Raw genomic sequence first — 222,756 nt, forward strand, 5'->3', positions numbered from 1 at the left:
CGCGGGCGACGGCTCGCAGGGCGAGGCGTTCCGCGCGATCGCGGACAAGCTCTCACACTGGCTCGACGGCGCGGACGCCTGAGGATGCGGATCAGCCGCCGCGGGATCCTGATCGGTGCCGCGGTGGGCGGGGGGCTGCTCGTTGCCTGGACGTTGCGCCCGCGAAACTTCCCCGACCCGCTGGTGCCCGGGCGTGGTGAATACGGCTTCGGCGCCTGGCTCAAGATCGCGCAGGACGGCGTCGTCACCGTGGCCGTGCCCCAGCTCGAAATGGGGCAAGGCGTGACGACGATCCTGCCGCAGATCGTCGCGGTCGAGCTCGGTGCGGACTGGCGGCAGATCGCTGTCGAATCCGCACCCGTGAGCGGGGCCTACGCCAATGTTCCGCTGGCCGCCCAATGGGCGCCGCTATGGATGCCTTTCGCGCCCGGTCTCGCAGACGAACCCGGCGATCTCCTGGCAAAGCGCTATGCGCAGGAAACGCGCTTCGTCGCGACGGCCGAGGGCACCACGCTCGCCGCGCACGAGCGTCCCTGCCGCCTCGCTGCGGCCTCGGCCCGTGCGGTCCTGTGCATGGCTGCGGCCGAGCGGTGGGGCGTCGCGTGGGAGGAATGCGACGCAGCCGCCGGGTTCGTCCGCCACGGCGAGCGCCGGCTGCGCTTTGCCGAACTCGCGGCGGAGGCGGCGCAGCTCGAGCCGCCCGATCCGCCGCCGCTGCGGCCGCATCCCGCTTCCGAACGCCCGATTGCGGGCGCGGCCGATGCGGCGACGTCGTACCCCCGGCTCGACCTGCCTGCGAAAGTCGACGGAAGCTTCCTGTTCGCGGGCGACGTGCGGCTGCCGGGTATGGTCTATGCGGCGATCAAGCATGGGCCGGCGGCTCAGGCGGAGCTGTCGCACTTCGAACCGCGCCGGGCGGCGCGCATTCGCGAACTGGTGCAGGTTGTGGAGGGTAAGCGGTGGCTCGCCGCGGTCGCGAGCAACTGGTGGGCCGCCGATCGTGCGCTCCAGGCCATGCGTCCGCGTTTCCGTGTCGCCGGACCGCTCGATTCCGGCGAGATCGAGGCGAAGCTCGACGAAGCGATCCGGCGCGGCTCGGGAGAGGCGGTCGCGGTGCAAGGCGAAGGGGCCGAGTGGACCGAGGCACCCGATCTCGCTTTGCGCTACGACGTCGCGCCGGGGGCGCACGCGACGCTCGAAACCGCCAGCGCGACAGCACGCTTCGCCGCCGGGCGGCTCGAGCTGTGGATCGCAAGCCAGGCGCCGGAGCGGGCCCGCCGGGCCGCGGCCGAGGCGACCGGTCTCTCGCTCTCGGACGTGATCCTCTATCCGATGGCCGCAGGCGGCAGCTTCGACCGGCGGCTCGAGCATGGCCACGCGATCGAGGTGGCGCTGATCGCGCGCGAGGTGGGGGAGAAACACGGCCGGCCGGTTCAACTCGTCTGGTCGCGGTGGGAGGAACAGCTTGCCGGGCGCCCGCGGGCCCCGGTGTCGGCCATCGTCTCGGCCAATGTCCGCCCCAACGCCGACGGCGAGATAGCGGCGCTCAAGGTCAGGATCGCGACGCAGCCGGCGGCCCGCGAGTTCGGCCGCCGGCTGTTCGACAACGAGACGAGCCGCGCCGCGCTGGAAAACACCGCCGGCGAAACGGATCCGATGGTGACCGAAGGCGCGCTGCCGCCCTACGCGATCCCCAACGTCACGGTCGAACACCTCCCGGTTGCGACCGGGATGCCCAGCGGCCGGATGCGCGCCAATGCGCATGGCTACACCGCGTTCTTCATCGAATGCTTTATCGACGAACTGGCGACGCGGCATGGGCGCGAACCGCTGTCGTACCGGATCGGGATGCTGGGGGAGGATGCGCGGCTGGCCGAATGTCTCCAGCGCGCCGCGCGCCTTGCGGAATGGGACGGGGGCCTTGATCAGAGCGGCAAGGGGCTCGCCTGTCACCGGATGGGCAGCGCGGCAGGCGGTGGACGGATAGCCTGCATCGCCACGGCGCGGCAGGACGAGGGCGGCGTGCGTGTGACCCGGCTGACGGCGGCGGTCGACATCGGACGGATCGTCAATATCGACATTGCGCGGCAGCAAATAGAAGGCGGGCTGGTCTTCGGCATGGCGCAGGCGCTCGGCGCCGCGATCGAATACCGGCAAGGGCTGCCGGTCCAGGGCCGGCTCGCCGACCTGAACCTGCCGCTGCTGGCCGGCGTGCCGGAAATCGAGGTCGATTTCGTTGCGAGCGAGGCGGAGCCGTTCGACCCGGGTGAACTCGGCGTGGCGGTGGCGGCACCGGCGATCGCCAATGCGCTCCGTTCGGCAACGGGGCTTCGCCTGCGCCGCCTGCCGCTGCTATCGGGCGGCCTATGACCTGGCAGGAACAGAATTTGCCGCGCGATCACGCGCCGGTGAGGAGCGGGCGTATCGGCGTCCTGCTCGTCAATCTCGGCACGCCCGATGGGCCGGATGCGGTGTCCGTGAAGCGTTATCTCGCCGAGTTCCTTTCCGATCCGCGCGTGGTCGAGATCCCGCGGCTGGCGTGGCAGCCGATCCTGCGCGGGCTCGTGCTCACCACGCGGCCGAAGAAGAGCGCACACGCCTATCGCCAGGTCTGGACCGACGCCGGTTCGCCGCTGGCGGCGATCACGGCCGAGCAGGCGGCGAAGTTGCAGGCGCGGCTGGGCGAGGGGGTGCGGGTCCGCTGGGCCATGCGCTACGGCCAACCGGCGATCGGCGGCGAGCTTCAGGCGCTGATGGAGGAAGGCTGCGAGCGTATTCTGCTCGCGCCGCTCTATCCCCAGTACTGCGCCGCGACGACGGCGACGGTTGTGGACAAGGCTGCGGACAAGCTGCGGGAAATGCGTTGGCAACCGGCATTGCGGACGCTGCCGCCGTACCATGATGACCCGCTCTACATTGACGCGCTCGCCCGCGACATTGGCGCGCAGCTCGATGCGCTCGACTTCGCGCCGGAGGTTCTGCTGCTGAGTTTCCACGGCATGCCCGAGCGGACGCTCCACCTGGGCGATCCCTACCATTGCCACTGCCGCAAGACCGCGCGGCTTCTGGAAGAAGCGCTGGGGCGACCGAACTTACGGATAGATACCACCTTCCAGAGCCGTTTTGGCCGGGCGAAATGGCTCGAACCGGCGACCGACAGGACGCTGGTCACAGAGGCACACAAGGGCACCAAGCGGCTCGTAGTGGCCGCACCAGGCTTCTCCGCGGACTGTCTCGAAACGCTGGAGGAACTGGCGATCCGGGGCCGCGATCAGTTCCTCGGCGCGGGCGGCGAGCGGTTCGCGGCGCTGGCCTGCCTCAACGCGCGCGAGCCGGGAATGGACATGCTGGAGGCGCTGGTACGTCGCGAACTTGCGGGCTGGATTTAACCGCGCGGATTACTTACACTGCGGTAAGTAAGGAGGTCCGTTGCCATGGCCACGCTTGCCGAACCCGCGCTTTCCGCCCACGCTCCGGCCGAACCCGCGCCGCGCCACTGGCGCGAGAACGTGCTGACCGACGCCGACATCGCGCACATTCCCGGCGAAGGCGGATTGCCGGTGGTTGGCAACACTTTCCGGATGCTGGCCGATCCGCATGCCTTTACCCGGCGCATGGTCGAGACTTATGGGCGGGTCTACAAGAGCAGGGCGTTCGGCGGCTGGAACATCGCCATGGTCGGGGCCGACGCCAACGAGCTCGTGCTGTTCGACCGCGAGAAGCTGTTCTCTTCCGAACAGGGCTGGGGTCCGATCCTCGACCGGCTGTTCCCGCGCGGGCTGATGCTGATGGACTTCGACCATCACCGCACCGATCGCCGCGCGCTCTCGATCGCGTTCAAGCCGGGGCCGATGCGGCACTATGCCGGCAGCCTCAATCGCGGGATCGCACAGGCGGTGAAGGGCTGGGGCGGCGCGCCGATGCAGTTCTACCCGGCGATCAAGCAGCTCACGCTCGACCTCGCGGCGGACAGCTTCATCGGCCTTCCCTGGGGGCCGGAGGCGGACCGGATCAACGAGGCTTTCGTTTACATGGTCCAGGCCTCGGTCGCGCCGATCCGCACGCCGCTGCCCTTCACGCTGATGCGCAAGGGCGTGAAGGGGCGCGAGTTCCTGGTCGACTATTTCACGAAGGAAACCCATCGGCGCCGCGCCGAAGGCGGCGGGCAGGACATGTTCAGCCAGTTCGCCACCGCGACGCGGGAGGACGGCTCGATGCTGCCGGTCGACGAAGTCGTCGACCACATGAACTTCCTGATGATGGCGGCGCACGACACGATCACCTCCTCGGCGACGACGCTCGTCTGGCTGCTGGCGAAGCATCCCGAGTGGCAGGAACGGCTGCGGGCCGAGATCACCGCCATCACCGGCGGCAGCGGCGATATCGGCTACGACGATCTCGGCAGGCTGGAGCTGACCGAAATGGCGTTCAAGGAAGCGCTGCGGATGATCCCGCCGGTGCCCTCGACGCCGCGCCGCGCGCTGCGCGAGTTCGAGTTCGGCGGCTATCGCATCCCCGCCGGCGCGCCGGTCGGCATCAATGCGCAGTTCGTCCACCGCATGGAAGAATACTGGCCCGATCCCGCCCGCTTCGATCCGATGCGTTTCACGCCCGAGGCGGTGAAGGAACGGCACAAGTACGCCTGGATCCCGTTTGGCGGCGGAGCGCACATGTGCCTCGGGCTCCACTTCGCCTACATGCAGGTGAAAGTGCTGATGGCGCAGCTCCTCACCCGCTACGAGATCGCGATCGAGGACGGCTACGAGCCGCAGTGGCAGCCTTGGCCGATCCCCCGGCCCAAGGACGGGCTGAAGGTGACGTTCAAGCCGCTGTGAGCCTGTGTCCCCGCGAAGGCGGGGACCTCATGCCACTGGCGCTGCGTATGCAGGGCGGTGCTCGGTCGAATGCTCGGGCGTTAAAGTCGTCCCAGGCGGCCTGAGGCCCCCGCCTTCGCGGGGACTCGCTAGAAATCGATGGCGATGCCGTTCTTCACCCAGTCGCCGTAGCGGGTCGGGCTGAGCTCCTCGTCCTGCTTGCCCGCCTCGGGCTTGGGCGGCGGCGCATCGCTCCAGTGAGCGGGCTTCTCGAACGTCTCGGGCCGCTTGGTTGCGCGTTTAGGCATCACTGCAAGATGCGCGCACTGGCGGGCCGGCGCAAGGGCGTCTAGGGCACAGCGATGGCTGAAATCCCCGGACTGCCCGCGCGCCGCGCCGCGCTGCATATGATCGACGCGGTTCTGCGTCGGGGCGAGACGCTCGAGCAGGCGGAAGGCGCCGCCCTGCGCGGGGTGCGCGCCGCGCCCGATCGCGCGCTCGCGGTCGCCATCGCAAGCGAGGCGCTGCGCTGGCTGGTCGATTTCGACGCGCTGATCGACGGTGCGACCCAGAGGCGCCTGCCGGACGACGCCAAGCCGCGCGCCGTGCTGCGGCTGATGCTGGCGCAGTGGCTCCGCCTCGGCACGCCGCCGCACGCGGTGATCGCGACTGCTCTGCCGCTTCTCGGCGGTGGCCCGCGGCGACTGGCGCACGGCGTGTTCTCCACGCTGGCCAAGCAGAACGCGGCCCTGCCGGAGGTGCCGACGCTGCCCGAAGCCGCTCGCATGCGGTGGGGAGAGGCAGCGGCGCGGATCGCCGCAGGCCTCGCCGATCCGCCGCCGCTCGATCTCGCGCTGCACGATCCGGGTGAAGCGACCAATCTCGCCGTCCAGCTCGGCGGCGAGTCGCTCGCGCCCGGCCACGTCCGGCTGCCGCGCGGCACACCCGTCGAACAACTGCCCGGCTTCGCGGGCGGCGGCTGGTGGGTGCAGGACCTCGCGGCCTCGCTGCCGGCGCGCCTGCTGGGCGAGGGGGAGGGGCGGCACGTGCTCGACCTCTGCGCCGCGCCGGGCGGCAAGACGCTGCAACTCGCCGCCGCAGGGTGGCAGGTAACCGCGCTCGACGTGTCGAAGCGGCGGCTCGATCTGCTGAAGGACAACCTGAAGCGCACCGGGCTGAAGGCAGGTGTCGTCCGCGCCGATGCTCTGACTTGGGAACCGAAGCACCGTTTCGATGCGATCCTGCTCGACGCGCCCTGTACCGCCACCGGCACCGCGCGGCGCCACCCCGACGTGCTCCACCGCATCGGCCCGCGCCAGATAGCCGAAATGGCGGAACTCCAGACCGCGCTGCTTGCCCGGGCCGCAGAATGGCTCAAGCCCGGCGGTGTGCTGGTCTACGCCACCTGTTCGCTCGAACGCGAGGAGGGTGAGGAGCAGCTCGGCAAAGTGGGTCTCGAGCCGCTGCCCATCCGGGCCGAGGAGCTGCCTGCCGACATCTCGCCGGCGCCGGAGGGCTGGGTCCGTACCGACCCCGGCATGCTGGCCGAAGCGGGCGGCCTCGACGGATTCTTCATCGCACGTTTCCGCGCCTGATCCGAAGCTGAAGCCGCCCGCCCCGTTCGATCACCCGCCCCGGGTCTCGTTCCAATAGCGGTAGAGCCCCTCGACATCGCCGCTGGTGAGCAGCGGCATGGCGCCGTGCAGCCGGTCCTCCGGCCAATCCCACCACTGCATCTCGAGCAGCATCGCGATCTGCCTCTCCTCGAACCGCTTGCGGATGGGTCTGGCGGGATTGCCGCCGACGATCGTGTAGGGCTCGACATCGCGGGCGACGAGCGCGCGCGTGCCGATGACGGCGCCATGGCCGATCGTCACGCCCGGCATGACGATCGCTTCGGAGCCGATCCAGACGTCGTCGCCGATCACGGTATCGCCGGCGGGCAGAAAGCCGTTCTGCGCGCCTTCGAACGCCGGCACTTCGGGCATCCAGAAGAACGGGAAGGTGCTGATCCAGTCGTTCCGGTGGCCCTGGTTGCCCGCCATGATGAAGGCGGCGCCCGTGCCGATCGAGCAGAAGCTGCCGACGATCAGCTTGTCCGCATCGTCATCGGGCAGGATGAAGCGCGCGCAATCGTCGAAGCTGTGGCCGTGGTAATAGCCGGAATAGTAGCTGTACCGCCCGACGCGGATGTTCGGCTGCGTCACCTGCTTGTCGAGCGTGATGCCCCGGAAGGGGCTTTCGAAGAAATTGGTCATGAAAGTACCTGCTGCATCGCCGGCGCGAACGCCGGACTTCTCGAGATAATACGAGGGTGTGCCGGGAGCCGCAGGGCTCCCCGCTGTCGTTCCTGGCGTCAGCGACGCGGGAACGCGATGCAGATAGTACAGTCTGCCGCCTTCATGCCGGGCGCTATGCCGCGCCGCGGCGCGGCGGGCAAGTCCGGCGGTTCAGGGTCAGGGCATTAGGCTTTCACCTTGTCCTGAAAGCTCTTCCGCAGCTTCATCAGCTTGGGCGGGATGGTCGCGAGGCAGTAGGGGTTCCGCTGACCTTCGCCTTCCCAGTACTCCTGGTGGTAGTCCTCGGCCGGATACCATTCGGAAGGGTCCTCGATCGTCGTGACCGCTTCGCCGTCGTGCTCCGCGTTCCAGCGTGCGATCGCGGCCTCCGCCTCTTCGCGTTGGGCATCGTCGAGCGGGAAGATCGCGCTGCGGTACTGGGTGCCGACGTCGTTGCCCTGGCGGTTCAATTGCGTCGGATCGTGCGTGCCGAGGAACACGTCGTAGATTTCGGGCAGGGTGATGACGTCCGGGTCGTAAGTCACCCGGATTGCTTCGGCGTGACCGGTGTCGCCGCTGCAGACCTGCTTGTAGGTGGGGTTCGCTACCGTGCCGCCGATATAGCCGCTCTCGACCTCGCTGACGCCGATCACGTCGCGGAACACCGCCTCGGTGCACCAGAAGCACCCGCCGGCAACGATCGCCTGCTCGCTGTTCGCCATTGACCTTCTCCTTCGCGGGTGGAGATAGGCAGCGCATGCGCACTTGTCATCGCTCCGTCCGGACCTAAGACTGCGCCCCGTCCATTCGGGGAGAGAATCCGATGCGTTTCCTGCTTGCCGCTGCCGCGCCGATTGCGGCATTTGCCATGTCCGCACCCGCGTTCGCGCAGGATGCCGCCGAGAATGCCGCCGGGGAGCCCGCGCTCGCGGCCGCCATCGCCAATCCGAATCGCGACGCGGACCGCGCGCGCGACGAGTTCCGCCATCCGGCCGAGACGATCGCCTTCTTCCGCATCGCACCCGACATGAAGGTCGGCGAATATGCGCCCGGCGGCGGGTGGTACTCGCGTGTGCTCGGCAACTATCTGGGGGACGAAGGCAAGCTCGTCGGGCTCTACTTCACGCCCGACTCGGGTCCGTTCGACGAGCAGAGGCAGGCCGGCATTCGCGAGGGCGCTGCGGCATTTTCCGGTAAGGCTGCGGAGTGGACCGGCAAGCCCGCCGCGAACTTCGCGGGGCTCACGCTCGAGGACGTGACCGATGCGCAGAAGGGCACGTTCGACCGGGTGCTCGTGATCCGCATGCTGCACAACATGATGCGCTGGGGCATCGCGGACAGCGAACTGACCGTCATGCGCGATCTGCTCAAGCCGGGCGGCATGCTGGGCATCGTCCAGCACCGCGCCAAAGCCGATGCGCCGGACGACTATGCCGACGGCAGCAAGGGCTATCTGCGGCAGGAGGACGTGGTCCGCTTCGTCGAGGCGCTCGGTTTCGAGCTGGTCGCCGCGAGCGAGATCAACGCCAATCCGAACGACACCGCCGATCACCCAGAAGGCGTGTGGGAAATGCCGCCCACGCTCGCCACCAAGCGGGAGGACCTCAAGGCTCTGGGCGAAAGCGACCGGATGACGCTGCTCTTCCGCAAGCGCTGATTCGGCGCAGCCTGAATGGACTCTGCGGGCCCGCGCCGGTAATCGCGCGGGCATGAGCGAAATCACCGTTGCCGCCCTGCAGCTCGATCTCTCGTCGAACGACGAGCAGGAGAACATTGCCGCCGTGTCTGCGCTGGTCGAGGACGCCGCGCGGCAGGGCGCCCAGATCGTGCTGCCGCCCGAGCTCTTCTCCGGCCCCTACTTCTGCAAGGTCGAGGACGAGGGCCTGTTCGCCCTCGCGCGGCCGGTCGCCGAGCATCCCTCCGTCGCCGCGATGCAGGCGCTGGCGAAGAAGCTCGGCGTTGCGATCCCGACCAGCTTCTTCGAGCGCGACGGGCACCACTACTACAACACGCTCGCGATGATCGGCGCCGATGGCGAGATCATGGGCACCTACCGCAAGAGCCACATCCCCGACGGGCCGGGTTACGAGGAGAAGTACTACTTCCGCCCCGGGAACGACGGCTTCAAGGTGTGGGACCTCTTCGGCACGCGTATCGGCGTCGGCATCTGCTGGGACCAGTGGTATCCCGAAAGCGCGCGCGTCATGGCGCTGATGGGGGCCGAACTGCTGTTCTATCCCACCGCGATCGGGTCCGAGCCCTACGACGCCGATCTCGACACGAGCCGCATGTGGCGCCGCGCGATGCTCGGCCATGCAGTGTCGAACTGCATGCCCGTGATCGCCGCCAACCGCATCGGCACCGAAGACGGGCAGCGGTTCTACGGCAACAGCTTCGTGACCGACGAATGGGGCGACTTCCTCTGCGAGTATGGCGCCGAGCAGACCGGGGCTCTGGTGGCGAGGATCGATCTCGCGCGCGCCGCGAAGCACCGCGCGGGCATGGGCTTCTTCCGCGACCGCCGCCCGCATCTCTACCGCCGCATCTGTGAGGACATCTGACCGCGCATCGCTATCTGGTGGCGCTCGGCTCGAACGTCCGCCATCCGCGATACGGGCCGCCGCGCCGGGTGATCGCCGCTGCGCTCGCCGAGCTGGAAGCGGCAGGCGCCGGGATCGTCGAGCGCTCCGCCATTTTCGACACGGCGCCGCTCGGCCCCTCGAACCGGCGCTACGCCAATGCCGCGGCGGTGATCGAGACCGCGCTGCCGCCCGAGGAGATGCTCTTGGCCCTCCAGCGCATCGAGCATGGCTTCGGCCGCCGCCGCCGCGGCCGGCGCTGGCGCGCGCGGGTGCTCGACCTCGACCTGGTGCTGTGGAGCGGGGGCGCGCACCGGAGTGCGCGGCTGACGATCCCCCACCCTGAATTCCGCGGCCGTACTTTCGTCCTCACGCCGGCGGCAGCCATCGCGCCGCGCTGGCGCGATCCCGCGACGGGGCTGACGCCGCGCCATCTCCATGCCCGCTTGACCCGCCCGCGCCCCCTCCCTAGGTGAACCCCCCTCGGCGCCGAAGCGCACGTGGGCCCTTAGCTCAGTCGGTAGAGCAACTGACTTTTAATCAGTAGGTCGCTGGTTCGAACCCAGCAGGGCTCACCATTCCCGGCCCCGCGGTTGGCGGTCAGCCGTGCAGGTTCATCAGCGAGTCCATCAGGCCTTCGTCCGCGCTCGAGCAGACGCCGAGGACGAGCGCTTCCTCGCAGCCTTTCGCCACGACGTAGGCGTGGCCCATCGACGAATCGAGATAGATGCTTTCCCCGGTCTTGAGCAAGACGGGGTCGTAGAACTCCGAGTGCACCTCGATCTGGCCTTCGAGGACGTAGATGAATTCCTCGCCCTGGTGGCGGACGAGGTCGCCGAACTCGCTGGCGCTGTGCGCGCGGATGCGGGTGAGGATCGGGATCATGCGCTTCTGGCGCAGATCGGTGCAGAGGTAGTGATAGTCGTAGTTGTCGGTGGTGACGCGCACCGCCTGGTCCAGTGTGCCGATGCTGCGGCGGCCGGTCACGCGCGGCGCGCTCTCCTCCGCGCCTTCCGCGAACAAGTCGGACATGCGGATGTTGAGCCGCTGGCTGAGCTGCTGGAGCTTGTCGTAGCTCAGCGTCAGGCGGTCATGCTCGACTTTCGAGAGCGTCGACACCGGGATGCCGGACCGGGCGCTCATCTCCTTGAGCGTCCAGCCGTTTCGCGAGCGGATGCCGCGCAACACCGTTCCCAGCGTCGGCGGATTGGCAATGTCTGCCATCAAATCTTCCAACTCGGGTTTGACAATTTTCCAATCAGGATCATTATGTCCCCATCGGGCCAACGACTGTTGTTCCTTGGTAAGGGCTCGCCGAAGATGCTGCAAGGTGTCACGAACGGAGTTGTAGGGGAGGGGAAAGAGCGATGCGTTTTGTTCGCAAGCTGATGATCGGTCTGGCGGCGCTGCTGGCGCTGCCGCTGGTGGCGCAGGGGCCTGTGCCGCAGCAGCCAGCGGAGCAGCCGGAGAGTTCCGCGCCGCCGGCGTCCGCCGCGCAGGCAGAGCGGGCCGAGCTCGATGCGGCCGACGTCGAGGCCTGGCTCGACGGTTTCATGCCGTTCGCGCTCGATCGCGGGCAGATTGCCGGAGCAGTGGTCGTGGTCGTGCGCGGCGACGGTCCGGTGCTGCAGAAGGGCTACGGCTTCGCCGACGTCGCGACGCGCAAGCCGGTCGATCCCGAGACCACGCTTTTCCGGCCCGGTTCGGTGTCGAAGCTGTTCACCTGGACGGCGGTGATGCAGCAGGTCGAGGCAGGCAAGCTCGATCTCGACGAGGACGTGAACGCCTACCTCGATTTCGAGATTCCGGATTACGAAGGTGAGCCGATCACGCTGCGGCACATTCTGACGCACACGGCCGGTTTCGAGGAATCGATCCGCCATCTGATCAGCAGCGATCCGGACGCGGTCATGCCGCTCCAGGCCTATGCACGCGAGGCGCTGCCCGAGCGGGTCTTCGCGCCCGGCACCACGCCTGCCTATTCCAATTACGCAACCGCGCTCGCCGGATATATCGTCGAGCGGGTGAGCGGAGAGCCGTTCGACGACTACGTGGAGCGGCACATCTTCGCGCCGCTGGAAATGCGTTACGCGTCCTTCCGCCAGCCGCTTCCGGAAGCGCTGCAGCCGTTCATGTCGAGCGGCTATCCGACCGTGGCCCAGGAGGCGAAGCCGTTCGAGATCGTCATTCCCGCGCCGGCTGGGAGCCTTTCCGCGTCGGGGGCGGCGATGGGCAAGTTCATGATGGCGCACCTCAACGAAGGAGGGGCCTTGCTGCAGCCCGAGACAGCCCGGACGATGCACGACTATCGTGCGCCGGGCGTGGGGCCGCTCAACACGATGGCGCTCGGCTTCTACGAGCAGTGGGTCAACGGCCGCCGGGCGATCGGCCATGGCGGCGACACGGAGTGGTTCCATTCGTACCTGTGGCTGTTCCCCGAGGCCGACATCGGGCTCTTCGTCTCGGTCAACAGCGCGGGCAAGGACGGTGCGGCCCAGGCGCTGCGCAGCGCACTGTTTCACGAATTCGCCGACCGCTACCTGCCCGGCCCCGACCCGGCGGCACGGGTCGACCCGGAGACGGCGCGCGAGCATGCCGCAATGCTGGCGGGCTACTACGTGTCGAGCCGCGGTTCGTTCACCAACTTCATGGGGCTGCTCGGCCTGCTCAGCCAGATGCAGATCGTTGTGGGCGAGGATGGCAAGATCGCCATGCCGGCGCTCGATGGCCTCAGCGCAGCCGCGCGCGATTGGGTGGAGGTCGAGCCGTTCGTCTGGGTCGATACCGCCACCGGTGAGCGGCTGGCGGCCGAGGTAAAGGACGGCCGCGTCGTCCGCGTGAGCACGGATGCGGTCTCGCCCTTCATGGTTCTCGAGCCGGCGTCCGCGGGCACGAACGGCGCGTGGCTGGTGCCCGCACTGCTTCTGGCACTGGCGCTGGTGCTTCTCGCCGCGCTCGCCTGGCCGGTGCGCGCGCTCGTCCGCCGGCATTTTCAGGCGGCGTTCGTACTGGAGAATGATTCCCGCAAGGCCTGGCGCCTGTCGCGCATCTTCGCCTGGCTGGTGCTGCTCGCGGTCTTCGGCTGGGTCATGCTGGTGGTGACCTTCATGGGCGACATCGGCAGCCTCGGCGGCCCCCTCGACTGGCTCATCGTCCTGCTGCGCGTGCTGACGCCTGTGGCGACGATCGGCCTGCTTGCGGCGTCGGCCTGGCACCTGTGGCTCTGCTTCCGCGACAGGCGCCGGTGGACGATGAAGGTCGGCGGCGCCCTGCTGGTGCTGGCGGCGCTGGTGCTGGTCTGGGTGACCTTCGCCTTCAACCTCTACGGCTTCTCGATGGTCTATTGATGGCCACGCGAGACAGGCGGAAACTGGCGCTCGACCTTCGGGTCGAGCGCTTTCCCTATCACCAGCCGTTCCGCATCTCCGGTCACGTGTTCAGCGAGACCGCGCTGCTCGTTGCCGAAATCGCGGACGGGGAGCATCGCGGGCGGGGCGAGGGGGCGGGCGTCTATTACCTCGGCGACGACGCGGACCACATGCTCGCCGAGGCGGAACGGGTGCGGAGCGCGATCGAGGCGGGGGCGACGCGCGAGGACCTGCAAGAGCTGCTGCCGCCGGGCGGCGCGCGCAACGCGCTCGACTGCGCGTACTGGGAGTTGGAGGCGAAGCGTACCGGCAGGCCCGTTTGGGAACTGGCAGACCTCTCGGAGCCGCGCCCGTTGCGCTCGACGTTGACGCTCGGTGCCGACACGCCCGAGGCGATGGCGGCGGCGTCGCTCGCGATCGACCCGCACGCGCCGGTCAAGGTCAAGCTGACCGGCGACCTCGAGGACGACGCCGCCCGTGTCGCAGCGATCCGTGCCGCGCGCCCGCAGGCATGGATCGGCGTCGACGCCAACCAGGGCTATCGGCGGGAGACGCTTCCGCCTCTGCTCGAGGTGCTCGTCCAGCATCGGGTGACGATCCTCGAACAGCCCCTGCCGCGCGGACAGGAGGGGGATCTGGACGGACTGAAGCGTCCGCTGCCCTTCGCCGCCGACGAGAGTGCGCTGTCGCTCGCCGATACGCCGTCGTTGATCGGGCGCTTCGATATCGTGAACATCAAGCTCGACAAGTGCGGCGGGCTGACCGAGGGGCTCGCGATCGCACGCCAGGCGCGGCAGCTCGGGCTCGAGGTCATGGTCGGCAACATGATGGGCACGAGCCTGTCGATGGCGCCCTCCTACCTCGTGGGCCAGCTCTGCGACATCGTCGACCTCGATGGCCCGACTTTCCTCGCCCGCGATCGCACGCCGGGCGTGCGCTACCGTGACGGCATGATCCACTGCCCGCCGGACGTCTGGGGATATTAGTTAGGCAACGTGTCCTGGATGGGTTGACAATTTTCCGATCAGGACAAATACTCGACAAAATAGATAATCTTGAGGGAGGAAGGAATGGCGCGTTCATTCCCCGCGACGCGGCGCGCGGTCATGGCGGGCGCAGTCGGCGCAGCCGTGGCGGCGCCGATGATCGCCACAGGGGCGTTCGCCTTCTCCGGTGCGCCGGAGCGTACCTACTCGCGCCGAGCGGTCGATCTCGTTGCCGAAACGCTCGTCATCGACATGCTTGCGCCGCTCAAGATTACGATGAACCCCGCCTATGTCGCTCACCGGCTGACCGATGCCGAAGCGGCGGAATTCCGTGCCAGCGGCATCACCGGGTTTCATGCCGCCTACGGTATCGGCGGGCCCGATGCACAGGCGCAAGCGCTCGAATATCTTGCCGGGTGGCAGGGTTTTGTGGGCCGCAACAGCCACGTCTTCACCCTCGCCGGCCGGGTCGAGGATCTCGACCGCGCCAAGGTCGAGGGCAAGTGTGCGGTCATCATGGGTATCCAGAATGCCGAACAGTTCGAGACGGTGGAGGACGTCGCGCGATTCCGCAGCCTCGGCCTTCGGTGTGCGCAGCTCACCTACAACAGCCAGAACCTGATCGGCTCGGGCAGCACCGAGCGGGTCGACGGCGGCGTCAGCGATTTCGGGGCGGCGATCATCGCTGCCATGGAAGAGGCGAACATGCTGGTCGACGTGTCGCACTGCGGCGACCGGACCACGCTCGACGCGATCGCCATCGCCAAGGGGCCGATTGCGATCACGCACAGCAACGCGCGCGCGCTGGTCGACCACCCGCGGGTCAAGACCGACGAGGCGATCAGGGCGCTCGCGGCCAAGGGCGGGGCGATAGGTATTACCGGCGTGCGAATGTTCATTCGCGCGACCGACCCGACGAGCGTGAGCCACATGGTCGATCACATCGATCACGTCGCGAACCTGGTCGGTATCGAGCATGTGGGCATCGGCTCCGACGCCGACCTCCACGGCTACGACGACATGGTGCCGGAAGAGTACGCGGCGCTGAAGGCGAGCTACAAGGGAAGCTACGGCTTCCGCGACAAGATCGACATCGACGGCTTCGATCACCCTCGCAAGATCTTCGATCTGACCGAGGAACTGATCCGCCGCGGGTATTCCAACGACAACATCCGGGCAGTGCTCGGCGGCAATTTCCGCCGGCTGCTCGCGCAAGTGTGGGGGTGAGACGATGAAGCAAAATCTCTGGATCGCAGGAAGTGTGCTGGCCGTCGCGGCGGCGATGCCGGCGCAGGCGCAGGAGGATACGGCGACAACCGTGACGGACGGCGAAATCGTCGTCACCGCGCAGAAGCGGACCCAGAACATCCAGGACGTCCCGATCTCGATCAGCGTCGTGGGTGGGGAGCAGATGCAGGAGAGCGGCGGTTCGCAGCTCGCGGATTACGCGGCCTATGTGCCGGGTCTGCAGGTCGACAATGCCGGATCGCCCGGGCGGTCGACCCTGTCGCTGCGCGGCGTGGCTCCGATGGGCCCGAGTGCGACTGTCGGGATCTATCTCGACGATGCGCCGATCGGATCCAGCGGCATCTACAACCGGGGCCAGACTTTCACGCTCGATCTGCTGCCGTACGACATAGAACGGCTGGAGGTGCTCCGGGGACCGCAGGGCACCCTTTACGGGGCCAGCTCGATCGGCGGGCTGTTCAAATATGTGACCGTCCAGCCGGATCTCGCCGAGCTGACGGCACGCGCCGGAGGAGAGGTCTTCTCGATCGCGCATGGAGACGGGACCGGCTGGGCGGCCAGCGCCATGCTGAACGTCCCCCTCGTGCGCGACGAACTCGCAATCAGCGGCAGCTATTCGCGGCGGGAAACGCCCGGGTTCATCGACAACATCCTCACCGGTGAGAAAGATGTGAACGATGCGGTGCAGGAGGGCGGCCGCGCGGCCTTGCTGTGGCAGCCGGATTCGGCGCTGACCGTTCGACTGAGCGGTCTCTGGCAGTCCGTCGAGTCGGACAACGTGGGCGTTCTTTACGAAGGCATGGGCAACGTTCCGTTGGCTCCCGGTGCGTCGTTCCTCAGCACCAATGCGCAGCTGCCCGAGCCGTTCACCAGTGATTTCCAGTTCTATTCGGGCACGATCGCGTACGACCTCGGCTTCGCGGAGCTGAGTTCGACCACCTCCTACAGCGAGCTCGAGATACTCGAGACCAGCGACGCGTCGCGCATCTACGGGGTGATCTGGGGCGGCCTGGCCAACTATCCGGCGACGCTGCATCAGAAGAAGTGGACCGAGGAAATCCGCCTCACTTCGGCGCCCAGCGATCGGTTCGAATGGATGCTCGGCTTCTTCTACACTGACGAAGACAACAGCCACGATCAGATCGTCCGCGCGCTGGATACCGACGGGGAGCTGGTCCCCGCGTTCGATCCCTTTGCCGTGGTGGCGCTGCCCAACACCTATCAGGAGTACGCGGTTTTCGGCAACGTGACCTGGAAGCTCAGCGATCTGTTCCATGTCACCGGCGGTCTGCGCTGGGCCCGGAACGAGCAGACATTCTCCCAGGTGACCCGCATTCCGTTGCTCGGCCTCGATGCGAGCGGCACCGGCACCTCGGAAGAGGACAACGTAACTTACAGCATCAGTCCCCAGATCAATCTCGGTCCTGACACGATGATCTATGCACGCGTCGCGAGCGGCTACCGCCCCGGGGGGCCAAACGTCGCCCTCCCGGGCTTCCCGGCGACGGTCGATTCCGAAACCGTGACGAGCTACGAGGCGGGCATAAAGGCACAGTTCCTCGATCGCGCGGTTTCGCTCGATGCGGCGGCCTTCCTGCTCGACTGGAACGACCTGCAGATCTCCGCCGCTTTTGCGGAGGGCATCAACGGCCTGGTCAATGCCGGTACGGCGCGCAGCAAGGGCGTCGAAGCGGCGTTGCTGATTCATCCGACGGCAGGGCTGAACGTGGGCGCCAACTTCGCCTACACCGATGCGACCTGCACCGAGACGACCACCAACTGCGTGGATGGCGATCAGTTGCCCAACGTGCCGAAAATCTCAGCCGCGATGACGGCCGATTACAGCTTCCCGCTGGGCAGCTCGGCCGAAGCCCGGTTCGGCGGCGCCATCCGCATGGTCGGCGACCGTGTCTCGGCCGTCGAAAGCTCGCCGCTTTCGGTACCGGTGGAGGGCTATGCCACGCTCGACCTCAATGGATCGGTCACTTTCAACGACCGGTGGACGCTGCGGGTCTACGCGCGCAACCTGACGGATGCGGAGGGCCGGATCACGAGCAACGTCGCGACCACCAATCCGGGGTTCCTGTCCACGATTCCACTGCAACCCCGCACGATCGGCCTCGCGGTCGACATGGCCTTTTGAGCGGGGAGGGGTGGACGAGATGAACGCTCCAATCGGCAGGCCGGCCGACGCCATGGTGCTGCCGCAGCCCTATCTGCTGTTCCTTGGCGATACGACCGAGCCGAGCTTTGCCAAGACGGCGTTCGGGCTGGCCGACTGGGCGGCCGACCGCTGCGTCGGCGAGTTCGGGGTGGACGGCTGCGCAGTCTCGACGGGGCTGCCGCGCATGACGCCGGATGAGGCGCGCGGGGCCGGTGCACGCTCGCTGGTGATCGGCGTCGCCAACCAGGGCGGCGTGATCAGCGGACGGTGGGTCGCGGCGCTGGTGGAGGCGATGGAGGCCGGGCTCGATATCGTCAGCGGCCTCCACGTCCGGCTCGACAGCATTCCCGCACTGGCCGACGCGGCGCGGCGCACGGGTAGGCGGCTGATCGACGTGCGCAGTCCGCCGCCGGGTATTCCGGTCGGCAACGGGCGCAACCGCAGCGGCAAGCGGCTGCTGACCGTGGGCACCGACTGTGCGCTGGGCAAGAAGTACACCGCGCTCGCGCTCCATCGCGCCTTCGTGGAGCGCGGCATCGACGCGGATTTCCGCGCCACTGGCCAGACGGGCATCATGATCGCGGGCGGCGGCATTCCGATGGATGCCGTCGTGTCCGATTTCGAGGCCGGCGCGGCCGAGATCCTGAGCCCGGACGCGCCCGCCGATCACTGGGATGTGATCGAAGGGCAGGGCTCGATCTTCAATCCGGCCTACGCCGCGGTGTCGCTGGGCCTGCTGCACGGCAGCCAGCCCGACGTCTTCGTCGTCTGCCACGATCCCGCGCGCAAGGTGATCCTGGGGCTCGAAGACTTCGCTCTGCCCTCTGTCGAGGAGGTGGTCGACCTCACGATCCGCCTCGGCAGCCGCACCAATCCGGCGATCCGCTGCGGCGGCATCAGCCTCAATACCTCGAGCCTCGGCGCGCAGGAGGCGGAGGCGCTGATGGCGGCGGAGCGCGAGCGGCTCAACATCCCGGTCGCCGACCCGATTCGCGGAGGTAACGCCTTCGCCGAACTCGTCGACAGCTGCCTCGCATGAGCGCGGGCGAAGCGGCCGGCGGGGGGAACTGGTTCCAGCGCTTCCTGCTGCCCGGCTTCGCGCTCAAGGCGGTGATCATCGGCGGAGGCTACGCCACGGGGCGCGAGCTGGCCGAGTATTTCGTGCCGGCCGGGCCATGGGGCGGGCTGGCGGGAATGTTGCTGGCGACGCTGATCTGGAGCGTCGTCGCCGCCCTGACCTTCGCCTTCGCGCGGTCGATGAACGCCTACGATTATCGCAGCTTCTTCAAGGAACTGCTCGGTCCGGCCTGGGTGCTGTTCGAGATCGCCTATCTGATCTTCGTCGTCCTGATCCTGGCCGTGTTCGGCGCTGCGGCGGGGGCGATCGGCGCGGCGACCTTCGGCTGGCCCGAACTGGCCGGATCGATCCTGCTCGCCGCGGCGATCCTGATGACGACGGCCTTCGGCACGGCCGCGGTCGAGCGCTTGTTCAAATACGCCTCGATGCTGATCTACGCCGTCTATGCGCTGTTCATCGTCTTCGCGCTGACCAGCTTCGGCGACCTGATCGAGCGCAGCTTCGCCGCCGCGCCGGCTCCGTCGGGCGGCTGGATGGCGGGCGGCGTGACGTATGCGAGCTACAACATCGTCGGCGCGGTGGTGATCCTGCCGGTGCTGCGACACCTGACGAGCCGGCGCGATGCGCTGATCGCCGGCGCCGTGGCCGGGCCGCTGACGATGCTGCCGGCAATACTCTTCTTCGTCGCGATGATGGCGTTCTATCCCGCAATCGGCGACGAGACGCTGCCGTCGGACTTCCTCCTCAGGCAAATGGACGTCCCGGGTTTCCAGGTCCTGTTCCAGGTGATGATCTTCACCGCCTTGCTCGAAAGCGGAGTGGGCGCGCTTCATGCGGTCAACGAGCGCATTGCGGGCGCGTTCGAAGCACGCGGCCACCTTGCGCCCGGCCCGGCCGCGCGCGCGCTGATCGGCGCGGCAATTCTCGGCGGGTGCATGTTCGTCGCCGCCCGCATCGGGCTCATCGACCTGATCGCGAGCGGTTACCGCTTCCTCGCCTGGCTGTTCCTCGCCGTCTTCATCGCGCCGCTTCTCGGCATCGGCACCTATCGTCTCCTGCGCGGAGACCGCGAACCCCGACCGGAGGTATCGTCATGAACTTTGTACGCCTGCTGGCCGTTTCGTTTCTGCTCGCCGTTTCCGCGCCGGCATCGGCCGAGCCGCCGGCCGACATCGGCGAAAGCGTGGAGGCGCTGCGGCAGGAGATCGGCGCGGTCGGCGTGGCGATCGCGATCGTCGAGGACGGGGAGACGACGCTCGCGCGCGGTTGGGGCGTGCGCAAGCTGGACGAGCCGGCGCCGATCGATGCGGAAACGCTGTTCCAGACCGGCTCGACCGGCAAGGCGATGACCTCCGCCGCGCTCGCGATCCTCGTCGACGAGGGCAAGATCGAATGGGACGACCCGGTGATCGAGCATATGCCCTGGTTTCGCATGTACGATCCCTGGGTCACGCGCGAGATCACGATCCGCGACCTGCTCGTCCATCGCAGCGGTCTCGGCCTGGGGCAGGGCGACCTGCTGTTCGTACCCCGCAGCAGCCTCACTCGCCGCGAGACGGTCGAGCGGGTCGCTTTCCTCGAGCCCAAGACGAGCTTCCGCTCGGCCTACGCCTACGACAATATCCTCTACGCGGTCGCCGGGCAGTTGATCGAGGAGGTGACGGGCAAGACGTGGGAAGTGTTCATGCGCGACCGCGTGCTGCGCGCGGGCGGGATGGAGAACGCGACCAGCGACAGCGCCGAGCGTTTCCGCACGCCCAACCGCTCGTGGCCGCACGCGCGCCTCTCAGGCGCCTTGCGCGGTCTCGGGCCGCAGCAGGTGCTCGACGAGCGGGACGAACTCGGCCGCAGCGCCGCGCCCGCCGGTGGGCTTGCGCTGAGCGCGGAGGACATGGCGGCCTGGCTCAAGATCCAGCTCGCGCACGGTGCGCTGCCCGGCGGCGGGCGGCTGTTCAGCGCGGAGCAGGCGAAGGAGATGTGGGCGCCGGTGACGCCGATGCCGATCACCGAGCTGCCCGACAACCTCAAGCCCGCACAGCCTACGCAGCAGGCCTATGCGCTCGGCTGGCAGGTGCAGGACTATCGCGGCCACCGCATCATCCAGCACGGCGGCGGCGTATTCGGTTCGATCACCCGCGTGGTGATGATCCCCGACCGCAACGTCGGCTTTGCGATCATGATGAACGGCGAAGACAGCGGCATGATCCTCGGCCTGACCTACGATCTGCTCGACCACTACCTCGACCAGCCGGACTTTGACTGGACGACCAAGTGGCAGGACTGGTTCGAGGCGCGGCTACAGGGCGGCAAGGAATATCTCGAGCAGGCGAAAGCCTCGCCGGTCGACGTCGGCCCATCGCTTGATCTCCCACGTTATGCCGGGCGGTATCGCGACGCCTGGTACGGGGACGTGGTGATCGGTACGGCGTCCGAGGGGCTGACGATCGACTTCACCACTACGCCCAACATGGCCGGGCGCCTGAAGCATTGGCAATACGACAGCTTCGTCACCGAATTCGACGATCCGGCGATCGAGCCGGCCTACGTTACGTTCGCGCTCGATGCGGACGGCAAGGTGACCGGCGTGACCATGAAGCCGGTGAGCGTTATCGCCGACTTCAGTTGGGACTACCAGGATCTCGATCTGAAGCCCGTGGAGGAAGAAAAATGAAGAAGCCCGCCCTGCTGCTCGCCGCCACGGCGCTCGCGTCCTGCTCGGCCGCAGGCGAAGAGAAGACCGCGTTGCCTGCACCGGTGCACGCGGACATGCTGGTGCTCGACACCCACCTCGACACGCCGCTCCATTTCGAGCGCGAAGGGTGGAGCTTCGCAGACCGGCACGCGCTGGCGAGCGACCTCGTGCAGCTCGACATTCCGCGGATGAAGGACGGTGCGCTCGATGGCGGGTTCTTCGTCATCTATACCGAGCAGGGTCCGCTGACGCCCGAAGGCTATGCCGACGCGCTGGCCTTTGCGCGCGAGCGGTCGGACCTGATCGACGGCATTATCGCGAAGCACGGCGATGCTATCGCCCCCGCGCTCACGGCCGGGGACGCGCGGCGGCTGAATGCCGAGGGTAAGCTGATCGCGTTCAAGGCAATCGAGAACAGCTATCCGCTGGGCGAGGATCTCTCGCTGCTGCAGGAATTCTACGACGAGGGCGTCCGCATGGCCGGCCCGGTGCATTCGGCGACCAACCAGTTCGCCGATTCCGCAACCGGCGAAGCGCGCTGGAACGGCCTGAGTCCCCTCGGCAGGAAATGGGTGGCGGAGATGAACCGGCTCGGCATCGTCATCGACGCCAGCCACTCCTCGGACGCCGCGTTCGACCAGCTTCTCGAGCTGTCGAAGTACCCGATCATCCTTTCGCATTCGAGCCTGCGCTCGGCCTACGATCACCCGCGCAATCTCGACGAGGAGCGTCTGCGCAAGCTCGCGGCGAAAGGCGGCGCGATGTGCATCTCGACCATCTTCATGTCGGAGATGAACATGACGCCCGCGCGCGCCGAGCTGTTCGGGCAGTACGAGCAGATCGGGGGGATGACGCCGGACGAGCAGGCCGAACTCACCCGCAAGTGGCGCGAACTCGACAAGACCGAGCCCATGTGGGCCGCCGATTTCGAAGACTACATGGCGATGGTCCTGCGCGCGATCGAAGTCGGCGGGGTGGATCATATCTGCTTCGGCGCCGACTGGGACGGCGGCGGCGGCCTTGCGGGGATCGAGGATATTTCGGCGCTTCCCAAGGTGACCGAGCGGCTCGAGGCCGCGGGCTACTCCGACGCCGATATCGAGAAGATGTGGAGCGGCAACGTGCTGCGCATCCTTGCCGCGCAGGGCGAGGAACCTCGGCCCTAGGCGAAGACTTCCTCCACCGCCTGGAGCCTCACCGCGATAGCCACCACGGTTGCGCCCAGCTTCGCCGCGACGACCGCCGCCTGCCGGGGATCCAGCCCCGAAACCGTCACTTCGATCCGCACGGTATCGCCGTCGAAGCGCGCCGAGACGGTGTCGGGAATGATCCCGCGCTGCGCGAATGCGTCGGCCACGCGCGGCAGCGACTGCGGGTCGGCAATCGCGTCGATACGGAACTGGTGCATTGCAAAATGCGCCTCAGGCTGCCGCTCGCTGCGCCCGGGCGATGACTTCTTCCGCCATCTCGTCGGCAACAGCAGCGGACGAGCGGCCTTCGCGTGCGGCGCGATCGAGGATCTCGGCAACGCGCGGGGCAATGGCAGCGACACGCTGCGCCACATCGGCTTCGGTCTCGCCAAGGTACTCGGCAGACACGCTGATGATCCCGCCTGCGTTTGCGACGTAGTCCGGGACGTAGGCGATTCCCCGGTCGAGCAGCATGGCGCCGACCTCGGGGCTGGCGAGCTGGTTGTTCGCGGCGCCGCAGACCAACCGCGCCCTCAGCGTGCTGACGCTCTCGCGGGTCAGCACGCCCCCGAGCGCACACGGCGCGAATACGTCCGCCTCGACTTCGGCGATCTCGTCCACTCCGACGACCTTTGCGCCGAGCGTGGCGCGCAGCTCCTCGCGCTGCGCGGGGTTCGGATCCGCAATGACCAGGCGCGCACCGGCCTCGGCCAGATGGCGGCAGAGGTCCGCGCCGACATTGCCCGTTCCCTGCACGGCCACGGTCTGGCCTGCCAGACCGCTGCCGAGCGCAAAGGCGGCCGCGGCCTGCATCGATTCGAACACGCCGTGCGCCGTCCAGGGCGAGGGATCGCCGCCCGCGCGCCCTTCGGCAGGCGGCAAGCCCGCGACGTGGCGCGTGGCCCTTGCGACTTCCTGCATGTCGGCGACCGAAGTGCCGACATCCTCGGCCGTGACGTAACGCCCGCCGAGTTCCTCGACCGCACGGCCGAAGGCGCGGAACAGGCGCGCGCGGTCGAATTCTCCCTCCGGCCTGCGCAGGACCGCCTTGGCGCCGCCGAGCGGCAGGCCGGCGAGCGCGTTCTTGTAACTCATCCCTTCGGCCAGCCGCATCGCATCGGCCCGTGCGCGGTCCATGTCGGGGTAGCTCCAGAAGCGGCATCCGCCGGCGCCTGGTCCCAGCGCGGTCGAGTGGATGACGATCACGCCTTCGAGATCGCTCTCGGGGTCGCGCAGCGGCACACACTGCAGCGGCGGGGTCAGGCGGGCGGGGCGGGCAACCATGCAAGTCTCTCCTTCACGAGCTTGCGACGATCATCGCACCGGTCCGCCGGAGAAACTTTGTCGTTTTGGCAGCAGCGCAGTTTGTTTGAGGGATAGTTATACCCACGATAAGGCATTATACGAAACAAATGGCCGAGCTTGATCGATACGAGAAAAAGATTCTCCGCGAATTGCAGCGCGATGCGAATCAGACGACGGCGCAGATCGCCGAACGGGTGGGCCTCTCCGCCTCCCCCTGCTGGCGCCGCATCGATCGGCTCGAGCGCGAGGGCTACATCCGCAAGCGCGTAGCGATCGTCGACCGGCGCAAGGTCGGCCTCAATGCCCACGTCTTCGCCCAGGTGAAGCTCAACGCCCACGGCCGCGCCAATCTCGACGAGTTCAGCGAAACGATCCGCGGCTTTCCCGAAGTGCTCGACGCCTATGTCCTGATGGGGACGATGGATTTCATGCTGCGGGTCGTGGCGAAGGACATCGACGCCTACGAACGCTTCTTCTTCGATCAGCTCAGCAAGTTGCCCGGCGTTCAGGAGATCAATTCCACCGTCGCCCTGTCCGAGATCAAGGCCACGACCGAGCTGCCGCTGGATTGAGGTGCCGGCGGTGCATGGCCGCTGGCCGCGATCTGCGCTAGACATCCCCGATGGACCTCGACGACCTTCTCCGCCGCTATTTTGCTACCGACGACATCGATTCCGTGCCCGCGTCCGCGCTAGCTGCGGGAGTCGAGCGATGTCAGGTGGATCTCGGGCTCGAGACCGATTCCGGCAAGCGCTTTGCGCTGTGGAGCCTGCTCTACATGCTTGGCGCCGCGCCCGATCTGGACGAGGTCTTCGGAAGCCACGAAGAGCGCGAAGCGGCCCGCAACTTCATGGACCTGCTCGACGCCGCCGGAAAACCTTAGACTCGATCGAGCCGCCGCGCGATCTTCACCGCGATCGCGATCAGGAAGGGCACGAGGACAAGCGACAGCACGATCTTCGCCAATGCCTGGCCCGCGATAAGCGATCCGATCTCGCGCTCCCCGCCGAAAGCGAGAGTGATGAAGATGACCGAATCGATCGCCTGGCTGAGCGCCGAAGCGACCGCGCCGCGCACCATCAGGCCGGCGCTGCCGTTCGTATCGCCCTCTCCGCGCAGCCTGGAGAAGATCCACACGTTGAGCAGCAGCGAAACGAGATAGGCGACCGGGCCGGCCGCCATGATCCGCGGCGTCGTCGCATGGATGAGCTGGAACGCCTCCAGTCCTTCGGGCCACATGGCCGGATCGGCCGGCAGGCGCAGGACCACCAGGATCAGCACGATCGACATGGCGAGCGGCAGGAAGCCCCAGACCACCAGCCGGTTGGCTGCCGGCGCTCCGTGAACCTGCGCGGTCGCGCTCGACAGTACGACCAGGATCAGAAAGGCGAAGATGCCCGATTCCACCCCCAGCGAGGTCGGCCACAGCATGACCTGCTTGACCGCGAGGAACCCCGCCAGAACCGTCATCCCGCCATAGACCAGCGCGAAGACGAACAGCGAGCGGGGGATGGAGTTGGCAGCGGGCGCGTCGTTCATGGAAGGTCGCCTATTGTCTCGCCGGCAAAAAGGGAAGCGTGGCTAAGCGGCGCTGCCGGTTTGACTGTGGATGCCGGGCAGGCAAGAGAGCGGCTTAGGTATCTCGCCGAACAGGGCTATCCATGCATCCAATCGTCACCAGCCTGCTCGGGATCGTTGCTATCCTGGCGCTCGCCTTTCTGCTGTCGACGGGCAAGCGCCGCATCCGCCTGCGGGTGGTAGCCGCGGCCTTTGCCCTGCAGGCCCTGCTTGCATTCCTGGTTCTGCGCACGCCGTGGGGGCGGGCGGCGATCAAGGGTATGAGCGACGGGGTCGCGGCGCTCCTGTCCTACGCCGATGCGGGCACGGCGTTCCTCTTCGGGGCGGACAACCCCCTGGAGAATACCTTCGCGCTCGGCGCCCTGCCGGTGATCGTGTTCTTCGCCTCGATCGTCTCGATCCTCTACTACCTCGGCGTGATGCAGCGCGTGGTGCGCTGGGTTGGCGGTGCGATCGGCTGGGTCACCGGCATCAGCCGCGTGGAATCGCTCGGTGCCGCGGCGAATATTTTCGTTGGCCAGTCGGAAAGCCCGCTGGTGGTCCGCCCTTACCTCGCCGCCCTCTCCCCCAGCCGGCTGTTCACGCTGATGAGCGTCGGCATGGCCGGTGTCGCGGGGACGATCCTCGCGGCCTACGCCGGATTGCTCGGCAACGAATACCTGCCGTTCCTGCTTGCCGCGGCCTTCATGTCGGCGCCCGGCGGCATCCTGATGGCCAAGATCATCATGCCCGACGACGACGAACCCTCGCCCGAGGCGGAAGGCGAGATCGTGCTGCCCCGGGGGCGGATCAGCGCCGAGGGTCCCGCCGCGATCACCGAAGGCGACAAGGCCCACGAAGTCGAGGTCGCGGAGACGTTCGAGGAAGGGCACAGGCCCGCCAATATCATCGAGGCGGCCGCACAAGGCGCTCAGACGGGCGTCAAGCTGGCCGTGGCGGTCGGTGCCATGGTGCTGGCCTTCGTCGCGCTGGTGGCCCTTGCCAACGGCATCCTGGGAGCGGCCGGCGGGCTGTTCGGGCAACCGGAGCTGTCGTTCCAGATGGTGCTCGGCTGGCTGTTCGCGCCGGTCATGTTCCTGATCGGGGTACCTTGGGAAGAGGCGGGCGTCGCGGGCGGCCTGTTCGGCACCAAGATCGTGCTCAACGAATTCGTGGCCTTCATCGAGCTCGGCCAGCTCGAGGCGCTGACCGACCGTAGCCGCGCGATCATCACCTTCGCCCTCTGCGGCTTCGCCAATTTTTCCTCGATTGCGATCCAGATGGCGGTTACGGGCGGACTCGCGCCGAATCAACGCCCGGTCATCGCGAAGCTGGGCCTGCGCGCGCTGGCCGCGGGCAGTCTCGCCAACCTGATGAGCGCTGCGCTGGCGGGCCTGTTCCTACCTTATTGAGTCGCAGCCATGTCCGAGATCGCTTCCGTTTCCATCGCCCGCCCGCTGTCCGAAGTTTCGGAGGAGATCGGCCGCAGCTTCGAGGAATACGGCTTCGCGGTGATCCGCGATCACGGCATCCCGGCCGACCTGATCGCGAAGGCGGAAGACCTCTCCAGGGCGTTCTTCGCCCTGCCGGACGAGGTCAAGCGCGCCTACCACATCCCCGGCGGCGGCGGCGCGCGCGGATACACTCCGTTCGGCACCGAGAAGGCCAAGGATGCTTCGGTCCACGATCTCAAGGAATTCTGGCACGTCGGCCGCTCGCTGCCGGAAGATCATCCGCTCGCCGAATACATGGCGCCGAACGTCTGGCCGACCGAGATCGCCGACTTCCGGGAGGCCTTCGAAGCGCTCTACGCCGCATTCGAAAAGGCCGGCGCGCGCGTGCTGGAGGCGATCGCGCTCCACCTGGATCTGCCGCAGGACTGGTTTGCGAAGACGGTGGAAGATGGCAACTCGGTCATGCGCCTCCTGCACTATCCGCCGCTGACCGGTTCGGATGCCGAGGGCGCGATCCGCGCCGCCGCGCACGGCGACATCAACACGATCACCCTGCTGCTCGGCGCCGAGGAGGCCGGGCTCGAGCTGTTGACCGCGAGCGGCGAATGGAAGGCGATCGAGGTTCCGGAAGGCGCGCTGGTGGTGAATATCGGCGACATGCTCGACCGGCTGACCAACGGCAGGCTCCGCTCGACCACGCACCGTGTGGTCAATCCGCGCGGCGAGGCGGCTTATCGGTCGCGCTACTCGATGCCGTTCTTCCTCCACTTCCGACCTGATTTTACGATCGAGACGCTGGAAAGCTGCATCGACCCCGAGTCGAGGGAGGCGCCCCCTGCCCCTATATCGAGCCACGATTTCCTGATGCAGCGGCTGCGCGAGATCAATCTCGTCTGAGATCGACGCCGGTTTTCCACCGGATTGCAAGAATCTCCCGTGATGTTGCATTGCAGCAACAGCGCGAAACCCCAGCGAATCCGCGCTTTCTAGCGAATTGCCGAGGGGTTGGAGGCGTGAGGCGCGGGACTGTCACTATTTGGTAACAAAAGCGACTTCCTAGCGTCGCGGTTCGTGCCTATCGGCCCGGCATCCGTTTCCACCCCCGTAACCGAGCCTCACCGAAGGGATCGTTTTCATGAAGCTCAAGTACCTCCTGGCTGCCAGCGTCGTCAGCCTTTCCGCCGCGGCCGTGATGCCTTCCACGGCACATGCCCAGTCCACCGGCTCCGTCGACTTCGAGAACGACGAGGTCATCATCGTGACCGGCACGCGCGACTCCGACGTCGGCGGTGTCGATGTGCCCGACACTCCGAAGGCGAAGCAGGTGCTGACCGAGGAAGTGATCCGGCGTCAGCGTCCCGGCCAGACCGTGAACGACATCATCAACCTCGTTCCCGGCGTCAGCTTCCAGAACAACGACCCCTGGGGTTCGGGCGGCGGTGGCTTCACCATCCGCGGCTTCGGCGCCGATCGCGTGTCGCAGACGCTCGACGGTCTGCCGCTCAATGACTCGGGCAACTACGCGCTCTACACCAACCAGCAGATCGACCCCGAGATCCTCGAGCAGGTCAACGTCAACCTCGGCGTGACCGACGTCGACAGCCCCACGGCCTCGGCGACTGGCGGCACGGTGAACCTGCGCACGCGGGTTCCTGACGAAACGTTCGGTGTCGTTGCGACGGCAAGCTACGGCAACATTTTCGCCGAGGGCGCCGGCGACCGCCCCTACGTTCGCGCGTTCGGCATGGTCGATACCGGCGACATCACCGGCTTCGGCACGCGGGCGTTCGTGTCGGCTTCGTGGACCCGCTACGATAATCCGTTCAACAACTACGGCGAAGTCCGCAAGCAGCAGTACAACGGCCGTCTCTATCAGGAGATCGGGTCGAACGGCGACTTCATCTCCGTGGCCGGTCACTACAACGAAAACCGCAACAACTTCTTCGGCTCGTTCAACGTGCTCGATCTCAAGGAGATGGTGCAGAATGGCGAAGGCCGTGAGCGGTTCTACGACATCAATTATCCCTGCACGATTCCCGCGAGCCAGCTTGGCGGCGGCTTCGGGCAGGGAACGCCGGGCGTTGCGGACACCTGGTCCGACGGCGCGACCAGCGGTAACTGCGGCGTCGAATTCGACCGTCGCTACAACCCGTCGAACACCGGCAATATCCGCGGTTCGTCGCGCTTCACTCTGTCCGACGGCCTGACCCTGACCGTCGATCCGAGCTTCCAGTACGTCAAGGCGAATGGCGGCGGCGTGGAAGATCTTCGCGAAGGTTTCCAGACGATCGGCGGCGTACAGTACACCGGCTTCATCGGCGGCGGTTACTACTACGGCATGGACCTCAACGGTGACGGCGATCTGCTCGATCGTGTGGCCGGTATCGACCCCAGCCAGACGCGGACCGACCGTTATGGCGTCATCGCGAACCTGATCTACGACATCAACGACGATCACCGCGTCCGCCTGGCCTATACGCTCGACCATGCGCGTCACCGGCAGACAGGTCAGACGGGCTTCCTGCGGGCGAATGGTGAGCCGTTCGACGTCTTCCCGATGAACGATCCGGTTCTCACCTCGGACGGATACGCCCTGAACAAGCGTGATCGTCTGTCCTACGCCATCCTCAACCAGGTGTCGGGCGAATATAGCGGCACGTTCGGTCCGCTCGGCGTTGTAGCCGGGCTGCGGCTTCCGTTCTTCAAGCGCGAGCTGAATCAGAACTGCTTCACGACCTCGGCATCGGGCTTCGTCGACTGTCTCGGCAATCAGGACACGGCCGCTTACGAAGCGGCTAATCCGGAAAACGCCCCGCCGCAGACGCGCACCTACAAGTACGACAAGCTGCTCCCGAACATCGGCCTGACCTATGACTTCGGCAACGTCTCCTTGTTCGCCAACTATGCCAAGGGGCTGTCGGTGCCGGGCACCGATCCGCTCTACGACTCGCTCTACTTGGCAGACGTTCGCCAATCGCAGCCGGTTCCGGAAACGACCGACAGCTTCGACGTCGGTCTGCGCTACGGTCTGGGCAGCAACCTGACGGCGCAGATCGCTGGCTGGTACACGCGCTACAACAACCGGCTTGCGTCGGCCTACGATCCGGTCCTGGACGAGACACTTTACCGGAACCTCGGCCGGGTGGACAAATACGGCATCGACGGCTCGGTGGCCTGGAGCCCGACTCCGAACACGCTGCTCTATGTGTTCGGCTCGTTCAACAACTCCGAGATCAAGGACGACGTTCTGGGCGGCCAGTGTGGTCTCGATGACGATGGCCTGCCCGATCCGGCGCAGTTCGGTTGCACCGTCGCCACGGTCGGTCAAGACTACTACCTTCCCACCGCGGGGAGCCGCGAGAGCGGCTCGCCCAAGTACACCGTCGGTGCGCGTGGTCAGATCAACTTCGGTCCCGTCGAATTCGGTGCACAGGTCAAGTACACCGGCAAGCGCTTCGTCAACGACCTGAACGAGACCACGGTGCCGTCCTACACGCTGGTCGATCTCGACGTGCGCTACAATCTCGGCGAGTTCGCGCCGGGCAAGGAAGCGGCGCTCCAGCTCAACGTCACCAACCTGTTCGACGAGCTCTACGTCGGTTACTACGGCGGCTCGCTCGACAGCGTGCCCTTCGCCCAGATCGGCGCGCCGCGCGCGGCGAGCATCTCGCTCGTCGTCGGCTACTGACGAACCGATCCAGCACTATTGAAAAGGCGGCGGCGTTCCGAGAGGAGCGCCGCCGCTTTTTATGCCCGGGAGCGGCGCATAGTCGGGTATGCTTTCGCCAGGGGAACGCAGTGCGAGAGGGAGGTGTTCTATCCGCGGGATGATCGGGACCGGCTCCTTCACTTCGCGTCGCAAGCCCCGCCTCGGCACGCTGGCGCTGATCGCGCTGCTGCACGTCCTGGCGATCTACGGGCTCGCCAAGGCGTTTGCGCCGGACTTTACCGGCGCGGTCGAGCGGCAGGTGGTCGAGGCGGTCACGGTTACGATCACGGCGCCGCCCGAGGACCTGCCCGAACCCCCAGCCGAGCCTGACGCCGGCGCTTCGGGCGAGGAGGGGCGCGAGGCGGTGCCCCGCGAGCTTGCCGTGCCCGACCCGCCGATCCCCGTACCCCGCCCGGTGCCAGCCCCGCGAGCCTCGTCCACCGGCAGCGCTGATACCTCGGGCGCCAGCGAGAGCGGGGCTGGGACCGGTGCGGGCGGCGAGGGCGCTGGGACCGGAAGCGGCCAGGGGGGCAGTGGTCAGGGCGGCGGCGCGGTGACCAAGCCCGAGCATATCGCGGGCTCGATCGACGACGCGAGCGACTACCCGGTGCCCGAGGGCGGGCGTGCGGCGCGTCGCGGAACCGAAGTGATCGTGCGCGTGACCGTCGGCACCGACGGGCGGGCGTCGAACTGCACGGTCTATCGTCCGAGTACCGACCCTGAAGCGGACCGGATCACCTGCCGCCTGGTGGTCGAGCGGCTGCGTTTCCGCCCGGCGACAGATGCGCAAGGCAGCCCCGTCCCGGCGCCGTTCTACTGGCGACAACGGTGGTTCTGATCGGGACACAAGGGCACCGAGAGGGTGCTGAGCCTTGCCCTGCCGCGCCAGCTGGTGAATGACGCACAGGCATGACCGACGGCATCCATCCGGTGATCTTGTGCGGCGGGAGCGGAACGCGGCTCTGGCCGCGAAGCCGCGCCGATCGCCCCAAGCCCTTCCTGCGCCTGCTGGGCGAGCAATCGCTGTTCGAGGCAACTCTGGCCCGGTGCCACGACAGGGCGCGGTTTGCGCCGCCAATGGTGGTGACCGGGGCGCGGCATCTCGAACTTGTCGAGGCGCAGGGGCAGCCCGGCATGCGGATCGTGGTGGAGCCGGAGGGGCGCAACACCGCGCCTGCCATCGCGCTCGCGGCGGCGCTGCTGCCGGAAGAGGCGATCATGCTGGTCTGTCCGAGCGACCACTACATCGCCGATACCGGCGCCTTCCTGGCGGCGGTGGACGGCGCCGTGGCGCTCGCCGGGCGCGGCCGTCTCGTCGCCTTCGGCATCGCGCCGGATCGGCCCGAGACCGGTTACGGCTATATCCAGCGCGGCGCCCCGATCGATGGCGGGTACGACGTGGCGCGCTTCGTCGAGAAGCCGAACGAGGCGCTGGCGCGCGATTTCCTCGCCTCGGGCGAGTTCAGCTGGAACGGCGGGATCTTCGCGTTTCGGGCGGGCACCTTTCTCGAGGAGCTGGCGCAATACCGCCCTGCGATGGCGCAGGCCGCGCGCGAAGCGGTGGCGCGCGGATCGGACAGCGGGGCGCGGTTCCATCCCTCGGCCTCGGTCTTTGCCGGGATCGAGGGCGAATCGATCGATTACGCGGTGATGGAAAACACCGGCCGCGCCGCGCTCGTGCCGGTCGACATGGGCTGGTCGGACATCGGCAACTGGGTCGCGCTGCGCGAGGCACGGGAGGCCGGCGAGGGCGGCAATGTCGTGCGCGGCGAGGCCGAGCTGGTCGAATGCCGCAACGTCATGATCGACAGCGACGGACCGCGTGTCTCGTGCATCGGGCTCGATGACGTGATCGTGGTGGTCGACGGCGACGAGGTGCTGGTAATGAGCGCCCAGGGTGCACAGAAGGTCGGCAAGCTCGGCGGCGCGAGCGGCTAGTCCTTCGTCAGCAGCTTGTGCCCCTGCTGGCGCACGGCATTGGCGATCATCGGCTCGACGAAACCGAGCGCAGGCGGCAGGTCGATCTCGAACACGAGCTGGCCCTCTTCGATATCGACGCGGCCGTCGAGGTTCTGTCCCAGGGCGCTGACGCGCATGGTCATGCTGTCCTCGCTCGGCCAGGCGGTGGTCACTTCGGCCATGCCGCCTGGAATGTGGTCCGCCATCTCATGGCTGCGGCTACGCAGCCGCTCGCGCACCGTCTCGCGCGGAAGATCGTGCGGGATGGCGACGCGCATCAGCCTTCGTCCTTGGTGGCGCCTTCGCCGTAGCGATAGTCGAGGTAGCGGTGGCGCACGGCGAGATCGTCGAGCGCGCCGTCGGCGAGCTGGCGGGTGACGCTGTCGATTTCGCGGCTGATGCGGCCGAGCCCTTCTGTGAGCTGCTCGTCCGGCGTCGCGCCCGCGCGCTTCTCGCCGCGCAGGTGCGCCGGCACCTTGCGGTAGGAATCGATCATTTCCGGCAGATGCTCGCCGACGAGCTGGCGCACGTCACGCACCGCGGGGTGCGACTGGTCGACGGTCTCCAGCTGGAGGCCCAGAGCGTCGAGCTGCACGCCGAGGTCGTCGACGATCTTCGCCGCCGGCGGGGGCAGGGCGGGGCGCTGATGCTCGAGCCACAGCTCGGTGCGACCCACCATCTCGCGCGTGTCACCCTTGTTGAGCTCGGCGCGCCTGGGTACTTTCATCTTCGGGAAAGCCGAGAACACGAAGACCGCCGCGACGATCGCCAGCAGCGTCACCATGATACCGGCAAAGCCGATCCCGTCGATCACCAGGCCCGCGACCATCGCCGCGACGACGATCCCGCCCACGGCGATCAACATGCGCTTGACCTTGCCGATCAGGTGCCGCGTCTTGAGATCGGCCGACCCGCGCCCGATCGAGGCGCTTCGGTGATATCCGCCCGCGCGGTTCTCGGCGAGCGAGCGCCGCGCGCCGGCGAGGATCACGTCGCTGTCGTGCGTGCTGTCGGGCATCAGCTATCGAGCGTCAGCAACGACGGTTCGCTGGAGCCGATCTTGGACTGCGCCTGCGCCTGTCCTTCGGCGCGGGCGATATAGCCCTTCGACCTCTCGACCTCCTTGCTGAGCGTCGTGACCGTCTGCTTCATGGAATCGAGCGCGCGCAGCTTGAACGTGTCGACCTCGTCCATCGTGTCGTAGATGTTCTGGAACGCGCGCTGGAGCGTCTCCAGCGGGATTGTGCTCGATGCGGCCTGCTCGTGGATCTTGCCGGTCTGCTCGCGCAGCATGGTGCTGGTGGAATCGATGATCCCGGCGGTCGTGTCGTTGAGCGCGGTGATCTGCTGCAGCACGAGCCGCTGGTTGGTCATCGCCTCGCTGACCGTCACCGCCGTGCGCAGGGCGCTGACGGTGGTGGTGCTGGCGCGGTCGACACCCTTGACCAGCTCGACGTTGTTCTTCTTGACCAGATCGAGCGCGAGGTAACCCTGAACGCTGACCGCCATCTGCGTCAGCAGGTCCTGCGTGCGCTGGCGGACGTAGAACAGCGCGGTTTCGCGGATCGCCTTGGCCTTGGCCCGGTCGGTCGCATCGAGCTCGGCAGCTTTCTCCTCCAGCCGCTCGTCGAGCGCCTGGGAGATATGGATCATCTGCTCCAGATTGCCCATCGCCTCCCACAGCTTGGACCGTTCGACGTCGATCGCCGCGTTGTCCATCAGCAGCTCGTCCTTGCCGTTGGCGAGCTTGGAGAGGATTTCCTGAATGTGCGTCTGCGCGCTCTGGTAGCTGCGGAAGTAATCGTTCAGCTTGTTGCCGAAGGGGATGATGCCGAGCAGCTTCTTCGGGCCGGTCAGCTTGCCGCGGCGCGAGGGATCGAGCTCTTCCACCGTGCGGCGCAGCTCGGCCAGATTGGCGCCGACGCCTTCGTCCTTGTCCATCGCGCGGACCGGGCGGTCGAGGAAACGGTTCGAATGCTGCGAGGCCGCCATGATCTCCTTGCGGCCCATATTGGTGATCTGGTCGACTTTCTGGCCGAACTCGGGCGAGTTCGCGTCCTCCGCCACCAGATCGGCGATGAACGCCTCGACCTTCTGGTCCAGCTTCGACTTCTTTTCCTCGCTCACGGGCACGAGCCCCGCGGCTTTCTCCGCTGTGACCTGCGGTACCGGATCGGGCGGGGTCAGCTCCAGATCCAGATCGGTTTCGGTCGCCGTGGCGGTTTGATTGGTGGCCATACCTGCTTCTTCGCTCCTCACCGGGCGCGGCCCGGCTCCTGCATACTGTGTTAAGCGCATAACACACAAAATTCAACGGGGGCGCTCACCGTCCTCGACGGAATGTCGGCTTTTTTCGGCGCAAGGCAAGCGCTAAAGCCCGGCGATGGACAGTGGTTCGATGAGTGGGAAAGCCGTCGCAAACGGCGATACGAGCGCCGCGGGACGGCCTCAGTGGTCGTTCCTGCGCGTGGTGGTGAGCTTCCGCCGATGGTGGCGCGAGGCGGTGGTCGACACCGTCGAGCAGGGAGAGGTGATCGCCAAGCGGCGGGAGGAGTGCGCGCTTTCCTCGCGCTATCTGTTCATGACGGCAATGTCGGCCGGCATCGCGGTTCTCGGCTTGCTTCTCTCCTCCCCTGCAGTGGTGATAGGCGCGATGCTGCTGTCGCCGCTGATGGATCCGATCATGGGACTCGGGTTTGCCCTGGCGATCGGCGATTACCGCTGGATGCGTCAGTCGGCGAATTCGCTCGCCTGGGGCACGTTGATGGCGATCGGGCTCTGCGCCTTCATCGTATTCCTTTCGCCGTTGCAGGACATCACGAGCGAGATCGCCTCGCGCACTCGGCCCAATCTGTTCGATCTTCTGGTGGCCTTGTTCTCCGCCATGGCGGGCGCCTACGCCATGATCCGCGGCCGTGAGGGGACGATCGTCGGCGTGGCGATCGCCACCGCCCTCATGCCGCCGCTGGCCGTAATCGGGTTCGGACTCGCGACGTTGAACTGGACGGTCTTTACCGGTGCCCTGCTGCTTTACGTGACCAACTTCGTCATGATCGCGCTCACGGTCTGGGCAATGGCGCGTCTCTACGGGTTCAGCACGACCTTATCGGAGAGGCAGACCCGCTGGCAGAATTTCGTGCTCGCCGCGGTGTTCATTGCCCTTGCGGTGCCGCTCGGCTTCTCCCTGCGCCAGATCGCCTGGGAAGCGAGCGCTGCCCGGCAGGTACGAAGCGAGCTTGCGGCGAACTTCGGCACTTCCTCGCGCCTCTCGCAGCCGGAGATCGAGTTCGACGGCGAACCGGTGGGGGTGTCCGCCTTCGTGTGGACAACGCGACTGGAACCCGATGCGGAAGTCCGCTCGGAGGAAAATCTCGCGCGTCTTCTCGGCACGAGGGTCGACGTGCAACTCAAGCAGTTCCTCGTTCGCGATGAAGAAAGCGCGGAGGAGGCCCAGCTTGCCTCTGCCAAGCTGGCCGAGGAGGAAGCGGCCCGCAACCGGCTCGAGGAACTTACGGCGCGGCTGGCGCTGGCGGCAGGAGTCGAGGAGAACGACATTCTCGTCGATCGCCAGCGTCGCCGGGCGCTGGTGCGCGCGGAGGTCCTGCCCGGCGCCACACTCGAAACCTATGCCGCGCTCGAGCGCCGGATCACCGCGACCGAGCCCGAATGGCGGGTCGAGCTGATTCCGCCCGTTGCAACGCTCCCGTCGGTGGCGTTCGACGGTGAGGCCCCCGACGACGCGGCGCGCGAAGCGATCGTACTCGCCGCCTGGGCGGCACAGCGGCTGGGCCGGAGCCTGACGGTCTCCGGGCCCGAGGTACAGGCCGAAACCGTTCGCTCGCTCCTGGTCGGAAACGGCGCGCAGGCCATCCTGAGCGACGTCCGCACCGGAGAGGTGCGGGTCGCGTGGGCTCAGGACGAGGGCGGCTAGGCTTGTCGGGGAAGCGGGGTCAGGCGGCTTCCATCAGGGGCAGCGGCTGGATCTCGCCGGCGAGGTAGAGCCGCTTGGCCTTGGCGCGGCTGAGCTTGCCCGAACTGGTGCGGGGCAGGGTGCGCGGGGGGACCAGCTCGACGACGCAGTTCATGCCGGTGATCGAACGGACCTTGTCGCGGATCTGCTCGTGCAGGCGCACGCGCTCCTCAGGGTCGGACACGCGGCAATGGACCAGCACTGCCGGCGCTTCCTCGCCGTTCTCGGTCTCGACCGAGAACGCGGCGATATCGCCGTGGTTGAAGCCCGGCAACTGCTCCACCGCCCACTCGATGTCCTGTGGCCAGTGGTTCTTGCCGTTGATGATGATCATGTCCTTCGCGCGGCCGACGATGAACAGGTAGCCGCCCGCCATGTAGCCCATGTCGCCCGTATCGAGCCAGACGTCCCCGTTTTCTTTGGCGACGAGGCAGTCGTTGGTCGCCTCCTCGTTGCGGAAGTAGGAATGCATGACGCTCTTGCCGCGGCACCAGACTTTGCCGATCTTGTGATCGCCCTTGGCCTCGCCGTTCTCCCCACGGATCTCGACCTCCATGCCCGGGAGCGGCTTGCCGCAGTTCACGATGGCGCGGTAGCGGGCAGGGCGGGAGAAATCGGCCCGCGTGCCCGACAGGCGCTCCTCCTCCACCAGTTCGACGCGGATGCCTTCGCCCGGCGGCATGACGGTGACCGCGAGCGTCGCTTCGGCAAGGCCGTAGCTTGGGGTGAAGGCGCTGGCGCGGAAGCCCGCGTCGGCGAAGGCGTTGACGAAGCTCTGCATCACGTCGGGCCGGATCATGTCCGCTCCGTTGCCCGCGGTGCGCCAGCGCGAGAGGTCGAAGCGCTCGGACACGCTGCTCTGGCTCGAGATGCGCCGGGCGCAGATGTCGTAGCCGAAGGTCGGCGAGTAGGAGAGCGTGTTGCCCTTGTTGCGGCTGATCAGGTCGAGCCAGGCGAGCGGGCGGCGCGCGAAATGCTCGGTCTTGAGGTAATCGACCGAGGCCTGGTTCGCGATCGGCGAGAGGAAGCAGCCGACCAGCCCCATGTCGTGATACCACGGCAGCCAGCTCACCACGCGGTCGTTCTCGCCCAGATCGACCATCGTGGCATGGCCGTAGAGGTTGTGCAGCAGCGCCTCGTGCGTGACCGCCACGCCGGTCGGGAAACGGGTCGAGCCGGAGGAGTACTGCAGATAGCAGATGTCGTCCGGCTGCGCTTCGGGCAGTTCGCATTCGGGCGCCTCACGCTCCGCGAAGCTTGCCCAATCGGTCCCTTCGCAGCCCTGCCGGTCGGCGGCGGCCTGCGCCATTTCGGCGATTTCGGGCGGATAGATGAGGATCTTCGGGTCAGAGCTTTCGAGCTGCACTGCGAGCTGCTCGATATAGCTCTCCTTGCCGCCGAAGCTGGTCGGCAGGGGCAGGGGCACCGGCCATGCGCCGGCATAGACGCAGGCGCAGAACAGGGCGGCGAAGTCCGGCCCGGTCTCGGCGACGAGGGCCACGCGGTCTTCCTTGCCGATCCCGGCCGCGACCAGCCGCCGCGCCATCGCCAGCGCGTCTTCGCGCATTTCGCCGTAGGAATAGGCACGCTCCAGCGTGCCGCGCATATCGTGGAAATTGAGGCCCTTCTCGCTACGGGCGGCGTAGTCGACCGCCTCGTTGAAGGTGGCGAAATCCGACCTGCGACGCGGTAAGGCGCAGTCGTTCGGGGTCGGAATCAGGTTGAAATCGGTCATGTCTGGAGGCGGTACCCGTCATTAGCGCGCAATATAGCGCTTTCATTGTCCCCTACCGGCGCCCTTATCCCTTCCTCGCCGTCGTTTCAAACTTTCCCATTTCCCAACGAGTGTGGCACGAATAAGGCCGCATGGTTCGTGAAGGAACGCAGGAGAGGCGCAGGAAGCGCCCGCCGAAGCCGCTCGATGCCGCGCGGCTGGAGGAACTCGCGCTCGCCTATGTCGCGCGTTTCGCCACCACGGCGGCGAAGTTGGAGGGCTATCTGGTGCGCAAGCTGCGCGAGCGCGGGTGGGATGGCGAGCGCCCTGCCGATCCCGCTGCGATCGCCGCGCGATTCGTCGAACTGGGCTACATTGACGATGAAGCCTACGCCCGGGCGCGGGCCGGGGGGCTGCTGCGCAGCGGATATGGCGCGCGCCGGATCGACCAGGCATTGCGCGGGGCCGGAATAGACGAGGAGCTGCGCGTCGGTGCCCGGCCGGGCGAGCGGGCGCGGCGCGAAGCCGCTCTGACGCTCGCGCGCAGGCGGCGCTTCGGACCGTTCGCGGGGGAGGTGCCCGAGCGCGACCGACGCGAGAAGCAGATCGCCGCAATGATCCGCGCCGGGCATGGATTTGACGACGCCCGCGCGGTAGTGGACGCGAAGGACGTCGAGGACGCCGAGCAATGGGTGGCGGAGGCTGCTGCCGAAGAAGAGGATCGATAGATGCGCCGACTGCTTTCCCTTCTCGCTGCCGCATTCGCGGTGGCCTGCTCGCCCCAGGCCGGCGCGGGGGCTGCCGCCCCTGCCGAGACCACCGCGAGCCGCCATCCGGTCTCGGGGCTCGAAACGATCCCGCTCACGGTGGTCAGCGACGGCAAGCGCCACGCCTTCACGGTCGAAGTCGCGCGCACCGCGCAGGAGCAGGCACGCGGGCTCATGTTCCGGACTGAGCTCGGGCCGAACGAGGGCATGCTCTTCCCGCGCAATCCGCCGGACGTGGCGAGCTTCTGGATGAAGAACACCCCGCTGCCGCTCGACATCATCTTCGTGGGCGAGGACGGGCGGATCCTGAACATCGCCGCCGAGACCGTTCCCTATTCGCTCGATTCGGTTTCCGCCGTCGGGCTGACGGGCGCGGTGCTCGAAATCCCCGGGGGCCGTGCGGCCGAGCTCGGGATCGAGCCGGGCGACACGGTCGAATGGTAATCGCGGCCGTTCTCGATTGCGCGCTTGGCCGCGCGGGGCGAATCGGCTAACCGCCCGCTCCATGAACTTCCTGGCCAAGATCTTCACCTGGTGGAACGGCGCGACGATCGGCACGCTGCTCCATAGCTGGCGCCACGGGGTCGAAGTCGGCACCGATGCGCAGGGAAACCGCTACTTCCGTTCGCGCAAGAAGTCGCCCGACGGGCGGGAGCGCCGCTGGGTGATCTACGACGGCGCGAACGACGCCAGCCGCGTGCCGCCCGAATGGCATGGCTGGCTGCACGGCCAGTTCGACGACGTGCCCGAGAGCCGCTTGCCGCCGGCCCGGATCTGGGAGGCCGACTACACGCCGAACGCGACGGGGACGGAGGCGGCCTACCTGCCGCAGGGGGCGCTGCAGCGCGGCGGGCGCCGCGCGGCGGCAACGGGCGACTACGAAGCGTGGTCGCCGGACAGCTGAGCGTGGGCCGGCTCGCCCTCGCGCTGCCACTGGCGGCGGCGCTCGCCGCCTGCACGCAGGAAGCACCTGCGCCGGAGCCGGTCGAGACCGAGATTCCCGAAAGCATGCGCACCAGCGCGCCGCCCGTGCCCGTCGGCGAGGTCGGCGCGGGGACGCCGATGGAAGACCGGGTCGCCACGCTGGGCCTGCTCAACAAGCGCAACAACCTGTCGCAGGATCTCGAGATGCAACCGGGCGAGTCGCGCCGCGTGGGCGACGTGATCGTCCGCCTCGCCGCCTGCGAGCGTACCCCGCCCTGGGAACTGCCGCACGAGACGGGCGCGTTCGTCCAGGTCTTCGTCCGTCAGGCGGGCGACGAGGGCGTGTGGGACAAGACCTTTTCCGGCTGGCTGTTCAAGAACTCGCCCAGCCTGAACGTGGTCGAGCACCCGATCTACGACGTCTGGGTGAAGGATTGCGCGATGACGTTCCCGGGCGAAGAGGGCGGCTCGGCCTCCGCCAGCAGCGAGTCGTAGGCTTCGGCCAGTGTCATGCGCGGTTCGCCCCGCGCATCTTCCAGCAAGGCGCAGTAGCGCTGCTGTGAGATCTCCACCGCGCCCATCGAAGCGAGGTGGGGCGTCATGAACTGGCAGTCGAGCAGCACGAAGCCGGCGCGCCGCATCAGCGCCACCAGCCACGCGAGCGCCACCTTGGACGCGTTGTCGGCACGGCTGAACATGCTCTCGCCGCAGAACGCGCGGTCGAGCGCGAGGCCGTAGAGCCCACCGACCAGCTCGCCGCCCCGCCAGCATTCGAGCGAATGGGCGTGCCCCTCAAGGTGAAGGGTGCAGAAGCTCTCCTCGATCCGGCGGTTGATCCAGGTCCCCTCGTGGTCCGGCCGCGGCGCCGCGCAGGCGCGCAGGACTTCCTCGAAGGCGCGGTCGCAGGTGACGGTGAGTTCGCCGTGCCGCAGGACCTTGCGCAGCGAGCGCGAGCAATGGAACCGGTCGAGCGGAATGATCGCGCGCTTGCGCGGCTCCACCCAGAACACTTCCGGGTCGTCGCGGCCGTCCGCCATCGGGAAGATCCCGTTGCGATAGGCGAGCAGCAGGAGATCGCCGGGGATCGGGCCTTGCGCGGGCGCGTGCATGACCGCCGCCTCTATCGCGCATGGGGCGAAGTTCCTAGCGCCATGCGCGCGCCGCCTTGCCATCCACCCTGCTTGGCTTTAGAGGGCGCTTCCGCCTGCAGGGGTGTAGCTCAGTTGGTAGAGCATCGGTCTCCAAAACCGAGGGCCACGGGTTCGAATCCTGTCACCCCTGCCAGGCGATATCGGCCGCGATGGCATTCGCGCCACAGCTCCTGAAAAATTTGCCCCACGCGGGAACCCCCTCGCTGAAACGGCTGCGACGCTTCGCCTCACCCCGCGCGGCGACGCCGCTATGTCGACACCGGGAACCGCTGCGCCGAACCGGTCATTGTATGCGTCGGACGGAAGGTACGAGTGTTCATGGAGACAATGCCATGTCTAGTTATTCCTTCCGCAGCAGTCGTCCCGACCGGTGGGTCCAACCCCGCCCGCATCGCGACGCTTCGCTGCGATACCTGATGCACGGACCGATCCGGCCGATGGAAGAACCCGGATTTCTCGCCCGCCTGTTCGGCGCCCGCTAGAATCCGGTCGCCCGGTCGGACGATCAAAAAAAGGGAAGGGGCCGGACACGCAGGTGTCCGGCCCCTTCTTCTTGCCGGTCGGCCGTCAGTATTCCTCGGGCTCTTCCGGCGTTTCGCTGCGGTAGTCGCGCCCGGCCTTTCGCTCGCCGCGCGCCAGCTTGAACACCACACCCGACAGGAGCGCCAGCGCGAGCAGGTTGGGCAGCGCCATCGTCGCATTCGAGATATCGCCCAGCCGCCAGACGAGCTCGGAAGGCTGCATCGCGCCGATGAAGATGGCGATGCACCAGATCACCCGCCAGATCATGTGGAGCACGCGCTCGCCGCCACGGGTGGAGCCGGGCACGCGGTCGTAGATGAACGTGATCGCGCGCTCGCCGTAATAAGACCACGTCAACAGGGTGGTGAAGACGAACAGGATCAGCGCGATGCTGGCGATCAGCGTGCCCAGCGGGATCGATCCGATTTCGAACGGGAAAGCCGCGGCGAACGCGCCTGATGTCGTCACGAAGCCCGACATTGCGGTGGTTCCGAGGTCGGACTGCCACACGTGATCCACCGGCTGTCCGTTGTAGGTGAAGTCGCCCTGCACCGTCAGGATGACGAGCGCGGTCATGGTGCAGATCACGATCGTATCGATGAAGGTGCCGAGCATCGCCATGCGGCCCTGCTGTTCGGGATCGTCGGTCTGCGCCACGGCGTGCGCGATCGGGGTCGAGCCCTGACCCGCCTCGTTCGAGAACAGCCCGCGAGCGACGCCGGCACGGATCGCGAGGATGATCGCCGCACCAGCGAAGCCTCCTGTGGCGCTCTGCACGTTGAACGCTCCATTGAAGATGCGGCCGAAAGTTTCGGGCAGATCGCCGAAATTGAGGATCAACGCGACCACTGCCATCACGATATAGGCGGCGGCCATGAAGGGGACGACCTTTTCCGCCACGCTGCCGATCGACTTGATGCCGCCAATAATCACCACGAATACCGCGATCGCCACGATCAGCCCGCCCAGCCACCGCTCGAATCCGAACAGCTCGTTGAGGCCGCTCGCCACTTCGTTGGCCTGGATCGAGTTGCCGGTGACCAGTGCGGAAAACAGCGTGCCGATACAGAACACGATGGCGAGCCAGGTCCATTTCGGGCCCAGGCCCAGCATGATGTAGGTCATTGGTCCGCCGCGAGCGACGCCGTCGGAAGTGGTCTCACGATAACGGATGGCGAGGCTGCCTTCGGCGAAGGCCAGCGCCATGCCGAACAGCGCAGTGATCCACATCCAGAACACGGCCCCCGGCCCGCCAAGTGCGATCGCCGTGGCGACGCCTGCCAGATTGCCTGTGCCGACTTGCCCGGAGAGCGCAGTGGAGAGCGCGGCGAAGGGGCTGATCTCGCCCCGGCCGGATCCTTTCCGGCCTGCAAAGAGTCCGCGCACCGCAGCGCCGAACTTGACGATCGGATAAAAGCGAAGGCCGATCATGATCCAGAGCCCGACGCCGAGCAGGATCACGGCGAGCGGCGGGATGGGGATCAACTGCTCGCCGTTCCATGTCCCGCCCCAGATGAAATCGGATACGTTGGTGACCGGTGCAATCAATCGTTCGCCCAGCGTCGCTGGTGCTTGGCCTGCTGCCATTCGCTTTATCCCCTCATAAGTCCCTTGGAATGGCGTTCAGGCTAACGGCGCGATGCCATGAGGACCAGCCCCAAGTTTCCACTGCAACCGGTTTGTCCCTCCATGCGGCACCGCCTTGCTTTTGCGCGCCATGCCGCCTAGATGCAGCCCGCCTTCCGACATCGGAGCCTTAAAAGCCCCTCCCGGACTTGAACCGGGGCGGCGATGGTCCCATTCCGGAAGGCACGACAGGAATTTTCAGGCAAGAGCGAGAGAGCACATGGCCAAGACCAGCCCCGGGGAGTTCATCCGCCAGGTCCGTGCCGAAGGCAGCAAGGTGGTATGGCCGTCACGCGAAGAGACGGTCCGTACGTCGATCTTCGTCGGGATCATGATGCTGATTCTCTCGCTGTTCTTTCTCGGCATCGATTCGGCCTTCGGCGCAGTGGTGCGCTGGCTGCTGACGATCGCCTGATCGAAAACACACAAAAGATACGACAGGGATCACAATGGCTCGTTGGTACATCATCCACGCCTATTCGGGTTTCGAGAACAAGGTCCGCGATGCAATCATTTCGGAGGCCGAACGGCTGGGCCTGTCGGAGGCCGTGGAGGAAGTGCAGGTTCCGACCGAGACCGTGACCGAGGTCAAGCGGGGCAAGAAGGTCCAGGTCGAACGCAAGTTCATGCCCGGCTACGTGCTCGCCAAGCTGCGGCTGACCGACGACGTCTACCACCTGGTCAAGAATACGCCCAAGGTCACCGGCTTTCTCGGCTCGGGCAACAAGCCGCAGCCGATCTCCGAGAAGGAGGCCGCGCGCTATTTCGGCGGCGTGGCGGAAGCGAAGTCCGCACCGAAGAAGGACATCAGCGTCGATTACGAGATCGGCGATCAGGTCAAGGTGCTCGACGGCCCGTTCGCGAGCTTCAACGGCGTGGTGGAAGAACTCGATTTCGACAAGGCGAAGGTCAAGGTCAGCGTCTCGATCTTCGGCCGTGCCACGCCGGTTGAGCTCGACTTCGAACAGGTCGAACTGGTCAAGTAACGGCCGAGGCGGCGTTCGCCGTCCGGCCCACACACGTCCACACTCGCACCCACCCACCGTCATCCAGCGAAAGCTGGAATGGCTGGCCGCCGGGCCGTCGTCCTTGCTGCACCCGATCCCAGCTTTCGCCGGGATGGTGGACGGGAACGGGGTCAGGCGGGGCTGCCGGGCGATTTCATGTGATCCTTTCCTACATGCACGATTTCTGTCTATGTTCCTCGTATGTTCTATTCGATGAACGATTCGCGCGTTGGCATGCCGGCAATCTCCTCCTCGTCAGGGGGCGACGGACAAGGTGACACCGATGCGGTCTTCACGATCGGAAAGTCACATCCGGTGCGCGCGGGCGATCTGCAAGTATCTGGCGTGAAAGGGAAAACACACCAAGTTTACACATGCCAAAACCCCGCATGAGTGTCAGGCGCCGGCGTCACCTTGCGCCGCCCCCGCAGGCACTATCGCTTGCATTTTGCCCCGTGCGCGCTATCTGCGCGCCTTCCCACGCGACAGCACCGGGAACCATTGCGGGAGGTCTGCCCCGGTAGACCGCTTGACCGCTTACCATGAGGCTCTGCGTTCGCGCGGGGCCGACAGTGAGAAAGGAGTGGCCTCATGGCCAAGAAGATCACCGGCTATATCAAGCTGCAGGTGCCGGCTGGCGTTGCCAACCCCAGCCCGCCGATCGGCCCCGCGCTGGGCCAGCGCGGCGTCAACATCATGGAATTCTGCAAGGCGTTCAACGCCGCGACGCAGGATCTCGAAAAGTCGATGCCGATCCCGACCATCATCACGGTCTATGCGGATCGCTCGTTCACTTTCGTCACCAAGACTCCGCCCGCGAGCTTCCTGATCAAGCGTGCGGCCAAGCTCAAGTCGGGCTCGAAGGAGCCGGGCAAGGTTTCGGCCGGAACGATCAAGCGCTCGCAGCTTGCCGAGATCGCAGAGACCAAGATGAAGGATCTCAACGCGAACGATATCGAGCAGGCGACCAAGATCATCGAAGGCTCCGCGCGTTCGATGGGCCTCGAAGTGGTGGAGGGCTGATCCGATGGCAAAGCTGACGAAGAAGCAGAAGACGCTCGCCGAGCTCGACGCCGAGAAGCTCTACAACGTCGAAGAGGCGCTGAGCACCCTGCGCCAGTACGCGAGCAAGAAGTTCGACGAGACGGTCGAGGTCGCGATGAACCTCGGCGTCGATCCGCGCCACGCCGACCAGATGGTCCGTGGCATGGTCTCGTTGCCTTCGGGCACGGGCAAGGACGTCAAGGTCGCGGTCTTCGCGCGCGGCGACAACGCCGACAAGGCGCTGGCCGCCGGGGCCGACAAGGTCGGTGCCGAGGACCTGATGGAAGACATGCAGAACGGGAACCTCGACTACGACCGCGTGATCGCGACGCCCGACATGATGGGCGTGGTCGGCCGCCTTGGTAAGATTCTGGGTCCCAAGGGCCTGATGCCGAACCCGAAGCTCGGCACCGTGACGCCGAACGTGGAACAGGCCGTGAAGGACGCCAAGGCGGGCCAGGTCGAATTCCGCGTCGAGAAGCAGGGCATCATCCATTCCGGCATCGGCAAGCTCTCGTTCAAGGACGAGGACCTGCTGAAGAACTTCAAGGCGCTGACCGATGCCGTGGTGAAGGCCAAGCCGAGCGGCGCCAAGGGCAAGTATGTCCGCAAGGTCACGCTGACGAGCTCGATGGGCCCGGGCCTCAAGCTCGACCTCGCCGAGGTCGAAGGCGCCTGATCCATCCTGATTGACGCGATTGAGGACCGGGAGGAGCGATCTTCCCGGCCCTTTCTCTTTGTGCGCCGGAAAGATCGGCCCTGCGGCGCGTTCCCTCGGTAAGCTGATTCAAGGAGCAGACCGATGAGTTCCATCTGGGGCGTCGCCGTCATTCTCGGCCCGATCATTCTCCTCGTCGTGGCGATCTACGTCTGGATGAGGAACAAGCAGGACGGCAACCGCACGGTCGAGCAATCGGAGCGCGGCGCCCGCAAGCTGCGCGAGGACCTCGACGAGCGGCAGGACCGGACGATCGATCTCTAGGCGCTAGCGCTTGAGCAGCCGGCGTGCGCCCGCGAGCACGCCGCTTCGGCCGGCCATGCGCTTCGCTCTGGCCACCGAGCCGTCGAAGGCAGCCAGAGCGCCGAGCAGAAGCCGGTTGGCCCCGCGGCCGCGCAGAAGGAAGAAGCTCGCCGCCTCGGCAGAGGCAGTGCCGAACAGCGCCTTGTGCGCGCCGTTCCCTTCCGTGAAGTCGAAGAACCGGAACCGCCGCTCCGCGAAGAGGCGCTCCAGCGCCGCGAGCTGGAGGACGGTGCCGGGCGAGAGATGGGCGGTGTCCGGATGATAGCCGAGCCAGGCGTAGACGAGCGTATCGCCCTCGACTGGAAGGCAGAGGTAGCTCGCCGGCTCCCCGTTCAGGAACAGGATGAAGGCCCGCAGGCGATCCGCAGCCGCGGCATCGCGCAGCCGGGTCTGCTCCGCAGCCGCCTCGGGGAGCCCGGCATCGAGATATCGGCCCTGATAGGTTGCGCGCGACAGCGGCAGCGCGGCTTCCATGAAAGCGTCGACGCCCGCCGCGCCGCGATACTCGCGCAGATCCAGCGCGCCGCCGTCCGCCTCGGCGAACCGGCGCAGCTTGCGCCGCAGCGTCGAGCGGGTCTTGCCCGAGAAGCCGGCCATGTAACTCTCGAAGCCGCCGTCCATCGCGATGTAGTGCCGGCGGTAGCGCTGGATGCCGCCGGGAATCATGTGGCGATGATGCGCGATCAGCCGCTCGGCCGCTTCGGCGGGGGCCGACAGCACGCGGTAGCCGTCGGCATCGTCCGTCAGGCCGGGAAGCTCGCGGCAGGTTCCGGTGACGAGCTGCTCGAGAGAATGGGCCACCGTGATCAGCCGCCGCGGCACTGCGAGCACCTGCCGCGAACCGACGACGAAGCGGATCGGCGTTTCCGCCCCCATCAGCTCGCGCCGTAGAGGCTGTTCGAGATGAACTGTTCGGCCAGGCGCATGCCGGTGCGCATGCGGCTCGCCGGCAGCACCGGGCGCACGCTCGCGAAGGGCGAGGGGGCCGGCGGATTGTCGGCATACGTCGCGCTGGTCACGCCCGGCATGTCGGCGATGCCCCTGCACAGGATCTCGAACCGGCGGCGCACGATCGCGTTGACCCGCATTCGCGCGCGGCACAGCAGTTCGAAGCTGTGCGAGACGAGCGTGAAGCTCGACAGGTTGTGATCGCGCGCGTGGCGGATCGCCGCCAGCATCTCGCGCGAGGAGATCGCCGTGACCTGCGCGTGGCGCAGGCCGCCGCCGAAGGTGCGGATGCAGCCGGTCGGCACTTCGATCACTCCGCAGTGGCGGATCGGCCGGCGATGCCGGCGGCTGAGCGAGATGCAGCACGCGCCATCGGCGATGCCCGGAGTATGGCTCGTATCGTAAGTGAGCCCGATCTCGGCGAGCGCGCGCAGGGTGTCGTCGTTCGCGCCGTAGTTGCCCGCGCGAAAGGCGACCGGCCGCGGCGCGCCCGCGGCCATCAGCATGTCGCGCGCCCATTCGAGGATTGCGCACTGTTCGTCGAACCGGAAGTCGGCGATGTTTCTGCCCGTTCGCCCGCCGAGGGGATTGGCGCCGCCCGCCAGTTCGAGCCATTCGGTATGACAGTGGAGCTGGACGTCGTGGCCCGCCTCCACGATCGGGCGGACGATATCGACGATCGCCTCGCGCCCCCACAGCAGCGCAGGCATGGGATCGACGAAGAACACGCCCTTGAGGCCGTGCCGCTCCATCAGGCGCATCTTGTAGAACACGCCGGCGGGACCCTCGGGCGTCTCTCCCGCGATCGAGCGCGCGAAGTTCTCCGCCCGGCCGAGGCCTGCGAGGCTCGACGCGTATTCGGTGTCGATCGTGATGTAGACCCCCGTCATAGGCGGAGGCTTAGCGATGCAAGGTTAAAACCGGGTTTTCACCGGCTCGGGCGCTTCAGATACCGCCCGGTGTGAAGTCGAAGCCCAGTTCACCGAGGCCTTCGCATAGCGTGTGGACGCAGCTCTGCAGCGCATCGGGATCGGTCGAGCGGACGACGAAGTTCGCGCCCACCTTGCCTTCGCGGAAGAAGGGATAGCTGCCGATCTGGCAGTTCTCGTGCGCCTGCTCGACCTCGCGCAGCAGCACGGCGACTTCGCTTTCGGGAATGTAGCCGCCCACGGTTTCGCTCAGCAGCGGAGCGCCGCCTTCCAGCGTGCCGGTCAGCGCGTCGAGCATCTGCGCGGCGATGTGCGGCACCCCCGCCATCATGTGGACGTTGCCGATCTTGATCCCCGGCGCGCCCGACATGCGGTTGGGAATCAGCTCGGCACCTTCGGGCACGCGCGCCATGCGCAGGCGCCCTTCGTTGAGCCCGCCCCGGCCGGCATAGTAGCGCTCGAGAACCGCGCGCGCCTCCGGGTGGATCACCACCGGAACGCCGAGTGCGGCCGCCACCGCGTCCACGGTGATGTCGTCGTGCGTCGGGCCGATCCCGCCGGTGGTGAAGAGATAGTCGTTTTCCGCCCGCAGCGCGTTGACCGCGGCCACGATCCGGTCGAGCACGTCCGGCACCACGCGCACTTCGGACAGGCGGATGCCCTGCACCTGCAGCCAGCTCGCCACTTGCGCGATGTTCCGGTCGTGCGTGCGGCCCGAGAGGATCTCGTCGCCGATCACGACGAGGCCGGCGGTGTAGATGCGGTCGCTCATGGAGAACGGTTAGGCGAAGGCAGCTCAAGCCGCTAGCCCTCTCCCCTTCAGGGGAGAGGGTTGGGAGAGGGGGAGGCGCGCAACGCCGCCTTTCACGATCGCCAACCCCCTCTCAACTCCGGCTAGCTCGCTGCGCTCGCAAGCCTGCGTATCTCTCCCCTGAAGGGGAGAGAGTTATTCCGCCGCCTCGAGCTGCTCTTCGGGAACGCTCGCGTTCGCGCCCGCGCGGCGGAAGGCGATAACGCCGTCGTCCACCGGATCTTCCGCCATGCGCTTGCGGTCGAGCACGTATTCCTGGTTCAGCCGCCACGGGAAGTCGACCGCGTTCTTGGGCATGATATGCTTGGACCGCTGGATGTAGCCGGACGAGAAATCGAAGATGTCGTCCTCCTCCAGCGCGGCCTCCTCGGCTTCGCTCAGCACCGGCACGGCAATGTCGGTGCCCTTGGCCTTCATCTCGTTGAGCAGGCGGCAGACGTAATCCGAATTGAGATCGGCGCGCAGCGTCCAGCTGGCGTTGAGATAGCCGAACACCACCGCCAGGTTCGGCAGGTTCGAGAACATGCAGCCCTTGTAATAATAGCGCTGCGCGAAATCGACCGGCGCTCCGTCCTGGCTGACCGCGATCTTGCCCGCGATGGCGAGCTTCAATCCGGTGGCGGTGACGACGACGTCGGCAGGCAGGACCTCGCCGCTATCGAGTTCGATCCCGCCTTTCACGAAGCGTGCGATGCGGCCGGTCTTGATGTCCGCCTTGCCGCGCTTGATCGCTTCGAACAGGTCGTCGTCGGGCACCAGGCAGAGCCGCTGTTCCCACGGATTGTAGGGCGGAGTGAAGGCAGCCACGTCGTAGTCGCGGCCGCCGAAGATCTTGCGGATGCGCTTGTGCAGGAACTCCTTGACCTTCTCGGGCCGTTCGCGGGCGCGCTTGTAGCCGATGTCCTGCAGCTTGATGTTCTTCCAGCGAGTGATCCGGTAGGCGACCTCCTCGGGCAGGATCTTGCGCAGGAAGTTGGCGATCCGGTCCTTCGCCGGGCGGGAGAACATCCAGGTCGGCGTGCGCTGGAGCATGGTAACGTGGCCCGCCTGCCTGGCCATCGCAGGCACGATGGTGACGGCCGTCGCGCCCGATCCGATCACCACGACCTTCTTGCCGGCGTAGTCGAGATCCTCGGGCCAGAACTGCGGATGCACGACCTGCCCTTCGAATTCGCCGAAGTCGAACCCCGGGTCGTAGGGATCGTCGTAGTCGTAGTAGCCCGAGCCGAGGTAGAGGAAGTTGGCGGTGAGGGTGGTCGTGGTCCCGTCCGGCAGCTCGGCCGTGACGTGCCAGCGCGCCTCGCTGCTGCGCCAGTCGGCCGCCAGCACCTTGTGCCCGTAGCGGATATTGCCGCGAATGCCGCGCTCGTCGACGATGCGGTTCAGGTAATCGAGGATGGCAGGCGCGTCGGCGATCGATTTCTCGTGCTTCCACGGCTCGAACACGAAGCCGAGCGTGTGCATGTCGCTGTCCGAACGGATGCCGGGATAGCGGAACAGATCCCAGGTTCCGCCGAGGTTCTCGCGCCGCTCGACGACCGTGTAGCTGCGGCCGGGGCACATCATTTCCAAGTGCGCCGCCATGCCGATGCCGGAAATTCCGGCGCCGACGATCAGCACGTCGAAATCGGATTGTTCTACTGCCATTCGCCTCTCTCCCTCCTTACGCGAACGTAAATCATCGCGTGCGGGTTGGCGAGTCCCCATGGCAAATTGAAACCGATCGGCGCGGTCTTGGCGGGTTTATCGACCCGCTGCGAGCGCGCGCTGCTCTGCCATGCCCATGGAGACGAGCAACGGCTCGCTGTCCTGCCGCGCCTTGAAGTCGGCCTTGCTGCCCATTCCGCGCCAGTCGGCGAGGATCAGCGACTGCGCCACCGCGCCGCCGAGGGTGGTGCCGGGGCCGGTGACGATGAACAGGTCGGGCGCGAACTCGCGCGCGGCGACGGTGATGGCGCGGGTGAAGTCGTAGGTCTCGGTGACCTGCGCGCCGAGCGTGTAGTCGCGCAGCGCGTGCACGTCGGCCGAGCGCGGCCACCAGACCGCACCGTGCCCGTCGATCATCGGCAGCGTCGGCTGGCCGAACAGGTCGAGCGCGAGCGCCCCCTGGCCCCGCCGGGCAACTGGCGCCTGCAGGTGCGTGTGGAACGCGGCGTGGTTGCCGAGGCGCATCGGGAAACGCCCGTCGATCGGCTCGACTGCGCTCTCGAACGCCTTCAGCCCGGCTTCGTCGCCCGCCAGCACGAGCATTCCGCCGAGGTCGATCGACAGCGCCAGCGTGTGATCGGCCCGGGCGTCGATCTCGGCGACCACGGCCAGCAGCGCGGCCTTGCGCGCCGGGTCGGGCCGCCAGTCGTCGCCGAGGAACGGATAGACGAGCTGCCCGCCGATCAGCGCTTCCTGCATCAGCGTGCCCATCGTGTTGGCGACGGTAAACCCGTCCTCCGCCGACACGGCGCCGGCGCAGGCGAGCGCGGAGTACCAGCCCATCGAATTGCCGGTCACGGCGACCACCTCGATCCGCTCCCGGTCGATGGCGAGGAAGTCGCCCAGTGTCGCTGCGTAGATCAGGCCCGAGGCATTGTCGCCGCGGGTGTGCTGCGCGAGGCTGAAGCGCTCGGCGCCGTCGAGCGCGGTAAGCGTGTCCTGCCCCATGGCCACACGCTGCGCATCGAACGCCGCGAGCAGCGCCGCGTCGGGGAAGTGCCGCCCCAGATATCCAAGCTCCGCCTTGTTGTAGGTCCCGCGTCCGGGGCAGACGACCACGGCGGTTTTCCGGTCGCTCATGCTTCGCCTCCTGCGAGCGCGCGCGCAGCCTCTACGATGCCGTCAATGCTCGGGATCGTAGAGGCGTAGGCGGGGCCCGTCGGGATGAAGCTGTCCTCCGCCACATAGCGGGCGTGCGGCTTGCTGGTGCGTTCGGTCAGCAACGTCATCAGCGCTTCCGCGAGCCCCCCGGTGCGGCGCGTTTCGTCGACGATGAGCACGCGCTGCGCGTCGCCGAGCGCCTCCAGCAGCGCCTCCTCCGGCAGGGGGTTCAGCCAGTGAAGGTCGATTACGCGCGCGGCGATCCCCTTCTCGGCGAGCCGCTTCTGCGCCTGAAGCGAAAGGTGCAGGCCGTTCGCGTAGCTGACGATCGCGAGATCGCGTTCGTCGCCGTGCCCAAGGTCATAAGTCGTCACCTCGCCGAAGCCGATCCGCTCGGAAGGCTCAGGGTAGTGCCGCAGCCACAGCCCGTCGCCGGGCTCGTGCAGGTCGCGCATGGGATAGAGCGCGATCGGCTCGAGGAACACGACCAGCCGCTGCTCCTCCCGCGCTAAGCGCACGCATTCGCGCAGTAGCCTGGCTGCGTCTGCGCCGTTCGAGGGGCAGCAGAGGATCAGCCCGGGCACGTCGCGCAGCACGGCGAAGCTGTTGTCGTTGTGGAAGTGTCCGCCGAACCCGCGCTGGTAGCCGAGCCCCGCGATGCGCACGACCATCGGGTTCGTGTACTGCCCGCCCGAGAAGAACGGCAGCGTCGCGCCTTCGCCGCGAAGTTGATCCTCCGCATTGTGGTAGTAGGCGAGGAACTGGATCTCAGGGATCGGCAGAAACCCGTTCTGCGCCATGCCGAGCCCCAGGCCGAGGATCGACTGCTCGTCGAGCAGCGTATCGATCACCCGCGCGCGGCCGAAGCGTGCCCCGAGCTTCTGCGTCACGCCGTAGACGCCGCCCTTGGTGCAGACGTCCTCCCCCATCAGCGCGATCTCGCGGTGCTCGAGCATTAGGTCGGTGAGCGCCCAGTTGATCAGGCGGCTCATGATCTGCGGGCTTTCCACCGCCTTGAGCTCGGCGCCGAACGCGGCCTCGCGCGCTTCGGCGGAAGGGCCGTTGCTCGGGGCGTTCTCGCGTTTCGGCGGGATCAGGCTGGCCATGACCTCGGACGCCGTCTTCAGCCGCGGTCGCGTGACGGCTTCCGCCCGCACGCGTTCGACGCGGGCGAGCGTGTCCTGATAGATCGCCAGCGCCTCCTCGCGCTCGAGCGCACCGGCTTCGCCGAGCAGCCGCACCGAGTGGAGCAGCGGGTCGTTCGCCTCCTCCGCCTCGACCTCGTGCCTGGCCATGTAGGTCGTCGGCATGTCGGCCCCGGCATGGCCGTATAGCCGTACCGTGCGCAGATGGAGGAAGGCGGGCTTGCGCCGCGTGCGGACGAACTCGGCGGCGGCGCGCGCAGTGGCGTAAGTGTCGTAGATGTCGAGCCCGTCGCACGCGAAATAGCCGAGGCCGGGGCGGTGCGCGAAATTGGCCGCGATCCAGCCGCTCGGGGTCTTGGTCGAGATGCCGATCCCGTTGTCCTCGCACACCCACAGCACCGGCATCGGGATGTTCTGGAACGCGGTCCAGCAACTCGTGTTGATCGCCCCCTGCGCGGTCGAGTGGTTGGCGCTGGCGTCGCCGAAGCTGCACATGACGATGGCGTCGTCGGGCAGGGCCTGATGCTCGGGCTTCACGCGCTTCGTCAGGCCGACCGAATAGGCGGCACCGACGGCCTTGGGCAGATGGCTGGCGATGGTCGAGGTCTGCGGCGGGATGTTGAGCGCTTTCGAGCCGAGCACCTTGTGCCGCCCGCCTGAGATCGGGTCCTCGCTCGAACAGGCGAAGCTCAGCAGCATGTCCCACAGGATCGACTGGCCGGGCACCTGGTTCGCGCGCTCGATCTGGAAGGCCGCGTCGCGGTAGTGGAGGAAGGCCATATCGGTCGGCCGCAGCGCCGCGGCGACCGCTGCCATGCCCTCGTGGCCGGACGAGCCGATCGTGTAGAAGCCCTCTCCGGCCGCCTGCATCCGCCGGCTGACGAGATCGAGCGCGCGGGTCAGGCAGCCTGACCTGAAGAGCTGCACCGCCGTCTCCGCCGAGAGCGGCCCGTGCGGCTCCGCACCATGCGGCAGGTCACCTTGCGCCACACGGCGGAGGAAGTTCTCGTGAACGATTGTCGCCCGATCCATTGCGCGGTTGCTAGACTGTCCCGCGCAAAAGGAAAGGGTGCGAAATCAGTCGACGGGCGGCATGGACCTGGCGCGCCGGCTTGCATAGAACGCCTCCTTTCCCAGGGGAGACAGATCACCATGAAAGCCAGCGTCGCATCCGTCATTGCCAGCCTGCTGTTTGCCACTTCGCTCAGCGCGCAGGACCAGGAGCCGCAGCCCTCGCCGAACCCGGTGGAGGAGCAGGAGGTCGACGCATCGCAAGGCGACGAAGGGCCGCTTCCTACCGAAGGCAGCGGCGAGCAGGTGACCTCCAGCCCGGTCGACCCGGCGGAGAGCGAGGCGGACGAGGCCAAGTGGGACGTCACGGCACCGCGCGGGGCGTCGGTCCGGCAGATTCCGATCCGCACCGACGAAGGCACGTGGATGGACGTTGACGTCTCGCCCGACGGCCGCACGGTGGCCTTCGCGCTGCTCGGCGACATCTACACCATGCCGATTTCCGGCGGCACGCCCCGGCGCATCGCCGAAGGGCTGGCCTGGGAAGTGCAGCCGCGCTTCTCGCCCGACGGGAGCCGGATCGCCTTCACCTCCGACCGCGGCGGCGGCGACAACATCTGGCTGATGAACACCGACGGGTCGGACAAGCGGCAGGTCACCAAGGAGAAGTTCCGCCTGCTCAACCAGCCGACCTGGAGCCCCGACGGGCGCTTCATTGCGGCGAGGAAGCATTTCACGACCGGGCGTTCGCTGGGCACCGGCGAGGTCTGGATCTATCATGTCTCCGGCGGCAGCGGGGTGGCGCTGGTCGAGCGCGCCAGTGAGCAGCTTCAGAAGGAACTGGGCGAACCGATCTACGCGCCCGACGGAAGCGCGATCTACTACACCCGCAACGTCACCCCGGGTCCGATCTTCGAATATGCGCAGGATTCGACCCAGAGCATGTTCGAGATCGAACGCTACGACCTCAAGACCGGCAAGGTCACCACGGCGGTCTCCGGCTACGGCGGCTCGGTCCGTCCCAACCCCTCGCCCGACGGCAAGCTGCTTTCCTTCGTGCGGCGCGACAAGGACCAGTCGCAGCTCTGGGTCAAGAACCTGGAGACGGGCGAGGAACGGATGATCTACGGCGATCTCGATCTCGACATGCAGGAGACCTGGGCGGTCTACGGCGTCTATCCCAACATGGACTGGACGCCGGACAGCCGCAGCCTGGTGTTCTGGGCGGGCGGCAAGCTGCGCCGGGTGAACGCCGATGGTGGCGGGCTCAGCGAGATTCCCTTCACGATCGACGACACGCGCGGCGTCGCCGATGCGCCCCATCCGGTGATCCCGGTGGCGCCCGACACCTTCGTCGCGAGAATGCCGAAGTTCGCGGCTATCTCGCCCGATGGCGGGCGGGTCGTCTTCGCCAGCCTCGGCAAGCTCTACGTCAAGGACACCGCCGGGGGCGAACCGCGGCGGCTGACCCAGCAGGAGGAAGCGTTGGAGCTGTGGCCCGCCTGGTCGCGCGACGGGCGCCAGCTTACCTGGGTGCGCTGGACCGACACTGGGCTCGGCGAAATCGTGGTTGCCGACGCCACCGGCCGCAACGTGCGCACGGTGACCAGCCAGCCGGGGCACTATGCGGTGCCGCAGTTCTCGCCCGACGGCCGAACGCTCGTGTTCGAGAAGCGCGCGGGCGGCGACCTGACGGCGCCCGAGTATTCGGAGGACCCGGGCGTCTACCGTGTTCCGGTATCGGGCGGCACGCCGGAGCTGATCGCGCGGGATCTCGGCGATCCGCAATTCGGCGCCGATGGCGAGCGGGTGTTCATGCTCGGCCGCGAGGAAGGCAAGCTGCAGCTCATCTCCGCCGATCTCAGCGGCGAGGCCCGCCGCGTGCACGCGCAGGGCGAACTGGCGAGCGACTTCCGCGTTTCGCCGAACGGCGAGTTCTTCGCCTTCCGTCAGAACTACGAAGTCTTCGCCATGCCGCTGATGCCCGGCGGGCAGGCCGTCGAAGTCGACGAGGAGGCGAAGGTCCTGCCCGTCGTCCGCGCCAGCAAGGGCGGCGCGGAATACATCGGCTGGTCGGGCGGCGGCGATACGCTCTACTGGTCGATGGGACCGACGGTTTACCGCGCTACGGCCGCGGCCATGTTCCCGCGCGCGCCGCAGGCGGAAGACGCGCCCGGCTTCACCCCGCCCGAGAGCGGCATCTCGATCGCGCGCACCCTGCGCGCGGCCAAGCCGAGCGGCACCCTCGCTCTGACCGGCGCGCGCATTCTGACGATGGCCGGCGAGGATGGCGGCGCGATCGACAACGGCACGATCGTGATCGAGGGCGACCGGATCGTTGCGGTTGGACCGGCCGGCAGCGTCAGCATCCCAGGCGGTGCGACGGTGATCGACGCCAGCGGCAAGACGATCATGCCCGGCCTGGTCGATGCCCACGCCCACGGGCCTCAGGGCGCGGGCGACCTCGTGCCGCAGCAGAACTGGGCGCTGGTCCAGGAACTGGCGATGGGCGTGACCACGATTCACGATCCCTCGTCCAGCGCGAGCATGATCTTCGCCGCCTCAGAACGCCAGCGCGCCGGCGAACTGCTCGGCCCGCGCATCTTCTCGACCGGCGAGGTGGTCTACGGGGCCAAGGCCGCGGGCGTCTACGCGCGGATCGACAGTTACGAGGATGCGCTCGCCCACGTTCGCCGGATCAAGGCGCAGGGCGGCATCTCGATCAAGAACTACAACCAGCCGCGGCGCGAGCAGCGCCAGCAGGTCGTCGCCGCCAGCCGGGCGGAGAACATGCTGGTGGTGGCCGAGGGCGGATCGCTGTTCGGCATGGACATGGCCCTGGTCGCCGACGGCAATTCGACGATCGAGCACAACGTGCCGGTCGACGTGATGTACGAGGACGTGCTGCAGTTCTTCGGCCAGAGCCAGAGCAACTACACCCCGACGCTGGTGGTGACGTACGGCGGGCTCGCTGGCGATCCGTACTGGCGCCAGGCGACCGACGTGTTCGAGAACCCGCTGCTTGTCCACACGCCGCCGCGCCAGCTGCTCGCGGCGACCGCGCGCCGGGTGAAGGCGCCCGAGTGGGCCTTCGTCGACGACGACAGCGCGCGCGAGGCGGCCAAGCTCGCCGAGCGCGGGGTGAAAGTCGCGATCGGTGCGCACGGGCAGCAGCCAGGCATTGCTGCGCATTGGGAGCTGTGGAGCTTCGCGCGCGGCGGCATGAGTCCGGTCGAGGCGCTGCGGGCGGGCACGATCGTCGCCGCGCAGTCGCTCGGCATGGATCGCGACATCGGTAGCCTCGAGCCGGGCAAGCTGGCCGATCTCGTGGTCCTCTCGGCCGATCCGTCGCAGGACATCATGGCGAGCGACGACATCGAGCGCGTCATGCTCGGCGGCCGCCTCTACGATGCGCGGACGATGAACGAAGTCGAGACCGGCGACTTCCAGCGCCTGCCCTACTGGTGGGAGGACTGAGGCTCGCTTCGCTGCATCGCCCCTCGCAGCCGGGTCCACAGGTGATCGGCTGCGAGGACGGCGAGCAGCGAGAGGCCGAACAGCGGCAGCAGGATCGCCAGTGCGCCGATCGCGAGCCATAGCCGCGGGCCAAGGGGGCGCTCATCACCTGCGGGCACGCCGAGCTCTCCGCGCGGGCGGCGCTTCCACCACATCGCGGCGCCGATCACGCTCACGGCGATTAGCGCCAGCGCGGTCGCGAGGCCGAGGAGCTGGTTGGCGAGGCCGAAGAGCTGCCCCTCGTGCCAGGCGATACCGTAGTTGACCGTGCGGTCGATCGGGTGCTGGTCGGCGAAGCCCCTGCGGCCGGTCTCGGCGCCGGTCAGAGGATCGTAAGTGACCGAGCGCACGAGCGGGCGGTTCTGCGCCTGCGACTTAGCGGTCCACTTGTTGCCCGTCGGCGGACCGAAGAGCTGCGGCGCGTGCGGCGGCAGAACGAGCGCGGGAAAGGCGAGGTTCTCCCGCTCGGCTCTGGCGACGAAAGCCGAGAGGTGGAGGCCCTGCGAAGACCGCTCGGGCGCGTACGCCACCGCGCCGTGCGCATGGCCCGAGTGCTCGGCGCCGGCGCCGATCTTCCAGTCCTGCGGCCCCTCGATCAGCCCCAGCTCGGTGCGCGCCCACTTGAAGCCGCTGCCCCATACGCCGGCCCACGGAAGACCGCTGGCGAGCATGACCAGCACCAGCCCCGAGATCCAGAAGCCGGTGACCCGGTGAATGTCTCTCAGCAGCGGCCGCCCGCGAAGCGACAGGCGCGGCCAGAACGTGCCGGTCGCCCTGAACGGACGCGGCCACCAGAGATAGAGGCCGCTCAGGATCATCACGATGGTCCAACTCGCCACCAGCTCCACCAGCCGGTCGCCCCAGTCGCCGAGCAGCAGCGTGCCGTGGATCCGGGAAACCGTGGCCGAGATCCGCGCCTCGGGGTCGAGGGCGCCGAGCACTTCGCCCTGCGGCGAGACGTAGACTTCGGCCAGTTCGCCGCCCGGCAAGGCGAGCTGGAGCATAGCCGCGTCGCCGGGCGACTCCGGCAGTCGGTAATGGTTGAACCGGCTGCCCGGATAGGCGTCCAGTGCGGCCTCGAGCTGCGCGTCGGCCGACACGGCGCCCTCCGTCGAGAGTCCGCGGAACGCGCTTTCCTCCCACCGGTCGATCTGCGGCTTGAACAGATAGACCGCGCCGGTGGCGGCGAGGATCAGCACGAAGGGCAGCACGAACAGCCCGGCATAGAAATGCCAGCGCCAGACCCTTCGATAGTGCGCCGTGTCGGCCATGATGCGCGTCCCCCTAGAACCGGGCGCGGGCGCCGCCGAACATGGCGCGCCGTTCCACCGGATAGAAGATCGCCGACGCCGGCGTGGCGCTGATCGCCGCGCTGATGTCGCCGACCGCCTCTTCGCCCAGCAGGTTGCGGGCGTCGAGGAAAAGGTCGATCCCCTCGGCGACCGTCGCCCCCGCGGTCAGGCCGACCAGCGCATAGCCGTCGACTCGCAGCGTGTTCGGGTAATCGGCCCAGGCGCCGCGGGGGACCCATTCGACGTTGGGCGCGACGTGGAGCGCGTCGGTCCCGAGCCGCAGTTCGGCGCGATAGACGTGCTCGGGCACGACCGGCAGGCGGTGGTCGCCGTATTGCGGATCGCCCACGAAGCGGAAGTCGCTATACTGGTAGACCTGCCGAAGCTGGAGCCACTCCGCGAAATCGAGCGTCAGCGCCGCCTCGACGCCCTGGTGCCGCGTCTCGCCCGCGTTGAAGGTCGAAGCGGGGATGTCCGGCCCGACATCGAACTGGAGCAGCTCTCCGCACAGGTCGGCACGATAGGCGGCGACGTCCCATTCGGCGATGCCCCTGCGGCCGCGCGTGCCGACTTCGAAGCTCCAGGCACGCTGCGGATCGAGGTCCACGAAGCGCGCGATCTGCGCCAGCTCGATGAAGCCGGGGAATTCGACCGAGCGGCTGTAGTTGGCGAAGATTTGGACGCCCGGCGCCGGCTCGTAGAGCAGGCCGAACTTGGGCGAGAAGGCATTGAACTCCGCCCGGCCCGTCACGTCCGTAGGGCCGCCCTGAAACTCATCGTAGCTCAGGTGCTGTTCGCGGTAACCGTCGGCGTAAATTCCGCCTGCGACCAGCTGCAGCGAGCCGACCGGACGGAAGCGCACCTCGCCATAGATGTTGGCGGTCTGGGCATCCTGCCGGGCATCGAACGTCCGCTCGCCGCGCCTGCCGTCGAGATTGACGAAGCGCTTGGAGGCGATCTCCCCGAACCGCGCCTCCCCGCCTAGCGTCAGCTCGAACGGGCCGGAGGCGTAGTCGAGCCGGGCATAGACGCTGCGGTCCACCGACTCCTGGTCCACGACCTGAAAGATCGGGTGATAGAGCGACTTCGCGTTGAGGAAGACCCCGGCGTCGACCTGTCCGCCGTCGAAGCCAAGCCGGGTGCGGTTCTGCAGCCGGAGGGAATCGATGTTGCGCGCCTGATCGCCCGCGAAGTTGCCGGTCTCCGGCGCGTCGCGAACCGTTTCGAGGTCGAGCGCGCCGGGCAGTTCCTGATCGATGTCGTTCACGCTGGCGTAGAAGCGCGTCTCCACCGCTTCGGCGATGTCGAGCCCGACGTTGCCGTGGAAGCGGAGTGAGCGCCGCCGGGCGTGGTCGCGGTCGCCGTCCGAACGGTCGAGGCTGAGGGCGGCCCAGGCGTCGCCCGCTCCGATCGCGGTGCCGGCCGAAATGAGCCCGCGCCAGGTACCGAAGCTGCCCGCGTCGCCGCGCAGGTAGAGCCCCGGCGCGGTCTCGCCTGTGGGCGTCACCCCGTTGATCGCGCCGCCCAGCGTGCCCGAGCCGAAGCGCAGCGCATTGGCGCCGCGATAGACTTCGAGATGGTCGAAGAAGATCGGCTCGAGCTCCTGGAAATCGCCGTTGTCGTCGGCGAGGTTGATCGGCACCCCGTCCTGCAGCAGCGTGATGCCGCGCATGTGGTAGCCGCGCGAGAGGCCCGATCCGCGGATCGAGATCCGCACCTCCTGCCCGTAGCGCGGCTGGAGATAGACGCCGGGCGAGAAGGCGAGCGCGTCGCGCAGCGAGACGAGCGACTTGTCGGCATATTCGTCGTGCGTGACGACATCGGTGCCGCCGGGCGTCGCCGCGGCGCGCGCTTCGGCTTCGTCGGCCGCCCGGGTGCCGGTCACGATGATCGTGCGGCCCTCCCCTTCGGCGGCGGTTTCTGCGTGGGCGGGCAGGGCGCAGGCGAACAGCGACGCCGCCAGCGCAAGGCGTGAAATGGTCATGGTGTCCTCCCGTGGACGTTCAGGCGCTTACGAGCCGCTCGAGCTTGGCGAGCGAGGTGCCGGCGCTTTCGTGGTGGTCGATGATCGACTGCAGCTTGCCCTCGCGGTCCATCAGGAACACCGAGGCGATGTGGTCGACGGTGTAGCCGCCGCCTTCCGTCGGCACTTTCTCGTAGAAAGCGTGGTAGGCGCCGACGATGGCGTCAATCTGCTCCTTCGTACCGGTGAGGCCCAGGATCGGGGTGTCGAACAGCGCGACGTAGCGGCCGATGTCCTCCGGCGTGTCGGATTCCGGGTCGACCGAGACGAAGACGATTTCGAACTCGTCGCCGTCGTCGCCCATCCGCTCCCGCAGTTGCGCCAGTCGGGCGAGGGTGGTCGGGCAGACGTCGGGGCAGCGGGTGAAGCCGAAAAAGATGGCGAACGGCTTGCCGGCGAGCGTCCCGTTGGTGACCGTGGAGCCGTCGGGTGCGATGAGGGCGAAAGAGCCGCCCACCGCGTCGGCGTAGGCCGCCGCTTCGGGCGGCTCCTCGTTTCGATTCAGGAGGGCGTAGAGCCCCGCGCCGGCTGCGAGCAGGACGAGGAACCAGAGGATCGTGCGCGCGGCCTTGAGGCGCTTTGCCGGGCCATCGGCGGGTGCGGGGTCAGCCATGGTGTGCCTCCCCTGGTCCGACGGCGCCGATGGGCTGGACTGCGAGCTCCACTTCGATGCGGCCCGCCTTCTCGAACTCGAGCGTCAGCGGCACTGCGTCGCCGCGGGCGAGGGGGCGCTGCAGGTCCATCAGCATGATGTGATAGCCGCCCGGCTCCAGCGTCACGGTTCCGCCTGCGGGAATTTCAAGACCCTCCGCGAGCTGACGCATGCGCATGATGCCGCCCGTCATGTCGATCGTGTGGACCTGTACATCCCCGGCGATGGAGGCCGCGCCGCCGATCAGGCGATCGGGTGCGCCGCCCGGGTTGATGATCGTGAGGAAGGCGCCGCCGGCGTCTTGGCCGGGCGCGGTCTCGCGCGACCACGCGCGCTCCACGGTGATGCGGCTGGCAGTCGCCTCGGCGGGGGCATCCGCGTCGGACGCTGGACCACAGGCAGATAGGGGCAGGGCGAGAGCGAGCGCAGCGGCGAAGGCTTTCACCACGCGGCGAGCCTTCGGCTGCCTCTGAGGACAGCGCTGGATAACAGTCATGTTCGATTACTCCGACAGCCCGGCGCGCGAGCGCGCAGCCGGGAGGTTGGCCAAAGGATCAGGTCAGATCGTCAGGCCGCTGCCGGAGGGCCGCGCAGAGGCGGCAGGAGGTAGCGAAAACGTGCGAGCGGCGCCGCTCGAACGGGCGCGAGGCCGAGCACGAGGATGAACGCGACTGCCGCGGCGAGCAGGATCGCATCGACTCCATCGAGCGCGGCCTTGGAGAGCCCGGTGAAGGCGCATTGATCCGCCTTGGCTGCGTCGCTGGAATGGTCGGCGCCCTTTTCGGCGTTCACCGGCACGGCAAGCTCGATCGTCTCGACCTCGCCCGCGCTCCCGGTGCAGACGGTCACCGTCAGCACCTTGTCGGGCGTGCTGGAGACCATCATGCCGGCGGGGATCGCCGCCTTGATAAAGAACGCCAGCACCAGCAACACGATCGCCAAATGGCGATGCCTGCGAATCGAGGCGCGCAACTGCGTCATCGGGCGCACGCCATAAGCACCGCAGCGGCGCCTGTCACCGGCTCATCGGCTTGCGCCTGCCCACCATTCCAGAATGGCGGCGGTCAGGGGATTGGCGGGGTCGGCGAGCAGCTTTGCCGTCAGTGCGAGGCACATGACGATCAGCAGCGGCCGCACCGCCTTGCCTCCGAAGCGCAAGGCGCTGTGCGCGCCGACGTAACCGCCCGCAATGCTTGCGACCGCCATCGCCAGGCCGGGCACGATCAGAACCTCGCCGGCAGCGAGCAGCACGGTGAGGCTGGCAAGGTTGCTTGCGAAGTTGAGCAGCTTGGTATGGGCGATTGCATTGACGGTGCCGAGGCCGAACACCGCGATCAGCACGGTGGTCAGAAACGAGCCGGTGCCGGGGCCGAAGAAGCCGTCGTAGAACCCGATCACCAGCGCCACCAGGAGCAGCAGGATCGGCCGGGCGCGCACGTGCCGGTCCTCGTCGCTCAGGTTGGGCTTGAGCGAATAGTAGATGACCATGGCGATCAGAAGCACCGGGATCAGTCCGGAGAGGAACTCAGGATCGATTCTGGTGAGCACGAACGCCCCGCCGACCGAACCGAGGAAGGCAGCGATCGCCGGGCCGCCGAACCGCTTCAGGTCGATCCGGCCCTTCCGCGCGAAAGTGATGACGGCGGTGGCCACGCCGAATGTGCTTTGCAGCTTGTTCGTTCCGAGCGCGGCCGCGGGCGATGCTCCGGCTGCGAGAAGCGCGGGAAGCGTCAGCAATCCGCCTCCGCCCGCCATGGCATCCACTGCCCCGGCCAGGAAAGCGACCGCCATCAGGAAGGCGACGAGTTCGAACGTGAGCTCCATCCGCCGGCCCATAGGCCTGCTGCCGGAGAGGGCAATGGCCCGATGTCACCGGCGGCGCATTTCGAATGGGAGCGGCGGTGCGGGCCTCACACCGGCCCGCGGCGGAAAGGTGCTATTCCTCCACGGGCCTCTGCGCGGCGCGGTCGTCCTGTTCGAACCCACCGCCGAGCGCGACGAACAGCGTAGCGCGGTTCTGCAGCCAGGCGCGGCGGGTGGCGAGGAGCTGCTGCTGGGCGCTGAACAGGTTGCGCTCTGCATCGAGCACTTCGAGGTAGTCGGCGACACCTTCCCGATAGCGCAGGCGGGCGATGCGGGCGATCTTCTCCTGCGCCGCGAGCGCGCGTTCGAGGGTCTCGACCTGCTCGGCGAGATAGCGCCGCCCGGCGAGCGTGTCGGCCACTTCGCGGAACGCCGTCTGGACCGCGCGGTCGTAATTGGCGACCTGTTCCACTTCCAGTGCGCGGGCGAGGTCGAGATCGGCTTCCCGCGCGCCCCAATCGAAGATCGGGAGGCTGATGGTCGGGCCGAAGCTCCAGCCCAGGCCGTCCGAATCGAACAGTCCGCCGAGGCTTTCGGAGCTGAAGCCGGCGTTGCCGGTCAGCGAGATCGTCGGGAAGAACGCCGCCCGCGCCGCGCCGATATTGGCGCGCGCCGCACGAAGCTGCTCCTCAGCCGCGATGATGTCGGGGCGGGCGAGCAGGAGATCCGACGGCAATCCAGCGGCGAGCCGCCGTTCGTCGGCCTGTGCGGCAAGGGTCAGGCCCTGAGGCAGGCTTTGGGGCACGGTTCCGCCGACCAGCACTGCAAGCTGGTTGCGAAGCTGCGCGAGCGCGAGCCGCTCGGCCGCGAGCTGCTGCTCGGCCTGGGTGAGCAGCGTCTCCGCCTGCCGGTAGGGCAGGGCCGAAGTCACGCCGGAGTCGAGCCGGAGGCGCGCGATCCGCAGACCTTCGCGGCGGGACTGCGCCGTCGCCTCCGCCAGCGCGACCTGTTCTTCGGTCTCAACAATCTCGAAGTAGGTGTTGGCGGTATCGGCGATCAGCGAGAGATAAAACGCACGCTGGGCGGCGATCGTGGAGAGATACTCGGCACGCGCCGCTTCGCTCAGATTCGCGATACGGCCCCAGAAATCGAGTTCGAAGGCGCTGATGCCGACGCCGACCTGGAAGCGGTTGTAGGTCACCGAACCGGGCGTATCGCCGCCCTCGTCACCGCCACCACCGCCGAGCGCAGGATTGCCGGCGAGCGACTGGCGTGTGCGCACGCCGCTCGCGTCGGCAACCACAGTGGGCAGCCGGCGGCTGTCCTGGATGCGATAGCGGGCGCGGGCCTGCTCGATCCGCGCGGTCGCCGCGACGAGGTCACGGTTGTTCTCCAGCGCGCTTGCGATCAGCCCCTCCAGCCGCGGGTCGAGGAACCAGTCGCGGTAGGAGAGCTGCGAAGCGACGACCGTGCCGTCGGGCCGCAGCTCACCGTCATAGGCGGGGGTGACTGCCAGCTCGGGCCTGGCGTGCTCGGGCGCGAAGTTGGCGCAGCCAGCGAGCGCGGTCGAAAGCGCAGCGAGGGCGATCAGACGTTTCATCGTGCGGGCTCCTCCCCGGAAGGCGGGGCCGGTACTTCCTCGATATGACCCGCGGCCACAGGCTGCTTGCGGCTGATGTTCCGCCTGACGAGCAGGTAGAGCATCGGGATCAGGAAGATGCCGAACACGGTCGCGGCGATCATGCCGCCCATCACGCCCGTGCCGACCGCGATGCGGCTGGCCGCGCCCGCGCCGCTCGCCAGCACTAGCGGCACCATGCCCATGGTGAAGGCGAGCGACGTCATGATGATCGGACGCAGACGCAGGCGCGCCGCGGCCTTCACCGCATCGATCCGCCGCTTGCCGAGTTCTTCCTCCTCGATTGCGAATTCGACGATCAGGATCGCGTTCTTCGCAGCAAGGCCGATGATGGTGATCAGCCCGACGTTAAAATAGACGTCGGCCGAAAGCCCGCGCAGCATCGTGAACAGGACCGCGCCGAGCACGCCGGTCGGCACGATCAGCAGCACCGCCAGCGGCACCGCCCAGCTTTCGTAGAGCGCGGCCAGCACCAGGAAGACGACCACGACCGAGAGACCGAGCAGCAGGCCGATCTGGCCGCCGGCCTGCTTCTCCTCGAACGAGATGCCGGTCCACTCGTAGCCGATGCCCTGCGGAAGCTGGCCGGCGAGCCGCTCCATCTCCTCGAGCGCGGCGCCCGAGGATTCGCCCGGCGCCGCCATGCCCGAGAGGGTCATGGCCGGATAGCCGTTGTAGCGCGAGAGGCTGGCAGGCGCGGCCGACCACTCGACTTCGGCGAAGGCACTGAAGGGTACGAGCTCGCCCTGCTGGTTCGGAATGCGCAGAGACAGCACGTCCTCCGGCTGCATGCGGTAAGGGGCATCGGCCTGCACCAGCACCTGCAGCACGCGCCCGTCGCGGTTGAAGTCGTTTGCGTAAGCCGAGCCGAAGGTGATCGACAGCGCCGCGTTCACGTCCTGCAGCGAGAGGCCCAGCGCGCGGGCCTTCAGCCGGTCGATGTCGACCGTGAGCTGCGGGCTGGGGCCCTGGTCCTCGGGCATCAGGTTGGCGATCAGCGGGCTTTGCGAGGCCATGCCGAGCAGTTGGTCGCGCGCGGCGACCAGAGCTTCTCGGCCGAGGCCGCCGCGATCCTGCAGCTTGAGCGTGAACCCGCTCGCGGTGCCGAGCGACTGAATGGCGGGCGGCTGGATGACGAAGGCGGTGGCCCCGTCGACCTGCATGAACTGTCCCATCGCGCGCTGGAGCACCGAGTCAGCGCTGCTCTCGTCGGCGGTGCGCTCGTCCCAAGGCTTGAACGAGGCGAACATGATCGCATTGTTCTGACCCTGACCGAAGAAGCTGAAGCCGCGGACGACGACGAGGCTCTCGACCTCCTCCTGATCCAGCCAGAACTGGGTGATTGGCTCCAGCGCCTCGTCGGCGCGTTCCTGCGTCGCACCCGGCGGGGCCTGGACGGCGGTGATCAGGAAGCCCTGGTCCTCGGTGGGAAGAAAGGCGGTGGGAAGCCGGAAAAACAGCAGCGCGGTGACTGCGGTCAACGCGAGGAAGACCGCGAAGCCGCGCATCGGCTGCGACAGGATCTTGTCGTTAGTGCGCACGTACTTGCGCGTCATCTCCGCAAACCAGCGGTTGAAGCGGGCGAAGAAACGGGTGAACCAGGCGCGTGCACGCGCGATCCATCCGCGCCAGCCGGGCTGCGCCTGGGCGGCTTTCATCTCAGCCTCGGCCTCTGCGTCGGGTTCCTCGTCGTGGCCACGCATGGGTTTGAGGAACGTGGCGCACAACGCCGGCGTCAGCGACAGTGCGAGGAACGCCGAGAAGAAGATCGAGATGGCCAGCGTGACCGAGAACTGGCGGTAAATGCCGCCGGTCGAGCCGGGGAAGAACGCCATCGGGACGAACACCGCGATCAGCACCAGGGTGATGCCGATGATCGCGCCGGTGATCTGGCCCATTGCCTTCCGAGTTGCCTGCAGCGGCGGCAGGCCTTCCTCACGCATGATACGCTCGACGTTCTCGATGACGACGATTGCGTCGTCGACGAGGATGCCGATGGCCAGCACCATGCCGAACAGCGAGAGCACGTTGATCGAAAAGCCCAGCAGCCAAAGGCCCAGGCACGCGCCGGCCAGGGCGATCGGCACCACCAGTGTCGGGATCAGCGTGGCGCGCCAGTTCTGCAGGAACAGGAACATGACCAGGAAGACGAGGATCATTGCCTCTACCAGGGTCTTGACCACTTCCTCGATCGACGCCTCGACGAAGGGCGTAGTGTCGTACGGAATCGACCAGGTTGTGTCGCCCGGCAACGTGGGTGCGATCTCAGCCAGCCGCTCCTTGACCCCTTCGGCGGCTTCGAGCGCATTGGCGCCGGTGGCGAGCTGGATCGCCATGCCGGTCATCGGCTGGTCGTTGAGCTCGGTCGAGAAGGCATATGTCTGCGCGCCGAGCTCCACCCGCGCGACTTCACCGAGCCGGACCACCGCGGCGCCGGTGTTGGCGCGCAGAATGATGTCCTCGAACTCCTCGACCGTGGTGAAGCGTCCTTCGGTGGAGATGTTGGCGGTGATCTGCTGCCCGTCCACGAGCGGCTGAACGCCGACCGCACCGCCCGCCGTTTGCGCGTTCTGCTCCTGGATCGCGGCAAGAACGGCGCTGGGCGAAAGATTGTACGAAGCGAGCGCGTCGGGATCGAGCCAGATGCGCATCGCATAGGGCGAGCCGAACAGCATGACGTCGCCCACGCCCGGCACGCGGCGCAATTCGTCCACCACTTGGTTGGTGGCAATGTTGCCGAGGTCGGTGCTCGACAGGGTGCCGCTCTCGGAGGTGAGCGCGACGATCATCAGGAAGCCGGCGTTTGCCTGGCGCACCGTGATGCCTTGCCGGCGGACTTCCTCGGGCAGACGCGCCTCGACCGTGCTCAGGCGGTTCTGAACTTCGGTCTGGGCAATGTCGATGTCGGTGCCCGCTTCGAACGTCAGCGTGATGCTCGCCGTGCCGTTCGACTGGCTCGACGAGGACATGTACAGAAAGCCTTCGACGCCGTTGAGCTGCTGCTCGATCACCTGCGTGACGTTGTTCTCCAGCGTCGCAGCGTCGGCGCCGGGATAGGTCACGTTGATGGTCAGCGAGGGCGGCGCGACCTCGGGATACTGCTCGATCGGCAGCGCGCGCAGCGCCATCACCCCGGCGAGCAGGATGCCGAGCGCTACGACCCATGCGAAAATGGGCCTGTTGATGAAGAATTGTGCCATGGTTTAGCGCGCCTCGCCGGCCGTCGCCGCATTGTTGCCGGCGGGGGAGGCCTTGGCGGCGGGCGCCTTGCGGCCAGTCGGCGTCTCGATGCGCGTCACCGGTGCGCCGGGGCTGATCTTCTGCAGGTTGCTGATGATCACCACGTCGCCGGCCTTGAGCCCGCTCTCGATGATCCAGCGCCCATCGAACATCGCGCCGAGCTTCACGGGTCGCAGCCCGGCCTGGCCTTTCTCGTCAATGACGAAGACCGATCCGCCATCCTCGTTCAGCGTCACCGCGCGTTGCGGCACGGCGATCCCCTGGCTGACCTGGCCGGCGAAGATCTGCGCACGGACGAATTCGCCGGGGAGCAGCAGGCCCGACGGGTTCGCAAATTCGGCGCGGAGCTCCACCGTGCCTGTCTGTTCGTCGACCGAGAAGCCGCGGAAATCGATATGGCCGGGGACCGGGTATTCGGTGCCATCGCTGAACGTCAGGCGAACCTCCACGCGATCGTTCTCGTCGAGCTCGATTTCGCCCGCCGCAACCGCACGGCGCAGGGCGAGGACCTCGCTCGCTGACTGGGCGAAGCTGACGTAGACCGGCGAAATCTGCTCGATCCGTGTCATCAGCGTACCTTCGGGCTGACTGACCAGCGCACCTTCGGTCACCTGGGCGCGGCCAGCGCGGCCTGCGATCGGCGCGCGCACGGTGGTGTAACCGAGCTGGAGCGATGCGGCTTCGAGCTGGGCGCGGATTTGGGCGACGTTGGCGGCCGCCTCGCGCGATGCGGCGAGTGCAGCGTCGTATTCCTGACGGCTGATCGCGTCCTCGGCCACCAGCGGGCGGTAGCGTTCGACCACGGCCTTGGCATTGGCGGCAGTGGCGCGTGCCCGCTCCAGGCTTGCCTGCGTCTGCGCATAGGCGGCGCGCAGCTCGCGCGGGTCGATGCGGAAAAGCGGCTGGCCGGCGGAGACGTTGGTGCCTTCTTCGTAAAGCCGCTCCTGCACGATCCCGGTTACACGGGCGCGCACTTCGGCCACGCGCACCGGCTCTACCCGGCCCGGCAATTCGATGACATTGGGGATCGCCTGGTTCGCGACCGTGATGGCCTTCACGGGAACCGCCTGTGGCGCCGGCGGTTGCTCGCTACCGGAACAGGCAGCAAGCAGGAGGCTGGCGAACATACCGGCGAGGATGCGCTTCATCGATGGACTTTCGGGCAGAAATTGTGCAGGTGCGAAGGTGTAATATCCATTACACGATTGTCAGGCAAGCCATTATCGTAGAGCCCCGCATTATGACCGACGAATTCGAATGCGACCGGCTCGATCGCCGCCGGCGTGCGATCACGGACGCAGCGCGCGCCCTGTTCATCGAACAAGGTTTCGAGCGTACGACACTCGGTCAAATTGTCGAGCGAGCGGGCGGTTCCCTCGCCACGATCTACAAGCTGTTCGGCAACAAGGAGGGACTGCTCGATGCCGTTGTGTTCGAGAAAGCGGCCTCGGGCGAGAACCTGATCCGCGAGATCGCGCAATGCGGGGCGAGCCCCGCCGATACGCTGCGCCGGCTGGCAGCGGTGCTTTACGAACGGTTCCTCGACCCTGACGACGTGGCACTCGTCCGCATCGTCATCGCGCGCAGCATCGACGACGCCGATTTCGCGCGCCGTTTCTTCGAAAGCACGGCCATGCACACGCGACGCGCCTTGGAGCGCACGTTTGCGCAGTGGGAGGCGCAGGGGGTGCGGCTGTATGGGGCGCCCGACATGCTGGCGGAAGTGTTCCTTGGCCTGATGGTCAGCGACATGCAGACCGACGCGATCAGCCACGGCGTCGTCGCTCGCCCGTCTGCCGAACGGATCGCCGCCCGCATCGAATTCTTTCTGCGGGGCGCAGGCCTCGCGTGACAGGCGCAGCCGCCGGCGGCACGCCGGGGCTGCGCCGCGTGCGTTACGCCGGACGGCGGGCGAAGATTCCGAAGCCGGCGATAATCGCATAGCAGATGGCGGGCAGGATGAGGGCCGCGGCCAGGCTCGTCGCGTCGGCCAAAGCGCCATAGAGCGCCGGGATCACCGCGCCGCCTGCGATGGCGACGTTGATGATCCCCGAACCGTCCGCCGCGCGCGCACCGAGCTTTTCGCAGGCGAGGGTGAAGATCGTCGGGAACATGATCGAGTTCATCAGTCCGACGGCGAGCAGCGAGTAACCCGAAACGGTGCCGGTCGTGCTCATCGAAATCGCGATCAGCGCGATCGCGCCGCTAGCGAAGGTGGCCAGCAGCAGGCCGGGGTTGATCACGCGCAGCAGCCCTGAGCCGATAAAGCGGCCGATCAGCGCACCTAGCCAGTACACCGAGATCAGCTTGCCCGCTTCCTGCTCGGGCAGAGCGAGCACGTCGGCCTGCATCAGATAGTTGACGATGAAGCTGCCGATCGCGACTTCCGCACCGACGTAGAGGAAGATGCACGCGGCGCCATAGCCGAAGCGCGGGCGTTTGAGCAGTGCGAGGCCTTCGACGAGGCTGGTCTGCTCGTGCCGTTCGCCCTTCAGACGGTTGCGGAACAACCAGACGACGAAGGCGACGACCGCGATCGCGGCCGCAAGGCCGAGGTAGCCATCCACGATGGCCTGCGACTCCGCCTGGCGATACGCGATGAGCTCCGCACCCGAGAGTTCCGCCGCGGTCACGGTCGCGAGGCTGCCGAGGATCAGGATCGATCCGAAGTAGGGAAAGATGGTCGTGCCTACCGAATTGAAGCCCTGTGCGAAAGTCAGGCGACTGTGTGCTGTCTTTGCAGGGCCGAGTAGGCTGATCAGGGGGTTGGCGACGATCTGCACCAGCACGACGCCGGTCGCGAGCACGAAGTAGGCGACGAGGAAGAAGGCGAATACCGCCGACTGGCTCGCGGGAATGAACAGGAGGCACCCCGCGATCATCGCGACAAGTCCAACCACTGCGCCGCGCATATAGCCGATCTTCTTGATCAGCTTGGCGCCGGGGATGCCGACCACGGCATAGGCGATGAAGAACCAGACCTGGACCAGCGACGCTTCGAAGAAGCTGAGGGTGAACAGCTCCTTCAGCTTCGGGATGATCACGTCATTGAGCGAGGTGATGCCGCCGAAGATGAAGAACAGGCCGAACACGAAGTATTGCAGGCCGGGCGCATCGACGTTCTGCCCGTCGCCTTCCACCGGATTCGGATCGGCGCTCGACGAGACTTCCGGTGCGATTGCCATACCTTGCATTCCTCCCAATCGGTCGCCGTGCCCGAACCGCCTACGCGTTCATAATCGGTTGCACGGCCGATTCTCTTCCATCGCAACTCATCCCCGGAAACCGCACCGCGTCAATTTGCATACGTAGGCGCGTGCTGCCGGGGGGCGGTTAGTGGTGATGGAGCCCCGCTGCCGCCTCTGCATCATGCCGGCCCTTGGCGACCGCAGACAGCGGGTCGTCGACCGCGGGACCGTCGGTGTCCTTGTACTGCGCGCGCAAGCCCACCAGCTTGCGCTTGAGACCTGCGATCACTTTCTGCATCGACGGATCCTCGATCCGGTTGTGCATCTCGCCGGGGTCGGTCTCCAGGTCGTAGAACTCCCACGCGTTGATATCGCCGTAGAAGCGCATCAGCTTGTAACGATCGGTGCGCACGCCATAGTGCGCGCGGACCGAGTGGAAGCCCGGATACTCGTAGTAGTGGTAATAGATGTTCTCGCGCCAGTCCGCGGGCGCATTGCCATCGTCCACCACTTCGCGCAGCGATCGGCCCTGGATAGTGTCACGCATCGGCAACCCGGCAAAGTCGAGGAAGGTCGGGGCGTAGTCGACGTTCTGCACCGGCGCTTCCACCCGTGTGCCCGGCGCGATGTGTCCCGGGTACTGCATGACCAGCGGTGTTCGCAGCGACTCCTCGTACATGAAGCGCTTGTCGAACCAGCCGTGCTCGCCGAGGTAGAACCCCTGATCGGACGTGTAGACGACGATCGTGTTCTCATCGAGCCCCGTCTGCTCCAGCCAGTCGAGCACGCGCCCGACGCTTTCGTCCACGGCGCTGACGGTCGCGAGATACTGGTTCATGTAGCGCTGGTACTTCCACAGTGCGAGGTCGCGGCCGTGGAGATTGGCCTCATTCATGGCGTCGTTGTTCGCCTGCAGCCGGACATCCCATGCAGCGCGTTGCTCTTCCGTCATGCGCGCGAAATCGTCGGGCCAGCGGTCGAAGCGCAGCTCGCTCGTGCCGACTTCCTCGGTCATGTGGAGGTCGTGGCCCTCGTACATGTCTTCGTAGATGTTCATTTCCTGCGCCGCGGCGGCGGGGCGGCCGCCGTAATGGTCGAAGTAGTTGGTCGGCACTGGAAATTCGGTACCGAGATACTTCTGCAGGTGCCGGATCGCGGGCATGAAGTTGCGGTGCGGCGCCTTATGGTGGATCAGGATCGCGAACGGCTTGTCGGGATCGCGCGCCTGCTCCAGCCACTCTAGGCTGTAGTCGGTGACGAGGTCCGTCGCATAGCCCTCGACCACGCTGCTCCCTTCGGGCGTGATGATGTCGGGGTTGTAGTACTTGCCCTGGTCGTCGAGTACCTTCCAGGTGTCGAAGCCAGCACCCTCCGGCGAATAGTTGAGGTGCCACTTGCCGAACAGCGCGGTCTGATATCCCTGCTGACCCAGCGCCCGCGGCCAGTTCCACATCGAATTGTCGAACTTCTGCCCGTTCTTGGTGAAGCCGTGCATGTGGCTGAACTGGCCGGTCAGCATGGTCGCGCGGCTCGGGCCGCACAGCGAGTTGGTGACGTAGCTGTTGAGGAAGATCGCTCCGTTCTGCGCAATGCGGTCGATGTTCGGGGTGGGCGCCAGCCGGCCGATCTCGCCGCCATAGGCGGAGACTGCCTGGTAGGCGTGGTCGTCCGACATGATGAACACGATGTTCGGCCGCTGCCGTTCATCCTGCGGCACCGCCGAAGGTGCCGCGGCGTGGCGCGAGGTATCTTCCGGCAGCGTGGCGCAGGCTGGTAGCGCCAGTGTGCAGAGTGCGGCGGCGAGAGCGATCCGGGGCTGGTCCATCGTTCCTACTCCGTGATCGTGAAGGTGACCGGCGTGCTCGCCTTCGCACCGGAGGAGGGGGCGATCCAGAGCTGGAACTCGCCCGGCTCCCACCCGTGGCTCATGTCGGCGCGGGTGAAGGCGAGATCCTCGGGCCGCAGCGTGAAGTTGACCGTGCGCGCCTCGCCCGGCTGGAGCATGATCTTATCGAAGCCCTTGAGCTCTTGAACCGGCCGCGTCACCGAGCCGACGAGATCGCGGACGTAGAGCTGCACGACTTCCTCACCGGCGCGGCCGCCCGTGTTGGTGATCGTCGCGCTTGCGGTGATTGACCCATCCGGCCCCATCGAGGCGGCCGAGAGCGTGACCGGCGAGTAGCCGAACATCGTGTAGCTGAGGCCATAACCGAAGCGATACAGGGGATCGTTCGGCGTGTTGAGATAGCGCGAGACATACTTTGCGCCCGGCGCACCGAGCTCGATCGGACGGCCGGTGTTCTTCATGTCGTAATGGATCGGCGACTGGCCCACCGTACGAGGGAAAGTCACCGGCAACTTGCCCGACGGATTGTAGTCGCCGAACAGCACGTCCGCGACCGCATGGCCGCCCTGCGTGCCCGGGTACCAGGCATGAAGGATCGCGGGGACGTTCTCGTCCGCCCAGGTGATCGTGTTCGGCCGCCCGCTCAGCACGACCAGCACCACCGGCTTGCCGGTCGCGACGAGTTTCTCGAGCAGGGCCCGCTGGTTGCCGGGCAGGTCGAGCGAGGTGCGACTGGCAGCCTCGCCGGTCATGTCCCAACGTTCGCCCATGGCAGCGATCACCACGTCGGACTTTTCGGCCACCGCGATTGCTTCGGCGAAACCGTCAGTCTTGCCCTCGTCCTCGAAGGCGTAGCTCGCGCCCTTGGCATATTCGACGGTAACGCCATCGCCAGCGCGCGCCTGCAGCCCTTCGAGGATGGTGACGGGCCGCGTCTGCCGATCGCCGGCCGCCGACCAACTGCCGATCATGTCGGTCTTGCTGTCGCCGAGCGGCCCGATCAGCGCGATCGACTTCGCCTGCGCGGTGAGGGGCAGGACGCCGCCCTCGTTCTTCAGCAGGACCATGGACTTGCGCGCCACATCGCGCGCGGCCTCCAGGAACTCGGGCTTGTAGAGCGTGGCTTCCTGCCGCGCCTCATCGGAATAGCGGTAGGGATCCTCGAACAGGCCGAGGCGGTACTTCATCTCGAGGATGCTGCGAACGGCCTGGTCGATACGCGCCATGTCGACACGGCCTTCCTCGACCGATTTGGCGAGATTCTCCATGTAGACCGCGCCCTGCATGTCCATGTCGACGCCGGCGTTGATCGCCTGCTCGCCGGCATGGGCGAGGTCCTTGGAGTAGCCGTGCGGGACCATCTCGTTGATCGACGTGTAATCGGTTACGACGAAGCCGTCGAAGCCCCACTTGTGACGCAGGACGTCGGTGAGAAGGTACTTGCTGCCGCTCGCAGGAACGCCATCGTACTCGTTGAACGAGGTCATGAAGGTCGCGACTCCTTCGTCGACCGCGGCCTTGAACGGCGGCAGGTAGACGTCGTGCAAGGTGCGCTCGGAGATATCCACCGTGTGATAGTCGCGGCCCGCCTGCGCCGCGCCGTAAGCTGCGAAGTGCTTGGCGGTGGCCAGCACTGTATCGACCGCGCCGAGATCATCACCCTGATAGCCGCGCACGCGTGCGCGGGCGATTCTGCTGCCAAGGAAGACGTCCTCGCCCGCGCCTTCGGAAATGCGCCCCCAGCGCGCGTCGCGCGCGACATCGACCATCGGCGAGAAGGTCCAGTGGAGGCCCTCGGCCGAGGCTTCCTGCGCAGAGACGCGTGCCGATTTCTCGATCGCCTCGAGGTCCCAACTCGCCGCTTCGCCGAGCGAAATCGGGAAGATCGTGCGGTGGCCGTGGATCACGTCATAGCCGAACAGCAGCGGTATCCCGAGCCGTGTGCCCTCGACCGCCATCTGCTGCAGCTCGCGCGTGTACTTGGCGGTATAGGCGTTGAAGATCGCTCCGACGCGACCGGCAGCGATATCCTGCTTGTAGCCTTCGCGCATGGTGGGGCCGGTCGACTCCCAGTCGCTCGTCAGCAAGGTGAGCTGACCGACTTTCTCCTGCAGCGTCATCTTCGCGATGAGCTCGTCGAGGAACGCATCCATCGTGGGATCGGGGCGCGCCCATTCGGGCTCGGCCTGTGTGATCGGTACGGCGGTTGTGGACGCAGCCGGGGCGGCCGGCTGAGCCTGCGCCGTTGCGCACCCGGCGAGCGCCATCGCAGCGGCGCCGGCGAGCAGGATTCGGGCTGTCTTGATCATCTCTATCTCCCCGCACCCGTCCGCCTTTTTAACCGCGGAAGGGTTCTGAACGAATACCGGAATCGGTGTGTGGGGGAGGCTATACAGGCGTTATGAAACCGGTTACAAGACTCTTGCATATTTTGAGTCGGCAGTGCCCCGCCGAGGGGTGCGGTCGTGTGTAAGAGCCTTTCGGATCGCGCTGAGAATGCGGCCGAACCACGGGGAGAAATTCATGTCGCATACCCAATCCCGCACTGTTCGCACCAACCCCCGCTTCGCCCGCAAGCTGGCCGCCGCGCTGGCGCTCGGCGTCGCCGGCGGTGCGATGTCGCTGGCCATGGTCGCACCTGCGCATGCGCAGGAATCGACCGCCTCGCTCAGCGGTCGGATCACCGGGGCCGAGGGCGTGACCCAAGTCACCGCGATCGAGGTTAACACCGGCATTCGCCGCACCGCGACAGTCGGTGTCGCGGGCAACTACAACTTCGCCTCACTGCGGCCGGGCACCTACCGCCTGGAGATCGCCACCGCAGACGGCGTGCGCAGCACCGACGAGTTTACCCTCGCGGTGGCGCAGAATGCGGCGCTCGATGTCAACCTTGCCGAGACCGCGACCGCACCTGCCGACACTGCCGCCGCGCCTAGAGACGCGACTGGCGGCGAGATCATCGTTGTCGCCGACCGCATCCGCACGATGGAAGGCGGCGAAGTCGGCATCACCATCAGTCAGCGCCTGATCGAGCAACTGCCGCAGAACAACCGCAACTTCCTCGCCTTCGCGGACCTTGCGCCGGGCGTGCAGTTCATTACCAACGGGAGCGGGCAGTCGCGCCTGCAGGGCGGCGCACAGGACAGCCGCACCGTGAACATCTTCATTGATGGCGTGGGGCAGAAGGACTACGTCCTCAAGAACGGCATTACCGGCCAGGATTCGACCCAGGGCAATCCCTTCCCGCAGCTCGCGATCGGCGAGTACCGCGTGATCAGCTCGAACTACAAGGCGGAATTCGACCAGGTCAGTTCGGTCGCGATTACCGCGGTCACCAAGTCGGGCACCAATGAATTCCACGGCGAGGGGTTCATTGACTATACCGACCAGGACTTTCGCGACGCGACACCGAACGAGCGGCGGGACGGCGAGAAGATCCGGACTAAGGATCTGCAGTTCGGCGGCGCGCTCGGCGGCCCCATCATCCCGGACATCATGCACTTTTTCGTGACTTATGAGGGCAAGCGCCGGATCGAACCGCGCGACGTGAGCCCTGGTCTCGATCTTCCGGTGAGCTTCTTCCCGAGCGAATATCAGGACCGCTTCGGCTCGTTCAACGAAGAGTTCAATGAGAACCTCTACTTCGGCAAGATCGACTTCTCTCCGTCGACCAAGGATCTGTTCGAGGTCTCGGTCAAGTATCGCGACGAGTCGGGTGAGTCGTTCAACAGCGGGCTTTCCGCGTTCGAAACGCGCACCCTGGCGAAGGTCGAGGAGTGGCGCGGCCTTGCTCGCTGGGAGCACACCGAGGACACTTGGATCAACGATTTCAAAGTTTCCTACGAAGACGTGACCTGGGGGCCGCGCCCTTTCCTGCTGCAGGACAACTACGTCTTCAGGGCGACTGTCGACAATGGCGACGGGACAACCCGGACCGGCGACATCCTGCGCATCGGTGGTGGCACCAACTTCCAGGACAAGGGGCAGGAAGGCTGGACCGTCCAGGACGACTTCACCTACACGGGCTTCGAAGGGCACACGATCAAGGTCGGCGCCAAGGCGAAATGGGTGACGCTGAACTCTTTCCAGCAGAACCGCGTCAATCCGATCTATACCTTCAACACCAGTTTCAATCCCGGCGGCGGCACGTTCAACGACGACATTCCCTATCGGGTGGAGCTCAGCGCGCCGTCGGGCGTGGGCGATCCCGACATCCGTTCGAAGAATTTCCAGTTCGGCATCTACGCACAGGACGATTGGGACGTCACCGATCGGCTGACGCTCAACATCGGTGTCCGCTGGGATTACGAAGAAACACCTGCATTCCTCGAATACGTGCACGATCCGGCGCAGGTGGCGGCCGTCGGGCCGGACAACTACCCAAATCTGATCAACGCCAACTACGACATCAACGATTTCATCTCGACGGGCAGCGAGCGCGAGGCGTTCATGGGCGCGATTCAGCCGCGGATCGGCTTCAGCTACGAGCTCGATGAGGATCGTCGGTTCGTGGTCTTCGGCGGCTATGGCCGGTCCTACGACCGCAACCAGTTCGACTTCCTCCAGCAGGAGATTGCTCAGGGGCTGGCTTCCAACCGGACATTCAATTTCATCACCGGCGACCCTGCGAACACTTGCACGCCTAGTCCGACGTGCATTCCGTTCGATCCGATCTATCTTACACCCGAGGGACGCCAGCAGCTGATTGACGGCGCCCCAGCGGGCGCAGGGCGTGAGCTCCGCTTCATCGACAACGATTTGAAGGTGCCGTACTCGGACCAGTTCAGCCTCGGCATGCGTGGTCGCTTCAACATGCTCGATGCGGAGGTCGGCTATTCGCATATCGAGAGTAAGGACGGCTTCGCCTATCTGCTCGGCAACCGTCAGCCGGATGGTTCGTTCTTCGTCATCAATCCCGATACCGGCGTGCCGGGCTCGCCGTTCGGCTTTCCGCCTTCACCATTCGGCTCGATCATCATCGGAACGAACGGCCTCGAGACCCGCGCGGATTCGGCCTACCTCAAGCTGAACAAGAACTATTCGCAAACTTCGCCGTGGAGCCTCACTGCCACCTACACCTTCACGCTGGCGGAGGAGAACCGGGCGTTCGGCGAAACCTTCTCGCTCGATTTCCCGAGCGTCGAAGACTATCCGTTCGTTCGTTCGGCCGGCGTGCGCAAGCACCGCTTGGTCATGGCCGGTACGGTCGACATCCCGGGCGGGTTTGTGATGTCGGGCAAGTTCCAGATTGCATCGCCGAGGTATCTGACCCGGCTCGTCTCCAGCGCCGGACCGCCGCCGTCGCGCGACGTTTCGTCCATCGAAACGGAAGGCAACGGCGATCGGTGGGGCTTCCGCCAGATGGATCTTTCGCTGACGAAGTATATTCCGCTCGGGTTCGTCACCGACGACACGCGGGTTTGGGTCCGTGCCGACATCATCAACCTGTTCAACGACCGCAATTACAACTCGTTCAGCTCGCTCACGGGGGAACGCAATTTGGGCAACCTCAATATCGACGGCCCGCCGCGCACGATCAAGCTCTCGACCGGCTTCTCGTTCTGATCCGTTACAACCCCGGGCGCCCGGTCACTTCTTTCCCGTGACCGGGCGCCCATCATTTCTGGGGAGCAAAAATGTCCTTCCGTTTCGGGTCGCTGGCGCTGCCGCTTCTGGCGCTGGCAGCATGCACACCCATAACCGCGCCATCGCTTCCGTCCGTGGCGGAGACTTCCGCCCCCGCCTTGCCCAAACTGACGCAGGCGGAGTTCGCCGAGCAGCTCTCGCGGCGCACGTTCCGCTACTTCTGGGAGACCACGGACACACAGCGCTGCCTCGCGCCCGATCGCTGGCCGAGCAATCCGTTCTCCTCGATTGCGGCGACCGGGTTCGCGTTGACGGCCTACGGCATCGGTGCGGAACGCGGCTACGTCACCCGCGAGGAAGCGGCGCAGCGCACGCGCGACTGTCTCGACTTCTACTGGAACGCGCCGCAGGGGCCGGGAGTCTCGGGCAGTACGGGCTACAAGGGCTTCTTCTACCACTTCCTCACCAACGAGGATGGCACGCGTCGCGGCAAGACCGAGCTGTCGACCGTCGATACCTCGCTGCTGCTCGGCGGCGTGCTGTTCGCGCAGAGCTACTTCGATCGCGACACGGCCGTGGAGGCCCAAATCCGCGACTTGGCCGAGAAGATCTACCGCCGCGTCGACTGGACGTTCGTGCAGCGCGAGAACAGCGACATCCCCTCGGCCAATGGCGGCAGCGGCAAGGCGATCGCGATGGGCTGGTATCCCGAGCGCGGCGAGAACGGCGACTTCGGGACGCACGACTGGGTCGGCTACAACGAAGGCATGCTGGTCTATATCCTCGCCGCCGGATCGCCGACGCATCCGATCGGCAAGGAGGCCTGGGACACCGGCTGGGCAGCCAATCTGGCGAAGGACTGGGGCACCTACTACGGCTACGAGCATCTCCAGTTCGAGCCGATGTTCGGGCACCAGTACAGCCACGTCTGGGTCGATTTCCGCGGCATCCAGGATGAATTCATGCGCGGGAAGGGCATCGACTACTTCGAGAACAGCCGCCGCGCGACGCTGAGCCAGCGGGCCTACGGCGCCGACAACCCGAACAACTGGGTTGGTTACTCAGCCGATATCTGGGGCTGGACGGCATCCGATGGACCAACAAACGCCGGCAACGGCCGCGTGGTCAACGGCAAGCCGCGCGAGTTCATGGGCTATTCGGCGCGCGGCGTGAGCGCGGAGCGTGTGGTCGATGACGGCACGATCGTGCCCACGGCGGCGGGCGGCTCGGTGCCGTTCGCGCCGGAGGTCACGATCGACACGCTGATGAACATGCGCGCGGCTTACGGCGGCCAGCTCTATACTGAGTATGGTTTCAAGGACGCCTTCAACCCGAGCTACACCTTCGTCGATGCGGGCAGCCCCAGCGGCACGGTCGATCCGGAGCTTGGTTGGATCGCACGCGACCATATCGGCATCGACCAGGGGCCGATCCTGGCGATGATGGAGAACCATCGCAGCGGCCTGGTGTGGCGCACGATGCGCAATAACCCGCACATCCGGCGCGGGCTTGAGCGCCTCGGCTTCACCGGCGGCTGGCTGGAAGAGGGCGAGTAAGCCGGACCGGCGCCATAGCAGCCCGCCAGTCCGCTAATTCGTCACCCCAGTTGACGCTGGGGTGACGGACTTCACCGCCGCAGTTGGACATCGGCGACCACCGGATAATGGTCGGACGGCAGGCGGCCCTCCCAGTGCTGCGTCACGACCGCGTAGCGGTTCACTGCGAAGTCGCCCGTCACGAAGATGTGATCGATCGGCCCATCGGCCGCGGCCATGATGTCGAAACCGGTAAAGGTGCCTTCTGGACCATAGGGCGGGGTGGCGCTGATCGTGCGAGCGTCGGAAAGGCCGCTGCTCTGCGCGGTGTTGGCGAGGACCCGGTAGGGCTCGCTGCCCGGCTTGACGTTGAAGTCCCCCATCACGATCGCGGGCGCGCTTCCGGTGGCGGCCCATTCAGCGATCATCCGCGCAGCGTTGGCCCGCGCGGCCGTGCCGACGTGGTCGAAATGGGTATTGAGCACGCGGATCGTCTCGCCGCTGCGCCGGTCGCGCAGAACGGCCCAAGTGGCGATGCGAGGCAGGGCCGCGTCCCACCCCTTGCTGCCGGCGACCTCGGGCGTCGGCGAGAGCCAGAACGTGCCCGAATCCACTACCATGAAGCGGTCGTTGCGCCACCCGAGCGGGGAGAACTCGCCGGCCTCTGCTCCGTCGTCGCGCCCGACGCCCACGAATGTGTAGTCCGTCAGTTCGGCTTCGAGATACTGCTTCTGGTGCAGCAGGACCTCCTGCATGCCAAGCAGGTCCGGAGCCTCATGCTTGATGACCGCTTCGACCATTTCTTTGCGATGCGGCCAGGCGTTCGCGCCGTCGGAGGCGACGTCGAGCCTGATGTTGAAGGTCATCGCCCGGATCGGCGCGCTGCCGGCCGATTCCGCCGGCACATGCGCGCAGGCGGCGAGGAGGAGGGCGGAGAGGAGGGTGAGGAGGTACTTCATGCTGCGCGCTCCAGTTCGGCGCCATTGCTGGCGATGATCTGACGGTAGAGCCGCGCGCTGCGCTTGGGCGTGCGCGCGAGCGTCTCGTAGTCGACGTGGACGATCCCAAAGCGCTTTGCATAGCCGAGCGCCCATTCGAGATTGTCGAACAGCGACCAGACCATATAGCCGCGAATGTCCACCCCCGCCGCGATCGCATCGCGCACTGCCGCGATGTGATCGGCGAGATACTGGCAGCGATCCTCGTCGAGAATGCCGTCCGCCTCGCTAGTCGCGGGGTCGGAGAAGGCCGCGCCGTTCTCCATGATATAGATCGGCAGGTCGCCGTAACGCTCGCGGAACCAGAGCAGCGTGCGGGTCATCGCTTCGGGAAAGACTTCCCAGTCGGTCTCGGTGTGCGGTGCCCCTTCCTGCACGACGTGTTCGCCGAACAGCGGCCAGGCGGTGTCCGATGCGCGCACGACGCTGCGCGTGTAGTAATTGATGCCGACGAAATCGACCGGCTGGCAGCACAGCGCTAGGTCCTCGGCGGACCAGTCCTCCCATGCCTCACCGTAGATCTCGCGCAGTTCCTCGGGGCAGGTGCCGAGCAGCGCGGGGTCGAAGTACTGGCGGTTCATGTAGGCGTCGGCGCGCGCCGTGGCGGCAAGGTCCTCGGGCCTGTCGCTAGCCGGGTATTTGGGTTCGATGTTGATGACCAGGCCGACTTCGTGCGCGCCGCATTCGCGGTAGGTCTGTACCGCACGGCCGTGCGCGCGCATCAGGTTGCGGCTGACGATCGCGCATTCGAAGATGCTGCGGTGCCCGGGCGCGAGCACGCCGTTGAGGTAGCCGCCGTCGGCCACAACCCACGGCTCGTTGAGCGTCGCCCATTTCTTCACTTTGCCGTCGAGAGCGCGGAACATGACGCCGGCGTATTCGGCGAACCATTCCGCGCTCTCACGATTGAGCCAGCCGCCCCGATCGTCGAGCGCGGCGGGTAGATCCCAGTGATAGAGCGTCGGCAGCGGCTCGATCCCGGCTTCGAGCAGGCGGTCGACGAGGCGGCGGTAGAAGTCGAGGCCAGCCTCGTTCACCCGGCCGGTGCCTTCGGGCAGGACGCGGCTCCACGAGACGCTGAAGCGATAGGCTTGCAGTCCTAGGCGCTTCATCAGCTCCACGTCGCTTTCCATGCGGTTGTAGTGATCGCAGGCGATGTCGCCGGTGTCGCCGGTAGCGATCATCAGGCGCGGATCATGGGTGAAGCGGTGCCAGATGCTCGTTCCGGCGCCATCGGCCAGCGGCGAACCCTCCACCTGATAGGCGGCGGTTGCCGCGCCCCACAGGAAGCCGTCGGGAAAGCCGCTCATTGTTCGTGCCCTTCGAGGCGGTGGGAGAGGAGCCAGAGGTAGAGCGCGGGATCGTCGTAGGCCGGGTCCCACGCGTTATGGCCGAGGTCGGGATAGATCGTCAGGCGGCTCTTGCGCCCGCCGCAGGCGCGGATCGCGCGGGCCATGGCGAAGCTGCCCTCCGGCGTCACGACATCGTCGCGGTCGCCGTGGAAGGCCCAGGCGGGCGTGTCCACCAGCGCGCATGCGGTGGTCAGATCGCCCCGACCGGCGACCGGGGCGATGGCGGCGAAGCGGTCGGGCTCGGCCGCTGCCCAGCGCCATGTGGCATGACCGCCGCGGCTGAGGCCGGTGAGATAGACCCGCGCCGGATCGACCGGCAGCGTTTCCATGACGCGATCGACGATAGCGTCGAGCTTGGCGATGTCCCAGTCCGCTTCCGCCGGCAGTAGCGGTGAGATGAGGATGAAAGGGAAGTCCTTCTGCCGGTCGGCGATCTTGGGCGGGCCGTGGACCCTGACTTTGGCGACGTCGCTTCCGCGCTCGCCCGAGCCGTGGAGGAAGATCATCAGCGGCCAGCGCGCGTCCTCGTCGGCCGCCGGAACGCCGGGCGGGAGGTGAAGCTGATAAACGTAACCGCCGTCCTCGACCGCCGGCCGCGGGTGTTGCCCCGCCTCGACCGTAGGCGGCGGGGTCGCCGCCACGGCATGACCGGTGCAGGCTCCCAGCAGGAGGACCAGCGGCAGTAGTCGAAACCAATTCATCCTTTAACGCTCCCGGCAAGCAATCCGCCGATGAACTGGCGCTGGAGCGCCAGGAACAGCAGCAGCACCGGCACGGTGGTCACCACCGAGCCGGCCATCATCAATTCGATATCCTGCGCCCGCTCGCGCCCCAGCGAGGCGAGAGCGACGGGCAGGGTGTAGAGATCCTGATCGGACAGCACGATCAGCGGCCACATGAAGTCGTTCCAGCTCCCGAGAAACACGAACAGTGCCAGCGTTGCAATTGCCGGGCGCAGGATCGGCAGTACGACATGGAGGAAGATGTCCCACTCGCTCGCGCCGTCGATCCGGGCGGCCTCGAGCAATTCGTCGGGGATCGAGAGCGCATATTGCCGGACCAGGAAGACGCCGATGATTCCGGCGAGCCACGGCACGAGCACCCCGGCATAGGAATTGACCAGTCCCAGGGCCTTCAACTCCAGGAACAGCGGCAGCATGCCGATCTGTCCCGGAATCAGCAGCAGCGCGAGCAGCATCCGCACCGTCGCCCCGCGCCCCGGGAAGCGCAGCTTGGCGAAGGCGTAGCCGGCGGGGAGGGTGAACAGCAGTGCGAGTATCGTCGCCAGCGTGGAGACAAGCAGGCTGTTGGCGAGGAACAGGCCCATGCCCTGCGCCGCGAAGAGCTCGCGGTAGTTGGCGAGCGTCGGGTCCACCGGGATCAGCGGCGGCGGGAACTGACCCGCCTCGCCCGGCTGCATCAGGCTGACCGAGACCATCCACAGCAGCGGCGCCAGTGTGATCGCCGCGAACAGCGCCGCCAGAGCGGTTATGGCACGGCTCGCGATCATGCACCGCGCATCCGGAGCAGCCGCATCGCCAGCGCCGGCAGCAGCGCGGCGGCGAGAATGCAGACGAACAGCACGACCGCGATCGCCGCCCCGGTTCCGAGGTTCCACCACTGGAATCCTTCCTCGAACATCAGGTAGAGCACAGTGATCGTCGACTGCGCCGGCCCCCCCTCCGTCATCACGAAAGGCTCGGCGAAGAGTTGGAACATCGCTATCACCGTGAGGATTGCGACCAGCGCCGTCGCGGGCGCGATGGCGGGCAGGGTGACGTGCCGCAGCCGCGACCACCAGCCCGCACCGTCGATCCGCGCCGCCTCGTCCAGTTCGCGCGGGACGGTCTGCAACGCGGCGAGGAAGATCAGCATCGCGTAGCCGAAGCTCTTCCAGGCGACGAACAGCATGATCGCCGGGATCGCCCAGCGCGGATCGCCGAGCCAGTCGACCGGCGGCAGCCCCAGCGTGCCGAGCGCGTAGTTGACGAGGCCGTAGCGCGTGTGGAGCAGGTACTTCCATACCACCGCGGCCGCCACCAGCGTCGCGACATAGGGCGCGAAGAACGCGACCCGCCAAACCGGACGCCAGGCGACCATGCGCTCGTTGACGAGGATCGCCGCGGCGAGCGAGACGATCACCACCAGCGGAACGCCGAGCGCGACGAACCACAGCGTATTGCCAAGAGCGGTCCAGAACAGCGGATCGGCGAGCAGGGCGGCGTAGTTGTCGAGCCCGACGAAGCGCAAGTTGCGGATGTCGGCGAGGGCGTAGATGTCGAAATCGGTCAGACTCAGCGCGAGCGAGGCGATCGTCGGCAGCACGAAGAACAGCGCGATCCCGAGCAGCGCGGGGGCGCTGAACAGCCAGCCGGCGCGCCGCTCCGCCCTGACGCCGGCGCCGCTCATGGCAGGCGCCCCTGCCCCATCATCCAGCGCCGCTTGGAGAGGATCTCGTCGACCCGCCGGTCTATTTCGGCAGCCGCGCTGCGCACCGTGTATTCGCCGCGCACCATCCGGTCCGCGACGACCTGCATCGCGGTGACGACACGCTCCCACTCGGGCACCTTCGGCAGCGGGCGGGCGTGCTCAAGCTGGCGTGCGAAGGGTGCAATCACCCGGTCGCCGGCAAGTTCGACCTCGCGCCAGACCGAGCGCCGCGCGGGCAGGTCGCCCGTCGTCCGGTGCAGCGCAAGCTGCGCTTCTGGATCAAGCAGGCGGCTTACGGCCTTCCATGCCTCGCGCTTGCGTGGCCCTTCGCGGAAAACGACGAGGCTCGACCCTCCCGCTGCGGCCGCGCCCGAACCGCTGGGGCCGGGGTGCGGCGCGGTGCTCCACAGATCCTGCACCGCCACCGGCAGGCGGCTGCGCATCTCCTCGATCATCCACGGGCCGGCCGGGTAGACGGCGAACCACCCCCGCGCGAACTCGGCCCAGCGGTTGGCGATCTGCGCGCCGGTGACGATCGGTGCCAGCCCTTCGTCGAACAGCGACTTGTAGAAGGCGAGCCCCTCGATGAACTCGGGTGCGGAGAAAGCGCTGCGTGTTCCGCTCTCCCGCAGGAACGTTGCACCGGCGGAAAGCGCCAGAGTCTGCAGGTGCTCGAATTCATCGAGCGGCAGGAGGACGCCGTAGGTCTCGCCCGCACTCTGCGCACGGATACGGCGGAGTGCCGCCTTCCACTCGTCCCAGTCCAGCGGCGGCGCGCTATAGCCGGCGCGGGCGAAAAGGTCCGTGCGGTAAAACTGCACGCGCGTATCGACATACCAGGGCACCGCCACCAGCCGGCCGCCGATGCGGTTGCTTTCGAGCACCGCGCCGAACTGGTCATCGGCTAGGTCGAGGTCGGCGGGCACCGGATCGATCGCGTCCAGCGCTGCGAGCTCGGCGAGCCAGCTATTGCCGACTTGCGCCAGATCCGGGAGCGACCGGCCGACGAACCCCGTCAGCAGCTTCTGGTGCGCGCCGGACCATGGGAGCGGCTGGACCTCCACCGTGCCGAGGCCGAGATCGGGAAGAAGGGCGGGAAGGGCGGCCGCCTCGTTGCCGATCGCCCAGAAGGTCAGCCCGCCCTCGCGACGACAGCCGCCCAGCGCAAGCGCGGCCGAGCCTGCGATCCCCGCTGCAAGAACCTCGCGCCGCGAGAGGCTGCCGGCCATCAGGCAGCGTCGGCCGGCGCACCCGCAATGGTCGCACCGCCGCTCGATTCCGCGCGTCCGGTCGATCCGCGTTCGGCCAACTGCGGGGAGAGCACCACGCCGTGCTCCCGGCCAAGCTCCTCGCCGCGCAGCATCCGCAACAGCAGCATCGCGGCGGTCGAGCCGAGCTGCGCCATGTTCGACTGCATGGTGGTCAGCTTCGGGCTGACGTGGCGCGCGAGCGGGATATCGTCGAATCCGGCGACGAGCGTCTCGACGCCCACCGCGACGCCTGCCTCTTCCAGCACCGACATGAGGCCGACCGCCATTACGTCGTTGGACGCGAACACCGCGTCCGCCGGCACTTGCCCGGCGAGCAGCAGCCGCGCGGCTTCCTGGCCAGCGCTCTCGGTGAAATCGCCCGGCAGGATCACGGGGTCCCTCTCGCCCAGACCCTCGCGCATGGCATCTGTGAAGCCGCGCAGCCGCTCGCGTGCGTCGCGGTTGTGCTTGGGGCCGGCGATATGGACGATCCTTTTGCGCCCGCGGGCGATCAGGTGCTCGGTAATCACGCGTGCGCCATGGTAATTGTCGACCGCGACGAAGGGCACGTCGCTGCCGTCCGCCTGCGCGTTGAGCAGGACCGTGGGCATGTTGACGTCGAGGTGGTCGGCCAGCAGCTCGGCGGTGGAATCGGGCGGCATCAGCAGCAGCCCGTCGACCCGTCCGCGCATCGACCGGATCGCATTGGTCGTCTCGTGCGAGCTGCCGTGCATGTTGCCGAGCAGCAGATGCTTGCCTGCCCCGTGCGCGATCTTGTCGATCCCGCGGATGACTTCGGAGAAGAACTCGCCGAACAGGTCGGGCAGGATTACCCCGATGGTATCGGTCTGGCGATTGGTGAGACTGCGCGCGCCGCTATGAGGCACGAAGTTGAGCGCCTTGGCCGCCGCCTCGATCGCCTCTCGGGTCGCCTTGGTGACGTTGCTGTGCCCGTTGAGCGCGCGGGACACCGTGGCGATCGAAACGCCGGCTTCCCGCGCAACATCCCGAATCGTGACCATGCCTTCCCTCTCCCGCGTCAATGTAACCGTTTTCACAAATTCGGCAATGCCGCGTGCGGAACGGCGCGTCCTTCGCTGTCGAACAAATGTACCTTCTCCGGCGCGACGTGCAGCCCGATGCTTTCCCCCGCGGCAATCGGGCGATCACCGGTAGTGCGCCAGACCAGCGCAGTATCGCCGGTGCGGAGCCGTACGTGGCGCTCCCCGCCGAACCATTCGACGAACTCGACCGCACGTGGGGCCAACGCGACCGCGCCGCGATCCGGCCGTGCCGTCAGCGCTTCGGGCCGGATCGCCACCACGACATCGTCTCGTGCAGGGGCGGGGCCGATGAGCGGGCCCAGCAACATCCGCTCGCCGCCGCCGATAGCGATCTCGGTCTGCTGCGCATCGGAGCGGACAATGCGGCCCGCCAGAGGGTTGATCGGCGGCTGGCCGAAGAATTCCGCAGCGAACAGCGTCGCCGGGCGGCAATAAAGGTCCTCTGGCGTGCCCTGCTGCTCAATTCGACCGTCGCGCATGAGCACGATACTGTCGGCCAATGCCATCGCTTCGGCCTGATCGTGCGTGACGTAGATCGTCGTGGCGCGCAGCCGCGCGTGCAGTTCGGCGAACTCGCGTCGCATCTGCGCGCGCAGGTTGGCGTCGAGGTTGGAGAGCGGCTCGTCGAACAGGAACAGGTCGGGCTCGCGCACGATCGCGCGGCCGATGGCGACGCGCTGCCGCTGCCCCCCCGACAGTTCGGCAGGGCGCCGGCCCATCAGGTCGGCAAGGCCCAGAAGCTTGCAGGTCCGCCTGACGCTTTCGTCCAACTCGCGCTTCGGCCGGCCCGCCATGCGCAGCGGAAAGGCAATGTTCTGAGCCACCGTCATTTGCGGATAGAGCGCGTAGGATTGGAAGACCATGGCGACGCCGCGTTCGCCCGGCGGCAAACCGTCGACGCGCCGCTCGCCGATGTGGATCTCACCGCTGTCCGGCCGGTCGAGGCCCGCAATCAGCCGGAGCAGCGTCGACTTGCCACAGCCGGACGGGCCGACCAGCACCACGAACTCGCCGTCGCCGACCGACAGATCGAAGCCGTCGAACAGCGCGACCGCGCCAAAGCTCTTGCCGACCCGGGATAACGTTGCACCCGGCAATTGCGTCTCTCCCTCCGCCGGGACCGTTCCCGTCGCCCGCTGCGGCCATAGCGCCGCGTCGGGCCGCACACCAAGGGTCTTGTGCGCGAGAGCAAGAGCGCGGCGCCCTAGGCGCGCTTCAGGATCACCTGCATGACGCGTGCGACCTCGCTGCGGAGGGTCGACGCCTGTGCCTCCAACTCCGTGGCCGAGTTGAGCACTTGCGAGGCCGCCGCGCCGGTCGAGAGCGCGGTTTCGCGGATCTGGTCGACGCTTGCCTGCACCTCGCTCGCGCCGCGCGCGGCGAGATCGATGTTGCGTGCCAGCTCCTGCCCCGCGACCGACTGCTGATCGACTGCAGAGGCGATCGAGACAGCGGTCGATTCGAGCTGCTGCACCTGATCGGCGACCGTGCGCAACGCGCCGACACTGGCTCCCGTCGACTGCTGGATTGCGCGGATCTGCTGCGCCACCTGCTCGGTCGCGCGGCCGGTCTGGGAGGCGAGCTCCTTCACCTCCGACGCCACCACAGCGAAACCGCGACCGGCTTCCCCGCCGCGCGCCGCCTCGATCGAAGCGTTGAGCGCGAGCAGGTTGGTGCGCTGGGCGATGGTGGAGATCAGCTCGACGATCTGCCCGATCTGCTCCGCCGTGGTGGAAAGCGCGGAGATCGTGTCGTTCGCCTGGCGGGTGGAGCCGGTCGCCCGGCGTGCCAGTTCGGCCGACTGCGCGGCCTGGCGGCTAATTTCGCCGATCGACATGGCGAACTCGTCCGACGCAGCCGCGGCGGCGGTGACCCCGGAGGACGCCTCCATCATGGCTTGCGCGACGCGCTGGGTCTGTGCGGCGCCCTGCTCGGCGGCGGTGGCCATGGAGCTGGCGGTCGCCTTCAGTTGTGCGGAAGCCGCACCAACGCCGGAGACGACCTCGCCCACGCTCGATTCGAACGTGCGCGCGAAAGTGCGGACTTCCTTCTCGCGCCGCTCGCGCTCGGCGCGGCGGTTCGCGAACAGCTCGTCGAGCTTGACGCCGGATTTGACGAAGACTTCGAACGCGCGCGCAATCTCGCCGATTTCGTCGTGTCGATCGAGCCCGCGGATCGTGAAATCGCGATGGCCCGCCACAAGCGAGGTCATGTCGCGCGCGAGGGTCCCGAGCCGCTCCGATACGTCGGTCAGCACGGCCCGGATCGCACCGACGCCGAGCACGAGGGCGAGCGCGGCGACGGAGACGATCGGCCAGCGTAGCGCCGACACGGCTTGCGAGTCCGCCGAGGACAGCCCGATCCAGGCGAGCACGGTCACCAACGCGAGCGCGACGAGGGGAAGTCCGCCGAGCAGCACGGTCTTGCGCGCAAGCGACTGGTCGTTGAACCGGCGCGTCAGTGCGAAAGTAGGGTCGGCCGCGGCAGGGTTCGACTGCCTCAGCTCGACCTGCTCGATCTCGTCGCGCATCTCGTCGGGCACGATGATCGTCATCGGGGCGTTCATGCTACTTTCCTTCCCGGGTCGGCCTTCGCCGTGCTGTCCTTCAGGACCGCTGCGGCAAGGTGCTGTGGGATGTCGTCGGGCGGCATCGGTGCGAAGAAGAGCCAGCCCTGGATGTGGTCGCAGCCGGCGCTGCGCACCATGGCTGCCTGGGCTTCGGTCTCGACGCCCTCGGCGGTAACGCGCATCTTGAGCGCGCGCGCCATCGAGATGCTGGAGAGCATCATCGCCCGCAGGCTTTCGTCGACCGCGGAGTCGACGACCAACGATCGGTCGAGCTTGAGCTTCTCGAACCGGAACTGCCGCAGGAAGCCGATCGAGGCATAGCCGGTCCCGAAATCGTCGAGCACGACATCGACGCCGAGCCCGCGCACCAGATCGAGACTGCGCTCGGCGACCAGCGGATCGAGCACGAGGCAGGTTTCGGTGATCTCCAGCTCGAGCCGCTCGGGCGGAAAGCCGGTCTCCTCCAGAACCTGTCCGAGCTGGAAGGGGAATTCGGGATTGCGGAGCTGCGCGGCGGAGATGTTGACCGAAAGCTGGATGCCCCAAGGCAGGGCATCGGTGCAGGCGCGGCGTAGCACCCACAGGCCGATCGCATTGATCAGCCCCGATTCCTCGGCGACCGGGATGAACACGTTGGGGCCCACGTCACGTCCGTCGGGGCGCTGCCAGCGCAGCAGCGATTCTACCGCCACGACGCCGTGCGTCCGTGCATCCACCAGAGGCTGGTAGTGAACGCGGAATTCCTCGTTGAGCAGCGCCGCGCGCAGTTCGTTGTCGAGGTCTCGCATCGCCTCCAGGCTGCGGTCGAACTCGTCCTTGAACCAAGTGCAGCGCATCTTGCCGTCGCGCTTGGACACGTACATCGCCACGTCGGCCCGGCGCAGCAGCTCGGAGGATTCCAGCGTTCCGCCGGCTGTGCAGCGGGCGAGCCCGACGCTCGCCCCGATCGAGATACGCCGGTCGTCGAGCGCGACCGGCTGGGAGAGAGTTTCGAGTAGACCGCGGCAGATTCCTTCGAGTAGTGTTCCCGCGAGCGGGCCGACCATGCTTACGGCGAACTCGTCCCCGCCCAAGCGGTAGGCGGCGGCGTCGTTGCCGCACAGGCGGCGCAAGGTCAGCGCGACTTCCTTGATCAGGCGATCGCCGACCCCGTGTCCATAAAGGTCGTTGACGGTCTTAAAGCCATCGAGATCGATCAGCGCCACGGCCATTTCGTGGCCGGTGGTTGCGGCGACGGCGATGTGCCGGTGCAGCGCACGGCGATTGGGAAGCTGGCTGAGGCTGTCGGTCATGCCAAGCCGCTCGAGGCGCGCCACATGCGCAAAGCCGAAGCGCAGAAGCAGCAGAACCGCGACCGCGTAGGCCACGATGCCGACGAGAATCAGCGGCGAAGCGTTGGCGAGCGGAAAATCGTCGCTCATCAGCAAGGCAAGGCAGATTGCGGCGAAGATCGCCGTCAGGACGGCTACCGGTGCGACCACCAGCAGTCGCGGCGCCAAACCGTGATTTTCCCCCTCTAGTGTCACCCGCCCGGACCCCAAACCCCTGTTCTTGCTCCGCAAGTTAGCGGCGCTGCACTAAAGAAGCGTTAAACACCGATTTACCTTGCGGCCGCCATCCGGACGCCGGACACCGATGTCCGCGGTTCGACGCACCGGTAGAGCCCCTGGACGTCCGTCGCGGAGGCGAACCGCTCGCCTTTGCCTGCCATGGTCTCGCCCGCGCCGAGCATCAGCCAGCCGTCGCCGCGCAGACTGTCGGCCACGCGGCCGAGCGCCCGCTGCCGGGTCTCCCCGTCGAAATAGAGCAGCACGTTGCGGCATAGCACGAGGTCGAACCGCTCGGGCCGTGTCTGCATGTCGAGCACGTTGCCGACGCGGTAGCAGATCGGCGCCAGCAGCGCCGGGTCCGGCTCCCATCCACGCGGCGTCTCGTTGAAGTGCCGGAGCATCTGCGCAACGCCTAGCCCGCGCTGGATCTCGAATTGACTGTAGCAGGCGCGCCGCGCGGCGGCGATTGCGTGGGTCGAGACGTCGGTGCCAAGGATCTCGACCTTCCATCCGCGCCACATGTGCGGGCGGTCGGCGAACATCATCGACAGCGACAGTGCTTCCTGCCCGGTCGAGCAGCCGGCCGACCAGATCGACAGGCGTCGCGTCGCCGCGCGCTTGTTGGCCAGGTCGGGGAGGACGGTCTCGGACAGCTGCTGAAAGAGCTGGCGATCGCGGAAGAAATAGGTCTCGTTGTTGAGCAGCGCCTCGACGACCTTGCGCGAGATCTCTTCGGAATCGCCGGTGCCCAGCATGCAGACAAGCTGGTCGACGTTGTCGATTCCGTATTCGCGGAACACCCCCGCCAGCGCGCTGCCGATGCGCCACTGGCGGCCTTCGGCGAGCTGCTGGCCAGTCCGCTCCAGAAGCAGGTCGGCAATGATCCGGTGGGATATCTGCGTCACCTCCATGCCGCTTCTCCGGCGTGAAGCGCGATGCGCAAGGCGATCTTCTCCGGCGGCAGAACAGCCGAAGCGAGCCTCGCCTGCACGACTGCGCGCGGCATGCCCCAGACGGAGGAACTGGCCTCATCCTGGGCGATGATATTGCCGCCGGCGTTCACCAGCCGTTCGGCGCCGACGAGCCCGTCTCGGCCCATCCCCGAGAGCACGACACCTAGCGCAGCGCCCCCCGCCACCTCCGCCATGCTCTCGAACATGGTGTCGACGGAAGGCATGCATCCGCTCGGTGCCTTGAAAGCGGCGGTGCCGGCAAGCAGGGCGCCGCCTTCCCGGCGAAGCAGGAGGTGCCCATCACCGGGTGCGATATGGATGCGGCCGCTTTCGATCGGCGTCGCGCGGTCGATCACCACGGCCTCCCGCCCGCTTGCGAGTTCGAGCTGGCCGGCGAAGACCTGCATGAATGTTTCGGGCAGGTGCTGCGTGACCACGATCGGCGCTTCGACGTAGCGCGGCAGGTTGCGTAGCAGCATGCAGAGGGCGTGAATGCCGCCCGTGGAGGCCCCGATGCCAATGACTTCGAGCGGGTCGCCCCGTTTGTTGCGCGCGCGCAGCGGTGGCTCGCCCGGTGACATACCGGCCGCGCCCGTGCGGCTGCGCCGCCCCAATGCGCGGATGCGTTGCAGCAGCGCAGTGCGATAGTGCTGATCGAATTCGCCGCTCCGCGGTTTGAGCATGGTGTCGGCGGCCCCCATCGAAAGGGCGGCCAGCGTATGCTCCGCCCCCGCTTCGGTGAGCGCGGAAACGACGAGCACCTGCGTGCCGGCATGCGTGGCGAGGATTTTGGGCAGCGCGCGAAGGCCGCCCATGCCTGGCATCTCTAGATCGAGCAGCACGACGTCTGCGGGTGCGACCGCGAGGGCGGCGAGGGCGTTCTCTGCGCTGCCGGTCTTGCCCACGATGGTCATGTCGCCTTCGGGTGCAATGATCCTGGAGAGGACGGCGCGAACCGTCAGCGAATCGTCGACAATCATTACGCGGATGGGCGTGCGCTCCGTCGGCGCCTGTCCGGCCTTGCCAGCCGCGATGCTGCTCTCCGCGCCCACGGGCCGGACCTCAGGCCATGCCGACGAGCTGAAGTTTTATCTGCAGGGTTTCGTGATCGAACGGCTTCATCACGTATTCGTCTGCACCCGCCCCGATCGCCTCGCGGATGTGCGCGATATCGTTCTCGGTGGTGCAGAACACGACCTTCGGAACGTCGCCGCCCGGCATGCAGCGCAGGTGGGTGATGAATTCAATGCCGGTCATCACCGGCATGTTCCAGTCGAGCAGCACGAGATCGGGCATGGCCTTCTCGCACTGCGCGATGCCCTTCTCGCCGTTCTCCGCTTCCTCGACCGAGAGGCCAAGCGATTCGAGGATGTGGCGCGAAACCTTTCGGATCACGCGTGAGTCATCGACGATCAGACAGGTCTTCATTTGTGCGATCCTTTTCTGCGCTCCCGGATTATTCGCTCCGGGTATACAATCGTTTAAGCGGTGGCCCGATGCGGCCCGGCGATCAGGGCGGCCACATCGACCAGAACGGCAGGGCCGGCGGCAGTTTCAATCATTCCGCGTGCGACCCGTGCCCAGGCAGGTCCCAACGTGGCAGGCGGCGGCGTAGGCTCCCCAACGGCGGCGACCACATCGTCCACTCGGTCGACGAGCAAAGCATAGGCATGGCTGCCCACCTCGACGACCGGCGCACGCACGTCGGGTGCTTCGGGAGAGCCGGGGAGGGCGAGGGCCTTGCGGCTGTCGATCACCGTCAGCGCGCGGCTGCGCAAGCCGGCGAGACCGGCGACGAAGTTCGGCGCACGCGGAACCGGGGCAATCTCGGTCAACTCGACGATTGAACTGATGTCTTCGGCCCGGAATGCGGCCGGACGTCCGCCGATGCGCGTGAGGAGAAGCAGGCTGCTCATCTTCGTGCTCCCGAACGTGCGCGGGCGAGAGCCGAGAGGAGCCCGTCGCGGTCGTAGCGGTAGATGCTGCTTGGGTCGTGCTCGGTCCCCTCGGGGCGCGAGCGGAGGCGGACGACGGCCGCGACGGCGTTGGGCTCCTCCACGGCGTCTAGCGTTACCGTGATGTCGGCGGCACGCCCATCGCCGTCGCCGAGTACATCGTAGCCGGCCGAGCGGATCAGTGGCTCGAGAAAGCTCGCCACCCATGGGTCGGAGCTGGGCAGGCGGCAGGTCGGGCGCTGCGCGGGCAGCGCGGCGCGGCCATGACGGGCGAACAGTCCATGCGCATCGATCACGCCGACGATGACGCCGTCGATCAACGCCGTGCCTTCCAGCATTTCGTCGCCTTCGAGTGGCACCACGGGGCCGGGCAGCTCGATGGAATCGACGATGCCCGCAACCGCGTAGAGCAGCTCGACCTCGCCATCCCCGAGGCGAAGCGCGGTAATCGTGTCGTTGGCGAGCGTGCGACCCTCGGTCCCGAGCAGCGGCAGGATCGTGCCGTCGACGGTTGCTAGCAAGCCGCCTTCGGTAGGCTCGATCGCAGAGACCGGCAGCGTATGGATGTGCCGGATTGGCGCCATGCGGATGGCGCGCTTGCGTCCGGCGAAGGAGCTGAAGACCACCGCGTGCTCGGCGGGCGCCGCGGGCTGTTCGGCACTGCGTTCCTGTACGGCGGTGCGAATGCGCGTGTGGCTCGCCAGACCATATGCCTCGGCGAGGCCGGGCACGTCGATCTTGAGGATCGGTTTGCCGTCGTCGAGCAGCGCCGTGCCGCCGTAGAGGCCGATCGCTTCCAACGGGGGCGGCAGGGGCTTGAGCACGAAATCCTCGTTATCGAGCACCCGATCGACCGCGAGCGCGAACAGATCGCCGCTGACGAGCCGCAGGAAAACGAATGTGGCGCGCTCCAGGTCAACCTCCTGCTCGAGCCCGAGCACTTCGGCAAGGTCGAGGCAGGGCACGCGTTCGCCGCGGAAGGTGAGGAAGATCCCGTCGCCGATCCGGTCGACCTCGACCGAGCGCGAGACGCTGCGCGCGATCTCGACGATATAGGAACGGGGCAGGCCCAGCGTGTGCGCGCCGACTTTCACTGTCAGCCCTTCTACAATGCTCAGCGTCAGAGGCAGGTGGAGGAACACGATCGTGCCCCGGTTTTCCTTGCTGGAGACTGAGACCGAGCCGCCGAACTTCTCGACGTTGGCGCGCACCACGTCCATCCCGACGCCGCGACCGGAGACTTGGCTGACCGTGTCGGCGGTCGAAAGGCCGGGGGCGAAGATCAGGTCGAGCTTCTCCTCGCCCGTCATCGCTGCGACGTCCGCGGCGCTCGCTACGCCGGCCGCCACCGCCTTGTCGGCGAGCTTGTCGAGCGCGATCCCGCGCCCGTCGTCGCTGACCGCGACGATGATGCGATTACCGGTGCGGCGTGCGGACACGGTGATGATGCCTATCTCGCGCTTGCCTGCCGCGAGGCGCTGAGCAGGCGGTTCAATCCCGTGGTCGACCGCGTTTCGCAGGATATGCGTCAGGGGATCGCGAACGGATTCGATCATCTCGCGGTCGAGTTCGACGTCGCCGCCCTCGAGATCGATCATCACCTGCTTGCCGAGTTCGGCGGAAAGATCACGGACCATGCGCGGCAGGGCACCGAAAAGGTGCTCCAGCCGCTGCATCCGCATCCGGGTCGCCCCTTCGCGGACTTCGTCGAGAATGGTGGAAAGCCGCTCGAACGGACCTTGGAGCGCGGGGTCGGCGCCGTGGTCGCGTAACCGCCGGGCGAGTTCGTTGCGGGCGAGAACCATGTCGGAAACGCCGCTCATCACGCGGTCCAGCAGTTCGACGGGCAGACGGATCGAGCGCGTGTTGCCAGCTCGGGCCGCGCGCGGCCCGGCCTGCTCACCGGCCTGGATGGTCTCGCTGTCAGGCTCGTCGCGGCTCGGTTCGAGCGCAGCGATCAGTATATCGTCCCCGCCCTCGGGCAGGCCCTCGCCCGCATCGATTGCGTCGATCATGTCGGTGATACGGTCGATCACCGCGAGCACCGCGGTAACCAGCGCGCTGCTGGCGCGCCGGCGACCCGCGCGTACTTCGGACAGCGCGCTTTCGGCGGCGTGACTCAGCTTCTCGAGCCGGGGAAAGTCGAAGAAGCCGCAGTTGCCCTTCACGGTGTGGACGAACCGGAAGATCGCGTCGAGCCGCTCGCGGTCTGCGGGATCGGCTTCCCACGCCACGATCTCGCCCTCGATCGCTTGGAGCATCTCGCGGGTTTCGGCCACGAAATCTGCCAGCAGGTCGTCCATCGAAATCCAAGCCCCCCGGATAGTGCGAAGAGCTATGGCCAAGGATGGTTAACAAACGGTCACTGCTGCCCGGGAAAGTGCCGCAGGGCGCGCCAGACGATGAGCACGGCGATCGTGCCGCCGATCACGTTGGCGGCAAGTTCGGCGGCATATATCGCCTCCGCACCCCAATGCGGGCGCAGCAGCCAGCCGATCGGCAGCATGACCAGGAACACCCGCGCGCAGCTTTGCGTCAGTGCCCAGCCGGCCTTATCGACCGCGTTCAATGCGCCATTGGCGACGATCAGGAGCCCGAACCCGGCATAGCCCCAAGCAGCAATCCGCAGGTAGCTGTCGAATTCGGCAATCACTGCCGGATCTTCGGTGAAGAACCGCGCGAGCCATTCGCCCGCCGCGAACAGCACGAAGGCCAGCGCAATGCCGTAGGCGAGGCAGAAAACGCCCGCCTCCAGCATCGCGAGCCGCGCCCGGTCCGGGCGGCCCGCGCCCCAGTTCTGCCCGACGATGGCGCCGATCGAACCCGAAAGGCCGAGCAGCGGTACGACCGCGAAGCTCTGCAGCCGCCCGGCCGCGCCGAAACCCGCCACCGCCGCCTCTCCTTGCGCTGCAAGGAGCGCGGTGAGGATCGACAGGCCGATCGGATTGACCGCGTTCGAGAACGCGGCCGGCCCTGCGACCCGCAGGATTGCGCGCGCCGATTCGCCGAAGCGGGACTGGCGGATCAGGCTCGGCCTTATCGGCAGCTCGGTGCCTGCGATCAGCCACAGGGCGGTGACGATCGCCAGCGCATAGCCTGCGATCGAGGCATAGGCCGCGCCCGCCATGCCGAAGCCGGCGAACCCGAACGCGCCAGAAATCAGCAGCGGATCGAGCACCCAGTTCGCAACGGCGAACGTGAACGCGACGATTGTGGTCTTGCGCGCCTCCCCCTGGCCGCGCAGCACGCCGTTGAGCGCCATCTGCAGCAACAGTATGGGCATACCGAGCGCAAACGGCGCCATGTAGGCGCGGATCAGCGGCAGCAGCGCGTCCGACGCCTGCATGAGGCGGAACAGCGGATCGAGCAGCAGGTAGAGCGCGAGTCCCAGGATCGCGCCGAGCACGACCGCGAACACTGCACCGAAGTTCGCCCGCCGCGCCGCCTGCGCGGTATCGCCCGCGCCCAGCGCCCGGGCGATGACCGAGTTCACCCCGACCATGACGCCGACCCCGAGGCTGGAGAGCGCTATGGTGACCGGAAAGACGAAAGCGACCGCTGCCAATTCTTCGCTGCCGAGCTGGCCGATGAAATAGGCGTCGATGAGCCCGACCGACATGATCGCCGCGACCCCGATGATCATCGGCAGGGTCTGGGTCACCAAATGGCCGCGGATCGATCCGCGCGTCAGCTTGGCGCCCTCGCTCATGCGCTTGCCGATAGCGTCGGGCCGCACGATTGCAAGGCCGCCGGGCAGGCGCTTGTGCGGGGACGTCTCTCCGTGCGATAAGTGGCGCAAAGCAATCGAAGGAGAGAGTGCCCGTGGCGACGCAGCTCAAACCCCGGATGGAATGCAGCGAGGCCGAGTGGCAGGCCCGGCTCGACCTCGCCGCATGTTACCGCATCTTCGATCATTTCGGCTGGTCGGAATCGATCTACAACCACATCTCGGTGAAAGTGCCGGGGGAGGACAACGCCTTCCTGATCAACCCGTTCGGGCTGCTCTATTCGGAAGTGAGCGCGTCCAACCTGGTCAAGATCGATATCGACGGCAACGTGCTCTCGGGCAATTATCCGGTGAACAAGGCGGGCTTTACCCAGCACGCCTATTTCCACCGCCACCTCGATTGGGCGCACGCGATCTGCCACACGCACACGACCGAGGCGATGGCGGTCTCCAGCACCGAAGGGGGCCTGCTGCCGATCAGTTTTTACGCCTGCAACTTTCAGGGCCAGATCGGCTACCACGACTTCGAGGGCGTGACCGTGCGAGAGGAAGAAGGCGAGCGGCTGCTCGCCAACCTGGGCAACAAGCGCATCCTGATGCTGCGTAACCACGGCCCTGTGGTGCTCGGGCGCACTATCCACGAGATGTTCGTCCAGGCCTGGGCGCTCCAGCGCGCCTGTGAGATCCAGGTCGCGACGCTGAGCCAGGGACGGCCCATTCACGTGAGCCAGGACGTCATCAACGTCCACCAGCGCGACATCAGTCAGGCGCAGGCACCCGGTGGGCCGGGCTACGCCGACTTCGAGGCATGGAAGCGCAAGGTCGACCGGATCGACTCGAGCTGGCGCGACTGACGGACTGGACCGCGCCGAACCGGATGCCCGCGCTCATCGTCAACGACCGTCCGGTCCGGTTCGACATGGATCCAGAGACGCCGCTGCTCTGGGCGCTGCGCGACGCGGCCAATCTCACCGGCACCAAGTACGGCTGCGGTGTAGGCGACTGCCATGCCTGCACCGTCATCGTCGACGGCGAGGCGCTGCGCTCGTGCCTGATCACTTTGGCCGAGGCGGAGGGGCGCTACGTCACCACGATCGAGGGGCTCAGCCGCGACCGCTCGCATCCGGTGCAGCAGGCGCTGGTGGCCGAGCAGGCGATCCAGTGCGGCTTCTGCACGCCGGGCATCGCGATGGCGGCGGCCGCGCTGATCCAGGCCAATCCCGATCCCTCGGAAGAGGCCATCAAGCAGGCGATTCCCAATTTGTGCCGCTGCGGCGTCTATCCGCGGCTGGTCCGCGCCATTCAGCGCGCCGGCCGCGTCGCGCGCCGGGTCGAACGCATCAGCGCGGCTCCCGCGCCGGGGATCAGCGCCGAGGACGCAGCGGCGGAAGTGCCGGCGATGGCCGCGCCGGAGAGCGAGGCGCGGGAGTTGCGGGCGGTTCAGGGACTCGCGAAATCGTCGCGCCGGCGCTAACCGCTCCTGCAAAGGAGACCGGCGATGAAAGCAACCATCTGGCACAACCCGAACTGCAGCAAGTCGCGGGCGGCGCTCGAGACGCTGCGCGCGCGTGACGACATCGACCTCGAAATCGTCGACTACCTCAAGAACCCGCCGAGCCGCGACAAGCTGGCCCAGCTCTACAGCGATGCGGGGATCGCGCCGCGCGAGGGTGTCCGGACCCAGGGCACCGATGCCAAGGAGCGCGGACTGACCGAAGCCGACGACGATACCGTGCTCGACGCCATGGCCGCCGAACCCAAGCTGATCGAACGTCCGCTGGTCGAAACAGAAAAGGGTGTGCGGCTATGCCGTCCGACCGAACGGATCGAGGAAATTCTCTAGTCTAGTCGTCGTCCCCGGCGCGGCCTTCGAGCACGTCGTCTGCCTGGAGCGAGCGCCAGCCGAACACGAACACGGCGGCGCACAGCAGGCAGATCGCGGCGAAGCCGACCCACTGGTGATGGCCGTATAACCACACGCCCGCCGCCGGTGCGACGACATAGGCGGCGCCGTTGACCGAGGCGACGATGCCGCCGATCTGGCCCTGCTCGTCACGTGTCACAGCAAGCGATGAGCCCGCGGTGAACCCCGGGCGATAGAGCCCGAAGCCGAGTGAGGCGACTGCGAAGCCGAGCGCGATCGAATGCAGGTCCTGCGCCACCGAGAACCCGATGACACCGATGATGGCCAGCGCCATGCCCCACAGTGTGGAGGAGCGCGGACCCAGCTTGAGCATCGGAATCAGGCCCCATTGCGCGAGCAGCGTGGCGATCGCGCCGCACATGAGGACGAGGCCGATCGGCCCCGTGCCCGCCGAAGGATCGGCGCGCAGCCCCAGCCTGTCGAGAATGAAGAACCCGATGATGCCGAGAGTCGCTGCCTGCGCATGCCCGCCCAGCAATCCCGCGATCAGCCAGGGCCGCAGCCGCCTGTCGCGCCAGGAGAGGTCGGGGATTGCCCCGAGGCCTAGCGTGGCGGGTTCGTCCTCCCCGTCCTCCCTGCGTGAGACATTCGGATTCGAGTTCGCACTGAACGGCACGGCCACGACGTCGCCGCGCGCGGCGAACGTCGGTGCGTCGTTGGGGAGGCGCAGGCGCAACGCGACCAGCACCGCCAAGCCAACCAGCGCGAAGGCGAAGAACGGGCCGACCAGTCCAGTCGCAGGGAAGATCAGCAGCGGCGCCAGCGCCGGGCCGATCACCGTGCCGAGCCCGAAGCTGGAGGCGATCAGGGCCATGGCCTTGGTCCGCTCGGCACGCGGCGTGCGGCTCGCGACATAAGCCTGGACCGCGGGCGGCGCGGCCGAGCCGAACCCACCGTAGAGGCTGCGCGCGGCGGCGAAGAACACCAGGGTCGCCGCGGCGGAGATCGCACCGGCCAGGCCGAACATCAGCACGAGGCCGCACAGCGCGAATGAGGCGATGAAGCCGACGAGGCCGATCGCCATCATCGCTTTGCGCCCTCGCCGGTCGGAGCGGCGCGCCCAGATGGGGGCGCAGATGACCCACAACAGCGCCGACCAAGTATAAGCGATGCTGATCCACACGTCCGCCACACCCAGCGCGGTGCCGACCGAGGGCATGACCGACTGCATCGCGGTATTCCCCGCCGCCGTCACCAGCATGACGAGGAACAGCAGAACCATCCGTCCTCGCGAAATTCTCTGCGGGGCGGCTGCCTCCATTGCCTTAGGATATGGATCTCTGTCAGCCATCGCGGCTCTCGCTAGGCTCGCCGCGGAGCGCTTGCAATACGCCCGTGGATTTGCGAACGCGAACGGCGCAACCGCGAACGAGGCAGTATTTCTTGGCTCAAATGAACGAATTGGCGGTCGAACCGCGTACCCGTCTCCGCGATCGGACCGCCCGGCTGTTCGGGCAATGGGGCGTTTTCTTCCGCGGCTTCGTCGAGCATCCGCGCATGGTCGGCTCGATCATCCCGTCCTCACGCTTCACGATCCGCAAGATGCTCGGCCCGGTCAATTGGGCCGAATGCAAGCTGTTCGTGGAGTATGGGCCGGGCGTCGGCACCTTCTGCCGCCCTGTGCTCGAGCGGCTGCCGCGGGACGGCAAGCTGCTGGTGATCGACACCAATCCGCTCTACATCGACTACCTGAAGCGGACGATCACCGACGGTCGCTTCATCGCAGTCCACGGGTCGGCTGCCGACGTGAGGGAGATCGTTCGCGCGATTGGGCACGAGGAGGCGGATTACGTGCTCTCCGGCCTGCCGTTCTCGACCCTTCCGGACGGCGTCGGCCCCGCCATCGTCGCGGCGACGCACGAGGTGCTGCGGCCTGGCGGGGCATTCCTCGTCTATCAGTTCAGCGCCAAGGCGCGCGACTTCATGGCCAAGCACTTCGCGCGCATCGAGCAGGGCTTCGAGCTGTGGAACGTGCTGCCGTGCCAGCTCTTCTGGGGCTGGAAGGACGAGGCGGCCTGAGCCGCCTCGCTTCCGATCTTCCTTATTCGAAGGCTTCGCTGACCGCCTCGGCCGAGGGCCCGGCGAGCTGCTTGTAGACCGCTGCCAGCACGCCCACGATCAGCACGCTCCAGATGGCGGCGATAAGTCCGCTGAGCGCTCCGCCGACCAGTAGCCCCGCCGTGTTCTGTCCGAGCATGGCGACGAACAGGCCGGAGATCATGCTGATGACGATCCCGACCACGACCACGCCGATGCCCAGGAGCAGGTAGAACCCAAACAGTCGCAGGCTGTTACCCTTGGTCAGGCGCCATGAATTGCGTAACGCCGTGATCGGGTTGAGGTTGGCGCCGATCACCATCTCTGGCGAGACGAGCGAGAACTTCACCATCACATAGGCAAAGATCACGAAGGCCAGCAGGCCCACGAGTACGCCCGCCGCGGGGCCGCCCAGCGCGGCAGCGACGCCGACGGGCACGCCGAGCACGATCGACAGGCCGAGAACGAGGATGATCTGTGCCGCGATATAGGGGATCAGCGTGACGAGTCCGGTCCTGATTGCCTCGCCGACGGTCGGCCGGCGGTCGTGCAGCAATGCCAGGAGCGACAGCGTTCCGATCGACTGGATGAGGCCCAGCAGCAAGAACCATATGCCGTTGGCCGCATAGAATGCCTGGAAGGCGGCCATCGGGTCTTCCGGATTGACCTCTGCCGGGCCGGTCATCATCTCGGGCACCAGCAGCGCCAGCGCGAGGTTGGGCAGAAATATGAAGATGCCCGCGATCACCGCGAGCAGTTCCTTGTTCGCGCCGACCATTGCGGTCGCTTCGTTCCACGCCCGTCCCATGTCGAATTTCATGGCATGTCCCCTCGTTACGGTGCCTTTGCCCTTGATAAGCCGGGCGGGGCGCGCCACGCAATCGGCAATGTCCGACAATACCCAGTCAGCAATCGAATGGCGGTGCGAGGCCGCGCCCGTGCCCTACCGCGACGCGCTGGTCGAAATGGAGGCGCGCAACCGCGCCATCGCGGCAGGCGAGGCGGGGGAACTTGTCTGGCTGCTCGAACATCCGCCGGTCTATACCGCCGGCACAAGCGCCACGGCGGACGAGATGCTCGACCCGCGCTTCGAGGTGGTCGAGGCGGGGCGCGGCGGGCGCTACACTTACCACGGACCAGGCCAGCGGATCGGCTACGTCCTGCTCGACCTGAACCGGCGCGGGAAGGACGTGCGCTGCTTCGTTCACGCGATAGAAGGCTGGGTGATCGACACGCTGGCCGACTTCGGGATCGAATCGTGGCGCGCCGACGGGCGGATCGGCATCTGGACGCGCGACATCGACGGCAGCGAAGCGAAGATCGGCGCGATCGGCGTGCGCGTGCGCCGATGGGTCACCATGCACGGCTTCGCCGTCAACCTCGCACCCGATCTGTCGCATTTCGCGGGGATCGTGCCCTGCGGCATCGCCGAGTACGGGGTTACCAGCCTTCAGCGGCTCGGCGTCGCGGTTGCGCCGGAGGAATGGGATAGGGCATTGGAGGCGCGCGCCGAGGGCTTTCTCGACGGGCTCGCGCATGCTTGCGGAGTGACAGCATGATGCACAAGACGATTGCGGTGGCGGCACTGGCGGTGCTTCTCGCCGCCTGCGACGGCGGCGCCGACAGCGGCGCAGGTGAGGGCACGGCCGAAGGCGAAGTACTCGGCGGCACGATCAGCGACGAGATGCTGCCGCTCGACACCGTCCGCTCGCAATCCCCGCCGCTGCGCACCGAGCCGACCGGCGGCGCAGCTGGGGAAGACGCGGCGGAGGAGACCGACGAAGCGCCCGATGCCCAGGCTGGTGAAGGGGATGAGGCGGATGCTGATGCTGATGTGGAGGCCGACGGTCCTCCGCAGATCCAGCTCAACCCCGCGCCAGAACCCGAAACCCCCGCCGACGAGGGGGAGGCGGACTAGGGCGTTGCCATTCCAGCTTTCGCTGGGATGATGGTGTCACGGGAGGGCGGCTGCCTGGCGAAAGCTGCCGCCCCATCCCTCACTGCCGAGTTGTCTGACCTCAAGCGGCCGCGCTTTGCTCCATCAGCGTCGAATAGTCGATGTAGCCCTCGGGCCCGCGCCCGTACCAGCTTTGCGGAACGCCCTTGTTCGGGGCGAGCTCGGCACCGGCACGGATGCGGTCGGGCAGGTCGGGGTTCGAGATGAACGGACGGCCGAAGCTGATCGCATCGGCCCGGCCCGTCTCGACGTCCGCTGCGGCCTGCGTCGCATCGTAGTCCGAATTGAGGATCAGCGGCCCCGAATAGATGCTGCGAATCAGGGGGCTCTGCTTGGGCACATCGGTGTTGCCGAACGTGCCGTCCGGTCCCGGTTCGCGCAGCTCGAGGAAGGCGATGCCGAGATCCTGTGCCACCTTGGCGGCTGCGCCGAAGGTCGCCGCCGGATCGCTGTCGTCGCAGCCCTGCGTCTCGCCGTTGGGGCTGAGGCGCAAGCCGACGCGGTCCGCGCTCCAGACATCGATCAGCGCGGTCAGAACTTCCCGCAGCAAGCGCGCGCGGTTTTCCGCGGAGCCGCCGTATTCATCCTCGCGCAGGTTGGTGGAATCGCGCAGGAACTGGTCGACCAGATAGCCATTCGCGCCATGGAGCTGGACGCCGTCGAAGCCGGCCTTCTTCGCGTTCTCGGCCGCCTTGCGATAATCCTCGACCACGCGGACGATGTCCTCGATGCTCAGCGCGCGGGCCGGTTCGTAGTCCTTGCGCCCTTCGTACGTGTGGGCATGCCCGGGCGCTGTCGTCGCGCTGGCGGAGACAGGGGGCGCGCCGTCGAGAAAGTCGGGGTGGACCAGCCGCCCCATGTGCCAGAGCTGGAGCACGATCAGCCCGCCTTCGCGGTGCACGGCATCGGTGACAGGCTTCCAGCCTTCGATCTGCTCATCGCTCCAGATGCCCGGTGCGCCCGGCCAGCCCGCCCCTTCGACGCTGATCCCCGTCGCTTCGCTGATGATCAGCCCGGCGCCTGCACGCTGGCGATAGTAGGTTGCCATCATCTCGTTCGGCACTACGCCGGGCAGTGTCGCGCGGCCGCGCGTGAGCGGCGCCATGAAAATGCGGTTCTTCGCCTGGAGGGCACCCATGGTCAGCGGTTCGAACAGATTCTCGTGCATTCGGGACACATCCTTTTTGCTGTCGCTTTCTGCCATTGGAGCTAGGGGGCGGCCATGGCGATCACAACCGAACCGGAGGGTCAGAAAAACTATCAGGCCGGCGGCTGGCACTTCGCCGCGCTGATCGGCGGCAACGTCGCGCTTGCGTTCGGCCCGTGGTTCGTGCGTCTGGCCGACACCGGCCCGGTCGCCGCCGGATTCTGGCGTATGGTGATCGCTCTGCCGGTGATCGCCTTGCTTGCCTGGCGCGCACGGTCGCCGGGTCCGCTGGACCGGCGGCTTGCGCTGCTCACCCTGACGGCGGGACTGTTGTTTGCCCTCGATCTCGCGAGTTGGCACGTGGGGATCGAACGCACGCGGCTCGGCAATGCAACCCTGTTCGGCAATTCGGGCAGCGTCATTCTGATGATCTGGGGCCTCTTTGCGCTGCGCCGGATGCCCGGCAGGCGCGAGTGGCTGGTGCTGGCTGCCACGCTCGGTGGCGCGGCGATCCTGATGGGACGCAGTTTGGAGATTTCGACAGTGACGCTCGTCGGCGACCTGTTCTGTCTGCTCGCCGGGATCTTCTACGCCTTCTACCTTATTCCCGCGCAGCGGGCTCGCTCGGGCCTGGGGCAGTGGACGGTGCTGTTGCTGGTCGGTCTCGCTTCTGCGCCTATACTACTCGCGATCGCGCTGGTGATGGGCGAACCGGTCTGGCCGGGTGCCGCCGGCTGGGCACCGGTCGTCGGACTGGCGATCTCGAGCCAAATCGTCGGCCAGGGATTACTCGTCTTCTCGCTCAAGCACTTCCCGCCGCTCGTGATCGGCGTCGCGCTGTTGACGCAGCCTGCGATCGCCGCCGCGATCGGCTGGCTCGCGTTCGGCGAAGTGCTCGGCTGGCCCGACATGACCGGCATGGCGTTCGTCGCCTGCGCGCTCCTGCTCGCAAAAGTTGCCGAGCCGCGCGCCGTCAAAGCGGTCGCCTCCGCGAAGTGAGTCTCAATCCTAAAACGCCTGCTGGAACATGGCATAGCGCGTTTCGACCTGCTCGAGGTCAGGCCCGCTGAGGGCGTGCCGGGCTTGCTCGACCAGTCTGGTGCCCTCCTCACGCAGCATCGCCTTGCGCCGGGGATTGCCGATTGGGGCGGCCGCCGTGCGCAAGGCATCGAACATTACCAGCGATGCATTGGGGCTGGTCGCCACCGCGCTGCGCATCCCGCCGAACCCACGCTGCAGGAAATGGATATAGGTGTCCGGCAAGGGATGCACCAAGCCGCTCTCCGGATGGTCCTCTGACCGCAGCCGAAGGTTCCGGCGTCCCAACTCGGCGGTCGCCGCGCCGAGCCAGTGGATCGCCGTGATGGCCGTAAAGGGATCGTTGATGCCCGGCGAGAGCGCGCGCAGCCCGATCTCGACGAGTTCGTCGATCAAGAACTGCGGATCCTGTGTCGGCGTGCGGCTGGGGCCGAGCGTGAAAGCCTTGCGCGTCCGCTTCTCGAACTCGTCATTCGCTGTACCTTCGCACAGTCGCACCATGGCCATGCCGGGATGGACGAAGTCCCCCGTCCGAACTTCCAGCGCTATCTTGCAGCCCGTGTCCTTGGCGATCCGTTCGAGCTCCTCGAAGTCGATGAGTTGGACATACCCGGTGACTTCGGTCGGCAAAGGCTGACCTTCCGGCGCGGGTTCCAGTTCTCCGCCGTTGGCGTCTTGCGGATAGTTGTCGCGGATATCCTCAAGCAGGCGCCGGCCAATCCCTTCGAGTACCGAATTGATCCGGATGCTCGCTGGCACATGGTTCAGGAAGTAGACCAATACCGCGACAGACAGCGCCATCAGCAGGTAAGCCCCCAGCAGGGAGATCTGCGGGACGAAGCCGGGCAGCGCGGTCGCCAGCGCCTCCTCGGCGCTGGCGGCGACTTCGTCTTCCTTGCGGATCGTGCGCAGCACCGTAATCGCGTAGACGAAGGTGCCGATGAAGGTCGCCAGGCTGAACTGGTTGCCCTTGTCTTCCATGAAATTGGTCAACAGGCGCGGCCCGTAGGTGCCGCTGGCATAAGCTACCGCCGCGATCGTGATCGAAAATACCGTCGAGGCGACGCCAATCATGGAGCCGGCGATCACGGTCAGCATGTTCGCCGCGCCGTTGGGCCTGGCGGGGGCGATCAGTTCCGAATCGTTGATGAACTCGGCCGCACCGCTGCGGTCGAGGAATACCAACGTGAATGCGAGCGCCGCTCCGAGGATTGAGAACAGCGCTGGATAGAACCAGTAGTTCGCGTTGATCCGCGTCCAGAGCCACCGGAGATCGACCGTCATGCGGCCTCAATGCTCCGGCGGGCTATAGGTTGCGGCACGGCTCAGTCGATCTTCGCCAGTTCGCGGTTAAGGAAAGTCAGCAGCAGCGCAGCCCGCTTGGCGTCCTCGGCGTGGTCTGCGCCAACCGAATGGCCGCCCTCGCGGTACTCGTGAAAATAGAACGTCTGCCCCAGTTCCTCGTGCTTGGCCGCCATCTTGCGCGCGTGGCCGGGGTGGACCCGGTCGTCGAGCGTCGAGCTGTAGTAGAACGTCGCCGGATAACCCTCGACCCTGCGCAGGTTCTGGTAGGGTGACCATTCCTTCATGAACGCCCAGTCCTCGGGCACTTCGGGGTTTCCGTACTCCGCCATCCACGAGGCGCCGGCGAGCAGCTTGTGATAGCGCTTCATGTCGTCGAGCGGTGAGCCGGAGATGACGGCCGCATAGAGATCCGGACGCTGGTTCGCCGCCGCGCCGACGAGCACGCCGCCGTTCGAGCGGCCCGAAATGCCTATCCCGTCCGCCGCCGCGAGATTGTTCGCGATCAGGTCCTCGGCGACGGCGTGCAGGTCGTCGAAGCTGTTCTGGCGCTTCTCGCGCAGAGCGTCCTCATGCCAGCGCGGCCCGTACTCCCCGCCGCCGCGGATGTTGGCGAGCACGTAGGCATGCCCTTCCTCGAGCCAGAACAGCGCCAGCGGACCGCTGCGATAGGGCTCCGCGGTGAGATATTTCGGCGTTTGCGCCGCGCGGAACCCGCCGTAGGCATGCATCAGCGTGGGCAGCGGCCCCTCGGCATTCTTCGGGCGAGCGATGTAGTAGGGCACCCTGGTGCCGTCCTTCGAGGTGGCGAAGCGCTGCTCGACCGTGAATTTCGACGCATCGAACTGCGCGGGCATCGAATCGACGACCCGCGGCTCGGCGCCCGGCGTGGCGGCATAGAGAGTCGGCGGGGTCAGCATGCCTTCGACCGCCACCAGCGCCAGATCGCTGTTCCCGCTAACCGCCGCAAGCGAGAGCGTGGAGTTATCGGGCAGCGCCATTTCCTCGGCCGTCCAGCCGTTCGGGCCCGGCGTCAGTGCGACGAGCTTGCCCGAAACGTCGTCGAGCAGCTTGATCCATAGCTTGCCTTTCGAGGCTGCGACTTCCTCCAGTGCCTGCGAGGAGCTGGGTGCGAAGACCAGCGACGGCGCGGCCTCGCCGCCGGTGGCGATGGCCGCGAGCGGCCATGACACCAACGAGCCGGCGGCGAAGGTGGTGCCCCCGTGTGCGAGCGGCGAATTGAGCTTGGCGATCACCCGGCCGCCCAGCACGTCCTGGAAATCGGCGTCCTCCGGCAACGGCAGGGCGACCGTGGCGCCGTCCTCGCGCACCAAGCTCACGCGGTTGGTCCAGAAGCTGGGCGAAACGTTGACGAAGCGCCAGCGGGTCGTGCCGTCGAGGATCGAGAAGGCGCCGGCGCTGACTGCCTCCTTCGCGGCTTCGACCAGGTGCGGCGCTTCGGCGAGGTCGGTCCCGCGCTTCCACAGGCGGATCTGCCGCGGATAACCCGAATCGGTCATGCTGTCGGCGCCGTATTCGGTGCCGACCATCAGCGTGTCCGCGTCGAACCAGGCGACGTTCGACTTCGCTGCCGGAAGGGTGAAGCCACCCTCCACGAAGGCGCGGTTCGTGACGTCGAACTCGCGCACCACGTCCGCATCGGTGCCGCCGGGGCTGAGCGACACGAGGCAGCGGGTATATTCGGGCGCCAGGCAGTTGGCGCCGTGCCAGACCCAGCTTTCACCCTCCTGCTTACCAAGCGCGTCGACGTCGATCAGCACGCGCCATTCCGGCGCGCCGGCGAGATAGCTGTCGAGCGAGGCGATGCGCCAGAGCCCGCGCGGGTTGTCCTTGTCGCGCCAGAGGTTGGTGACCTGGTCGCCCTGGATCGCGGTGGGCATCGCGATCTGCCGCTCGTCGTCGAGGATTTGCCGCGCCCAGGCCTTGGCTATCGCGTATTCGGGCTCGCCGGTCAGTTTCGCCTCAGTCTCCGCGTTCCACTCCTCGACCTGCTGGAGCGCGCGTTCGCCCTGGATCTCCTCGAGCCAAATGTAGGGATCTTCCGATGCCGCACCCTGCGCGACAAGCGCGGCGGGCAGCGAGAGGAAGGCAATCGTGAGGAAAGTCTTACGGTTCAGCAGCATCGGCACCTCTTTATAGAGGCGCGAACCATAACCATTTCAGCGCTCGATCAAAGGGGCAACGGGAGAGTTAAACCTTCCCCAAGTCACCCTTGCCGATAGTGCCGCTCGCCATCTCCAGCATGCGGTCGAGGCTCTGCTTGGCCTTGAGGCGCAGGCCTTCCTCGATCTCGATGCGCGGCTCCAGGTCGCGCAGACAGGCGTAGAGCTTTTCCATCGTGTTGAGCGCCATGTAGGGGCAGATGTTGCAGCTGCAGTTGCCGTCCGCGCTGGGTGCGCCGATGAAGTTCTTTTCCGGCAGCGTCTTTTCCATCTGGTGGATGATGTGCGGCTCGGTCGCGACGATCAGCGTGTCGCCTTCGAACGTGCGCGCGAACTGGAGGATACCGCTGGTCGAACCGACGTAGTCCGCATGGTCGATGATCGTGGGCGGGCATTCGGGGTGCGCGACGACCGGCGCGCCCGGATACTGCTCCTTCAGCTTCAGCAGCTCGGTCTCGCTGAACGCCTCATGCACGATGCACACGCCGGGCCAGAGCAGCATATCGCGGTTGAACTTGCGGCTGAGATATCCGCCCAGATGCCGGTCGGGGCCGAAGATGATCGGCTGGTCCTTCGGGATCTGGCTGATGATCGTCTCGGCGGAGGAGCTGGTGACGATCACGTCCGACAGCGCCTTCACCTCGGTCGAACAGTTGATGTAGGTCAGCGCGATATGATCGGGGTGTGCCTCCCGGAAAGCCCTGAACTTCTCAGGCGGGCAGGAGTCCTCGAGGCTGCATCCAGCGTCCATGTCCGGCAACACGACGATCTTCTCGGGGCTGAGGATCTTGGCCGTGTCGGCCATGAACTTGACGCCGCAGAACACGATCACGTCGGCATCGGTCTCGGCCGCCTTGCGGCTCAGTTCGAGCGAATCCCCGACGAAATCGGCGAGGTCCTGGATGTCCGACTTCTGATAGTAGTGCGCCAGGATCACCGCGTTGCGCTCCTTGCGCAGGCGGTCGATCTCCGCGAGCAGATCGGTTCCAGTGAGGGTCTTGCTTTCGATGGACATGCCAATCTCCTGTCGCGCTGGCATATAGGAAGCGGTCGCGCCCATGTCGCGGAGTTATTCTTATGTCCCCCGATCTCAGGCTATTCGCCCGAGGTCCGACGGGACGCAACCGACCGGGGCGACGGACGTTGTTCGCCGAAGGAGGCAGTTCGGGAGAGCGGTGTGAAAGATCCAGTCTTGAAGGAAGCGGCAGGCGCGGAGCCAAGCGCGCGGATCAAGGTCAATCCGCCGGTCTTCTTCGTTTCAGCGGGGTTGATCCTGACTTTCGCGCTGTTCGGTGCGATATTCGCGGAGCGCGCCGGCACTTTGTTCGACCGGGTGCAGGACGTCATCGTGGCCGATTTCGGCTGGTTCTACATCGCCTCCGTGGCGGGGTTTCTGATCTTCGTCGTCTTCCTCATGATCAGCCGCTACGGCGATATCAAGCTGGGGCCGGACGAAAGCGAGCCCGAGTACAGCCATCTATCGTGGTTCGCGATGCTGTTCAGCGCGGGAATGGGGATCGGTCTCGTCTTCTTCGGCGTTGCCGAGCCCATCCAGCACTACGCATCCCCGCCGGTAGGCGAGAGCGGAACGGTCGATGCCGCGCGGCAGGCGATGGTGCTGACCTTCTTCCATTGGGGGTTCCATGCCTGGGGCATCTATGTCGTGGTCGGGCTGGCGCTGGCCTACTTCTCCTTCCGGCGCGGCCTGCCGCTAACGATCCGCTCGGCGCTGTTTCCGCTGATCGGGCGGCGGATCAACGGGCCGATCGGCCACGCGATCGACACGTTCGCGGTGCTGGGCACGATGTTCGGGGTGGCAACTTCGCTTGGACTCGGCGTGCTGCAGGTCAACGCCGGTTTCAGCTACCTGTTCGACCTGCCGGTGGGGACGGGCGTGCAGCTGCTGCTGATCGCGGGCATCACCGGACTCGCCACGCTATCGGTTTTCCTCGGGCTCGACAGGGGGGTGAAGCGCCTGTCCGAGCTCAACATCGTCCTTGCCGTATCGCTGCTGCTGTTCGTGCTTTTCGCCGGATCGACGGTCTTCCTGCTCGAAGCCTTCGTCCAGAACCTCGGCGCCTATCTCAGCGCCTTCGTTCAACGAACCTTCCGCATGTACGCTTACGAGCCCAACCCGTGGCTCGGCGACTGGACCTTGTTCTACTGGGGATGGTGGATCGCCTGGTCGCCCTTCGTGGGCATGTTCATCGCCCGGATCTCGCGCGGACGCACCATTCGCCAGTTCGTCGGCGGCGTGCTGTTGGTCCCGGTGCTGTTCACCTGCCTGTGGATGACCGTCTTCGGGAACACGGCCATCGGCATGGACATGAGCGGCGCTGCGCCGATCGCCGGGACGGTGGCGGACAATCTGCCGATCGCCCTGTTCGAGATGCTTTCCGAACTGCCCTTCGCAGCGATAACGTCGCTGCTCGCCACGCTTCTCGTGATCACGTTCTTCGTGACCTCGGCAGACTCGGGCGCGCTGGTGATCGACATGATCACCTCGGGGGCGGCCGAAAACCCGCCCGTCTGGCAGCGCATATTTTGGGCGGTCTGCGCGGGCGGAATCGCCGCGGTTCTACTGGTGGCGGGCGGGCTGGAGGCGCTGCAGACGGCCGCGATCGCCAGCGCCCTGCCGTTTGCGGTGGTCCTGATCTTCATCTGCTATGGCCTTCTGCGCGCACTGCAGATGGAAGCGGTGGGCACCGCCGCCGACCTCTCCCAGCCCACGGACGCACCGGCCGATCCGGAACTGGACTGGCAGCAACGCCTCGCCTCGATCACCAAGTTCTTCGGCAGGGACGAAATCGGCCGGTTCCTGAGCGGCACGGCGCGCCCGGCCCTGGAGGAGGTGGCGGCGGAACTGCGGGAGAACGGTCTCGCACCCGAACTCGCCGAAGGCGGCGACCGGATCGAACTTACCGTGCCGCACGGCGAGCGAGGCGTGTTCCGCTACACTATCCGCAGCCGCGAGTTTCTCTCCCCGAGCTTTGTCTGGGCGGAGACGCGCAAGTCGCATGAGCAGGAACGGCGCCACTACCGCGCCATGGCGCATAGCTCCGAAGGTGAGCATGCCCACGACGTGACCGGCTATACGAGCGGGCAGGTGATCCACGACCTGCTCAACCGCTACGCCCATTTCCGGCAGGCGCGGCGGCTGGCGTGAGGGTCACCGCGCGGGAGGCGCCTGCTCCCCGTCGAAGGTGACCTGCACGGTCGCGCGGTCGTAGCCGGCGATCTGCAGCGGGATTGCAAGGTTCTGGCGCACGGCCTCCTTCGCGGCGGTCCGGGCGAGCGTTAGCACTTCGGGGTTCTTCGCGAAGGTGCTCGCCTTGCGTTCGGCCTGGCGCGAGTTGTTCTGGCTGAGGTCGCGGGAGGCGTCACGAGTGATGAACACGCCGTCCTGAAACACGCGCGCCTGCGCCTCGTCGAGGTTGGGGCGCGTGGTCTGGAGTTGCGGCAAGCGCACGGCGAGCTGCTGCGTCTCGGCATTCCAGTCGATCCGTTCGCGTCCGACCTGCGAGAGATCGACGCGGTATTCGACTGTCGCGGGAATGATCATCGCCTGCCGCGAGCGCAGGACCGGTACGCCGAGCACGCCGCGCGTGTCCTCGCTCTCGGCGACGACTTCGAAGCGCGAGGAGAACACTGTCAGCGAATTCTGCTTCTCGAACGCCAGCATCGCGCTGCCGACCGGATCGCCTTCCTCCTGATAGACGAACGCACGCCAGCCAAGCCAGGCGGCGAGAGCGAGGAGGACGATCACGATCATCCACGGTACCGCCTGCACCAGCGCCAGAGGACGCTCGCGGCGGACCTCCTGGCCGAGGGTCTCGCCGCTACGGCGCTTCGTTCTTAAAGGGTTTGCCATACGTCCCCCGAACGGCCGACGAGGCCGCGCCGTTCCAGATCGAGCAGATGCGCGGTAACGCTCATCTCGGCCGCGCCGGTCAGCCGCGGGTCAAGGCCCTTGTACATGCGCGGCACGAAATCGGCCGTGGAATGCGGCGCCTCACCGAGCAGACGCAGGATCTGGTTCTCGCGCTGGCGGCGATGGCCGATCATTCCGCGCACGAGCTGGCGCGGCTTCTCCACCGGTGCGCCGTGCGCCGGGTAGTAGACGCGGTCGTCGCGCTCGTAGAGCCTCTCAAGGCTCTTCATGTAGGCGCCCATGTCGCCGTCTGGTGGGACGACGACGCTGGTGGACCAGCCCATCACATGATCGCCGGTGAACAGCGCACCTGTTTCCTCGAGCGCGAAGCACAGGTGGTTCGACGTGTGACCGGGCGTGTGCACGGCGCGCAAGGTCCAGCCGGGGCCGGTCATCGCCTCGCCGTCCTCCATCACCCGGTCGGGCGCATAGTCGCGGTCGAAACTGGCATCGGCCCGCGGCCCGCTGTCGTCGAGCACCAGCGGCGCGCAGCCGACGATCGGGGCGCCGGTGCGCTCGGCGAGCGGGCGCGCGGCAGGCGAATGGTCGCGGTGCGTGTGCGTGCACATGATCGCGGAAATTCTTGCATCGCCGACGGCTTGAAGGATCGCGTCGATATGCGCCGGATCGTCCGGACCTGGGTCGATCACCGCAACTGCATCGCTTTCGCCGACGATATAGGTCTGCGTGCCGGTGTAGGTGTAGGGCGACGGATTGGGCGCGAGCACACGGCGCACTAGCGGCTCTGGGCGCTCGACCAGTCCGGTCGGCCAAGGCTTTGGAGGGGGACCTGCCATGCGCCCCATATGGGGGCGGTGAGCAGGTGTGTCGAGTTTGGGTCTCGGTAGCCGTTCCGGTGAGCGCCCGCCGCCGCCACTCGTATCGCCCCATCCCAGCTTTCGCTGGAGTGAGGAAAGTGGTTAGGATGAACCGATGGGAGAACACATCCTCGTCCTCGACGCGGGCACGACCTCGACACGCGCAATGCTGTTCGGGGCGGACGGCGCGCTCCACCAGATGGCCCAGCGGGCCCTAACGCAGCACTATCCGCGCCCCGGGTGGGTCGAGCACGACGCGGGCGAGATCTGGCAGCGCACGCTCGCCTGCGCGCGGGAGGTGGTGGCCAAAGCGGGGAGCGCGGAGGCAGTGGCCGCGATCGGTATCACCAACCAGCGCGAGACGGTCGTCGCATGGGACCGCAACACGGGCGAACCGCTCGCTCGTGCGATCGTGTGGCAGGACCGGCGCACCGCGGACCTTTGCGACGAACTCCGTGGGGCAGGGCATGAAGCGGATATCCAGCGGCGCACCGGGCTGGTGCTCGATCCCTACTTCTCCGGCACCAAGATGCGCTGGCTGATCGACAACGATGCTGCAGTGCGCGCCGCGGCCGAGCGCAAGGCGCTGGCACTGGGCACGGTGGAGAGCTGGCTGGTGTTCAAGCTCTCTGGCGGCGCGTTCGTCAGCGACGCGAGCAATGCCAGCCGCACGCTGCTGCTCCCGCTCGACGGCGCGCAGTTCGACGCGGGGCTGTGCGACCTCATCGGCGTGCCGCGCTCGGCGCTCGCACAAGTGGTCGATACGCACGGGACGCTTGCCGAAACGAGCGCCGAGTTGTTCGGCCGCGCAATCACTGTCTGCGGGCTCGCCGGGGACCAGCAGGCGGCCACCGTGGGACAATGTTGCCTCTCCCCGGGGGAGACCAAGGCGACCTACGGCACCGGCGCCTTCGTGCTGACCAATCAGGGGGATGCGCTGCCGCGCTCCGAACATCGGCTGCTGGGCACTGTCCTGACCCAGCGGGGCGGCATGCGGCGCTATGCGCTCGAAGGTTCGGTCTTCGTTGCCGGCAGCCTGGTCCAGTGGCTGCGCGATTCGCTCGGGCTGATCAGCACCGCGGCCGAGACCGAGGCGCTCGCCCGCTCGATTCCCGACAGCGGCGGCGTGACGATCGTGCCTGCGCTCTCGGGCCTTGGCGCGCCGCACTGGCGGGCCGATGCGCGCGCGGTGATCGCCGGGCTGAGCTTCTCCAGCGGCCGGGCACAGATCGCCCGCGCCGCGCTGGAGGCGATGGCGCATCAGACGCACGACCTCGCCGAAGCCTTCGCGGCCGACGGCGCCGCCTGGCAGACGCTGCGCATCGACGGCGGGATGAGCGCGAACGATTGGATGGCGCAGGACCTTGCCAATGTGCTCGGCGTCACGGTCGAGCGGCCGGATTTCGTCGAGACAACGGCGCTGGGCGCGGCGATGCTCGCGGCCGTCGGGGCGGGCATCCACGCGAGCCTCGAGCATGCGGCGCAGGCGATGCGCGGCAAGGTCCGGCGTTTCGAACCGGCCATGGCGGAGGGCACACGCGAGGAGCGTCTCGCGCGCTGGCGCAAGGCGCTGGCAGCCGTCTAGGATTACAGTCTAGATCTCGCTCACCCGATGCCCGAGCCGCTCGTGCAGCCGCAGGATCGCCGGGGGATACATCTCGAATCCATCGTTCCACGCTCGGTCTAGCCGCGCGATCCGCGCATGGAGTCTCCCACTCGCGCGGATCAGATCGCGGACCTGCGGATCGAGCCACGACAGGTTGTCGGGGTCAGCCGGCCGGTCCTCCGGCAGTCTGCCGTGCCGGCGGAGCTGGAACTCAGTCATCTCGCCGTTGAAGAACGCGCGCCGGTTCAGCAGCCAGGCGAGCACGTGCATCACCCGCGTTGTCGTACGCAGCCCTTCGACCGACAGAGCGATGCGCGCGAAGTCGCTCTCGCCGGTCGGAATGTTGTGTTGTGAGAGATCGAACGTGGCGCGCACGTCGTCCGCAAGGATCAGGGCCTCGCAGTAGAGCGATTCGATGATCGTCTGGCTGATGTCCGCGCGGATGCCCATGCCCGAAGGCGCTATCCCAGACGGAGTCGCCGGGCCAGCCGCTGCGTGCCGGTTTTCCCACTTTGATAACAATTGTGCCGTCGCGGGATGGTGGGGCCGACGAACCTTTCCCTTCTCGCCGCGCGAAAATGGAGAGGACTTCGAGAAATCCTACGCGATGATATCGGGCAGCAGCTCGTCCTCGATCGCCGCGATCTGGTCCCGCAGTTTCAGCTTGCGCTTCTTCAGGCGCGCGATCTGCAACTGATCCGCCGAGCCGGAAGCGCGCAGGGCATCGATCGCCGCATCGAGGTCGCGGTGCTCGATTCTCAACGTTGCCAATCGCTTGCGCAGTTCCTGCTCGTTCACCCGAGGTTGCTCCTCCCGGTCGGTTCGACGTGCCTCTGCCCGGTCCCGCCGAAATGCGCAATCTCGGGCCTTCGCAAGCGGGCCGGGTTGTGGTTCTATGCCACTTGCGCGGCTCGCCCGCGAAGGACGAGTCGCTCCATGGCTGCAACCAAGGAGAGCCCGATGGTATCGTCCCACGCCAGCGCACTACAGAACAAGCATGCCGGTCTCGAAAACAGGCTTCGCGATGAAATGAACCGGCCCTCACCCGACGCGGCGGCGATCCAGGCAATCAAGCGACAGAAGCTCCGGATCAAGGAAGAGCTCGCGGAGATCTGATCCCGGGAGACCGGCAAAAGGGGGAGAAGCGGCGCGGGAATCGTTCCAATGTCGGGCGCTTTGTTATAGGCGGCTTGCATGAGCGCAGCCGCAGCCGCACGCCGCATTCTCACCCGCTTGCACGAGGTCATGGCCTCGCGCCTGCACGCGCAGGGCAAGCTCGACCACGTCGTCGACATCATTGCCGAAGCCCTCAATAGCGAGGTCTGCTCGATCTACCTCCTGCGCGAGGGGATGCTGGAGCTGTTCGCGACGCGGGGCCTCAATGCCGAGGCGGTCCACGTGACCCGCATGGCGATAGGCGAAGGTCTGGTCGGCACCATCGCCGACAATGTCGAGACGCTCAATCTGGCCGAGGCCAAGGCGCACCCTGACTTCCAGTACCGGCCCGAAACCGGCGAGGAGAAGTTCCATTCCTTCGCCGGCGTGCCGATCGTCTACCGCGAACGGGCGGTGGGTGTGCTCTGCGTTCAGCATGTCGAGCCGCGCCGTTACGAGGACGTCGAGATCGAGGCGTTGCAGACCACCGCCATGGTGCTCTCCGAACTGATCTCGAACAACGAACTGATCGACGAGGAGGAGGCGCGCGGCCTCACACCCGCCGATACCGGCCCGGCGACGATCTCCGGCTTGCCGCTGGTCAAGGGGCTGGCGAGCGGTGTCGCCGTCTATCACCAGCCGCGCATCACCATCGACCAGGTCATGGCCGAGGACATCGAGGTCGAGCGCCAGCGGGTCTACCGCGCGTTCGACAAGATGCGCGATCAGATCGACAACCTCGCGGCGCGCGCCGAATTCGGTATCGACGGCGAACACGAGGAGGTCCTCGAGACCTACAAGATGTTCGCTTACGACGAAGGCTGGAGCCGGCGGATCAATGAGGCGATCGATGCCGGCCTCACTGCCGAGGCCGCGATCGAGCGTGTCCAGCAGCGCACCCGCATGCGCATGCGCGAGATCGACGACCCGCTGCTGCAGGACCGGATGCACGATCTGGAGGATCTCGCCAATCGCTTGCTGCGGATCGTCTCGGGTCAACTCGGCACCGCAGCGACGCAGGGCCTGCGCGGCGACGCGATCCTGATCGCCAAGAACCTCGGGCCAGCCGAGCTGCTCGAATACGACCGGCGGCGGCTCAAGGGCGTGATCCTGGAGGAAGGCTCGCTCACCGCGCATGTCATCATCGTGGCGCGGGCGATGGGCGTGCCGGTGCTCGGCCGTGTACGGGGACTGCGGGGCATCGTGCAGGAAGGCGATTTCATCCTGCTCGATGCCGACAACGGAACGGCCACCGCGCGCCCCGCGCAGCCGGTGACCGATGCGTTCGAGACGCGCTTCGCCAAATCGCGCCAGCGCCAGGCCGTGTATGCCGAGCTGCGCGACATCGAACCCTTCACCCGCTGCGGCACGCGGATCGAGGTGATGATGAACGCGGGCCTGCGCGACGACATCTCCACCCTTCCGCTGGTGGGCGCCGACGGCATCGGGCTGTTCCGCACCGAGTTCCAGTTCCTTGTCTCGGCCACGTTGCCGCAGCGCGAGCGCCAGTTCCGGCTCTATCGCGACGTGCTCGACGCGGCGGGCGACAAGCCGGTGATCTTCCGCACGGTCGACATCGGCGGCGACAAGGCGCTGCCATACTTGCGCGCGAGCGAGTTCGAGAACGACGAGAACCCGGCCATGGGCTGGCGTGCGTTGCGCCTCGCGCTCGAGCGCGGCGGCTTGCTGAAGGTGCAGGCCCGCGCACTGATCGAGGCGGCCGCGGGCCGCTCGCTCTACGTCATGTTCCCAATGGTCAGCGAACCGTGGGAGTTCGACGCGGCCAAGGCGGTGTTCGACGATCAGCTTGCGTACTTGCGCAAGCAGAAGAAGATCCTGCCCGAAGCGATCCGCTACGGCGCGATGCTGGAGGTGCCGGCGCTGGCCGAAGTGCTCGACCTGCTCCTGCCGCGGGTGTCGTTCCTCTCCATCGGAACCAACGACCTCACGCAGTTCCTGTTCGCAGCGGACCGGGCCAATCCCAAGCTTGCCGAGCGCTACGACTGGCTCAGCCCTGCGATCCTGCGCTTCCTGCGGCGGGTGGCGCAGGCGACCATCGGCAGCGGGGTCGATCTCGGCGTATGCGGCGAGATGGGTGGACGGCGCCTGGAGGCGCTGGCGCTGCTCGGGCTCGGTTTCCGCCGGCTGTCGATCACGCCTGTCTCAGTCGGGCCGATCAAGGAGATCGTGCGCCAGATCGACTTGCGCGAGCTGGAGAAAGCGATGCAGGGCTGGCTTTCCTCGCCGCCCGAAAACATGCGCGCTGCGATCGCCGGATGGGCCTCCGAGCGTGGAATCGAAACCGACTGAGGCCGCTGCGCCAGGCGCGCGGTTCGTCACAAACCACACGCCTGCGTGGACAGGCTGTTCGACAGGGTGGCGCGCGGCGTCCTGTTCGGGTTAAAGAGTGATCAAGCCGCGCTATTTCGGGTACGCTAGGGACGGCATGTCGGACGAATTGAAGGAAGCTCCAGGGGAACTGCCGCTGGATGGGGCAGGGCAGCGTTTGCGCCGCGCGCGCGAAGAGGCGGGCTTGTCGCTCGACCAAGTCGCCGCCGAGACACGCATCCCGCGCAGACATCTCGAGATGATCGAGCGGGGCGATTTCGGTGCATTGCCGGCGCGCACTTACGCCATCGGCTTCTCCCGCACCTACGCCCGGGCTGTCGACCTCGACGAGGGCGAAATCGCGCGCCAGGTCCGCGAGGAACTGGGCGTACCGAGCACCAATGAAGCGACGCGCATCAGCAGCTTCGAGCCCGGCGATCCAGCGCGGGTGCCCAGCCGTGGGCTTGCGTGGTTCAGCGCCTTCGCGGCGCTGCTCCTGATCGGGGGCGGTTTCGCCTACTTCAAGGACTACTTCTTCCCCGGCGCCGGCCCGGGCCCGCTGACGCCGCCGGAGGCGCAGCGCACGCAGGCCCAGGCCGCGGCCGCTCCCACACCGGCTGCGACCCCCACGGGTCCGGTCGTGTTTACTGCTCTGCAGAACGATACCTGGGTCAAGTTCTACGACGCCAACGGTGAGGAACTGATGCAGAAGCAGATGGCCGAAGGGGAAAGCTACACTGTGCCGGCGGATGCCCAAGGCCCGCAGATCTGGACCGGCCGGCCCTATGCCTTCGCGATCACGGTCGGCGGGCGGAGCGTTCCCAAGTTGTCCGAAAAAGATGAGATCATTCGCGACGTCCCCGTCAGTGCCGAAGCCCTGCTCGCGCGCGGGCAGCCGGTGGCGGAGGGCGGGTAAGCCGCGTACGGTTTCCCCCGATTCACGCCTCGCGCGCCTCGACAGCGGGCCGTGCTTGGGGCACAGATTTCATGCCATTCAGGCGTTGTTCGGGCACCGGGCGCTTGGGTGGCCGAGGACTTGAGGGACAGGAGCCAACTCATCATGATCAGCCGCACGAGTCGTGCAATCTTCGGGGCACTGGCGATCGTATCTCTCGGGGCTGCGTCCGCCCCGGCGTTGGCGCAGGACGGGAGCGCGGATACACGCCTGCGCAAGCTCGAAGCCGAAGTGCGCGCCCTGCAGCGCGCCGTCTTCCCGGGGCCGAACGGGCGCTTCTTCCAGCCCGAGATCACCGGCGCCGCGCCTGCGCAGAACACGCAGCAGGCGCCGCCGTCGACCACCGCGGTGACCGACATTCTCGCGCGGCTCGACGCGCTGGAGACGCAGATCCAGTCGCTGACGTCGCAGATCGAACGCAACACCAACTCGCTGAGCGAGTTCGAAACGCGGCTCTCCGCGATCGAGGTGACAAGCACCGCGCCGGCCGGGCAGACCGGCACCCCTAGCGCTCCGCAGCAGAACCTTTCGGTGATGACGGGTGGCGCATCCGCATCTGCGCCGCCGCCTCCCCCGCCGCCGGCATCAACGCCGTCCGCCAGCGGTCCGAGTCCCCAACGGCTCGCCGCGGTGCAGGCCGTTGCCAAGCCCCAGACCGACGATCCGGGCGACGACGAATATTCCTACGGCTTCCGCCTGTGGGAAGCGGGCTTCTATCCCGAAGCGCAGCAACAGCTCGCGCTCTTCGTGGAGAAGTATCCGAACCACTGGCGCACGAGTTATGGTCTCAACCTGCTTGGCCGGGCCTACCTCGACGATGGTAAGCCGGCAGAGGCGGCGCCCTGGTTCCTCAAGAACTACCAGGCCGACAAGCAGGGCGTCCGCGCGCCCGACAGTCTGCTCTACCTTGCCGAGGCGATGATCGCGGCCAAGGATACGAGCCGCGCCTGCATCGCGCTGGCCGAGTTCGCCGAAACCTATCCGGCGATCGCGGCCGGTCGCCTGTCCGACCAGTACGAGGCGGACCGGAAGAAGGTTACGTGCAATTGATAGGCCGGTCGACCCCGACCGCGTAGCGCGCTTCCGGGTCGATCTCGCGCGGATCGGGCCGGAAGCCGGACGGCTGGGCCTCGCCGTTTCGGGCGGGCCCGACAGCCTCGCCATGCTGCTGCTCGCGCATGGGGCCTTTCCCGGCGAAGTAGAGGCGGCAACCGTCGATCACGGTCTTCGTCCGGAGAGCGCGGACGAGGCGGCGATGGTCAAACGCCTCTGCGCCGAGCTTGCCGTGCCGCATGCCACCCTTCGGGTCGCGGTTGCCGGCGGCAATCTTCAGGACGGGGCGCGCAAGGCGCGTTACGCGGCGCTCGAAGGCTGGGCACGCGGGCGGGAGCTTGCTGCCGTCGCCACCGCGCATCACGCCGACGATCAGGCCGAGACCCTGCTGATGCGCCTCAACCGCGCGAGCGGCGCGGCCGGGCTCGCCGGGGTGCGTGCGCGGGCTCATGTGCCGGGCAGCGATCTCCTGCTGCTGCGCCCGCTGCTCGGCTGGCGGCGGGCAGAGCTTCAAGCGGTGCTCGACGCCGCCGGGGTCGTTGCCGCGCAGGATCCGTCCAACGCCGACGAGCGGTTCGACCGCGTGCGCATGCGCCAGGCGCTGGCGGGCGCCGACTGGCTCGACATCGCGGCGATGGCCCAGAGCGCCGGTCACCTCGCCGATGCCGACGACGCGCTGCAATGGGCGGCGGATCGCGAGTGGGAGGCGCAGGTGGAGGCGCAGGCCGGCGGCTACCTCTATCGTCCCCGAGCCCCGCGCGCGATTCGGCTGCGGGTTCTGGCTAGAGCCGCAGGTCTGCTCGGCGGCGCCCCCCGCGGCGGCGCGCTGGCGCAGCTCGACGCTGCTCTCATGCGCGGATCGGCCGCAAACTGCGGTGGCGTCGCGGGGCGGAGCACCGCCGAAGGCTGGCTGCTCGAGCCCGAACCACCCCGGCGAGCCGGATAGGAAGGCCTCCGCCACCAAGCATCGACGGCCCCGCAGTGGTTAGATGATCGAATCCCCGAGCTGCATCGTCTCGCCGCGGGTGATGATGACTTTGTCGCCCTTCTTGGCGACCGCGAACAGGCGGCTGGCGAGTTCGTCGGGAATGGCGATGCAGCCGTGGCTGGCGTAGCCGTTCTCGACCACCGAGCCGCCGTGGATTGCAACCCCGTCGCTGGTCAGCCGCAGGGTCCAGGGCATTGGCGCATTGCCGTATTTCTCCGAGACGTTGTGGCGTTCCTTGCTGATGATCGGGAAAGTGCCGAGCGGGGTCGGGTGCTCCTTGGTGCCGAGCATGGCGGCCGCGGCGCCGATCTCGTAACCGTTCCGGAAGATCGAGACCACGCGCGCGTCGAGATCGACGGTGACGACCAGCGGTCCGTCGGGCACGCCCTCGTCGTCCCAGTGCCACTCGCCGTACTTGATCGGCCCTTCGATCGGCAGGATGCGCTTGACCACGAAGGCTTCCTCGCTGGTCGACGATGCGGGTGTCAGGGCAGCATCGCCGCTCGTGGCGGCAGGCCCGGACTCGCCATTGGTCGTGCCTTCGGGCGATTCCGCCAGCGCGGCCTCGTCGATCGGAATCGCCTGCTCGAGCGCGGGCGCATCGTTCGTTTCCGGCGTATCCCACAGGTGGCTCGCCAGAGTGGCTCCGCCGAGCAGAAGAACGAGTGCGGCGGTTGCTCCGCCGATCCATTTGAGCATCGGGTCCATGGGCGGGACTATGCGCCCGCCGCGACGCCACGGCCAGCCTGCTGCACGCCGCGTCCCGCAAGGGGACGCCGGGCGCGCGGAGGTTAACGCCCGAGCGCGGCGGCCTCGCGCGCCACTCGCTCGACCTGCTCACGGTCCGGCGCGCCGCGCGGCGCGACCCAGCTCCCGCCGACGCAGAGCACCGGATCGAACGCGAGCCACTCGGCCGCATTGTCGAGCCCGATCCCGCCCGTGGGGCAGAACCGACAGGCACCGAAGGGCGCAGCAAGGGACTTGAGCGCGGGCAAGCCGCCCGCAGCCATCGCCGGGAAGAACTTGAAATGCGTAAGGCCGAGGTCGAGCCCGCGCATGATGTCGCCGGCGTTTGCGATGCCGGGAAGGAACGGCACGCCGCGGCGGATTGCGGCCTGCGCGAGCGGATCGGTCAAGCCGGGCGAGACGATGAATTCGCTACCGGCGGCGAGCGCGTCTTCGAGATCGCGCGGATTGGCGACCGTGCCTGCGCCGACGATCGCGCCGGGCACCTGCTTCATCGCCGCGATCGCGGACAGCGCGGCCGGGGTGCGCAAGGTCACTTCGAGCACGCGCAGGCCGCCGGCGACGAGCGCCTCGGCCAGCGGCACGGCGTGGTCGAGCTCGTCGATCACGATCACCGGGATCACCGGGGCAGTGCGCATCAGCGCGTCGATATCGGTCATGTCAAAGTCCTGCGGTGGCGAGCATGGCCGAGCCGCCCTGTTCGGCGCCGTCGGCGAAGTTGCGGAACATGGCGAAGAGTTCGCGCCCGGTACCCAGTTCGGGCTGGGGATCGGGCGCCGGCTCGCGCGCGTCGAGATCGGCCGTGGTCGAGAGTTCGCCGGTCACCGCGCAGACGCGGACCACGTCGCCGTCGCGCAGCCGCGCCAGCGGTCCGCCGCCGAGCGCCTCGGGCGTGCAGTGGATCGCCGCCGGCACTTTGCCGCTGGCGCCGGACATGCGCCCGTCGGTGACGAGCGCCACGCGGTAGCCGCGGTCCTGCAGAACCCCGAGCGCGGGGGTCAGCTTGTGCAGCTCCGGCATACCGTTGGCGCGGGGCCCCTGGAAGCGGACGACGACGACGACGTCGCGGTCGAGCTCGCCCGTCTTGAACGCCTCGGCCACGTCGCGCTGCGTCTGGAACACCCGGCACGGCGCCTCGATCGTCCAGCGCTCCTGTTCGACTGCGCTCGACTTGAAGCATGCGCGGCCGAGATTGCCCTGGACCAGCCGCATGCCGCCGTCAGTCTGGAACGGGTCGGAAACGGGGCGCAGCATCTCGAGATTGCCGCTGGGGCCGGGAGCGCGCCACACCAGCGTGAGCTCCTGCGGGGACGGCTTCTTCAGATCGTCCGTGATCTGGGCGGCCGGGTTCCCGTCGGTGCGGGGGGCGTCGTCCCGCTCCCGGCTTTCGCCGAGCCCGGGCTCCAGCGCATAGTTGGAGAGATCGCCGTCGCTTACGGTCAGCACGTCGCGGTGCGCGAGACCGGCCTCGAGCAACTCGCCGATCACGTAGCCGATGCCGCCGGCCTCGTGGAAATGGTTCACGTCGCCCGCGCCGTTGGGATAGACGCGCGCGAGCAGGGGCACCGCGCGCGACAGCTCGGCCAGATCGTTCCAGTCGAAGCGGATGCCCGCGGCGCGGGCCATGGCCGGGATGTGGATCGCATGGTTGGTGGATCCGCCGGTAGCGAGCAGGCCGATCGCAGCGTTGACGATCGCCTTCTCGTCCACGCAGCGGGCGAGCGGGCGATAATCGTCGCCCTTCTGCCCGATCGCGGCAACCCGGTGCACCGCCGCTCGGTCGAGCGCCTGGCGCAGCTTGGTGCCCGGTTGCACGAAGGCCGCACCGGGGACGTGCAGGCCCATCAGCTCCATCATCATCTGATTGGAGTTGGCGGTGCCGTAGAACGTGCAGGTGCCCGGCGAATGATAGCTGCCGAGTTCGCTCGCGAGCAGCTCGTCGCGCCCCACTTTGCCCTCCGCATAGAGCTGGCGGACGCGCTGCTTCTCCTTGTTCGGAATGCCGGTCGGCATCGGCCCGCCGGGCACGAAGATCACCGGCAGGTAGCCGAAGCGCAGCGCGCCGATCAGCAGCCCGGGCACGATCTTGTCGCAGATGCCGAGCATCAGCGCGCCGTCGAACACGGCATGGCTCAGCGCGACGCCGGTGGAGAGCGCGATCACGTCGCGGCTGAACAGCGACAGCTCCATGCCGGTTTCGCCCTGCGTCACGCCGTCGCACATCGCCGGAGTGCCGCCCGCGACTTGCGCGGTGGCGCCGGCTTCGCGGGCGTAGATCTTCAGTCGCTCAGGGTAGCGGCCATAAGGCTGATGCGCCGAGAGCATGTCGTTGTAGGACGTGACGATGCCGATGTTCGGCAGGGTCCCCGACTTGAGCTCCGGCTGATCGTGCAGCGTGCCGGCATAGGCATGCGCGAGGTTCGAGCACGAGACCGCGCCCCGATCGGGCCGGTTGTCCGCCTCGCGCTGCATGAGGTCGAGATAGGCCGCGCGGCTGCCGCGCGAGTTCTCGATCACGCGCTGCGTGACGCGGTGGACGGTGTCGTTGAGGGTCATATGATCCTCTCCGTTCGCGGGAGGATGTTTGCGAAACTACTCATGCCAGGTCACTCCGTCGCGCTCGGCCAGCGCAATCGCGGCGCTCGGGCCCCAGGTGCCGGCGCTGTAGGGGCGGGGCGTGAGCCCCTGTTCTGCCCAGCCCGCGCGGATCGCATCGATCCATTCCCATTGCGCCTCGACCTCGTCGCGGCGGACGAACAGCGTCTGGTCGCCTTCCATGAGGTCGAGCAGCAGCCGCTCGTAAGCGATCCGCCGCACCGCGCCGGAGAACGCATCGGGCATCGAGATGTCGAGCGGCACCGAGCGCAGGCGGATGCCTTCCCGATCGAGCCCCGGCACCTTGGCCATCAGCGACAGGTGCACATTCTCTTCCGGCTGGATGCCGATGACGAGGCGGTTGGGCTGCATACGCGCGCCCTTGTCCTCGAAGATCGAGTGCGGAACGCTGCGGAACTGCACGACGATTTCGGTCACCCGCTCGGGCAGGCGCTTGCCGGTGCGCAGGTAGAAGGGCACGCCCTTCCAGCGCCAGTTATCGACGTGCGCCTTGATCGCGACGTAAGTCTCGGTGTCGGAATGCTTGCCCAGTTCCTCGTCGTAGCCGGGTACGGACTCGCGCTGGATCGCGCCGGCGCGATACTGGCCGGTCACTGTCTCGCCTTCGGCCACCCGGCGCAGCGCGCGCAGGACCTTGACCTTCTCATCGCGCACCGAAGTCGCGTTGAAATTGCCCGGCGGCTCCATCGCGACGAGCGCGATGAGCTGGAGCATGTGGTTCTGCACCATGTCGCGCAGGGCGCCGGCGTCGTCGTAAAAGGCGACGCGTCCTTCAAGGCCGACCGTTTCCGCCACGGTGATCTGAACGTGGTCGATGTGGCTTGCGTTCCACAGCGGCTCGAACAGGATGTTGGCGAAGCGCAGCGCGAGCAGGTTCTGCACCGTCTCCTTGCCGAGATAGTGGTCGATGCGGAAGATCCGCTCTTCGGGGAAAGCCGCCGCGACCGCGTCGTTGATCTCGCGGCTGGTTTCCAGATCGGTGCCGAGCGGCTTTTCCAGGCACATGCGCACATGCGGCCCGTCGAGCCCGGCGTGCTGAAGGCCGCGGATCGTCGGTTCGAACAGGCTGGGCGCGGTGGAGAGGAAGATTGCGATTCCGCGCTTCGGCTCGCCGACCTTGGCGGCGAGTTCCTTGTAGCCTTCCAGCGTCGTCGCATCGAGCGGCTGGTAGCTCAGGCGGTTGAGAAACTCGGCCATGCCGCCGCGGCGATTGGCGGGCAGGAACTTCTCGAGCGCGGCGCGCGCGAAGTCGCGAAACTCGGCATCGCTCATATCGGAACGGGCAGTGCCGACGATCTTGAGATCGGGCGCCAGCAGGTCGTCGTGATCCAGCGCGCAAAGCGAGGGGAGCAGCATACGCTGCGCCAGATCGCCCGTCGCGCCGAACAGGACCAGACGGTCCGCAGTGAAGCTCATGCGCATATGCCTTTCGCTCTTCGCTTCCCTGTCTAGGAAACCGTGTCGATCCATACCAGTGTGCCGCATACATATTCAGGCTCGCTTGCGCTTTTGCCCGGTCTTCCCGATAGGGAACGGCGATGAAACGGCGGCCGACTTCGATCGATGTGGCAGAACGGGCGGGCGTAAGCCAGTCCACCGTGTCGCGCGCGCTTGCCGGGTCCGAAGTGATTACCGAAGCGACCCGTGCGCGCGTGCTGCGCGCGGCGGAGGAGATCGGCTATTTCGTCGACGAGCGTGCCGCCCGGCTGCGGCGCGGTTCCACCGGCACGCTCGCGGTCGTGGTGATCTGCCGGCCGGGCGAAAGCGCCGCGGACATCAACCCGTTCTCCTATATGCTGCTCGGCAGCGTCTGCCTCGCCGCGTCGGAGCGTGGGTTCGAAACGCTGGTTTCATTCCAGGCGCGCGAGGAGCAGTTCTTCGGCCATTACGAGGAGCGCGGCTGGGCCGATGGGCTGGTGGTGATCGGCACCACGACCAACCGCGCCGCGTGGGACTATTTCCGCGGGCTCGAGAAAGCCGAGCGGCGGGTGGTCTACTGGGGCTCGCCGTTCGACGATCTCGAATGGGTCCGCTCCGACAACCGCGCCGCCGGTCGCTTGGCGGTCGAGCACCTGCTTGCGCAAGGCTACCGCGCGCCCTGCTTCCTCGGCGCGATCGATTCCCCGCAGCACCAGTTCGCCGAGCGCTATGAGGGCTATTGCGAGGGCATGCGCGCCGCCGGGCTGGAGCCCTGCCTGGTGCCGACGCGCGACGGTACCACGCGCGAGGAGGAGGGGGCCGCGGCTGTCGAAGCCTGGCTCGGCCAGGGCGGCGAGGCCGATGCGATCTTCGCCGCCTGCGATGCCATGGCGCTGGGCGCGCTCGACGCCCTCAAACACCGCGGCGTGGCCGTGCCGGGCGCGTTCGGCCTCGCGGGTTTCGACGATCTGCCGGCGGCGCGTTTCGTCCAGCCGACCCTGACCACGATCGCCCCCGACCCCGCCGCCGCCGGCTCGCTGCTGGTCGATGCCCTGTTCAACGCCGGCGAAGACGCGCCGCTGCGGCGAGTGCCGGTGGCGTTGATCGCGCGGGGGAGCACGGCGAGGTAGCGAGGTTTGCTTTGCTCGATCCTCCCCATTTGGCTTCGCAAAATGGGGAGGATCTCAGGATCTTTAGTGCCTACCCATGCGCCCCGAATTCGTTGGCGATGGCGGTGGTGATCCGTAGGCTCAGCGCATGCGCGCGTTCGATCGGCGCGATGAAGTCGTGTTCGATCGCGGCATAGCCCTCGGCGCCGCCGTCGGGGTAGTCCGACGGCTCGTCGAGCACGTAGTCCGAAGGGCCGGGGAAGCGCGTCGGAAAGGCGCGGCGGAGCTGCGCCAGCGCTTCGTCGATCCGCAGCGTCAGGACCATCTCGATCACGTCGCCGCGGCTGATGTCGTTGGCGCGGCTGAAGGCGGGGACCGAGACCGCGCGCAGGAACATGAACTGCAGCAGCGCCATCCGCAGCGCCTGGAGCACCCCGATCCGCCGGCGAACCAGCTCGCGGTTCTCCATCGGCGCTTCGTCGGGCAGCAGCTCGAGCAGCCGGTGGAGCTTCAACCCATCGATCCGCAGGCGCGAGGCGAGGCGGCGGAACACGCCCGCTCGGTCGTCCTTGACGAGGTATTCCGCCAGCGCCGCGCAGGCGTTCGCGATGTCGCTCTCGGTGCCGCGGTAGGTGCGGCTGGCCCAATAGGCGGAGTTGAACAGCTCGCCGTAGGCCGCGACCGTCTTGATGCTCCCGAGCGCGTTAGACGCTCGCACGAGCCGCACGAGCTGCCGCCCGCGCGCGCTTTCGCTCAGCAGGCTGGCGATCTCCTCGCGGTTGCCTTCGGCCGCGCTGCCCATCCCGGCGATCACGTTCACGGGGTAGCCGAGCTGCTGCAGCACGGCGTTGTGCGGGATTGCGCGGATCTGGCGCAGGCTCATCTCGCGGTCCGACAACAAGTCCGACTGCCGGCGCGAGACGCGGCTGCCGGTCGTGTTTAGCAGGCCGAGCCCGAAGGCGGTGACGGCGCGGCTGTAGGTCCGGCTTTCGAGATGCTCGTGCTGGTGGTCGCGGATCGCGCGATAGAAATCGAGGCTCAGGTCGGTGCGGCGATAGAACGGATCGGCCGGCGCATCGACGTCGGTCTCCGCCGGGCGCAGCTCGGCGATCCGCGTCAGCGTCGCGAGCGCGAGTTCGGGGTTGGCGAAGAACAGATACCCGTCGCCGCCCTGAAACGTGACTTCGGGCTCGATCCGAATGCCCGCGCGGGCGAAGCGCCGGCGCGCCCAGGGCGAGAGCGGCCACTCGAGCCGGTCGGCGAAGCCGCCGGGATGCGCGCCGCGGCCCATGCTTTCGCCGTGCGTGTCGAAGATCAGCGCGGCCACATCGGTCAGGCCGTTCGCAGCCATCGCATCGGCCAGCCTGCCCTGCAGCCGCTCGATCGCGAGGCTCGCCGGGATCTGCCCGACGAAGCGGCCGGCGTCGGAAAAGCCGGTCTGGACACACACACGCCCGCGCCGCCGCGCATAGTCGCGGTAGATGTCCTCCGCCAGCAGCGCATCGAGGAAGCGGCCGCCGTGCTCCAGTGCGGTTTCGGTCTCGAACAGGGGCGAGACGTCGACTTTGTCCTCGACCCCGAACAGCCGCGCGAAATAAAGCGCGGCGAGCACCGTTGCGGGCTGCTCGCACTCGGCGACGAGCATGCGGATCGGCGCGTCGGCGTCGATGTGGCGCAGGATCTGCGCCATGGCGAGGAACTGGCGGATCGCGGTCGAACTCTCGATCGCGAGCGCGGCGAAATTGCTCCTGAGCGGCGTCGCCTCGGCGATCAGCGTGCGCAGCGTAGCGAGTGCGCCCTGGCTCGACAGGTCCAGCGTCTCGCCGCCTTCGAGCCGCCCGCGGATGGCGTTGTGAAGCTGCTTGGCGTTCACGCGGAAATGGATTCCGCCCATGCCGAGTCCGTCGGCCCGCATCGCGGCGGCGAGCGTCTTGAGCGCGACCGCGCGGTCGTCCTCTGTGTCCGCCGCTTCGCGCTCGAGGCTGTCGATCAGCGGGGCGAGCGAGAGCAGCTTGGCGGAATCGTCCGCCGTCAGCCGGTTGGCCGCCGACGAAAGCGCTTCCGCCTCGTCGAGCGGTTCGGCGAAGGTGGCGGCGCACTCGGCGGTGTGCGTCTGCGCGGCCCGCAGCGTATCGAGCACCGGGTGCGCGGGGTCGATCGCGGCGAGCGTGTCCGCATAGCGCCCGAGCCGTTCCGCCTTCTCCGCCAGACGGAACCCGATCGAGGTGTGCCAGCCGATGTCGGTCCGCCCGTCCATGTCGTAGCCGACCCAGGTCGCGAAACGGAACGGTACCGGCGAAAACGCATGCCACTCTCCCGGCCAGCGCTCCCGCGCGGTGCTCAGCAGATGGCCCACGATCCTGTCGCGCGCGTCCTGCGCCCGGGCGAGCGCCGCCATGGCCTGCGCGTGCTCGAATGCGAGCGTGATCGCTGGCCGCTCGGGCGAAGCGGCACAGGCGCTCTTGCCGATCGCGCCCTCGCTCGCGGCGGTGGATGCAACCGCCTCGGACTGCGCGGGCGTGAGCAGGAACGTCGGGTGCGCGGTGAACACGGCGTGGAGCTGCGGGCGCTCCCAGGCCGCGCGGAATTCCGCAAAGCTCGACGCGTCCAGGCATGCTGCAAGGGCGTCCTCGTTCGCCTGCGGTTCGACCGGCGCCACCAGCCGCCGCAGCCGCCCCGCGCGTGTCATCAACGCATCGCATTCCAGCTCGGCGATCAGCCCTTCGGCGCCGACTAGGTCGAGTTCGCCGCTCTCGAGCATGCGCGACAGCTCGAGCGAGAGCTGGAACACGGGGTTGAACAACGGCGATTCCTGCGTCTGTTCGTGCAGTACGGCCAGGCGGTCGGCAAGCTGGGCGACACTCGTCATTGGTTCATTCCGTGCTCTGCGACGAAGGCGGCGGCCGCGCCGAACAAGCCCGGCTGCGGGTGGACGATCAGCTTGACCGGGATCGAGCCCATCAGCCCGGCGAAGCGGCCCTTGGCGCGGAACCGGTCGGCAAAGCCCGAGGTGAGCAGCGTCTCTCGAATGCGGTAGCCGAGCCCCCCGGCGATCACCACGCCGGCAAATCCGCCCTGGACCAGCGCGATGTCGCCCGCGACCGAGCCGAGCGAGAGGCAGAACCGGTCGACCGCGGCGGCGGCTAGGCTGTCCTCGCCGCTCAACCCCTTGGTCCAGATCTCGACGTCGTCGCACTCGGGGACCGAGCGCCGCTCCATCGCGGCAAGCGTCTGGTAGATGTCCACGATCGCGGGCCCGGCCACGACCCGCTCCGCCGAGACACGCATGTGCCGCTTCCGCAGCCGCGCGAGGATCGCGTCCTCGATCAGGTCCAGCGGAGCGAAGTCCGCATGACCGCCTTCGGTCGCCTGTACGCGGTACTGGCCGCCCGAACGCCACAGGTGCGCGACGCCCAGCCCGGTGCCGGGGCCGAGCACGCTGATCGTCCCTTCCGATCCGAGCGGCTCGTCCGGCCCGGTGATATGCAGGAACTGATCCTCCGGCGCGCGCGCTACGGCATGCGCGACCGCCTCGAAATCGTTGACGATGCAATAGCGTTCGGCGCCCAGCTTGGGCTTCACCAGCGCGGGGCGGATGATCCAGGGATTGTTGGTGAAGCGGATCACGTCGCCGCCGACGGGCCCGGCGATCGCCATGCTCACCGCATCGGGTAGCGTGCCGCCCTGGCGCTGGCGGAAATCCTCCCAAGCGGTCTGAAAGCTGGCGTGATCTTCGGTGTGAAGCGTTTCCGGCTCACTCAGCGAGATCGCACCGTCTTCGCCGATCGACGCGATCGCGAAGCGGGCGTGCGTGCCGCCGATATCCACCACGACCAGATCCATCCCGATCCTTCCCCTTTTTCCTCTTGCTCCCTTGGTAGCAGCCGCGCCGCACCATGCCCACGCGCCGCATACATATTCACACGCCGCGTGTAACGGTGACCTGCTTCTCGAGAAATTCCGTCGGTCCGAAGCTGGTGAGGAAGCTCACATCCGCGGCGTCGCGCCCGACACCGATCTTCACGATCTCGTCCGGCCGGGTCATGCCCGTGGCGTCGACCAGGAACCAGGCGCCGCCGCCCGGGGTGGTCGGGTCGGTCAGGAACACCTCGGCGACCGCGTGGAAATCGGGCGGGTCGACGCCCGGCGCGAAGCAGCTCACGAAGCGCGCGGGAATGCCCGAGGCGCGGGCAAGCATGACCATGACATGCGCGAAATCGCGGCAGATTCCGCGCCGCTCGATGAAGCTGTCGAGCGCGGTCGTGTTGGCGGTGCTGCAGCCGGGCTCGTAGGTGAGATTCCGCGCGATCCAGTCGTGGATCGCCGCAACCCGCGCGCCGCCCTCGCTGCCGCCGAACTCGGCCTCCACGAACGGCTGGAACCGATCGGCCGGGCAATAGCGCGAATCGAACAGATACTGCACCGCCTCGCCCGGCAAGTCGTGCGGCAGCAGGTATTCGAGGCTTCCGATATCGGCAGGCAGCCGCTTAACGGCGACCTTGGCCTTGTACGAAACGTCGTAGCGGCCCTCCGCACGGATCCACACCCGCTCGCCGATGTCGTCCTGCGCCGAAATGCGCGCGAAGTGCTCGCCCCTGGTCACCCAGGTGTCGGTCTCGAGCAGCGTCTGCTCGGGGATTATCGCCGCCTCGAACTGCAGCAGCACGTCGGTCACCTTCTCCATGCGGAAGGCGAAGGCGAGATCGATCGATATGGGCATACTCCGCCAACGCGGCGGAGGCGCACTTGTTTCGGGCTATTCTCCAGCCACGTGCAGCGCCACTTCGCGGCGGTGCGGGCGGGCGCGGTGCTCGGCGAGGAACAGGCCTTGCCAAGTGCCGAGCATCATTCGTCCGCCGGAGACCGGGATCGAGTGGGTGACGCCGGTGAGCGCCGCCTTGAGGTGGGCGGGCATGTCGTCGGGTCCCTCGTCGTCGTGCGCGTAGACGCTGCTCTCGGGCGCGACGCGGCCGAGCCAGGCGATCAAGTCGTGCTGCACAGCGCGGGCGGCGTTCTCGTTGATCAGCAGCGAGGCCGAGGTGTGGCGGCACATGGCGGTGAGCAGGCCGGTCTCGATCCCGGTGGAGGCGAGCCAGTCGGCGACCTCGCGCGTGATCTCGGTCAGGCCCGGCCCGCGGGTGTCGAAGGCGAGCGTGGTGGCGTGATGCGGCATGGCACCCATATAGGCGGCATGGGTTTCCAGCGCGACCTCTTCGCCCCCGAAGGGCAGGCCATGGCACCGCCGGTGCCCGGCATGCTGCTGATCGAGGATGCGGTTTCCGCCGAGGAGGAACGCGCGCTCGAAGCGCGGATCGACGCGGCGCCGCTGGAGCCGTTCCAGTTCGGCCAGTGGCGCGGCAAGCGACTGACGGCGAACTACGGCTCGGCCTACGACTACCAGCGCGGCAGGGTGGCCGAGGCGCCGCCGCTGCCCGAGTGGATCGAGGCCCAGCGCGCGAGACTGGCGCCGCTCGTCGGCCGCGATCCGCGAGCGTTCGTCCAGGCGCTGCTGATCCGCTACGATCCCGGCGCGGGCATCGGCTGGCACCGAGACCGGCCGCAATACGGCGAGGTGCTCGGCCTCTCGCTCTCGGCGCCTGCGGTCCTGCGCCTGCGCCGCCGCACGGCGCAGGGGTTCGAGCGCCGCAGCGTCGAACTGCCGCCACGCTCGCTCTACCTGCTGAGCGGCGAGGCGCGCGAGGCATGGGAGCACTCGATCGCCCCCATGGCCGTCACCCGCCGCTCTCTGACGCTGCGGACGCTGCGCTAGACGTCAGAAATCGGCTGAGATCGACGCCTTCACCGTGCGGGGGCGGCCCTGCAGCAGCCGCGCGCCGGAGCTTGCGAAGGCGGTATAGGCCGACGCCCAGTAGTCCTCATCGGTGACGTTATCGACCGTCAGTCGCAGCGTCACAGGCGTCGTTCCGGCTGCGAAGACGTAGCGGGCCCCCAGATCGAAGCGCGTCCAGCCATCGATTTCGAGCGTGTTCGTATTGTTCGCGAACTGCTCCCCAGTATGCACGGCGCGCCCGGTCAAGGTCAGGCCGGGCACGAAGGGCAGATCCCATTCGACATTGGCGTTGACCGTGTAGTCGGGCACTCCGAGCGCGGTGCTGCCTTCGTTGACCCCGCCGGGGGTGGATACCAGCTTGGCGTCGACGACGGTGCCCCCGCCAATCAGGCGCAGGCCTTCGGCGAATTCGCCGGCAACGAAGAATTCGATGCCGCGATTGCGTTGGCTGCCGAAGTCGCTGAACAGCAGTGCACCGGGCCTGTCCGGATCCGGTCCCAGGAAGAAGCTCGGCTGCTTGGTTTCGAAGACGGAAAGACCGGCGCTGGCGATGCCGACGTCTGCCTTGGCGCCGACTTCGTACTGCACCGACTTCGAAGGGGGAAGGATCGCGCCGGCGTTGGTGACGGGGAGGAGGGGACCGTCCGGATTGTCGGGGTCAACGCCCGATTGAGGTGCCTCGAGCCCCTGCGCCAGGCCCTCGATGCGGTTGGCGAAGATCGAGATGTAGGGCTTGGGCTTGAACACGATGCCCGCCACCGGAGTCACCGCGCTTTCCTTGTAGGGATCGTCCAGCCCCGCCTTGAGCTCCTGCAGCCTCAGGCCGCCAGTGATCAGGATACGGTCGTCCCACAACCCGATCGTATCGGACGCGAAGACGCTGAACTGCCGCGAACGGTTGGACACCGGCGGATCGTTGAGATCGCCCGATTGGAAGGTGGACTCGGTGGGCAGGTCCACGACGGCCGGATCGTAGAGATTTGTGTCGTAAGGCGCGCGGAAATCGAAGGCGGTGCGGAATTCCTGCCAGCTCGCATTGGCCCCGAAGTTGATCTCATGCGTGATCGTGGACCCCAACTTGACGCGCATTCCCGCCTCGACCGCCTCGTTGTTGAGGCGGGCGGGTATGATCGATGCGCTGCCCGTCCCCGCGCCGCTTTGCGCATCGGTCACGGTAACCGTGTTGTACACGCCCTCTTCGTTGCCATCGAGCACGCCACCGGTGACATAGAACATGGCGTTGTCGGCCACGTCGTATTCGAAGCGCGCCAGGCCGAAGATATCGCGCAGTTCGGTGCGGCTGAACGGCTGGCCGTAGTTCAGATCGCTCTCTGGCGTATCCGGTATCGCATCGGCGGCGACCACGACCATCGGCCGCAGGCGACCCACTTCCATCCGCTGGTAGGCTGCATCGAGGAAGAACCGCGCGTTCTCCCCCTGCCAGTCGAACGAACCGCCGGCGACCAGCGTCTCGCGAAATTCGTCGTCGATCGCGACGTCGCCGCTTCGGTAGGCGGCGTTGATGCGGGCCCCCATGCTCTCGCCGCTGCCGAAGCGGCGCGAGACATCGATGCTTCCCCCGAGGTGAGCACTGGAAACGTAGTTGGCGGTGACTCGGGTCAGCGGGTCTGGCGCTGCACGCTTGAGCTGAAGATTGACGTTGCCGCCGAGCCCGCTGCCGCCCGGCGAAGCGCCGTTGAGGAATGCGCTCGCGCCGTTAAGCACCTGCACTCCCGAATAGAGTTCCGGCGCGACGAGTTGACGTGGCGTGATCCCGTAGAGGCCGTTCATGCCGACGTCGTCGCCGAACAGCTGGAAACCGCGGATGACGAACTGCTCGGCCGCATTGCCGAAGCCATAGGTCGTACGCACCGAGGGATCGTTCTCCAGCACTTCGCCAAGGGTCAGCGGCTGTTGATTGACGATCAGTGTCTCGTCGAATGTTCGCACGACGAAGGGCACGTCGAGCGAATGCTTGTTGCCCAGCGCACCCAGATCGCCACGATTGGTGACCTCGGTCGCGTTGGCGCGCTGCGCGGTGACGACGATCTCCTCCGCGCTATCTTGCGCAAGAGCGGGCGCGGCAGTGGCGGCGAGCGCGAGGGCGGAGGCCGTGAAGGCGTAACGAACGGTCATGTCAGCTCTTTCGTTGGGAGGAACGGCGGCCGCGCCGCCGCCAGGCGACGAGAACCGCGAGGAGAGGAAGCGAAAGCAGAACCCAGGCGGCGACATCGGGCGCGCCGTCGCCGGTGAGACCGAGCACGAGCCCGGCAATGCTCGCCGCGAACAGCACCAGCGGCAGCGCGAAGATGCCTGCCAGGCCCCGGCTGGTGCGGGAGGTTCTCGGGGCAGCGAAAGGCTTCACGCGAGCTGGCCCCCCTCGCTGCCGATGCCGCCGCCGCCGTGGATCTCCGCCACGCGCCGCTCGACTTCGCCGGGCGAGCGCCGCCACCACAGCAGCACACCGGTCCACAGCACCCAGATCGTCGCCAGCGTCAGTAGTGCCCAGACGATCTTGAGCGGCAGCCCGCCGTAGTCACCGAAGTGGAGCGGCTTGGACATCATCAGCGCCTGATTGAGCGCGGGCATGGCGCGCGCATCGACCAGCTCGCCGCTTGCGGCATCGATCAGCGCGGGGGTGAGCAGGTGCTCGGTCAGCGGCCGGTCCCCCTGGAAGAACATGGCGTAGTGGCGCGCGGTGCTCCAGCCGCCGCCGGGGAAAGCGATGAACTGCGGGCTGCGGCCGGGCAGCACGGCCTGCGCCTCGGCCATCGCGGCGTCGAGCGAGCCGTAGTCGGCCGGCGCAACCGCCTCGGCGCCGCCATGCTCGGCGGTCATTGCGGCGAGCTCGCCCTCGCGCCAGGCGTCGGTCAGCGGATCGGCGAAGGCGTTGATCACGCCGGTGCCGCCGACGACCAGTGCCCAGGCGAGGATCACGATGCCGCCGAGATTGTGCTGGTCGAGCCGCCCGACGCGGCGGCTGCGGTCCATCCGCAGCGTGCCGAACCGCAGCCGCCGCATGAACGGCGCGTAGAGCACCGTGCCCGAGATCAGCGCGACGATGAACAGCGCACCCATCACCCCGAGCAGCCACATGCCCGGCTGGCCGAGGAACATGTCGGTGTGAAGCTGGAGGAGGAAATCCATCACCCCGCCGCCAGGCGCGGGGCCGAGCGATTCGCCGGTCGCGCGGTCGAAGAACAGCAGCGTCATGTCCTCGCCCGCCGCATCGGGCGTCGGGCCGGTGGTGACGGTGAGCAGCGGGCTTTCCTGGCTGAAGGCCATGAACAGCGGCACTTCGCCCGGCCGCTCGGCCAGCGCGGTCTCGAGCATCGTGTCGAGCGGCACCCCGCTCTCCGCCGAGGGCGCACCGGGCAGGGCGGTCTCGTAATCGACTCCTTCCAGCGCCTCGATCTCGTCATGGAAGATCAGCGGCAGCCCGGTCACGCAAAGCATGAGCAGGAACACCGTGGGCACGATGCTGCTCCACTTGTGAACCAGGTACCAGGCACGGATGGTGCTACGACGCATGCGCCGCCGCCTATGCGGAGCGGCGGCGAAGGTCAATGATAGTCATTTGCAATAAGAGCGCGACCGCCGCATCGATCGATGGTCACATCTGCCGTGACCTTCGAAGCCCGCCGCCTCCGGAAACGGCGGAATTCAGCTGTTCCGGCGTGTCACACGTGTCAATAGGTCAGGCGGGCACGCCGTAGAGATCGTGCGCGTCGGCGTCCTCGATCAGCGCCTCGACGATGTCGCCGGGGCGCAGGGTGGGGGCCACGTTGCGCAAGAAGACCTGGCCGTCGATCTCCGGGGCGTCGGCCTGGCTGCGGCCGGTGGCGCCGCGGTCGCCGTCCTCGTCGGGCTCGCCGACTTCGTCGATGATGACCGGCAGCGTGCGGCCGACCTTGGCGGCGAGCTTGGCCGTGCTGATCCGCTCGGTCACTTCCATCAGCCGGGCGTAGCGTTCTTCCTTCACCGCCTCGGGCACCGGATCGGGCAGGTCGTTGGCCGCGGCGCCCTCCACCGGCTCGAAGCGGAAGGCGCCGACGCGGTCGAGTTGCGCTTCCTCGAGCCAGTCGAGCAGGTAGCGGAAGTCCTCCTCGGTCTCACCGGGGAAGCCGACCACGAAGCTCGAGCGGATGGTGAGATCGGGCGCGATCGCCCGCCACTTGCGGATGCGCTCGAGCACCTTGGCCTCGTTCGCCGGGCGCTTCATCGCCTTCAGCACTTTCGGGCTCGCGTGCTGGAAGGGGATGTCGAGGTAGGGCGTCAGCATCCCCTCCGCCATCAGCGGGATCACCGCGTCGACGTGGGGGTAGGGGTAGACGTAGTGCAGCCGGACCCACGGCACCTGGCCCTGCGGCGTGCGCAGCTGGCCGAGTTCGCGGGCGAGGTCGGCCATGTGCGCCCGCACCTCGCGGCCGTGCCACTGGCGGCTCTCGTGGCGGATGTCGACGCCGTAAGCGCTGGTATCCTGGCTGATGACCAGCAGTTCCTTCGTGCCCGCTGCCACGAGCTTCTCCGCCTCGCGCAGCACCGCGTCGATCCGGCGGCTGGCGAGTTTCCCGCGAAGCTGCGGGATGATGCAGAAGGCGCAGGAGTGATTGCACCCCTCGGAGATCTTCAGATAGCTGTAGTGGCGCGGCGTGAGCTTCACGTCGGGCTGGGGGATCAGGTCGACGAACGGCCCCTGGCTCGGCGGGGCTGCCCGGTGCACTTCCTCGACCACCTGCTCGTACTGATGCGCGCCGGTGACCGCGAGCACGGCGGGATGCGCCGCGCGGATCGCGTCGGCTTCCTCGCCCATGCAGCCGGTCACGATCACGCGGCCGTTCTCCGCGATCGCCTCGCCGATCGCGGCCAGGCTCTCCTCTTTCGCGCTGTCGAGGAAGCCGCAGGTGTTGACCAGCACCACGTCGGCGCCGGCATAGTCGGGGCTCATCGCATAGCCGTCGGCGCGCAGGCGCGTGAGGATGCGTTCGCTGTCGACGAGCGCCTTGGGGCAGCCGAGGCTGACAATGCCGACCTTCTTCTGGCCGGGAATTGTGGTGTTGGGGTGGGAAGCCATTGCGCGGCGCGCCCTACACCTGTGGCGCGCTTTACGCTACCGTGTAAGAGAAAGGCGAAGGAGAAACGTCTTGGGTCCGGTGAACTGGGTTGCGGTTGTCGTTGCGGCACTGGCCGCGGGGCTGCTTGCTTTCGCGTGGTTCGGCCCGCTGTTCGGGCCGGCCAAGGCGCGCAAGGTGGCGCCGGGGAAGATCCTCGCGCGCTCACGTCCTGAGCGAGTCGCGGCGATCACCGGCGGGCTGCTGCTGCTGACCTCGGTGATGATGGGGCACATGTTCGCGCGCATCGGGGCGGAAACGCTGACGGCCAAACCCTGGCTCTACTTCATGATGTCAGGCGGGCTGGCGCTGGCGTTCGTGATCCCCGCCTTGTGGATCAGCTTCACGCACATCCGGGTGCCGACACGAGTCGCAATGATCGATGCGGGATACTGGCTCGCCGGCTATCTGACGATGGGCGGGGTGTTCTGGCTGTTTGGTTAGGCTTCGGTTTCGGCCGTCGGACGGATCTCGACCACCACGTCCCCGAGCTGCAACCGCTGGGCCTCCGGCTCCCAGAAACCTAGCGCCGCACCGTTGCGGTATACCCTGAGCCCGCGCCCGCCGGTCGCTAGCTGCTCGATCGACTTGCCGATCTCCTCGGGGGACACCGGGCGCTCGACGAGATGCACCCGGCCGGTGACCGAGGCGAGATCGGCCATATAGTCGGCAATGTGCATGCCCTGGACGCTACCGGCGAGCAGCAGCCCGGTGAAACGCACGGGGTTGATGACATTGTTCGCCCCGGCCTGGTGGGCGAGCAGCTCGTTATCCGCCGCGCGCACGACCACGGTGATCGGCACGTCGGGCGCAAGATGGCGTATCGTCAGGACGATCAGGATCGAGGCGTCGTCGCGCCCGGCGGAGACCAGCACCGTCTCGGCCTTGTCGATGCGCACGGCCATCAGGCTGTCGTCGCGCGTGGCGTCGGCCGCCATCACGTTGCAGCCGAGTAATTCCGCCTCGGCCAGGCGTTCCTCGCGCGTGTCCATCACCACGATGTGGCGCGGATCGGTGCCGCGTTCGATCAGTTCGGCAACCGCCTCCGAGCCCGATATGCCGAAACCGATGACCACGACATGGCCGGAAAGCGTTTCCTGAATGCGGGCCATGCGCCATTTCTCCCAACTGCGCCTGATGATAAAGTCGTATGCCGCGCCGATGAATATGAAGATCACCAGGAACCGGATCGGCGTGACGATCACCGCTTCCACCAGCCGGGCGCGGTCGCTGATCGGCGCGATATCACCGAAGCCGGTGGTCGTGATCGAGATCATCGTGAAATAGACGACGTCGAGGAAGGACACCTCGCCGTCGAGATTGTCGACCAGGCCCGCGCGGTCCCACCAGTGGATCAGGACGACGATGAAGACCAGCGCCAGCGCGGCGCTGACGCGGAGGCCCAGATCGGCCCAGACCGGCACCCTGAGCGCCCGCCGCAGCGGCTGAAAGTGCGGTGCCCGATGCGTGCGCTTCCGGCCGGGGAGTCTATCGGAGAGCTGGAACCGCCTCACGCGCCGCCTGCGCCTTGCAGTTTCTTGGCAGGATCGACCTTTCGGCCGTTATGGCGGATTTCGAAGTGCAGCTCGGGGCTCTCCGCATCCCCCGATGCCCCGGCGATTCCGATCCGTTCGCCGGTCTTGACCACGTCGCCCGCCTCGACGGTGACCCGTCCGAGGTGGCCATAGGCGCTGTGCCAGCCGTTGCCGTGGTCGATCACCACCAGCCCGCCGAAACGCGGTGCCTCGGTCGCGGCCTCGACCACGGTGCCACTGGCGGAGGCGCGCACCATGTCGCCGCGTCTCACGGCATAGTCGATCCCGTCGTGACCGCCCCCGTCGGGACGGACGGCATAGCCGAGCAGGATGGTGCCGTCGTGCGGAGGGCGGAAGTAGGGCTCGCTGCGCATGGGTGGCGCGACCGGAGGGATCTTGAGCACGGCCGGGATGATCAGGCGCTGGCCCGGGCGGATGCGGTAAGGCGGCTCTAGCCCGTTGGCGAGGGCGACGTTCTCGAACGTCACACCGTATCGCATGGCGATTGCGAACGCGGTCTGACCTGGTTCGACCACATGGATGCGCTGGCGCGGGATCGCCAGCCGCTGGCCTGCCTTCACGGCATGGGGCTCGGCCAGTCCGTTCGCCGCCGCGATCACCGCGGCAGGGACCCGCGCGCGGTTGGCGATGCCGTTCAGCGTTTCGCCTTCCTGCACCACGTGCTCGGTCTCCGTCGCCGGATCGCCGGCGGCGATAAGCAGCGGCGCAAGCGCGAGCAGGGCGAGGTGTTTCATTCCGCGTAGCGCTCGCCGAGATCGCCCAGCGAGGCGTGGTGCGTGAGGTCGAGTTGCAACGGGGTCACCGCGACATATCCCTCGTCGATCGCCTCCAGATCGGTCCCGTGATCGAGCGTATGCTCGATCGCCTGGAGGCCGAACCAGTAATACTTGTAACCGCGCGGGTCACGCCCCTCGACCACGGTGCCGCGCGAATAGTCGTGGAAACCCTGCCGCACGACGCGAATGCCCTTTACTTCCTCAGGCGCCCGCGCCGGGAAGTTGATGTTGACCAGCGTGCGCTTGGGCAGAGGCACGTCGAGCAGCGGAGCGAGGACGCGCACGCCCCATTCGCGTGCGGCGCCGAAGGGCACCTCGTCGCCCATGCCCTCGCGCGCATAGACCTGGCTCAGCGCGATGGAGCGGATGCCTGCCAACGCCCCTTCGATCGCGGCCGAGACGGTGCCCGAATAGGTGATGTCGTCACCGAGGTTGGCGCCGCGGTTGACGCCGGAGAGGATCACGTCGGGCGGCCCGTCCATCACCTTGCGCAGCCCGATCGTCACCGCGTCGGTCGGCGTGCCGGTGACGGAGAAGCGCCGCTCTCCGAAACGGCGCAGGCGGACGGGCTGGGTCAGCGTCAGCGAATGGCCGGTGCCCGACTGCTCGTCGTTCGGGGAGCAGATCCAGATGTCGTCCGAGAACTCGCGCGCGATTTCCTCAAGGACCTTGAGGCCCGGTGCGTGGATGCCGTCGTCGTTGGTGAGGAGGATACGCATGGGTGCCGTTTCTCTGATCCGTCGCCCCGGACACGGTCCGGTGTTGATTTCGCCGCCTGGTCCATTCGCCTGTGAGGGAGGATGGCTGCCGAAACAAGTTCGGCATGACGGATCACGGGATCAGCCGCTCGATTCCGCCCATGTACGGCCGCAGCACCTCCGGCACTTCGACCGAGCCGTCTTCTTGCTGGTAGTTCTCCAGGACCGCCACCAGCGTGCGCCCGACGGCGAGGCCGGAGCCATTGAGTGTGTGGACGAACTCGGTCTTCTTCGAACCTTCGGGCCGGTAGCGGGCGTTCATCCGCCGCGCCTGATAGTCGCCGCAGTTGGAGCACGAGCTGATCTCGCGCCAAGCGCCCTGACCGGGCAGCCAGACCTCGAGATCGTAGGTCTTGCGCGCGGTCGCGCCCATGTCGCCGGCGCAGAGCAGCATCTTGCGATAAGGCAGGCCGAGCGCCTGGAGCACGCCTTCGGCGCATTCGGTCATCCGCTCGTGCTCCGCCTCGCTCTCTTCCGGGCGGACGACGCTGACCAGTTCGACCTTCTCGAACTGGTGCTGGCGGATGAAGCCGCGCGTGTCCTTGCCCGCCGCGCCCGCTTCGGAGCGGAAGCAGGGGGTGAGCGCGGTCATGCGGATCGGGAACTGCGCCTCGTTGATGATCTGCTCGCGCACCGCGTTGGTCAGGCTGACCTCTGCGGTCGGGATCAGCCAGCGGCCGTCGGTCGTGCGGAACAGGTCTTCGGTGAATTTCGGCAGCTGTCCGGTGCCGAATGCCGCCTCGTCGCGGACCAGCAGCGGCGGAGCGCATTCGGTGTAGCCGTTCTCGGCCGTCTGCCGATCGAGCATGAACTGCCCGAGCGCACGGTGGAGCCGCGCCATCTGGCCGCGGAGGAAGGTGAAGCGGGCCCCGGAGATGTTCGCGCCGGTCTCGAAATCCATTCCCAACGCGGGGCCGAGGTCGGCGTGTTCCTTCGGCTCGAACGCGAACTCGCGCCGTTCGCCCCATTGCGAAAGCTCCACGTTGGCGTTCTCGTCCTCGCCAGGCGGGACGTCACCGGCGGGCAGGTTAGGCAGCCCGGCGAGGGCATTCTGGAGCTCCGCCGCCAGCGTGCGGTCTTCCTCCTCGAGCGCGGGCAGGGTCTGCTTGAGCTCGGCCACTTCGGCCTTGAGCGCTTCCGCCCGGTCCTTGTCCCCCTGCGCCATGGCCTGCCCGATCGCCTTGGAGGCGTCGTTTCGGCGGCTCTGGGCCTCCTGCATCTGGGTCGTGACCGCGCGGCGCCTGGCGTCGAGCGCGAGCAGGCTTTCGGCAACCGGCTCGCCCCCCCTATGCGCAAGTGCGGCGTCGAAGGCTTCCGGGTTTTCGCGGATCAGGCGGATGTCGTGCATGGCGGCGGCCTATGCCGCACGCGCGCGCCCTTTTCCAGTGGGCTTCGGGAACGGATTTCGGGGCTGAAGGGTAGACAACCCACGGATCGATTGGCAGCCAGCCCGGCCGTCAAATCCGCAGCTCGGGCGAGAGTATTGCAGCACCAAGGCATTCAGCCCCCGCGGCGGACACCCTTCATCGGAATTCTCGACACCGCGATCCGCGGCGGGCGCAAGTTGGGCATGGTCGCGCCGGCGCGGCTCGAAAAGGACCATCTGCTGGAAGAAGCGGGGGAGGCGACCGGCCTCGACGATTTCGGCGACCCCTGGTTCGAACGCCCGATGGAGGTGCTGCTCGACTCGGTGAGACGCGAGGCACGGCTCAATGCGGCGGGCGACCTCTCCGCGATGAAACAGTTCCACCACGTGCTGCGCGACCGGCTGCTGGCGCAGATGTGGTTCAAGCGCCATCCGGAAATCCTCGCCCGCCCCATGCCGCGTCCGGTCGTGATCGTCGGGCCCATGCGCTCGGGCACGACGCGCCTGCACCGGCTGCTCGCAGGCGATCGCCGCTTCAGCCACATGCGCAGCTTCGAGACGATCAGCCCGGTGCCGCGCCCTGATTTCGAGGAGGTGCTGGACGGGCGGCAGGAGGATTTCCGCCCGGTCCTTGCCTCGCGGATCATGAAAGTCGCCCGCCTCGCCAACCCCCGTACGCTCTCGATCCATCCGACGGGCCCTTACGAACCGGAGGAGGAGCTTGGCCTGCTCGTCGCGAGCATGTGGGGCATGAAGCACGAGGCGCAGTGGCAGGTGCCCACTTACGGCCGCTGGTGCGAGGCGGAGAGCGCGGTGCCGGCCTACCGCCACATGGCGAACCTGCTGCGCCTGGTCGGCTGGTCGCAGCAGGTCTCGTCCATCCGTCCGTGGATATTGAAGACGCCGCAGCACATGCTCGACCTCGATGCGCTGCTGAAGGTCTTTCCCGATGCGCGGCTGATCTTCACCCATCGCGATCCGCACAAGGTCGTCGGCAGCGCGGCGTCGCTCGCCTGGAACCAGACGATCATCTATTCGGACCACGTTGACCCCCGCCGCATGGGCCGCGAGTGGCTGCGCAAGACCGCGCTCCAGATCGACCGCATGCGCGCCGCGCGCGAGACGATCCCGTCCGAGCGGATGATCGACGTGCAGTACGACGACATGGAGCGCGACTGGCGCGGCACCATGCAGCGGGTCTACCGCTTCCTCGAGCTCGACATCGACCCGGCGCTCCCCGCGATGGAGGATTACATGCGCCGCGCCTGCGCGCTCAAGCGCCGCCCGCACACCTACAGCCTTGCGGAGTTCGGGCTCTCCGAAGGCGACGTGCGCGATCGGCTCGACGACTACGTGCGGGCGTTCGACGTGCCGATCGAGGGCGAGGCCGCCGGTTCGGCAGCCCTGCGCTCGGCGCGGGGCTGAGGCTCCCTAGTACTTCAGCGTTGCGGTGAGGAAGACCTGCCGCGGATTGCCGTAGAACACGGTCGCAATGCCTTCGAGGCCGAGCGAGGGAGTTGGCAGGCCGTCGCCGCCCACCACCGGCAGGCCCGTCGCCGGATCGGTCACGAGGAACTGATAGCCCGAGGTCTTGTACCGCTTGTCGAGGATGTTTTTCCCATGGAGGCCGATCGAGTACCGGTCCCCGCCGAAGCTGTAGACCAGGCTCGCGTCCCACAGCGCATAACCTTCCTGATCGAGATAGGGGCTCGGATACTCGAACTGCTGCGTCTCGCTGCGGTAGGAGAGCGTGGTCGAGAGATTGAGCTCCCCGTCCGCGTCAACCGGCACGAGCGCGCCCAGCGTGCCCGAAGCGGTCCAGGTGGGGGTGTTCTGGATGTCGGTGATGTCGGAAACGTCGGTGCCGAGATTGCCAATGAACTCGTCATACTGCGCGTCGATATAGCCGAGCGTGCCGGCGAAAGTCATCCGCGACCCCGCGCCGGCGAAGCCGCGCGCAAAACTGGCGGAGGTCTCGAGCTCCAGCCCCTTGAAGGTCGCTGACGCCGCATTGGTGGTGACGCCCGAGAAACCCTCGAACACGCCGTCCCCATCGGCGTCGATCCCGATCGAGCCCGGGATCTGGACGTTGGTGTAGTCGGCATAGAAGCCGGTCAGCGCGAAGTTCAGATCGCCATCCAGCGCGGCGCCTTTCACGCCCAGTTCGTAGCTGTCGACCTCTTCCGGTTCGAACAGGAAGAAGTCGTAGATCTCCCCGTAGGAGAAGTCGCCGTCTCCGTTGACGTCGATTGCCGCGGCGTTGGCGCTGCCGCGCGGGTCGAAGCCGCCGCCCTTGAAGCCTTGCGAGTACGAGGCATAGACCATCACGTCGTCGGTCACGTCGTAGGAGATCGACGCGCGCGGCGTGAACTTCTTGAACCGCGCTTTGCCGTTGAAATCGGTGATGGGCGCGCCGATCAGGACGCCGGTGCCGCCGAATTCGGGATCGGCACCCAGTATCTGGTTCTGCTTGAAGATGAAGCTCTTGCGATTGTCGACGGTATAGCGACCTCCGGCCGATAGATGGAGCCGGTCGGTTACGTCGAACGTGAAATCGCCGAATATCGACCAGGTGTCGGTGCGCACATTGCCCCGGGTCTGCTGCCCGAAGCCGGGAAGCGGGCCACCCGGCGGGGGCAGGATGGCGCCCGTCGTTTCGAGCAGTACGTCGAACTTCGTATAAGCGCGTGCGTCGAGGTAGTAGAACCCGACCAGGCCGTGCAGCCGGTCGCTCTCATAGAGGAGCTGGAATTCCTGGCTGATCTGCTCGTTGCGGTAGACTGCCGGTACGTCGACATCGACCGCGGGCAGGGCATCGAAGTCGATCGGCGTATAGCTTTCGTCCTTGCGCCAGGCGCTGATCGAACGGAACGTGAGGTTGTCGGTCAGATCGGCGGTGACGTTCATCGCCACTCCGTAAGCCTCGACGTCCTGCTCGGGCGCGTTGAGCCCGGCGCGGGTGTCGAACTCGTCCTCGAGCACCGGAGCGCCAGAGAGCAGGCCCGGGATCAGGCGATGGCCGTTGCGCGGATCGGACTTGTCGCGCGTGTAGTCGCCCGAAATGCGGATCAGCACCGGCTCGCCGTGCCCGCCCAGCTCGAACGTGCCGCGCGCGGCCCAGACGTCCTTGTTGTAGTTCTCGACACCCCGAATGTAGAGGTTGTCCCTGAACCCACCGCGCGAGAGCCGCGCGACCGATCCGCCGATGCGCGCGAGATCGCCCATCGGGGCGCTGGCGGTCAGGACGCCCTCCGCCTGATTGTAGGTGCCGTAAGTGGCGCGCAGTTTCGCGCTGAATTCCTGCGGCAGTAGCTTGGTCACGTACTTGACCGCACCGCCGATCGTGTTGCGGCCATAAAGCGTGCCCTGCGGTCCGCGCAGCACCTCGATCCGCTCGACATCGTAGATGTCGAGCACTGCGGCCTGCGGGCGGTTGAGATAGACGTCGTCGAGATAGATGCCGACGCCGGCCTCGAAGCCCGGCACCGGATCCTGCTGGCCGACGCCGCGAATGAAGGCGCTGAGCGTGGAATTGGTCCCGCGGGAGGTCTCAAGCGTGGTGTTGGGCGTTACGTTCGAGATGTCGGTGATGTCGAGCGCGCCGCGCGCCTCCAGCGCCTCGCCGGTAAAGGCCGTCACGGCGATCGGCACGTCGTTCAACTGCTCCTCGCGCCGCCGCGCAGTCACCACGATCACGCCATCGGCCGTCGCCGCCCGGTCCGCCTCGGCCGGTACGTTCGGGGCCGGGGAAGCATTCTGCGCCGCCGCAGGCTCCGCCATGAACACCGCAGCCGCCACGCCGCCGAGCAGCACCGCCGCCACGCCTGAATTGGTGACCCTCATCGATCCTCTCCTGTCTGTTCGTTAGCATCCTCAATATTGAAACATGAACCAGGTTTCAAGTTTTCTCTTGCGGATCGGCCTCTCGCCATTTAGCCCGGACGTGATGGATACGGGGACACCAGCCGCCGCAGACACCTCCAAACAGCCTCGCACCGAGCGTGGCCGGCGCACGCTGCGCAAGCTGCTCGATGCGGCGGCGGTCGAATTCGGGGAGCGAGGTTTCCACGAAGCCTCGATCAGCGGGATCACCGCGCGGGCCGGGACGGCGCTCGGCAGTTTTTACACTTATTTCGATTCGAAGGAGGCGATCTTCCAGGCGCTCGTGCGCGACATGAGCGAGGCGGTGAAAGTCGCCGCGCGCGAGGCGCTGGCCGAACCGGCCTCGGCGCTGGAGCGGGAGCGGGCGGCGCTGACCGCCTTCCTGCGCTTCGCCGCCGAGCACAAGGAGGTCTACCGGATCATCGACGAGGCCGAATTCGTCGACCCAGAAAGCTATCGCCAGCATTACGAGACGACCGGCGCGCGCATCCTCGATCGTCTGCGCGAAGGCGCCCGCAAGGGCGAACTGCGTGCGGATCTGGAAGAGGCGCATGCCTGGGCGATCATGGGAATGAACGTGTTTCTCGGTCTGCGCTACGCCGTTTGGGGCGAGGGAGACCTGCCCGCCGAACGCGTGGCCGCCATCGCCGGCGACCTGCTCGCGAAAGGCATCGCCGCCGATCGTTGAGGGCGGGGGCGCCGAGGGCGCCGGGACATGCCGGATCGAGTCGAGCACGGCAGGGCGAGATCCGGCGCAGTTGCAGGCCGGATCGCGATCCGATAGCGCCCGCGCCGATGAAAAGAGCTCTTCTCCTGCCCGGCTTGTGTCTGGCGGCCCTGGTTCCCGCCGATGCGCAGGCGCAAGCGGCAGAACCCGCTCTCGAAGGCAAAGCCGCCATCGAACGCATAATCGGCAACACCCTGGTCCTGTCGGGCACTGCCCCGTCGGTGGAAGGCATGGCCATCGTGATCTATTTCGATCCCGACGGGCGAGCGGCCTCACAATTGGTGAAGGACGGCCAGCCGGTGGATGGCGAGCGGGACGAGGCTGCCTGGTCTGTCGACGATCAGGAACGCCTATGCGTCGTGGAAGATGGCAGGACCCTCCGAGATCGCGACTGCATTGGTCCGGTCGTCACGGGCGACGCCGTCCGTTCGACGCCCGAGGAAGCCTTCGCCGGCATGACAGTCACCCTAGTCAGCGGCAATCCGCACGACCTCTGAGTTTCGCGTATAGACATCGCGTGCCACATGACACGCCGCGCGGGAATCGGCCGCAGCCACCCGGACTTTCCCGCAATGCTCTGCACGACCGCTAAGCGCCACCTTTCCCGGCAGCCTTGTGGCCTTTGAATAAAAAGGAAAAAATGGTGGGCGCGGCAAGGATTGAACTTGCGACCCCACCCGTGTGAAGGGTGTGCTCTACCACTGAGCTACGCGCCCGCCGGAGTGCCTCACGGCATGCCTCTACGGCAGGGGCGCGCCTTTGCCATGCGCTGCCGGGCTTGGCAAGCATGCGATTCGGCAATTCAGCGGCCCGCCGTGAGCGGTGAGTGAAGTCGCCAGCCGCTCGGGTCCCCAGTAGCCTCCGCGTCAGCCGATAAGCGCGAACATGCGCGCCAGCCAACCCTTCGGCTCGACGACCCGCGCTTGCGCCTCGGCCGACGGCGGGCAGGCGAGGCAGTAGGCCTGCATTCCGCTCACCGACAGCAGCCGGTCCACGTCGCTGGCGACGCGTGCCAGCAGCGACTGCTCGCGGCGGGCGACCATGGCGAAGATGTCGCCGCTTCGTGCGCTTTCGCCCGTGATGATCTGGCGGATCAGCGAATCGTAAGCCCGCACGTCGTCGCCGAGGAATTCGAGATGCCAGCCGCCTTCCTCCAGCTTGGCCTGCTTGGCGGCCCAGGCGACCGCATCGTCAAGCCCGCCGTACTGGTCGACCAGGCCGATCTGGCGCGCGGTGCCGCCGTCCCACACGCGGCCCTGGCCGATCGCATCGACCTGCTCGGGCGTCATGCTGCGCGATTCGGCGACACGGGTCAGGAAATCGCGGTAGCCGTTCTCGATCGAGCTCTGCAGGATCGCCTCGATCTCGGGCGTAAACCCGCCGATCAGGTCGGGCTGGCCCGATAGCGGCGTGGTGCGCACGCCGTCTGCGTGGATGCCCCAATTGGCCGCTGCATTCTCGAACGTGGGAATGACCGCGAAGATGCCGATCGAGCCGGTGATCGTCTCCGGCTCGGCGAAGATGCGGTCCGCGGGGGTCGAGACCCAATAGCCGCCGCTCGCCGCGACGTTGGCCATCGAGACGACGATCGGAATGTCCTTCGCCTTGTGGCGCAGGATGCCGCGGCGGATCTCCTCCGATGCGGTGACCGAGCCGCCGGGCGAATCGACGCGTACGACCAGCGCCGCCAAATCCTCGTCGAGCGCATCGAGCAGGATGTCGCGGATGCGGTCGCCGCCCGCTGTGCCGGGCCCGGCATCGCCATCGACGATCGTCCCCGCAATCGTGACGACGCCGATTTTCTTGCCCGGCTGCTCCGGCTCGATGTCCGCCAGCCACGGGTCGAGTTCGGTGTGAGCGTACTTTCCGGGGGTGTCGTCCCAGGTGTCCGCGCCGGCGATCTCCGCCACGCGCTCGCCGAACTCGGTCTTGCTGCCCAGCTTGTCGACGAGGCCGGCTTCCATCGCGGCAGTCGCGAGATCGCCATCGGCGCCGGCGATCCATTCGGCCGGCTGCTGGGTGACGCGGTCGAGCTGAATCTGCGGCCGCGCCTTCTTCACGTTGGCCTGCCACTCTTCCCACAGCGCGCCGTAGAGCGCCTGGTAGTTCTCCCGCGCTTCGGGTGACATGTCGGTTCGCGAGTAGGGTTCGACGGCCGACTTGTACTCGCCGACCTTGTAGATGTGCGCGTTGACCTGGAGGTTCTCGAGCAGCTCGCCGAAATAGATGTTAGAACCGCCCGGTCCGGCGATGATCGCGCCGCCCAGCGGATCGACCCAGACCTCGCTGGCGTGTGAGGCAAGCATCATCGCATCGTCGCCATAGGCCACGGCATAGGTCAGCACCGGCTTGTCGGCCGCCCGCGCACGGTCGAGCGCCTCGCCGATGTCCTGCAGGTGCACCTGCCCGCCGCCCAGGAACGAGGTGAGATCGAGCACGATCGCCTTCACCCGGTCATCGGTCGCCGCCTCCTCGATCGCGCGAACGAGGTCGCGGGATTGGAACTCCGTGATCGGCGGCTCTCCGCTCAGCAGCACCGTGAACGGATCGATCTCCGACTTCTCCTCGACCACGACACCGTCAAGCTCGAGCAGCAGCGCGCCTTCGCGCACCTGGGCAGGGCTGGGCCGGGCGGTGAGGAGGGCATAGAGCGCCATGAAGAAGAGCAGCAGGAACAGGAGGCTCATCCCGTCCTTGATGCCCACCAGCAACCGCCAAACCTTGCCTGCGAAGCTCATCAGTTCGAAATCTCCGGAAGTGTCGTCCCGGCGCGGAACCTAGGGAGTGCGGGCGAAAGGTTCCACCCGAAAGCGCGCGAGCGGCAGATGAGGCTCGACGAAGGGGCTCGAACGATGCTGCCGGCCATTGCCAGCCATGGCCCGCGACCCTAAGAGCATGGCTTCAATGGCATCGACGGGCACTCACGACACACCGGGCCGCTTTCCGGCAGGCGCGCGCGCCTTTCCGCATCGCGACCTGACCGGCATCGGACATCTCGAGCGGCACGAGATCCTCTTCCTGCTGGCCGAGGCGGAGCAATGGGTGGAGCTCAATCGGCAGCCGTCCAAGCACTGCGACGAGCTGGCCGGGCTCACCATCATCAACGCCTTCTTCGAGAACTCGACACGCACGCTGCTGAGCTTCGAAATCGCGGGCAAGCGGCTCGGGGCGGACGTCGTCAACATGCACGCCGCGCAGTCGAGCGTGAAGAAGGGCGAGACGCTGATCGACACCGCGATCACCCTCAACGCCATGCGCGCCGATGCGATCGTGATCCGACACGGATCGAGCGGGGCGGTGGACCTGATCGCGAGCAAGGTCGACTGCCCGGTGCTCAATGCCGGCGACGGGCAGCACGAGCATCCGACGCAGGCGCTGCTCGATGCGCTCGCGCTGCGCCACGCGCTGGAGGATCGGGGCGAGGGGAGCGAGGACTTCACCGGGCTGACGGTGACGATCTGCGGCGACATCCTGCACAGCCGCGTCGCGCGCTCGAACGTGTTGTGCCTGCAGGCGCTCGGCGCGACGGTGCGCCTCTGTGCACCGCCTGCGCTGATGCCTGCCGGGGTCGAGGCCATGGGCGCGCAGCCGTTCCACGACTTCGATGCCGCGCTCGAGGGAGCGGACGTGGCGATGATGCTGCGGCTCCAGAACGAGCGGATGAGCGGCCAGTTCATTCCCTCCGCGCGCGAATACCACCACCTCTACGGCCTGACCCGCGAACGGCTGGAGCGCTGCGCGCCCGACGCGCTCGTCATGCACCCGGGCCCGATGAACCGCGGGGTGGAGATCGACAGCGAGGTGGCCGACATGCTCGACCGCTCGATCATCACCCGCCAGGTCGAGATGGGCGTGGCGATCCGCATGGCCTGCCTCGACGTGCTGACCCGCAAGGCGCGCGGGGTTCCAGGCTGGAACGACGGGCAATGGGTATGAAGCAGGCGCGCGCGCTCACGATCACCGGCGGCCGGCTCGTCACGCCCGAGGGCGTTCGCGCGGGCGCGATCCGGATTGCGGACGGGCAGATTGCGGGACTCGGCGAGATTGTCCCACAGGAGGGCGACGAGACGCTCGATGCAAAAGGCAGGCCCGTCGCGCCGGCGCTGATCGACTTCGGCGTCTTCGCGATCGACAAGCCGGCCTTCCGCTTCGGCGGCATTGCCCGCGCCGCGCTGATGCCGGACCAGAGCCCACCGCTCGATCTACCGAGCCGCGTTTCGTTCATCGCCAAGAGCGGCAAACCGGACCTCTGGGTCCATCCCTTCGCCGCGGCGACCCGGAGCCTCGGCGGGACCGAGCTGGCCGAGATCGCCCTGATGAAGGACGCGGGCGCGCGCGGGGTCGCGACGGGGCGCAGCTGGATCGCCGATTCGGGCGTGATGCTGCGGCTGCTGCAATATGCCGCGATGCTCGATCTCGTCGTGGTCACCCACGCGGAGGATGGCGGTCTGACGGGCTCGGCGGCGGCCACCGCCGGCGAGATCGCGACCCGCCTCGGCCTGCCCAGTGCGCCCGCGGAGGCCGAGACGCTCGCGGTCGCACGCGACATCGCGCTGGCCGAGCTGAGCGGCGCGCGGCTGCACTTGCGCCAGGTCACGACCCGCGCCGCGCTCGACCTGGTCCGCGCGGCCAAGCGCCGCGGCGTGGCGGTGACGGCCGGGGTCACGCCCGCGCACTTCATGCTGTCCGATCTCGCGACGGCCGATTTCCGCACTTTCGCGCGCCTCTCCCCGCCGCTCCGCTGCGAGGACGATCGCAAGGCGGTGATCGAGGCGATCGGCGACGGCACGATCGACGTGATCGCCTCGGGCCATGATCCGCGCGGTGCGGAAGACAAGCGACTGCCCTTCGCCGATGCCGAGCCCGGCATGGCGGGGGCCGAGACGTTGCTTGCCATGACGCTGACGCTGGTGCGCGACGGGGTGATCGACTGGTCGCGCGCCTTCGACCTGCTGGCGGGCGCGCCTGCGCGGCTGCTCGGCGTGGATGCGGGTGTCCTGCGCGAAGGCTGCGAGGCCGACGTGGCGCTGATCGACCCTGAGAAGCCGTGGATCGTCGACAGCCGCAAGATGGAGGCGACCGCCGGTAACACGCCGTTCGACGGCCAGCCGACGCAAGGCCGCGTACTTGCTCTCTTCAAGGGCGGCGTGGCGCTCTAGCGAACAGCGAAGCCCCTCCCGCGAGGAGGGAAACGTTTATCGGCTAGCCTAGCGCCGCGCCACGCGCACGCCGGTGTCGACTGCGCCCGGCAGGGGGCGGCCCTCGGCCCAGGCGAAGCAGCCCTGGCCGCGCGCCTTGACGGTCGAGCACATCGAGCGGGCGTCTGCCCGTTCGAGGCCGCCGGCAGAGACGCGGTAATAGGTCTTTCCGCGAACCTGCGCTTCGGTGACGACCATGCGGTAGCGGTCAAGACCCGGGTACTCTCGTGCATAGATACCCCAGGCGCGCCGTGCACCCTCGCGGCTCGCGAACGAGCCGAGCTGGACCAGGTGCTTGCCGTCCGCCGCCGCGAGAGCCGCGGCCGGCGTTTCCGTCGCTGCAGCGGCGTGGGGCGCGGAGCGCACCTCACGGCCCGGCGCTGCTTCCGCGCCGTAACGCGCAGGCATCTTCTGCACCACCGGGTTGGAGATGAAGGCCACCATGCTCTGGGTGATCTGCGCAGGCGTTGCACCCGCTGGCGCCGGTGCGGCGAAAGCGGTGCGCACATCGGCGGGCGCGCCGACTTGCGGCGCGGCGAGCGCGAGCTGCGGCGCGGGATCGACCGGTTCGAGTTCGCCCGCCGGCGCGGCGGATGCGAGCGCGACCGGGGCTTCCGCGGCGACGGGTTGGGCAAGCGCGGCAGCTTCGGCTGCGAGCTGTTCAGAACTGGGATGATTGCTCAGAGCAAGGCCGATCGGCTGGCCGGCATCGCGCACGACGGGCGCGCCGAGAAGCTTGGCGACGCGCGCCTGATACATCTCAGGTTGAACCGCGCGCGCCCACTCGGAGATCCGCGCACCGACCTGATCGGCCGGAACATCCTCCGCGACCATCAGCCGGGCCGCGCGCCAGTTGCCCTGGAGCGCATAGGCATAGGCGAGGTTCTGGCGCACCTTGGCGGTGTTCTGTCCGCCGCGCAGTGCATTGGCGAGCACGTTGGCGCCCTCGTCGGGCCGCCCGGCCAGTGCGAGCGCCAGGCCGAGGTCGGCCGGATCAAGGTCGTCGCGCCAATCGTCGAGCACGGCGACGGCCCTGGGATAATTGCCCACCGCGGTCTGAGCGAGCGCGTAGCTGAGCGCGGTGCGCGGCGAGTTGTCGCCGAGGGACATGGCATCCTGGAAACTGGTCGCGGCCGATTGGAAACGGCCGGCCTCGAGATAGGCGGCCCCCAGCATGGCGCGGTACTGCGCGTCACGCGGCGCGGCGAGGACAGCAGCCTCGGCATAGGCAACGGCCTTGCTGACTTGACCCTCTCCAAGCGCGCTCTGCGCCTTGCTGGCCGAAAGGGTCGCGGGCGGCGCGGCTTTCGTGGTGCAGCCGCTCAGTGACGCGGTCGCGAGCGCGGTGGTCAGCGCCAGCGCGGCGAGACGGGTGGTCTTGGCGGTACGGATCATGATTGTCCCCCCGGATCTTTCACTGTCGCTCGATCTGTGCCGCAAGGCTGTCGAGGTCGGGCATTTGGGCGAGCAGCGCGTCGAGCGCTTCGGTGACGATCTGCTGCGCGCTGCGATTGCGGACGGTGCAGGCGAGCCGCAGCTTGAGATGCCGGTCGGCGTCGAGCCGCAGCGTGAAGGCGGCGCGCTTGCCCCGCTCGAGTGCGGAGCGGCGGACGGCGGCGTCGTGCGACTCCACCGTTGCATCCATCCGTTCGGCGAGCACCGCTTGCTGCTGGCGGACCGGCGGCGGCTCCGACAAGACGTTTCCGTCGAGCTGACCATGCGCTGCATGATCGATCTCGCGCGCCTCGGCCGCGGTCGCCGGATTGGCGGGGAAGGGCGTCAACTGAAGAACCTCGGCCTCGCGCGCGGGCTCCTGGTCGGCGCCCATGTCGTTCCAGCCGAGATCCTCTATCTTGTCCGGGATGGCCGCCGCATGGCCTGCGATCAGCGCGGACTGCGGCCGCATGGCGGGCCGTGCGCCGCCCTTGCGGGCGAGCAGCGAGGAATTGAGGGAGGCGAAGCTGGCGTCGCTCATGGTGTTCCGTCCCGCCCTTACTGCGCGACCCGGCGGCCGAAGCCCCCGGCGGGGCGATGCGCGCCCGGCAGCGGAGAAATGGCGTGCGGAACGGCGAACACCGTGCGCCGGAAGTTCTTCTCGAGCCGGTCGGCGACGTAGTTCCACAGCGCAGTGACCTCGGCAGCGCTGCGGCTGTCGGGATCGACTTCCATCACCGTCCGGCCGTCGATCATCGAGGCGGCGAAGTCGGTGCGGTGGTGCAGGGTGATCGGCGCGACGGTGCCGTGCTGGCTCAATGCAACCGCAGCTTCCGACGTGATCTTGGCCTTGGGCGTGGCCCCGTTGACCACGAAGACCAGCGGCTTGCCCGCGCGTTCGCACAAGTCGACGGTGGCGCCGACGGCGCGCAAGTCGTGCGGGCTGGGACGGGTGGGCACGACGATCAGCTCGGCCACACCGATGACCGACTGGATCGCCATGGTAATCGCGGGCGGCGTGTCGATGACGGCGAGCTTGAAGCCCTGCTGCCGCAGAACCTGGAGGTCACTGGCGAGCCGCGACACGGTGGTCTGGGCGAAGGCGGGATATTCGGCTTCGCGCTCGTTCCACCAGTCGGCGAGCGAGCCTTGCGGGTCGATATCGATCAGCACCACCGGCCCGGCGCCGGCGCGCTGCGCCTGCACGGCCAGGTGACCCGACAACGTCGTCTTGCCCGATCCCCCCTTCTGCGAAGCCAATGCCAATACTCGCACAGGCCGGTCCCCCCTGCTGTTCCTGTCCTGCACCGCGCGAACGCGGGCTGGATGCCGGGATCGCAGGATACCCCTAATTTAAGGTTAACGACTGTTACCCGGTCAAGGGCGGTGGGTGAGGCAGAGTTAGAAACCTTTTGCTAACGGACCATTCACTATGTCAGTCTTTCCTGCAGGAGGGACTCGGGGGACCGAAACGGATTATGAGGTTCGCACACGCACTGTCGCTGTTCGCCGCCGGCGCTGCGCTAGCCGTAGCCGCGCCCGCGCTCGCCGATGTCAAGGCGGGGGTCGATGCGTGGAGCCGGGGGGACTACGCGGCCGCGGTGCGCGAATGGCGCAAGCCGGCGGCGCAGGGCAACCCCGACGCGCAGTTCAACATGGCGCAGGCCTATCGGCTCGGCCGCGGGGTGGAGCGCGATCCGAGCCAGGCCGAGATCTTCTACGCCAAGGCGGCCGCGCAGGGCCATATCAAGGCGGCGGACAATTACGGCCTGATGCTGTTCCAGGCGGGGCGGCGGGAAGAGGCCATGCCTTACGTCGTCGCCGCGTCCGACCGCGGCGATCCGCGCGCGCAGTACCTGATCGGCATCGCGCATTTCAACGGAGATCTGGTGGAGAAGGACTGGGTGCGCGCCTATGCGCTTCTGACGCTCGCCAACTCGGCCGGACTGCCGCAGGCGAGCCCTGCAATCCAGCAGATGGACGACTACATTCCGCTCGATCAGCGTCAGGAGGCGCAGGTACTCGCACAGCAGCTCAAGCGTGAGAGTGACGCGGTGCGGGCGCAGCAGCTTGCAGCGGCGGACCTTGCGCTTGGGAGTGATGCGGCCGCGGCTCCCGCACCTCCCATGCCACAAGCGCGGCCTCCCGTCGCGGTGGCCCCGGCCCGCGTGCCGACGCCGATCGCGCAGGCGAGCGTTCCGCCCTCCGTGGCTGCCGCCCAGGCCGCGATCGTCGAGGCGAGCCGCGTCACCGGCACGGCCAGTCCGGCCCAGGCGGGCGCCGACTACGCCCGGCCGGCTGCGGTGGCCACTGCCACCTCGCAGCCGAAACCGCAGCCGACGCCCGAACCCGAACCGGTGCGCACCGCACGGGTGACGACGGCACCCGCGCAACCGTCTCCCAATGGACTCTGGCGGGTTCAGCTCGGTGCTTTCTCTGTCGCGGGCAATGCCGACCGGTTGTGGCGCGACGTTTCGGGCCTGGCGCCGCTCTCCGGGAAGGAGAAGCTCCTCGTTCGCGCCGGTAAGCTGACGAAGCTGCAGGCCGGCGGCTTCGCGACGCGTGCGGCCGCGCAGGCGGCCTGCGGCAAGCTCAAGGCCGCCGGCAGGGCTTGTCTCGTCACGCGCTAGCTTCCCGCACAGTGCGGGGTTTCCTGCGCGCCCGCGGCTGCTAACACCCTCGCTTATCGCAGGGAGGGGAGAACCAATGGTGGGCAATCCGGACGATCCGCAGTTGCAGCATACGCCCGACCAGCCGCGGCCTCTGCCTGCCGGCGGCGCAGAGCGGATCGAAGGCCTCGACTTCATCCGTGGCATCGCCGTCATGGGCATCGTGCTCGCCAATATCGTGATCTTCGGCCAGCCGATCACCGCAGCGATGTGGCCGGGTGGCTTCATCGGGCCGGACAACGATCCCGGCGGGTGGCTCTGGGTCGCGCAGTTCGTGCTGATCGACGGCAAGATGCGCGGGCTGTTCACCCTCCTGTTTGGCGCCGGGGTCCTGCTGTTCATGGACAAGGCCGGGGCGCGCGGAGCGACCGCCTGGCTCCAGGCGCGGCGGCTGGGCTGGCTCCTCGTATTCGGTCTGCTGCACTACTTCCTGCTGTGGCAGGGCGACATCCTGACGGTCTATGCGCTCTGCGGGCTGATCGTACTCGCCTGTGTCCGATGGGACGTGCAGACCAAGCTCGTGGCCGCGCTGGTGGTCTATGTCGCGGGCGCGCTGCTGTGGACCGCGCTGTTCTATTACTTCTACCTGATTGCCGAGACCCCGCTCGGTGCGAACCCGATGCTGGCCGAGGGGCATGCCGAGATCATGGCGGCGAAGGATTTGCCTGTGGCCGACGCCGCAGCCGAGACCGCGCTCATGCAGGACGGGAGCTGGCTCGCCAATGTGTCGCACCGGCTGAGTGAGCACCGCTTCGGCTGGCTGACGGTGCTGTGGCAGGTCGCGTGGGAGACGATCCCGCTGATGCTGCTCGGCATGGCACTCTATCGGATGGGTCTGTTCGATGGGCGGCTTGATCCGCGCAAGCAGCGCCTGTGGGGATGGGCCGGCCTGCTCGGCGGGGCGTTTGCCACCCTTCTGCTCGCGCTGTGGGTGCAGGCGAAAGGGTTCACCTACTTCACGACCCTGTTCGCTTTCCTCGGCCCCTCGATGCTGACGCGCCTGCCGATGATCCTCGGGCTAGCGGCGCTGCTAGCGCTCTGGGCGCCCAAAGCGCGGGGATGGCTCGGGCAGCGAACGGTTGCTGCCGGGCGAATGGCGTTCTCGAACTACCTCGGCACGTCTTTCGTCCTGCTGTTCGTGTTTTCCGGCTGGGCACTCGACCTGTTCGGACGGCTCGACCGCCCGCAGCTCTACCTCGTCGCGCTGCTGAGCTGGGCGATCATGCTTGCCTGGTCGAAGCCGTGGCTCGCACGCTTCCGCTATGGACCACTCGAATGGCTCTGGCGCTGCCTTACTTACGGACGACTGTTTCCACTTCGGCGCTAACTGGGGTTGATATTGAGAACAGTTCGCATAAATTGGCGACTGCGAATCGATCGCAGGAGCCGCAATGTACATCTGCATCTGCAATGCCATCCGGGAATGCGACCTGCGCCGCGCCGCGCGTTGCTGTCGGGGCGATGCGGAGGCGGTCTACGCCGCAATGGGCAAGCGCCCCAACTGCGGCCAGTGCCTGGAAGAGGCGGACGAGATCCTGTTCGAGGAACGCGAAGGGGCGCTTCTCCCCGCTCGCGCAGCCTGATTCCCGCCCTCGGCTGGGCTAACGCAAATCGCTCGCAAATGGCGGAATTCCGCCATTTTTTTCGTGGTCCCGCCCTTGCCAGAGGGGTGATCGGAGCGCATAGTCGCAGGCATATTCCCCGAGCGATGGAGACGCCCCGTGAAAGGCGACGCGACAGTCATCGAGTTCCTCAACAAGGCGCTCACCAACGAACTCACCGCCATCAACCAGTACTGGCTACACTACCGCGTGCTGAAGGACTGGGGTGTCGAGCGTCTGGCTGAATATGAGCGCCAAGAATCGATCGACGAGATGAAGCACGCTGACGTTCTGGCCGAGCGGATCCTGTTTCTCGACGGGCTTCCTAACTTCCAGGCCATCCATAAGCTCAAGGTGGGCGAAACGGTCGAGGAAATCCTCAAGGCCGACCTCGCGATGGAGCAGGAGGCGATTCCGCTCCTGCGCGACGCGATCGAGCATTGCGAAAGCGTCCGCGACTACGTCAGCCGCGAGATCTTCGAACGCATTCTCGAGAGCGAGGAGGAGCATGTCGACTTCCTTGAGACCCAGTTCGACATGATCGCGCGGATGGGCCTGCAGAACTACGTCCAGTTGCAGAGCAAGCCGGCGGAGGAAGGGGACTAGAGTCAGCGCTTCTGCGCTGAGCCTTGCGTCACGCGGGGCATAGCCGTTTGAGATCTCCTGATCTCGTCATCCCAGCTTTCGCTGGGGGGCCGCGAGGGGACGAGTCTTCCCGAACCGGTTCGCTGGCTAGCTTTCGTCCCCGTTTCGGTCGAACGCCCGTGCGCCGCGCACGGCCAAGCGGGTTTCGCGGAGGAAGAAGCCTAGACCGATCAGCAGCAGCAGCATCGTCAGGATCCAAGCGATCGCGATCAAGGTGCCGATCTGCGGGCGGATGAAGGCACTGACGAACAGCAGCACGATCACCACGCTGATCACTGCGGCCGAGGCGGTGCTGAATGCCATCGCCTTTTGCACGTGTTTCCGGCGCTGCTCCAGCCACGGCAGTTCGCGCACTTCGTGATCGCCCGCCTCCCCGTCCTCGACGCGGCGGTGAATTCGCTCGATGCGCTGGGCGACCCAGATCATGCGGCTCATCATCACGTTCATGATCGCGCCGATGCCGCCGAGCAGGAACGCGGGCGCGAGCGAAAGTTGCACCATCTGCTGCACCCGCGGCGTGCTCGCAGTGCGTTCGAGCATCTCGAGGGCAAGGCTGGCGCTGGAAGAGAGCAGATCGAGCATCAATCGCTCTTGTAAGGGTTCTTAGGGCTCTTGAGAACGACCCGCACCGGCACTGCGTCGAAGCCGAGTTCGCGGCGGATGCTGTTGACCAGATAGCGCTCGTAGCTCTTGGGCAGCATGTCGAGCCGCGTGCCGAACACCACGAAGCGCGGCGGACGCGTGCTCGACTGGGTGATGTAGCGCAGCTTGATCCGCTTGCCGCCCGGCGCCGGCGGCGGATTGGCGGTCAGCGCGTCGTCGAACCAGCGGTTGAGCGCCGCAGTCGACACGCGCTTCGACCAGCTCTCGCGAATCTCGAAGGCCGCCCCAAGCATCGTGTCGAGTCCCTTACCGGTGCGGGCGCTGACCGCGAGCAGCGGTAGTCCGCGGACTTGCGCCAGCCCTTCGTTGAGCGCCTCGCGAATGCCATTGAACAGCGAGGAGGCGTTCTCGGCAATGTCCCACTTGTTGATCGCGACGATCAGCGCGCGGCCTTCCTGTAGCACCGCGTCGGCGATCTTGAGATCCTGATGCTCGAGGCCCTTGGTAGCATCGAGCAGCAGGACGACGACTTCGGCGAAGTCGACCGCGCGCCGCGCGTCGGCCACGCTGAGTTTCTCGAGCTTCTCGGTCACGCGCGCCTTCTTACGCATTCCGGCGGTGTCGATCAGGCGGACATCGCGCACTTCACCGCTTGCGGGATCGGTCCAGCGCCAGTCGACCGCGATCGAATCGCGCGTAATGCCCGCCTCTGGCCCGGTGAGCAGGCGGTCTTCGCCGAGCAGGCGGTTGATCAGCGTGGACTTGCCAGCATTCGGCCGTCCGACGATTGCGAGCTTGAGCGGGCCGAGCGGGGCGTCCTCGTCGAATTCCGCGCCATCGCCCGCTTCCGCATCGGCAATGTCCTTGCGCTCCGCTTTCTCGCCGATGATCGGCCACAGCGCGCCGAACAGATCGGCGATGCCTTCTCCGTGCTCGGCCGACAGAGCGACGGGCTCGCCGAAACCGAGCGACCATGCCTCGATCGCCCCCGCCTCGCCAGACGCCCCTTCGGCCTTGTTGGCGACCGGCACCACGGGCACGGTCTGACTGCGCAGCCAGCGCGCGATTTCCTCGTCCAGCGGAGTAAGCCCGGCGCGCGCGTCGATCACGAACAGCGCCGCATCGGCGCCTTCCAGGCTGACCTCGGTCTGCCGGCGCATGCGGCCGGGCAGGGTTTCGGGATCGTCGTCCTCCCACCCGGCCGTATCGACGACGGTGAACTCCAGCCCGGCGATGGTCGCATCGCCGAAACGCCGGTCGCGCGTCACGCCCGGCTGATCGTCGACCAGCGCCAGGCGCTTGCCCACCAGCCGGTTGAACAGCGTGGACTTGCCGACGTTGGGACGGCCGATGATGATGACTTGCGGCTTCTTGACCATTACGGGGCGCAGGTGGAGCCTATTGCGGCGCTTGGCAAGCGCGCTCGGCCCACTCAGCACAAAGGTAAAGATCCGTTAACCATAACCGGCAGGGCCGCGTTAACGATAATTCGGCAGCTTCCTGCCGCATGAGGGCAAATCTCTGGATCCTGGCCGCAGCGGGCCTCTGCGCCTTTCACGCGCCGGCGCTGGCGGATGCCAGCGTAGGGTTTGATCGGCCGAGCCGCGACGAGCTGCCGGCTTATCTCCAGTGCGTGCCCTATGCGCGCGAGCTCTCGGGCGTTCAGATTTATGGCGATGCGCACACTTGGTGGAATCAGTCCGCGGGCCGTTACGAGCGAGGCGACGAGCCGCGCGTGGGCGCGGTGATGGCGTTCGTTCCGCATGGCAGCATGCGGCTCGGGCACGTCGCGACGGTGAGTCAGGTGGTCGACAGCCGTACGGTACTGCTGGATCATGCCAACTGGTCGCCGATCAACGGCCGCCGTGGGCAGATCGAGCGCGACGTGAAGGCCGTCGACGTCTCGCCGGCCAACGACTGGAGTCAGGTGCGCGTCTGGTACGGTCCGATCCAGGCGCTCGGCACCACGGTCTGGCCGGTCCACGGATTCATTTACGGCGAGGAGGCCCGGTTCCCGGAAACGCGCCTCGCCGCAGCTCCCCCATCGCGCGTGGCGCCATCCCCCCCGGCGCCCGCGCGACCCCATTCTGCCGCGCCCTCGCGTACGTTCCTGAACGCCTTTGCCGGATTGACGACGCCTGCCGCCGATGCTCGCGGGAACCTCGCTGCGCGGACTCCGGCGCGAACGCCGGCGGAGAAGGTCATGCCGCGGCGCAAGGCGGCTTCGGCACCGCGCGATCCGATCGCGGCGGCGGTCGCCCGCTACGGCAACTGAGCCGCTTCAGGCTTTCGCCACGGGCGCGTCGTCGCCCAGATCCTCGTACCACGCTTCGACCGGTCCGCTGAGCTTGATGGTCAGCGGCTGCCCCTTGCGGTCCATCGCCTTCCCCGCCTGTACGCGGACCCAACCTTCAGAGATCGAGTACTCCTCGATGTCCGTCCGCTGGCGGCCCTTGAAGCGGATGCCGATTCCGCGCCGGAGCTTGTCGGCATCGAAGTGTTCGCTGCGCGGATTGACCGACAGGCGGTCAGGCGGGGTGTCGTTGCTGGTCTCGTCGCTCATGCGCGCGCCCTAGTCCGGCGCCGCGGGCGCTGCAATATTCAATCGCCGGCTCAGTCAGGAGGCGGCGGCGTTTCGATCGGGCTGCGGTCCGGCCGGTCGAAATCGGGATTGGGTTGTTCGATCTCGTCCGGCTCCTGCATCGGGTCTTCCAGCGGAGGGCTGTCGGGCGGCGTTTCGGGCGGAGAGCCGGGTTCGATTCTATCGGGCGCGGGATCGGGCTGGGTGGCCATGGGAGAAATTCCTTCGTGCGGTGCGTCGTGCGAAACCAACGTCCCGCGCGGCCGCTGCGTTCCGCAGCCGCGCGCCGCAAATCGCAGCGCTTGCCCTTTTCGGCCCGCCCTTCTAAGGGCGCTCCCCTGTTCGCGTGGGTTTCCCGCGCGCGGCTTCGTTCGGGTTGCGGGCGTGGCGGAACTGGTAGACGCGCTGGTTTTAGGTACCAGTATCGAAAGATGTGGGGGTTCGAGTCCCTTCGCCCGCACCAGTGACCGGCCCCGACGCCCTTCGATAAATTGTGATTTTAAAAAGGCTTAAGTTCGCACATGCAGATCAAAGAGACCACCGCCGAGGGCCTCAAGCGCGGCTTCCAGCTCACCATCCCGGCCGGTGACATCGAGGCCAAGGTCGATGCGGAGGTGAAGAAGATCGCCCCGCAGGTGCGCATGCCGGGCTTCCGCCCGGGCAAAGTGCCCGCCAACCTGGTCCGCAAGATGCATGGCGAGAACGTTCATGCCCAAGTCTTCAACGATGCGATTCGCGGCTCGGTCGACGAGCTGATCCGCGAGAAGAAGCTCCGCCCGGCGATGCAGCCGAAGGTCGAGCTCGGCGAAGGCTACGAGCAGGGCAAGGATGCGGTGCTCGACGTCGAGCTCGAAGTCCTGCCCGAGATCGAGGCGCCCGAGATCGGAGGCATCGCGCTCGAGCGTCTGGTCGTGCCGGTCAGCGACAAGGAAGTCGACGAGGCGCTAGAGCGCATTGCCGGCCAGCAGAAGAGCTACAAGGACGCGCCGAAGACCAAGAAGGCGGCCGAGGGTGACCAGATCATCATCGACTTCGTCGGCTCGATCGACGGTGTGGAGTTCGAAGGCGGCAAGGCCGAGGACGCACCGCTCGTGCTCGGCGCAGGCCAGTTCATTCCCGGCTTCGAAGAGCAGCTCACCGGTGTGAAAACGGGTGACGAGAAGACGATCACCGTCACGTTCCCGGCCGATTATCCCGCCGAACACCTCAAGGGCAAGGAAGCCCAGTTCGCCGTTACGGTGAAGCAGGTAAAGGTCGAAGGCGAGACCAAGATCGACGACGATTTCGCCAAGAACCTGGGTCTCGAAGGGCTCGACCAGCTCAAGGGTCTGTTGCGCGGCCAAGTCGAGCAGGAGACTGCCGGGCTCACCCGCACGCAGATGAAGCGTCAGCTTCTCGATCAGCTTGCCGCGGGCCACGACTTCGCCGTGCCGCAGGGCATGGTGGAGGCTGAGTTCGAGCAGATTTGGGCGCAGCTCCAGCAGGAGGCCTCTCGCGACGAGGATCCGGCCAAGGCGCTCAAGGAAATCGAGGCGGAGAAGGACGACTATCGCAAGATCGCCGAACGCCGCGTGCGTCTCGGCCTCCTGCTCAGCGAGATCGGCCAGAAGAACGGCGTCGAGGTCAGCCAGCAGGAAATGAGCATGCTCGTCCAGCAGGCCGCGCAGCAGTACCGCGCCGAGGACCGCCAGCGCTTCGTCGAATACATCCAGTCCGACCCGATGGCCGCCGCGCAGCTACGCGCGCCGCTTTACGAGGACAAGGTCGTCGACTTCCTGTTCGACAAGGCCGAGATTTCCGAGCGCGAAGTGACGCGAGAGGAGCTCGAAGCCGCGATCGAGGCGGAAGAGACCGAGCCTGCCGAGACGCCGGCCGCGAAGAAGAAGGCGCCTGCCAAGAAGCCCGCCGCCAAGAAGAGCGCGGCCAAGGACGAAGGCGAGGAGAAAGCCCCGGCCAAGAAGCCGGCGGCCAAGAAGGCTCCCGCCAAGAAGGAAGCAGCGAAGGACGAGGCCAAGAAGGCCCCAGCCAAGAAAGCCGCCGCCAAGTCCGACGACGAGGCTCCGGCTGCCAAGAAGCCGGCCGCCAAGAAGGCGCCCGCCAAGAAGGCTGCTGCCAAGAAGTGATCGTTCGGCCATTTGCCGGGTGACGAACAGGGGCGGCGGGCGTGTCTCGCCGCCTTTTCTCGTCCGGGGAGCGGTCGGCGGCACACGGGCGACGGTGCTGATTTCCCCGGCCGCAAGGTTAATCCCCTTGAACATCGCGCCGGCTATCGCGACATAGCCGGTCGCACTTCTGACGAGAGGAAATTTCCGCATGATCGACCTGTTCGGCACCGATGCCCACACTTCGCAGGGCCAGTTCACCCGCGATCCGGTGACGGGCGCGCTGGTGCCGGTGGTTGTCGAGCAGACCAGCCGCGGCGAGCGCAGCTTCGACATCTTCAGCCGCCTGCTGCGCGAGCGGATCGTGTTCGTGACCGGTCAGGTCGAGGACAACATGGCCTCGCTGATCGTGGCCCAGTTGCTGTTCCTCGAAAGCGAGAACCCCTCGAAGCCGATCTCCATGTACATCAACTCGCCCGGCGGCGTGGTGACGGCCGGTATGGCGATCCACGACACCATGCAGTACATCAAGCCGCGCGTTTCGACCGTCTGCGTCGGCCAGGCGGCTTCGATGGGCAGCTTCCTGCTTGCGGCGGGCGAGCCCGGCATGCGCATCGCACTGCCCAACGCGCGGATCATGGTCCACCAGCCTTCGGGCGGCGCGCGCGGCATGGCGAGCGACATCGAGATCCAGGCGCGCGAGATCCTGCGCATCCGCCAGCGGATGAATGACCTCTACGTGAAATACACCGGTCAGAGCCTTTCCGACATCGAGAAGGCAATGGACCGCGATACCTTCCTCGAAGCCGACGAAGCGATGAAGTTCGGCATCGTTGACAAGGTGTTCGAGACCCGGCCTGAGAATGAAGAGCCGGGTGACGAGACGGGGTCCGGCGGAGCGCCGGAGTAACCGATCCTTCCGGGCACAAAACCCGGCGCAGGGCGGTTGATATAGCATTCGGGCAACCCTGCCACTTCAGCTTGTGGCAATACGTGAATGCTAGACCCGATGTGTTGATTAATGACCAGCCGGCTTTAGAGTCGGCCGAATCCGGCCTTGGAATTCGGGCCGGGGGTTCGGGAACCACGGGAAATGACCAAGTTGAGCGGAACCGATAGCAAGTCCACGCTGTACTGCAGCTTCTGCGGCAAATCGCAGCACGAGGTGAGGAAACTCATCGCGGGGCCGACGGTGTTCATCTGCGACGAATGCGTCGAGCTGTGCAACGACATCATTCGCGAAGAGACCAAGGCCGGGCTGACGGGTCGCAAGGAAGGGGAAGTCCCGACTCCGAACGACATCTTCGTGACCTTGAACGATTACGTGATCGGGCAGGACCGCGCAAAGCGCGTACTGTCGGTCGCGGTGCACAACCACTACAAGCGGCTCAAGCATTCGGGCAAGGCGGGCGACGTCGAGCTGGCGAAGTCCAACATCCTGCTCGTTGGCCCCACTGGCTCGGGCAAGACGCTGCTGGCGCAGACGCTGGCGCGCACGTTCGACGTGCCGTTCACGATGGCCGATGCCACGACTCTGACCGAAGCGGGCTATGTCGGCGAGGATGTCGAGAACATCATTCTCAAGCTGCTCCAGTCGAGCGATTACAACGTCGACAAGGCGCAGCACGGCATCGTCTACATCGACGAGATCGACAAGATCACGCGCAAGGCGGAGAATCCGTCGATCACCCGCGACGTTTCGGGCGAGGGCGTGCAGCAGGCGCTGCTCAAGCTGATGGAAGGCACCACCGCCTCCGTCCCGCCGCAGGGCGGTCGCAAGCATCCGCAGCAGGAATTCCTGCAGGTCGACACGACCAACATCCTGTTCATCTGCGGCGGCGCTTTCGCCGGCCTCGAGAAGATCATCGCCGACCGCTTGCAGAAGCGCTCGATCGGCTTTGGCGCGCATGTCGCCGATCCGGACAAGCGCCGCGTGGGCGAACTGCTCGAGAAGTGCGAGCCGGAAGACCTGCTCAAGTTCGGCCTGATCCCCGAATTCGTCGGCCGCCTGCCGGTGATTGCCACCCTGCGCGACCTCGACGTGTCCGCGCTGGTGAAGATCCTCAGCGAACCGAAGAACGCGCTGGTCAAGCAGTACTGCAAGCTGTTCGAGCTCGAGGATGTCGACTTGACCTTCACCGACGATGCCCTCGAAACGATCGCGGAACGGGCGATCAAGCGCAAGACCGGTGCGCGCGGCCTGCGCTCGATCGTCGAAGGCATTCTACTCGATACGATGTTCGACCTGCCCGACATGGATGGGGTGAGCGAGATCGTGATCGACAAGGACGTGGTCGAAGGCCGCAAGGAGCCGATTCGGGTGCTTGGCGGCGAGAAGAAAGAAGCGGCGGCCTGACAGCCCCGCACCGCGGCGCACGCGCTGCGGACATAATCGGTCCCTGACGGACCGTTTATCGCCTTACCGGGCGCAAGTGGCGCAGCACGCGGTTGCGCCCCGGGTCGGGCCGCTTTCGGGCCCGGGCCGCAGACTGTCACGCGAATACGAGGAATTCTCGAATATGGCCACCAACGCACAGCTCGCGGCGAAGCTTCTGCGCGACGCGAGCGGCTTCTTCCGCAATGTCGGCGAACAGAATCCGCAGCTCCAGCAGCAGATGGACGACAACGCGCAGGTTTACGAGCAGGTCGCCGAACTCGTTGAGAGCGATCCGACGGGCGAACTGCCCGACCAGCAGCAGGGCTAACGCGCTAGCAGCTATGGGCGGAAGATAGCGCGCAGTCGGCATCGCGCTCAATCTGGATCGTCGCATGACCGATCCCGTGCCGGTGCTGCAACTCATGCGCAATCTCGCGCAGGAAATCGTCCCCGGGGTGGCCGGCAGGCATGACGAGATGCGCGGTCATCGCGGTTTCGGTCGTGCTCATCGGCCAGATATGCAGGTCATGAACCGCCGCCACCCCGGACAGACGACCGAGATAGGTGCGCACGTCGGCTTCCGAGATACCTTCGGGCACGGCCAGCAGGCCCATCTTCACGCTGTCTTTCAGCAGTCCCCAGGTGCCCCAGGCGATCACTGCCACGATCAGCAGGCTGGTCACAGGGTCAATCCAGGTCGCGCCCGTCAGCAGGATCGCCACGCCCGCGATCACTACGCCCAGCGAGACCAGCGCATCGGCGACCATGTGCAGGAAGGCGCCGCGGATATTCAGATCGTCGTGCCGGCCGCGCAGGAATAGCAGCGCGGTCGCCGTATTGATCACGATCCCGACGCTTGCGACCGCGATCATGGTCCACCCTTCCACCTCGGCCGGGTTGGTCAGGCGGTTGAGCGTTTCGAACAGGATCGCGCCGATCGCGACCAGCAGCAGCCCCGCATTGGCCATGGCGGCCAGGATGGTCGAGCTCTTGTAACCGTAAGTGAACTTGCCGGACGGCGGCTTGCGCGCGGCCGTAGCGGCGGCCCAGGCGAGCAGAAGGCTCAGCACGTCCGACAGGTTGTGTCCGGCGTCGGCCACCAGCGCCATCGACCCGGAAAGGAAGCCGTAGGCCGCCTCGACCAGCACGAAGGCGCCGTTGAGCACGATGCCGATGGCAAAGGCGCGGCCGAAGTCTGCCGGCGCATGCGCATGGCCATGGCCATGCGAATGCCCGTGCGAATGTCCGTGACTGTGAGAGTGACCCGCGCCCATTGCGGTCACTCATAGACACAGGCGTCGAGCCCGTCACGCCCGACCACGCCCATGCGCGCAGCAATCGTATTGCCGTAGCGCCGCGTGAAGCCGGCCGGGTTCACCACCGAACGCTGCTTGGGCAGCGGCAGCGCGGCCGCCATACGTGCGGCCTCGGTGCGGCTGAGACGGGCGGCGGAGTGGTTGAAATAGCGCTGCGCGCCGGCCTCGGCGCCGTAGGTCCCGATCCCGGTCTCGGCGACGTTCAGGTAGACCTCCATGATCCGCCGCTTGCCCCAGACGGTCTCGATCAGAAGAGTGAACCAGGCTTCCAGCCCCTTCCGGAAAAAGCCGCCGTCCTGCCACAGGAAGACGTTCTTGGCGGTCTGCTGGCTGATCGTCGACGCGCCGCGGATGCGCCCGCCTTGCGCATTGTGCTGAATGGCCTTCTCGATCGCTTCGGTGTCGAAGCCGTTGTGGCTGCAGAATTTGCCGTCCTCCGCCGCGATCACCGCGGCGACCAGGTTTCGGTCGATGTTCGAGAGCGGCTCCCAGTCCTTCGTCATGCCGTGCTCGTCCAGCAGCATGGTCACGGTCACCGGCGGGGGCACGAATCTGTAGACGACGACCAGCAGGAGGCTGAGCCCCACGAACCACAGAACCAGCTTGGCGAGCAGCATCAGGAACCAGCGCATGGGGAAACCGGATAAGGACGGCAGGGGCCGTGCGCAATCGCCTTACTTGCGTGCGTCGAATGTGGCCCGGGCAGCTTCGATCTTCTCGATGTTGCGCTCCGCCCAGTGCCATACGCCGCAGAACGCTTCGGCGAGGTCATGCCCGAGGTCCGTCAGCCGGTATTCGACCCGCGGGGGAACCTCCGCATGGACGGTGCGTGTCACCAACCCTTCACGCTCCATCTGGCGCAGGGTTTGCGTCAGCATCTTCTGGCTGATTCCCGGCACCGCGCGGCCGATTGCGCTGAAGCGCTGCTCGCCTGCTTCCTCCAGCGCCTCCAGCACCAGCAGAGTCCACTTGTCGGCGACGCGGCCGATCGTTTCGTCGACCAGCGCGTCGACGCGCGGATCCGAATGATAGCTCGTGTGCGGCGGTTTTCCCATTTCTTTCCTTTTTGTAACTACCGCACGTTCAGGTGCCTACTTCCCATTGGAGAGTATTGGCCTAGATGGGGTGCCTCTCCAACGCAAGCAAAGAAGGCTCCCTCCCATGAAGACCAGTGGAAACACCATTCTCGTCACCGGCGGCGGCAGCGGAATCGGCCGTGAACTCGCACGGCTCTGGCACGATCTGGGCAATACCGTGATTGTCGCCGGCCGTAGCGAAGGCCCGCTAGCCGAGACCGCCGAAGGCCACGCGAACATCCATCCAATGGCGCTCGACGTGACCGACCCCGCCGACATCCAACGCTTCGCCAGCGATGTCGTGGCGCGCTTCCCCGCACTCAACGTGCTGGTGAACAATGCCGGGATCATGCGCTACGAAGATCTCGCGGCCAGACGCGACCTAGCCGACGTGGAGGCGACGGTCGTCACCAACCTCCTCGGCCCGATCCGGCTGACCGACGGGCTCGTCGAGCATCTGAAGGGGCAGAATGGCGCGGCAATCATCAATGTCAGCTCGGGCCTCGCCTTCGTGCCGATGCCCAAAGCGGCGACCTACTCGGCGACCAAGGCGGCGATTCACAGCTACACGATCTCGCTGCGCGCCAAGCTGGAGGGTGCGGTCGAGGTGATCGAGATCGTGCCGCCCGCGGTGCAGACCGAACTGACCCCCGGCCAGTCGACCCGCGAGGGCTACCTGCCGCTCGACACCTATATCGATCAGGTGATGGCCCAGTTCGAAAGCGGTGCTCCGCCCGCCGAGGTCTGCGTGCCCAACGTCCTGGTGCTTCGCGATGCGGAGAAGGAGGGACGGTTCGACGAAGCCCTGGCGATCACCAAGAGCTTCTGATTGCCGGGGTCGGGCGCTCGCGCGTCAATCGGGGAAGCGCACCACGCTGTTCGCCTCGGGCATGGACGGGCCCGGCGCCGGCCGAGCCGGCTGCCAAGGACCGCTGCCGAGGTCGGCGATCGAGGCATATCGGCCGATGACCTTGGCGCCTTCGATGAGGAAGGGCAGGCCCTCCGCCGCAAGAGGCGAGGGGCGTGATGCGACATGGAAGTGAAGATGCGGGGAGGTGCCCTGTCCGGTCAGCCCGAGACGAGCGATCACCTGCCCGCGCTTCACCCTGTCGCCGGGCTTCACCAGAAGGCCCGGCTGCAGATGCTCGAAGAAGGCAAAGCGGCCGTCTCCCAGATCAAGGGCGATGAAGTTGCCCGTCGCATCGCCGATCGAGACGCGCGGCAGGTCGGCACGCAATAGCGGTTCGGTAAATTCGTCGCGAGTCGCCGCAACGACCGCGTCGGCCACCGCCAGCACTTCCGCGCCATATCCGAGCGAGTCGGCCAACGTCTTGCCGTCGGAGCGATCGAGCCGCCCCTGCGCGTCCGCCTTCATCCAGTCGATCGCAAACCTGCCGGGGATGGTCGCCTGTCCGGCCGTGGCATAGACCACGCGGCGGTGGCCGCGCTCCATCGCGGGCGCATAGACGGCGACCCACGGTCCTCCGCGCAAGGGCGGGCCCAGGATCGGCAGCGGGCGTGTGTCCACCTCGATCCGGCCGGCATCTATCACTGCCGCGCCGTCCTTGCTCGTAACCGCGACCTTGTGTGCCAGGCTCGCCGGGATGCCGGACCCACTCAGCGGAACGTCGAGATAGACGATCGTGCGCGCTCCAGGCGCGATAGTGCGACCGTCCGCCTCACTCGAAGGGACCCCGCCGAGCGCTGCGGCGAGCCGATCGCCGGAAAGGGCCAGCAGATGCGCGCCCGTCGCACCCTCCTCGACCGTCAATTCGTCCAAAGTCAGGGGCGCCGACGAAAAATTCGTCAGGTGCAGCTCATAGATGAGATGCTGGCGGTCGCCGATACGGACGGGAGCCGGGCGGTAAGGCAGTTCCGCATCGAACGCCTGAATAGTGGCAGGCGTCGGGACCGGGGGCGCCGGTTGCGCAGCCGCCGCCAGACCAATAACTGCCGGCAAGAGAAGAACGGTCGCCGCGCGACGCCCATACGAAAGGCGCCACGGGCGAACCATTCAGCTTACGCGATGCCCGGCAGCAGCCGTTCGCCGGCGATCCGCTGCATCGCCTTCTGCAGCTTCTCGAACGCGCGCACCTCGATCTGGCGGATGCGTTCGCGGCTGACGTCGTAGACCTGGCTCAGTTCCTCCAGCGTCTGCGGACTTTCCGTCAGGCGCCGCTCGGTGAGGATGTGCTTCTCGCGCTCGTTCAGGCTGTCCATCGCCTCGACCAGCATTTCGTGGCGCACGTGCGCCTCTTCGGCTTCGGCAACGGTCTCGTCCTGCAGCGGACGGTCGTCAGTGAGCCAGTCCTGCCACTCGCCCGAACCTTCCTCGCCGCCGCGCATGGGCGTGTTCAGCGATCCGTCGCCGCCCATCATCATGCGGCGATTCATGTTGATCACTTCCTGCTCGGGCACGCCGAGGTCGGTCGCGATCTTGGCGACATCGTCCGGATGAAGATCGCTGTCCTCGTAAGCCTCGAGGTTCTTCTTCATCCGCCGCAGGTTGAAGAACAGCTTCTTCTGCGCCGCGGTGGTGCCCATCTTCACGAGCGACCACGAACGGAGAATAAACTCCTGGATCGAGGCCTTGATCCACCACATCGCGTAAGTCGCGAGGCGGAAGCCGCGATCGGGCTCGAACTTCTTGACGCCCTGCATCAGGCCGACGTTGCCTTCGGAAATGAGGTCGCTGACCGGCAGGCCGTAGCCGCGGTAGCCCATGGCGATCTTGGCCACGAGCCGGAGGTGGCTGGTGACGAGCTGCGCCGCAGCCTCAGAATCCTCGTGCTCTTCGTAGCGCTTGGCGAGCATGTATTCCTGCTCGGCCGTCAGCACCGGAAACTTCTTGATCTCGGCGAGATAGCGGTTGAGGCTCTGCTCACCGCCGAGCGCCGGAACTGTCAATGCTTTGTTGTTGCTCACGTCTACCCTGACCTTTCTCGTGTCGACCGCGCGGTGACGGACCCCTCATGGGCATCCGCGGTGCGGGCCACGCATTCGTATATAGGACGGTGTTCGGGCGGATTGAACCGACTTTCATCGATTTCAACGAGCGGTTTCGTCGATGAGTTCCCGCATGTCCCCCGGCAGTTCGGCCCGGAAATCCACCCTTTCGCCCGTGATCGGATGATCGAACCCGAGCAACGCCGCGTGAAGCGCCTGCCGGGCGAAACCGAGCTGCTTGAGAAGGGGACGGAGCCCTGCCGGTGTGCGTCCATAAGTTTGGTCTCCCAATAACGGATGACCGATTGACGCACAGTGAACGCGTACCTGGTGCGTGCGCCCCGTTTCCAGGCGGCATTCGATCAGCGCGCAACTGCGCAGCAATTTCAGTGTCTTGTAATGCGTCACCGCGTGCTTCCCGCGGGTCGAGTCCGGCGACAGCACCGCCATCTTCTTGCGGTTCGCGTCGGACCGGCCGATTCGCCCCGAGATCGTGCCCATCGGCGGCGCCGGATGGCCGGCGCAGACGGCCAGATAGGCACGGGTGATCGAGTGGTCGGCGAACTGCCGCGCCAGCCCCTCATGCGCCGCATCGGTCTTGGCGACGACCAGCAGGCCCGAGGTGTCCTTGTCGATCCGGTGCACGATGCCCGGCCGCGCCACGCCGTTGATGCCCGACAATTGCCCGCGGCAATGGTGCAGCAGGGCGTTGACCAGCGTCCCATCCGGGTTTCCGGCCGCGGGGTGCACCACCAGCCCCGCTGGCTTGTTCACGACGATCAGATGATCGTCCTCGAACACCACGTCTAGCGGGATATCCTGCGCCTCGGCCGCAAGCGGTTCGGGCGGGGGAACGTCGATGGAAAATGCCGCGCCGTCGCCGGTCCTCGCCGAAGCGCTGCGCACCACGGCGCCGCCGACCTTTACCCGGCCTTCGCCGATGAGCCCCTTGATCCGCTCGCGCGACAGCCCCGACGCGTCGGCCAGCGCCTTGTCGAGGCGGAGACCGGGCGCGAGAAATCCGCCGATGACTTGATCGTCCGCCATGCTAGGCCAATGCGCGATGATTGCCGAAGTCACAAGTGCGGTCCTGGAGCGCATTCTCGCCGAGGCGGCTGCGGCGCACCCGCGCGAATGCTGTGGTATTCTGCTGGGCGAGGACACGGCCATTCGCGCCCTCCAACCCGCGCGCAACCTCCACCCGGCGCCCGAGACGCATTTCGAGATAGATCCGCGCGCGCTGATCGATGCGCACCGGGCGGCGCGCGCGGGCGGGCCGCAGGTCGCAGGATACTACCACTCCCATCCGCACGGCCCGGCCGAACCGTCTGCCACCGACCGAGCCATGGCAGCGCGCGACGGCCGCATCTGGGCGATCGCCGGCGAAGGCGAGGTACGGTTCTGGCGCGACGACGAAGCGGGCTTCGAACCGCTTTCCCTGCGAGTCATTGATCGGTAAGGCAGCGGTTAGCCAGACTTTCGCTGAACGGGACCACGTTTCTCAATCTATGACCGATTCCGACGCCATCGACCTCGCCAGCATGCTCTGTTCGCGCCTGTGTCACGACATGCTCAGCCCGGTCGGGGCGCTTTCCAACGGGCTCGAGCTCCTCGCCGGGGAGAAGGACCCGGAGATGCGCCAGCGCTGCTTCGAACTGCTCGAGCAGAGCGCGCAGATCAGCGCCGACAAGCTCAAGTTCTTCCGCCTCGCCTACGGTGCGGCCGGGGGGTTCGGCGATCTGGTCGAGGTGGCCGAGGCCCGCGCAGTGATCGACGCGCTGGCGCGCGATGCGAAGCGCGTCGCAGTGAACTGGGCGCTTGCCGAAAGCCGCCTGTCCAAGCCCGCGGTAAAGGTGCTGCTCAACTTCGCCCACATGGGCATCGAAGCGCTCGTGCGCGGCGGTACGATCGACATCGGGGCGGAAGTGCGGGAAGGCGCGACCGAGATCGTCGTCCGCGCTGCCGGCGCCAGGATCGCGTTCGACGAGACGATCGGCGCGGCGCTCGAAGGCAATCTGTCGAAGGACAAGCTCTCCAGCCGCACCGCCCCGGCGCACTTGCTCTGCCTGCTGGCCGACCACGCCGGCGGCGGACTGCAGTATCGGCAGACCGCCGACGCACTGGTTCTCGGAGCGGTGCTGCCGAACGGCTGATGGACGAACTCGTCCACCACGAGCGGCTGTCGCCCAATTTCAACGAGCGAACGCTGCCGATCTCGATGGTGGTGATCCATTACACCGAGATGGAAAGCGCCGAGGCCGCGCTCGATCGGCTGTGCGATCCGGATGCGGGCGTGAGCGCGCATTATCTGATCTCGGAAGCCGGCGAGGTCACGCGGCTGGTGCCGGAGGACAAGCGCGCCTGGCATGCGGGAGCGTCCTACTGGCGCGGCCATAGGGACGTGAATTCGGCGAGCATCGGGATCGAACTCGACCATCCCGGGCATGCGCTCGGCTACCGCGAGTTCTCGGAAGCGCAGTTTGCGGCGCTCGTTCCGCTTGTCGCGCGGATCGTGAAGGATCACGACATTCCGCGCGCCAACGTCGTCGGCCATTCCGACGTCGCACCCGCGCGCAAGATCGATCCGGGCGAGCTGTTTCCGTGGGACCGGCTCGCCGGGTACGGCCTGTGCCTGGCGCGTCCGGAGAAGCTCGAACTGGGCGATCCGTTCGACAACGACGGCGCATTCTACCTCGCGCTCGAGCGCTTCGGTTACGAGGTGACCGACGGGCGCAAGGCGGTCGAGGCGTTCCAGCGCCGCTGGCGGCCGGAGCGGATCGACGGGGAGATCGACGGGCAGGTCCGGGCGATCTTGTTCCAGCTCCTCTTGGATCGCGACCGCGGACACGCTAGATAGGGGTGGCCAGGGGGCCGGGCAGCCGCGGGTGCGAAAGCGCGCGAGGAAAGTCCGGGCTCCACGAAACAAGGGTGGCGGGTAACGCCCGCCGGGTCCGCGCGAGCGGGCTCAGGGAAAGTGCCACAGAGAGAATACCGCCGACGGCCCGCGCTCCTTTGGGAGTTGGGGCCGGGCAAGGGTGAAAGGGTGCGGTAAGAGCGCACCGGGGCTTCGGCAACGCGGCCCGCATGGCAAACCCCACCCGGAGCAAGGCCGAATAGGGGCGGCGCGTCCGCGTGAGCGGGCTGGGGTGTTTCGCCCCAAGCGCAAGCTGCGACCGCCCGGGTTGGCTGCTTGAGCGCACGGAGCAATCCGTCGCCTAGACGAATGGCTGCCCTCGCGGGGCCGGTCCCATGGGATACCGCCTGCGAGACAGAACCCGGCTTACAGGCCCCCTGGCATTTTCCACACTGCAGCTTGAAGGTGGCGCTTAGGCCCTCTCAGCCCCGCCCGACGCTGACGTAGGTGAAGCCGGCCGCCTGCATGTGATCGGGCTTGTAGATATTCCTGAGGTCGACCAGCACCGGCGCGTTGGCGAGGGCTTTCACCCGCGCAAAGTCGAGCGCGCGGAAGGCATCCCATTCGGTGACGATGGCGATCGCGTCGGCCCCCTCGATTGCCTCGTAGGGGCTCTTGCACATCTGTACATCGGGCATCAGCGGCGCGGCCTGCTCCATGCCTTCGGGATCGTAACCGGCGACCTTCACGCCCGCGTCGCCGAGCGCCTGTGCGATCGCGATGGCCGGGCTGTCGCGCATGTCGTCGGTGTTTGGCTTGAACGTGAGGCCGAGCAGCGCAACCTTCTTGCCCCGCGCCGATTCCATGCCGCCGAGCGCATCGATTACCTTGCGGCCCATCGCGCGCTTGCGGCTGTCGTTGGTCTTCACCACCGCTTCCACGATTCGCACCGGGCTGTCGTAGTCCTCGGCGGTCTTGAGCAGGGCCAGCGTGTCCTTGGGGAAGCAGGAGCCGCCGTAACCGGGGCCGGCATGGAGGAACTTGGGGCCGATGCGGTTGTCCATTCCGATCCCGCGGCTCACGTCCTGCACATTGGCGCCGACCTTCTCGCACAGGTCGGCCATCTCGTTGATGAAGGTGATCTTGGTCGCGAGGAAGGCGTTGGCGGCATACTTGATCAGTTCCGCGCTGCGGCGGCTGACGAACAGGATCGGCGATTCGTTGAGGAACAGCGGGCGATAGACCTCGCGCATGACCTCGCGGCCGAAGTCATCGTCGGTGCCGATGACGATCCGATCCGGGCGCTTGAAATCGGCGATCGCCGCGCCCTCGCGCAGAAACTCGGGGTTGGAAACGACCGCGACGCGGTGGTTGCAGCCGGTCTCTGCGATGATCCGCTCGACTTCGTCGCCCGTGCCGACGGGAACGGTCGACTTGGTCACCACGACCGCGTCGTTGGCCAGCTTTTCGCCGACTTCGCGGGCGACGGCGTGGACAAACGAAAGATCGGCGTGGCCGTCGCCCCGGCGGCTCGGCGTGCCGACGGCAATGAAGATCGCCTGCGCGCCGGCGATGCCTTCGGCGAGGTCGGTCGTGAACGACAGCCGTCCGGCGGCGACGTTGCTTTCGACCAGCGCGTCGAGCCCGGGCTCGTAGATCGGCATCACGCCTTCATGCAGGCGGTCGATCTTCGACTGGTCCTTGTCGATGCAGACCACGTCATGCCCGAAATCGGCAAAGCAGGCGCCCGACACCAGGCCGACATAGCCCGAACCGACCATTGCGATCTTCATTGCGCAGTCCCCATCTTGCGAATTGTAACCGTGCCGGCGTTCTCGGCGGCCTGTAAGTAACGCCGGTTATCGCCTTCCAGCACCAGCGCCGTCAGTTTGCCGGTGCGGTAGGCACCGGTGTCGATGCCGATGCGGTTGGCGCACTCGGCCACCGGGTCGCAGATCGTGTGCCCGTGCACCACGACATGCGAATGCGGGGCGGAGTGGTGCAGGAACCGGTCGCGGATCCACAGCAGGTCATGCCGCGACTGTTCCTCCAGCGGAACCTCGGGAAGGATGCCGGCATGGACGAACAGGTAGTCGCCGGCGATCACATATTCCTCGAACCCGCGCAGGAAATCGCGGTCCGCTTGCGGGACCGCGTCGCGCATCAGGTGCTGCAACTCGTCGAGCGTGCTCTCGTTGTAGCGCTCGCGGGTGATGCCGTAGCTGAACAGCGTCTCGCGCCCGCCGTGCTTGAGGAAGTGGCGCAGGATGCTGCGTTCCTCGAACGACTGGAGGAACATTTCCTCGTGATTGCCGGCGAGGATGCGCACGCGGCGACGCGCCTGCAACTCGCGCGCCTGGGCGACCACACCCGCGCTGTCGGGCCCGCGATCCACCAGGTCGCCGAGCAGGACGATGGTTGTCTCGGCCGGCGGAGCATGGCGGTCGTCGTCCTCGACCGCGTCAATCAGGGGTTTGAACAGATCGGCCCGGCCGTGAACGTCCCCGATCACATAGATGCGTTCGCCCTCGGGAACGGAGGGGCGCGGCATCTCGGGGCGGGCGCGAAAGATCTTGCGAAGCGGTTCGAACATCGGGTGATTTTTTGGCGTGGAATAGGGGCGCCGATAGGCCAGCCGCGCCTGCACGGCAACCGATGACTCGCCACTGAACCGGCTCTGTGTCCAGTGCACGAACTCAACAGATCCCCCACCGGTTGAGGGCGGCGCGAAATATTCCTTGTGCATCGCAGCATGATGCTGCACGATCATTTCGCGTTCGCAAGAGTCTGCTCGATAAAACGAAGCATCCGGCGAACCGGCAGGTGGGACGAAGCACAACTGCAAACGCAAGGAAGTTTGTCATGCTCACGTCCATCCGCGGCCTCACCGCCGCAGCTATCCTATCATCCGCCATCATCGCCGCGCCGGCCCAGGCGCAGGCGCAGGGCGAAACCGACCCGCCAAGCGCCGTCGAGGTGTCGGGGAACGTCGCGATCGTCAGCGACTACCGCTTCCGCGGCGTTTCGCTGTCGGGCGGCGACCCGGCGATCCAGGGCGGCATCGACGTCACGCACGAGAGCGGGTTCTACATCGGCACCTGGGGCAGTTCGATCGACGATGGCGGCACCGATCTTCTCGGCGATGTCGAGCTCGATCTCTATGGCGGATGGAGCGGGGCGGTTGCCGAGGGGCTGACGCTCGACGTGGGGCTGCTGTACTACATGTATCCGACCGAGGATCTCGGCGCCGACACCGACTATTTCGAGCCTTACGCCTCGCTCACGTTCGCGCTCGGCCCGGCAGAGGCTACCGTCGGCGCGGCTTATGCGTTCGATCAGGACGCGTTGGGGGATAGCGACAACCTCTACGTCTATACCGATCTCGGCGTCGGCATCCCGAACACGCCGATCACCCTGAGCGGCCACCTCGGCTATACCGACGGCGTGCTCGCACCGCCGCTGCTGGCCGGCAGCACGGACGATTCGGGGCTCGACTGGTCGCTGGGCGCGAGCGCCACCGTGCTGGGCGGTCTGAACCTTGGCGTCAGCTATGTCGGCGTCGAGGGCCCGTCGATCGACGGCTATACCGACGATGCCGTGGTCGCGACGCTCGGCATGAGCTTCTGAGCCTCGCCCGGCGGGCCGAAGCCGTCAGTCCAGCGAGAAGTCCACCGTCGTGACGACGCGCACTTTCTTGTGGGGGCTGTCGGACACACCCCAGCCGGCTGCCTCGCCGTCGCGCGCTTCGATGGTGAAGTAGCCTTGCGTTGCGCGGCGGATGCTGCCGACGTTTGCGCCGCTGTCTTCGGCAAACTGCTCGGCGGCGGCGCGGGCGTCCTTGGTCGCTTCGGCGATCATTGCCGGTTTGACGGTGTCGAGCTCGGTGAAAGTGTAGGCCATGCCGGAGCCGTCCTCCAGCACGACCCCGCGGCGGACGAGTTCCGCCTGCCGCTTCACGGCGTTCTGCGCGCGCTCGATGTCGTTCGTGCGCAGCGACATGCGCTGGCGGACGGTGTAGCGCCCGATGCCCTGGTTGTCCGTGAAATAGCTGACGTTGACGCCCGTCGGTTCGACCGCGCCCGCAGGAAAACCGAGATCGCGAAAGAAGGCTTCGAGCGAGGCGGTGTCGCGGTCGACACCCGCCTGCGCGGTCGCCAGATCGGTGGCGGTCGAGGAGTACGAGATCGTCCAGGTCGCCAGATCGGCCATGACTTCGCGCTCGGAGAGGCCGCGGACGGTGACTGCGCGGTCCGCCTGCTTTGCGCGGACCAGTCCGTCGCCGAGCAGGAAACCGCCGACGATCAGCCCACCGGCGACGATTGCGGAACTGGCGAGCCACCGCCGCGCCGCGGGCTCGCGCCACATGGGGATGGAGGCGGGCGACGCATCGGAATTGCTCTCGACCATGATTGGCCCTTTCGTTTCGGCACTGGGAGACCCATGTAGGACGTCTATTTCATGCACGATGAACCGTGCTTTAATGTAGACGAATGGAGCTACCCATGACGAAGTACCTGCACACCATGATCCGCGTCACGGATATCGACGCGACCGTCGACTTCTTCCGCATGATCGGGCTCGAGGAAGTGCGCCGGTTCGACAACGAGAAGGGGCGCTTCACGCTCGTCTTCCTCGCCGCGCCGGGGCAGGAGGGCCTTGCCGAAGTCGAGCTGACCTACAACTGGCCGGCCGAGGACGGCAGCGCGCCGGAAGAGTACACCGGCGGGCGCAACTTCGGGCACCTCGCCTACCGCGTGGAGAACATCTACGAGACCTGCCAGCGCCTGATGGACGCGGGCGTGACGATCAACCGCCCGCCGCGCGACGGGCACATGGCCTTCGTCCGCTCGCCCGACGGCATTTCCATCGAGCTGCTGCAGGAAGGCCATCTCCCGCCGCAGGAGCCCTGGGCGAGCATGGAGAACACCGGCAGCTGGTAAGGCTCCGGATCAGGCGCTCCGGGCACTTCCGGGCTCGTCGCCCGGATGCGCCGTGGTCATGCGCAGGATCGTGAACCCGACGACGGCCGAGCAGAAGGAGCCGAGCAGGATCCCGATCTTGGCCTCGTCGATCAGCAGGCGATAGCCGGGGAATGCGAGTTCCCCGATGAACAGCGACATCGTGAAGCCGATCCCGCACAGGATCGACACGCCCCAGATCTCCGGCCAGCTCGCGCCATACGGCCGCGGTGCGAAGCCGATGAGATTGGCGAGGAAAATCGCCAGGACGATGCCGACCTGCTTGCCGAAGAACAGCCCGGCGGCGATCGCGAGTGGGAGCGGTGCAAACACACCTTCCAGCCCGAGGCCGGACAGGTTCACGCCCGCGTTCGCGAAACCGAAGACCGGCACGATCAGATAGGCGCTCCAGGGCGCGAGACCATGCTCGAGCCGCTCGAGCATGGTGTCGTCGTTCTTCCCGCGCATCGGAATGGTCAGTGCGGCCACCACGCCGGCGATGGTCGCATGAACGCCCGAATTGAGCACGAAGTACCAGAGCACGAGCGCCAGCACCACGAATGGCACCAGGGTCTTCACCCGCATCCGGTTGAGCGTCAGCATGACGGCGACGACCACGAGCGCCGCGATCAGCCACCCCAGCTTGATGCCCGCGGTGTAGGCGATCGCGATGATGAGCACGGCGCCGATGTCGTCGACGATCGCCACTGTCAGCAGGAAGAGCCGCAGCGATCCCGGGACCCGGTTGCCGAGCAGGCCGAGCACGCCCATGGCGAACGCGATGTCGGTGGCGGTCGGGATGGCCCATCCCTGGGCGAGCTGCGGGTCCTCTCCCTGAACGAAGAAGAGATAGACCAGCGCGGGCACGATCATCCCGGCAGCCGCCGCGAGCACGGGCAGGCGCCGCTGCTCGGCACTGCTGAGCTGCCCCTCGATCCATTCGCGCTTCACTTCCAGGCCCACGACGAAGAAGAAGATCGCCATCAGCCCGTCGTTCACCCACAGGTGGAGCGTATCGAGCTTCACAATCGGGGTCAGCGACAGAGTCCCGTGAAACAGCTGATGATACTCGTGCGCCAGCGGGGAATTGGCGAGCAGCATCGCCGCGGCAGCTACCAGGATGAGGAGCACCCCAGCGGATGCGTCGCCGACGAACAGCGAGCGGACGGGAGCGAAGAAAGCGCGGATCGGTCGGGGTGCAATGGCCATCGGACCGCTCCATTTCGGATTTCGTTGCGCGTTGCAAGTCTACCAGGTCTTGGATAGAAATGCGCGCGGGGGGAAATGGATGCTATCCGGGGGGTTGCCGCTGCTCGAGTGGGTGGTGCTCGTCCAGCGCGAGTTGCTTCTTTTCGCAGCGGTGTTTTTTCTGATCGGCGCGCTCGACGAATTCGCGATCGATTTCGCGTGGCTCTGGCTGCGGCTGAGCGGCCGCGCGCGGCCCGCGGTCTACGATCCGGCGCGTCCCGATCGCCCGCCCCTGCGCCAGGCCGCGGTGTTCATTCCTGCCTGGCGCGAGGATCGCGTGATCGGCGCGACGGTGCGGCACATGCTGCGGGTCTGGCCCGACCGCGCCTTGCGCATCTACGTCGGCTGCTACTGCAACGATCCGGCGACGATCGAGGCGGTCGCGGCCGCCGCCAGCGGAGACGACCGCGTGCGGCTGGTGATCAACGAAGCCGAAGGACCAACGACCAAGGCGGACTGCCTCAACCGCCTCTATGCCGCGCTGGAGGCGGATGAGGCGCGCGGCGGCACGCGCGCGGCCAGCGTCCTGCTGCACGATGCGGAGGACATGGTGGACCCCGCGGCGCTGTCGCTGATCGACGAGTGCCTGCGCGGCGCCGATCTCGTGCAACTGCCGGTCCTGCCGCTGCCGCAAGCGGAGTCGCGCTGGGTCGGCAGCCACTATTGCGAGGAGTTCGCCGAGAGCCACAGCAAGGGCCTCGTGGTCCGCGACGCCTTGGGCGCGGGCATACCGCTCGCGGGCGTCGGGTGCGGCATCGCGCGCGACGCACTGGCCCGCCTCGCGAGCAGCCGGGGCACACATGCGCCGTTCGCCACCGACAGCCTGACGGAAGACTACGAACTCGGCCTCGGCATAGCGGAGATCGGCGGGCGCACGCGCTTCGTGCGGTGCAGGTCCGCCGACGGGCGTCTGATCGCCACGCGCGCCTTCTTCCCTTCGCGGCTCCACCAGGCCGTTCGCCAGAAGACACGGTGGATCCTGGGGATCGCCTTCCAGGGCTGGGACCGGCTCGGTTGGCACGGGAGGCCGGTCGAAGTCTGGATGCGGCTGCGCGACCGGCGCGGTCCGTTCGCGGCGCTTCTGCTGGGCGTCGCGCTTGCCGTGCTGTTTCTCGGCGGGATCGGCTCGGCAGCGAGCTTCGCCGGCTGGACCGCGGCGCCCGAACTCTCGCCGGTGCTAGAGGCGATCCTCATCGCCAATCTCACCGCGCTGCTGTGGCGCTGCGCCTTTCGCTTCGGCTTCACCGCACGCGAGCACGGTTTCGGCGAGGGCGTACGCGCCGTCCTGCGTCTACCGGTCGCCAACTTCATCGCCATGCTGGCGGGGCGGCGCGCCTTGTCCGCCTATGTCCGAAGCCTGCGCGGTACGCGCCCGCAATGGGACAAGACCGAGCACGACGCGCATCCCGCGCTGCTGCCCCGCCGGATCACGTCGTGAGCGCCAAGGCCGACCGGCGCCGGGGCGAGCCCTTGTTGATGCTGGCCGTCCTGCTGACCGCCTGGGTCGGAGCGCGGGCGATGATGTGGGAATCGCCATCGCGCCCGCTGGAGGCGATGCTCGATCGCGTCACCCGACCGGTTCTGGCGCGCGGGGCCGCGCCCGGAACGGCTTCCCCTGTCGAGATGACGGTGGCCGTTCGGCCCGAAGCGCGACCGGAACTCGGTCCGTTGGCGGCTGGTCCGCAGCCGCTGGCCCTGTGGCAAATTGCCCTGCTCGAGCCGCTGCCGATCTGGCATGTTCCCGCGGCCATCGACCCTCCGCCGGCCCCGAGCAGCGAGGTCATGGCCAGCCATCAGTTCCTGTGGCTCGCCGCGACCGCGCAGCTTCCCGTTCCGCCTGATGTGGCAGCGCTCCTACGGGCAAGAGCGGCACCGCCGGCAGAACCCGTGCGGCCACCTTTCGCGGCGCAGAAGCCGGACCGATGGTCGTTCGACGCGTGGCTGCTGCTGCGGCCAGGCGGCACCGGAGGGCCAGTCCCGGGCGGCAGGCTGGCGAGCTACGGCGCCAGCCAGGCGGGGGCGGTAATCCGCTACCGTCTCGCGCCCGGCAGCGCGCACCGCCCCGCGGCCTACGCGCGCGCGACCCAGGCGCTCGCCGCCGGCAAGGAGTCGGAGCTCGCGGCCGGGATAGCCGCGCGGCCCCTCCCTGCGGTTCCGGTCTCGCTCTATTCCGAAGTGCGCGTGACTCGGCACGGCAGCGGCGAGGCCGAACTTCGGCCTGCGGCGTTCGCCGTCACCGAATTCCCGCCCGTGCCATTGCCGCTCGGGCTTCGCGGGGAGGCCTACGCCCAGGCGGGCTATGTCGGCGGCAAGTTCGCCACCGCCTTCGTCGACGGGCAGGCGCGGGTCGGCGGTGAAGTCGCCCGATTCGACCTCGCGGAAGTGCGGGCGGGCGCCGGCGTCTGGGGCGGGGCGCAGAAGGGCGCCGCGCGGCTCGACGTCGGCCCCACGGCGTCGCTCGATCTCTCGCTCGGCGATGCGCCTGCCAGGCTGGCGCTCGACTACCGCTGGCGCATCGCAGGGGACGCCGCGCCCGGCCGAGGCATTGCGGTCACGCTTTCGACCGGATTTTAATCCGCCCGCTTTCAACCGCCGCTGCCCTCGGTTAGGGCTTCGTCATGGACGTGTACCTCCCCATCGCGAACCTTTCGGTGAACGGGCTGGTTATCGTCGGGCTGGGGGCACTCACCGGGGTTCTTTCCGGCCTGTTTGGCGTCGGGGGCGGATTCCTGACGACGCCGCTGCTGATCTTCTATGGTGTCCCGCCCACGGTCGCGGCAGCTTCGGCCGCGACCCAGATCACCGGCGCCAGCGTCTCGGGCGTGCTTGCCCACGGGCGTCGCGGCGGGGTCGACTATCGGATGGGCACTGTAATGGTCGCCGGCGGAGTCCTCGGTGCGGGGATCGGCGCGCTGCTGTTCCGGTTCTTCCAGTCGATCGGCCAGATCGATACGGTCATCAACGTCCTCTACGTCTTCCTGCTCGGCTCGGTCGGATCGCTGATGGCGCGCGAGGCGTGGCAGGCGGTCCGCCCGCCGGAGGGCGGCGCGGCGAAGCCTGCGATGAAACGCCGTCACCACCGGCTGGTCGCCGCGCTGCCGCTGCGCTGGCGTTTTTACGGGTCCGGCCTCTACATCTCCCCCATCGCACCGTTGCTTCTGGGCGTGGTGGTCGGCGCGCTGACCATGCTGATGGGTGTCGGCGGCGGGTTCATCCTCGTGCCGGCGATGCTCTACATCCTCGGCATGAGCGCCAACGTCGTGGTCGGCACTTCGCTCTACAACATCCTGTTCGTGACGATGGCGACGACGATGATGCACGCGCTGACGACGCATGCGGTGGACATCGTGCTGGTCGCGTTGCTGCTGTTCGGGTCGGTGACCGGGGCCCAGCTCGGCACGCAGGTGGCCCAGAAGTTCAAGCCGGAATACTTGCGCCTGGCGCTCGCCGCGATCGTCCTGCTGGTTACCGCCAGGATGTTCTTCGGTTTGTTCGTCCGGCCCGAGGAAATCTACACGGTGGTGCCGCTGTGAAGCGGCTGTTCCTCCTCGTCGCACTGCTGATGCTCTCGGCCCAGCGAGATCCCATTCTGGTGCCCGAGGTCTCGCAGGACGACGTGCAGGTCCAGCAGGGCTTCACCGGCACCGAACTGCTCCTGTTCGGCGTGATCCTCGACCCCACCGGCGCGCGGGCGGGAGAGGACTACGACATCGTGGTGGTGCTCAAGGGGCCAACCGAGCCTATCACGGTGCGGGAGAAGGCGCGCGTCGGCGGGATCTGGGTCAATGCCGACAGCACTGCCTTCCAGTCTGCCCCTTCGTTCTTCGCGGTCGCATCCTCGCGCCCGATCGAGGAGATCGTCGACGAGAGGACTGCCGCGATCTACGAACTCGGGCTGGGTTACCTGCAGCTCTCGCCGACTGGCGCGATCGATCCGGAAGAGCAGACGCGCTTCACCGCCGGCCTGGTCGACCTGCGCAGCCGGCAGGGGCTCTACAAGGAAGATCCCAGCGGCGTGCAGATCAGCGAGCAGGTGCTTTATCAGGTGCGCATCTCCCTTCCCTCGAACGTCCAGACCGGCACCTACACCGCCGAAACTTTCGCCATTACCCGCGGCCGGGTGATCGCATCCGCCATTGCGGAGGTGGAAGTGCGCAAGGTAGGTTTCGAACGGTTCGTGGAGGTTTTTTCGGAACGGCAATCGCTGTTCTACGGCTTCCTGGCGGTCTTCCTGTCGGTCGGGATGGGCTGGGTGGCGGGGCGCCTCTTCGCGCTGATCTAGCTGGCCTTTCGGCCCCGCGTTGACCCGATCTTAACCAACCGGCGTTACGCCCGGCGCCCGGGCAGACGCAGGGATCGACCACTTCATGACCGAGATGGGCCACGGCAACCTCGAACGGCGCCAGCCGCTCGACATGGCGGCGACGCGGGGCGAGGGCGCCGCCGCGCACCCGCAGCCGCAAGTCGTTGCCTCCGCGGACCGGCCCGATAACGCCATCCAGCCGATCGGTGTGGTCGTCGAAGTCGCCGGCTCGGGCTCGCAGATCGCGCTCGACATGCAGCGGCTGAACGAGTGCATGGCGGATGAGGACCCCTCGGTCGCCCTCGCGGGTCAGGTCGGCAGCCAGATCAAGATCCGCGCCGGCAATGCCTGGCTGCTCGCCAGCGTCCGCAACCAGCGGCAGGACCGCCGGACAGACGGCGGGATCATCGCCGACGTCGATTTCCTCGGCGAAGGAATGGAGGAGAACGGGACCGGCCGCATCTACGGCTTCCGCCGCGGCGTCACCCGCTATCCCGTTCCCGGCGCGAAGATCTACCCGGCGACCACTGCGGATCTCCGGCACATCTACGCCAGCGACGGGCGCGCGAGCATTCAGATCGGCACCGTCTATCCCACCAGGGACATTCGCGCGGGCCTCTACATCGATGCCATGCTGGGCAAGCACTTCGCGCTGCTCGGCTCGACCGGCACCGGCAAGTCGACCAGCGCGGCGCTGATCCTTCACCGCATCTGCGAGGCGGCGCCCGAGGGACATGTGGTGATGATTGATCCGCACGGCGAATATGCCGCGGCGTTCCGCGACACCGGCATGATCCTCGACGTCTCCAATCTTCAACTCCCCTACTGGCTGATGAATTTCGAGGAGCACTGCGAGGCGCTGCTGACCACCAGCGGCAACGAGCGGCAGACGGACATGGACATCCTCGCCAAGTGCCTGCTCAGGGCGCGGGGCAAGAACCGCCTGGCCGAGGCCATGGGCAAGATCACCGTCGATTCGCCGATCCCCTATCTTCTTTCGGACCTCTCGAACGAGATTCAGAACGAAATGGGCAAGCTCGACAAAGCGACGTCCTCGGCGCCCTACATGCGGATCAAGAGCAAGCTCGACGAGCTCAAGGGCGATCCGCGCTACCAGTTCATGTTCTCCGGCATGCTGGTGGGCGACACCATGGCGGAATTCATCGCCAAGATCTTCCGCATGCCCGGCGGGGGCAGGCCGATCTCGATCATCGACGTCTCAGGCGTCCCGTCGGACATCACCTCCACCGTGGTTGCGGTGCTCAGCCGCCTGGTGTTCGACTTCGCGATCTGGGGGCGGGAGGAGAAGACCCGGCCGATCCTGCTCGTCTGCGAAGAGGCGCACCGCTACGTGCCCAACGAGGCGAACGCGGACGGATCGTCGGTCGGCATGATCCTCAGCCGCATCGCCAAGGAAGGCCGCAAGTACGGCATCAGCCTCGGCCTCATCACCCAGCGCCCGTCGGACCTCGCCGAAGGCGTCCTGTCGCAATGCGGCACGATCATCGCCATGCGCCTCAACAATGACCGCGACCAGGCGTTCGTGAAAGCCGCCATGCCCGAAGGCGCGCGCGGCTTCCTCGATTCGATCCCGGCGCTCCGCAACCGCGAATGCATCATCTGCGGCGAAGGCGTCGCGATCCCGATCCGCGTCAGCTTCGACAGCCTGGAAGAAGCGAAGCGCCCGGCGTCGGAAGACCCGAGCTTCGTCGAACTCTGGAACGAAAGCGGCGGCGAGGAAGAGGCTGTGCAGCGTGTGGTGCGCCGCTGGCGCTCTCAGGGCCGTTAGGTGCCGCTAGGTACCCCCAGGTTCCTCTAGGTCCCGCGCGAATCGCCATAAAGATGGATATGCAGGCGGTCGCTCATCCGGAAACCGTGCTCCAGGCATAACGGCGCAAGCCACACCTGCCGCGCCCGCAGCGTCGCGCTGTCGGTGCCCTCCGGCATCAGGAACACATGCCCGGGCCGGAAGCGATAGCGCGCCTGAAGTGCCAGCACCTCCGCGACATCCTCGGGCGCTGCGATCACGAACTTGAACCACGCGCGCGAGTCAGACGCATAGGCGTCGAGCCGCTCGGGCAGCAGCGCGAGTTCGGCCGGATTGCCGCTGTGCGCGAGCTTGGGGCTGACGTTGTACTGGTCCACCCGCACATCCAGCCGGGGCGGCGCGGCGACGGTGCCGTTGGTCTCGATCTCGACGGTCATGTCGGGCAGCAGCTCGAGGACCTTCGCCAGCGCGCTCGCCTGCAGCAACGGCTCGCCGCCGGTGATCACGAGGCGCTTCTGGCCCAGCGCTGCGATCCGCCGGGCAACCTCGTCCTCGCTCAGCGTGATCTGATTGGCCCTGCGCTCGAACGTTTCGCCGGAGCGATGCGGCCGCTCGTCGCCCTCGAAGTGCCACGTGTAAGCCGTATCACACCACTGACACGCAAGGTTGCAGCGCGAGAGGCGCAGGAACGCAACCGGCACGCCGGCGCTCGGCCCTTCGCCCTGCAGCGAGGCGAAGATCTCCGGCTCGCCGGGAACCTGGGTGGCGAGAGTCAGCACCAGATCCTCCCTGGCACGGGGAGGATCCGGTTCATCCCAGCCGGTCCAGCGCGGCCTTGAGGCGTTCCGCTTCCGCGGCATGGTGCGCGTGATCGGCGCGGGCTTTCTCGACCGCCTCCGGCTTCGCGCGCTCGACGAAGTTCGCGTTGGAGAGGCGGCCTGCGAGAGACCTGGCCTCTTTCTCCGACGCGGCGAGCGCCTTGGCGAGGCGGGCCTTTTCGGCTTCGACGTCGATCAGGCCTTCCAGCGGGATCACCAGGCTGTCGCTGCCGACGCCGACCTGCAGCGCGGCGCCACCCGGCGCGGCCCCGGCATGGACAGCGGACAGGCGCGCGACGCGGTCCAGCGCTGCCGTGCTGGTCGAGAGAACCTTGCCCGCGATCGCCGACGGCTGCGCGAGCCAGGCTTCCAGCTTCGCGCCGGGGGCGAGGCCGATCTCGTTCTTCGCCGCGCGCAGGTTGCGCGTCAGGTCGATCAGCCACTCGATCTCGGCCTTGGCTTGGGGGTCGATCTTCGCTGAGGGCTCGGGCCATTTCGCGAGGATCAGCTCGTACGGCCGCTCACCCTGCGCGTGCCACAGTTCCTCGGTGATGAACGGCATGAACGGGTGCAACATGACCAGGATCTGGTCGAGCGCCCAGCCGGCAACCGCCCGGGTCTCGTCGTCGATCTGGCCCTTGATCAGCTCGAGATACCAGTCGCAGAACGTGTCCCACACGAAGTGGTAGATCGCGTTCGCTGCCGCATCGAAGCGCAGGTCCGCCATGGCCTTGTCGAGCGCGGCGAGCATCTCGACCACTTCGCCGACGATCCACTTGTTGATCGCACTGGTCGCCTGTGGGGCGGCAATCGATCGTGAACCGCCGATTCCGTTCGCCTGGCAGAACCGCGTCGCGTTCCACAGCTTGGTGGCGAAGTTGCGGTATCCCTCGACCCGGCTCTCGTCCATCTTCACGTCGCGGCCCTGGCTTTCCATGGCCGCCATGAAGAAGCGCAGCGCGTCGGCGCCGTATTGGTCGATCAGGCCCAGCGGATCGACCACGTTGCCCTTGGACTTGGACATCTTCTGCCCGTCCGCCGCGCGCACCAGCCCGTGGAGATAGAGCCGCTTCCACGGCGCTTCCCCGATGAGGTGCATTCCCTGCATGGCCATGCGCGCATCCCAGAAGAAGAGAATGTCGAAGCCCGAGATCAGCAGGTCGTTGGGATAATGCTTGGCGAGGAGATCGGTCTGCTCCGGCCAGCCGAGCGTCGCGAAGGGCCAGAGGGCGGAGGAGAACCAGGTATCGAGGACATCCTCGTCACGGGTCAGCGCCTTGTTGCCGGCGAGGGCCTGAGCCTCTTCCTCGCTCTCGGCCACGTAGGCCTTGCCATCCTCGTCGTACCACGCGGGGATCCGGTGCCCCCACCAGAGCTGGCGCGAGACGCACCACGGCTGGATGTTCTCCATCCAGTTGAAGAACGTCTTTTCCCAGCTCTTGGGGACGATCTCGATCTTGCCCGAACGCACCGCCTCGATTGGGGCCTGCGCCAATTTCTCCGCGTCGACGTACCACTGGTCGGTCAGCCAAGGCTCGATCACCACGCCGCCGCGGTCCCCGAACGGGGTCGCGATCGTGCGCGGTTCGGCGTCGTGCGCCTCGCCGTCCTTGTCGACGTGCGGAATCAGGCGGCCGAGTTCCTTCATCCGCGCGACCACCAGTTCGCGGGCGCCGTCCACACCATCGCGGCGGAAGCGGTGGAGGCCGAGGAATTCCTCGGGCACCAGGCCGTCGGCGGTCTGGCAGACGTTGCCTTCGGCATCGAGCATGTTGAGCATCTCGCCCGCCGCGATCCCCGCGCGCTTGCCCACTTCGAAGTCGTTGAAATCGTGCCCCGGCGTGATCTTGACCGCGCCCGAGCCGAGCTCCGGATCGGCATGCTCGTCGGCGATCACCTTGAAACGTCGGCCGGTGATCGGCTGGACGATCTCCTTTCCGATCACGCTGGCGTAGCGCTCGTCGGACGGGTGAACCGCCACCGCCATGTCGGCCAGCATGGTCTCCGGCCGGGTGGTCGCGACCTCGATGTAGTCCTGGCCGTTGTCGAGCGTGACGCCGTCCGCCAGCGGGTATTTGAAGTGCCAGAAGTGACCCTTCACGTCCTGCGTCTCGACCTCCAGATCGCTGATCGCGGTCTTGAGCTTCGGGTCCCAGTTCACCAGTCGCTTGTCGCGGTAGATCAGGCCCTCGTTGTGGAGATCGACGAACACCTTGGTCACCGCGCGGGTGAATTCGGGGCTCATCGTGAACTGCTCGCGGCTCCAGTCCATCGAGCAGCCGAGGCGGCGGAGCTGGCGGGTGATCGTGCCGCCGCTTTCCTCCTTCCACTCCCACACTTTCGCGATGAAATCCTCGCGCGAGTAATTGGTGCGCTTGTCCTGCTGCTTCTCCAGCTCGCGCTCGACCACCATCTGCGTGGCGATGCCCGCGTGGTCGGTGCCGACCACCCACAGCGCGTCCTTGCCCCGCAGCCGCTCGTAGCGGACGACGATGTCCTGCAGCGTGTTGTCGAGCGCATGCCCGATGTGGAGACTGCCGGTCACGTTGGGCGGCGGGTTGACTATGGTGAAAGGTTGGGCGTCGGGCCGCTCGGGTCGGAACAGGCCGCCCTTTTCCCAATGCGCGTACCAGCGCGCCTCGATTTGGGCCGGGTCGAAAGTCTTGGAGAGTTCGGTGTTCATAGGTTCGCGGCCTTTGCCAGCGGGTGCGCTGCGGCGCAACACAGCTGATTTGTGCGCTTGTAGTGCACCCGGTTTGGCCGCATAGGTCGCCGAGATGAAGGATGGGGCGTTCTTCGAGGTCGAGGATGGCGGTGCCGGTGGCGCGCGGCTCATCCTTTCGGGGCCTTATCTGGTTTCCACGATCGGCGCAGTCGACGGCGACCTGCGATCGATCGAGGGCGATCTCGCCACTGTCGACCTTTCGAACGTCAGCGAGATCGATACCGTCGGCGCATGGGTGGCGAGCAGCCTCGCCAAACGGCATAATGCGGAGATCGTCGGCGCCAGCGAGCGCGCGCAGCGGCTGCTGAAGGCGGTCGAACCCGCGGGCGATGGCGCGGATATACGCCCGCCGCGCCTTCCGATGTGGGAACGCGTGCCCGGGCGTGTGGGCGAGCTGGTCCACGAATTTGGCCAGGGCGTGGTCGGCATGGTCGGGTTTCTCGGCCAGATCCTGCTCGCCGCGGGCAGCCTGATCCGCCACCCCTCGCGCTTCCGCGGCAAGGCGCTGGTGCATCAGCTCGAGCTGGTCGGCGTATCGTCGTTGCCGATCATTGGTCTGATGAGCTTCCTGATCGGTATCGTCATTGCGCAGCAGGGCGCGGTGCAGCTTGCGCAGTTCGGGGCGGAGACGCTCACCATCAATCTCGTGGGCCGCATCACCCTGCGCGAGCTCGGCGTGCTGATGACTGCGATCATGGTCGCGGGCCGTTCTGGCTCGGCCTTCGCCGCGCAGCTCGGCACGATGAAGCTGACCGAGGAAGTCGACGCGATGCGCACGATCGGCATCTCGCCGATGGAAGCGCTGGTGATCCCGCGCATCCTTGCCGCAGTGCTGATGATGCCGCTGCTCGGGTTCTTCGCCTCGTGCATGGCGATCATCGGAGGTGCGGTGATTGGCGATCTGATGCTGGGCATTCCGTTCCTGACATTCCTGACGCGTATTCAGGAAGTCGTGCCGATCTACGATCTCTATGTCGGGCTGGCCAAGGCACCTGTCTTCGGCCTGATCGTGGCGCTCACCGGCTGCTATCAGGGCTTGCAGGTGCAGGGCAATTCCGAGGAAGTCGGCCTCAAGACGACCAAGGCCGTCGTGCAGGCGATCTTCATGGTGATCGTGCTCGATGCGTTCTTCGCGGTGTTCTTCACCGAGATCGGCTGGAGCTGAGATGGCCGACGATCTCGATCACGAACTCGAGGAGCGCGGCCTGAGCCGCTACGAGCGATTCCGCGGTGATCACCCGATCGTGGTGGAAGGGCTCGTCAATCGCTTCGGTGATCAGACGGTGCATGAGGATCTTTCGCTGACTGTGAACCGGGGCGAGATCCTGGGTGTCGTGGGCGGGTCGGGCACGGGCAAGTCGGTGCTGATGCGCTCGATCATCGGCCTGCAAACCCCCGACGAGGGCGAGGTGGAGGTCTTCGGACGCTCGATGACCAACGCCGAGCCCGACGAGAACCTCGGCATTCGCAACCGCTGGGGAGTCCTGTTCCAAGGCGGCGCGCTGTTCTCCACGTTGACCGTGGGGGAGAACGTCGAGGTTCCGCTCAAGCAGTTCTACCCTGAGATCCAGCCCGACCTGATGCACGAGATCGCGCGTTACAAGGTCATGCTCTCGGGCCTTCCTGAAGATGCGGTGACCAAGTATCCGGCGGAGCTTTCGGGCGGGATGAAGAAGCGCGCGGGGCTGGCGCGGGCGCTCGCGCTCGATCCGGAGCTCCTGTTCCTCGACGAACCGACCGCGGGGCTCGATCCGATCGGCGCCGCGGCGTTCGACCGGTTGACGCGCGAGCTCAAGCAGACGCTCGGCCTCACGGTCTTCCTCATCACCCACGATCTCGATACGCTCTACGAGATTTGCGACCGCGTTGCGGTGCTGGCGGACAAGAAGGTGATCGCGGTTGGTACGATCCCCGAACTGCTCGAAACCGACCATCCGTGGATCGACGAATACTTCAACGGGCCGCGCGGGCGCGCGGCCCAGGCCAGCAAGCGCCGGGCCGAGAGCATGGACAAACGCGGGCAAAGCGGGGATTAGGGCAAGCGAATGGAAACGCGCGCAAATCACGTCTGGGTCGGAGCCATCACGCTGGTGCTGCTGGCCGGGCTTGCGCTGTTCTTCGTCTGGCTCGCCCGACTGGGGCAGGGGCAGCAGGACGAATACGACATCTTCTTCAAGCAGTCGGTCGCCGGCCTTGCCAACGGATCGCAGGTCTCCTTCGCCGGCGTGCCGGTGGGGCAGGTCAGCGAGATTTCGCTGTGGGAGACCGATCCGCAGTTCGTCCGCGTCCGGGTGAAGGTGAAGGAAGACGTGCCGATTCGCATCGGCACGACCGCGACGGTCCAGGGCTCCTTCACCGGCGTATCCACGATCCTGCTCGATGGCGCGCGCCGCGATGCGCCGCCGATCACTTGCGAGGAAGGGCCTGGCAACACCGCCTGCCCCGAAGGCGTGCCGGTGATCCCGACCAAGCCGGGCGGCCTCGGCGAACTGCTCGCCAACGCGCCGCTGCTGCTGGAGCGGCTCGCCACGCTGACCGAGCGGCTGACCATGCTGCTGTCGGACGAGAATCAGGGCGAGATCGCAGGCATTCTGCGCAACACCAACCAGATCACCGCCGACCTCGCGCAGACGGCGCCCGAAGTGCAGCGCACGCTGGCTGAACTCCAGGTGACCTTGCGCGAGTCGAGCGAGGCGCTGGATTCGTTCGAGAAGGTGATGGGATCGGCCGACCAGTTGCTCAACAAGGAAGGGCAAGGGCTGGCGGACCAGCTCCGCACGACGCTCAAGTCCGCCGACAGCGCCGCGCAGGCGCTCAGCACCACTTTGACGGAAGTGCAGCCGGCGGCGCGTCAACTCAACGAAAGCACGCTGCCCGCGGCCGAGGCGGCGATGCAGGACCTGCGCGCGACCAGCAAGGCGCTGCGCAGCGTGACCGAAAAGATCGAGACACAAGGCGCCGGTTCGCTGATCGGCGGGCAGAAGCTGCCCGATTACGAGCCATGACCGGCGCGAAGAGACAGGGGAACGCGATGCGCGCGACAGCCATCAGGATATTCCCGGCGCTGGCGGCACTAGCCGCGCTCGCCGGCTGCGTGAGCTTCGGTGCGGAACCGCCGGAGAGCCTGCTGACGCTGACGCCCACGGCGGAGGCGCCGGCCGGATCGAGCACGACGGGCAGTGCGGCGGGAGCGCTCGCGATCCTCGTGCCCGACGCGCCCGCACGGCTCGACGTCGTGCGCGTGCCGGTGCAGGTGGACGATGCCAACATCGCCTACCTCAAGGACGCGGTGTGGGTGGACAAGCCCGCGCGCCTGTTCCGCGGGCTGCTCGCCGAGACGATCCGCACCCGCAGCAACCGCGTGGTGATCGATTCCGACGATCCGGCACTCACGCCGAACACCCAGATCCGCGGCGTGCTGCGCGATTTCGGCTACGATGCGCGCACGTCCTCGGTCGTGGTGCGGTTCGATGCGATCCGCGAGGCGGAAGGCGATGCCATCGAGACCCGTCGTTTCGAAAGCGTGATCCCGGGCGTCGCAGCCGAAGCGGGACCGGTGGGCGAGGCACTCAACCGCGCGGCGAACGATGTTGCGGGGCAAGTCGCGGAATGGGTCGGGTGAGGGACTGCGACCGGATCTGATCCGCTCGCGCTAGACCAGGATCCTCGCGAAGCGGAACGCTTCCAGGAACTCCGCCCGCCGTTTGTCCCGCCGCGCCTCGGCTTCGGCATCGCGGCCCCACAGCTCGGCCTGCCATTCCTCTTCGAGATGGGCGGCCGACCAGAGCGCCTCGGCATCGGCGTTCGCCTCCAGCGCCTCCAGTGCGATGCACAGCGAGGCGCAGAGGGAGGCCATCGTCTGCAAGGTGGCGAGCGTGAAATCGTCGAGCGTGCCGAGCAGCGCGCGCAGGGCATCGAGGCTGGCTTGCGGCTGGGGGCGGTGGATCACTCCGCTCACGCGGTCGAGCCGGATACCCTCGCGCGCTTCCAGAGAGGTCACCAGCGGCTCCCAAATTTCATGCTGGCGGCGGAAGAGCGGCTCGTCGGGATCGGCGCGGTAGCAGAGCGTATCGGTCTCGGCGAAAGCCATCAGCTTGCTGATCGCCGCCGAGCGATCCGCGCGCACCACGTCGATCGCGTAGTCGGCCATGTCGCGCCGCGGGAACGTGTGCGGGTCGATCTCGTCGCCCTGCTGCGACCACTCTGCGGCAAGCGCTTCGGCGAGTTCGCGCGTCGGCACGATCTGCGGCGCGCCGAGGGCGGTCTTGATGGCGCGGCCGTCGAGCGTGACGCGCCATCCGCCCTCTACTTTCTCGACCGCAACCTCGCGGTAGAAGCGCTTCATTCCTTCGGGCTCCGCCAGCGCCGCGCGAGAACGGTGGGCATGACGAAGAAACCGACCAGCCCCGCGAGCAGCAGCACGTAACCGAGGACGTCGGGCAGCTCCAGCACGCGGCGTACCACGAGGATGCCGAGCAGGATCAGCGCGACGCCGGCAAAGCGCACCGCGACCATCGCGAAATAGCGGGATTGTGCAGGATCGTTCATGACAGCAGGTCTCCCAGCTCGACCGGAGTCGCGGCGACGTGCTCGGCGCCTGCCTCGCGCAGCTCGCTTTCCGTGTGATAGCCCCAGGCGACGCCGATCGCGCGCACGCCGGCGGCGCGGGCCATCTCCATGTCGAATGTCGTGTCGCCGATCATCACCGCATCGGCCGCTTCCGCACCTGCCTCGACCAGCGCCGCCTCGACCATGGCGGGGTGCGGTTTGGAGGGATGGCGGTCGGCGGTCTGGAGCGTGATGAAATGGTCGGAGAGGCCGTGGGCCGCGAGGCAGCTTGTGAGCCCTCGGTCGGACTTGCCGGTCGCGACGCCGAGCGTCCAGCCGCTCTCCGCCAAGCGCACGAGCACGTCGGCGATGCCGTCGAACAGCGGCTCCTCCAACGTCCCGTCGAGCCGGCAGGCACGGAACGCTTCCTTGTAGGCGTCGACCGCGTGACGGTGCAGCACCTCGTCCGCATCGGGCGCGAGCAGCCGGATCGCCTGCGGAAGGCTCAGCCCCACGATGCGGCGCACTTCGTGCCGGTCCGGGGCAGGCAGACCCGCGTTGGCGAAGGCCGTTTCCATCGAGTTGCAGATCGCCGCCTGTCCATCGACGAGGGTGCCGTCGCAGTCGAAGATCGCCAGCCGTACGGTCACTTGCGCTTGCCTCCGCCCTTGGGCTTCGGAGCGGCGCCGCGCGACCGGCGTTCGCCCCGGCGCCCCCGGCGATACTGCTTGGCATGGGCACGGGCCGCCTGCTTCTTCTCCGCGGGCGTGCGCTCGTTCGATTCCTCGCGCAGCGGCTCGGCATCGCTGAGCGCCGGATCGAAGCCGAGCTGCTCCATGCTTGCCGCGAAATGCTCGGGCAAGTCCGCCGTCACGTCGAGCTTGCCGCCCTCCGGCTGCTCGATGATCAGCCGCCGCGCGTGAAGATGCATCTTGCGGCTCACGCTGCCGGTCAGGAAGGCGTCCTGCCCGCCGTACTTGCCGTCGCCGAGAATCGGATGGCCGATCGCGGCCATATGAACGCGCAGCTGGTGCGTGCGCCCGGTCATCGGTTCCAGCTCGACCCACGCCGCCCGCTTCGCGACCTTGTCGACCACGCGGTAGCGCGTGACGGCGCGCTGGCCGTTCTCCTCGTCGACATGCATCTTCTCACCACCGGTGCCGGGCTGCTTCGCCAGGGGCGCGTCGATCGTGCCCTCGGGCACGTCGGGCACGCCGACGATCAGCGCCCAGTAGACCTTCTTCGCGCTGCGGCCCGAGAAGCGCCTGGAGTACGACGCGGCGCTCCCCGGGGTGCGCGCTACGAGCAGCACGCCGCTGGTGTCCTTGTCGAGCCGGTGTACGAGGCGCGGGCGCGGATCGTCTTCGCCCGGCGAGAAAGCATCGAGCAGCCCGTCGACGTGGCGGTGGGTCTTGGTGCCGCCCTGCGTCGCGAGGCCGGGCGGCTTGTTGAGCACGATTGCGGACGGCGTCTGCGCAATCACCATTGCCTGCGCTTCGGCGATCTCGTCGGCCGTCAACTCGGGTTTCGTCTGGGGCTTGCGGTGCGGAGCTTCACCGCCCGGAGGGACGCGCACGACCTGGCCGGCGGCGAGCCGATCCTCGGGCTTCGCGCGCGCGCCGTCGATGCGAATCTGGCCAGTGCGGGCCCACTTGGAAATCGTCGCGAAGCCGATCTGCGGCAGGTGGCGCTTGAACCACCGGTCGAGTCGCACCCCGTCGTCGTCGGGCTGGACGGTGAACTGGCGGACCGAGTCGCTCATCCTGCAATCCGCATGGCAATGAGACCGATGTAGAGCCCGGTGAGGCCCGCGAGCACCGAGATCAGCGTGTAGCTCACCGCCAGCCACGGCTGCCCGCGTTCGATCAGCAGCATGAGTTCGAGGCTGAAGGCGGAGAAGGTCGTGAAGCCGCCCAGCAGGCCGACGCCGATCAGGAGGCGCCATTGCTCGCCCCCCGCATCGCCATGCCGCGCCAGCCAGCCGGCGAGTAGGCCCATGGCGCAACTGCCGATCACGTTGACGGTCAGCGTGGCCCATGGAAAGGCGGTGACGGCCTGGGGCCCGAGCAGGTGGGTCATGAACCGGCCCCCCTGGTAACGCAGCAGCGCTCCCGCCCCGCCGCCGGCGAAGACGTAGAGCGATGCAGTGAAGGGTGAAATAGCGGACATCGCCGCCCCTTAGACCGCATTGGTTCGTTCGTCATCCCGCAGCGCGTTTGGGATGCCAGGCGGCGTGGCGGCTTGCCAATCGATGCGAGTTCGCTTATGCGCGCCTCGGTTCGAGCCGATCCGGAACGGATTCGGCACATTTTTCGTTGATCTCGAAAGGCGCGACTCGCGTTGGGCGGGTTTCGCGCTGTTGCTGTGAGGTATTTGAATTTATGCAGATCGTCGTTCGCGATAACAATGTCGACCAGGCCCTGCGCGCGCTCAAGAAGAAGCTGCAGCGCGAGGGTGTGTATCGCGAAATGAAGCTGCGTCGCCACTACGAGAAGCCGAGCGAGAAGCGCGCTCGCGAGAAGGCGGCAGCCGTTCGCCGCGCCCGTAAGCTCGAGCGTAAGCGGCTGGAACGCGACGGCGCGAAATAACGCGACTCGCTTGAAGACGTCACAGCGATAAGCCATCAGGGCGCGGGCCGATCCCCGCGCCCTTTTGCATTCAGGAACCCGACATGGCCGAAGTCACCCGCGTCCCTCTCCAGCCGATCGCGAAAGGCTCGCTCACCAAACTCTGGTTCGGCGTTGCCGCGGCGGTGCTGCTTGCGGCGGGAATCGCTTGGGCGACCGTGCCGCAAGGCGTGGACGTGGAGGAAGTGCGTGCGGGCACCGGCCCGACCGCGCAAGTCGGCGAGGTCGTGTTCGTGAAGTACACCGGCAAGCTGGCCGACGGCACCGTGTTCGACCAGTCGCAGTCTCTGCCGCTTCCCCCGGGGCTCCTGCCCGACGGCAATCCGTTCCCGATCGAGGAAGGCGCGACGATTCCGGGCTTCGAGCAAGGACTGCAGCAGATGCAGAAGGGCGGGAAGTACGTGCTCGAGATCCCGGCGGATCTCGCTTATGGCGACGCGCCGCCGCCCGGCTCGGGCATTCCCGCAGGCGCTGATCTGATCTTCGACATGGAAGTGACCGAGATCATGAGCCGCGAGGACTTCCAGCGCCGCGTGGCGATGGTCCAGCAGATGATGCAGATGCAGCAGCAACAGCAGATGTCCGAAGGCGCGCCGCAACCGGGGCAATGAGGCGCACTGCCGCCGCTTGAACGCCCGGGAGCGCGCTGCTAGCGCCGCTCGCGAACATCACCCTCCAGACGAAGGGCAATTCTCATGTCCGTCGACCAGACCACTGTGGCGAAGATCGCCTCGCTGGCCCGTATCAAGATGAGCGAGGACGAGCTCGCGCGCATGGCGCCCGAGCTTTCGCAGATCCTCGACTGGGTCGAGCAGCTTGGCGAGGTGGATACCTCGCAGGTCGAGCCGATGACCGCCGTCATCCCCAATACCCTGCGCCTGCGCGACGACGTGATCGACGCCGACCCGCTGACCGGCGGCGACCGGCGCGACGCGGTGCTGGCGAACGCGCCCGCGGCCGAGCACGGCTTCTTCGGTGTGCCCAAGGTGATCGAATAATGACCGAACTGACCGAACTCGGCGTCAAGGCGATCCGCGACGGGGTTGCCGCAGGCGACTTCACCGCGCGCGAAGTGGCCGAGGCGCACAACGCCGCCGTCGCCGCGGCGGGCGAGCTCAACGCCTTCATCGTCACCACGCCTGAGCACGCGCTGGCAGCGGCGGAGCAGGTCGACGCCGACCGCGCCGCGGGCAAACAGCTCGGCGCCATGGCCGGCGTGCCCATCGGGATGAAGGACCTGTTCGCCACTAGGGGCGTGCAGACCACCGCGGCGAGCCATATCCTCGAAGGCTTCACACCCGAGTACGAGAGCACCGTTTCGCAGAACCTGTGGAACGCGGGCGCGGGCATGCTGGGCAAGCTCAACCTCGACCAGTTCGCGATGGGCTCCTCCAACGAGACGAGCTATTTCGGCAACGTGATCAGCCCGTGGCGGCACAAGGACGGCGGTAACGCCGATCTCGCGCCGGGCGGATCGTCGGGCGGCTCCTCGGCGGTAGTGGCCGCGCGGATCGCGCCGGCGGCGACGGGCACCGACACGGGCGGCTCGATCCGCCAGCCGGCCGCCTTCACGGGCATCTGCGGAATCAAGCCGACCTACGGCCGTTGCAGCCGCTGGGGCGTCGTCGCCTTCGCCTCCAGTCTCGACCAGGCCGGACCGATGGCGCGCAGCGTCGAGGATTGCGCGGTCATGCTCGGAGCGATGGCCGGCTTCGATCCGAAGGATTCGACCTCTCTCGACCTGCCGGTGCCCGAGTGGGAAGCGAACCTCTCCGCCGATCTGCGCGGCAAGAAAGTCGGCATCCCGAAGGAATACCGGATGGAGGGCACCGACCCCGAGATCCTGGAAAGCTGGGAGCGCGGCAAGGAATGGCTGCGTGACGCGGGCGCCGAGGTGGTCGACATCAGTCTGCCGCACACGAAATATGCGCTGCCGGCCTACTACATCATCGCACCCGCCGAAGCCTCCAGTAACCTCGCGCGCTACGATGGGGTCCGTTACGGCCTGCGCGCGTTGCCGGACGGTGCCGGGCTGCAGGACATGTACGCAGCCACGCGCGCCGCGGGCTTCGGCGACGAGGTCAAGCGCCGCATCCTCATCGGCACCTACGTGCTCTCTGCGGGGTTCTACGATGCCTACTACAACCAGGCGCAGCGGGTCCGCACATTGATCGCGCGCGATTTCGAGAAGGCCTGGGCGCAGTGCGACGTGATCCTCGCGCCGACGACGCCGACCGCGGCCTTCGCGCTGGGCGACAAGATGGACGATCCGCTGGCGATGTACCTGAACGACGTCTTCGCCGTTCCCGCCAGCCTCGCCGGGCTGCCCGCGATGAGCGTGCCGGCCATGCTCAACGGCGACGGCCTGCCGCTCGGCCTCCAGCTCATCGGCAAGGCCTTCGACGAGCAGGGCGTGCTGAACGCCGGCCTCGCGATTCAGCAGCGTGCGGGCTTCGATGCGAAGCCGGAGAAGTGGTGGTGAGCGACGATCGCATCAACAACGAAGAGTTGGCGGCATTCGTTGCATCGACTCTGAACGCAATTGCAGTCGGAGTAGAAGGGGCATCCTCAAGAACACATAATTTCAGTATTCCGCAAAAGGTTGTTTTCGAAGTTGCTGTCAAAGCCACCAAGTCTTCCGAAGCTGGCGGTGGTTTCAAAATTCAAGTGTTTAATGCGGAAGGAAAGAGAGCCTCGGCCGATGAGGAGCTGAGTCGCATTTCATTCGAGGTTGGGGCATCGAAAAAGTCGGATGGAAAGCCCCTGGACCTTTCAAAGCTGGGATCGACATTGGCATGAGCACTTACCGCATCCAGGGCGCGACGGGCGAGTGGGAGGTCGTGATCGGCCTCGAGGTCCATGCGCAGGTCACCTCGAACGCCAAGCTGTTCTCGGGCGCCTCCACCGAGTTCGGGGCGGAGCCGAACACGCAGGTGAGCCTGATCGACGCGGCGATGCCGGGCATGCTCCCGGTGCCGAACCGCGAGTGCATCCGGCAGGCGGTGCGCACGGGCATGGCGATCGAGGCCGTGATCAACCGGTGGAGCCGGTTCGATCGCAAGAACTACTTCTACGCCGATCTGCCGCAGGGTTATCAGATCAGTCAGCTCTACCACCCGCTGGTGGGCGAGGGCTCGCTGACCATCGAGGCGGACGAGAAGGCTGGCATCCCGCAGGACAAGGTCATCGGCGTCGAGCGCATCCATGTCGAGCAGGACGCGGGCAAGCTGATGCACGATCAGCACCCGACGATGAGCTACGTCGACCTCAACCGCTGCGGCGTCGCGCTGATGGAGATCGTCTCGCGGCCCGACATGCGCTCGCCGGCCGAAGCGGGCGCCTATGTGCGCAAGCTGCGCACGATCCTGCGCTACGTCGGCTCGTGCGACGGCAATATGGAGGAAGGCTCGATGCGCGCCGACGTGAACGTGTCGGTCCGCCGTGCGGGCGAGGAGCTCGGCATTCGGACCGAGACGAAGAACGTCAACTCGGTGCGCTTCGTCATGCAGACGATCGAATACGAGGCGCGCCGCCAGGTCGACCTGATCGAGGATGGCGGCACCGTGGTGCAGGAAACCCGTCTGTTCGACCCGAACACCGGCACCACCCGCTCAATGCGGAGCAAGGAAGACGCGCACGACTATCGCTACTTCCCCGATCCCGACCTGCTGCCGCTCGAACTCGACGACACGTTCCTCGAGGAATGCCGCGCTTCGCTGCCGGAACTGCCAGATGCCAAGCGGCGGCGCTACACCGACGAGCTGGGCCTGACCGACTATAATGCGCGCGAACTGACGGCTGAAGTCGAGACTTTCGCGCGCTTCGAGACGCTGCTCGCGGCGACGGCGAAGGGCATCGGCAAGCCCGAGAAGGATGTCGCTACGCAGGTCGCCAACTGGTCGCTCTCGGTCGCGCCGGGTGTGATGAACGCGCTCGGCGACGAGGCGAATCCGGCGTACGCGACGGCAGAAGCACAGGCAGCGATCCTCGACATGCAGGCCAGGGGCGAGATCTCCGGCGGGCAGGCGAAGGAGATCTTCGAGATCGCCCTCAAGACCGGCCGCGAGCCGGCCGAGATCGCCGAGACCGAAGGTCTCAAGCAGCAGAGCGACACTGGCGCGATCGAGGCCGAGATCGACAAGGTCCTCGCCGCCAATGCCGACAAGGTCGAGGAATACCGCGGCGGGAAGGACAAGCTGTTTGGCTTCTTCGTCGGCCAGACGATGAAAGCCATGCAGGGCAAGGCTAACCCGGCGGTCGTGAACGAACTGCTGAAGGCCAAGCTGGGCTAGCTTCCACCGGCCACACAAGGGGAGAGCGTGATGACCAGGGTTACGGGCGTAGGAGGTTTCTTCTTCCGGGCACGTGACCCGGCCGCTCTCGCCGCCTGGTACGAGACGCACCTGGGGATCGACGACATCGCGAAGACCGTCTGGCGCCAGCAGGCGGGGCCGACGGTGTTCGCCCCGTTCGCCGCGGACACCCAGTACTTCGGGCGTTCCGAACAGCAGTGGCTGATCAACTTCCGCGTCGACGGTCTGGACGCTGCCATGGCGGATCTTAGAGCCGCCGGAATCGCCGTCGAGACGCGCGCGGAGTGGGATTCCGAAGTCGGCCGCTTCTGCCGCATCCACGATCCCGAAGGAAACCCGATCGAGTTGTGGGAACCCTCGCCAAACAATCGCTAGCGTCGGCGGTGGACGCTTGGCGGCTCAGGCGCGCAATATCTTCTCCATCGGACGGCCCTTCGCGAGCTCGTCGATCAGTTTATCGAGATAGCGGATCTCGCGCATCAGCGGCTCCTCGATCTCCTCCACCCGCACACCGCAAACCGTCCCGGTAATCAGCGAGCGCGCGGGGTTCATTTCGGGAGCCTGCGCGAAGAAATCCTCGAAGCTGGTCTTCTTCGCCAGCTCGTCTTCCAACGACGTTTGACTGTGTCCGGTCAGCCAGCGGATGATCTCGTCGACTTCGGCTTTCGTGCGCCCCTTCTTCTCCGCCTTGGCGATGTAGTGGGGATACACGCCCGCCACGCTCATCGAATATATGCGGTGCTTGGCCATGATGCCCTCCGGGAAGACCGAGTTTTGCCGGACCGGGTGCGAAAAGAAAAGGGCCGCCAGATCGCTCCGGCGGCCCTCGTTCTCTTCGCGAAGGGCGAGTGTCAGCCCTGGCGCTGGCCTGTCATCGGCATGGCACCGAAAGCGCCGGCGTTGACCGAGCCGGTGAGCTGGTCGCCGTCGACCGTGGCCGTGCCGTCCAGTGTCATCGGCATCGGGACGGTCATGTCCATCTTCCAGGTCAGCGTGTTGCCGTCGATCTTGCCGTCCTTCACCTCCATCGAGCCGAGCGTGCCGGCATTGCTGCCGGTGAAGGTCGTGCCGTCCTCGCTCGGGACCACGGTGAAGGTGCTCTTCTGCTCACCCATCGGGGTCTTGGTCACGCAGTCGTAAGTGCCGCCAACAGACATAGTCATCTCCTCGTTTGAAACGCGCATCAGCAATCGCGATTGCTTACACTGATGTCAACAAGCTCATTCGCCGGTTGAGGTTTCCGCCTCCCGCACTTCGATGGGCAAACCGATCGTTTCGAGCTGCGGCCGGACCACGTCGGCATCGCCGACCACCACGAAGACGAGATCGTTGCCTTCGAGCGTTTCGACTGCCGTGGTGTCGATTTCCGGCGCGGTGAGAGCCGAATAGCGCTCGCTCAGCGTCTCATAGTAGTCGTCCGGCCGGCCGTAGGTGACGATATTGACGATGCCCCCGAGCACGTCGCCCGAGGTTTCGAACTGACCCGGAAGCTCGCGCACGTTGCCGTTGATGAGGCGGGTCAGCTCCTGCTCGGTCACGCCCTTGCCGTCGTCGGTGTAGGCGGCGAGTTCCTTGCGCAGCTCGACGATCGAGTCGCCGGTGCGGTCCGCCTGGACCGGGGCGTAGATCATGAAGCTGGAGCGATCGAGCGGCTGCTGGACCATGCTGCGCACGCCGTAGGACCAGCCCTTGGTCTCGCGCAGGTTCATGTTGATGCGGCTGAGGAAGCTGCCGCCGAAGACCTCGTTGGCAGCGCCGAGCACGAGAAGATCGTCTGTCCCCTTCTGCTCCAGCACGTGCCCGGCGAGGATCACCGACTGCGGCGAATTCGGCCGGTCGATCAGGATGATGCGCGATTCCTGCGCAGGAACGGCGACTTCGAAGTTCTTTTCCGGCGCGGGCGTGGCGGGTGCTTGCCAGTTGCCGAAAGCGGCCTCGAGCAGGCGGGTAGCCTCCGCCAGTGTCGTGTCGCCGACCACGAAGATGCGCGCCAGATCAGGGCGCAACCAGGTGTCGTGGAAGGTGCGCAGTTCCTGCGCGGTCAGCGATGCGACGACGTCCGGGTTGCCGGTGCCCGACGGCGGAATGCCGTAGGGATGGGCATCGCCGAACAGGACCGGGGCAAGAGCGCGCTGCGCGATCGCACCAGGGCTGTTGAGCTCGTTCTGGATGCGCGTGAGCTGCTGCGCACGGACGCGCTCGAGCTCCTCGGGATCGAATGCCGGGTTGCGGATGTAGTCCGCCATCAGCTCGAGCGACGGCGCGAGGTTCGGCGCCATGGCGTCGAGACCGACCGCGGTCGTGTCCATGTCGGCATATGTGTAGAGGTTCGCGCCGAGCCGTTCCTTGGCGATCGCCAGCGCGTTGGAATCGAGGTTGGTAGTGCCTTCGTCCATCATGCTCAGCATCAGCGACTGGACGCCGAGCTTGTCCTTGGGATCGGCGGCGTAGCCGGCGTCGAAGTTCACCCGCACACTGACCGCCGGCACGGCGTCGCGCTGCGCGAAGTATACTTCCATCCCGTTAGAGAGCGTCGCGCGCTGGATGTCGGGGAAGTCGAGCGGCTTCAATTCGCCTACTTCGGGCAGGGTCGAGCGGTCGACTTCCGCCGCGGCGGTGCCGGCCTGCATCGAAAGCGGGCTGGAATAGAACGCCGGGCCGGCCAGGCCGCTGTCGCCCGCGCCGGTGAAGTACCCGCCGCGGTTCTCGCCGCCTTCCTTGCGCTCGCCGGGTTCGACCGTGAGCTCGAAGACCGGGCGCGAGAGCCATTTGGCGGTGACGTCGCGAACGCGCTCGGGTGTCATCGCGGCAGCGGTTTCGAGCACTTCCTTGTACTCGGCCGGATTGCCCGAGTAGAGCAGTCCTTCGGCAAGTGTAGGCGCCTTGCCGGAGAAGCCGCCCACCTGCTCCAGGCCTCGGATCTGCCCCGCGGCATATGTCGTAACCGCGCGCTGCAATTCGTCTGCGGTCGGACCTTCGGCGATGAACTCGGCGATCTCGGCGTCGAGCGCGGCGGCGAGCTGTTCCTGGCTCACGCCGGGCTTGGCATCTGCATAGACGACGAACTGGCCGGCCTGGGCGAAGATCTGTGCGCTCGCGACGACGCGCACCGCAAGCTGCTGCTCGCGCACGAGCGCGTTGTCGAGCCGCGAGCTGGCGAGGCCACCGAGGACGGTCGCGCCCATCGAAAGCGGCAGGTATTCGGGGTTGTCGAGCCCGGGCACTGCCCACATGCGATAGAGGCGCGGGCTGGCGATGCGGTCGTAAATCGTCTTCGACAGCGGCTCAGGCAGTGTCGGCACAGGCGCGGCAACCGGCTCGATCTCAGGCCCGGCGGGAATCGCGCCGAACCACTTGGTCACCTTCTCGCGCGCGGTCGCGGTGTCGATGTCGCCCGCGAGGACGAGCACGGCGTTGTTCGGGCCGTAGTGGTCGCGGAACCACTTCTGCACGTCCTCCATCGTGGCGCCCGAAAGATCGGCCATCGAGCCGATCGTGGAATGGTGATAAGGGTGGCCCGAGGGATAGAGGTTTTCGAGCTGTTCGTACTCGACGAGACCGTAGGGCTGGTTGTCGCCCTGGCGCTTCTCGTTCTGGACGACGCCGATCTGATTATCGAGCTTCTCCTGCGTCACCGCGCCGAGCAGATGACCCATGCGGTCGCTTTCGAGCATCAGCGCGAGATCGAGCGCCCCGGTTGGCACGGTCTCGAAGTAGTTCGTGCGGTCGAACCAGGTCGTGCCGTTGAAGTCGGTTGCGCCGACCTGCTGGAGCGGCTCGAAGAAGTCGCCCGGCGAGTTCTCGCTGCCGTTGAACATCAGGTGCTCGAACAGGTGGGCGAAGCCGGTCTTGCCCTTCGGCTCGTGCTTCGAGCCGATCTCGTACCACACCGAAACGCCGACCACCGGCGCCTTGCGGTCCTCGTGCACCAGCACGGTCAGCCCGTTGTCGAGCTGGAACTGCTCGTAGGGAATCGAGACGCTTTCGATCAGTTCGGACACGGGTGCTGGCTCGCCCGTTGCGGCGGCCGCCGCCTGGGCAGCAGGATCTGCGGCATTCTGGGCCTGGGCCCCGATCGAGATGGCAAGCGACAGCGCGGCAAGGCTGACCGCAGCGAGTTTCAAACGCATGATTTCCCCCGGAGACTGATTCGTTCCTGGGGGCGCACACTAGGCAGGGAAGAGCGATTCGACACGATTTTTCGGCGAACGGCATGGCCGGAAGCCACGCGCACCGCAGAGGCACGCGATTCGCTCGGGATAAGTGATCGTCGCCCCTTCCGGTAAGCGGGGTCGGATCGCTAGGCGCATGGGCCGTGAAACCGCAGATCACCATCGGCCATGACGCGGGCGGCGCGCCCGTCACCTTCGACATCGAGGAACTGCTCGCGACGCGCCTGCTCGTGCAGGGCAACTCGGGCAGCGGCAAGTCGCACCTGCTGCGCCGCCTGCTCGAGGAAAGCGCGCAAATGGTGCAGCAGGTCGTGATCGACCCGGAGGGCGATTTCGTCACGCTCGCCGAGCTGTTCGGCCACGTCGTCATCGACGGTGCGGCCTACTCGCCGGCCGAGATCGAAACGCTCGCCCGCCGAATCCGCGCGCATCGCGCCTCGGTCGTGCTCGCGCTCGAAGGGCTGGAAGTCGAGCAGCAGATCCGCTGCGCAGCACAGTTCATCACCGCCCTGTTCGACGCCCCGCGCGAGCACTGGTATCCGGCGCTGGTGGTGGTCGACGAGGCGCAGATGTTCGCCCCCGCCGTCGCCGGGGAGATCGCGGAGGACACGCGGCGGATGACGCTCTCGGCCATGACCAACCTCATGTGCCGCGGGCGGAAGCGCGGGCTCGCGGGGATCGTTGCGACACAGCGCTTGGCCAAGCTGGCCAAGAACGTGGCCGCGGAAGCCTCCAACTTCCTGATGGGGCGGACTTTCCTCGACATCGACATGGTGCGCGCCGCGGACCTGCTCGGGATGGAGCGCCGCCAGGCCGAGCGTATCCGCGAGCTGGAGCGCGGGCATTTCCTCGCCCTCGGCCCGGCGATCACGCGGCGGCCGGTGGCGGTGAAGATCGGCCCGGTGAAGTCGGGCGGTGTCGCGCGCAAGGACGGGCTCATGCCCTTGCCCAGCGCCGCGCCTGACGAGATGGAAGCGCTGTTGCTGGACGAGCTCGCGGGCGAAGCGGCCAAGGCCGCGCCACCACCGCCCCCTCCGCCCGCGCCGAAGCCAGAGCAGCTCGAAGCCAGCATCGCGCGGCAGGAGGCCGACCGTGTGCCGGTCGCCGAGGCACCGGATACCGCTGGCGGTGCCGGCGAACAGATCCAGGCGGTAATCGCCGAGATGGCGCGCGACGAGGGCAGCGCCTTCCAGTCCGCTTCCGCGCTCTATCAGGGGTTCCTCGTCCGCTGCCGCCAGCAGCGGCTCGTCGGCCCGCTTCCGGACATGGTCGCCTTCCGCCGCCGTTTCGCCATCGCCAGCGCGCGGCTGGAGCGGCTGGACGAGCCGGCGCGGGCGCGCATCCTGCAGCTTGGCGAGGCCGTGCCCGACGACGTGCTGGCCCCCTACCTCGCGGTTGCCGCGGCCGCGGCGGAAGGCCTGTCGGCGCCCGACGACGAGGAACTGGCGCGGGTCTACGGCTCGAACTCACCCGGCCGCATCCGCCGCCTGCTCGAGCATATGGAACGGCTCGGTCTGATCGTCGTGCGGCAGGACTTCGGCGGGGGACGGACGGTGTTGGTTCCGGGCATCGAGGCGGGGGCGCCGAGTGACTCCTGAATCCGGAAGCGCACATTTCACTTGCCAATAATAACCATATTGGTTATCTAATGTTATCTTCTGCCCTTGTTGCAGGTTGAAGCGTGCATATCGTTGCACATCGATCGGCTGTCCGCTGGCCGTAGAAATTTTCACCTTCTCCTTCGCGCGAGGGGGAGAAGGTCCTATATCCCCCTAACACACCGGGAAATTTCCCTACGGCGTGTTCTTGTGTTGCAGATTAGCAACATCATATCGAGCCGGTAACCAGCATGAGGGATCACCGATGAATCTCGAAAAGTTCACCGACCGGGCGAAGGGTTTCCTGCAGAGCGCGCAGACCGTCGCCATCCGCATGAGCCATCAACGGATCACGCCACTGCACCTCCTGAAAGCGCTGCTCGAGGATAGCGAAGGCATGGCGGCGGGCCTGATCCAGCGCTCCGGCGGCGACATCGGTCGCGCGGTGGACCGGGTCGATGCCGAGCTTGCGAAGATTCCTGCGGTTTCGGGCGGCGGCGCGCAGCAGACGCCCGGGCTCGACAACGATGCCGTGCGGGTGCTCGACCAGGCCGAGCAGATCGCAAGCAAGGCGGGCGACAGCTTCGTCACCGTCGAGCGGCTGCTGGTTGCCCTGGCGCTCGCGCCGACCACGGCCGCCGGGCAGGCGCTGAAGGAAGCGGGCATCGACGCGCAGAAGCTCAACACCGCGATCAACGAACTGCGCAAGGGCCGCACCGCCGATACTGCCGGGGCCGAGCAAGCCTACGATGCAATGAAGCGCTATGCGCGCGATCTCACCCAGGCGGCGCGCGACGGGAAACTGGACCCGGTTATCGGCCGCGACGAAGAGATCCGCCGGACCGTGCAGATCCTCGCCCGCCGGACCAAGAACAACCCTGCGCTGATAGGCGAGCCAGGCACCGGCAAGACCGCCATTGCCGAGGGGCTCGCGCTACGCATCGCTAATGGCGACGTGCCCGACAGCCTCAAGGGCCGCACGCTGATGGCGCTCGACATGGGCGCGCTCATTGCCGGCGCGAAGTATCGCGGCGAGTTCGAGGAGCGGCTCAAGGCCGTGCTCGACGAAGTAAAGGGTGCGGGTGGGCAGATCATCCTGTTCATCGACGAGATGCACACGCTGATCGGGGCGGGCGCTTCCGAAGGTTCGATGGACGCCTCCAACCTGCTCAAGCCCGCGCTAAGCCGCGGCGAACTGCATTGCATCGGTGCGACTACGCTCGACGAGTATCAGAAGTACGTCGAGAAGGATCCGGCGCTGCAGCGGCGTTTCCAGCCGGTCTATATCGCCGAGCCGACGGTGGAGGACACGATCTCGATCCTGCGCGGGATCAAGGACAAGTACGAGCTGCACCACGGCGTGCGCATCACCGACGGCGCGATCGTGGCCGCGGCGCAGCTTTCCAACCGCTACATCCAGAACCGCTTCCTGCCCGACAAGGCGATCGACCTGATGGACGAGGCCGCGAGCCGCATCCGCATGGAGGTCGAGTCCAAGCCCGAGGAAATCGAGTCCCTCGACCGGCGGATCATCCAGCTCAAGATCGAGGAGCAGGCGCTCGGCAAGGAGAACGACCAGGCATCGAAGGACCGGCTGGAGGCGCTGCGCGGAGAGCTGGCCAACCTCGAACAGCAGTCGAGCGAGCTGACCACGCGCTGGCAGAACGAGCGCGACAAGATCCACGCCGAGAGCCGGCTCAAGGAAGAGCTCGACCAGGCGCGGATCGAGCTCGACCAGGCGCAGCGCGCGGGCGATCTCGCGAAGGCCGGCGAGCTCTCCTACGGGCGCATTCCCGAGCTTGAGAAGCAGCTCGCCGAAGCCCAGGGGCAGGCCGAAAACGCCCTGCTGCGCGAGGAAGTGACCGAGGAGGATATCGCCTCGATCGTCAGCCGCTGGACCGGCGTGCCGATCGACAAGATGATGGAAGGCGAGCGCGAGAAGCTGCTCCAGATGGAATCGATCCTCGGCAAGCGGGTGATCGGGCAGTCGCAGGCGGTGCAGGCGGTTTCCAAGGCCGTGCGCCGCGCGCGGGCCGGCTTGCAGGACCCCAACCGGCCGCTGGGCAGCTTCCTGTTCCTCGGGCCGACCGGCGTTGGCAAGACCGAGCTGACCAAGGCGCTCGCCGGCTTCCTGTTCGACGACGACAACGCCATGGTTCGCATCGACATGAGCGAATTCATGGAGAAGCACGCGGTGGCCCGGCTGATCGGCGCACCTCCGGGCTATGTCGGCTACGAAGAAGGCGGCGTGCTCACGGAGGCGGTTCGCCGCCGGCCTTATCAGGTCGTGCTGTTCGACGAAGTAGAGAAGGCGCATAGCGACGTGTTCAACGTGCTCCTCCAGGTGCTCGATGACGGGCGCTTGACCGATGGGCAGGGCAGGGTCGTCGACTTTTCGAACACGCTGATCATCCTTACCAGCAACCTCGGCAGCCAGTTCCTCACCCAGATCGAGGACGGGCAGGGTGTCGAAAGCGTCGAGCCGCAGGTGATGGACGTCGTGCGCGGGCACTTCCGCCCCGAGTTCCTCAACCGGCTCGACGAGATCATCCTGTTCCACCGCCTCGCGGCCGAACACATGGCGCCGATCGTCGATATCCAGGTGTCGCGGGTGCAGAAGCTGCTGAAGGACCGCAAGATCGAACTAGACCTGACCGACGCCGCCCGCCGCTGGCTCGGCCGCGTGGGCTACGATCCGGTTTACGGCGCAAGGCCCCTAAAGCGCGCGGTCCAGCGCTACCTGCAGGATCCGCTGGCGGAGAAGCTGCTCGCCGGCGAAGTGCCGGACGGCAGCACGGTGAAGGTGGACGAGGGGGATGGGGAGTTGGAGATGGTGGTGGGGTGACTCGCGGTCGGGTGTTTCATCCCCCCCGTCTCTCTACTGGATACAAAAAAGGGCCCCGGTTTCCCGGGGCCCTCTTTATTTGCATCGTCCAGCAAGTGGGCCGGAGCCCACGAGACACACCGTTACAGATCAAGCTTGAAGCCCGCGTAGTAGTAGCGGCCAAACGTGTCGTACGGATCGCCTCCAGCAGTTCCCAGCTGCCCGAAAGGCGGCTTGGTGTCGAACAGGTTGTCGACGCCAACATAGAAATTGAAGTCGCTTCCCGGCAGCTCGTAGTTCAGACGCAGGTTGTGATAGGTCTTCGCGCCGAACTTGTGCTCTTCGTACTGGTCGGGATTGAGCGGGTCGAGCGTCGTGAGTTCACCTGGAGTACAAGTGCCGCCGGACGAACCCGTGGAACCGGATGACGGGCAGATGCCCTTGTGACGGTTCGAATTCTCGTACGCGCTCTTGTACATCGAATCGAGGAACCGCGCCGACCAGGTGATATCGAACTCGCCAAAGTCGTAGTTCAAGTTTGCCGAGGCGGCCCAATCCGGATCGCCAAGTTCGCCTTTCACCCGATTGGGATTGATGGGGCTCGTCGGGTCTTCGAAGAAGTCCAGCGTGAGCAGGTGGGTCGCGATTGCCCGGAAGCTCAGCCGGTGGCCGTTGTCGAACGTCCGCCGATAAGCGAGATCGAAGTCGATGCCCTCGGTCTTGCGCGAAGCGAAGTTAAAGCCGCTCGCAACCAATGCCTGCTCCGGATCGAACAAGCCGGTAACCGGGTCGCGTTGAATGGTTGCGCAATACGGACTGCTAAGCCCCTCGGGCGCATTGTAGCAGTTGTTGATGATTGACTGCGCGCCGAGAACCGCAATCTGATCCTCGATCTCGATGTTGTAGTAGTCGACGGTGAAGTTCAGTCCGGGGATAAACCGCGGCTCGACCACCACACCAAATGTCAGTGACTTACCCTTTTCTTCGATGAGGTCCGGGTTGCCAGCCTGAACGAATGATGTCGACGAGGTACGTGCGGTACAGTTCAGAAATGGATCACCCAATGCCAGCGGGAACGACGTGCCCCTACAAATATCAACGAGCTCAGCATTGGCCGTCGTGGGAACCCCGGCTGCAGCACAGTTGGCCGCACGATTGGGGTTGTCGCCAATGAACTGGGAATCGCAAGGATCGGTGAGCTGATTGAAGTTCTGCGATGCCGGCGAGTAGAGGTCGGTCTGGGTCGGCGCGCGAACCGAGGTCGCATATGCCGCACGGAAACGAATGTCCGGGATCGGGGCGTACATACCCTGAATGTTATAAGCCCACACAGTGCCGGTAGCGGTGTTGTAGTCGGACACGCGGGCAGCGCCGCTGATTGTCAACTCCTCCGCCAGTGGCATGTCGGCGAGCAGCGGGATGCTGACTTCTCCAAAGGCTTCCTTGACGGAGAGCTTCGGGGGAACGAACGGCTGAATCGCGTTGAGGAAGGTGCCTCCGCTAGCGGTCAGTTCGTCAAACGCGCTGCGGGCCCTCTCTTCGCGGTACTCGCCACCAAGAGCGAAGGCGACCGGGCCGCCGGGCAGTTCGAACAACTGCGACATATCGCCGCTGACCGATGCGAGAGCAACGAACTGCTCTGCCCGCTCTTTACGGAATGCCGTCGTGTTGACGTAGTCCAGCGCGGCCTGGCTCGGCGCACCGTAGCCGAACACGTTGATCGGCACACAGCTCGGGTCATCGTTGCTGGGATCCGCATCGCTGTTGACACGGCAGACGATGTTTCCAGAACCATCGTCGACGGCGTCGATCGCAAGGTTGAAGCCGGTCGGGTTGCCGTCGATGTCGAACAGCAGAAGATTGTTGAGCGAACGCATCTCCGTATCGAGGCGCCCGTAGTTCAGCGAAACTTCGTAGTTCCAGTCATCGTTGAACGTCCCTTCCACACCACCGACGATGCGATAGGTGTCGCGATCGTGGAGTTCGCCACGACCGCCGAAATCGACGTTGAAACGCGACAGCGGAAATGCGTCGGTCGCAGGGTCGGTGCAGAGGCCGAAGCTCTGCAGCGTACCGAGCGCCTGCGCGTTCAGGAACCCATTGTCGCAAGCCATGCCGGAACCCACGAAGAAGCTCGGCTGACCTTCCTGGATGGCGTCGATGTGGACGTACTTGGCTTCGACGAAAGGACGAAACGCGTCGCTGACGTCAAAATGCGCGAGCAGATTGACCGTATAGCGCTCCAGGCCCGCAGCAAGCTGGCCGGTGTTGCGCAGGGTGGAACCATTGCCGCCTATGACATTGCCGGTGAACGGACCGATGAATTCGCCATCATCGATGACCAGGTTGCCGTTGGGTGCAAAGATCAGCGCATCGCCATCACCCAGACCGCCAATCGTGCCGCCGTCGGAAACCGCCCGGTTGCGCACGCCGCACAGCGGCTCGTTGTCGTACCCGTTGTAGAGCGGGCCGCCTTCCACGTTATTGAACTGGCAACGGCCGCTGTAGGCTCCGGTCAGATCGTCGCGCTCATTGAAATAGAGCGGATCGGTCTTCGCCCATTCGGCGGCAATCGCAATGTTGCCGCGGCCATCGGCGAAGTTCTTGCCGTAGACGCCGGAGATGAAGCGGGTAGCACGATCGCCCTCTTCCGAAATGCCAGCCTGGCCTCTGATCGAGAGGCCTTCAAAGTTGCGCTTGAGGACAAAATTGACGACGCCCGCAACGGCGTCAGAGCCGTAAACGGCGGAGTTGCCGCCCGTCACGACATCGACACGCTCCAGTAGATCGGTCGGAATGGTATTGATATCGACCAGGTAGTCGCCAGGCGACGCGGTAATATGGCGCTTGCCATTGACGAGGACAAGCGTGCGGCTGGTGCCGAGACCACGGAGGTCAAGCAGGTTGAGGCCTGCCGTCCCGATAAAACGCGTGGAGTTGCCCTGGCTGAAGGTGGAGCGAAGCGAGGGCAGATCGTTAAGGGCATCGCCAAGCGAAACATCGCCGGTATTCGTCAGTTCCTCGGGAGTAACCGTAGTAATTGGGTTGGGAGAACTCAGCGTCGGACGCGCGATGCGTGTGCCGGTCACGATGATTGCGGCGCTTTCAATTGCTTCCTCTTCGGAATCGCAAACGCCGTTCCCGTCGGCGTCGATACAATCGGCGTCGCCCGCGACCGGCGCTTGCTCCTGCGCAAAAGCAGGACTCATGGCGAACGCCAGCGATAGGGCAACGGCCCCCGTGCCCGCAAGAAGGCGTGTTCTACCAGATGCTGGTTGAGAATAGTTCATGGTTTCCAGTCCCCCTAGGACGCCGGCTTGAATTCCGGCGGAAAAACATGGTTAACAAACACAGCGCGCAGCCTCGCGCGGCACTTATCACGCCTCACGATGCGATACGGCGAAGTTGGTCGCAAATGAAATCAATTGCGCGGGCGCTCTTCGGGTTAGACTGTCGCGAAACTGCAACACATGGGGACGGAGCGGGAGCCGAGGGCCGCGGTTCTTTGGCTAGAGAGCCTTCTGCAACATTTCTGTCCCGCGGGGAGCGATGTCGGCGGGCCTCGCCGGTGACCACCGCCGCCCATTGCCCTCAGGTGCTACGCCGAAGCATCACTCCACTCGTTTGCCTTTGACGCCGGTCTTGCCGTCGATGCGGATGAAGTAGCTCCCTAGCGCGGCGCGCTTGAACACGACGCTGTCGCCGACTTCCACTCTGCTAAGCCGAGAGGGAGCGTTCGTTATCTGCCACAGGGCGTTACCGTCTTCTATCCTGAAGAGCAGCGAGTCCCGCGAAAGGTAGCGAACGGCGGTGATCGTCGATTCAAGCATGTCGAGCTGCTCGTCCTGGCCATCTTCGTCGCTATCGTCACCAAACAGATTCAGGTCCGGTAGGGCGAATCCAAACAGACGCTTTCGCGTGTGCTGGACATCCTCCGCGCTCAGGATCCGGAGATCGCCCTTCTGATGGGCTGCGATGATCGCGTTCGCCGCCGCATCCAGGCAGGTCAGCCGAGTGGCCTCGGCCGCGATCTGCTGGCACTCTTTGAGCGATTCCACGTAGCCCGGCTGTTTCGCCTCCTGCGCCTGCGCGGAGGTCGATAGCCATAGAGTCGCGGTCAGACTGGCGGCTCCGACATAGCCGAACGTTCGCATACCCACGTGAACAGCCTCCCAAAAATCGGCCCGTTCGTCGCACATTCTCGGGCTGTCGCCAACTGTAGCCAGGATGTCACAGTTGGCGAGATAGCGTAGCTTTGGCCCTGAGCTACGTTGCCGCGACGACAAAGGTTCGATTACAGCGCCCTCATCGGGCCTCTAGCCCGGAAATGTACCGAATATTTGTACACTGCGCCAAGGGGGCGCACCAAAAGAGGGGATGGAAATGTCCAACCGTTTCAGCAAAGCTACGCTGCTGGTGGGGACCGTTATGGCAAGTGCCATGATCGTGTCGCCCGCCTACGCGCAGTCCGATGACGAAGTTCAGGAAAATGCGGTAGGGTCCCAGATCGACCCGGAAGCCGGCACGGGAGGCGAGACCATCGTCGTAACCGGTTCGCGCATCCAGCGCCGCGACCTGACGTCGACCAGTCCGCTGGCTGTAGTCCAGGATGAAGAATTCAAGCTCTCCGGTGCGGTGAACGTCGAGCAGGTGATCAACACCCTGCCTCAGGTCGTTCCCGGTACCACGGCCTTCTCGAACAATCCCGGTGGTGGCGTTGCGACGCTGAACCTCCGCGGGATCGGCTCCGCCCGTACCATGGTGCTGGTAAATGGCCGTCGCTGGGTTTCCTACGACACTTCTCAGGTTGTCGACCTCAATACCATTCCGCAGTTCCTGCTGGACAGCGTGGACGTGGTGACGGGCGGCGCTTCGGCCGTCTACGGGTCTGACGCCCTTGCAGGGGTCGTGAACTTCCGCCTCAAGCAGGATCTCAACGGCGTTGAGGCCGGCGGTCAGTATGCGCTTACCGACGAAGGTGATGGCGCTCGTTACCAGGCGTATGTGGCCGTCGGCGCTTCGACCGATGATGGTCGGGGCAACGTGACCGCGTTTGCCGAGTATTATAACCGCAAGCCGATCTTCCAGGGTGCCCGAGGGTTCTCGCGCTTCGCGCTTGGTGACGACGGCGACACGCTTTCGCCTGGGGGTTCCGCCACAACGCCGCAGGGCCGCGTTGCAATCGCTCCGACTGCCGTCATTGGGGAGGATCCGGATGGTGACGGGCCGCTGACCGCCCCGACTGCACCGCGCGGTGTGGGGAACTTCGGGACCGATTTCGGTGCTAACTTCGGCTCCCCCGGCGTTAGCGACGTCTTTGATTTCCCCGGCGATCTCTACAACTATGCTCCTGCCAACTATCTGCAGGTTCCGCAGGAGCGTTACCTGATCGGCGGTTACGGGCATTTCGAGATTTCGGATGCGATCACTGCGTTCGCCGAAGTAACCTACGTCAACAACCGTGTTGCCAACGAACTGGCTGCAACGCCGGTCACCGGCACGTACAACGTCGATCTTGCCGCGGTTCAGGGTTATCTGTCGCCCGCCGACTTCGCGGCGCTGCAGCAGGTCGATGCGAACGAGACTGCGATCAACGCCGCACGCGCTGCCGCCGGTCTCGATCCGCTGTTCGGCCCAGTCGGCGGCGGTCTGAATGCTCAGGATCCTGGTATCGTCCAGATGAGCATCAATCGTCGTACGCTCGAAACAGGAGCGCGTAACTCGCTCGACGAGCGCAACGCGTTCCGCGTGCTGGCGGGCGTTCGCGGCCCGGCCTTCAGCGACTGGACTTACGAAGCGTACTACAGCTACGCGCGTACCCGGAATGCCAACATCCAGGAAGGCAACATCTCGTCTTCGGCATTCCGCAGTCAGGTGGAGTCGGGCGCGATCAACGTGTTCGGCGCCGGTACGCTTTCGCCCGAAGATGTCGCGAGCATTTCGATCCTCGCGCAGAACGGCGAAATCTCGACGATGCAGGTCGCCTCGGCCTCGTTGGCAGGTACGCTGGGCAACCTCGGCTGGGGCGCTGACAATATCGGTCTCGCCGTGGGCGCCGAATACCGCAAAGTGGGCGCCGAGTTCATTCCGGATACCGCGCTTTCGTCGGGTGACGTAATCGGCTTCAATGCCGGCGATCCCACCGAAGGTAGCTACAACGTGAAGGAGCTGTTTGGTGAACTTCGCGTACCGATCCTGGCGAACCAGCCGTTCTTCCACCGCCTCGAGCTTAACGGAGCAGCCCGCTACTCCGACTATTCGCTCGAAGCGGTCGGCGGCGTGTGGACCTATGCCGGCGGCGTCGAATGGGCCCCGGTTCCGGACATCACGTTCCGTGGGCAGTACCAGCGTGCGGTTCGTGCGCCGAACGTCGGCGAACTGTTCGGCGGACAGGCAAATGGCTTCCCGGGCGCGTCCGATCCGTGTTCGGATCGTGGGGACCCGGCCAGCCGTACGGCGGCGCTGCGTAGCCTTTGTGAGGCAACCGGCGTGCCTTCCACGGCGGTATTCACCGCGGGCGTTCAGGCCAATTCGCAGATCCAGGGGCTGTTCGGCGGCAACCCGGACCTCGAAGAGGAAACTTCGGACACCTACACCGCCGGTGTGGTCTTCCGTCCGTCGTTCATTCCGCGCCTGAACATCGCGGTCGATTACTTCGACATCACCGTCGACAATTACATCTCGACGCTGGGCGGTGGCCTGCAGGGCACTCTGAACCTGTGCTACAATGTCATCCAGGACATCAACAGCATCTACTGTCAGGCGATTGCGGATGGCGGTCGTAATCCGGCAACGGGTGAGATCGGCACCGGCGGGTTCATCCCGCTGATCGGAAACGCCAACGTCGCGAAGATCGAGACGAGCGGCGTCGACTTCCAGGTTGACTACAGCGTTCCGCTGTCGTTCGGCCTGACCGGTGAAGGCGAGTCCGACCTGAACTTCTTCTTCCTCGGCACCTACACGATCGACAACAAGTTCTTCGCCGTGCAGGATCTGGATGCCAACACGGACTGCGCGGGTCGTTTCGGCCAATCCGTCTGCGGCAATCCGCAGCCCAAGTGGAAGTGGAGTTCGCGTCTGTCGTGGATCGACGGCCCGCTGACCACCAGCCTGCGCTGGCGTCACCTGGGCGGTGTCCGGGACGACGATGACAGTGCGGACTACGTGGTCGAGCGTCTTGACTCGTACGACGTGTTCGATCTGTCGTTTGCGTGGGATGTCACGGAGCAGTTCACGTTCGCGATGGGCGTTAACAATCTTCTCGACAAGAAGCCGCAGTTGATCGGCGACAACCAGGAACAGGCGAACACCTATCCGGGTGTGTACGATGTCCTCGGTCGCGATTACTTTGTGTCGGTAGGCATGAAGTTCTGATCTGACGGATAATGGTCTGACGGAAGGGCGGCGTTCTTCGGAGCGCCGCCCTTTCTTTTTGTCTCCAGCGTATCGACCAGCTCGACGGTTTTGACGCTACTAGACTCTGAAGGCAGAGGTGCGGTTCGCTCTTGAGGATCAGCATCCTCCCGGCAATGCGGTCAGGCGATCCGGATTGTCCGAAAGTCGGCGAAGGGCTCTCTCCCTTCGAAATCGGAAATCGGTGTTACGTCCACCTGCGTAAGGCCGGCAGTCTGCAAGGCGGAGGTCAGTATGGCTTCGTCGGCGACCGCTTCGCAGGCCGTTTCGAGCGCCGAGATCCTTTGCAGTTCGTCTCTCGCCATCCTGGCGATCGCCTCGATTGCGGATGCTGTTCGGTGGGACTGACCTGTGACATTGAGCTCCAGAGACCTGCGGATGGCCTCCGCAATTTCCCATGCCGCCGAATTGTTGCCGTAGAGCGATCGCCCTCGTGCGGGCGCCTCCGAAATAGCTTGCGGAACCGCGGTCTCGCCCGTACGGCGTGCGCACAAGCTGCGCTTGGCGATCCCCGGAAGATCTTCGTCGACGATGGCCCAGCGGATTGCGTCTTGTCGCGCCAGGTTATGAGCGAGGATCGGGCCATCCCGCCGGTGTGTCATGAGCCCCACCACACCGTCGGACGCGAGGACGCGGCGAACTTCGCGAGCTGCCGCGGGGACGTTGCCGTACTCGAAACCGAACTGGCTGACGACTGCTTGAAAGTTTGCGTCCCGAAATGGCAGGTCTTCCATCGCAACGCCGCTGCGAACGGAGGTTCCGTTCGGTGCCGGTGGCAGTTCGGTCGCGAAATCGATCCCTGTGATCTCGAGGTCGGGGCGGCTGTCCAGCAGCCAGGCCATCACACGACCATCACCCGTCGCGAGGTCCAGGACGCGCCCATCTGGCACTATCGAACGTGCCAGGTCTTTCCAAGCGGCGTACTGCGCACGCTCGAGCGTCGGTGAGCTGCCCGGCAAGCAGCCGCCTCTTCGTCTTCCCGATTGAGCCCAGAACGCTGTCCAAGCGGCTCGCCCATCGCTGTTCATGGCAAGCCTTCGCTATTCGATTGAACATCGAAAGCGACCGTCATGCGGCGGCCGCCAGAAAACGGCGTTGTCCCGTGGTATAGCGTGCTCGGAAACAAGGCGAGATGCCCTTCGCACGGGCGGATCGAATGGAGCGGCGGCAGGTCCAGCCGCAGGTCAGCAGGCGGGCGCCCGATCTCCAGCCAGCCGCCACCGGCTGACGTATCGAGGTCGCTTGGCAGTTCGAGATAGAGGGCTGAAGAAATCATTCCCTGCGGATGAATGTGCGAGGTGTGATGATCTCCGCCACTTGACAGCCGCACCGACCACGATCCGGCAACTCGCCATATGCTGCTGCGGTATCGCAACAAGGGGTGCGTCGCATCCTCCGCTGGCAGGTTGGCGCGATAATCCTCCAGCGTAGCCAGGACGGCCGAATGAAGTTCGCGCCAGATTGCTTCGTGCCGGTCGAACAGACCCCCACGCGTCTGGCTCCCTCCGCGCAACGATTGACCGAGGGGCAACGGTGATCCATCGTGAATTTCGTGTAATCGCGAGATGATGCCCGGGAGCAGTTCGTCACTTCCTCTCAGAGGCAGAAACTGGACTAGGCCGGGCTGTTCGTGAAGCCATGCTGCGCGGGGTTCCTCTAGCAAGCGCCACACCAGCCCGCGCAGCGCCCAGGCGGTCACGCTAGAAGGGTTTTCCGCGAGAACGCTCTCGATCAGCGGCTTGGCCAAGTCTGGTCGCTCCAGACGCAGCCGATGACGGGCTTCATGCAGCGCGTGTCGGGTCGATTTTATAGGCATCCTCGCCCAGAGAGCTTCCGCTCGCTCGGTCTGGCCCGCTTCACCGGCATGGATGGCCTCAAGTAGCGCGAACCGCTCGTCCTCGGGGAATTGCCGTCGGGCGTCTGCGGCGATGTCTGCGGCTTCCGCACTTCTATCGAGGCTTGCAAGAACGCTGCAATGGGCCAATGGTATCTCCGGGTCCCAGGGTAGCCGTTTCGCCGCAGCGCGATAAGGCGCGGCGAAGTCCGTTTCACCCTCTCCGAGCAGAAGCTGCGATAGAAAACGCAGTCCCTCCGGCCACTGCGGCGCCTGCTCAACCAGTGATTGCGCAATCGCCCTGGCCTCCTCTGTTTGCCCTGCGACGTCGAGTGCCTGAGCTTTGCCAAGCCAAAGTTCGGGATCACCTGGGCTACACGCCAGAGCATGATCGAATCGCGCGATGGCATCCGGTTCGGCACGCTCGAGAGCCACGCGCGCTCGGCCGTGCCGGGAACGCGTATGGGCCGGATCGAGTTTCAGCGCTCGATCGTACCAGCGCGCCGCTTCCCTCAATATGCCTCGGTTACGCGATGCGTTGGCACGCGCCGAGCAATAGCGGACGTCGTTTGCGCCAAGGTCTTCGAACTTCTCAAGTTCAGTGAGAGCTGCAGCATGATTGCCTTGCCGCCCTAGTGCGATCGCATGGTTCACGGCGAACTCGAGCGATGTTGGTGCGAGTTCCCGCGCTTTTGCGAAACGGTCGGCAGCTTCCGCGAAGTCGCCCGCGCGCAGCGAAGCGTTGGCCGCGCTGTTCCAAAGCGCAGCGTTAGTGGGATAGGCGGCTACCGCCTCGCCGAAGACTGCGGCGGCTTGGGCCGCATCGCCGGTCTTGGCGGCGATTTCCGCGCGCGCGCGGAAATCTTCGATTGTTGTGATCACCGGTCCCGCAGCCAGCCCGTGATCGCCAGTCGCCCCATCGGTGCGAAGGGCGGCACGTAACTGACAAGATGCGATTGCGGCACAGCGAACAGGTTCAGGGCGTTGAAACGTGGGCGAAAACCCTCGACTACGTCTCCATCTCCATCAAGGAACATAAGATATCCCCCCCAGTCCGGGTGCCAGTCATCAGGGGCAAAATTCATCACGTAGGCCACTCGCCAGCCCTCGGCGACATGGCTGTCGTTATGCCTGCCGAGGTAATGGTTCGGCGCATAAAGTGTGGCTTGGGCGTCGGCCTTCCGAAGATCAGCGAATCCCGTCACCTCCCGCGCGAGTTCGAGAAAGTCCGGCGCATTCAGATATTCCAGTAGCAGTTCGTGTGGGCCATCGGGGTCCCAGCGCTGGTGCAGCGCATCGACCATCGGATAGTGCGCGAAGCGGAACGCGTATTCGCCGCTGGCCGAAGCCTTCTGGGCCGCAGCCGCGGCGCGCCGCGCCTGCTCGGCTCCGCCCGGCGATGCGATCTCGCGCGGGCCGATGCTGCGCGGTGGAGTGGTCGAGCCATCGCCAGCGCACACCGCCATCCCCCAAGGCGTTCCGCGCGTAAGAATCCTGCGGATCTCCTCCGCGGTTTCGCGTGTAAGGACATCGCGAATCTGCACGCGGCTCCGCTCCGCGAAGCGAGCCGCGCAAGCGAGCCGGTCGATATCGGGACTGATCTCAAAGAGCTTTTTCATAGACCTCGAGGAGCGTGCTCGGCAGGGCCAATCTCTACGCCTTCGATCGTCTTCTTGGCAAGAACGGTCGCCGGCAATAGCAGCGGCTAGCTTGACGCAAACGGAAACTAACCATACGCCAGTGGCAAATCGAAACCGGGAGAGCGGAATGACCACTGCTTACATCGTCGACGCCGTTCGTACGGCCGGGGGACGCCGCGGCGGGCGGTTGGCTGGGGTTCATCCGGTCGATCTGGCGGCGAAGTCGCTCGATGCGCTGGTGGAGCGCACGGGGATCGATCCTAAGAGCGTCGACGATGTGATCATGGGCTGCGTGACCCAGGCGGGCGAGCAGTCGATGCACGTCGGGCGCAACGCT

At 66.8% G+C, this 222,756-nt stretch carries 202 protein-coding genes, 4 tRNA genes and 1 other RNA gene (2 of these 207 running past the window's edge); 98 read left to right on the plus strand and 109 right to left on the minus strand.

Features of this window, described 5'->3' with window-relative positions; genetic code table 11:
* The 4 genes in view from AC3A5N_RS08635 to AC3A5N_RS08650 are tightly spaced (at most 45 nt apart) and all read left to right on the plus strand, a layout consistent with a single transcriptional unit that may run on beyond the window.
* Positions 1 to 82: the end of an Mrp/NBP35 family ATP-binding protein gene (locus AC3A5N_RS08635; RefSeq protein ID WP_487736915.1), read on the plus strand. Its footprint begins 884 nt before the window's first position; the window shows 82 of its 966 coding nt (coding positions 885-966); the start codon falls outside the window, past its left edge; it ends in the stop codon at positions 80 to 82.
* Between the two features lie 2 nt (positions 83 to 84).
* Positions 85 to 2,370, plus strand: coding sequence for a molybdopterin cofactor-binding domain-containing protein (locus AC3A5N_RS08640; protein ID WP_487736916.1), 2,286 nt, complete (start codon positions 85 to 87; stop codon positions 2,368 to 2,370).
* A complete protein-coding gene (hemH, locus tag AC3A5N_RS08645; protein ID WP_487736917.1) occupies positions 2,367 to 3,389 on the plus strand; it encodes a ferrochelatase in 1,023 nt (340 codons plus the stop codon). Before AC3A5N_RS08640 ends, hemH begins: the two co-directional genes overlap by 4 nt.
* A gap of 45 nt (positions 3,390 to 3,434) precedes the next feature.
* Positions 3,435 to 4,835 carry a cytochrome P450 gene (locus tag AC3A5N_RS08650; protein WP_487736918.1) on the plus strand — a complete coding sequence of 467 codons (1,401 nt, stop codon included), beginning with the start codon at positions 3,435 to 3,437 and terminating at the stop codon, positions 4,833 to 4,835.
* 128 nt (positions 4,836 to 4,963) lie between these two features.
* On the opposite strand, the gene AC3A5N_RS08655 is transcribed toward AC3A5N_RS08650, so the two are convergent.
* The gene (locus AC3A5N_RS08655; RefSeq protein ID WP_129524572.1) at positions 4,964 to 5,122 is read right to left on the minus strand and encodes a DUF1674 domain-containing protein; all 159 of its coding nucleotides are present in this window, start codon (positions 5,120 to 5,122) and stop codon (positions 4,964 to 4,966) included.
* Positions 5,123 to 5,176: 54 nt separating this feature from the next.
* On the opposite strand from AC3A5N_RS08655, the gene AC3A5N_RS08660 reads away from it, so the two are divergent.
* A complete protein-coding gene (locus AC3A5N_RS08660) occupies positions 5,177 to 6,409 on the plus strand; it encodes an RsmB/NOP family class I SAM-dependent RNA methyltransferase (protein WP_487736919.1) in 1,233 nt (410 codons plus the stop codon).
* Positions 6,410 to 6,439: 30 nt separating this feature from the next.
* On the opposite strand, the gene catB is transcribed toward AC3A5N_RS08660, so the two are convergent.
* Positions 6,440 to 7,072 carry a type B chloramphenicol O-acetyltransferase gene (catB, locus tag AC3A5N_RS08665; RefSeq protein ID WP_487736920.1) on the minus strand — a complete coding sequence of 211 codons (633 nt, stop codon included), beginning with the start codon at positions 7,070 to 7,072 and terminating at the stop codon, positions 6,440 to 6,442.
* A gap of 206 nt (positions 7,073 to 7,278) precedes the next feature.
* Complete coding sequence (gene msrA / locus AC3A5N_RS08670; protein WP_487736921.1) at positions 7,279 to 7,815, minus strand: peptide-methionine (S)-S-oxide reductase MsrA; 537 nt, start codon at positions 7,813 to 7,815, stop codon at positions 7,279 to 7,281.
* Between the two features lie 101 nt (positions 7,816 to 7,916).
* Here msrA and AC3A5N_RS08675 point away from each other — a divergent pair, with 101 nt between their 5' ends.
* From AC3A5N_RS08675 to AC3A5N_RS08690, 4 genes are all read left to right on the plus strand, one after another.
* Positions 7,917 to 8,750 carry a class I SAM-dependent methyltransferase gene (locus tag AC3A5N_RS08675; protein WP_487736922.1) on the plus strand — a complete coding sequence of 278 codons (834 nt, stop codon included), beginning with the start codon at positions 7,917 to 7,919 and terminating at the stop codon, positions 8,748 to 8,750.
* A gap of 52 nt (positions 8,751 to 8,802) precedes the next feature.
* Positions 8,803 to 9,654, plus strand: a complete 852-nt coding sequence (gene aguB, locus AC3A5N_RS08680; RefSeq protein ID WP_487736923.1) for an N-carbamoylputrescine amidase — start codon at positions 8,803 to 8,805, stop codon at positions 9,652 to 9,654.
* Between the two features lie 17 nt (positions 9,655 to 9,671).
* Positions 9,672 to 10,148, plus strand: a complete 477-nt coding sequence (folK, locus tag AC3A5N_RS08685) for a 2-amino-4-hydroxy-6-hydroxymethyldihydropteridine diphosphokinase (RefSeq protein WP_487736924.1) — start codon at positions 9,672 to 9,674, stop codon at positions 10,146 to 10,148.
* A 26-nt stretch (positions 10,149 to 10,174) separates the two neighbouring features.
* Positions 10,175 to 10,250: transfer RNA gene (locus tag AC3A5N_RS08690), tRNA-Lys, on the plus strand.
* Positions 10,251 to 10,272: 22 nt separating this feature from the next.
* Here the strand turns inward: AC3A5N_RS08690 and AC3A5N_RS08695 are convergent.
* Positions 10,273 to 10,896, minus strand: a complete 624-nt coding sequence (locus tag AC3A5N_RS08695; RefSeq protein ID WP_487736925.1) for a helix-turn-helix domain-containing protein — start codon at positions 10,894 to 10,896, stop codon at positions 10,273 to 10,275.
* A 143-nt stretch (positions 10,897 to 11,039) separates the two neighbouring features.
* On the opposite strand from AC3A5N_RS08695, the gene AC3A5N_RS08700 reads away from it, so the two are divergent.
* The 8 genes from AC3A5N_RS08700 to AC3A5N_RS08735 all read left to right on the plus strand — a co-directional run bounded on the left by AC3A5N_RS08700 (position 11,040) and on the right by AC3A5N_RS08735 (position 22,374).
* Entirely contained in the window at positions 11,040 to 13,019 is a 1,980-nt protein-coding gene (locus AC3A5N_RS08700; protein WP_487736926.1) for a serine hydrolase domain-containing protein, read from the plus strand.
* Positions 13,019 to 14,026 carry a dipeptide epimerase gene (locus tag AC3A5N_RS08705; RefSeq protein WP_487736927.1) on the plus strand — a complete coding sequence of 336 codons (1,008 nt, stop codon included), beginning with the start codon at positions 13,019 to 13,021 and terminating at the stop codon, positions 14,024 to 14,026. The genes AC3A5N_RS08700 and AC3A5N_RS08705 overlap by 1 nt, the downstream gene beginning before the upstream one ends.
* Before the next feature lie 84 nt (positions 14,027 to 14,110).
* Positions 14,111 to 15,253 (plus strand): dipeptidase, encoded by a 1,143-nt coding sequence (locus tag AC3A5N_RS08710; RefSeq protein WP_487736928.1) that lies wholly within the window; start codon positions 14,111 to 14,113, stop codon positions 15,251 to 15,253.
* Positions 15,254 to 15,257: 4 nt separating this feature from the next.
* Positions 15,258 to 17,417 carry a TonB-dependent receptor gene (locus AC3A5N_RS08715; protein WP_487736929.1) on the plus strand — a complete coding sequence of 720 codons (2,160 nt, stop codon included), beginning with the start codon at positions 15,258 to 15,260 and terminating at the stop codon, positions 17,415 to 17,417.
* A gap of 19 nt (positions 17,418 to 17,436) precedes the next feature.
* Positions 17,437 to 18,477 (plus strand): N-acetyltransferase DgcN family protein, encoded by a 1,041-nt coding sequence (locus tag AC3A5N_RS08720; RefSeq protein WP_487736930.1) that lies wholly within the window; start codon positions 17,437 to 17,439, stop codon positions 18,475 to 18,477.
* Entirely contained in the window at positions 18,474 to 19,613 is a 1,140-nt protein-coding gene (locus AC3A5N_RS08725) for a YkvI family membrane protein (protein WP_487736931.1), read from the plus strand. The genes AC3A5N_RS08720 and AC3A5N_RS08725 overlap by 4 nt, the downstream gene beginning before the upstream one ends.
* Entirely contained in the window at positions 19,610 to 21,187 is a 1,578-nt protein-coding gene (locus AC3A5N_RS08730) for a serine hydrolase (protein ID WP_487736932.1), read from the plus strand. The genes AC3A5N_RS08725 and AC3A5N_RS08730 overlap by 4 nt, the downstream gene beginning before the upstream one ends.
* A complete protein-coding gene (locus AC3A5N_RS08735; RefSeq protein WP_487736933.1) occupies positions 21,184 to 22,374 on the plus strand; it encodes a dipeptidase in 1,191 nt (396 codons plus the stop codon). Before AC3A5N_RS08730 ends, AC3A5N_RS08735 begins: the two co-directional genes overlap by 4 nt.
* Here the strand turns inward: AC3A5N_RS08735 and AC3A5N_RS08740 are convergent.
* Both AC3A5N_RS08740 and AC3A5N_RS08745 read right to left on the minus strand, forming a co-directional pair.
* Complete coding sequence (locus AC3A5N_RS08740; RefSeq protein ID WP_487736934.1) at positions 22,371 to 22,616, minus strand: hypothetical protein; 246 nt, start codon at positions 22,614 to 22,616, stop codon at positions 22,371 to 22,373. The two genes, AC3A5N_RS08735 and AC3A5N_RS08740, sit on opposite strands and share 4 nt — an antisense overlap.
* A gap of 13 nt (positions 22,617 to 22,629) precedes the next feature.
* Entirely contained in the window at positions 22,630 to 23,682 is a 1,053-nt protein-coding gene (locus AC3A5N_RS08745; RefSeq protein WP_487736935.1) for a Leu/Phe/Val dehydrogenase, read from the minus strand.
* A 128-nt stretch (positions 23,683 to 23,810) separates the two neighbouring features.
* Here AC3A5N_RS08745 and AC3A5N_RS08750 point away from each other — a divergent pair, with 128 nt between their 5' ends.
* Complete coding sequence (locus AC3A5N_RS08750) at positions 23,811 to 24,275, plus strand: Lrp/AsnC family transcriptional regulator (protein ID WP_487736936.1); 465 nt, start codon at positions 23,811 to 23,813, stop codon at positions 24,273 to 24,275.
* Positions 24,276 to 24,325: 50 nt separating this feature from the next.
* Entirely contained in the window at positions 24,326 to 24,586 is a 261-nt protein-coding gene (locus tag AC3A5N_RS08755; RefSeq protein WP_487736937.1) for a hypothetical protein, read from the plus strand.
* On the opposite strand, the gene AC3A5N_RS08760 is transcribed toward AC3A5N_RS08755, so the two are convergent.
* The gene (locus AC3A5N_RS08760) at positions 24,583 to 25,242 is read right to left on the minus strand and encodes a queuosine precursor transporter (protein WP_487736938.1); all 660 of its coding nucleotides are present in this window, start codon (positions 25,240 to 25,242) and stop codon (positions 24,583 to 24,585) included. The genes AC3A5N_RS08755 and AC3A5N_RS08760 overlap by 4 nt on opposite strands.
* A 122-nt stretch (positions 25,243 to 25,364) precedes the next feature.
* Between AC3A5N_RS08760 and AC3A5N_RS08765 the strand changes: the two genes are divergently transcribed.
* The 5 genes from AC3A5N_RS08765 (at position 25,365) to AC3A5N_RS08785 (ending at position 32,361) form a co-directional block, all read left to right on the plus strand.
* A complete protein-coding gene (locus tag AC3A5N_RS08765; RefSeq protein WP_487736939.1) occupies positions 25,365 to 26,672 on the plus strand; it encodes a NupC/NupG family nucleoside CNT transporter in 1,308 nt (435 codons plus the stop codon).
* Between the two features lie 9 nt (positions 26,673 to 26,681).
* Positions 26,682 to 27,611 carry an isopenicillin N synthase family dioxygenase gene (locus tag AC3A5N_RS08770; RefSeq protein ID WP_487736940.1) on the plus strand — a complete coding sequence of 310 codons (930 nt, stop codon included), beginning with the start codon at positions 26,682 to 26,684 and terminating at the stop codon, positions 27,609 to 27,611.
* Between the two features lie 238 nt (positions 27,612 to 27,849).
* Positions 27,850 to 30,402 carry a TonB-dependent receptor gene (locus tag AC3A5N_RS08775; protein ID WP_487736941.1) on the plus strand — a complete coding sequence of 851 codons (2,553 nt, stop codon included), beginning with the start codon at positions 27,850 to 27,852 and terminating at the stop codon, positions 30,400 to 30,402.
* 139 nt (positions 30,403 to 30,541) lie between these two features.
* Positions 30,542 to 31,261: a TonB family protein gene (locus AC3A5N_RS08780; protein ID WP_487736942.1), complete on the plus strand. Its 720-nt coding sequence runs from the start codon at positions 30,542 to 30,544 to the stop codon at positions 31,259 to 31,261.
* A gap of 71 nt (positions 31,262 to 31,332) precedes the next feature.
* Positions 31,333 to 32,361 carry a mannose-1-phosphate guanylyltransferase gene (locus tag AC3A5N_RS08785; protein ID WP_487736943.1) on the plus strand — a complete coding sequence of 343 codons (1,029 nt, stop codon included), beginning with the start codon at positions 31,333 to 31,335 and terminating at the stop codon, positions 32,359 to 32,361.
* Here AC3A5N_RS08785 and AC3A5N_RS08790 read toward each other — a convergent pair.
* The 3 genes from AC3A5N_RS08790 to AC3A5N_RS08800 are packed head-to-tail and all read right to left on the minus strand — an operon-like array spanning position 32,358 to position 34,620.
* Positions 32,358 to 32,660, minus strand: coding sequence for a polyhydroxyalkanoic acid system family protein (locus AC3A5N_RS08790; protein ID WP_487736944.1), 303 nt, complete (start codon positions 32,658 to 32,660; stop codon positions 32,358 to 32,360). The two genes, AC3A5N_RS08785 and AC3A5N_RS08790, sit on opposite strands and share 4 nt — an antisense overlap.
* The gene (locus tag AC3A5N_RS08795; RefSeq protein WP_487736945.1) at positions 32,660 to 33,400 is read right to left on the minus strand and encodes a hypothetical protein; all 741 of its coding nucleotides are present in this window, start codon (positions 33,398 to 33,400) and stop codon (positions 32,660 to 32,662) included. Before AC3A5N_RS08795 ends, AC3A5N_RS08790 begins: the two co-directional genes overlap by 1 nt.
* On the minus strand, positions 33,400 to 34,620 hold the full coding sequence (locus AC3A5N_RS08800) for a toxic anion resistance protein (RefSeq protein ID WP_487736946.1): 1,221 nt from the start codon (positions 34,618 to 34,620) through the stop codon (positions 33,400 to 33,402). The genes AC3A5N_RS08795 and AC3A5N_RS08800 overlap by 1 nt, the downstream gene beginning before the upstream one ends.
* A gap of 160 nt (positions 34,621 to 34,780) precedes the next feature.
* On the opposite strand from AC3A5N_RS08800, the gene AC3A5N_RS08805 reads away from it, so the two are divergent.
* Positions 34,781 to 36,313 carry a TIGR00341 family protein gene (locus AC3A5N_RS08805; protein ID WP_487736947.1) on the plus strand — a complete coding sequence of 511 codons (1,533 nt, stop codon included), beginning with the start codon at positions 34,781 to 34,783 and terminating at the stop codon, positions 36,311 to 36,313.
* A gap of 19 nt (positions 36,314 to 36,332) precedes the next feature.
* On the opposite strand, the gene AC3A5N_RS08810 is transcribed toward AC3A5N_RS08805, so the two are convergent.
* On the minus strand, positions 36,333 to 38,087 hold the full coding sequence (locus AC3A5N_RS08810) for a fatty acyl-AMP ligase (RefSeq protein ID WP_487736948.1): 1,755 nt from the start codon (positions 38,085 to 38,087) through the stop codon (positions 36,333 to 36,335).
* A 131-nt stretch (positions 38,088 to 38,218) separates the two neighbouring features.
* Here AC3A5N_RS08810 and AC3A5N_RS08815 point away from each other — a divergent pair, with 131 nt between their 5' ends.
* The 4 genes from AC3A5N_RS08815 to AC3A5N_RS08830 all read left to right on the plus strand — a co-directional run bounded on the left by AC3A5N_RS08815 (position 38,219) and on the right by AC3A5N_RS08830 (position 40,252).
* A complete protein-coding gene (locus tag AC3A5N_RS08815; RefSeq protein WP_487736949.1) occupies positions 38,219 to 38,794 on the plus strand; it encodes a regulatory protein RecX in 576 nt (191 codons plus the stop codon).
* Positions 38,795 to 39,277, plus strand: coding sequence for a DUF192 domain-containing protein (locus AC3A5N_RS08820; protein ID WP_487736950.1), 483 nt, complete (start codon positions 38,795 to 38,797; stop codon positions 39,275 to 39,277).
* Between the two features lie 61 nt (positions 39,278 to 39,338).
* Positions 39,339 to 39,737 carry an NADH:ubiquinone oxidoreductase subunit NDUFA12 gene (locus tag AC3A5N_RS08825; protein ID WP_487736951.1) on the plus strand — a complete coding sequence of 133 codons (399 nt, stop codon included), beginning with the start codon at positions 39,339 to 39,341 and terminating at the stop codon, positions 39,735 to 39,737.
* Positions 39,738 to 39,739: 2 nt separating this feature from the next.
* Positions 39,740 to 40,252, plus strand: coding sequence for a DUF2155 domain-containing protein (locus AC3A5N_RS08830; protein ID WP_487736952.1), 513 nt, complete (start codon positions 39,740 to 39,742; stop codon positions 40,250 to 40,252).
* Here AC3A5N_RS08830 and aat read toward each other — a convergent pair.
* On the minus strand, positions 40,171 to 40,866 hold the full coding sequence (gene aat / locus AC3A5N_RS08835; protein WP_487736953.1) for a leucyl/phenylalanyl-tRNA--protein transferase: 696 nt from the start codon (positions 40,864 to 40,866) through the stop codon (positions 40,171 to 40,173). The two genes, AC3A5N_RS08830 and aat, sit on opposite strands and share 82 nt — an antisense overlap.
* A 99-nt stretch (positions 40,867 to 40,965) precedes the next feature.
* On the opposite strand from aat, the gene AC3A5N_RS08840 reads away from it, so the two are divergent.
* Positions 40,966 to 41,041 (plus strand) — tRNA-Trp (locus tag AC3A5N_RS08840).
* A gap of 434 nt (positions 41,042 to 41,475) precedes the next feature.
* Here the strand turns inward: AC3A5N_RS08840 and AC3A5N_RS08845 are convergent.
* Positions 41,476 to 43,017, minus strand: coding sequence for an alanine/glycine:cation symporter family protein (locus tag AC3A5N_RS08845; RefSeq protein ID WP_487736954.1), 1,542 nt, complete (start codon positions 43,015 to 43,017; stop codon positions 41,476 to 41,478).
* Between the two features lie 259 nt (positions 43,018 to 43,276).
* Here AC3A5N_RS08845 and secE point away from each other — a divergent pair, with 259 nt between their 5' ends.
* From secE to AC3A5N_RS08870, 5 genes are all read left to right on the plus strand, one after another.
* The gene (gene secE / locus AC3A5N_RS08850; protein WP_203110823.1) at positions 43,277 to 43,471 is read left to right on the plus strand and encodes a preprotein translocase subunit SecE; all 195 of its coding nucleotides are present in this window, start codon (positions 43,277 to 43,279) and stop codon (positions 43,469 to 43,471) included.
* Positions 43,472 to 43,505: 34 nt separating this feature from the next.
* Positions 43,506 to 44,042 carry a transcription termination/antitermination protein NusG gene (nusG, locus tag AC3A5N_RS08855; protein ID WP_487736955.1) on the plus strand — a complete coding sequence of 179 codons (537 nt, stop codon included), beginning with the start codon at positions 43,506 to 43,508 and terminating at the stop codon, positions 44,040 to 44,042.
* A 612-nt stretch (positions 44,043 to 44,654) separates the two neighbouring features.
* Entirely contained in the window at positions 44,655 to 45,086 is a 432-nt protein-coding gene (rplK, locus tag AC3A5N_RS08860; RefSeq protein ID WP_119513976.1) for a 50S ribosomal protein L11, read from the plus strand.
* 4 nt (positions 45,087 to 45,090) lie between these two features.
* A complete protein-coding gene (gene rplA, locus AC3A5N_RS08865) occupies positions 45,091 to 45,786 on the plus strand; it encodes a 50S ribosomal protein L1 (RefSeq protein WP_487736956.1) in 696 nt (231 codons plus the stop codon).
* A 123-nt stretch (positions 45,787 to 45,909) separates the two neighbouring features.
* Positions 45,910 to 46,089 carry a hypothetical protein gene (locus AC3A5N_RS08870; protein ID WP_487736957.1) on the plus strand — a complete coding sequence of 60 codons (180 nt, stop codon included), beginning with the start codon at positions 45,910 to 45,912 and terminating at the stop codon, positions 46,087 to 46,089.
* 3 nt (positions 46,090 to 46,092) lie between these two features.
* On the opposite strand, the gene AC3A5N_RS08875 is transcribed toward AC3A5N_RS08870, so the two are convergent.
* The 6 genes from AC3A5N_RS08875 to AC3A5N_RS08900 all read right to left on the minus strand — a co-directional run bounded on the left by AC3A5N_RS08875 (position 46,093) and on the right by AC3A5N_RS08900 (position 53,801).
* Positions 46,093 to 47,004, minus strand: coding sequence for a GNAT family N-acetyltransferase (locus AC3A5N_RS08875; protein WP_487736958.1), 912 nt, complete (start codon positions 47,002 to 47,004; stop codon positions 46,093 to 46,095).
* Complete coding sequence (locus AC3A5N_RS08880; RefSeq protein ID WP_487736959.1) at positions 47,004 to 47,966, minus strand: polysaccharide deacetylase family protein; 963 nt, start codon at positions 47,964 to 47,966, stop codon at positions 47,004 to 47,006. Before AC3A5N_RS08880 ends, AC3A5N_RS08875 begins: the two co-directional genes overlap by 1 nt.
* A gap of 55 nt (positions 47,967 to 48,021) precedes the next feature.
* Entirely contained in the window at positions 48,022 to 48,777 is a 756-nt protein-coding gene (locus AC3A5N_RS08885) for a competence/damage-inducible protein A (protein ID WP_487736960.1), read from the minus strand.
* Between the two features lie 174 nt (positions 48,778 to 48,951).
* Complete coding sequence (locus AC3A5N_RS08890) at positions 48,952 to 50,463, minus strand: flavin-containing monooxygenase (protein WP_487736961.1); 1,512 nt, start codon at positions 50,461 to 50,463, stop codon at positions 48,952 to 48,954.
* Positions 50,464 to 50,559: 96 nt separating this feature from the next.
* Positions 50,560 to 51,603 (minus strand): ACP S-malonyltransferase, encoded by a 1,044-nt coding sequence (locus AC3A5N_RS08895; protein WP_487736962.1) that lies wholly within the window; start codon positions 51,601 to 51,603, stop codon positions 50,560 to 50,562.
* A complete protein-coding gene (locus AC3A5N_RS08900; protein WP_487736963.1) occupies positions 51,600 to 53,801 on the minus strand; it encodes a thiamine pyrophosphate-dependent enzyme in 2,202 nt (733 codons plus the stop codon). The genes AC3A5N_RS08895 and AC3A5N_RS08900 overlap by 4 nt, the downstream gene beginning before the upstream one ends.
* 120 nt (positions 53,802 to 53,921) lie before the next feature.
* Between AC3A5N_RS08900 and AC3A5N_RS08905 the strand changes: the two genes are divergently transcribed.
* Complete coding sequence (locus AC3A5N_RS08905; protein ID WP_487736964.1) at positions 53,922 to 57,257, plus strand: amidohydrolase family protein; 3,336 nt, start codon at positions 53,922 to 53,924, stop codon at positions 57,255 to 57,257.
* Here AC3A5N_RS08905 and AC3A5N_RS08910 read toward each other — a convergent pair.
* The 9 genes from AC3A5N_RS08910 to AC3A5N_RS08950 form a co-directional block, all read right to left on the minus strand.
* Positions 57,239 to 58,567: a PepSY-associated TM helix domain-containing protein gene (locus AC3A5N_RS08910; RefSeq protein WP_487736965.1), complete on the minus strand. Its 1,329-nt coding sequence runs from the start codon at positions 58,565 to 58,567 to the stop codon at positions 57,239 to 57,241. The two genes, AC3A5N_RS08905 and AC3A5N_RS08910, sit on opposite strands and share 19 nt — an antisense overlap.
* A gap of 13 nt (positions 58,568 to 58,580) precedes the next feature.
* Positions 58,581 to 60,572, minus strand: a complete 1,992-nt coding sequence (locus tag AC3A5N_RS08915) for a TonB-dependent receptor family protein (RefSeq protein ID WP_487736966.1) — start codon at positions 60,570 to 60,572, stop codon at positions 58,581 to 58,583.
* Positions 60,573 to 60,591: 19 nt separating this feature from the next.
* Entirely contained in the window at positions 60,592 to 61,224 is a 633-nt protein-coding gene (locus AC3A5N_RS08920; RefSeq protein WP_487736967.1) for an SCO family protein, read from the minus strand.
* Positions 61,217 to 61,759, minus strand: a complete 543-nt coding sequence (locus AC3A5N_RS08925) for a copper chaperone PCu(A)C (protein WP_487736968.1) — start codon at positions 61,757 to 61,759, stop codon at positions 61,217 to 61,219. Before AC3A5N_RS08925 ends, AC3A5N_RS08920 begins: the two co-directional genes overlap by 8 nt.
* Before the next feature lie 71 nt (positions 61,760 to 61,830).
* Complete coding sequence (locus AC3A5N_RS08930) at positions 61,831 to 62,244, minus strand: DUF2946 family protein (RefSeq protein ID WP_487736969.1); 414 nt, start codon at positions 62,242 to 62,244, stop codon at positions 61,831 to 61,833.
* Between the two features lie 42 nt (positions 62,245 to 62,286).
* Positions 62,287 to 63,087: a TSUP family transporter gene (locus AC3A5N_RS08935; protein ID WP_487736970.1), complete on the minus strand. Its 801-nt coding sequence runs from the start codon at positions 63,085 to 63,087 to the stop codon at positions 62,287 to 62,289.
* Positions 63,088 to 63,199: 112 nt separating this feature from the next.
* A complete protein-coding gene (locus AC3A5N_RS08940) occupies positions 63,200 to 64,666 on the minus strand; it encodes an efflux transporter outer membrane subunit (RefSeq protein ID WP_487736971.1) in 1,467 nt (488 codons plus the stop codon).
* Positions 64,663 to 67,905, minus strand: a complete 3,243-nt coding sequence (locus tag AC3A5N_RS08945) for a multidrug efflux RND transporter permease subunit (protein WP_487736972.1) — start codon at positions 67,903 to 67,905, stop codon at positions 64,663 to 64,665. The genes AC3A5N_RS08940 and AC3A5N_RS08945 overlap by 4 nt, the downstream gene beginning before the upstream one ends.
* Before the next feature lie 3 nt (positions 67,906 to 67,908).
* The gene (locus AC3A5N_RS08950) at positions 67,909 to 69,093 is read right to left on the minus strand and encodes an efflux RND transporter periplasmic adaptor subunit (protein ID WP_487736973.1); all 1,185 of its coding nucleotides are present in this window, start codon (positions 69,091 to 69,093) and stop codon (positions 67,909 to 67,911) included.
* A gap of 2 nt (positions 69,094 to 69,095) precedes the next feature.
* Here AC3A5N_RS08950 and AC3A5N_RS08955 point away from each other — a divergent pair, with 2 nt between their 5' ends.
* Entirely contained in the window at positions 69,096 to 69,797 is a 702-nt protein-coding gene (locus AC3A5N_RS08955) for a TetR/AcrR family transcriptional regulator (protein WP_487736974.1), read from the plus strand.
* 43 nt (positions 69,798 to 69,840) lie between these two features.
* Here the strand turns inward: AC3A5N_RS08955 and AC3A5N_RS08960 are convergent, their stop codons facing one another.
* From AC3A5N_RS08960 to bglX, 3 genes are all read right to left on the minus strand, one after another.
* A complete protein-coding gene (locus AC3A5N_RS08960) occupies positions 69,841 to 71,130 on the minus strand; it encodes a sugar MFS transporter (protein WP_487736975.1) in 1,290 nt (429 codons plus the stop codon).
* A gap of 148 nt (positions 71,131 to 71,278) precedes the next feature.
* On the minus strand, positions 71,279 to 72,958 hold the full coding sequence (locus AC3A5N_RS08965; protein ID WP_487736976.1) for a sulfatase family protein: 1,680 nt from the start codon (positions 72,956 to 72,958) through the stop codon (positions 71,279 to 71,281).
* A gap of 5 nt (positions 72,959 to 72,963) precedes the next feature.
* Positions 72,964 to 75,288, minus strand: a complete 2,325-nt coding sequence (gene bglX / locus AC3A5N_RS08970) for a beta-glucosidase BglX (RefSeq protein WP_487736977.1) — start codon at positions 75,286 to 75,288, stop codon at positions 72,964 to 72,966.
* Positions 75,289 to 75,502: 214 nt separating this feature from the next.
* Here bglX and AC3A5N_RS08975 point away from each other — a divergent pair, with 214 nt between their 5' ends.
* Both AC3A5N_RS08975 and AC3A5N_RS08980 read left to right on the plus strand, forming a co-directional pair.
* The gene (locus AC3A5N_RS08975; protein WP_487736978.1) at positions 75,503 to 78,544 is read left to right on the plus strand and encodes a TonB-dependent receptor; all 3,042 of its coding nucleotides are present in this window, start codon (positions 75,503 to 75,505) and stop codon (positions 78,542 to 78,544) included.
* A 71-nt stretch (positions 78,545 to 78,615) separates the two neighbouring features.
* Positions 78,616 to 80,121 (plus strand): glucoamylase family protein, encoded by a 1,506-nt coding sequence (locus AC3A5N_RS08980; RefSeq protein WP_487736979.1) that lies wholly within the window; start codon positions 78,616 to 78,618, stop codon positions 80,119 to 80,121.
* A 71-nt stretch (positions 80,122 to 80,192) separates the two neighbouring features.
* Here AC3A5N_RS08980 and AC3A5N_RS08985 read toward each other — a convergent pair whose 3' ends face one another.
* The 16 genes from AC3A5N_RS08985 to AC3A5N_RS09060 form a co-directional block, all read right to left on the minus strand.
* Entirely contained in the window at positions 80,193 to 81,059 is an 867-nt protein-coding gene (locus tag AC3A5N_RS08985; protein WP_487736980.1) for an endonuclease/exonuclease/phosphatase family protein, read from the minus strand.
* Entirely contained in the window at positions 81,056 to 82,408 is a 1,353-nt protein-coding gene (locus AC3A5N_RS08990; protein ID WP_487736981.1) for a GH1 family beta-glucosidase, read from the minus strand. The genes AC3A5N_RS08985 and AC3A5N_RS08990 overlap by 4 nt, the downstream gene beginning before the upstream one ends.
* A complete protein-coding gene (locus AC3A5N_RS08995) occupies positions 82,405 to 83,151 on the minus strand; it encodes a carboxylesterase family protein (RefSeq protein ID WP_487736982.1) in 747 nt (248 codons plus the stop codon). Before AC3A5N_RS08995 ends, AC3A5N_RS08990 begins: the two co-directional genes overlap by 4 nt.
* Positions 83,148 to 83,960, minus strand: a complete 813-nt coding sequence (locus AC3A5N_RS09000) for a carbohydrate ABC transporter permease (RefSeq protein WP_487736983.1) — start codon at positions 83,958 to 83,960, stop codon at positions 83,148 to 83,150. The genes AC3A5N_RS08995 and AC3A5N_RS09000 overlap by 4 nt, the downstream gene beginning before the upstream one ends.
* Complete coding sequence (locus AC3A5N_RS09005; protein WP_487736984.1) at positions 83,957 to 84,859, minus strand: carbohydrate ABC transporter permease; 903 nt, start codon at positions 84,857 to 84,859, stop codon at positions 83,957 to 83,959. The genes AC3A5N_RS09000 and AC3A5N_RS09005 overlap by 4 nt, the downstream gene beginning before the upstream one ends.
* Positions 84,856 to 86,109: an extracellular solute-binding protein gene (locus tag AC3A5N_RS09010; protein WP_487736985.1), complete on the minus strand. Its 1,254-nt coding sequence runs from the start codon at positions 86,107 to 86,109 to the stop codon at positions 84,856 to 84,858. The genes AC3A5N_RS09005 and AC3A5N_RS09010 overlap by 4 nt, the downstream gene beginning before the upstream one ends.
* Entirely contained in the window at positions 86,109 to 87,152 is a 1,044-nt protein-coding gene (locus tag AC3A5N_RS09015) for a LacI family DNA-binding transcriptional regulator (RefSeq protein ID WP_487736986.1), read from the minus strand. Before AC3A5N_RS09015 ends, AC3A5N_RS09010 begins: the two co-directional genes overlap by 1 nt.
* Before the next feature lie 32 nt (positions 87,153 to 87,184).
* Positions 87,185 to 88,291, minus strand: coding sequence for an ABC transporter ATP-binding protein (locus AC3A5N_RS09020; protein ID WP_487736987.1), 1,107 nt, complete (start codon positions 88,289 to 88,291; stop codon positions 87,185 to 87,187).
* Between the two features lie 107 nt (positions 88,292 to 88,398).
* Positions 88,399 to 89,760 carry a methyl-accepting chemotaxis protein gene (locus AC3A5N_RS09025; protein ID WP_487736988.1) on the minus strand — a complete coding sequence of 454 codons (1,362 nt, stop codon included), beginning with the start codon at positions 89,758 to 89,760 and terminating at the stop codon, positions 88,399 to 88,401.
* Entirely contained in the window at positions 89,757 to 91,262 is a 1,506-nt protein-coding gene (locus tag AC3A5N_RS09030) for a putative bifunctional diguanylate cyclase/phosphodiesterase (protein ID WP_487736989.1), read from the minus strand. The genes AC3A5N_RS09025 and AC3A5N_RS09030 overlap by 4 nt, the downstream gene beginning before the upstream one ends.
* A gap of 101 nt (positions 91,263 to 91,363) precedes the next feature.
* Positions 91,364 to 92,224: a CheR family methyltransferase gene (locus tag AC3A5N_RS09035; protein WP_487736990.1), complete on the minus strand. Its 861-nt coding sequence runs from the start codon at positions 92,222 to 92,224 to the stop codon at positions 91,364 to 91,366.
* The gene (cheB, locus tag AC3A5N_RS09040) at positions 92,215 to 93,246 is read right to left on the minus strand and encodes a chemotaxis-specific protein-glutamate methyltransferase CheB (protein ID WP_487736991.1); all 1,032 of its coding nucleotides are present in this window, start codon (positions 93,244 to 93,246) and stop codon (positions 92,215 to 92,217) included. Before cheB ends, AC3A5N_RS09035 begins: the two co-directional genes overlap by 10 nt.
* 82 nt (positions 93,247 to 93,328) lie before the next feature.
* Positions 93,329 to 93,694: a response regulator gene (locus AC3A5N_RS09045; protein ID WP_487736992.1), complete on the minus strand. Its 366-nt coding sequence runs from the start codon at positions 93,692 to 93,694 to the stop codon at positions 93,329 to 93,331.
* A gap of 53 nt (positions 93,695 to 93,747) precedes the next feature.
* Positions 93,748 to 94,182, minus strand: coding sequence for a chemotaxis protein CheW (locus AC3A5N_RS09050; RefSeq protein WP_487736993.1), 435 nt, complete (start codon positions 94,180 to 94,182; stop codon positions 93,748 to 93,750).
* A complete protein-coding gene (locus AC3A5N_RS09055) occupies positions 94,179 to 96,524 on the minus strand; it encodes a chemotaxis protein CheA (protein WP_487736994.1) in 2,346 nt (781 codons plus the stop codon). Before AC3A5N_RS09055 ends, AC3A5N_RS09050 begins: the two co-directional genes overlap by 4 nt.
* A 59-nt stretch (positions 96,525 to 96,583) precedes the next feature.
* Complete coding sequence (locus AC3A5N_RS09060; protein WP_487736995.1) at positions 96,584 to 97,930, minus strand: MATE family efflux transporter; 1,347 nt, start codon at positions 97,928 to 97,930, stop codon at positions 96,584 to 96,586.
* Positions 97,931 to 98,043: 113 nt separating this feature from the next.
* Between AC3A5N_RS09060 and AC3A5N_RS09065 the strand changes: the two genes are divergently transcribed.
* The 3 genes from AC3A5N_RS09065 to arsC are packed head-to-tail and all read left to right on the plus strand — an operon-like array spanning position 98,044 to position 99,791.
* On the plus strand, positions 98,044 to 98,802 hold the full coding sequence (locus tag AC3A5N_RS09065; RefSeq protein ID WP_487736996.1) for a class II aldolase/adducin family protein: 759 nt from the start codon (positions 98,044 to 98,046) through the stop codon (positions 98,800 to 98,802).
* A gap of 23 nt (positions 98,803 to 98,825) precedes the next feature.
* Positions 98,826 to 99,422 carry a (2Fe-2S)-binding protein gene (locus AC3A5N_RS09070; protein ID WP_487736997.1) on the plus strand — a complete coding sequence of 199 codons (597 nt, stop codon included), beginning with the start codon at positions 98,826 to 98,828 and terminating at the stop codon, positions 99,420 to 99,422.
* Between the two features lie 24 nt (positions 99,423 to 99,446).
* Complete coding sequence (arsC, locus tag AC3A5N_RS09075) at positions 99,447 to 99,791, plus strand: arsenate reductase (glutaredoxin) (protein ID WP_487736998.1); 345 nt, start codon at positions 99,447 to 99,449, stop codon at positions 99,789 to 99,791.
* 1 nt (position 99,792) lies between these two features.
* Here arsC and AC3A5N_RS09080 read toward each other — a convergent pair whose 3' ends face one another.
* A complete protein-coding gene (locus AC3A5N_RS09080; protein ID WP_487736999.1) occupies positions 99,793 to 101,163 on the minus strand; it encodes an MFS transporter in 1,371 nt (456 codons plus the stop codon).
* Between the two features lie 101 nt (positions 101,164 to 101,264).
* Here AC3A5N_RS09080 and AC3A5N_RS09085 point away from each other — a divergent pair, with 101 nt between their 5' ends.
* A complete protein-coding gene (locus tag AC3A5N_RS09085) occupies positions 101,265 to 101,891 on the plus strand; it encodes a class I SAM-dependent methyltransferase (protein WP_487737000.1) in 627 nt (208 codons plus the stop codon).
* A 22-nt stretch (positions 101,892 to 101,913) separates the two neighbouring features.
* On the opposite strand, the gene AC3A5N_RS09090 is transcribed toward AC3A5N_RS09085, so the two are convergent.
* Positions 101,914 to 102,729, minus strand: a complete 816-nt coding sequence (locus tag AC3A5N_RS09090) for a DUF7847 domain-containing protein (protein ID WP_487737001.1) — start codon at positions 102,727 to 102,729, stop codon at positions 101,914 to 101,916.
* 67 nt (positions 102,730 to 102,796) lie between these two features.
* Between AC3A5N_RS09090 and lipB the strand changes: the two genes are divergently transcribed.
* Together lipB and AC3A5N_RS09100 are read left to right on the plus strand one after the other, a co-directional pair.
* Positions 102,797 to 103,468: a lipoyl(octanoyl) transferase LipB gene (lipB, locus tag AC3A5N_RS09095; protein ID WP_487737002.1), complete on the plus strand. Its 672-nt coding sequence runs from the start codon at positions 102,797 to 102,799 to the stop codon at positions 103,466 to 103,468.
* Positions 103,465 to 103,827: a hypothetical protein gene (locus AC3A5N_RS09100; protein ID WP_487737003.1), complete on the plus strand. Its 363-nt coding sequence runs from the start codon at positions 103,465 to 103,467 to the stop codon at positions 103,825 to 103,827. Before lipB ends, AC3A5N_RS09100 begins: the two co-directional genes overlap by 4 nt.
* 100 nt (positions 103,828 to 103,927) lie before the next feature.
* On the opposite strand, the gene AC3A5N_RS09105 is transcribed toward AC3A5N_RS09100, so the two are convergent.
* A complete protein-coding gene (locus AC3A5N_RS09105) occupies positions 103,928 to 105,034 on the minus strand; it encodes an alkene reductase (protein ID WP_487737004.1) in 1,107 nt (368 codons plus the stop codon).
* Between the two features lie 54 nt (positions 105,035 to 105,088).
* On the opposite strand from AC3A5N_RS09105, the gene AC3A5N_RS09110 reads away from it, so the two are divergent.
* The gene (locus AC3A5N_RS09110) at positions 105,089 to 106,012 is read left to right on the plus strand and encodes a DMT family transporter (protein WP_487737005.1); all 924 of its coding nucleotides are present in this window, start codon (positions 105,089 to 105,091) and stop codon (positions 106,010 to 106,012) included.
* 9 nt (positions 106,013 to 106,021) lie between these two features.
* On the opposite strand, the gene AC3A5N_RS09115 is transcribed toward AC3A5N_RS09110, so the two are convergent.
* From AC3A5N_RS09115 to nadA, 3 genes are all read right to left on the minus strand, one after another.
* Positions 106,022 to 107,335, minus strand: a complete 1,314-nt coding sequence (locus tag AC3A5N_RS09115) for a DUF2254 domain-containing protein (protein ID WP_487737006.1) — start codon at positions 107,333 to 107,335, stop codon at positions 106,022 to 106,024.
* Between the two features lie 41 nt (positions 107,336 to 107,376).
* The gene (locus AC3A5N_RS09120) at positions 107,377 to 109,497 is read right to left on the minus strand and encodes a prolyl oligopeptidase family serine peptidase (RefSeq protein ID WP_487737007.1); all 2,121 of its coding nucleotides are present in this window, start codon (positions 109,495 to 109,497) and stop codon (positions 107,377 to 107,379) included.
* Between the two features lie 67 nt (positions 109,498 to 109,564).
* Complete coding sequence (gene nadA / locus AC3A5N_RS09125) at positions 109,565 to 110,551, minus strand: quinolinate synthase NadA (protein ID WP_487737008.1); 987 nt, start codon at positions 110,549 to 110,551, stop codon at positions 109,565 to 109,567.
* Positions 110,552 to 110,713: 162 nt separating this feature from the next.
* Between nadA and AC3A5N_RS09130 the strand changes: the two genes are divergently transcribed.
* Positions 110,714 to 112,702, plus strand: a complete 1,989-nt coding sequence (locus AC3A5N_RS09130) for a BCCT family transporter (RefSeq protein WP_487737009.1) — start codon at positions 110,714 to 110,716, stop codon at positions 112,700 to 112,702.
* 3 nt (positions 112,703 to 112,705) lie between these two features.
* Here AC3A5N_RS09130 and AC3A5N_RS09135 read toward each other — a convergent pair whose 3' ends face one another.
* Positions 112,706 to 113,407 (minus strand): DUF4230 domain-containing protein, encoded by a 702-nt coding sequence (locus tag AC3A5N_RS09135; RefSeq protein ID WP_487737010.1) that lies wholly within the window; start codon positions 113,405 to 113,407, stop codon positions 112,706 to 112,708.
* The gene (locus AC3A5N_RS09140) at positions 113,392 to 114,264 is read right to left on the minus strand and encodes an MBL fold metallo-hydrolase (RefSeq protein WP_487737011.1); all 873 of its coding nucleotides are present in this window, start codon (positions 114,262 to 114,264) and stop codon (positions 113,392 to 113,394) included. The genes AC3A5N_RS09135 and AC3A5N_RS09140 overlap by 16 nt, the downstream gene beginning before the upstream one ends.
* A gap of 136 nt (positions 114,265 to 114,400) precedes the next feature.
* Here AC3A5N_RS09140 and AC3A5N_RS09145 point away from each other — a divergent pair, with 136 nt between their 5' ends.
* Positions 114,401 to 115,870, plus strand: a complete 1,470-nt coding sequence (locus tag AC3A5N_RS09145; RefSeq protein WP_487737012.1) for a glycerol kinase — start codon at positions 114,401 to 114,403, stop codon at positions 115,868 to 115,870.
* Between the two features lie 9 nt (positions 115,871 to 115,879).
* Here the strand turns inward: AC3A5N_RS09145 and AC3A5N_RS09150 are convergent, their stop codons facing one another.
* A complete protein-coding gene (locus tag AC3A5N_RS09150) occupies positions 115,880 to 116,341 on the minus strand; it encodes a DUF1465 family protein (RefSeq protein ID WP_487737013.1) in 462 nt (153 codons plus the stop codon).
* Between the two features lie 150 nt (positions 116,342 to 116,491).
* Positions 116,492 to 116,689, minus strand: coding sequence for a YdcH family protein (locus AC3A5N_RS09155; RefSeq protein WP_119513928.1), 198 nt, complete (start codon positions 116,687 to 116,689; stop codon positions 116,492 to 116,494).
* 138 nt (positions 116,690 to 116,827) lie between these two features.
* Here AC3A5N_RS09155 and AC3A5N_RS09160 point away from each other — a divergent pair, with 138 nt between their 5' ends.
* The 4 genes from AC3A5N_RS09160 (at position 116,828) to AC3A5N_RS09175 (ending at position 121,379) form a co-directional block, all read left to right on the plus strand.
* A complete protein-coding gene (locus AC3A5N_RS09160) occupies positions 116,828 to 117,007 on the plus strand; it encodes a YdcH family protein (RefSeq protein ID WP_487737014.1) in 180 nt (59 codons plus the stop codon).
* A 78-nt stretch (positions 117,008 to 117,085) separates the two neighbouring features.
* Positions 117,086 to 119,356 (plus strand): phosphoenolpyruvate--protein phosphotransferase, encoded by a 2,271-nt coding sequence (gene ptsP, locus AC3A5N_RS09165; protein ID WP_487737015.1) that lies wholly within the window; start codon positions 117,086 to 117,088, stop codon positions 119,354 to 119,356.
* A gap of 136 nt (positions 119,357 to 119,492) precedes the next feature.
* A complete protein-coding gene (locus tag AC3A5N_RS09170; protein WP_487737016.1) occupies positions 119,493 to 120,290 on the plus strand; it encodes a helix-turn-helix domain-containing protein in 798 nt (265 codons plus the stop codon).
* Positions 120,291 to 120,434: 144 nt separating this feature from the next.
* Entirely contained in the window at positions 120,435 to 121,379 is a 945-nt protein-coding gene (locus tag AC3A5N_RS09175; RefSeq protein WP_487737017.1) for a tetratricopeptide repeat protein, read from the plus strand.
* Here the strand turns inward: AC3A5N_RS09175 and AC3A5N_RS09180 are convergent.
* A complete protein-coding gene (locus AC3A5N_RS09180; RefSeq protein WP_487737018.1) occupies positions 121,366 to 121,509 on the minus strand; it encodes a hypothetical protein in 144 nt (47 codons plus the stop codon). The two genes, AC3A5N_RS09175 and AC3A5N_RS09180, sit on opposite strands and share 14 nt — an antisense overlap.
* Between AC3A5N_RS09180 and tilS the strand changes: the two genes are divergently transcribed.
* The gene (gene tilS, locus AC3A5N_RS09185; RefSeq protein ID WP_487737019.1) at positions 121,492 to 122,328 is read left to right on the plus strand and encodes a tRNA lysidine(34) synthetase TilS; all 837 of its coding nucleotides are present in this window, start codon (positions 121,492 to 121,494) and stop codon (positions 122,326 to 122,328) included. The genes AC3A5N_RS09180 and tilS overlap by 18 nt on opposite strands.
* A 39-nt stretch (positions 122,329 to 122,367) precedes the next feature.
* Here tilS and AC3A5N_RS09190 read toward each other — a convergent pair whose 3' ends face one another.
* The 4 genes from AC3A5N_RS09190 to zwf form a co-directional block, all read right to left on the minus strand.
* Positions 122,368 to 123,078: a L,D-transpeptidase family protein gene (locus AC3A5N_RS09190; RefSeq protein WP_487737020.1), complete on the minus strand. Its 711-nt coding sequence runs from the start codon at positions 123,076 to 123,078 to the stop codon at positions 122,368 to 122,370.
* Positions 123,079 to 123,161: 83 nt separating this feature from the next.
* The gene (gene eda / locus AC3A5N_RS09195) at positions 123,162 to 123,776 is read right to left on the minus strand and encodes a bifunctional 4-hydroxy-2-oxoglutarate aldolase/2-dehydro-3-deoxy-phosphogluconate aldolase (RefSeq protein ID WP_487737021.1); all 615 of its coding nucleotides are present in this window, start codon (positions 123,774 to 123,776) and stop codon (positions 123,162 to 123,164) included.
* Position 123,777: 1 nt separating this feature from the next.
* Complete coding sequence (locus tag AC3A5N_RS09200; protein ID WP_487737022.1) at positions 123,778 to 125,673, minus strand: dihydroxy-acid dehydratase domain-containing protein; 1,896 nt, start codon at positions 125,671 to 125,673, stop codon at positions 123,778 to 123,780.
* Between the two features lie 36 nt (positions 125,674 to 125,709).
* Positions 125,710 to 127,149 (minus strand): glucose-6-phosphate dehydrogenase, encoded by a 1,440-nt coding sequence (gene zwf / locus AC3A5N_RS09205; protein ID WP_487737023.1) that lies wholly within the window; start codon positions 127,147 to 127,149, stop codon positions 125,710 to 125,712.
* Between the two features lie 122 nt (positions 127,150 to 127,271).
* On the opposite strand from zwf, the gene AC3A5N_RS09210 reads away from it, so the two are divergent.
* Complete coding sequence (locus AC3A5N_RS09210) at positions 127,272 to 128,282, plus strand: LacI family DNA-binding transcriptional regulator (RefSeq protein WP_487737024.1); 1,011 nt, start codon at positions 127,272 to 127,274, stop codon at positions 128,280 to 128,282.
* Positions 128,283 to 128,352: 70 nt separating this feature from the next.
* Here AC3A5N_RS09210 and AC3A5N_RS09215 read toward each other — a convergent pair whose 3' ends face one another.
* The 4 genes from AC3A5N_RS09215 to AC3A5N_RS09230 all read right to left on the minus strand — a co-directional run bounded on the left by AC3A5N_RS09215 (position 128,353) and on the right by AC3A5N_RS09230 (position 133,434).
* Positions 128,353 to 131,130, minus strand: a complete 2,778-nt coding sequence (locus tag AC3A5N_RS09215) for a phosphoenolpyruvate carboxylase (RefSeq protein WP_487737025.1) — start codon at positions 131,128 to 131,130, stop codon at positions 128,353 to 128,355.
* Positions 131,127 to 132,104 (minus strand): glucokinase, encoded by a 978-nt coding sequence (gene glk / locus AC3A5N_RS09220; protein ID WP_487737026.1) that lies wholly within the window; start codon positions 132,102 to 132,104, stop codon positions 131,127 to 131,129. Before glk ends, AC3A5N_RS09215 begins: the two co-directional genes overlap by 4 nt.
* Before the next feature lie 76 nt (positions 132,105 to 132,180).
* Entirely contained in the window at positions 132,181 to 132,981 is an 801-nt protein-coding gene (locus AC3A5N_RS09225) for a transglutaminase-like domain-containing protein (RefSeq protein WP_487737027.1), read from the minus strand.
* 36 nt (positions 132,982 to 133,017) lie between these two features.
* Positions 133,018 to 133,434, minus strand: coding sequence for a secondary thiamine-phosphate synthase enzyme YjbQ (locus AC3A5N_RS09230; protein ID WP_487737028.1), 417 nt, complete (start codon positions 133,432 to 133,434; stop codon positions 133,018 to 133,020).
* 18 nt (positions 133,435 to 133,452) lie between these two features.
* Between AC3A5N_RS09230 and AC3A5N_RS09235 the strand changes: the two genes are divergently transcribed.
* Positions 133,453 to 134,031 carry an alpha-ketoglutarate-dependent dioxygenase AlkB gene (locus AC3A5N_RS09235; RefSeq protein WP_487737029.1) on the plus strand — a complete coding sequence of 193 codons (579 nt, stop codon included), beginning with the start codon at positions 133,453 to 133,455 and terminating at the stop codon, positions 134,029 to 134,031.
* Positions 134,032 to 134,034: 3 nt separating this feature from the next.
* Here the strand turns inward: AC3A5N_RS09235 and AC3A5N_RS09240 are convergent, their stop codons facing one another.
* The 4 genes from AC3A5N_RS09240 to rimO form a co-directional block, all read right to left on the minus strand.
* Positions 134,035 to 136,188, minus strand: coding sequence for a TonB-dependent receptor (locus tag AC3A5N_RS09240; RefSeq protein ID WP_487737030.1), 2,154 nt, complete (start codon positions 136,186 to 136,188; stop codon positions 134,035 to 134,037).
* A gap of 1 nt (position 136,189) precedes the next feature.
* Entirely contained in the window at positions 136,190 to 136,417 is a 228-nt protein-coding gene (locus AC3A5N_RS09245) for a hypothetical protein (RefSeq protein ID WP_487737031.1), read from the minus strand.
* Positions 136,414 to 137,583 carry a PepSY-associated TM helix domain-containing protein gene (locus AC3A5N_RS09250; protein WP_487737032.1) on the minus strand — a complete coding sequence of 390 codons (1,170 nt, stop codon included), beginning with the start codon at positions 137,581 to 137,583 and terminating at the stop codon, positions 136,414 to 136,416. The genes AC3A5N_RS09245 and AC3A5N_RS09250 overlap by 4 nt, the downstream gene beginning before the upstream one ends.
* 166 nt (positions 137,584 to 137,749) lie before the next feature.
* A complete protein-coding gene (gene rimO, locus AC3A5N_RS09255) occupies positions 137,750 to 139,126 on the minus strand; it encodes a 30S ribosomal protein S12 methylthiotransferase RimO (protein ID WP_487737033.1) in 1,377 nt (458 codons plus the stop codon).
* Positions 139,127 to 139,205: 79 nt separating this feature from the next.
* Between rimO and AC3A5N_RS09260 the strand changes: the two genes are divergently transcribed.
* Positions 139,206 to 139,607, plus strand: a complete 402-nt coding sequence (locus tag AC3A5N_RS09260; RefSeq protein WP_487737201.1) for a DUF1761 domain-containing protein — start codon at positions 139,206 to 139,208, stop codon at positions 139,605 to 139,607.
* Here the strand turns inward: AC3A5N_RS09260 and AC3A5N_RS09265 are convergent.
* The 4 genes from AC3A5N_RS09265 to serS form a co-directional block, all read right to left on the minus strand.
* On the minus strand, positions 139,604 to 140,677 hold the full coding sequence (locus AC3A5N_RS09265; protein WP_487737034.1) for a potassium channel family protein: 1,074 nt from the start codon (positions 140,675 to 140,677) through the stop codon (positions 139,604 to 139,606). The genes AC3A5N_RS09260 and AC3A5N_RS09265 overlap by 4 nt on opposite strands.
* Entirely contained in the window at positions 140,674 to 141,453 is a 780-nt protein-coding gene (locus tag AC3A5N_RS09270; RefSeq protein ID WP_487737035.1) for a peptidoglycan DD-metalloendopeptidase family protein, read from the minus strand. The genes AC3A5N_RS09265 and AC3A5N_RS09270 overlap by 4 nt, the downstream gene beginning before the upstream one ends.
* On the minus strand, positions 141,450 to 142,214 hold the full coding sequence (surE, locus tag AC3A5N_RS09275; protein WP_487737036.1) for a 5'/3'-nucleotidase SurE: 765 nt from the start codon (positions 142,212 to 142,214) through the stop codon (positions 141,450 to 141,452). The genes AC3A5N_RS09270 and surE overlap by 4 nt, the downstream gene beginning before the upstream one ends.
* Before the next feature lie 112 nt (positions 142,215 to 142,326).
* Positions 142,327 to 143,601 (minus strand): serine--tRNA ligase, encoded by a 1,275-nt coding sequence (serS, locus tag AC3A5N_RS09280; RefSeq protein WP_487737037.1) that lies wholly within the window; start codon positions 143,599 to 143,601, stop codon positions 142,327 to 142,329.
* A 135-nt stretch (positions 143,602 to 143,736) separates the two neighbouring features.
* Between serS and AC3A5N_RS09285 the strand changes: the two genes are divergently transcribed.
* On the plus strand, positions 143,737 to 145,044 hold the full coding sequence (locus AC3A5N_RS09285; RefSeq protein WP_487737038.1) for a sulfotransferase family protein: 1,308 nt from the start codon (positions 143,737 to 143,739) through the stop codon (positions 145,042 to 145,044).
* A gap of 6 nt (positions 145,045 to 145,050) precedes the next feature.
* Here the strand turns inward: AC3A5N_RS09285 and AC3A5N_RS09290 are convergent, their stop codons facing one another.
* A complete protein-coding gene (locus AC3A5N_RS09290) occupies positions 145,051 to 147,462 on the minus strand; it encodes a TonB-dependent receptor (protein WP_487737039.1) in 2,412 nt (803 codons plus the stop codon).
* Between the two features lie 103 nt (positions 147,463 to 147,565).
* Here AC3A5N_RS09290 and AC3A5N_RS09295 point away from each other — a divergent pair, with 103 nt between their 5' ends.
* Both AC3A5N_RS09295 and AC3A5N_RS09300 read left to right on the plus strand, forming a co-directional pair.
* Positions 147,566 to 148,189, plus strand: a complete 624-nt coding sequence (locus tag AC3A5N_RS09295; RefSeq protein WP_487737202.1) for a TetR/AcrR family transcriptional regulator — start codon at positions 147,566 to 147,568, stop codon at positions 148,187 to 148,189.
* Between the two features lie 107 nt (positions 148,190 to 148,296).
* Complete coding sequence (locus tag AC3A5N_RS09300) at positions 148,297 to 148,725, plus strand: hypothetical protein (protein WP_487737040.1); 429 nt, start codon at positions 148,297 to 148,299, stop codon at positions 148,723 to 148,725.
* Positions 148,726 to 148,869: 144 nt separating this feature from the next.
* On the opposite strand, the gene AC3A5N_RS09305 is transcribed toward AC3A5N_RS09300, so the two are convergent.
* A tRNA-Val gene (locus AC3A5N_RS09305) sits at positions 148,870 to 148,944 on the minus strand.
* 150 nt (positions 148,945 to 149,094) lie between these two features.
* Positions 149,095 to 150,966, minus strand: a complete 1,872-nt coding sequence (gene sppA, locus AC3A5N_RS09310; RefSeq protein ID WP_487737041.1) for a signal peptide peptidase SppA — start codon at positions 150,964 to 150,966, stop codon at positions 149,095 to 149,097.
* Positions 150,967 to 151,132: 166 nt separating this feature from the next.
* On the opposite strand from sppA, the gene AC3A5N_RS09315 reads away from it, so the two are divergent.
* Positions 151,133 to 152,164, plus strand: coding sequence for an aspartate carbamoyltransferase catalytic subunit (locus AC3A5N_RS09315; RefSeq protein ID WP_487737203.1), 1,032 nt, complete (start codon positions 151,133 to 151,135; stop codon positions 152,162 to 152,164).
* Complete coding sequence (locus tag AC3A5N_RS09320) at positions 152,161 to 153,387, plus strand: dihydroorotase (protein WP_487737204.1); 1,227 nt, start codon at positions 152,161 to 152,163, stop codon at positions 153,385 to 153,387. The genes AC3A5N_RS09315 and AC3A5N_RS09320 overlap by 4 nt, the downstream gene beginning before the upstream one ends.
* 48 nt (positions 153,388 to 153,435) lie before the next feature.
* On the opposite strand, the gene AC3A5N_RS09325 is transcribed toward AC3A5N_RS09320, so the two are convergent.
* From AC3A5N_RS09325 to AC3A5N_RS09335, 3 genes are read right to left on the minus strand one after another with little or no spacing between them, the layout of a single operon-like run.
* Positions 153,436 to 154,821, minus strand: a complete 1,386-nt coding sequence (locus tag AC3A5N_RS09325) for an SPOR domain-containing protein (RefSeq protein ID WP_487737042.1) — start codon at positions 154,819 to 154,821, stop codon at positions 153,436 to 153,438.
* Between the two features lie 19 nt (positions 154,822 to 154,840).
* Positions 154,841 to 155,401, minus strand: coding sequence for a hypothetical protein (locus AC3A5N_RS09330; protein WP_487737043.1), 561 nt, complete (start codon positions 155,399 to 155,401; stop codon positions 154,841 to 154,843).
* A gap of 17 nt (positions 155,402 to 155,418) precedes the next feature.
* On the minus strand, positions 155,419 to 156,135 hold the full coding sequence (locus AC3A5N_RS09335; RefSeq protein ID WP_487737044.1) for an AAA family ATPase: 717 nt from the start codon (positions 156,133 to 156,135) through the stop codon (positions 155,419 to 155,421).
* 203 nt (positions 156,136 to 156,338) lie between these two features.
* On the opposite strand from AC3A5N_RS09335, the gene AC3A5N_RS09340 reads away from it, so the two are divergent.
* From AC3A5N_RS09340 to bfr, 4 genes are all read left to right on the plus strand, one after another.
* Positions 156,339 to 157,490, plus strand: coding sequence for an SPOR domain-containing protein (locus AC3A5N_RS09340; protein ID WP_487737045.1), 1,152 nt, complete (start codon positions 156,339 to 156,341; stop codon positions 157,488 to 157,490).
* Between the two features lie 76 nt (positions 157,491 to 157,566).
* Positions 157,567 to 158,856 carry a DUF418 domain-containing protein gene (locus tag AC3A5N_RS09345; RefSeq protein WP_487737046.1) on the plus strand — a complete coding sequence of 430 codons (1,290 nt, stop codon included), beginning with the start codon at positions 157,567 to 157,569 and terminating at the stop codon, positions 158,854 to 158,856.
* A gap of 64 nt (positions 158,857 to 158,920) precedes the next feature.
* Positions 158,921 to 159,112: a (2Fe-2S)-binding protein gene (locus tag AC3A5N_RS09350; RefSeq protein WP_487737047.1), complete on the plus strand. Its 192-nt coding sequence runs from the start codon at positions 158,921 to 158,923 to the stop codon at positions 159,110 to 159,112.
* Positions 159,113 to 159,250: 138 nt separating this feature from the next.
* Positions 159,251 to 159,736, plus strand: a complete 486-nt coding sequence (gene bfr / locus AC3A5N_RS09355; RefSeq protein WP_487737048.1) for a bacterioferritin — start codon at positions 159,251 to 159,253, stop codon at positions 159,734 to 159,736.
* Positions 159,737 to 159,862: 126 nt separating this feature from the next.
* Here bfr and AC3A5N_RS09360 read toward each other — a convergent pair whose 3' ends face one another.
* Positions 159,863 to 160,357 (minus strand): DUF2721 domain-containing protein, encoded by a 495-nt coding sequence (locus AC3A5N_RS09360; protein ID WP_487737049.1) that lies wholly within the window; start codon positions 160,355 to 160,357, stop codon positions 159,863 to 159,865.
* Positions 160,357 to 161,757, minus strand: coding sequence for a ribosome biogenesis GTPase Der (der, locus tag AC3A5N_RS09365; RefSeq protein WP_487737050.1), 1,401 nt, complete (start codon positions 161,755 to 161,757; stop codon positions 160,357 to 160,359). Before der ends, AC3A5N_RS09360 begins: the two co-directional genes overlap by 1 nt.
* Before the next feature lie 128 nt (positions 161,758 to 161,885).
* Between der and AC3A5N_RS09370 the strand changes: the two genes are divergently transcribed.
* On the plus strand, positions 161,886 to 162,653 hold the full coding sequence (locus tag AC3A5N_RS09370) for a CHAP domain-containing protein (RefSeq protein ID WP_487737051.1): 768 nt from the start codon (positions 161,886 to 161,888) through the stop codon (positions 162,651 to 162,653).
* 6 nt (positions 162,654 to 162,659) lie between these two features.
* Here the strand turns inward: AC3A5N_RS09370 and AC3A5N_RS09375 are convergent, their stop codons facing one another.
* Together AC3A5N_RS09375 and AC3A5N_RS09380 are read right to left on the minus strand one after the other, a co-directional pair.
* On the minus strand, positions 162,660 to 162,941 hold the full coding sequence (locus tag AC3A5N_RS09375; RefSeq protein WP_487737052.1) for a DUF3297 family protein: 282 nt from the start codon (positions 162,939 to 162,941) through the stop codon (positions 162,660 to 162,662).
* A 50-nt stretch (positions 162,942 to 162,991) separates the two neighbouring features.
* Positions 162,992 to 163,171, minus strand: a complete 180-nt coding sequence (locus tag AC3A5N_RS09380; protein WP_487737053.1) for a hypothetical protein — start codon at positions 163,169 to 163,171, stop codon at positions 162,992 to 162,994.
* A gap of 166 nt (positions 163,172 to 163,337) precedes the next feature.
* Between AC3A5N_RS09380 and AC3A5N_RS09385 the strand changes: the two genes are divergently transcribed.
* The 5 genes from AC3A5N_RS09385 (at position 163,338) to AC3A5N_RS09405 (ending at position 167,766) form a co-directional block, all read left to right on the plus strand.
* Positions 163,338 to 163,422, plus strand: a tRNA-Leu gene (locus AC3A5N_RS09385).
* Positions 163,423 to 163,480: 58 nt separating this feature from the next.
* Positions 163,481 to 165,082 (plus strand): trigger factor, encoded by a 1,602-nt coding sequence (gene tig / locus AC3A5N_RS09390; RefSeq protein ID WP_487737054.1) that lies wholly within the window; start codon positions 163,481 to 163,483, stop codon positions 165,080 to 165,082.
* A gap of 190 nt (positions 165,083 to 165,272) precedes the next feature.
* Positions 165,273 to 165,971, plus strand: a complete 699-nt coding sequence (locus AC3A5N_RS09395; protein WP_487737055.1) for an ATP-dependent Clp protease proteolytic subunit — start codon at positions 165,273 to 165,275, stop codon at positions 165,969 to 165,971.
* A gap of 183 nt (positions 165,972 to 166,154) precedes the next feature.
* Positions 166,155 to 167,417, plus strand: a complete 1,263-nt coding sequence (clpX, locus tag AC3A5N_RS09400) for an ATP-dependent Clp protease ATP-binding subunit ClpX (RefSeq protein WP_487737056.1) — start codon at positions 166,155 to 166,157, stop codon at positions 167,415 to 167,417.
* A 163-nt stretch (positions 167,418 to 167,580) separates the two neighbouring features.
* Positions 167,581 to 167,766, plus strand: coding sequence for a hypothetical protein (locus AC3A5N_RS09405; protein WP_487737057.1), 186 nt, complete (start codon positions 167,581 to 167,583; stop codon positions 167,764 to 167,766).
* A 4-nt stretch (positions 167,767 to 167,770) separates the two neighbouring features.
* On the opposite strand, the gene AC3A5N_RS09410 is transcribed toward AC3A5N_RS09405, so the two are convergent.
* Genes AC3A5N_RS09410 through AC3A5N_RS09420 form a run of 3 tightly spaced genes read right to left on the minus strand, consistent with a single transcriptional unit; the run spans position 167,771 to position 169,809 of the window.
* Positions 167,771 to 168,712: a cation diffusion facilitator family transporter gene (locus AC3A5N_RS09410; protein WP_487737058.1), complete on the minus strand. Its 942-nt coding sequence runs from the start codon at positions 168,710 to 168,712 to the stop codon at positions 167,771 to 167,773.
* 5 nt (positions 168,713 to 168,717) lie between these two features.
* The gene (gene mtgA / locus AC3A5N_RS09415) at positions 168,718 to 169,386 is read right to left on the minus strand and encodes a monofunctional biosynthetic peptidoglycan transglycosylase (protein WP_487737059.1); all 669 of its coding nucleotides are present in this window, start codon (positions 169,384 to 169,386) and stop codon (positions 168,718 to 168,720) included.
* A 42-nt stretch (positions 169,387 to 169,428) separates the two neighbouring features.
* Entirely contained in the window at positions 169,429 to 169,809 is a 381-nt protein-coding gene (locus AC3A5N_RS09420; protein ID WP_487737060.1) for a winged helix-turn-helix transcriptional regulator, read from the minus strand.
* A gap of 106 nt (positions 169,810 to 169,915) precedes the next feature.
* On the opposite strand from AC3A5N_RS09420, the gene AC3A5N_RS09425 reads away from it, so the two are divergent.
* Complete coding sequence (locus tag AC3A5N_RS09425; RefSeq protein ID WP_487737061.1) at positions 169,916 to 170,659, plus strand: SDR family oxidoreductase; 744 nt, start codon at positions 169,916 to 169,918, stop codon at positions 170,657 to 170,659.
* Positions 170,660 to 170,683: 24 nt separating this feature from the next.
* Here AC3A5N_RS09425 and AC3A5N_RS09430 read toward each other — a convergent pair whose 3' ends face one another.
* From AC3A5N_RS09430 to AC3A5N_RS09440, 3 genes are all read right to left on the minus strand, one after another.
* Positions 170,684 to 171,790 (minus strand): M23 family metallopeptidase, encoded by a 1,107-nt coding sequence (locus tag AC3A5N_RS09430; protein ID WP_487737062.1) that lies wholly within the window; start codon positions 171,788 to 171,790, stop codon positions 170,684 to 170,686.
* A gap of 59 nt (positions 171,791 to 171,849) precedes the next feature.
* Positions 171,850 to 172,755, minus strand: coding sequence for an RNA polymerase sigma factor RpoH (gene rpoH, locus AC3A5N_RS09435; protein WP_487737063.1), 906 nt, complete (start codon positions 172,753 to 172,755; stop codon positions 171,850 to 171,852).
* A gap of 123 nt (positions 172,756 to 172,878) precedes the next feature.
* Positions 172,879 to 173,823 carry an RluA family pseudouridine synthase gene (locus AC3A5N_RS09440; protein WP_487737064.1) on the minus strand — a complete coding sequence of 315 codons (945 nt, stop codon included), beginning with the start codon at positions 173,821 to 173,823 and terminating at the stop codon, positions 172,879 to 172,881.
* Between the two features lie 16 nt (positions 173,824 to 173,839).
* On the opposite strand from AC3A5N_RS09440, the gene AC3A5N_RS09445 reads away from it, so the two are divergent.
* From AC3A5N_RS09445 to rnpB, 4 genes are all read left to right on the plus strand, one after another.
* Positions 173,840 to 174,235: a M67 family metallopeptidase gene (locus AC3A5N_RS09445; protein WP_487737065.1), complete on the plus strand. Its 396-nt coding sequence runs from the start codon at positions 173,840 to 173,842 to the stop codon at positions 174,233 to 174,235.
* 49 nt (positions 174,236 to 174,284) lie between these two features.
* Complete coding sequence (locus tag AC3A5N_RS09450) at positions 174,285 to 174,929, plus strand: histidine phosphotransferase family protein (RefSeq protein WP_487737066.1); 645 nt, start codon at positions 174,285 to 174,287, stop codon at positions 174,927 to 174,929.
* On the plus strand, positions 174,929 to 175,633 hold the full coding sequence (locus tag AC3A5N_RS09455; protein ID WP_487737067.1) for an N-acetylmuramoyl-L-alanine amidase: 705 nt from the start codon (positions 174,929 to 174,931) through the stop codon (positions 175,631 to 175,633). Before AC3A5N_RS09450 ends, AC3A5N_RS09455 begins: the two co-directional genes overlap by 1 nt.
* A 6-nt stretch (positions 175,634 to 175,639) precedes the next feature.
* Positions 175,640 to 176,075: RNase P RNA component class A (rnpB, locus tag AC3A5N_RS09460), an RNA gene on the plus strand.
* Positions 176,076 to 176,112: 37 nt separating this feature from the next.
* On the opposite strand, the gene AC3A5N_RS09465 is transcribed toward rnpB, so the two are convergent.
* Together AC3A5N_RS09465 and AC3A5N_RS09470 are read right to left on the minus strand one after the other, a co-directional pair.
* Positions 176,113 to 177,423: a UDP-glucose dehydrogenase family protein gene (locus AC3A5N_RS09465; RefSeq protein WP_487737068.1), complete on the minus strand. Its 1,311-nt coding sequence runs from the start codon at positions 177,421 to 177,423 to the stop codon at positions 176,113 to 176,115.
* Positions 177,420 to 178,223 carry a metallophosphoesterase family protein gene (locus AC3A5N_RS09470; protein ID WP_487737069.1) on the minus strand — a complete coding sequence of 268 codons (804 nt, stop codon included), beginning with the start codon at positions 178,221 to 178,223 and terminating at the stop codon, positions 177,420 to 177,422. The genes AC3A5N_RS09465 and AC3A5N_RS09470 overlap by 4 nt, the downstream gene beginning before the upstream one ends.
* A gap of 269 nt (positions 178,224 to 178,492) precedes the next feature.
* On the opposite strand from AC3A5N_RS09470, the gene AC3A5N_RS09475 reads away from it, so the two are divergent.
* Positions 178,493 to 179,257 (plus strand): TorF family putative porin, encoded by a 765-nt coding sequence (locus AC3A5N_RS09475; protein ID WP_487737070.1) that lies wholly within the window; start codon positions 178,493 to 178,495, stop codon positions 179,255 to 179,257.
* A 24-nt stretch (positions 179,258 to 179,281) separates the two neighbouring features.
* Here AC3A5N_RS09475 and AC3A5N_RS09480 read toward each other — a convergent pair whose 3' ends face one another.
* On the minus strand, positions 179,282 to 179,995 hold the full coding sequence (locus tag AC3A5N_RS09480) for an SIMPL domain-containing protein (protein WP_487737205.1): 714 nt from the start codon (positions 179,993 to 179,995) through the stop codon (positions 179,282 to 179,284).
* Between the two features lie 137 nt (positions 179,996 to 180,132).
* Between AC3A5N_RS09480 and AC3A5N_RS09485 the strand changes: the two genes are divergently transcribed.
* Positions 180,133 to 180,570 (plus strand): VOC family protein, encoded by a 438-nt coding sequence (locus AC3A5N_RS09485; protein ID WP_487737071.1) that lies wholly within the window; start codon positions 180,133 to 180,135, stop codon positions 180,568 to 180,570.
* 9 nt (positions 180,571 to 180,579) lie between these two features.
* Here the strand turns inward: AC3A5N_RS09485 and nhaA are convergent, their stop codons facing one another.
* Positions 180,580 to 181,797 (minus strand): Na+/H+ antiporter NhaA, encoded by a 1,218-nt coding sequence (nhaA, locus tag AC3A5N_RS09490; RefSeq protein WP_487737072.1) that lies wholly within the window; start codon positions 181,795 to 181,797, stop codon positions 180,580 to 180,582.
* 79 nt (positions 181,798 to 181,876) lie between these two features.
* Here nhaA and AC3A5N_RS09495 point away from each other — a divergent pair, with 79 nt between their 5' ends.
* The 5 genes from AC3A5N_RS09495 (at position 181,877) to AC3A5N_RS09515 (ending at position 187,928) form a co-directional block, all read left to right on the plus strand.
* The gene (locus AC3A5N_RS09495) at positions 181,877 to 183,274 is read left to right on the plus strand and encodes a glycosyl transferase family protein (RefSeq protein ID WP_487737073.1); all 1,398 of its coding nucleotides are present in this window, start codon (positions 181,877 to 181,879) and stop codon (positions 183,272 to 183,274) included.
* On the plus strand, positions 183,271 to 184,410 hold the full coding sequence (locus AC3A5N_RS09500; protein WP_487737074.1) for a hypothetical protein: 1,140 nt from the start codon (positions 183,271 to 183,273) through the stop codon (positions 184,408 to 184,410). Before AC3A5N_RS09495 ends, AC3A5N_RS09500 begins: the two co-directional genes overlap by 4 nt.
* Positions 184,411 to 184,454: 44 nt before the next feature.
* Positions 184,455 to 185,369: a sulfite exporter TauE/SafE family protein gene (locus tag AC3A5N_RS09505; RefSeq protein WP_487737075.1), complete on the plus strand. Its 915-nt coding sequence runs from the start codon at positions 184,455 to 184,457 to the stop codon at positions 185,367 to 185,369.
* A 29-nt stretch (positions 185,370 to 185,398) separates the two neighbouring features.
* The gene (locus AC3A5N_RS09510; protein ID WP_487737206.1) at positions 185,399 to 186,118 is read left to right on the plus strand and encodes a TIGR02186 family protein; all 720 of its coding nucleotides are present in this window, start codon (positions 185,399 to 185,401) and stop codon (positions 186,116 to 186,118) included.
* Positions 186,119 to 186,203: 85 nt separating this feature from the next.
* On the plus strand, positions 186,204 to 187,928 hold the full coding sequence (locus tag AC3A5N_RS09515; RefSeq protein WP_487737076.1) for an ATP-binding protein: 1,725 nt from the start codon (positions 186,204 to 186,206) through the stop codon (positions 187,926 to 187,928).
* Positions 187,929 to 187,954: 26 nt separating this feature from the next.
* On the opposite strand, the gene AC3A5N_RS09520 is transcribed toward AC3A5N_RS09515, so the two are convergent.
* The gene (locus AC3A5N_RS09520) at positions 187,955 to 188,689 is read right to left on the minus strand and encodes a 7-carboxy-7-deazaguanine synthase QueE (protein ID WP_487737207.1); all 735 of its coding nucleotides are present in this window, start codon (positions 188,687 to 188,689) and stop codon (positions 187,955 to 187,957) included.
* A gap of 28 nt (positions 188,690 to 188,717) precedes the next feature.
* Positions 188,718 to 191,408, minus strand: coding sequence for a valine--tRNA ligase (locus AC3A5N_RS09525; protein ID WP_487737077.1), 2,691 nt, complete (start codon positions 191,406 to 191,408; stop codon positions 188,718 to 188,720).
* Between the two features lie 94 nt (positions 191,409 to 191,502).
* Here AC3A5N_RS09525 and AC3A5N_RS09530 point away from each other — a divergent pair, with 94 nt between their 5' ends.
* Genes AC3A5N_RS09530 through AC3A5N_RS09545 form a run of 4 tightly spaced genes read left to right on the plus strand, consistent with a single transcriptional unit; the run spans position 191,503 to position 195,072 of the window.
* A complete protein-coding gene (locus tag AC3A5N_RS09530; protein WP_487737078.1) occupies positions 191,503 to 192,615 on the plus strand; it encodes an ABC transporter permease in 1,113 nt (370 codons plus the stop codon).
* A 1-nt stretch (position 192,616) separates the two neighbouring features.
* A complete protein-coding gene (locus AC3A5N_RS09535) occupies positions 192,617 to 193,486 on the plus strand; it encodes an ABC transporter ATP-binding protein (RefSeq protein WP_487737079.1) in 870 nt (289 codons plus the stop codon).
* 9 nt (positions 193,487 to 193,495) lie between these two features.
* On the plus strand, positions 193,496 to 194,455 hold the full coding sequence (locus AC3A5N_RS09540) for an MlaD family protein (protein WP_487737080.1): 960 nt from the start codon (positions 193,496 to 193,498) through the stop codon (positions 194,453 to 194,455).
* Between the two features lie 26 nt (positions 194,456 to 194,481).
* The gene (locus tag AC3A5N_RS09545; RefSeq protein ID WP_487737081.1) at positions 194,482 to 195,072 is read left to right on the plus strand and encodes an ABC-type transport auxiliary lipoprotein family protein; all 591 of its coding nucleotides are present in this window, start codon (positions 194,482 to 194,484) and stop codon (positions 195,070 to 195,072) included.
* A gap of 30 nt (positions 195,073 to 195,102) precedes the next feature.
* Here the strand turns inward: AC3A5N_RS09545 and AC3A5N_RS09550 are convergent, their stop codons facing one another.
* From AC3A5N_RS09550 to crcB, 5 genes are read right to left on the minus strand one after another with little or no spacing between them, the layout of a single operon-like run.
* Complete coding sequence (locus AC3A5N_RS09550) at positions 195,103 to 195,795, minus strand: ATP12 family chaperone protein (RefSeq protein WP_487737082.1); 693 nt, start codon at positions 195,793 to 195,795, stop codon at positions 195,103 to 195,105.
* The gene (locus AC3A5N_RS09555) at positions 195,792 to 195,998 is read right to left on the minus strand and encodes a hypothetical protein (RefSeq protein ID WP_487737083.1); all 207 of its coding nucleotides are present in this window, start codon (positions 195,996 to 195,998) and stop codon (positions 195,792 to 195,794) included. Before AC3A5N_RS09555 ends, AC3A5N_RS09550 begins: the two co-directional genes overlap by 4 nt.
* The gene (locus AC3A5N_RS09560) at positions 195,995 to 196,648 is read right to left on the minus strand and encodes an HAD-IA family hydrolase (RefSeq protein ID WP_487737084.1); all 654 of its coding nucleotides are present in this window, start codon (positions 196,646 to 196,648) and stop codon (positions 195,995 to 195,997) included. Before AC3A5N_RS09560 ends, AC3A5N_RS09555 begins: the two co-directional genes overlap by 4 nt.
* On the minus strand, positions 196,645 to 197,760 hold the full coding sequence (locus AC3A5N_RS09565; RefSeq protein ID WP_487737085.1) for an RluA family pseudouridine synthase: 1,116 nt from the start codon (positions 197,758 to 197,760) through the stop codon (positions 196,645 to 196,647). The genes AC3A5N_RS09560 and AC3A5N_RS09565 overlap by 4 nt, the downstream gene beginning before the upstream one ends.
* The gene (gene crcB / locus AC3A5N_RS09570) at positions 197,757 to 198,167 is read right to left on the minus strand and encodes a fluoride efflux transporter CrcB (RefSeq protein WP_487737086.1); all 411 of its coding nucleotides are present in this window, start codon (positions 198,165 to 198,167) and stop codon (positions 197,757 to 197,759) included. Before crcB ends, AC3A5N_RS09565 begins: the two co-directional genes overlap by 4 nt.
* A gap of 212 nt (positions 198,168 to 198,379) precedes the next feature.
* Here crcB and rpsU point away from each other — a divergent pair, with 212 nt between their 5' ends.
* From rpsU to AC3A5N_RS09605, 7 genes are all read left to right on the plus strand, one after another.
* Entirely contained in the window at positions 198,380 to 198,586 is a 207-nt protein-coding gene (gene rpsU, locus AC3A5N_RS09575; protein ID WP_119513172.1) for a 30S ribosomal protein S21, read from the plus strand.
* An 83-nt stretch (positions 198,587 to 198,669) separates the two neighbouring features.
* The gene (locus tag AC3A5N_RS09580; protein WP_487737087.1) at positions 198,670 to 199,236 is read left to right on the plus strand and encodes an FKBP-type peptidyl-prolyl cis-trans isomerase; all 567 of its coding nucleotides are present in this window, start codon (positions 198,670 to 198,672) and stop codon (positions 199,234 to 199,236) included.
* A gap of 84 nt (positions 199,237 to 199,320) precedes the next feature.
* Positions 199,321 to 199,623 (plus strand): Asp-tRNA(Asn)/Glu-tRNA(Gln) amidotransferase subunit GatC, encoded by a 303-nt coding sequence (gene gatC, locus AC3A5N_RS09585; protein WP_119513176.1) that lies wholly within the window; start codon positions 199,321 to 199,323, stop codon positions 199,621 to 199,623.
* Entirely contained in the window at positions 199,623 to 201,107 is a 1,485-nt protein-coding gene (gatA, locus tag AC3A5N_RS09590) for an Asp-tRNA(Asn)/Glu-tRNA(Gln) amidotransferase subunit GatA (protein ID WP_487737088.1), read from the plus strand. Before gatC ends, gatA begins: the two co-directional genes overlap by 1 nt.
* Positions 201,104 to 201,424, plus strand: coding sequence for a trypco2 family protein (locus AC3A5N_RS09595; protein ID WP_487737089.1), 321 nt, complete (start codon positions 201,104 to 201,106; stop codon positions 201,422 to 201,424). The genes gatA and AC3A5N_RS09595 overlap by 4 nt, the downstream gene beginning before the upstream one ends.
* A complete protein-coding gene (gene gatB / locus AC3A5N_RS09600) occupies positions 201,421 to 202,917 on the plus strand; it encodes an Asp-tRNA(Asn)/Glu-tRNA(Gln) amidotransferase subunit GatB (RefSeq protein WP_487737090.1) in 1,497 nt (498 codons plus the stop codon). Before AC3A5N_RS09595 ends, gatB begins: the two co-directional genes overlap by 4 nt.
* A 30-nt stretch (positions 202,918 to 202,947) precedes the next feature.
* Positions 202,948 to 203,313: a VOC family protein gene (locus AC3A5N_RS09605; protein WP_487737091.1), complete on the plus strand. Its 366-nt coding sequence runs from the start codon at positions 202,948 to 202,950 to the stop codon at positions 203,311 to 203,313.
* 24 nt (positions 203,314 to 203,337) lie between these two features.
* Here the strand turns inward: AC3A5N_RS09605 and AC3A5N_RS09610 are convergent, their stop codons facing one another.
* The 3 genes from AC3A5N_RS09610 to AC3A5N_RS09620 all read right to left on the minus strand — a co-directional run bounded on the left by AC3A5N_RS09610 (position 203,338) and on the right by AC3A5N_RS09620 (position 207,068).
* On the minus strand, positions 203,338 to 203,688 hold the full coding sequence (locus AC3A5N_RS09610; RefSeq protein WP_487737092.1) for a DUF2200 domain-containing protein: 351 nt from the start codon (positions 203,686 to 203,688) through the stop codon (positions 203,338 to 203,340).
* Between the two features lie 101 nt (positions 203,689 to 203,789).
* On the minus strand, positions 203,790 to 204,095 hold the full coding sequence (locus AC3A5N_RS09615) for a hypothetical protein (RefSeq protein ID WP_487737208.1): 306 nt from the start codon (positions 204,093 to 204,095) through the stop codon (positions 203,790 to 203,792).
* 63 nt (positions 204,096 to 204,158) lie between these two features.
* Complete coding sequence (locus AC3A5N_RS09620; RefSeq protein WP_487737093.1) at positions 204,159 to 207,068, minus strand: M16 family metallopeptidase; 2,910 nt, start codon at positions 207,066 to 207,068, stop codon at positions 204,159 to 204,161.
* Between the two features lie 185 nt (positions 207,069 to 207,253).
* On the opposite strand from AC3A5N_RS09620, the gene AC3A5N_RS09625 reads away from it, so the two are divergent.
* Together AC3A5N_RS09625 and clpB are read left to right on the plus strand one after the other, a co-directional pair.
* Positions 207,254 to 208,708, plus strand: a complete 1,455-nt coding sequence (locus tag AC3A5N_RS09625; protein ID WP_487737094.1) for a helicase HerA domain-containing protein — start codon at positions 207,254 to 207,256, stop codon at positions 208,706 to 208,708.
* 265 nt (positions 208,709 to 208,973) lie between these two features.
* Complete coding sequence (gene clpB, locus AC3A5N_RS09630; RefSeq protein WP_487737095.1) at positions 208,974 to 211,553, plus strand: ATP-dependent chaperone ClpB; 2,580 nt, start codon at positions 208,974 to 208,976, stop codon at positions 211,551 to 211,553.
* A 122-nt stretch (positions 211,554 to 211,675) separates the two neighbouring features.
* On the opposite strand, the gene AC3A5N_RS09635 is transcribed toward clpB, so the two are convergent.
* Positions 211,676 to 214,822, minus strand: coding sequence for a TonB-dependent receptor domain-containing protein (locus AC3A5N_RS09635; RefSeq protein WP_487737096.1), 3,147 nt, complete (start codon positions 214,820 to 214,822; stop codon positions 211,676 to 211,678).
* A gap of 321 nt (positions 214,823 to 215,143) precedes the next feature.
* Positions 215,144 to 215,731: a hypothetical protein gene (locus AC3A5N_RS09640; RefSeq protein WP_487737097.1), complete on the minus strand. Its 588-nt coding sequence runs from the start codon at positions 215,729 to 215,731 to the stop codon at positions 215,144 to 215,146.
* Positions 215,732 to 215,915: 184 nt separating this feature from the next.
* Between AC3A5N_RS09640 and AC3A5N_RS09645 the strand changes: the two genes are divergently transcribed.
* Positions 215,916 to 218,906 carry a TonB-dependent receptor domain-containing protein gene (locus tag AC3A5N_RS09645; protein ID WP_487737098.1) on the plus strand — a complete coding sequence of 997 codons (2,991 nt, stop codon included), beginning with the start codon at positions 215,916 to 215,918 and terminating at the stop codon, positions 218,904 to 218,906.
* A gap of 161 nt (positions 218,907 to 219,067) precedes the next feature.
* Here the strand turns inward: AC3A5N_RS09645 and AC3A5N_RS09650 are convergent, their stop codons facing one another.
* The 3 genes from AC3A5N_RS09650 to AC3A5N_RS09660 form a co-directional block, all read right to left on the minus strand.
* On the minus strand, positions 219,068 to 219,904 hold the full coding sequence (locus AC3A5N_RS09650; RefSeq protein WP_487737099.1) for a class I SAM-dependent methyltransferase: 837 nt from the start codon (positions 219,902 to 219,904) through the stop codon (positions 219,068 to 219,070).
* A gap of 65 nt (positions 219,905 to 219,969) precedes the next feature.
* Positions 219,970 to 221,661 carry a tetratricopeptide repeat protein gene (locus tag AC3A5N_RS09655; RefSeq protein ID WP_487737100.1) on the minus strand — a complete coding sequence of 564 codons (1,692 nt, stop codon included), beginning with the start codon at positions 221,659 to 221,661 and terminating at the stop codon, positions 219,970 to 219,972.
* Positions 221,658 to 222,398 (minus strand): 2OG-Fe(II) oxygenase, encoded by a 741-nt coding sequence (locus AC3A5N_RS09660; protein WP_487737101.1) that lies wholly within the window; start codon positions 222,396 to 222,398, stop codon positions 221,658 to 221,660. Before AC3A5N_RS09660 ends, AC3A5N_RS09655 begins: the two co-directional genes overlap by 4 nt.
* A gap of 148 nt (positions 222,399 to 222,546) precedes the next feature.
* On the opposite strand from AC3A5N_RS09660, the gene AC3A5N_RS09665 reads away from it, so the two are divergent.
* Positions 222,547 to 222,756: the start of an acetyl-CoA C-acetyltransferase gene (locus AC3A5N_RS09665; RefSeq protein ID WP_487737102.1), read on the plus strand. Its footprint extends 963 nt past the window's final position; 210 of the gene's 1,173 nt are visible here — the first part of the coding sequence; its start codon is at positions 222,547 to 222,549; its stop codon lies beyond the right edge, outside the window.

This window comes from Pelagerythrobacter sp. Soil_C_18 (assembly GCF_057657235.1).

Excerpts from the sequence above, each read along its gene's own strand:
- AC3A5N_RS09000 (WP_487736983.1), bottom strand. The coding sequence starts at position 83,960 with ATGATCGCGAGCCGTGCCATAACCGCTCTGGCGGCGCTGTTCGCGGCG.
- rimO (WP_487737033.1), bottom strand. The coding sequence starts at position 139,126 with ATGGCTTCCCACCCCAACACCACAATTCCCGGCCAGAAGAAGGTCGGC.
- lipB (WP_487737002.1), top strand. The coding sequence starts at position 102,797 with ATGTCCGACAATACCCAGTCAGCAATCGAATGGCGGTGCGAGGCCGCG.
- AC3A5N_RS08875 (WP_487736958.1), bottom strand. The coding sequence starts at position 47,004 with ATGGGGGCGGAAACGCCGATCCGCTTCGTCGTCGGTTCGCGGCAGGTG.
- AC3A5N_RS08925 (WP_487736968.1), bottom strand. The coding sequence starts at position 61,759 with ATGACTGTTATCCAGCGCTGTCCTCAGAGGCAGCCGAAGGCTCGCCGC.
- AC3A5N_RS09440 (WP_487737064.1), bottom strand. The coding sequence starts at position 173,823 with ATGGCGGACGATCAAGTCATCGGCGGATTTCTCGCGCCCGGTCTCCGC.
- AC3A5N_RS09375 (WP_487737052.1), bottom strand. The coding sequence starts at position 162,941 with ATGAGCGACGAGACCAGCAACGACACCCCGCCTGACCGCCTGTCGGTC.
- AC3A5N_RS08915 (WP_487736966.1), bottom strand. The coding sequence starts at position 60,572 with ATGACCATTTCACGCCTTGCGCTGGCGGCGTCGCTGTTCGCCTGCGCC.
- AC3A5N_RS09295 (WP_487737202.1), top strand. The coding sequence starts at position 147,566 with ATGGATACGGGGACACCAGCCGCCGCAGACACCTCCAAACAGCCTCGC.
- ptsP (WP_487737015.1), top strand. The coding sequence starts at position 117,086 with ATGAGCGCAGCCGCAGCCGCACGCCGCATTCTCACCCGCTTGCACGAG.
- AC3A5N_RS09045 (WP_487736992.1), bottom strand. The coding sequence starts at position 93,694 with ATGAAGACCTGTCTGATCGTCGATGACTCACGCGTGATCCGAAAGGTT.
- AC3A5N_RS08985 (WP_487736980.1), bottom strand. The coding sequence starts at position 81,059 with ATGAAGTACCTCCTCACCCTCCTCTCCGCCCTCCTCCTCGCCGCCTGC.
- eda (WP_487737021.1), bottom strand. The coding sequence starts at position 123,776 with ATGACCGATATCGACGCGCTGATGCGCACTGCCCCGGTGATCCCGGTG.
- AC3A5N_RS08725 (WP_487736931.1), top strand. The coding sequence starts at position 18,474 with ATGAGCGCGGGCGAAGCGGCCGGCGGGGGGAACTGGTTCCAGCGCTTC.
- AC3A5N_RS08825 (WP_487736951.1), top strand. The coding sequence starts at position 39,339 with ATGAACTTCCTGGCCAAGATCTTCACCTGGTGGAACGGCGCGACGATC.
- AC3A5N_RS09320 (WP_487737204.1), top strand. The coding sequence starts at position 152,161 with ATGAAGCAGGCGCGCGCGCTCACGATCACCGGCGGCCGGCTCGTCACG.
- AC3A5N_RS09235 (WP_487737029.1), top strand. The coding sequence starts at position 133,453 with ATGGGTTTCCAGCGCGACCTCTTCGCCCCCGAAGGGCAGGCCATGGCA.
- AC3A5N_RS09240 (WP_487737030.1), bottom strand. The coding sequence starts at position 136,188 with ATGACCGTTCGTTACGCCTTCACGGCCTCCGCCCTCGCGCTCGCCGCC.
- AC3A5N_RS09210 (WP_487737024.1), top strand. The coding sequence starts at position 127,272 with ATGAAACGGCGGCCGACTTCGATCGATGTGGCAGAACGGGCGGGCGTA.
- AC3A5N_RS08945 (WP_487736972.1), bottom strand. The coding sequence starts at position 67,905 with ATGGCACAATTCTTCATCAACAGGCCCATTTTCGCATGGGTCGTAGCG.
- AC3A5N_RS08700 (WP_487736926.1), top strand. The coding sequence starts at position 11,040 with ATGCGTTTTGTTCGCAAGCTGATGATCGGTCTGGCGGCGCTGCTGGCG.
- AC3A5N_RS09250 (WP_487737032.1), bottom strand. The coding sequence starts at position 137,583 with ATGCGTCGTAGCACCATCCGTGCCTGGTACCTGGTTCACAAGTGGAGC.
- AC3A5N_RS08720 (WP_487736930.1), top strand. The coding sequence starts at position 17,437 with ATGAACGCTCCAATCGGCAGGCCGGCCGACGCCATGGTGCTGCCGCAG.
- AC3A5N_RS08960 (WP_487736975.1), bottom strand. The coding sequence starts at position 71,130 with ATGGCAATCGCACCGGAAGTCTCGTCGAGCGCCGATCCGAATCCGGTG.
- AC3A5N_RS09215 (WP_487737025.1), bottom strand. The coding sequence starts at position 131,130 with ATGACGAGTGTCGCCCAGCTTGCCGACCGCCTGGCCGTACTGCACGAA.
- AC3A5N_RS09475 (WP_487737070.1), top strand. The coding sequence starts at position 178,493 with ATGCTCACGTCCATCCGCGGCCTCACCGCCGCAGCTATCCTATCATCC.
- AC3A5N_RS09525 (WP_487737077.1), bottom strand. The coding sequence starts at position 191,408 with ATGAACACCGAACTCTCCAAGACTTTCGACCCGGCCCAAATCGAGGCG.
- AC3A5N_RS09550 (WP_487737082.1), bottom strand. The coding sequence starts at position 195,795 with ATGAAGCGCTTCTACCGCGAGGTTGCGGTCGAGAAAGTAGAGGGCGGA.
- AC3A5N_RS09060 (WP_487736995.1), bottom strand. The coding sequence starts at position 97,930 with ATGAGCGAGGGCGCCAAGCTGACGCGCGGATCGATCCGCGGCCATTTG.
- gatC (WP_119513176.1), top strand. The coding sequence starts at position 199,321 with ATGTCCGTCGACCAGACCACTGTGGCGAAGATCGCCTCGCTGGCCCGT.
- sppA (WP_487737041.1), bottom strand. The coding sequence starts at position 150,966 with ATGAGCTTCGCAGGCAAGGTTTGGCGGTTGCTGGTGGGCATCAAGGAC.
- gatB (WP_487737090.1), top strand. The coding sequence starts at position 201,421 with ATGAGCACTTACCGCATCCAGGGCGCGACGGGCGAGTGGGAGGTCGTG.
- AC3A5N_RS08675 (WP_487736922.1), top strand. The coding sequence starts at position 7,917 with ATGCGTTTCCTGCTTGCCGCTGCCGCGCCGATTGCGGCATTTGCCATG.
- AC3A5N_RS09190 (WP_487737020.1), bottom strand. The coding sequence starts at position 123,078 with ATGGACCCGATGCTCAAATGGATCGGCGGAGCAACCGCCGCACTCGTT.
- mtgA (WP_487737059.1), bottom strand. The coding sequence starts at position 169,386 with ATGCGCTGGTTCCTGATGCTGCTCGCCAAGCTGGTTCTGTGGTTCGTG.
- AC3A5N_RS09495 (WP_487737073.1), top strand. The coding sequence starts at position 181,877 with ATGCTATCCGGGGGGTTGCCGCTGCTCGAGTGGGTGGTGCTCGTCCAG.
- AC3A5N_RS09015 (WP_487736986.1), bottom strand. The coding sequence starts at position 87,152 with ATGGTCACGATTCGGGATGTTGCGCGGGAAGCCGGCGTTTCGATCGCC.
- AC3A5N_RS09450 (WP_487737066.1), top strand. The coding sequence starts at position 174,285 with ATGACCGATTCCGACGCCATCGACCTCGCCAGCATGCTCTGTTCGCGC.
- AC3A5N_RS09100 (WP_487737003.1), top strand. The coding sequence starts at position 103,465 with ATGATGCACAAGACGATTGCGGTGGCGGCACTGGCGGTGCTTCTCGCC.
- AC3A5N_RS09405 (WP_487737057.1), top strand. The coding sequence starts at position 167,581 with ATGGCCACCAACGCACAGCTCGCGGCGAAGCTTCTGCGCGACGCGAGC.
- AC3A5N_RS09090 (WP_487737001.1), bottom strand. The coding sequence starts at position 102,729 with ATGAAATTCGACATGGGACGGGCGTGGAACGAAGCGACCGCAATGGTC.
- AC3A5N_RS09070 (WP_487736997.1), top strand. The coding sequence starts at position 98,826 with ATGCCCGCGCTCATCGTCAACGACCGTCCGGTCCGGTTCGACATGGAT.
- AC3A5N_RS09660 (WP_487737101.1), bottom strand. The coding sequence starts at position 222,398 with ATGAAAAAGCTCTTTGAGATCAGTCCCGATATCGACCGGCTCGCTTGC.
- aguB (WP_487736923.1), top strand. The coding sequence starts at position 8,803 with ATGAGCGAAATCACCGTTGCCGCCCTGCAGCTCGATCTCTCGTCGAAC.
- catB (WP_487736920.1), bottom strand. The coding sequence starts at position 7,072 with ATGACCAATTTCTTCGAAAGCCCCTTCCGGGGCATCACGCTCGACAAG.
- AC3A5N_RS08785 (WP_487736943.1), top strand. The coding sequence starts at position 31,333 with ATGACCGACGGCATCCATCCGGTGATCTTGTGCGGCGGGAGCGGAACG.
- AC3A5N_RS09160 (WP_487737014.1), top strand. The coding sequence starts at position 116,828 with ATGGCTGCAACCAAGGAGAGCCCGATGGTATCGTCCCACGCCAGCGCA.
- AC3A5N_RS09640 (WP_487737097.1), bottom strand. The coding sequence starts at position 215,731 with ATGTGCGACGAACGGGCCGATTTTTGGGAGGCTGTTCACGTGGGTATG.
- AC3A5N_RS09290 (WP_487737039.1), bottom strand. The coding sequence starts at position 147,462 with ATGAGGGTCACCAATTCAGGCGTGGCGGCGGTGCTGCTCGGCGGCGTG.
- AC3A5N_RS08820 (WP_487736950.1), top strand. The coding sequence starts at position 38,795 with ATGCGCCGACTGCTTTCCCTTCTCGCTGCCGCATTCGCGGTGGCCTGC.
- AC3A5N_RS08965 (WP_487736976.1), bottom strand. The coding sequence starts at position 72,958 with ATGGACCAGCCCCGGATCGCTCTCGCCGCCGCACTCTGCACACTGGCG.
- AC3A5N_RS09645 (WP_487737098.1), top strand. The coding sequence starts at position 215,916 with ATGTCCAACCGTTTCAGCAAAGCTACGCTGCTGGTGGGGACCGTTATG.
- clpX (WP_487737056.1), top strand. The coding sequence starts at position 166,155 with ATGACCAAGTTGAGCGGAACCGATAGCAAGTCCACGCTGTACTGCAGC.
- secE (WP_203110823.1), top strand. The coding sequence starts at position 43,277 with ATGGCCAAGACCAGCCCCGGGGAGTTCATCCGCCAGGTCCGTGCCGAA.
- AC3A5N_RS08940 (WP_487736971.1), bottom strand. The coding sequence starts at position 64,666 with ATGAAACGTCTGATCGCCCTCGCTGCGCTTTCGACCGCGCTCGCTGGC.
- AC3A5N_RS09465 (WP_487737068.1), bottom strand. The coding sequence starts at position 177,423 with ATGAAGATCGCAATGGTCGGTTCGGGCTATGTCGGCCTGGTGTCGGGC.
- AC3A5N_RS08910 (WP_487736965.1), bottom strand. The coding sequence starts at position 58,567 with ATGGCCGACACGGCGCACTATCGAAGGGTCTGGCGCTGGCATTTCTAT.
- AC3A5N_RS09615 (WP_487737208.1), bottom strand. The coding sequence starts at position 204,095 with ATGTCTGTTGGCGGCACTTACGACTGCGTGACCAAGACCCCGATGGGT.
- AC3A5N_RS08890 (WP_487736961.1), bottom strand. The coding sequence starts at position 50,463 with ATGGCAGTAGAACAATCCGATTTCGACGTGCTGATCGTCGGCGCCGGA.
- serS (WP_487737037.1), bottom strand. The coding sequence starts at position 143,601 with ATGCACGACATCCGCCTGATCCGCGAAAACCCGGAAGCCTTCGACGCC.
- glk (WP_487737026.1), bottom strand. The coding sequence starts at position 132,104 with ATGGATCTGGTCGTGGTGGATATCGGCGGCACGCACGCCCGCTTCGCG.
- AC3A5N_RS09300 (WP_487737040.1), top strand. The coding sequence starts at position 148,297 with ATGAAAAGAGCTCTTCTCCTGCCCGGCTTGTGTCTGGCGGCCCTGGTT.
- rpsU (WP_119513172.1), top strand. The coding sequence starts at position 198,380 with ATGCAGATCGTCGTTCGCGATAACAATGTCGACCAGGCCCTGCGCGCG.
- AC3A5N_RS09055 (WP_487736994.1), bottom strand. The coding sequence starts at position 96,524 with ATGGACGACCTGCTGGCAGATTTCGTGGCCGAAACCCGCGAGATGCTC.
- AC3A5N_RS08745 (WP_487736935.1), bottom strand. The coding sequence starts at position 23,682 with ATGGTTGCCCGCCCCGCCCGCCTGACCCCGCCGCTGCAGTGTGTGCCG.
- AC3A5N_RS08895 (WP_487736962.1), bottom strand. The coding sequence starts at position 51,603 with ATGAGCGACCGGAAAACCGCCGTGGTCGTCTGCCCCGGACGCGGGACC.
- AC3A5N_RS09515 (WP_487737076.1), top strand. The coding sequence starts at position 186,204 with ATGACCGAGATGGGCCACGGCAACCTCGAACGGCGCCAGCCGCTCGAC.
- AC3A5N_RS08760 (WP_487736938.1), bottom strand. The coding sequence starts at position 25,242 with ATGAACGACGCGCCCGCTGCCAACTCCATCCCCCGCTCGCTGTTCGTC.
- AC3A5N_RS09530 (WP_487737078.1), top strand. The coding sequence starts at position 191,503 with ATGAAGGATGGGGCGTTCTTCGAGGTCGAGGATGGCGGTGCCGGTGGC.
- AC3A5N_RS09225 (WP_487737027.1), bottom strand. The coding sequence starts at position 132,981 with ATGCCCATATCGATCGATCTCGCCTTCGCCTTCCGCATGGAGAAGGTG.
- crcB (WP_487737086.1), bottom strand. The coding sequence starts at position 198,167 with ATGTCCGCTATTTCACCCTTCACTGCATCGCTCTACGTCTTCGCCGGC.
- AC3A5N_RS08730 (WP_487736932.1), top strand. The coding sequence starts at position 19,610 with ATGAACTTTGTACGCCTGCTGGCCGTTTCGTTTCTGCTCGCCGTTTCC.
- AC3A5N_RS09370 (WP_487737051.1), top strand. The coding sequence starts at position 161,886 with ATGAGGGCAAATCTCTGGATCCTGGCCGCAGCGGGCCTCTGCGCCTTT.
- tilS (WP_487737019.1), top strand. The coding sequence starts at position 121,492 with ATGCTGCTGCTCGCGCATGGGGCCTTTCCCGGCGAAGTAGAGGCGGCA.
- AC3A5N_RS08810 (WP_487736948.1), bottom strand. The coding sequence starts at position 38,087 with ATGACCGATTTCAACCTGATTCCGACCCCGAACGACTGCGCCTTACCG.
- AC3A5N_RS08900 (WP_487736963.1), bottom strand. The coding sequence starts at position 53,801 with ATGGATCGGGCGACAATCGTTCACGAGAACTTCCTCCGCCGTGTGGCG.
- AC3A5N_RS08770 (WP_487736940.1), top strand. The coding sequence starts at position 26,682 with ATGTCCGAGATCGCTTCCGTTTCCATCGCCCGCCCGCTGTCCGAAGTT.
- AC3A5N_RS09605 (WP_487737091.1), top strand. The coding sequence starts at position 202,948 with ATGACCAGGGTTACGGGCGTAGGAGGTTTCTTCTTCCGGGCACGTGAC.
- tig (WP_487737054.1), top strand. The coding sequence starts at position 163,481 with ATGCAGATCAAAGAGACCACCGCCGAGGGCCTCAAGCGCGGCTTCCAG.
- AC3A5N_RS09005 (WP_487736984.1), bottom strand. The coding sequence starts at position 84,859 with ATGAGCGGCGCCGGCGTCAGGGCGGAGCGGCGCGCCGGCTGGCTGTTC.
- AC3A5N_RS09110 (WP_487737005.1), top strand. The coding sequence starts at position 105,089 with ATGGCGATCACAACCGAACCGGAGGGTCAGAAAAACTATCAGGCCGGC.
- AC3A5N_RS08740 (WP_487736934.1), bottom strand. The coding sequence starts at position 22,616 with ATGCACCAGTTCCGTATCGACGCGATTGCCGACCCGCAGTCGCTGCCG.
- AC3A5N_RS09115 (WP_487737006.1), bottom strand. The coding sequence starts at position 107,335 with ATGACGGTCGATCTCCGGTGGCTCTGGACGCGGATCAACGCGAACTAC.
- AC3A5N_RS09610 (WP_487737092.1), bottom strand. The coding sequence starts at position 203,688 with ATGGCCAAGCACCGCATATATTCGATGAGCGTGGCGGGCGTGTATCCC.
- AC3A5N_RS09580 (WP_487737087.1), top strand. The coding sequence starts at position 198,670 with ATGGCCGAAGTCACCCGCGTCCCTCTCCAGCCGATCGCGAAAGGCTCG.
- AC3A5N_RS08975 (WP_487736978.1), top strand. The coding sequence starts at position 75,503 with ATGTCGCATACCCAATCCCGCACTGTTCGCACCAACCCCCGCTTCGCC.
- msrA (WP_487736921.1), bottom strand. The coding sequence starts at position 7,815 with ATGGCGAACAGCGAGCAGGCGATCGTTGCCGGCGGGTGCTTCTGGTGC.
- nadA (WP_487737008.1), bottom strand. The coding sequence starts at position 110,551 with ATGTCCATCGAAAGCAAGACCCTCACTGGAACCGATCTGCTCGCGGAG.
- AC3A5N_RS09635 (WP_487737096.1), bottom strand. The coding sequence starts at position 214,822 with ATGAACTATTCTCAACCAGCATCTGGTAGAACACGCCTTCTTGCGGGC.
- AC3A5N_RS09360 (WP_487737049.1), bottom strand. The coding sequence starts at position 160,357 with ATGCTCGATCTGCTCTCTTCCAGCGCCAGCCTTGCCCTCGAGATGCTC.
- AC3A5N_RS09545 (WP_487737081.1), top strand. The coding sequence starts at position 194,482 with ATGCGCGCGACAGCCATCAGGATATTCCCGGCGCTGGCGGCACTAGCC.
- AC3A5N_RS08795 (WP_487736945.1), bottom strand. The coding sequence starts at position 33,400 with ATGCCCGACAGCACGCACGACAGCGACGTGATCCTCGCCGGCGCGCGG.
- AC3A5N_RS08775 (WP_487736941.1), top strand. The coding sequence starts at position 27,850 with ATGAAGCTCAAGTACCTCCTGGCTGCCAGCGTCGTCAGCCTTTCCGCC.
- AC3A5N_RS09230 (WP_487737028.1), bottom strand. The coding sequence starts at position 133,434 with ATGCCGCATCACGCCACCACGCTCGCCTTCGACACCCGCGGGCCGGGC.
- AC3A5N_RS09175 (WP_487737017.1), top strand. The coding sequence starts at position 120,435 with ATGATCAGCCGCACGAGTCGTGCAATCTTCGGGGCACTGGCGATCGTA.
- AC3A5N_RS09445 (WP_487737065.1), top strand. The coding sequence starts at position 173,840 with ATGATTGCCGAAGTCACAAGTGCGGTCCTGGAGCGCATTCTCGCCGAG.
- AC3A5N_RS09010 (WP_487736985.1), bottom strand. The coding sequence starts at position 86,109 with ATGGCCGGCAGCCTCTCGCGGCGCGAGGTTCTTGCAGCGGGGATCGCA.
- AC3A5N_RS09380 (WP_487737053.1), bottom strand. The coding sequence starts at position 163,171 with ATGGCCACCCAGCCCGATCCCGCGCCCGATAGAATCGAACCCGGCTCT.
- AC3A5N_RS09395 (WP_487737055.1), top strand. The coding sequence starts at position 165,273 with ATGATCGACCTGTTCGGCACCGATGCCCACACTTCGCAGGGCCAGTTC.
- AC3A5N_RS09540 (WP_487737080.1), top strand. The coding sequence starts at position 193,496 with ATGGAAACGCGCGCAAATCACGTCTGGGTCGGAGCCATCACGCTGGTG.
- rplK (WP_119513976.1), top strand. The coding sequence starts at position 44,655 with ATGGCCAAGAAGATCACCGGCTATATCAAGCTGCAGGTGCCGGCTGGC.
- surE (WP_487737036.1), bottom strand. The coding sequence starts at position 142,214 with ATGCGTATCCTCCTCACCAACGACGACGGCATCCACGCACCGGGCCTC.
- AC3A5N_RS08995 (WP_487736982.1), bottom strand. The coding sequence starts at position 83,151 with ATGAATTGGTTTCGACTACTGCCGCTGGTCCTCCTGCTGGGAGCCTGC.
- AC3A5N_RS09105 (WP_487737004.1), bottom strand. The coding sequence starts at position 105,034 with ATGCACGAGAATCTGTTCGAACCGCTGACCATGGGTGCCCTCCAGGCG.
- clpB (WP_487737095.1), top strand. The coding sequence starts at position 208,974 with ATGAATCTCGAAAAGTTCACCGACCGGGCGAAGGGTTTCCTGCAGAGC.
- AC3A5N_RS09180 (WP_487737018.1), bottom strand. The coding sequence starts at position 121,509 with ATGCGCGAGCAGCAGCATGGCGAGGCTGTCGGGCCCGCCCGAAACGGC.
- AC3A5N_RS08735 (WP_487736933.1), top strand. The coding sequence starts at position 21,184 with ATGAAGAAGCCCGCCCTGCTGCTCGCCGCCACGGCGCTCGCGTCCTGC.
- AC3A5N_RS09480 (WP_487737205.1), bottom strand. The coding sequence starts at position 179,995 with ATGTGGCGCGAGCCCGCGGCGCGGCGGTGGCTCGCCAGTTCCGCAATC.
- AC3A5N_RS08935 (WP_487736970.1), bottom strand. The coding sequence starts at position 63,087 with ATGGAGCTCACGTTCGAACTCGTCGCCTTCCTGATGGCGGTCGCTTTC.
- AC3A5N_RS08715 (WP_487736929.1), top strand. The coding sequence starts at position 15,258 with ATGAAGCAAAATCTCTGGATCGCAGGAAGTGTGCTGGCCGTCGCGGCG.
- AC3A5N_RS09420 (WP_487737060.1), bottom strand. The coding sequence starts at position 169,809 with ATGGGAAAACCGCCGCACACGAGCTATCATTCGGATCCGCGCGTCGAC.
- AC3A5N_RS08765 (WP_487736939.1), top strand. The coding sequence starts at position 25,365 with ATGCATCCAATCGTCACCAGCCTGCTCGGGATCGTTGCTATCCTGGCG.
- AC3A5N_RS09270 (WP_487737035.1), bottom strand. The coding sequence starts at position 141,453 with ATGAAACACCTCGCCCTGCTCGCGCTTGCGCCGCTGCTTATCGCCGCC.
- AC3A5N_RS08710 (WP_487736928.1), top strand. The coding sequence starts at position 14,111 with ATGGCGCGTTCATTCCCCGCGACGCGGCGCGCGGTCATGGCGGGCGCA.
- AC3A5N_RS09350 (WP_487737047.1), top strand. The coding sequence starts at position 158,921 with ATGTACATCTGCATCTGCAATGCCATCCGGGAATGCGACCTGCGCCGC.
- AC3A5N_RS09170 (WP_487737016.1), top strand. The coding sequence starts at position 119,493 with ATGTCGGACGAATTGAAGGAAGCTCCAGGGGAACTGCCGCTGGATGGG.
- AC3A5N_RS09410 (WP_487737058.1), bottom strand. The coding sequence starts at position 168,712 with ATGGGCGCGGGTCACTCTCACAGTCACGGACATTCGCACGGGCATTCG.
- AC3A5N_RS08815 (WP_487736949.1), top strand. The coding sequence starts at position 38,219 with ATGGTTCGTGAAGGAACGCAGGAGAGGCGCAGGAAGCGCCCGCCGAAG.
- AC3A5N_RS09485 (WP_487737071.1), top strand. The coding sequence starts at position 180,133 with ATGACGAAGTACCTGCACACCATGATCCGCGTCACGGATATCGACGCG.
- bglX (WP_487736977.1), bottom strand. The coding sequence starts at position 75,288 with ATGATCAAGACAGCCCGAATCCTGCTCGCCGGCGCCGCTGCGATGGCG.
- AC3A5N_RS09120 (WP_487737007.1), bottom strand. The coding sequence starts at position 109,497 with ATGCTGCTGAACCGTAAGACTTTCCTCACGATTGCCTTCCTCTCGCTG.
- AC3A5N_RS08885 (WP_487736960.1), bottom strand. The coding sequence starts at position 48,777 with ATGAGCGACCGCATCTACACCGCCGGCCTCGTCGTGATCGGCGACGAG.
- AC3A5N_RS08780 (WP_487736942.1), top strand. The coding sequence starts at position 30,542 with ATGATCGGGACCGGCTCCTTCACTTCGCGTCGCAAGCCCCGCCTCGGC.
- AC3A5N_RS09050 (WP_487736993.1), bottom strand. The coding sequence starts at position 94,182 with ATGAGCAGCCTGCTTCTCCTCACGCGCATCGGCGGACGTCCGGCCGCA.
- AC3A5N_RS09535 (WP_487737079.1), top strand. The coding sequence starts at position 192,617 with ATGGCCGACGATCTCGATCACGAACTCGAGGAGCGCGGCCTGAGCCGC.
- AC3A5N_RS08870 (WP_487736957.1), top strand. The coding sequence starts at position 45,910 with ATGAGTTCCATCTGGGGCGTCGCCGTCATTCTCGGCCCGATCATTCTC.
- AC3A5N_RS08695 (WP_487736925.1), bottom strand. The coding sequence starts at position 10,896 with ATGGCAGACATTGCCAATCCGCCGACGCTGGGAACGGTGTTGCGCGGC.
- AC3A5N_RS08655 (WP_129524572.1), bottom strand. The coding sequence starts at position 5,122 with ATGCCTAAACGCGCAACCAAGCGGCCCGAGACGTTCGAGAAGCCCGCT.
- AC3A5N_RS09080 (WP_487736999.1), bottom strand. The coding sequence starts at position 101,163 with ATGGCTGACAGAGATCCATATCCTAAGGCAATGGAGGCAGCCGCCCCG.
- AC3A5N_RS08880 (WP_487736959.1), bottom strand. The coding sequence starts at position 47,966 with ATGACGGGGGTCTACATCACGATCGACACCGAATACGCGTCGAGCCTC.
- AC3A5N_RS09565 (WP_487737085.1), bottom strand. The coding sequence starts at position 197,760 with ATGAGCGACTCGGTCCGCCAGTTCACCGTCCAGCCCGACGACGACGGG.
- AC3A5N_RS08990 (WP_487736981.1), bottom strand. The coding sequence starts at position 82,408 with ATGAGCGGCTTTCCCGACGGCTTCCTGTGGGGCGCGGCAACCGCCGCC.
- rplA (WP_487736956.1), top strand. The coding sequence starts at position 45,091 with ATGGCAAAGCTGACGAAGAAGCAGAAGACGCTCGCCGAGCTCGACGCC.
- AC3A5N_RS09470 (WP_487737069.1), bottom strand. The coding sequence starts at position 178,223 with ATGTTCGAACCGCTTCGCAAGATCTTTCGCGCCCGCCCCGAGATGCCG.
- AC3A5N_RS09345 (WP_487737046.1), top strand. The coding sequence starts at position 157,567 with ATGGTGGGCAATCCGGACGATCCGCAGTTGCAGCATACGCCCGACCAG.
- nusG (WP_487736955.1), top strand. The coding sequence starts at position 43,506 with ATGGCTCGTTGGTACATCATCCACGCCTATTCGGGTTTCGAGAACAAG.
- AC3A5N_RS09315 (WP_487737203.1), top strand. The coding sequence starts at position 151,133 with ATGGCATCGACGGGCACTCACGACACACCGGGCCGCTTTCCGGCAGGC.
- AC3A5N_RS09555 (WP_487737083.1), bottom strand. The coding sequence starts at position 195,998 with ATGAACGATCCTGCACAATCCCGCTATTTCGCGATGGTCGCGGTGCGC.
- AC3A5N_RS08845 (WP_487736954.1), bottom strand. The coding sequence starts at position 43,017 with ATGGCAGCAGGCCAAGCACCAGCGACGCTGGGCGAACGATTGATTGCA.
- AC3A5N_RS08955 (WP_487736974.1), top strand. The coding sequence starts at position 69,096 with ATGGACTTTCGGGCAGAAATTGTGCAGGTGCGAAGGTGTAATATCCAT.
- AC3A5N_RS09340 (WP_487737045.1), top strand. The coding sequence starts at position 156,339 with ATGAGGTTCGCACACGCACTGTCGCTGTTCGCCGCCGGCGCTGCGCTA.
- gatA (WP_487737088.1), top strand. The coding sequence starts at position 199,623 with ATGACCGAACTGACCGAACTCGGCGTCAAGGCGATCCGCGACGGGGTT.
- AC3A5N_RS08640 (WP_487736916.1), top strand. The coding sequence starts at position 85 with ATGCGGATCAGCCGCCGCGGGATCCTGATCGGTGCCGCGGTGGGCGGG.
- AC3A5N_RS09025 (WP_487736988.1), bottom strand. The coding sequence starts at position 89,760 with ATGAACGCCCCGATGACGATCATCGTGCCCGACGAGATGCGCGACGAG.
- AC3A5N_RS08950 (WP_487736973.1), bottom strand. The coding sequence starts at position 69,093 with ATGAAGCGCATCCTCGCCGGTATGTTCGCCAGCCTCCTGCTTGCTGCC.
- AC3A5N_RS08650 (WP_487736918.1), top strand. The coding sequence starts at position 3,435 with ATGGCCACGCTTGCCGAACCCGCGCTTTCCGCCCACGCTCCGGCCGAA.
- AC3A5N_RS09135 (WP_487737010.1), bottom strand. The coding sequence starts at position 113,407 with ATGGCAAACCCTTTAAGAACGAAGCGCCGTAGCGGCGAGACCCTCGGC.
- AC3A5N_RS08660 (WP_487736919.1), top strand. The coding sequence starts at position 5,177 with ATGGCTGAAATCCCCGGACTGCCCGCGCGCCGCGCCGCGCTGCATATG.
- der (WP_487737050.1), bottom strand. The coding sequence starts at position 161,757 with ATGGTCAAGAAGCCGCAAGTCATCATCATCGGCCGTCCCAACGTCGGC.
- AC3A5N_RS08790 (WP_487736944.1), bottom strand. The coding sequence starts at position 32,660 with ATGCGCGTCGCCATCCCGCACGATCTTCCGCGCGAGACGGTGCGCGAG.
- AC3A5N_RS08755 (WP_487736937.1), top strand. The coding sequence starts at position 24,326 with ATGGACCTCGACGACCTTCTCCGCCGCTATTTTGCTACCGACGACATC.
- AC3A5N_RS08905 (WP_487736964.1), top strand. The coding sequence starts at position 53,922 with ATGAAAGCCAGCGTCGCATCCGTCATTGCCAGCCTGCTGTTTGCCACT.
- AC3A5N_RS08920 (WP_487736967.1), bottom strand. The coding sequence starts at position 61,224 with ATGGCTGACCCCGCACCCGCCGATGGCCCGGCAAAGCGCCTCAAGGCC.
- AC3A5N_RS08930 (WP_487736969.1), bottom strand. The coding sequence starts at position 62,244 with ATGACGCAGTTGCGCGCCTCGATTCGCAGGCATCGCCATTTGGCGATC.
- AC3A5N_RS09455 (WP_487737067.1), top strand. The coding sequence starts at position 174,929 with ATGGACGAACTCGTCCACCACGAGCGGCTGTCGCCCAATTTCAACGAG.
- AC3A5N_RS09325 (WP_487737042.1), bottom strand. The coding sequence starts at position 154,821 with ATGATCCGTACCGCCAAGACCACCCGTCTCGCCGCGCTGGCGCTGACC.
- AC3A5N_RS09505 (WP_487737075.1), top strand. The coding sequence starts at position 184,455 with ATGGACGTGTACCTCCCCATCGCGAACCTTTCGGTGAACGGGCTGGTT.
- AC3A5N_RS08800 (WP_487736946.1), bottom strand. The coding sequence starts at position 34,620 with ATGGCCACCAATCAAACCGCCACGGCGACCGAAACCGATCTGGATCTG.
- AC3A5N_RS09200 (WP_487737022.1), bottom strand. The coding sequence starts at position 125,673 with ATGACCCTCAACGACACCGTCCACCGCGTCACGCAGCGCGTGATCGAG.
- AC3A5N_RS09150 (WP_487737013.1), bottom strand. The coding sequence starts at position 116,341 with ATGGGCATCCGCGCGGACATCAGCCAGACGATCATCGAATCGCTCTAC.
- nhaA (WP_487737072.1), bottom strand. The coding sequence starts at position 181,797 with ATGGCCATTGCACCCCGACCGATCCGCGCTTTCTTCGCTCCCGTCCGC.
- aat (WP_487736953.1), bottom strand. The coding sequence starts at position 40,866 with ATGCACGCGCCCGCGCAAGGCCCGATCCCCGGCGATCTCCTGCTGCTC.
- AC3A5N_RS08805 (WP_487736947.1), top strand. The coding sequence starts at position 34,781 with ATGAGTGGGAAAGCCGTCGCAAACGGCGATACGAGCGCCGCGGGACGG.
- zwf (WP_487737023.1), bottom strand. The coding sequence starts at position 127,149 with ATGAGCTTCACTGCGGACCGTCTGGTCCTGTTCGGCGCGACGGGCGAT.
- AC3A5N_RS09330 (WP_487737043.1), bottom strand. The coding sequence starts at position 155,401 with ATGAGCGACGCCAGCTTCGCCTCCCTCAATTCCTCGCTGCTCGCCCGC.
- AC3A5N_RS08705 (WP_487736927.1), top strand. The coding sequence starts at position 13,019 with ATGGCCACGCGAGACAGGCGGAAACTGGCGCTCGACCTTCGGGTCGAG.
- cheB (WP_487736991.1), bottom strand. The coding sequence starts at position 93,246 with ATGATTGTCGACGATTCGCTGACGGTTCGCGCCGTCCTCTCCAGGATC.
- AC3A5N_RS09620 (WP_487737093.1), bottom strand. The coding sequence starts at position 207,068 with ATGCGTTTGAAACTCGCTGCGGTCAGCCTTGCCGCGCTGTCGCTTGCC.
- hemH (WP_487736917.1), top strand. The coding sequence starts at position 2,367 with ATGACCTGGCAGGAACAGAATTTGCCGCGCGATCACGCGCCGGTGAGG.
- AC3A5N_RS08750 (WP_487736936.1), top strand. The coding sequence starts at position 23,811 with ATGGCCGAGCTTGATCGATACGAGAAAAAGATTCTCCGCGAATTGCAG.
- AC3A5N_RS09140 (WP_487737011.1), bottom strand. The coding sequence starts at position 114,264 with ATGGCAGGTCCCCCTCCAAAGCCTTGGCCGACCGGACTGGTCGAGCGC.
- AC3A5N_RS09085 (WP_487737000.1), top strand. The coding sequence starts at position 101,265 with ATGAACGAATTGGCGGTCGAACCGCGTACCCGTCTCCGCGATCGGACC.
- AC3A5N_RS08980 (WP_487736979.1), top strand. The coding sequence starts at position 78,616 with ATGTCCTTCCGTTTCGGGTCGCTGGCGCTGCCGCTTCTGGCGCTGGCA.
- AC3A5N_RS09510 (WP_487737206.1), top strand. The coding sequence starts at position 185,399 with ATGCTCTCGGCCCAGCGAGATCCCATTCTGGTGCCCGAGGTCTCGCAG.
- AC3A5N_RS09145 (WP_487737012.1), top strand. The coding sequence starts at position 114,401 with ATGGGAGAACACATCCTCGTCCTCGACGCGGGCACGACCTCGACACGC.
- AC3A5N_RS09035 (WP_487736990.1), bottom strand. The coding sequence starts at position 92,224 with ATGGAGGTGACGCAGATATCCCACCGGATCATTGCCGACCTGCTTCTG.
- AC3A5N_RS09425 (WP_487737061.1), top strand. The coding sequence starts at position 169,916 with ATGAAGACCAGTGGAAACACCATTCTCGTCACCGGCGGCGGCAGCGGA.
- arsC (WP_487736998.1), top strand. The coding sequence starts at position 99,447 with ATGAAAGCAACCATCTGGCACAACCCGAACTGCAGCAAGTCGCGGGCG.